Source organism: Brevibacterium sp. CS2 (genome assembly GCF_005280295.1).
In the GTDB taxonomy this organism is placed as follows: domain Bacteria; phylum Actinomycetota; class Actinomycetes; order Actinomycetales; family Brevibacteriaceae; genus Brevibacterium; species Brevibacterium pityocampae.
This window is the reverse complement of record NZ_CP040020.1, coordinates 1432546-1663231: the sequence shown is the minus strand read 5'-3', so window position 1 is coordinate 1663231 and position 230686 is coordinate 1432546. Positions and strand designations below refer to the sequence as shown.

Below are 230686 nucleotides of genomic sequence, written 5' to 3'. Positions count from 1 at the left end.
CATGCCGTCCTCGCTTGTCTCCCACGACTCGGCGAGACCCTCGGTGGGCGAGCCGTCCTTCGCGTCGTACTGGACGAGGTTCTCGTAGACGTAGCGGTTGATGCCCGTCGAGGTGAGGTAGATCGTGGTGAAGGGGTTGAAGCTGTCGATCTGGCCGGCGGTCGCGATCCGCAGGGTCTTCTCCTCGGCCGGGGCGTCGATCGCGCCCTCCGTGGACTCCTCGGTGGCGGCCGAGGCGATCGGGGCGACCCCGGGAGCCAGCGCGAGCACGGTGGCGGCGGCGACCGCAGTCACCATCCGCGGTAGACGGGGGAAGCGGATGCGTGACATCGTCATGGGGTCTCCTTATGAGCTACTTCACATCGAACACAGACGAACCTACAGTGCGCGGGCCTGTGCTTCAAGCAGCGACGCGAACAGGTCGACCTGCGTGAGTTCCCGATGAAACCCCACGTGAGAGCGCAATTTTAGAAGGTTCCTGAGAGCGATTCCGCAGTTCTCTGCACTGTCACGGGTCGCACCGCGATCCCGTGGTCCGGCGGCGCGATCGCTCTGATCGCCTTCGGCGACGTGCGGGAAGGAGGTACGGGGCCGCGGGAGGGGGTACGGGAGGGGTATGGCGCCGCAGAAGGGGGTACGGAGCCGCGGGAAACGGACGGCGGAACGCCGCGGAGCAGTGCGCGGCGGAGAAGTGCAGTGCGGAGCAGTGCGCAGCGTTGCGGAGAAGTGTGCTGTGCCTCCGACCCGGTGGCGCATGCGTCGAGTCGAGACGCACTCAGCAGATCACCGCCGGCGCCTCGGGCCCGGCAAATCGTGCGCGGAGAGCCGAATGCGAGTGATTCCCATCGATGCAATTGAATTCCAGCGCATCCGGGCCTCATGGACGCAGATTCGACCGCGTGGTGCAGGAACACTCGCATCCCCCGGTCGAGGAGAGATGGGTGCCGCTTCCCCGCTGGGGCGGCTCCGCACCCCTGCACCGGCAGCATCGATGCGCTGCACATGGTGCACGCTTGCGAGACCCGAGGCCCGAGACCCGAGGTCCGCGATCCGAGGTCCGCGAACCGAGACCCGAGATCCGGGCAGGAGAAAGCCCCCGAGGTCCGCGTGACGTCAGCGATCCCCGAGGGCAGTCCACAAGTGGAGATGGCGGGAATCGAACCCGCGTCCGTCGGCATATTACCGGGTCTTCTCCGGGCGCAGTTCGTGAAACAGCTTCTTAGGTCCTGGTCATCGCACGAACACGTAGACCAACGAACGGAGTTGAGTAAGAGTCCCATCGACACCCCCAACATGTGCCGACAGCAGTGGCTCCCTAGCTGACGCCAGGAACTAGAGCGGAAGCAACTCTAGGCTGACGGATTCGCAGCTCGCGTTATCAGGCGGCGAGGGCGAAATCGGTGCGGTTGTTAGACTTAGCACCTATTGTTTTGCAGAGGACATTAACGAGTTGACTCTGCATTCTCGGCCCGCTTCTCCCGACGCCATGTCCAACGTCGAAACCGATCATCCCCATATTCACTTGCCAACCGACTGCGCCTGCGCGGAAGCGAACCCGCTCAGCTGCCAGCCGGACCTCTGATGCTACTCCCGACAACAGCCGTGCGTCCACTTTCATTCCCGACCGTGCCGAGCAGCGGCCTGAACCTGCACCACGCCGTCCGAACCTGCACTTCATCTTGTGAACCCGCACCTCGCCGTCCGAACCCGCGCTGTGTCGCCCGAACCTGCGCTTCGTCGGCGTCCACGGCTGAGCACCGTGCACCGGAGCACAGACCATGCCGGAGCACAGACCATGCCGGAGCCCGCCATCGGGTCGTGTCGCCCACCGTTCGACCGTGTCACCCACCGTTCGACCGTGTCACCGTTCGGCTGCGCGGCACCTCCGACCCAGCGCGCTGGTCCACAGGCCATAGGCCGCAAACCCCCCGGCAGCAGGCGGCAGAAGGGCGGGCAGCGGCCTGGGAATCCACCGGTTGTCCACAGTTGATCGCACGTTCTGCACAGCGGGTGAACTCATCTGTGGATAACATGCATCGTTGCAGGTGAGAGGCGAGTGAAGATCATTCCGAAACGGTATGGACAAGCGTCCAACTCGATGGTAGGAATCTCGGTCCACAGCGATACCCACAGGGTGGCGCGAGGGTTACATATGGCGGCGGAGCGACATCGCGCGCTGGGCTTCGCGGGCGTCCTGCTTCTCGCGCAGCGCCTGGCGCTTGTCCCAGTCCTTTTTGCCGAGCGCCACGGCGATCTCGACCTTGACCCGCGAGCCGACGAAGTAGAGCTCGAGCGGCACGAGCGTGCGCCCGGACTCCTTGAGCTTGTGCGAGATCTTGAGGATCTCGTCCTTGTGGAGGAGCATCTTGCGCCGCCGGCGGGCAGCATGGTTCGTCCACGTGCCCTGCACGTACTCGGGGATGTAGACGCCCTCGAGCCAGGCCTCGCCCTGGAAGATCAGGCCGAAGCCGTCGGTGAGCGATGCGCGGCCCTCGCGGAGGGACTTCACCTCGGTCCCGGTGAGCACCAGGCCGGCTTCATAGGTGTCCTCGATGTGATAATCGTGGCGCGCCTTGCGGTTGCGGGCGATCGTCGTGATCGCGTTTTTGCCGCCGGTCTTCGCGCCGGTCTTGGCGTTCTTCCCGGTCTTCTTCTGGCTTCCCTTGGCCATGGTCCTCCTCCCGAACCGATCGTCGCCTGCCGTGCGCTGGGCGCGGATGCCGCCCCGCGAGCGCGGAACTCGCGCGTGCCCGAGGTGTGGGCACAGATCCACCAGTGTACAGGTCGCCCGAGCGCCGACCGGCGCCGCCGGACGGACGGCGCTGCCGGATGGGCCGCGCTACTGGATGAACGGCATCGGGTTGACGTAGGCGCCGCTCTGCATGATCTCGAAGTGGAGGTGGCAGCCGGTCGAGGAGCCGGTGGTGCCGGCGCGGGAGATGACGTCGCCCTGGGACACCCGGTCACCGGCGCGCACAGTGTTGCGCGTGTTGTGGCTGTAGGTGGATGCGATGGTCTTCCCGTCGACCTTGCCGTGCGAGATCACCACCCGGTTCCCGTAGCCGCCGGCCCAGCCCGAGGAGACCACGATGCCGTCGCCCGAGGCGCGCACCGGGTCGCCGCACGGGATGCCGAAGTCGGTGCCGGTGTGGAGGCGGCGCGAGCCGGTGATCGGGTGGATCCGGTATCCGAACGGCGAGGTCACCGGGTATCCGGGCGCGGGATTGCGCAACTCGCCGTTGCCGGGCAGGGTCTCGCCGCGCTCCTCGGCCTCGCGCTCCCACTTCTCGACCTCCTCGGCCAGGCGCTCCTGCTCCTCCTGCTGCTTCTTGAGCTCCTCCTCGGTCTTCGCCCGGTTGTCCTCGATGGTCTGCGAGGCCCGGTCCTTCGTGTCGATGAGGGAGTCGAGGTCGGTCTTGCGCTGGCGCGCGTCGTTCTCCGCAGCGGCCTTGGTGAGGACGGCGGCGGCCGCCTCCTCCTTGAGGTCCTCGATCTCGACGGCGATCGCGTCGAGCCGGTCCTGGTTGTTCCGGTTCGTCGTGCGCTGCTCCGACAGCCGGGTGATCGTGCGCTGCTGGGAGCGGACGGCGGAGTCGACCCGCCCGAGTCCCTGGGCCCCGGTGTCGCTCGAGGCCATCTGGAGGAGGAGCGCGAGGTCGGAGGTGACGCCGGAGTTCTGATAGGCCTGCCGGGCGATGCGGGTGACCGCGCCCTGGCTGGCGGCGAGCTCCTGCTCCCCGGCGTCGATCTCGGTGCGGAGGTCTTCCTGCGCGTTCTGCGCCGAGGTCATGCGCGCGGCGAGCTCCTCGTCCTCGCGCTGGGCTTCGGCGAGCTCGTCCTCGGCCTGCGACAGCGCGTCCTCCGCGGCAGGCATCGCCTCCTCGGCGGCCTCCTTCTCCGCGATGACACGGGCGAGCTCCTCGTCGAGCCCCTGGAACTCGCGGGTGAGCTCCTCGACCCGCTCGTCGACGGCGTCTTTCTTCTCCTGCGGGTTCGCCGCGAGCCCGGCCACCGGCATGAGCACGGCGAGCGCCGCCGCGGTGAGCGCAAGGACGATCCTGCGACCGGCGCTCCTCGGACCGGCGCCACCGCGGGCAGCCGGCGCACCGCGGTCGGCGTGGAGGCGGCCGAGGTGGAGCGCGCGGGTCCGCTGCCGGGTTCTGCTGGGGGTCGGGATGGGTCGCATGGGATCAGACCTTCATGTACCGGCGGAGGGTGAGGACGGAGGACACCCCGGCCATGAGGATGCCGATGACGACGAGCACGGGGGCCACGAGCAGGACGTCGCCGAGCGAGATCAGCTCGAAGCTCGCCGCCTGGTCCTGGAGCCACCCCTGCACGCCGAACTGCACGACAAGGCCGAGCGCGAGCGCGGCGAGCAGCGCGCCGATGACCGCGGCGATCACGCCCTCGAGGATGAAGGGCATCTGGATGAAGGCGTTCGAGGCGCCGACGAGCCGCATGATCCCGGTCTCCCGGCGCCGGGAGTAGGCGGACAGGCGGATGGTCGTGGCGATGAGGAGCACCGCGCACAGGAGCATGATCACCGCGATGGCGAGTGCGATCGCGGTGGCGACGTTCATGATCGAGAACAGCTGGTCGAGGAGCTGGTTCTGGTCGACGACCTCCTCGACGCCGGGGGTGGCGGAGAAGTACTCGTTGATGATCTCGTACTGCTCGGCGTCGGTGAGCTTGATGCGGAACGACTCCTGCATCTGGTCCTCGGGGATAGTCCCCTCGAGCGAGGTGCCCTCGAACTGCTCCTCGAACAGCTGGTGGGCCATCGCCCGGTCCTCGAAGTGGACCTCCTCGACGTAGGGCGCGAGGTCCTGCCCGTCGAGCGCGGCGCGGATCGCGTCCTTCTGCTCCGTCGTCGCCTCGCCGGCGGCGCAGGTGGGCGCCTCGGAGTCGGGCGGGCACAGGAACAGGGCGACCTGCACGCGGTCGTACCAGTAGTCCTTCATCCCGTTGATCTGCATCTGCAGGAGGATCGCGGAGCCGACGAACAGGAGGGACACGAAGGTCACGAGGACGACGGAGAGCACCATCGAGACGTTGCGCTTGAGGCCGACGAGGACCTCGGAGAAGATGAACGACAGTCTCATGCGCCCACCTGGTACGTGCCCTGCTCGTCGTCGCGCACGATCACTCCGCCGCGCAGCTCGATGACGCGCTTGCCCAGGCGGTTGACGATGTCGCCGTCGTGGGTGGCCATGAGGACCGTGGTGCCGTTGCGGTTGATGCGCTCGAGCACCTCCATGATGTCGGTGGACGTCACCGGGTCGAGGTTGCCGGTGGGCTCGTCGGCGAGGAGGATGCCGGGCTTGTTGACCACGGCTCTGGCGATCGCGACGCGCTGCTGCTCGCCGCCGGAGAGCTCGTGCGGCAGGCGCCGGTGCTTGCCCTCGAGCCCGACGGTCTCGAGGACGTCGGGGACGAGGGTGGAGATCGCCGCGGACGACTTGCCGATGACCTGGAGTGCGAAGGCGACGTTGTCGAAAACCGTCTTGTTCGGCAGCAGACGGAAGTCCTGGAACACGGTGCCGATGCTGCGCCGCAGGTAGGGCACTTTCCACGAGGGCATCCGGATGATCGACCTCCCCGCCACGCGGATCCGGCCCCGGGTGGGCACCTCCTCGCGGAGCACGAGGCGGATCACCGTGGACTTGCCCGAGCCCGAGGCGCCCACGAGGAACACGAACTCCCCCGCCTCGGCGGTGAAGGAGACGTCGTTCAGGGCAGGGTCGGCCTTGGAATCATAGGTCTTGGTGACCGATTCGAAGGTGATCACGCAGTTTCTTCTCAATCGCCTGGAGGACGGGGACCACCTCGATTATACGGAGCGCGGCGGCCGGAACCGCGGACCCTCCGGCCGAACCGTCCAGGCGTGTCGGCAGAGCCGGCGGCCGCCGGATGGCGCGCCGGATCGCAGGAGCCGTTCGCCGCTCTCGGCGGGGTCCGCGCGAGGCGACGAGCGGGGTCCGCGTGCCGGGGTCGGCGGGTCACAGGGCGGGGTCGGCGGGTCGTCTGGGAGGTTTCCGAGCGCCGCGGCCGACGCGGCGGGCCCGAGATTCCGCGGGAGCCGGATCATATTCCCGGAGCGAGGCCCAGAATCCTCAAGGATCCTTGTGCACCGTCTGACAGTGCGCCTTGATTATTCGGGTTTCGACTCGGATTGCTCGCCTTGTGGTCCCGACTCGACCAGAGTGAAGGAGGTAAGGGCCCTCCGGGGCCGCTCGAACACGCACCACCGAGAGGACGATGATTTTCATGAACGATCGCTTCGATCTCGACGATCTCACCAATGCCAATATCTACGACCAGGACAGCAAGAAGGTCGGTTCGATCGGTCAGGTCTACCTCGACGACCAGACCGACGAGGCGAAGTTCGCCACGGTGAAGACCGGACTGTTCGGCACGAACGAGACCTTCGTGCCCCTCAACGCCGCCACCCGCACCGAGGACGGCTTCACGGTCCCCTTCACCAAGGACTTCATCAAGGACGCGCCGAACATCGACGCCGACGGCCACCTCGACCCGGCCGAGGAGCGTCGCATCTTCGAGTACTACAGCCTCTCCTACGACGATGACGGCCGCGTGAGCGATGACCGCGTCGCCGGCGACGGCCGTGACCGCACCGATGCGGTCAACCGCGCCGCTGCCGGTACCGCCGCCGGGGCAGCGGGAGCCGCCGGCACCGCAGGCCGCGATGACGACCGCCGTGACGCCGACCGCCGTGACGCCGACCGCGTTGCCGGACAGGGCGCCGAGGGCAAGCAGGTCGTCGCCCACGAGGAGCGCCTCAAGGTCGGCACCGAGCAGCGCGAGGCCGGCAAGGCCCGTCTGCGCAAGCGCGTCGTGTCGGAGAACCAGCAGGTCGAGGTCCCGGTCCAGCGCGAGGAGCTCGTCGTCGAGCGCGAATCGATCGACCCGAACTCCGCCGAGGCCCGCACCGGCTCGATCGACGGCCGCGCCGACGGCGCCGAGGAGACCATCACCCTGCGCGAGGAGCGCCCGGTGGTCGACAAGGAGACCGTCGCCACGGAGAAGGTCAACGTCGGCAAGCGCACCGTCACCGATTCCGAGACGGTGTCCGGCGAGGTCCGCAAGGAGCAGATCGACGTCGACGCCGATACTCGCGGTGCTGCCGGCGACAAGCGGGTCGACGAGTTGGGCAACGCCCAGGGCCGTGATGTCGACGGCCGAGGCGACGCCCGCCACTGATCGCCACCGGGGCCCGGGGATCACCACGGTGACCACCACCGGGTCCCGCTGATCAGGGTCAGTTCGCCGGAGGGGCCGGTTCCGCAGCTGCGGAACCGGCCCCTCTGCGCTCCCCCGCCGCCGCATGGGACCACGGCGGACGGCCGATCGTCCGGCGAGGCCCGCCCGGCGCCGATCGTCCGGCCGCAGGTGAGACCACCACCCAACCCACCTCGCCGTTCCCAAGGCCGCACGGTCACCGTAAAGTGGAGACACCAGGTGACAGGGAACGATGCAGATCAGAGGAGCCCCACATGAGTGACAAGAGCCCGGAGCAGGACACCTCGAACGGCACCGAGGAGACGGAGTCGGCGGACACCTCGGCCGCACACGTCGTCCTCCGCGACCCGCTGGCCGATGCCACGGTGTTCGAGGTGGGGAGCCGGAAGGTCGGCACCGTCGCCGACATCCACCGCGATCCCGCCGGCGAACCGACCATGGTATCGGTCAACACCGGACTGTTCGGCTCGCACCCGCTGCTCCCGCTCGATCGGTCGACCGTCACCGAATCGGGGGTCTGGGTGCCGTATCCCAAGTCGGTCATCAAGTCCGCGCCGTCGATGCACGGGTCCACGCTCAGCGACGACGCCGGGCACGCTCTCTACGCCCACTACAACCTCGAGTACACCCCTCCGGCTCCCGTCGAGGAGGAGGTCGTCGTGGAAGAGGAGACGACTGTCGAGGAGACCCCGGCCGAGGGTGCAGTCGCCGAGGAGACGGTGGTCGAGGAAGAGGTCGTCACCGAGGAGACCCCGGCTGAGGAGGCAACCGCCGACGAGTCGCCTGCTGACGAAGAGACCGTGGTCGAGGAGACCACCGTCGTCGAGGAGACCCCGGACGACGAATCCACTCCGGACGACGAATCCACTCCCGCAGAGGAGACCACCCCGGTCGAGGAGACGACGCCGGTCGAGGACGAGGCCCCGGCATCGGACGAGACCCCGGCCGACGAGGAGCCTGCGACCGATGATCAGGCTTCGATCGAGGAGGATGCTCCCGGTAGCGAGTCGACCCCTGCCGGGAAGACTGCGAGCGCGGCCGGCGCGACGGACGCATCGCCGGAACCGGATACGGAAGACGCGAAGGACGAGACCCCGCTGAAGGACGAGGCCCCGGCGACGAACGAGACGCCGGCCGAACCTGTGGCAGACAGCTCGGCAACCGGCGAGCAGCCGGATAGCGCACCCGTCGAGGCCGAACCGGAGACCGGCGACCCCGAGGCGACCGAGCCGGGCGGGCCGGATGCTCCGCAGGACCACGAGCGGCTCGATGTGAGCTCCTCGGGAGTGGCGGGCGCCTCGGACACGGTGGGCGACGACGCCGACGCCGCGCACACGCCGGATCACTCCGATGACCAGGGCATCACCGACTCCACCACCCCGCACGCAGAGGAGAAGGCGGATCGCTCGGAGCTTTCCGACGGCACGATCGACGGCGACGACACCGCACCGGTCGAGCGCGACACGGAGTCCGCCGAGTCCGACACTGACACCAAGCCCTCCCCCGTTGAGAAGACGGAGCACCCGAGCGAGTGATCGGCTGAACCCGCCCTGACCAGCTCAGCAGGGGATCACCTCGCACGGTGCAGCGCCCCGGACCGACATCGTCGGTCCGGGGCGCTGTGCGTTTCAGAGCCAGGTTTCAGGCCCGGGTGCGGATCAGGGGTTGGCGGCCTCCGCCTCCGCGGCCTTCTGGCCCTCCTTGCGCCACCGGATGCCGGCCTCGAGGAACCCGTCGAGGTCGCCGTCGAACACGGCCTGCGGGTTGTTGACCTCATGGCCGGTCCGCAGATCCTTGACCATCTGGTAGGGGTGGGTGACGTAGGAGCGCATCTGGTCGCCCCAGCTCGCCTTGATGTCGCCGGCGAGGTCCTTGCGCTCGGCGGCCTCCTCCTGCTTCTTGAGCTGGAGGAGGCGCGACTGGAGGACGCGCATCGCGGCGGCCTTGTTCTGGATCTGCGACTTCTCGTTCTGCATGCTCACCACCGTTCCGGTCGGCACGTGCGTGATGCGCACGGCGGAGTCGGTGGTGTTGACCGACTGGCCGCCCGGCCCGGAGGACCGGTAGACGTCGATCCGCAGGTCGTTCTCGTCGATGTCGACGTGGTCGCTCGACTCGATGAGCGGGACCACCTCGACCGCGGCGAACGAGGTCTGCCGACGTCCCTGGTTGTCGAAGGGGCTGATCCGCACGAGCCGGTGGGTCCCGGCCTCGACGGACAGCGTGCCGTAGGCGTAGGGGGCGTTGATCTGGATCGTCGCGGACTTCACGCCCGCGCCCTCCGCATAGGAGGTGTCGAGCTCCTGCACGCCGTAGTCCTTCGCCTCCGCCCAGCGCACGTACATCCGGGCGAGCGTCTGCGCGAAGTCGGTGGCGTCGTCGCCGCCGGCGCCGGAGCGCACGGTGATGACGGCGGCCCGCTCGTCGTACTCGCCGGACAGGAGCGTGGAGATCTCGAGCGCGTCGAGCTCGCGGCGCAGTTTGCCGATCTCCGCCTCCGCCTCCGCGAGGGTCTCCGCGTCGTCCTCGTCCTCGGCCATGGACACAAGGAGCTCGACGTCCTCGATCCGGGAGTCGAACCTCTCGAGCTTCTCCAGGGTGGACTGCTTGTGGGAGAGCTTCGAGGTGACCTGCTGCGCGGCCTCCGGGTCGTCCCACAGATCGGGCGCGGCGGCGGCCTCGGTCAGCTCATTCACCTCGGATCGCAGCTGGTCGACGTCGGACACCTCGCGGATCGAGGCGAAGGTCTGCTGCAGGGCAGCGATCTCGGAAGGAAAGTCTGTGGCCATAGTGATTCCAGGGTAGTGCATGCACGGGCGGGTCCCGGCGCCGCCGGGCGCCGCCGGATCCTCCGCGGGCGCACGGTTGTCCATGGACGCGGTGCGCCGAGCGCCCGATGCGTTCGGTGCTGCGGCGACCGGGGACGAACTCGCAGGAAGCGATCGGGGCTGAAGAACTCTCCGCGCGAAACGTGTTCTCGGGACTCGCTCCAGGTGAACGCCCTGCACGCTGCCATGGCCACTGGGAAGCACCGCCCGGAACCTACTCAACAGTTATCCACAATTTCGATTCCGGGGCTGGTCCGGGGACCTGCGGTCGTCTACTTTGGGTCCTGTACCCTCTCGAAACACCCCTCCCGGGCGACCCATCCGGGACGCATCCCCCACCCGACCGCTTCAGCGCCCGATCCCCACAGGACACCCATGGACGCCGCCGACATCATCGCCGCCGAGGTCCGCGATCTCATCCGGACCCGTGGCATCGACCCGCGAACCGAGCCCTCCCAGACCCGTGAGCTCGTCCTCCAGGTCATCCACGACTACGACGAGCGCACCCTCGCCGGCTCACTCCCCCTGCTGGCGAATCCCGAGGAGACCGGGCGGCGGATCTTCGATGAGGTCTCCGGGTTCGGAGTGCTCCAGAAATACCTCGACGACCCCGAGGTCGAGGAGATCTGGATCAACGCACCTCAGGGCGTGTTCATCAGCCGCCGCGGCATCAGCGAACTCACCCCGACGCTGCTCACCGAGGCCGAGGTCACCGACCTCATCGAGCGCATGCTCCGCACCTCCGGGCGGCGCGTGGACCTGTCGAGCCCCTTCGTCGACGCCACCCTCCCCGACGGTTCCCGACTCCACGTCGTCCTCCCCGACATCACGCGCACGCACCCAGCGGTGAACATCCGCAAGTTCATCACCCGCACGCGCAGCCTGCACGACCTCGTGGCCAACGGCACACTGCCGGCCAATGCAGCCGCCTTCCTCGACGCGGCAGTGATCGCGGGGGCCAACATCGTGGTCTCGGGTGCGACCCAGGCGGGCAAGACCACCATGCTCAATGCGCTCACCGGCTCGATCCCGGCCCGCGAGCGCGTCATCACCTGCGAGGAGGTGTTCGAGCTCGCTGTCCCCGCCCGCGACTGGGTGGCGATGCAATGCCGCCAGCCCTCCCTCGAGGGCACAGGTGAGATCACTCTCCGCCAGCTCGTCAAGGAGGCGCTGCGGATGCGGCCCAGCCGCCTCATCGTCGGCGAGGTCCGCGAGGCCGAATGCTTCGACCTGCTCGTCGCGATGAACAGCGGCCTGCCCGGAATGGGGTCGATCCACGCGAACTCGGCCCGCTCCGCGGTCACCAAGCTCTGCACCCTGCCGCTCCTCGCCGGGCCGAACATCGGCTCGACGTTCGTCACCCCGACCGTCGCCGGCAGCATCGACCTCGTCGTCCACCTCCGCCTCGACCGTGACGGGCAACGACGCGTCGAGGAGATCGCCGCGATCCCCGGCGGACTCGAGGCCGGGGTCGTCGAGCTCGAGAACGTCTTCCACACCGATCACGACGGTGCGCTCGTCCGCGGGCCCGGCTTCACCCACCTCGGCGACCGCTTCGCCGCCGTCGGCAAGGACATCCACAGCATCCTGGAAGCCGCATGAGCACCTCGCTGGCGGCGGCGCTGTGCGGACTCGGCGTCGGCTGCGGACTGTTCCTCATCTGGTGGTCGATGTGGGTCACCCCACCCCGCACGACTCCTCGGCCCCGGTTCCTCGTCGAGCTCGACGAGGCGCTCACCGTCGCCGGCTTCCCGCGCGCCTCCCCCGGTCACCTCCTCGTCGTCTCCCTCGCCACCGGCGGCGCGGTGCTCCTCCTCGCCCACCTCTTCACGGGTGCGGTGAGCATCAGCGCCTGCTTCGGCCTGTTCGCCGGTCTCGCACCGCTCATGATCGTGCGCCAGCGGGCCCGCGCCCGCCAGGTCGAGCGGCGCACGCTGTGGCCGGAGGCCATCGACCACCTCCATTCCGGGATCCGCGCCGGCCTGTCGCTGCCGGAGGCCATCAGCGGCTTGAGCGTCCGCGGCCCCGAACAGCTGCGCCCGCTGTTCACCGTGTTCGCCCAGGAGTACCGGGCAACCGGGTCGTTCGCCCTCTCGCTCGATCGCTTCAAGATCGCGTGCGCGGACCCCGTGGCGGACCGCATCGTCGCCGCCCTCGCCGTCACCCGTGAGGTCGGCGGCACCGATCTCGGGGTCATGCTCAAGACGCTGAGCCAGTTCGTCCGGGACGACTCCCGCACCCGCGCGGAGCTCCAGGCGCGGCAGAGCTGGACCGTCACCGGGGCACGTCTGGCCGTCGCCGCGCCGTGGGTCGTGCTCGCGCTCCTCGCCAGCCGCCCGCAGACCACCGCCGCATACAACACCCCGGCAGGGGCGACGCTGCTCCTCGTCGGCCTCGTCGTCTCCCTGGCCGCCTACACCGTGATGAAGCGGATCGGTCGCCTCCCGGCCGAACCGCGGGTCCTGAGGTGACTGATGGAGCACCTCAACCCCTTCAATCCCGCAGCCGTCATCGGCACCGGCCTGGTGCTCGGCCTGTCGCTCGCGTTCTTCGTGCTCAATCTTCCCGTGTTCCGCAGGCCGACCCTCGATGACCGCGTGGGCCCATATCTGCGCGACCGCCCCCGCGTCGCCGAGCTCTACGGTCCCCCTGTCCCCACCGACGCCGGGATCCGGGGTGTCGCCCGCTCCGCCGTGCGGCGCCTCGGCCGCTGGCTGTCATCGCGACTGACCGTGGACGCGAGCGTCACTGCCCGCCTCGCTCGACTGGGCCGGAACGAGACGGTCGAGCGGTTCCGGGCGCTGCAGCTGCTCCTCGTCGCGGCCGGTCTGGTCGTCGGATCGGGGCTCGCGACCGTCGTCGCCGTCGGACGCGGATTCAATCCCGTGGCCTTCATCCTCATCGTCGCCATCTGCGGGTTGGGTGGGCACTTCGCCAACGACTGGCTTCTCACCCGCCGCGTCCAGCAGCGCGAGGCCCGGATCCTCGCCGAGTTCCCGACGATCGCCGAGCTCCTCGCCCTGTCGATCACCGCCGGCGAGGGCACCGTCGACGCGCTCGAGCGCTCGTGCCGGAGCACGACCGGGGAGCTCAGCGAGGAGCTCCGACTCACCCTCGCCGAGGCGCGGACCGGCACCCCGCTCGTCGAGGCTCTCGACAACCTCGGCAAGCGCACGAGCATCCCGAGCATCGTCCAGTTCGTCGATGGCATCGCCGTCGCGATCTCCCGCGGCACCCCACTCGCCGAGGTGCTCCGGGCGCAGGCAGCCGACGTCCGGGACGAGGGCCGCCGACACCTCATGGAGCTCAGTGGGAAGAAGGAGGTCGGGATGCTCGTGCCGGTCGTCCTCTTCGTCCTCCCGATCACCGTCCTGTTCGCCGTGTTCCCCTCCCTCGCCGTTCTCGAGCTCACGGGATGAGGTGACCTGTTCCTCTGCACACGCCCGCGACCCGATCGACTGAGCCCAGAGCAACTGAAATTGCGCCACCCGAGAACCGACCATCTGAGACCCGGTCGCCGCAGACCGGTCGCCCCCCCTTGAGAAAGGTACCCACCATGACCACGAGGATCTTCACCCGTCTGTTCCTGTTCCTCACTGCCCTCGTCGCGCTCGATGATCGCGCGCCCGGCTCCCGCCGAGCGGCACGCAGCGATCGCGGCGACGTGCCCGGTTGGGTTCTCATCACGATGATGACCGCCGCTCTCGTGGTCGCCCTCTGGGCGCTCGCCGGCGAAGCGTTCACCTCGATGTTCCAGGACTCCATGGACAAGGTCCGCAGCGCCGGCTGAACCATGAAGAACCTCAGTTCCTGCCCACTGACCTGGTGGCAGCGGTGGCCGGGCAGCGGCAATTCCCGAACAGCCGGCATTCCGCGAACAGTCGACAGTTCCCGAGCAGCCAGCAAAGCCCGGGCCGCCGGCTCGGCCCGAACCCCCGGCATACCCCGACCTGCCGGCACCTGCCGCGAACGCCACCGGGCCGGTTCGGGGATCCGACTCGCTGTGCGTCCCGAGTTCGGTCCGGAGTCCCGTCCCGAGCCCCGTCGCGGTTCCCGCTCGGCCGCGCGCCCCGATGCCGGTTCCGCCGTTGCGGAGTTCGTCATGGTGAGCGGATTGCTGAGCCTGGTCTTCGTCTCGGTGCTCCAGCTGTGCATCGCCGTGCACGTGCGCAACACGGTGACGGACTCCGCCGTCGCGGGGGCACGCCAGGCTGCTCTCGCCGACCAGGAGCCGGCCGACGGCGCACGCCTCGCCCGGGCCCTCATCACCGCGGGGATCGGGGATGGCTATGCACAGGACATCGAGGTCACCGAGTCCGCAGTCTCCGGGACGAACATCGTCACCGTCACGGTGACGACCCCGATCCCGGTGCTCGGACTCCTTGGACCGCAGGGCGTGTGGGAGCTCAGCGGCCGCGCGATCGCCGAGGACATCGAGGGCTGAGACGTGCCGACACAGCGACTCCCCCGGACCCGTGCGGCAGTGGTATCCGACCGCGGGTCGGCGCCCATCGAGTTCATCTTCGCCTCGGTCGTCCTCCTCATTCCCCTCGTCTACCTCGTGCTCTCGCTCGGCCAGGTGCAGGCCGGGTCCTACGCCACCCAGACGACGGCGATCAATGCCGCCCGGGCCGCCGCGCGCTACCCCGATTCCGCTGGCGCCCGGGCCGAGGCGATGGCGCGCCTCCATTTCGAGGACTTCGGTGTCGAGGATGCGCGCTGGGCGATCCGCCTCGAATGCAGCGGACCCTGCGACGAGGCCGGCTCGACGGTCACCGCGCACGTCGAGACCCGGGTCCCGGTCCTCGGTCTGCCCGCACTGTTCGGCCGCGATTCGGCCCCGCACGTCACCGTGCGCGCCGCGCACTCCGACATCGTGTCCCCGTATACGGCATCTCCGAACGCTGCGTCTCCGAACGCTGCGTCTCCGAACACTGAGTCACCGAATGCTGGGTCCCCCAGTGCTGGGTTCGCGAAAGCTGGGTTCGCGAACGCTGGGTCGCCGAGCTCCGTGGATGCGGACCGGTGATCGCAATGCGCCGGTGGAGGAACTTTTCCGGGTTGCGTTCCCGTGGGCTGCGCACATCCGGGCAGGCTGTTCGCAGGCACGCCGGTGCAGTGCGGAAGCAGCGGCTCGGGACCGCGCTGTGCTCCGATGAGGGTTCGATCATGCCGCTGGCCGTGGGATTCACGACGATCGCGCTCGTCCTCGTCATCCTCGGCGCCGTGATCACCGACATCTACCTCGCGCATCGCAAACTCTACGCGCTCGCGGACTCGGCGGCGCTCGCGGCCGCCGACTCGTTCGAGCCGGACTACGGTTCGGACCCGGCGATCATCTTCACCGATGCAGCCGTGCAGCGAGAAGCCGAGAGCTACCTCGACCGCGCGCAGGTGTCGTCCCGCTTCCGCGGTCTCGACGTCCAGGGCGAATCGCCGGACGACCGCAGTGTGGAGATCGTGCTCTCCGCGCGCTATCGCCCCGCGCTCGTCTCCCCGTTCGTGCCCCGCGGTATCGAGCTGACCGCCACCGCTCGCGCCCGAGGCGCCCTCCGGGAGGGATGACGACCGACCTCGGCAGATCGAGCCCACCTCGGCGTACGAAAGTGTGGACGGCCCGAGCCGCATCGGGGTCATTCCGCTGTGGACAGCGTGCCGCTGTCCACAGGCTCATCTTCGGCCTGGCCGTTGCAGGACCCCGACCATAGCCTCGGCGCATGCCCTCTTTGCTCGTCCACCTGCTCACCGGTTTCGATGCCCGGATCCTTCGAGTGGCTGCCCCCGGAGAGCATTCGGCACGGGCCGTGCTCTCGGCCCTGCTCGCCGCGGTCGACGAAGCGACGGAGCCGGGCGCACACGCACCCGGCACATCGGGAGCCAGCACCCACCCGCCCGCAGAGGAACACTTCGTGCCCGCGCATCCGAACCCCGAGGCAACGCCCTTCGCCCGCCCATCCACCACCATCGACGTCTCCGACTGCCGCCCGCGCGGGTGCCCGGGCGACCCGCCGACCCTCGACGACACCTGGCAGACTTGGTGTGCACGCGCCACCGCAGCCCTCATCGATCCCGAACCCGGAAGCCGAGGCGACCGGCTGGCGGGCACCGGCGGGAACAGCGGCACTCTCGTGGAATACTCGGCAGGTCCCGATTCAGGGTTCGCCCACGCGCTCCCGCCCGGCACCTGGAGCCTCGGGCGGACGTGCGACGCCGACCGCCCTCTTGCCGACCCCTTCCTCAGCCGCACCCCGCTGCTCATGGGAAACGGCCCCGGCGGGATCACGCTGGGCACGTGCGGCGGGGTCGAACGAACCTTCGCCGTCGACCCCGCAGGCCCGCAGTCGTTCCGACTCGGCAGCACCCGGGTGTCGATCCATCCCCCCGGCCCACCGTCTCCGCCGGGACCAGTGACCCTGCACGGACCCGAGCCGCCGGAGGTCCGACTTCCTGAGACGCCCTCGTGGACCTTCTACATCCTGCCGCTCGTCCTGGGAATCGTCCTCGTCCTCGTCACCGGAATGTGGTGGTTCCTGCTGTTCACCCTGTCCGGCCCGCTCACCGCCGGCGTGCGCTGGCGCATGGAGACCCGCCGGTGGAAGCGGGAATCGGCAGAATCCGTCGTGGAGTTCCGCCGAGCGCTCACCGAGCATGCGGCCGAGGTGACTGCGAGGATCGACATTGCGACCAGCACCGCCGCAGCGACGCCCCTGGAATCCGGGCTCGTCGTCCTCGGCTACGGCCGGGCTCTGAGCCCTGACACCCTGGCCGGCCTCCCCGGCGTCGACAGGGCCGGCCGCAGAACTGATCGCCGGTCCACGCCGCCGGGGATCGCGCGTCTCCTCGACCGGTTCTCGGTGCCGGTCGCCGTGATCGACGGGTCCACGGGAGCCGTCACCGAGGCTGTCGGTTCACAGGTCGATCGACGGTCCCGCGACCGCCACGCGGACACGACATTCGACCGTGATACGGCCGGCAAGGGCGCGGAGAACACAGTGCCGGGCCGAAACCGTGCGGGTCGCCGCCGCGCGGACCATGGAGCGACAGGCAGAGATGCGGCGGGCGATGATTCGGCGGCCGTTGGCTCAGTCGGCAATCCCCCGGTGGGCCGGGGATCGGTGCACCCCGTCCTCGAGGACTGTGCCCTGCTGTTCGACCCGAGCGCAGCCGACCTCGACGTCAGCGGAGTGCCAGAGGTCGTCGGCGACGTCGTACGCGCCGTCGTCGCGAGTGCCCGCGCCCTCGGACTGCCAGTGGCGTTCGCCGACAGCTCGGTCGCCGAGGTGTTCCCCGAGCTCACCGGGTACGGCGTCGACGTGGCCGCAGCCGATGGCTCGGCAGATCGGGTCGCCAGTTCCGGCATCACCATCGAGTTGGCGCCACGGATTCCTGCAGCGGTGCCGTCGGGATCCTCGACGGACCCCCTTGCGCCTGATGACCGAGCGAGGCGACCTCACGTAACGGGCACCCGAGCCGGCTCCCCCACAGCGATGCTCGACGAAGCCCGCACGACATCGCTAGACAGCACAGAATCGCCTGTGCTCCCTGCGGTTCCCGCTCCGGTTCCGGCCCCGGCTCAGGTTCCGCACCGCCGGGAAGACGACGGCGAGCAGATCGCCGTGTCCATCCGCTGTCCCGCTTCCACGGCGAGCCTCGGTGAGTCCGGGCGGTCCACCTCTCGTGCGACACCGCCTGGTGGGGTGGTGCCGCGATGGCGGATCGACTGCACGACTCCCCTGTCGACCGCCGAACTCTCCCTGGTCGATGCGCCGCGTCCGCGCCGCCACCCGGTCCCGCTCGGCGGAGCCATCGAGCTGCGACGCCTCCGCCCCGAGCGATTCCTCCAGCTCGTTCCCCCGCCCGCGGCTCCGGTCGGAGCTGTTCCCGCGTCCCGCACCCTCGACGAACTCCTTGCCGAGCTCTCTGCAGACCATGGCCACGAGCAATCGGATCCGGAGGCCGGCGCCTCAGGAGCCGGCGGGAGGCCGGCCATCGCCGACACATTCCTCATTCGCGGTCCGCGTGGGTCGACGGATTCCCGCGCCGGCCTCAGATCGTCACCCAGCGACTGGAGAAGCGCTTGGGGCTCGGTCCACGACTCCACGGCACGCAGAGATACGGCACGCAGCGGTACCGTGCCCAGGGGTTCCGTACCCGGAGGTTCCGTGCCCAGTGGGCCATCATCCACCGGATCGGCACCCACCGGGGCGACGCGGGTGCCGCTGGGATCCACGTCGACCGGAGCCCTGCTCGTCGACCTCGTCGAGGACGGCCCGCATGCACTCGTGGCCGGGACGACCGGCAGCGGCAAGTCGGTGCTGCTCCAGACCTGGGTCGCCGCGCTGTCCGCCGTGCTCTCCCCGGACGAACTGCGTTTCGTCCTCATCGACTTCAAGGGCGGAGCGGCGTTCGCACCGTTCGCCGAGCTCGCCCACGTCGATGCCGTCGTCGACAATCTCGAACCGACCCAGGCGATGCGTGCGCTCCGAAGTCTGCGGGCGGAGATCCTGCGACGAGAGGCCCTGCTCGCCGAGCAGCGGTGCCCCGACATCGATGCCCTCAACGCTGCGATCCAGCACTCCGACGACCGCACCGCGCTGCCCCGCATCGTCGTCGTCATCGATGAGTTCCAGGCTCTCATCCAGGACAATCCCGCCGGAGTGGAGATGATCGAATCGCTCACCGCGCTCGGCCGTTCCCTGGGCATCCACCTCATCCTCGCCACTCAACGGCCCTCCGGCATCGTCACCTCACGCATGAAGGCCAACATCTCCCTGCGCCTCGCCCTGCGCGTGCGCGACTCCGCCGACTCGATCGAGGTGATCGGAACCGACGCCGCCGCGCACCTGCGGCCCGACGACCCCGGTGCTGCACTCCTCAGCCGCACGGGGCCGCCCGAGCTGTTCAGGGCCGCGCAGGTCACCGTGTCCCCGGCTCAGCACCCGCCGGCCCCGCCGAGGGTGGATTGGACTGCTCTGCTCGGCCGGCGGGCGACGACCCGCAGCCCGGCGCCGCGCGACACGATGTCCGGTTCCGCCGCGCTGCCCGCCCCCGGACCGACGACGGGAGCCGCGCTCACCGTCCCTGCGCTCGTCTCGGTCTCGCAGCACTTCATCGCCGGATCCACCGGCCGCACTCGGCGGCGGATCGTCCTGCCGCCGATGCCCGTATCGCATGCCGCGCTGTCATCCACCGACCTCGGACTCCTCGACTTCCCGGACGAGAACCGGACGGCGCGCTGGATATGGGATCCCGTTCGGGACGGATCCGTGATCATCACCGGCGGGCGCGGTCGCGGCACGAGCACGGCGGTGCGGTCGTTCGCTGCGGCAGCGGTGAGCACCGGCAGCCGCGTCGTGCTCCTCACCCGGGGCCGTCGCGACCGGACCGTCGAGGAGATCCTCGACACCAGGAACCACGAAGACGGCGCGGAGCCCGGTGAGCTCATCGTGGCCGATCACGCCGAGGTGTGGGCCGTCGAGTACCTCCTGGGGCTCCTCGAGACCGATGACGACCCGCGGCCCAGGATGATCTGCATCGACGATTTCGATGCGCTGCTCCGGACGCTCGAGGGCACCCGCAGGCTCTCGCGCCTGGAAGCGCTGCTGACGTCGGGTGCCGGGCGGTCCCCGACGGCGTTCGTCATCGCGGCCGGCCGGCGGATCCTCCATTCACCCATCGCCGCGCGGGCCCGAACGCGTGTGATCTTCCCGCCGGCCGATCCGCAGGAGACGGCGCACCTCGGACTCCAGACTCGGAGGTTCTCCGGAGCCTGGCCTCCCGGGCGCGCAGTCGTCCTCGGTCCCGTTTCGTCCTCAACCGGCCCGCAGGGGGCCGATGTCCAGCTCTCGCACACATGCTCTGACCGCGATCCGCCTGTCCCGGGCACCTCGATCGGGGCGGAGGGACACCACCGCGACGACACGGAGTGCCGCGGGGCCGGGTGCGATGCCGATCGAGCAGTGCCGATCCGCAGTGGCTCGCGCGGCGTTCGGGGGTCGGTGATCGAGGCAGGCGACTTCGGCCGCAACCGCGACGTGGACCACTGGGTGCACCGCTCGGCACGACGCCGATCGAGCGGCGCCGATCCGCATCGGCCTGAAGGTTCGACGACCGGAGCGGCTGCAATCATCGACGCGGAGCCGGGCCGCTGCACGAGCAGCGGTGTCGGGATCGGCGTCGGACCGTGCGGAGAGACCGTGACGTGGATCCCGGACATCGACGGTCCGGTCCTCAGTGTGCGCACCACCGCGGCCCTGACGCCGTCGCTCGTCACCGTTGTGGAGCAGACGTGGCACGCAGACGTGGCAAGGCAGGCGCTCCTCACCGTGCCCGAGGCGCACCTCGCGGATCCATCGGACCTCGCCACGGCCCTGACGGCTCCGGCATGTGTCATCGGCTGGCCGCTCCAGCACACGCCGGGCTACTCGTCACCGCTCTCACGGGTTCCGGGGCTCGGCCCGATGCTCGTGATCGGCGCCCGCACCGCCGGGGAGCTCGCCGAGGTCGGATTGCGCGACCTCCCAGCGGGCCCCGGCGGTCAGACGCGCGGCTGGTACGTCACGGCAGAGCGCGCGATCCCCGTCGATGTCAGCCGTCTGTTCGACCGCACCTGAACCGGGGTGTTCCGTACCCGGACCGGCCGGTCCTCGAGCTCACTCCGACCCGAGGGTCACGTACGTCTGCAGCACCCCCGCCTGGCCCGCCTCGAGCAGGCCGTCGACGAGGGCGCTGAGGACGGGCATCTCGCTCGTCACCTCGAGTGCGACCGGGGTGTCGACGCTGAGCCGGGCGAGCAGCACCGCCGCATCCCCGAGTGCCGACTGGAAAGCAGGGGCATCGGAGGCATCCGCGGCGCCATCGCCCACTGCGTCGGCCTGCGCGTCGTACATCGACCCGAGCGTGAGCTCGGTGGGCGGCAGCTCGGCAGTCGGCGACTCGGAGACCGGAGTCCTCGCTTCCACGGCAGTGTCGTTCTCCGGCTGGGCGTAGGACACCGCGAAGGTCGTCACCTCGCGATCCCTCCCCGAATCTGCCTTCCCCGATTCTGCCTTCCCGGAACCCGCAGCGCGCAGCAGCGCGGCACCGTGGGCGCCGGCGGCCTCGGAGAGGAACCGGGTGTTGACCTGGCCGATCGTCATCTCGGCCGCCGGATCCGCACGGTTGACGCCCGCATACCATTCGGCGAACGCCCGGGTCAGCGCCACCGAACCGGTCGCCGTGACCTCGAAGTCCTCGAGCCGGTCCGCCCCCAGGCTGCCGAGCGCACCCGGCGCCACCTCGACCACGCGCGTGGTGAACAGCGGCGCGAACCCGATTGCCCGCGCCGCCGCCTCACCTGCGGAGCCGGGTTCCACCCGGGCGCGCAGCGGCAGGTCCGCGAGCGCGGTGCCGGCGGCCCGCTCCCGCACGGCGGCGAGCAGATCCCGGCCGACACCTCGGCGGCGCTCGGATTCCGCGACCTCGACATGCACCCAGGCGCGCTCCGGGTGGGCTGGTGATTCGGTGATCGCGGCGGCCCCGACGAGGATGTCGCTCGCACCGTCGGACGGGCCGGAGCCGGAACCCGCCCGAGAACCGGAACCCTCTCCCGCCTCGGTGTCGGCCAGCGTCGCGACGACGCAGCGCGAGACCGGGGATTCGGAGTCGGCGCGGAAGAGATTGCGCACCACGTGACCGGCCGGGGTCGGGGCGTCGTGGAACACCTCGTTGAGGGCGAGGTCGTCGCCGGGCGCGAACGGACGGATCGTCATCGAGTCACCTTCATCGTGGCGGGTGTGGAGCGGATCAGCAGTGGGCCGCCGACCTTTCGGTAGTGTCGTCCCATGACCGAATCTCAGCTTAGCAATTCCGCGCCCACCGAGCGCACAGACATCGGGTCCACCGGCATCGGGCCCGACGATGCCGGATCCGATGCCACCGGGTCCGATGCCACCGAGCCCAGCGCCCTCGCGGCCCGCGCCGCCGCCGTCATCAATGAGGCAGCTGGGGTCGACGCCCACGACATCGCACTCGTGCTCGGCTCCGGGTGGGGCCAGGCCGCCGACCTCATCGGCGAGACGATCTCCGAGCTCCCCGCCGCCGAGGTCCCCGGCTTCCACTCCCCCGTCGTCGCCGGCCACGGCGGCACACTGCGCAGCGTGCGAGTGGGCGACACCGGGAAGACCGCGCTCGTGCTCGGCGCCCGCACCCACTTCTACGAGGACCGCGGCGTCCGCGCCGTCGCCCACGGTGTGCGCACCGCCGCCGCGGCCGGCTGCTCCACTCTCGTCCTCACCAACGGCTGCGGCGGGCTCAACCCCGACTGGGCACCCGGCACCCCGGTCCTCATCTCCGACCACCTCAACCTCACCGCGGCGAGCCCGCTCGAGGGCGCGACCTTCGTCGACCTCACCGACCTCTACTCCTCCCGCTTGCGCGGAGTCGCCCGTGAGATCGACCCGAGCCTCGACGAGGGTGTGTACGCCCAGTTCCGCGGCCCCCACTACGAGACCCCGGCCGAGGTGCGCATGGCGCGCATCATGGGCGCCGACCTGGTGGGCATGTCGACCGCGCTCGAGGCGATCGCCGCCCGCGAGGCCGGACTCGAGATCCTCGGCATCTCGCTCGTGACGAACCTCGCCGCCGGTGTGTCCGATGAACCGCTGTCCCACGCCGAGGTCATCGAGGCCGGGCACGCCGCCGGTCCGCGCATCTCCGATCTGCTCGCTCGGATCGTCGAGCGGATCGCCCGTGAGCAGGCCGCACACATGACCGACGGTGATGCCTGAGATGGCGCGGGTGGCCGACCGCTTCAGCAGCGGCTTCGACGCACAGGTGGTGCGCGACTGGATCGCCGACGACCCGGACCCCGTCACGCGCGCCGAGCTGCAGGACCTCCTCGAGGCGGCCGTCGGGACCGCGGGGACGACGACGGCCGACGCCGGAGACGGGCCTGCTCCTTCGGAACCCGTCTCCTCGGATTCTGCTGACCCGGCCGCCGAGGCTCCGGGCCCAGGTGCTCCGGGCCCAGGTGCTCCCGACGCCGCCACCCAGGCCCGCGCCGAGCTCGAGGACCGGTTCCTCGCTCCGCTGAGCTTCGGCACCGCCGGCCTGCGCGGCGCGATCGCCGCCGGACCCAACCGAATGAACCGCGCCGTGGTGATCCGGGCTGCCGCCGGCGTGTCCCACTTCCTCCGCGACACACTGGGCGAGGGCTTCACCGTCGTCATCGGCTGCGACGCCCGCCACGGCTCCGCAGACTTCGCGCGCGACACCGCCGCCGTGGTGACTGCGGCCGGCGGGCGCGCGATCCTGCTCCCCGCCCAGCTGCCCACTCCCGTGCTCGCATTCGCCGTCAACCACCTCGGCGCCGATGCCGGCGTCATGGTCACCGCGAGCCACAACCCGCCGGCCGACAACGGCTACAAGGTGTACCTCGGCGAAGCGCCGCTGGCCGCGGTGCTCAGCGGCACCGAGGACCCGGAGGTCATCCGGGCGGGCGCCGGAGCGCAGATCGTGCCGCCCTTCGACGCCCTCATCGCCGAGGCGATCGCAGCGGTCCCGTCGGTCGCCGGCACGCCGCGCGCGGAGTCCGGGTGGGAGATGGCCGGAGAGGAGATCGTCGAGGAGTACCTGGCGCACATCGACGCGCTCGGTGAGCGCCGGCAGACGCCGGTGCGGATCGTCATGACATCGCTCCACGGTGTCGGCGGGCAGACCGCGCTGAGGGCCCTCGAACGCTGCGGCTTCAGCGATGTCCACGTCGTCGGATCCCAGGCGGATCCCGATCCCGAGTTCCCGACAGTCGCGTTCCCCAACCCCGAGGAGCACGGTGCGCTCGACGCGGCGCTCGACCTCGCAGCGCAGGTCGACGCCGACCTCATCATCGCCCACGACCCGGATGCCGACCGGTTCAGCGCCGCGATCCCGGTCGCAGCGCACGCACAGCACACAGGCTCGTCGCCGGGCCCAGCGCACGGAGACCCGACGGCTCCGGTGCCGCTGCCGGCAGATTCCTCACCTGCGGCCCCGAACGCTCCGGGGACCGCTGTGCGGACGTACCGGCAGCTCACCGGGGACGAGGTGGGACTCCTGCTCGGCGAACGGATCGCCTCGCGGGTCGACGTGGGTGGAGCCGCGGCGGTGCTGGCGAACTCGATCGTGAGCTCACAGGCGCTCAGCGCCGTCGCCGCTGCCCACGGACTCACGCATGCCAACACCCTGACCGGTTTCAAGTGGATCTCGCGGGTGCCCGGACTGGTGTTCGGCTACGAGGAGGCACTCGGGTACTGCGTCGCCCCACAGGCCGTGCGCGACAAGGACGGCATCTCGGCCTCGATCGTGTTCGCCGGACTGGTCTCCGAACTCGCCGGCGCGGGTTCCACGGTGGAGGCGGAGCTCGCTCGGATCCGACAGCGCGATGGCGTCTTCCTCACCGCCCCGGTCACCTTCCGCATGCAGGACACGGCGCTCATCGCCGAGGCAATGGAGCGGGTCCGCACGTTCCCGCCCGAGGTGCTCGCAGGCTCACCCGTGACGCGCGTGGTCGACATGGCCGAAGGACTCGACGCGCTGCCGCCGACCGACGGGGTCGCGATCTTCACCGCCTCCGGAGGCCGCGTGATCATCCGCCCCTCCGGGACCGAGCCCAAGCTCAAGTGCTATCTCGAGGTCACCGGCAACGGTGGGACCCGGGACAGCGCCGAAGGCGATGCAGGCCCCGTGGCGCACGCCCGTTCCGGGCTCGATGAGCTCGTCACCGCCGTGCAGGAGTACCTCGGGCTCTGACGCGCCGGGGACTCCTGCATACCTGCGGCCCGGTCATCTCTGCGCCGCTGTTGCACGTGGGGCTCTGTCGCACCTGGGACTCTCCCACATCCGGGGTGCCGTCGAGCCGCTCCGGCAGGGAGACGAGTCCGCAGGAAGCCGCGTGCCCGGATTCGTTCGGAGATCCCCCGCCGTGCCTGTGCGCGTCCGGCCACTCGCTCGCCCCTGTGCTCATCACCGCATTCACCGCACCCTGGAAGTATTCGAACATCATTGCGTATACCTCTTCCATTCCTCTCTGTGATCTAATATGATTAGAACACAGCGAAAGGAACGGAGCAATGGCGATCGGATCAGCCCACGGGTTCGACTACCGTCTCTTCGCCGCGTGCGCGGCGGCCGGCACCATGGATCCACCCTCCGAGTATTCGGTTTCCACCGACCCTGCTCGCTTCGCCGCCCCCGGGGACCTCCGCGAGCTCGAAGCCCTGCTCGCCGGAGACGCGATGTTCGAGGGTCCTGCCCCGGCCGGGAATCCTGTCCAGTTCGCGAATCCAGCACCGTTCACGAGTGCCCGCGATGTTGATGGGACTCGAACCGACTCCGGCTCTCCGTACGCTCCCCAGCACGACGACGGCTCCTGCCCATGGAACCCAGCAGACCGTCGAGGCGGTGCACCCTTGTTCGCGGAATCGGCCGTCCGCTTCGACCGGCTCCACGAGCGCGTGGCGCAGGTATCGCGCATTCGGGATGTCGCCGCCCTCGAAGAACTCGTCGCCGTCGCTCAGGCCTCGCTCGGATACCTCGCGATTACGCACAACCCGGACGAGATCCGTGCCCTGTTCGGACTGCCCGACGATCGGCGCAGCCGCCACGCCACTGCAGCGACCGGATCTGGTCCGGGATCGCCGCAGCAACCTGGATCGGAAGTGCACCCGGAATCAGCGTGGACTCCCGGCTCGGCGCAGCATTCGGAATCAGCATGGTCTCCGGAGCCGTCGCAGGGTGCGGAATCACCGCAACAGGCGTCATCACCGTTCCGGGCAGAAGTGCGTGCGGCGCTCAAGGACGGGTTCGATATCGCGCTCGCACAGCGCCTGAGCATGACGACCGCGCAAGCGACCAGCGCCGCCGCGGACAGCCTCCTCGCCTATTTCGGACTGCCGCTCATGCGGCATGCCGTTCTCCTCGGCGAATCGACGTGGGCCAAGCTGCGCACGACGATGAAGAAGGCCCGCGATCTGCCGCTGGCGCTCGTCCGTCGTCTCGATGAGTACGCAGTCGGCCGGCCCCACGACCTCACACCGCATCGGCTGGGGATCCTCCTCGACCGGCAGGCCGCGCTGCTCGCCGGGCGCGACCACCTCGAGAAGGAACGTGCGCGCCACCGCACGGTGCGGATCGACCGGTGGCGCGACGGGACCGCCAGACTCACGCTCACCGGGCCCGTCACCGCTCTCGATGCCCTGTACCAGCGCACACGCGCAATGGCGAAGGCGATCTCGCTCAACCATGCCGATGCGTTCGGCCTCGACCGCAGTCGCCAGGCGATCGTCGACGCTCGCGCGCTCCACGAACTCATGTTCGACATCATCACGCGGGCCACCCCGACCGTCGATGTCACCGTCGTCGAACTCGATGGCCCAGCGCCGAACATCACCCCGCCCGCAACCACTTCTTCCTCTGCAGACACGACGTCTCAGGAGTCGTCGTGTGCACGTGAGTCGTTCGGAGCTAGGTCGGGTTCAGGTCCCTCAGGTTCGGGTCCCTCGGGTTCAGGCGCCACGGATTCCAGCACCACGTCGGCAGAGACGACGTTCGCCGGCACCGCAGGTTCCGGCTCCTCTGGTTCCGGCTCCTCTGGTTCCAGCTCCCCGGGTTCCAGCTCCTCTGGTTCCGGCTCCTCTGGTTCCGGCACCGCGTCTGCGGACCGCTCCCGAACCGGTCCGGCGCTTTCCGAAGATGCACCCGCTGATTGCGCGCCCGACATCCCTCAGCCCAGCCATGCGCCATCGCATGGTTCCCCGTCGTCGAGCGATCCGAACGACTCCGATCACTCGCCGCCGACGGCAGAGGGATCGCCCACGCACCGCCATACGGCCTCGAGAACTCGACGGATGAAGCGATTGCGCGGGCTCAGTGAGATCCCCGACCTCGGTGAGACCGAGAACGCCTACATCCACTCCGTCACCCTCACGTGCCCCACACATGAGGAATGGCTGCGCCGGCAGGCTGCGGTCACCGTCACCGTGCCCGTGATGTCCCTGCTCGACGAATGGAGCTCGGTCGACGAGTCGAACCTGCCCGCGGAGCTCGACGGTACGTGCCCGATCCCGGCGGAGACCGCCCGGGACATCGTTGCTCGCGCTCCCCACCTCGAGCGGCTGCTCACCGACCCCATCGACGGCACCGTGCTGCCGATCGCCGCTACGAAGTACCGCATCCCGGATGCTCTCCGCCGCACCACCAGGTCACGCTGGCGGACGTGCGCGGCACCCGGTTGCGATGTGTCCGCCCAGCACTGCGAGATCGACCATGTGGTTCCGTTCGATCACGACGCTCCCGGATCCGGCGGACTCACGGTGGTCGAGAACCTCCAGCCGCTGTGCAAGCACCATCACGACATGAAGACCCGCGGCCGGCTCCTCGCCGATGCCCATGTGGACCGAACGGTGTGGCGAGCGTCCGGCGCGGACACGACGGTCACCCGTCCTCTGCCCGACCCGGTCGGATCCGAGCACGCAGCCCACTTCGAGGCGCACGATCCATGGACCTGGATCGACGACTATGAGTGGCCCGGATGAACCCCTCCCGCCTGCGACCTCATCAGTTCGGGAGGATGCGGGTGAGCGAGAAAGGGGCCCGACACAGCGCCTCGACTGCGCACCCCGACAGAGTGCTCGGCCGGCCCCTGATACCGTGTGGTCCGCCTGCCGGGTACGCGAACTACCGGGTACCCGAACTGCCGCGTCGAGAATCTACTCCGACTGCTGCGGGATCACTCCAGCCCGTCGAGCACCGCCCTCGAACCGGACAGACCCAGCCGGGAGGCTCCCGCCGCGATCATCGCCTCGGCGGCTTCCGCATCGCGGATGCCTCCGGAGGCCTTGACCCCCAGGCGGTCCCCAACGGTCTTCCGCATGAGTTCGACGGCGTGCGCGCTCGCACCCCCGGCCGGGTGGAACCCGGTCGAGGTCTTGACGAAGTCGGCTCCCGCAGCCTCGGACCGACGGCACGCCTCGACGATCTCCTCGTCAGTGAGCGCCGCCGACTCGATGATGACCTTGACGAGCGCTCCACCGGAGGCCTCGACGACGGCCCGGATGTCCGCCTCGACCCCGTCGAAGTCCCCGGCCTTCGCCAGGCCCAGGTTGATCACCATGTCGACCTCGTCGGCGCCGTCGGCCACGGCCCGCTTCGCTTCTGCCGCTTTGACCTCGGACGCGTGCGCACCGGATGGGAAACCGCACACCGTCGCGACCACGAGGTCACCGGTGTCTGCGAGCGGCAGCCGGCTCGGCGACACGCACACTGCCAGAACGCCGAGGTCACGGGCTTCGGCGACGAGCGCGGCGACGTCCGCAGCCGTGCTCTCCGGCTTGAGAAGCGTGTGGTCGATGAGGGCGGCGGCATCAGCGCGAGAGGTCATGGTGTTCTCCATTCGGTTCGGTTCTCAGTGGTGAAGTTCATGGGGTGAAGCTCGGGCCGTCCAGCTCGAGCAGGTGTTCGGAAGGAGCCGTTCAGCGGGCGGGACTCGGCAGGAGCCGTCCAGCTCGAGCAGGTGTTCGGAAGGAGCCGTTCGGCAGGCGGGACTCGGCAGGAGAGTTTCGACAGGCTGTACTCGGTAGCCGGCATTCGGCAGGAGCCGTTCGGCAATACGCGTTCGACAGCCGGCGTTCACCGGAGCGACGCTCGACGAGCGGCGTCCGCCAGGTGCATCCGCCTGTCGCCCACAACGGAGCTTGCAGCTCATCAGCCCTGCCCGTCCGTCCTGTTCATGCGTCCTGCTCATGCGCCCTGCTGCCCGTCCGCTCAGCTCATGCGCTCAACTCATCCGCCCTGCCCGTTCGCTCAGCCGATGCGCTCGAGGACGATCGATGCGGCTGCGGCGTCGGCACCCTCCGCAGCCGGTTCGACGACGATCGCCCCGGCGAGCGATTCCTCGGCGCGGGCGAAGCGGGCCGGTTCGTCGGTATGGAGGGTGAGGATCGGCTGCCCCTTGCGCACGGCCTCGCCCGGCTTCACGTGGATCTCGATGCCGGCTCCGGCCTGCACCGGGTCCTCCTTCTTCGCGCGTCCGGCTCCCAGGCGCCACGACGCCATCCCGACGGCCAGCGCATCGAGCTCCATGAGGACCCCGTCGGACTCGGCAACCACCTCCGAGGTCTCCTGCGCCCGCGGCAGATCGGCATCCGGATCGCCGCCCTGGCGCTCGATCATCGTCTTCCACACATCCATCGCGCGGCCGTCCGTGAGCGCGGCGCGCACATCGACATCGTTCGTCCCCGCCAGGCGGAGCATCTCCTCGGCGAGCGCCACGGTGAGGTCGACGACATCGGCGGGCCCGCCGCCGGCGAGCACCTCGACGGCTTCTCGCACCTCGAGTGCGTTGCCCACCGTCATACCGAGCGGCGTGGACATGTCGGTGAGCAACGCGCTCGTCCGCACCCCGGCGTTGCGGCCGAGCGTCACCATGGTCTCGGCCAGGCGCTTCGCCGAGGCGTGATCCTTCATGAATGCCCCGGAACCGACTTTGACGTCGAGGACGAGGGAACCGGTGCCCTCGGCGATCTTCTTCGACATGATCGACGAGGCGATGAGCGGGATCGCCTCCACCGTCGAGGTGATGTCGCGCAGGGCGTAGAGCTTCTTGTCGGCCGGAGCCAGACCCGCGCCGGCCGCGCAGATCACTGCTCCCGGATCGCGCAGCATCGCGAGCATCTCGTCATTGCTCAGGTCGGCACGCCAGCCGGGGATCGCCTCGAGCTTGTCGAGCGTGCCGCCGGTGTGGCCGAGACCGCGGCCGGAGAGCTGCGGCACCGCCACCCCGAACACGGCGACGAGGGGTGCGAGCGGCAGGGTGATCTTGTCGCCGACCCCGCCGGTGGAATGCTTGTCGGCGGTGGGGCGGTCGAGCCCGGAGAAGTCCATGGTCTCCCCCGAGGCGATCATCGCGTGGGTCCAGGCGCTGATCTCCTCGTCGGTCATGCCGTTGAGGTAGACCGCCATCGCGAGCGCGGACATCTGCTCATCGGCGACGACGCCGCGGGTGTAGGCGTCGATCACCCAGTCGATCTGAGCGGGGCTCAGCACCTGGTCGTCGCGCTTGGCCCGAATAACATCGACGGCGTCGAAGGCCTCGAGCGGGGTGGAGTTCGGCATGCTTCCTTCCGTGGTGCGTGGTCATGGCGGGTGTCGGTCCGGCGGATCCGCAGCCGCGGCGGCCGGTGAGCGGCGTGTCCGGTAGATCGTGATGGTCGGCGGGCTGTGATGGTCCGGTCTCCGGGTCGGCTCCGGGTCGGCCCCGGGTCGGAGACCGGCTGGCCTCGGGTGGGTCCGCGTCACAGACCCTCGTGCCCCGAACGGGGCCGCGGCACCGAGGCCGAGGTGGCACTGGCACCAGTCTGCCCCATCGCCTGGCCGCGAGTCGTGCAGGATGTCTGCGAGTGCGGTCATCACCGGTTCGGATCGCACCTCACCCGCCGGTTTCTATGCGTCGCGCTATACCTCCGCGAGCACAGCACCGCACATCCTGCACGTCACTCTGCACGTCACTTCCGGCGCTGCTCGTAGTCCGTGAGGTGGTCGGGACCGAAAGCCTCGGGCAGCACTGCGGACATCGGCAGGTGCCCGCTCGGCATCGCGAGCACGAGGTCCGGGCCGCCGAACTCGTAGAGGAGCTGGCGGCAGCGACCGCACGGCACGAGCTTCTCCCCCGCGCCGTCGACGCACGCGAACGCGACGAGCCGTCCGCCCCCCGAGCGCGCGAGGTCGGACACGAGCCCGCACTCGGCGCACAGCCCTACGCCGTAGGACGCGTTCTCGACATTGCAGCCGGTCACCACGCGCCCATCGTCGACGAGTGCCGCCGCACCCACCGGGTAGCCGGAGTACGGCACGTACGCCCGGGTGACGGCGTCGCGCGCCGCGTCCTGCAGACGGGCCCACACCTCGGCGGGGAACTCACGCATCAGATGCCTCCTTCGATGTCATTGGCTGAAGCCACCAGCTGAAGTCATTGGCTGTAGTCACCAGCTGAAGTCACTGGCTGTAGTCACCAGCTCAAGTCACTGGCTGATGTACGGCTTGCCCTCGGCGGCGGGTGCGCGGACGCGGCCGACGAAGCCGGCGACGGCGAGCACCGTGACGACGTAGGGCAGCATGAGCAGCAGCTGCGAGGGCACCGGGGTGCCGATCGCTGACAGCACGTTCGCGAGGTTCTTCGAGAAGCCGAACAGGAGCGCTGCGAACAGCGCGCCCATCGGGTTCCACTTGCCCAGGATCATCGCGGCGAGCGCGATGTACCCCTGCCCGGCTGACATCTCCTTGCCGAACGCCAGCCCGGAGCCGATGGTGAAGAACGCACCGCCCAGACCGGCGATCGCGCCGGCGAGCAGAGTGTTGAGCACGCGGTTGCGGTTGACGTTGATGCCCACGGTGTCCGCGGCCTTGGGGTGCTCGCCGATCGCCCGCATCCGCAGCCCCCACTTCGAGCGGAAGATGAAGATCTGCAGCGCGACGACGACGACGTACATGAGGTAGACGAGGATGTTCTGGTTGAACAGCACCGGCCCGATCACCGGGATGTCCGACAGCAGCGGGATCGGCAGGTTGGGCAGCTGCTGGCGCGCGTTCCACGTCGCCGGATCCTGCGTGAGCACGGTGGAGAACAGGAAGCTCGTCACACCGACGACGAGCACGTTGAGCACGACGCCGATGATGATCTGGTCCACCCAGTAGCGCACCGCGAAGAACGTCAGCACCACGGCCACCAGAGCGCCCGCGATCGGTGCGGCGAACAGCCCCGCGTACGGGTTCTGCAGCGCCGAGGCGACGACCGCTGCGAGGAACGCGCCGGCGAGCAGCTGGCCCTCGATCGCGATGTTGATGATGCCCGAGCGTTCGCCCACGAGACCGCACATCGCGCCGAAGATCAGCGGCACCGACAGCGCGAGCGCCCCGGCGAGGAGCGCCGTCACCGGCATCCGCCCCGCCCCGGCGGCGGACCAGGTGAGGAACGCGAACACGAACACGATGCCGAACAGGAGCGGGAACCACACGCCGAGGCGCCGGCGGGTGAACGTCGCCCAGATCGACACCGCCGCCAAGACGACGAGCACGAGGCCGAGCGCCACGCAGGTCGCCTTCGACGGCACCGGGAGCGGCGGGATGGTGAAGAAGTCGTTGCGCGAGGCGAAGGTGAACGTCGTCTGCTTGCCGCCGCCGGCGAGCAGGCCGAACACCAGGAGCGAGGCGAGGGCGAGCACCGAGTAGACGACGGGGTACTTCCACGCCCGCTGCTTCACGGGTGCTGCTGCCGGTGCCGCCGCGCCGCCCGGGCCGGAGCTCGGGTCGCGGGGCTGCGGGGTCCTGTCGGGTGCGACGGTGCTCATGCTGCCACCTTCTTCGCCGGGGTCGGGAGTCGGAAGATCGTACGGACGAGGGGCGGGGCCGCGATGAGCAGCACGATGATCGACTGCACGACGAGCACGATGTCGATCGGGGTGCCGGTCTGCGACTGCATGAGGTAGCCGCCGGCCTTGAACGCGCCGAACAGCAGGCCGGCGAGGAACGTGCCGAGCGGCCGGGACCGGCCGAGCAGCGCCACCGTGATCGCGTCGAAGCCGATGGTGCCGGCCACACCCCCGGTGAGCTTGCCCTCGGTGCCGAGCACCTGGGCGGCCCCGCCGAGGCCGGCGAGCGCGCCGGCGATGATCATCACGAGGATCGTCACCCGGCTCACGGAGATGCCCGCGGTCCGGGCGGCGTCCGGGTTCTCGCCGACGGCCCGGAACTCGAACCCGAGCGTCGAGCGCTCGAGCAGCCACCACACGAACAGCGTAGCGAGGATCGCGACGACGAATCCCAGGTGGAGGCGGAACGGATCGGGCAGCAGCGGCGGCAGCGCTGCGGTGTCGAATATCGTACGCGAGGCCGGGTTCGCCGAGCTCGTCGCCTTGAACCAGCTCTGCGTGAGCAGGTACGACAGCAGGTAGCCCGCGATCGAGTTGAGCATGATCGTGACGATGACCTCGTTCGCGCCGGTGCGCGCCTTGAGGACACCGGCGATGCCGGCCCAGATCGCCCCGCCGACCGCGGCCATGACGAGCGCGAACAGGAAGTGGATGACCGGTGGCAGGCCGAGCGCGTAGCCGAAGTAGCCGGCGAACATCGCGCCGAGCACCACCTGGCCCTGGCCACCGATGTTGAACAGGCCCGAGCGGAAGCCGAGTGCGATGCCGAGGCCGGCGAGGATGAGCGGGGTCGCGGCGACGAGCGACTCGGTGAACGGGCGCACCGCCCGCACCAGGCTGCGCGCCTCCCAGTCGAAGATCGAGCCGCGCAGCAGCGCCATGTACGCCTCGGACACCGTCTGCCAGGCCACGATGAAGAAGTCTCCGGGCCGGGCGAAGAAGTAGCCGAGCGTGGCCTGCACGTCGGGATCCGCTGCGGCGATGAGCACGCCGCCGAGCGCAAGCGCCACGACCACCGACAGCACGGAGACGAGCCAGGACCCGGACATGATGTCGCGCAGCACCGAGTTCGCCGCCGGGGTTCCCCCCGCAGCCGGGGTCCCGCCCGCGGTGGGGGTGCCGCCCGCAGCCGAGGTGTCGGCCGGCTGCTCCTGCCCCGTCACCGAGGTCTCCGTTCCGGGAGCATCGCTCGGGTTCGTGCCGTTCGTCATGGAAGATCTCCCTCGGCTGCCTGGGATACGGTCGTCACGGCCGAGCCGTCGGCCACGCGGGCGAGCGCCTCGTCCTCGGGCACACCGGCCATCATGAGGCCGAGCGCGTCGCGCGGGGTGTCGGCCGGCACGATGCCGACGATCCTCCCGCGGTACATCACGGCGATCCGGTCGGCGAGGTTGAGCACCTCGTCGAGCTCGGTCGACACGATGATGCACGGGGTGCCGGCGTCGCGCTCGGCGATGATGCGCTTGTGGACGAACTCGATCGATCCGACGTCGAGTCCGCGGGTGGGCTGGCTGGCGACGAGCAGGCTGAGCTCGCGGCCGAGCTCCCGGCTGAGCACGACCTTCTGCTGGTTGCCGCCGGACAGGGTGGAGATCGGGTCGTCGATGCTCGTGAGCCGGATGTCGAACTCCTCGACCTTCTCGAGCGCCTTCTCACGGATCACCGCGGGCTTGAGCGCCAGGCCGCTGGCATAGGGAGGGCGGTCGTACTGGTCGAGGATCATGTTCTCCCGGATCGAGAACCCGGCGATCACTCCGTCGCTCGACCGGTCCTCGGGCACGAATCCGATCCCGGAGGCCAGGCGCGCTTTCACGGAATCGCCGCCGAGCCTGCGGCCGTCGAGCGAGATCGTGCCGGAGTGCGGTTCACGCAGGCCGATGATCGCCTCGGCGAGCTCCGTCTGGCCGTTGCCCTGGACGCCGGCGACGGCGAGGATCTCCCCCTGCCGGACCCCGAAGCTCAGATCGTCGACGACGACGAACCCGGCTTTGTCGAGCACGGTGAGGCCCTCGACGCTGAAGGTCTCGTCCTGGGGCCGGGCGGGCTCCTTGTCGGTGGTGAGGTGGACGTCGCGGCCGACCATGAGCCCGGCGAGCTCGGACTCGCTCGACTCCGGGGACGCCTCGCCCACCACGGCTCCGCGGCGGATCACGGTGATCTTGTCGGCCACCGCGCGGACCTCGCGGAGCTTGTGGGTGATGAAGACGATCGAGGTGCCCTGTTCGCGCAGCTGCTTCATGATCTCGATGAGCTCGTCGGTCTCCTGCGGGGTGAGCACGGCGGTGGGCTCGTCGAGGATGAGGATCTCCGCGTCGCGGGAGAGCGCCTTGATGATCTCCACCCGCTGCTGGGCGCCGACGGGCAGGTCCTCGATGATCGCGTCGGGGTCGATGTCGAACCCGAAGCGCTCGGAGATCGTGCGCACCGTCTCCCGGGCCGAGGCGAGATCGAGCAGACCCATGCCCTTCGTGGGCTCGTAGCCGAGCGCCAGGGATTCGGCGACGGTGAACACCGGGACGAGCATGAAGTGCTGGTGGACCATGCCGATGCCGGCGGCCACGGCATCGCCGGGGCCGGAGAAGGTCACGGGCCGGTCGTCGATGAGGATCTGTCCGCCGTCGGGCCGGTAGAGGCCGTAGATGACGTTCATCAGCGTCGACTTGCCCGCGCCGTTCTCGCCCAGGAGGGCGTGGATCTCACCGGGTTCGACGACGAGGTCGATGTCGCGGTTGGCCACCAGCGGCCCGAACCGCTTGGTGATCCCGGAAAGCTCGAGCTTCACGTCAGCGTCTCCTCATGCAGGCCCCCGAGGACCGTCTCTCTCGTCCGGCAGCGCTCGTGCGCTGCGTATCTCTCATGTGCGGCAGTTCTCGGAACCAGCAGTCCGCACGTCCCGCCTGTCCATCCACCTGTCCATCCGCCAGTCCATGCTCGCCGCATCGGACTCACGGGCACGAACTCACGGCCACGAACTCATGGCAGCGAACTCACTGCGGTGCCCTCAACTTCAAAGGCGTGTACCCGGAACTGCAGCACCCGATTTCTGCCACGAACACGGCGGGCACCGTGGCATTCATCACCACGGTACCCGCCCTGGTCGTCAGGTCGAACCCGCCGCTGCGAGCTCCGCCGGCTCAGGCCTGCGGGGCGTTCGGCGACTCGACGGTGATCTCGCCGTCGATGATCTGCTGCTTGAGCTCCTCGACCTTCTGCTTGACCTCCTCGGGCACCTCGCCCTCGAAGTCGTGGTACGGAGCCAGGCCGACTCCCTCGTTCGACAGGTCTCCGACGTACGGCGCGGCCTCGAACTCGTCGTTCATGGCCTGTTCGACGGTGTCGTGGACGGCCTGCGAGATCTGCTTCATCACCGAGGTGAGGATGATGTCGCCGTACTCCGTGGACTCGTATCCGTCGGAGTCGACCCAGATGATCTTCGTGCCCTCGGACTCCTTGGCCGCGGCGGCGGCGCCGAGTCCCACGGGACCGGCCACCGGCATGATGATGTCGGCGTCCTGGGAGATGAACTGCTCGGTCAGGGTCTGGCCCTGGCCCTGGTTCTCGAAGTCGCCGGAGAACGAGCCCTCCTGGCCCTCCTTGTCCCAGCCGAGCAGGGTGACCTGCTCGTCCTCGCCGGCCTCCTCGTTGTACTTGTCGACGCCGTCGGCGAAACCGTCCATGAACACGGTGACGGACGGGATCTGGATGCCGCCGAAGGTCGCGACGGTCTTGGACTCGGAGGTCGCCGCTGCGAGGTAGCCGGCCAGGTAGGCCGCCTCGGCGGTGTTGAAGACGAGCGGCTTGGCGTTCTCGAGCTCGACCGGGTTGCCGTCGGCGTCGGCGAAGGTCGAGTCGATGAGGCCGAAGTGCAGGTCCGGGTTGGCCTCCGCGGCCTCCTGGATCGCATCCTCGAGGAGGAAGCCGACGCCGAAGGTCAGGCTGCAGTTCTGCTGGACCATGTTGTCGACGTTCGGTCCGAAGTCGGAGTCGGACTGCGATTCGGCGAGCGCCTCCTCGATCCCGAACTCCTCCACGGCGCTGTCGAGGCCCTCGCGGCCCGACTGGTTGAAGGACTTGTCGTCCCAGCCGCCGGCGTCGGAGACGAGGCATGCTTTGAAATCGGTATCGCCGCCCTCCCCTCCGGCGGACTCCTCGGGTGCCTGTCCGCAGGCGGACAGCACGAGTGCGGTTGCGGCGGCCATCGCGGCGGCCGGTGCCAGGTAGGTGCGCTTCACGAGAATCTCCCAACGATGAGGCGGAGCCGGAGGGAGCTGGATCCTCCCATGATGCTGCACAGTGCCGCGCGGTGCGCCACGGTGCCGGTTGCTCCGTTACGGTGCTCGAACAGTGCCGCAGGTGCCCCGGACGCCCTCGCAGCAATCCCGATGGGGCGTGCCGGCGGAGCCAGCGGTGATGCCGCCGCTCAGACTACCCGCGTTCATCTGCCGCACCCGAGGGATTCACAGCGGATTCGAATTCCGATATGAAACCGCAATCTGCGGTCCGTGGCTACCATGATCCACATGCTCCCCGATCCCCTTCTCGAACTCTTCGAAGCCGATACCGCAGAGCTTCCCCCGGCACAGCGCGCCCGCCACGCCCGGATCGCCTCGCTCGTCCACGCCGACCAGGTGCAGGCGATGACGGTGCGCACGGCGTCCGCCCGGTTCGCCCACGCCCATCAGCTCAACCTCATCGACTTCCAGGTGCTCCAGACGGTGGTCGCCTCGCGCGGTGCCGACCGCACCGCGACACCCGGCTCGATCTCAGAGCAGCTGTCGCTGTCGGCCTCGACGCTCACCTCGATCCTCGAGCGGCTCGTGGCCCGCGGTCTGCTTGTGCGCGAGCGCGACTCGGCGGATCGCCGTCGCATCTCCGTGTACTACACCGAGGACTCCGCGCGACTCGTCATGGACTACTACCGGCACCTCACCGCGGCCTACGACCAGGCCTACGGCGATCTCGACGATGCGGAGACCCGCTCCAGGGTCGAGTTCCTCTCCGTCCTCACCGAATGCCACGAGCGGGTCGCCGAACAGATCGACACCGAGACACCGGCCCGCAGCGCATGAGCCGCCGAGTGGCCGTGGTGCTCGGTGATTGAGCCGCAGTCGCGCGCCCGGCGCAGGATCGGCCGTTTCGGCCGCTCACTCGCCCGCGGCACCCGCACCGACGCCGCCTCACCTCCCGGGGCCGAGGTGGTCGCCGGCGCCTGCGTGATCATCACCGGTGCCGCCCGCGGGATGGGTGAGATCTACGCCCGGAAGGCCGTCGCCCAGGGTGCGCGCGCTGTGGCGCTGTGGGACATCGACGGGCCCCGGGCCGAGGCGCTCGCCCGGGAGCTCTCGACCGCGCCCGGCACCGAGGTCCGTGCGTTCGTCGTCGACATCTCCGACCTCGATGCGATCCGCGCCGGCGTCGCCGCCGTCGAGAGCACCCTCGGCGCGCCGGACATCCTCGTCAACAATGCCGGGATCGTGCGCGGCGCGCCGTTCTGGGAGCACGATCCCGAGCGCGACATCGAGGGCACCATGCGCGTCAACGCGCTCGCCCCGATGTGGCTGACCCGGGAGGTGCTGCCGGTGATGATGGCCGATCGGGGACGCGCGAAGCGGATCCTGACCATCGCCTCGGCCGCGGGCACCCTGCCGAATCCGAACATGAGTGTGTACGCCGCCTCGAAGTGGGCGGCGATCGGGTGGAGCGAGTCGATGCGCCTCGAGCTCGCGCGGGCCGGCCACCGGCACATCGCGGTGACGACCTTCTGCCCGAGCTACGTGTCCACCGGAATGTTCGCGGGCGCCCGCGGGCCGCTCCTGACCCCGATCATGACCCCGGAAGAGGCGGCGGCCGCCGCCTGGAACGGGATGCTCGCAGGCACCCCGGTGGTGAACCGGCCGTGGACGGTCAAGCTCGCGATGGCCTACCGCGGGGTGCTGCCGACCCGCGCCTGGGACTTCGTCGCCGACCGCGTCTTCCATGTCTACTCATCGATGGACCGCTTCACCGGCCGCCAGGAGGCGGGTCCGGCGAAGAGTGGCCCGGCACACGGTCCGGAATCACCGAGGATCAGCCGATAGCTCGCGGCTCCTGCTGCGCGCCCGCCCGGGGAGCGCTCGGCACGCCGCTGCTGCCGCCGGTCGAGCAGAGATCCGATGCCGCGGAACCCGAGGTCCCACAGCCATTCGACCGGCCCACGCGCGAAGTGCTTCAGCCACAGCATGCTCAGCCCGATGAGGAAGGCCGAGAGCAGCACGTAGACCACCATCGTCCACAGCGTCATGGAGCCCTCGTCGAGCCGCGCGGCCAGTCCGAAGCTCCAGTCGTAGAAGATGATCGAGGCGAGCAGGTTCTGCAGGATGTAGCAGGTGAGCGCCATCCGCCCCACCGCGGCGAGCGGCGTGCCGATCCACCCGGCCCGCGTGCGGTTGGCGTAGAAGGCGGCGACCGCGGCGAGCAGCCCGAAGGCGACCGCGGTCGAGGTGATGTAGCGGGTGATGCCCGAGGCGTGGTCGGCGGCGAAGATCCGCAGCGCCCAGTCGATCGGCAGACCAATGCCGAAGGCGAGCAGCATCGTCCGCTTCCGCAGCCGGTGCCCTCGCTCCTCGAAGATCCCCGCACGGAAGAGGTGGGCACCGACGAGGAACAGTCCGATCCCCATGAGGAACATCACGGGAATCTCGCCACGGCCGCCGATGAAGCCCACCACCCGCTCGTGGACCATCGCCCAGTAGCTGTCCGTGCTCCCGAGCGCCGATGCGTCGGCACCGCCGCCGGCCTGCTCGAGACCGGCGCGTCCCGCCGGCCCGGCGGCCTCCCGGAGGGACTCGGGGTCGTCGGGATCGACCCCCATGAGGAACGGCAGGCCGGACATGAGCAGCTGGACGGCGAGGATCGCCATCACGTGCGCGGCGAGTCCGGCGTACATCCAGATCTTCTGCGCCCGAGGGCCGGTGATCATGATCGCCGACACCGCGAGCGCGGTGAGCCCGTAGCCCATGAGGACGTCGAACTCGAAGATGAAGATGTAGTTGAGCAGGCCGTCGAGCACGAGGATGGCGGCGCGCCACGGGTATCGACCGGGCCAGCCGGTGCCGCGGCGGATCGCCGACTGCCGCTGGATCTCGAGTCCGATGCCGAACATGATCGTCAGCAGCCCGATGAACTTCCCGTCGGTGACGAGGGTGATCGTGGTGTCGAAGAACCCGGGCGGGCCGACGGGATCCGCTCAGGCCGGGCCGGCCGCAGAGGGGACCGGATCGTCGAGGCGCGCCCCCGAGCCGGAGAAGATCCAGATGTCGGTGAGCAGCGTGCCGAGGATCGCGATGCCGCGGAGCACGTCGAGCGCCGGGAGCCGCCGCCGCGCTGTGGCGGGGTGGGGAGCTGTGGATTCGGAAGCTGTGGGTTCGGGAGAGGTGTCCGTGGGCGCGGCAGTCGCGGCGGCACGCGCGGAATCACCAGGGCGTCGTGTCATGCCCATATGTTACTCAGCAGTATCTTCGGGAATCCTGTGCACGGGAACCCCGCTGCCGAGCTCCGATGACCGCAGCGCAGGCATCCGCGGACACTCCACCTGAGGAACCCGTGCCCCGGGAACCCGTGCCGGCGGCATCGGGGTCCGAGGCACTCAGGCCTCGAGCTCCTCGGACAGCTCGAGCCATTCGAGCTCGAGCTCGTCCTTCTCCTCGGCCGCAGCACCGCGCTTCGCCGTGAGTTCGGCGAGCCCGGTGAAGTCGCTCTGGTCGTGCGCGGCGAGCTCGGCGTCGAGCGCCTCGATGCTCGCATCGAGCTTGTCGATGCGCCGGCCGAGCGCCTGCACCTCCTTGCCGAGCCGCCGCCGCTCGGTCGCGCTGAGCCCGGACCCACCGCCTCCGGACCCGTTGCCTCCGGACCCGTTGCCCGAGGTCGCTCCCGCGGAACCGCCCGAGGCGCCCGCCACCGCGCTCATCACCGAACCCGCGCCCCCGTTCGGGGAACCGCCGTTCGTGGCACCGCTGCCCGTATCGACGCCGTCCGCGCGACCGGACAGCGCCGGATCGGCGTCGAGCCGGAGGTACTCGTCGATGCCGCCGGGCAGGTGGCGCACCGTGCGGTTGCGCACCGCGAATTGGTGGTCGGTGACGCGCTCCATGAAGTACCGGTCGTGGGAGATCACCAGGAGGGTGCCCGGCCAGGTGTCGAGGAGGTCCTCGACCGCGGCGAGCATGTCGGTGTCCATGTCGTTGGTCGGCTCGTCGAGGATGAGGACGTTGGGCTCGTCGAGGAGGATGAGGAGGAGCTGGAGGCGGCGCTGCTGGCCGCCGGACAGATCCTTGACCCGTGACTGCAGCACGGTGCCGAGGCCGAGCTTCTCGAGCAGCTGGCTGGGCGTGAGCTCGCCCCCGGCGGCCTGGTAGGTCGAGCGCTTCCGCGCGAGGATCTCCCGCACCCGGTCGTCGGCGAGCGCATCGAGGTCGCGGAGCTGCTGGTCGAGGACCGCGACCTTGACGGTCTTGCCGCGCTTGACCCGGCCCGCCGTCGGTTCGATCTCCCCGGTGAGCACCTTGACGAGGGTCGACTTGCCCGCGCCGTTGGCCCCGAGCAGGCCGTAGCGGTCACCGGGTCCGATGATCCAGTCGAGGCCGGAGAGCACGGGTTCCCCGGCGGACGGACGTTCCCCGGCGGGCCCGGGTTCGCCGGTGGACGCACGTTCCCCGGCGGGCGCATCGTTCCCGGCGGATGCTTCGTCCCCGGTAGATGGCTCGCCCCCACCGGAGACCGGCCCGCCGCTCGCTTCCGGATACGCGACATCGAGGTCGTGCATCTCGAACACGTCCTTGCCGAGCCGCGAGGTCGCCATCGACACGAGCTCGACGGTGTCGCGCACCGGGGGCTCGGCGGCGATGAGCGCATTGGCCGCATCGATCCGGAACTTCGGCTTCGAGGTGCGCGCCGGCGCCCCGCGTCGCAGCCAGGCGAGCTCCTTGCGCATGAGGTTCTGCCGCTTGGCCTCGACCGCGGCGGCCTGCCGGTCCCGCTCGACGCGCTGGAGGACGTAGGCGGCGTACCCGCCCTCGAAGGCGTCGACCGTCGCGTCGTGGACCTCCCAGGTCATCGTCGAGACCTCGTCGAGGAACCACCGGTCGTGGGTGACGACGAGGAGCGCGCCCTGGCCGGCCGGCCAACGGCGGCGGATGTGCTCGGCGAGCCAGCGGACACCGGTGATGTCGAGGTGGTTCGTCGGTTCGTCGAGCATGATGATGTCCCACTCCCCGGCGAGCAGGCGGGCGAGCGCCACGCGGCGACGCTGTCCGCCGGACAGCTCACCCACCGTGGCACCGAGGTCGATGTCGCGCAGCAGCCCGGTCATGACGTCGCGGACCGCCGGCTGCGAGGCCCATTTGTGCTCCTCCGCGTCGCCGACGACGGAGGTCCGCACATCGAGCGTCGGGTCGAGGACGTCGGCCTGCTCGAGGTAGCCCACCCGGGTGCCGCCGCGCGCCGTCACGCGTCCGGAGTCCGGGTCGAGCACGCCGGCGAGGATCCGCATGAGCGTCGACTTGCCGTCGCCGTTGCGGCCGACGATCCCGATCCGGTCGCCGGCGCTGATCCCCAGCGTCACCTCATCGAGGATCGTGCGATTGGGGTACGACAGGCTCACGGACTCGCAGCCGAGCAGGTGCATGGGACTCCTTCTGTGGGGGCGCCTCAAGCTTAGAGGAGGCCCGCGGGCCGGCACTCATTCCCCCGGCCCGGTCCCCCGGGCGGGCGCTCACTCCCGCATGGGCCCTCACTCCAGTGCCGGCCCTCACTCCAGCGCGGCGAGAGCAACGGACCAGGCGTCCTCGAGATGGGCGGTCCCCTGCTCCGCGACGCCGAACCTCTCCCGGGCCTCCCGGTCGACCCGGTAGCGCGCAGGCCCGGTGAACTCGACTCGGCCGTCCTCACCCAGCAGCCCCAGCCCCGAAATCCCGACTCAGAAGTCCCGGCTGAGCCAGTCGATGAGGTCCGGCCAGATCGCCTCGCCGGTGCCGCGTCGCAGCAGCCCGTGGTGGCCCAGGCGCGGCACGCCGAGCTCGGCGGGGGCATAGGTGCGCCGTTCGACGCTCGCTCGGTGCAGCGGTGCGAGGAGCGCGTCCATCTGCTCGGGACTGGCCCACAGGTCGTCGTCGGCACCGATCGCGAGCACCTCGGCCTCGACCGCCCCGGCACGTTCCCGGGCATGCATCGTGGGGTCGTCGTAGAAGTATCCGGGCAGCCGGGTCCAGCGGCCCCACTCGAGCATCGCCCCGGCGGGGATGTCCTCCCCGAGGCCGAGGCGCCTGCCGGGCATGTAGCCGAGCGTCCGGCACAGCACCGGGCCGACGACGGTGGGCAGCGCACCCACGCGGAGCCGCTCGCGCCGCTTCGCGATCCGCTGTGTCGCCGCCACGTGCGCGGACACGACGGCGAAGCGGGACACCGATTCGAGCCCGTGGCCGAGCACCATCGCGTGGCCGCCGATGCTGTGGCCGACGGCTGCGTGCGGCAGGTCCGGGAAGCGCTCCCGGCACCAGGCAGCGGCGGCGGGGACGTCCTCGCTCATCCAGTCGCGCATCCGCATTCCGGGGTGGTCGCGCGGATCCCCGGACTCCCCCGTACCCCGGTAGTCGTAGGCCATGGCGATGATGCCGGAGGCGGCGATGCAGGAGGCGAACGCGCGGTAGTACCGGCGCGGGGTCGCGGTCGCGGGATGGATCATGATGACCCCGCGCGGCGCGCCCACCGGGTGCCAGACGGTGCCGGAGATCCGATCGGGCCCGACGGGGAAGCCGATGTCCTCCGTCGTCTCGGGCCCGCGGATCTCGATATCGCCGCCCTCGGCGGTGCGGTCGCCGGCGGTGCGGTCGTCAGGCGTGCGGTCCATGGCCTCGAACCTATCCCAACCTACCGATGAGTACACATCGTCGCGCGTATCCTCGTGCGCCCGGATATCGCGCGCCCCAGGCTGTCACGCCGCGGCGGGCGGCGGGACGAGGTGGGCGCCGCCGGCCGGGCCGGTGGTGCGCACGACCTGGCGGACGCCGCGGCTCGCCTCGAGGAGAACGGCGATCTCGAGCGCGTGCGTGTGATCACGGGCGAGGAATCCGACCGTCGGGCCGGAGCCTGACACGAGGGCGCGCAGCGCTCCTGCCCGCACTCCGGTCTCCATGATGTCGGCGATGCCGGGCAGGAGGTCGATCGCGGCTTCGGTCATGTCGTTGTGGAGGACTCCGGCGAGCGCCTCGGGATCCGCGGTGCCGAGTGCGCGGAGCACCTCGGCGGGGTCGACGGCGCTGTGGGCGCCCACGCCGGTGACGTCGCCGGTCCTGTCGCCGTCGCCTGCCCCCGCGTGCTCGCCGCACGTCACCGGCCCCGCATCGCCGCGGGCGGCGCGGATCTCATCGAGGCGACGGTACACCTCGGGCGTGGACAGCCGACCGGTGGAGGTGGCGAGCACCCAGTGGAACTCGCCGCGCCCGAGCACCGGGGTCAGCTCGTCGCCGCGGCCGGTGCCGAGCGCGGTGCCGCCGCGCAGCGCGAAGGGCACGTCCGCGCCGAGCTCGCGGGCGACGCTGTGGATGAGCTCCTTGTCGGTGCATCCGACGAGGTGGGCGTAGGCGACGAGGGCGGCCGCTGCATCGGCAGAGCCGCCGCCCATCCCTCCGGCCACCGGCACGTTCTTCTCGATCGCGACCTCGACGGGCACCTCGATCCCGGTCGCCTCGGCGAGGGCGAGGACGGCCGCCAGCCCGAGGTTCGAGGCGTCGAGCGGCACGGTGGTGTCGGCGTACCGCCCGGTCAGGGTCACCGAGTGCTCCGCGGCGGGGATGAGGGTGACGGTCTCCGCGAGGTCGAGGGACTGGAACACCGTGACGAGGGAGTGGTAGCCGTCGTCCTCGAGCGGACCGACGGAGAGGAAGGCGTTGATCTTGCCGTAGGCGCGCGCCGTCACGGGTGCCGGACCGTCGACCGAGCCATCGAACGGGCCGCCGGCCGACCCGAACGGCGGGCCGGGTCCCGTATCCGGATTCGGGTTCGGGCTCACATCGGGGCTCACACAGTCTCCTTCGCCGCGGCGAGTGCCACGTAGTCGTCGATGTCGAGGACTTCGCCGCGCGCCCGCGGGTCGATCCCGGCCGCGCGCAGGATCTCCTCGGCCCGGGCGGGGCTGCCGGCCCACCCGGAGAGCGCGGCGCGCAGGGTCTTGCGGCGCTGCGCGAAGGCGGCGTCGATCGCGGCGAACACCGACTCGCGGGACGGTGCCCCGCGGTGGGCTCCGTCGGACCCGCGCTGATCCCCGGCTCCGTCTCCACCGGCAGGATCTCCACCGGCAGGATCTGCACCGGCAGGATCTGCACCTGCAGGATTCCCGCTAACAGGATCTGCACCTGCTGGATCTCCACCGGTGCGGCGGCCATCGGCGTGGCGCTCGATCCGGACGAGGCCGGAGTCGACGTTGGGGGCCGGCCAGAACACGTTCGTGCCGATCGAGCCGGCGCGGCTCACCGTCCCGTACCAGCGCGCCTTGACGCTCGGCACGCCGTAGGTGCGGGAGCCGGGCTCGGCCGCGAGCCGGTCGGCGACCTCGGCCTGGACCATGACGAGCACGGTCCGGATCGTCGGGAAGGTCTCGAGGAAGTGGAGCAGCACGGGGACGGCGACGTTGTAGGGCAGGTTCGCGACGAGCGCGGCGGGCGGACCGAGCTCCGGGGACTCCGGCAGCTCGGTGACGCGCAGCGCATCGGCGACGACGAGGTCGAAGGGGGCGTCGTCCCCGCAGCGCTCGGCGACGGTCCGCGGCAGCCGCGAGGCGAGGAGCTCGTCGATCTCGACGGCGATGACATGGTGGCCGGCATCGAGCAGGCCGAGCGTGAGCGAACCCAGGCCGGGGCCCACCTCGGCGACGGTGCACGGTTCGCTCAGGCCGGCGGCGGACACGATCATGCGCACGGTGTTGGGGTCGATGACGAAGTTCTGGCCGCGCTGCTTCGTGGGTCGCAGCTGCAGCTCCGCGGCCATGGCCCGGATGTCGCGTGCGCTGAGCAAGGTGGTCACGTCTCCCACCCTAGACGAACGGCCCCGAGGCGCAGCCGAGCGCAGGAGACCGGCGACCGAGCGCACTCGGGCAGAGGCCCTCGGCCGGCAGGCGCGGTCCTCTAGGCTGAGGGGATGGATGCACGCACGCTGGCCCGCCTGCTCGAGCCCGAGGTGTTCGCCCGCCTCGCCGAGATCGACTACCGGCCCTCCGACGAGCTCGCGCTCGCCGCGCGCCTGCGCAAGGAGGGCCTGGAACCCGAGGCCGCCACCGCGCTCCTCGCACAGGCGGCCCTGCGGGTCGAGGCGGAGGAGAAGTTCGGGCCGTTCGCCTCGGACATGCTCTTCACCCGAGATGGTCTCGCCCAGGCGACCCGGCTGCCGGTCGCCGCCCACCATGCCCGCCGGATGCTCGCCGTCGAGCCGACCCGGCTGGCCGACCTCGGCTGCGGACTCGGCGCGGACACCATGGCGTTCGCCGGGATGGACAGCACCCTCGAAGCCGTCGAGGCGGTCGAGGCCGACGAGGTCACCGCCGCGATCGCGACCTTCAACCTCCGCCACCTCGACACCGTCACGGTGACGCACGGCCTGGCGGAGGACCACGACCTCGAGCACGTCGACGCGCTGTGGCTCGACCCGGCGCGCCGCGCCCTGCCCGGTGGGAAGCCCGGCGGGAAGCCCGGTGGGACGTCCAGTGGGAAGCCAGGTGGGAAGCCCGGTGGGACGTCCAGCGGGAAGTCGGTCAGCGGCACAGCAGGTGCCGGGAAGGGCACCACGGACGCGCACGGCTCCGCCCGCCGAATCACCGACCCCGAGGCGTTCTCCCCCTCGCTCACCTGGGCGTTCGACGCCGCGTCCCGCGTCCGGGCGGCCGGCATCAAGCTCGGGCCGGCGCTCGACCACGCGCTCGTCCCCGACGGCTGGGAGGCCCAGTGGGTGTCCCACGACGGCGACGTCGTCGAGGTCGCGCTCTACGCCGGGGACGCCGCGCTCCGCCCCGGGCGCAACGCCCTCGTGCTGCACCCGCAGGGCCCGGTCCAGGTGCACGAGTCCGAGGTGCCGGTCGATGACGAGGACGGGATCGGGGACCTCGGCTCCTACCTCTTCGAGCCCCACGGGGCGCTCGTGCGCGCCGGGCTCGTCACCGCCCTGTGCGAGCCGCTGGACGCGCGCCGGATCTCGAGGCCGATCGCCTACCTCACCGGGGACCGGGTGCCGATCGGGGCCGCTGCCAAACTCGTGCGGACCTACCGGATCCGCGAGGTGCTGCCGGCCGGGCTCAAGCCGCTGCGCGCCGCGCTCGTGGCCCGCGGCATCGGCCGCGTAGTCATCAAGAAGCGCGGCGCCGACATCGTCCCCGAGCAGGTGCGCCGCCGCCTCAAGCTGCCCACCGGCGAACCCGCCACGCTCGTGTTCACGCGGATCGGCGAGGACCACCTCGTGCTGCTCACCGATCCGGTCGCGCCGAAGCTCTGAAGCACCCGCAGCGGGCATCGGATCCGGAGGCCGCTGCGCACGGCCGGCACAGGCGGCGATCGCGATCTGCCGGCCGATTGACGTGTCGATCCCTCCGCGCAGGGTCCACCGGCCCCATTGCGCTCGGTGCGCGCGTGCGGAATCCTGGCAGTCGTGCGGTCCGAACGACGCTTCTGCCTGTACGACGCCGTTGTCAGTGCTCCATCGTTGTCAGAACGACGCCGTCATCAAAACTGCACCGCACTTCCCATGAGACCGACCGAGGAGACCTGCCGTGGCACGCGAAGACCATCTCATCACCGTCGAGCGACTCGCCGAGGAGCTCATGAGCGCAGCTCCCCCGGTCCTGCTCGACGTCCGGTGGACGCTGCAGCAGCCCGATGGCAGCGCCGACTACGCGGCCGGACATGTGCCCGGAGCGCACTACGTGTCCCTCGACGAGGAGCTCGCCGACCATCGCACCGCCCACCCGGCCGAGGGGAACGCAGCCGCCCCCACGGCCGGTCGCCACCCGCTGCCCTCTGCGGCGACCTTCGAGCAGACGGTGCGACGCTGGGGCATCGACGCCGGCACACCGGTGGTGGTCTATGACGACAATGCCGGGCTCGGCGCGGCCCGCGCCTGGTGGCTCCTGCGCTGGGCCGGTGTCGGCAACGTCCGGCTCCTCGACGGCGGGTTCGGCGCCTGGCGCGCCGCCGGCCGCCCGGTGAGCACGGACATCCCCGAGCTGCCGGACCCGAGCGCTTTCGACATCGCGCCCGGTTCCCTCCCGGTGCTCGACGCCGATGAGGTGGCCGACCGTGCGCGGGCGGGTATCGTCCTCGATGCGCGGGCGCCGGAGCGCTATCGCGGCGAAACCGAACCGCTCGACCCGCAGGCCGGGCACATCCCCGGGGCCCGGAACGCACCGGCTGCGGACAACACGGAGGGCGGGTTCTTCCGCCACGAGGACGAGCTGCGCGCGATCTACCGCGAACTCGGCGTGCTCCCGGGCACGGACCGGGAGGACAGGAGCGGCACCGGCGCGGACAGGACAGATCCGGCCGGCGCGGATGCAGGCGGGTCCGATCCGAGCAGCCCTGTCGGCGTGTACTGCGGCTCCGGCGTCACCGCCTGCCACGATGCCTTCGTCCTCTCGATGCTCGGCGTCGAGGCGGCGCTGTTCCCGCCGAGCTGGTCCGGCTGGTCGAACGACCCGGACCGCCCCGTCGCCACGGGCGCCGAGCGCTGAGCTCGTCCGCTATCGACAGTCCGGCGCCTCGACCCCGTCGACCTCCACCGGCAGGGCGCCGCCCGCGTCCGTCTCCCCGGTGAGGTACCGGGCGAGCGCGCCGAACCCCGCGTCGTAGTCGTCGTAGCCGGCGAGCACGGTGTCCGCCCGGCTGCCCGCCAGCCGCCACGGCCCGCGGGTGCCGTAGACGACGTCGGCGGAGGCCCCCTCGTTGAGGGCGACCGTCGTGTCCGCGTTCGCGTCGGTGCTCAGCCCGTTCTCCTCGGCCTGCGCGGTGAAGGCCGAGATCGCGGCCTGCTCGCCGCTCACCACGGCGACCTCCTCGACCGGCTCGGCGAACGTGCATTCGCCGGCGACCACGGTGAGCGCCGCCTCGGCGAGAGCATCGATGCGCGCGGTGTGGTCGTCGACCGTGACGGCGAGCTCCGCGGCGTGCTCCTGCCACAGCTGCATCGCGACGACCCGCTCGGCCGCCTCGACGAGCCGCTCCCGGTCGAGGTCGCCGGAGTCGAGGGCCTCGCGCAGCGCACCGACCGAGGCCTGCGCGTCCGGCGGGAGGAGGACGAGGTCGGCGCCGGCGCGGATCGCCTCGACCGATTCGGCCCCGCGCGGACCGGCGGGCACCGCACCCATATTCATCGCGTCGGTGACGACCACACCGTCGTAGTCGAGCACCTCGCGGAGCTCCGCATAGGCGTCGGGGTCGACCGAGGCCGGGGTGTCCTCGGAGCCGGGCAGGCCGATGTGGCCCATCATCACCATCGGGACGCCGGCGGCGACCGCGGCGCGGAACGGCGCGATATCGCGCTCGTCCATGTCCGCGATGCTCTTCTCCGACACCGGCAGGGTGTCGTGCGAGTCGTCGGTGAGCGCTCCGTGGCCGGGGAAGTGCTTCGCCGAGGACAGGATGCCGGCATCGGAGTAGCCCCGGATCGCCGCCTCGACGGTGCCGGACACGAGCGCGGGGTCGTCGCCTGCCGAGCGGACGTTGATCGCGGCGTCCCGGGCGCCGATCGTGACGTCGGCGGTGGGGGCGAAGTCGGCGGTGAGCCCGAGGCCGCGGAGGTCCTCGCCCTGCGCCTGGATCGCCGCGGTGGTCAGGGCCGGGTCGTCGGCTGCGCCGAAGGCCATGAGCGGGGGCAGGTCGAGGGCCGCGGTGCCGAGCCGGGACACCGGCCCGCCCTCCTGGTCGACGCCGAGGAACACCGGCGCCTCGCGGTCGGCGCTCGCCTCGGTGATCGCGCCGGTGACCGCTCGGACATCGTCCGGAGTCGGGTTCTCCGGCAGGTTGTAGGCCATGACGATCGCGCCGGCGAGCGCGTTGTCCGCCACGAGCGCGGCCCCGGCGGACGGATCCGTGCCGTCGAAGGAGCCGATGACCACGGCCCCGGCGAGCGCCTCGTCGTCCATCCCGGCGACCACCTCGGCGGCCGGCTCCCGGAAATCCGCGACCTCGACGATCTCCTCGGGCGCATCGGCTCCCGGGGTCGGTTCGACGGTGCTCGGGTCGGAGTGGCCTCCGGGTGCGCCGGCGGGAGCGCTGCCCATGGTGCATCCGGTGAGGGTGAGCAGCGCACAGGCGACGAGGGCGATGATGCGCATCCGGCCATGGTAGCGACTGCGCCTGGGCATCGCGGGCACGGCGGGTGGGAGGACGCCCGGGAGCACCTCGGGCACCGTGCGCGGTGGTCGTCGACGGCTGTCCGGCTCCTGTGCGACCGTCGATGACGACGGCGCGCGGACACGGCGAAGTGCTGGCATAGGATGACGCCCATGGTTGAATTCGCTCGCTCCGACCGCTCCACGCTGGGGGTGGAATGGGAGCTCGCCCTCGTCGATCCCGCGACCCTCGACCTCGTACCCCGGGCCAGCGAGGTGCTCGACGCCGTGGCCGAGGTGCCGGGTCTGGACACGCGGGTGGTCGGCGAGATGCTCACCAACACCGTCGAGATCGTCTCCGGCGTCCACCGCGGAGTCGACGGGATCCGCGAGGACCTCGGCAGCGCGGTGGGCCGGCTGCGGACCATCACCGACGCCCTCGGCATCGGGCTCATGAGCGCCGGCACGCACCCGTTCTCCCGTTGGGCCGATCAGCAGGTCACCGACAAGGAGCGCTACGCAGAGCTCATCAACCGCACCCAGTGGTGGGGGCGGCACATGCTGATCTTCGGCGTCCACACCCACGTGGGGATCGACGACCGCGACAAGGTGCTGCCGATCCTCAGCGCGCTGCTCGCCTACGTGCCGCACCTCCAGGCGGTGAGCGCCTCCTCCCCGTTCTGGGACGGGCAGAACACCGAGTACGCCTCGAACCGGGCGATGCTGTTCCAGCAGCTGCCCACCGCCGGCCTGCCGTATCAGTTCGATACCTGGGCGGGTTACGAGCGCTATGTGGACGACATGCTCACCACCGGTGTCATCGACCATGTCAACGAGATCCGCTGGGACATCCGCCCCTCCCCCGGCTGGGGCACGATCGAGGTCCGCGTGTGCGACGGCATGCCGACCCTGGCCGAGGTGTGCGCAGTGACGGCGTTCGTCCAGTGCCTCGTCGACGACATGTCGGAGCGGCTCGACCGCGGGGAGACCCTGCCGACGATGCCGGACTGGTTCCACTTCGAGAACAAGTGGCGGGCCGCCCGCTACGGCATGGACGCGATCATCATCGAGAACGCCGAGGCGCGCGAGCGGGTCGTCACCACCGTCCTCGCCGAGGAGGTCGAGCGGCTGGCGCCGGTCGCCGAGCGGCTGGGCTGCACGAGCGACCTCCAGGCGATGCTCCGCTTCGCCGAGGCGGGTGCGAGCTACCAGCGGCAGATCGCCGAGTACGAGCGGACGGGCGACCTGCGCTCGGTGGCGCGGCAGCTGTGCGAGGAGTTCACCGGCGAGCGGTCCGTCCTGCAGCGGTGAGCCGAGGTCCGTCTGGAACTGCCGGCTGAGGTCCGGCGGTGCTCAGATGGTCGGAGATCCTCGAGTTCCGGCTCGGGATCCTGGTTGTTCGGCCACCTGGTCAGGTTGTGCTCTCATGCCCGATCGACGAGCAGCGCCCACTCCTGATAGGTGCTCTCCGGCAGGCCCACGGGCTCGAATCCGTGCCGGAGCAGCAGGTTCTCGCAGGAGACGTTCCGCACGTGCACCTTGCCGTGCACGATCCCGCTCGGCGCTCCGCTCGGATCGATCACTGCACGACAGCGCCGGATCACCCGGTCGACGAGCTCGTCTGCCAGGTGTCCGCCGCAGCCGCGGTGCGCGACGTGCACCCCGCTCGAGGTGATGTAGACGGCCGGCATCCCGACCTCGTGGACTTCGAGTTCGTGGAACTCGAGCCAGGCCCCTGCTGCGATGACGTCCTCGCCCGGGACGCGACCGACGACGAGCTCGTCCCCCACGCGCATCCGATGGCTCGCGTTCCTCAAGAGCGCCTGCGCCTCCCACTCCCAGGGCACGGGATGCGGCAGCCGCCGACCGGCCGGGGTGCGCGGTCGCTCGACCGTGCAGGTGAATGACTGGAGCACAGCGGCGGAGCGCCGATCGGTGATCGTCGACCACTCGAGGCGCTCGGATGTCATGCCTGCTGCCGCGAGTCGAGCCAGGCACCGAGTGCCGGCGTGCTGCGCCTGTGCGCCGGGTCGTCGAGCAGTCGGTCCACCGCCTCGGCCTCGGTCTCCGGTTCCTCTACCTCGAAGGTCGTGAGCACGTCCTCGATGTCGACGCCCAGCACGAAGGCGAGCTCCCCGGGGTCGGCCTCCCCGGATTCGACCCGCGCGGTGAGTGCTTCGACGAGCGCGAGAGGGAAGCGCTGGGAAGATGCCTGCTGCTGTCGGTCGGCCACTGCACGGCGGTTCGGGCGCGCACCGTCGAGCGGGTCCGGGGCCCCGCGGAGGAGCGCCGGGGTGCTGCTCTCCAGGGCCGCGCCGGCCTCGGCCGATACCGCGACCTCGAGGAAGCGCAGCCGGGTCAGAAGCGCCCTGGTCGACACCCCGAGCGTCCACAGCACCTGCGTGAGCTCGCTCTCCGACATCGCGGACCAGTCGTGCGCGCGGATCTGTTCAGCGGGAAGCAGCAGCTCGGCGGCGAAGGCGTCCGCGTCGTTCTCCCGGGCCTTCACCGGATGGCGGGAGCCGTCGTGGTGGCCGAGTGCCAGATGAGCCAGTTCGTGGGCCAACGACCAATTGCTGCGGAACCAGCTGGGGTTCGAATTGAGCACGATGATCCCGCGCTCACCGATCCGCAGCGAGTAGTCCGTCGACAGTCCTGCCATGCGGATCACGTCGATCTCGAACGTCGCTTCGATGCTCTCTGCGAACGTGCGGACGAAATCAGGGCCGAGACTCGCGCGCACCCCCTGCGGATCCGCCGGAATCGCTCCGGAGGCCGGCACGGAGCCTGGAAATGCACGCCGGTAGAGATCGGCGATCCGGTCGAGGATCTGCGCATCGTCGCGCGCGCCCGGGTTCGACCGCTCCTTGCGCTGCGGATCCCATGCGTGCCGCGCCGCGAACTCCAGATGGTGAGGGTTCGGAGCACCGGTGAGCAGCCAGGTGAGGTCCGCGTCGAGCGCGCGCGCGATGCGGGTGATCTCGGACAGGGTGAATCCCCGCTGCGCGCTCAGCGCGCGCGACAGCGCATCGGGCTTCATGCCGACAGCCTCAGCGAGACCGCGCTGCGTCATCTCGGCAGGGAGATGGGACCGGATCCGTTGTCCGACCTCGATGAGCTGGGTGTCCATCGCTCCATCCTACCGTGCCGTTGGGAAATTCCCAACGGCACGTCCGTTGGGCCCTGCAGAGGTGAACGGTGCCGCCGGCCGGCAGTGAACTGAGGTCCGGCGGTGCTCAGGTGGCCAGAGATCCTCGATCTCCGGCTCGGGATCGTGGATCTTCGACCACTCGACGCATGTGCGGCGCGCAGGGCCATCGGACGGAGGTGCGGGTCGCCTGACGGAGCGCGGACTCACTCCCCTGCGGGCGGGTTCTCCTCGAGCACGCTGCGCAGGTGGGGCCAGGCGTTCTTGAATCCGGGGTGGAGGAGGTAGCCCTCGACCTCGTCGAGCGGGACCCACGCGAGCTCGACGCTCTCGATGTCGTTGACGAACTCCTCGAGCCGGGTCGTCGCCTGCGCGATCACCGTGGTGTAGCTCCAGCCCTGCTTCTCGAGCACATGGGTGTCGAGCACCTCGACCCCGGTGCCGTCGAGCGCGGGGACCCCGGCCTCCTCGTGGCATTCGCGGATCGCGCCGGCGAGCGCGGTCTCCCCCGCATCGATCGCACCCCCGGGGATGCCCCACGTCCCGCCCTCGGCCGACCACGCGACCCGGTGCTGCAGGAGCACGCCGCGCTCGGGGTCGTGGATGAGCAGACCGGCGGCGCCGAACTTCCCCCAGAACCTCCCCTCGGGCGTCTCCACCCAGCCGTCGCCCGATCGGCGGTGGCGGCGCGGCGGCACGGGGCCGCCTGCGGGGACACCGTGGTGCGGGGTGCCGGAATCCGGGGCGCCGGGCTGCGGCGCATCAGGCGATGAGGACATCGTGGGCCTCCAGGGATGAGGTGACGCCGAAGTCGAACGGCGAAGGGGCGAGGCTGCGGGACGCGATCTCAGCGCCGAGCGCTGCGACCATGGCGCCGTTGTCGGTGCACAGCCGCAGCGGCGGAACGCGCAGGGTGACGCCGGCAGCGGCGCAGCGCTCGGTCAGCCGCTCCCGGAGCCGGGTGTTCGCCGCGACTCCCCCGCCGAGCAGCACGTGGTCGATCCCGGTGTCCTCGCAGGCGAACAGGGTCTTGGTGACGAGCACGTCGACGACGGCCTCCTCGAAGCTCGCGGCGACATCGGCGAGCCGGATCCCGCGGTCACCCGCCCCGGCCTCGTGCGCGGTGACGAAGCGCAGCACGGCGGTCTTGAGCCCGGAGAAGGAGAAGGAGTGCCGGCGCGCGGGATTGCGGAGGTCCGGCGCAGTGGACAGCCCGCGCGGGAACCGCACTGCCTGCGGGTCGCCGGGGACGCCGGTGCCGTCGAGCGCTCCGGCCGCGGCGCGGGAGATGTTCGGTCCGCCCGGGTAGTCGAGTCCGAGCAGCCGGGCGGTCTTGTCGAACGCCTCGCCCGCGGCGTCGTCGATCGTCGCGCCGAGCAGCTCGATGTCGTCGACGATGTCTCCGATCCGCAGGATCTCGGTGTGCCCGCCGGACACGAGGAGCGCGATCGTCGGCGTGTGGAGGCCGGGCGAGTCCTCGGCGACGAGGTCGACGGCGACGTGCGCGGCGAGGTGGTTGATGCCGTAGAGGGGAAGGCCGGTGGCGGCGGCGAGCCCCTTCGCGGCGGACACCCCGACGAGCAGGGCACCGGACAGCCCGGGGCCGGCCGTGACGGCGATCGCGTCGAGGTCCTCGATGCGCACCTGCGCCTCGGCGAGCGCCTGTGCCACGGCAGGGCCGATCGCCTGCACGTGGGCGCGGCTCGCGACCTCCGGGACGACCCCGCCGTAGCGGACGTGCTCGTCCATCGACGAGGCGATGGTGTTCGTCAGCAGCGTGCGGCCGCGCACGATCCCCACCCCGGTCTCGTCGCACGAGGATTCGATGCCGAGGACGAGCGGCCCGGCGGCGGCGCGGGCGGCGCTGTCGTCGCCGGTCGCGGCACCGCCTGCGGCCCGGCCGCCGTGCGCACGGTCGTTGCGCGCACTGTCGTTGCGCGCACGGCCGCCGTGCGCACGGTCGTTGCGCGCACTGTCGCCGCGGGCACGGTCGCCGGTCAGGCCGTCAGCGATCATGGGGTCCGTCGCCGCCGGGTCGGCGCTCCGGGGCTCCGGGGACGCCCGGGTCATGGGAGCCGAAGTCGTGGCTCCCGTAGTCGATGCCGGTCGATTCCTCGCCCGGCCGGTCGGTGTCCTCCGGATCATTGCTGTCGGAATCGTCCTGTGCCTGGGCGGCGAGCTGCTCGTAGCGGGCGGTGAGCTCGCTCTCGGGGACGTCCGAGGCACCGGCGCCCACAGCCTCGCGGAGCAGTCTCAGGTGGGTCTCCCACACCGGTCCCACCTCGGGCAGGATCTCGGCGGCCTCCTCCGCTGTGGCGAAGGTGCAGGTCAGGGAGATGCGGGTGCCGTCGTTCGTGGGCCGCAGCGAGATCCCGAGCCGGCCGAGCGCGGCGAACTCGAGGAGGACGTGGGAGTCCTCCTCGCAGCTGAGCACCTCGGCCTCGAGGGAGCCGCCGGCCTCCGGGTCCGCGGGCCCAGCCTCATCCGCTCCGTACGTTCCGGCGCTGTCCGATCCAGGGGTGCCCGATCCAGTGCTGCCCACCCCGGAGCGGTCCGTTCCGGGGGTGCCCGATCCGGGGCTGGATCCAGGGCTGTCCGGCCCGGCCACGTCCTCGCCGTCGTCGAGGCGGAAGCGCACCCGGTCGTCATCGACCCGGGTGAAGGGCGCGAACCACTCGGCGCACTCGTCCGCGTCCGCGATCCGGCGCCAGACCTCGGCCGGCGAGGCGTCGACCTCGGTGTCGATGACGAGGTCGGTGCCGGATTCCCAGACGATGAGCGAGGCGTCGATCATCGTGCGCCGTCCTTCTGCTCACGAGGTGCGGCCGCGCGTCCGGCGTCCGGCCAGGCGGCGTCGAGCCGTGCGATCTCCTCGGGACTCAAGGTGAGGTCGGCGCCGGCGAGCAGGTCGCCGAGCTGCTCGGGGACCCGGGCCGAGGCGATCACCGAGGGGATCGTGTCATGGGCGAGCAGCCAGGCGAGGGCGACCGCGGTCGTCTTGGTCACGTGGTCGCAGGCGACGCTCTGGAGCACGCCGAGCGCGTCGACGGCCTGCCGGTCGTCGGCGTACTTCGCCACGGCACCACCGCGCACGGAGTCGACCTTCGCGCCGGGGATGTGTTTGCCGGTGAGGAATCCGCCGGCGAGCGAGGCGAAGGGCAGCAGCGCCATGCCGTCGGCGCGGAGGTGCTCCTCGTACTCGCGGGGGTAGTCGTCGCGGGACACGAGGTTGAAGCGGTTCTGGATCACGCGGTACTCGGCCAGGCCGTTCGCCCGCGCGATCTCCTGAGCGCTCCGGAGACGGTCGAGGGAGAAGTTCGAGGCGCCGAGGTGGCGCACCTTGCCCTCGCGCACGAGCGCGTCGAAGGTCTCCGCGACCGCCGTCTGGTCGGCATCCGGATCGTCCTGGTGGGCGTAGTAGAGGTCGATCCGGTCGGTGCGCAGGCGCCGGAGGGAGTCCTCGACGCAGGCGCGGATGTTCGCGGGATCGAGGGTGGCGCGGCCCTCGAGCATGCCGACCTTCGTGGCGATGACCATGTCGTCGCGGTTGCCGCGCTCGGCCATCCACTCACCGATGATCGACTCGCTCTCTCCGCCGGAGTTGCCCTCGACCCAGCACGAATACATGTCTGCGGTGTCGATGAAGTTCCCGCCGGCGGCGGCGTAGGCGTCGAGGACGGCGAAGCTCTGCTCCCGGTCCGCGCCCCAGCCGAACGGGTTGCCGCCGAGGTTGAGCGGGTGGACGCGGAGGTCGGTGTCTGCGAGGGGGATGAGGTCCATGTCGCCAGGCTATCAAGCGACCCTGCGAGATCTCGCGGTCCGACGGGCACTCGTCCGACGGACACTCCCTGAATCCCGGCACCCCGCGGGACGCTCATGACCGCTCACGGAACTCCGAGGTCGTTCCGGACCATGAGGACGCCAGAGCTCTCGAGACCGCTCCGAGCACCCCGGGTCAGAGGAAGGCGCGCATGACGACGGCGTCGGCACCGGTGTAATAGCCCGGGCGGCGGTCGAGCTCGGTGAAGCCGTGCGCGGTATAGAGGCCGTGGGCTGCGGTGTTGTCGCTGCGGACGTCGAGGTAGATGACCTCGCATCCGGCATCCCGGGCGGCGGCCAGGAGGTGGGTGAGCAGGGCGCGTCCGATCCCCCGGCCACGGGCTGCCGGGTGGGCGGCGAGGGTGAGGACATCGGCCTGCGGCCCGGAGACGCCGAGCCCGGCGAAGCCGAGGATCGCACCCGGGTCCCAGGACGCCGGCACGGGGCCTGCCTGACGCTGCGCGGCGTCGGAGCCCGGCGCATCTCCGCCGGGTGCCTCGATGACCACGAACGACTGGCCGGGCGTCGCCACCGCCGCCCAGTAGTACTCGGTCGACCAGGCATCGGGGCCGAAGATCTCCGCGTCGAGGGCGGCGACGGCGGGGATGTCGAACCAGCGCAGCCGCCGGATCCGGTGAGCGCCGCTTCCCTCCGCGGTGCCGGGCTCCGGCATCACCGGAGGCTCGTCGTGCGCCGCGCGGAGGGCTGGGCGTCGGGCTCGCGGAGGTACAGCGGGACCGGCGGGAGCAGCGGACGCCCGGCGGCGATCATCCGGGCGGCGACGATCCCGAGGTCCCCGGCGGTCGGTTCGAGGTCGGCCGGTGCGGTGCCGGTGGGATCGCCGAGCTCCCCCGGGAAGAGGAGGAACCCACGGCCGTACCGGAGCGCAGCGCCCTGATCCGGAACGACGTGCAGGTCCGCGGGGAGGCTGACGGCGGGACCGGCGAGCACCTCGGGCACGCCTGCGGCGTCGAGTCCTGCGTACTCGGTCCAGTAGACCTCCTTGCGGCGCGCGTCGGTGGCGACGCGCAGCCGCGGCGCCGGTCCGGCCGGGGAGACCGGCGCATGGGTGCGGAGGGCGCGCAGAGCGAGAGCGTCGTGGCTCGGCAGGCCGTCGACGGGGATGCCCGCGCCGAGTGCGAACCCGATCCCGGTGGCGATCCCGGCGCGCAGACCGGTGAAGGGACCGGGCCCCACCCCGACGACCACCCGGCCCGGGGCCGGCCGACGCTCGAGGAGGGTGCGGATCGCAGGCCCGAGGAGCTCGGCGTGCTTCCGGGCGGAGAACTCGGTCCATTCGGCGAGCACCTCCTCGGTCTCCGCGTCGACGAGCGCGGCGCTCGCCGCGGCCGAGGTGTCGAGCGCGAGGATGATCATCGGGTCTCCGTTCCGGGGCCGGGTTCCCCGGGCTGCTCGGCGACGAGGGCCAGGCGGGCGTCCCAGCCGGGACCGGTGGATTCGAGGACGAGCAGCCGGCTCTCGTCCTCCTCGGCGAGGTCGAGTTCGAGCGGCTCGGGTGCGATAGGCGCAGCGGGAGCGGGATCAACGAGACCGGTATCAGTCGAGCCGGGCCCGGCAGTGCCGGCCCCGTCCTCCTCGAAGGCGCGCACGAGGGTGATCTCGAGGCGTTCGGCGGAGAGCTCCTCGGCGATCCCGTGGCCCCATTCGATGACGGTGACCGATTCCGCGAGGTCGGCGCCGAGGTCGAGGTCGGCGAACTCGGCGGAGTCGTCGAGGCGGTAGGCGTCGACGTGGACGAGGCCCGGCCCCGCGCCGGCCGGGGCGTGCTCGCGGGCGATGACGAAGGTCGGCGAGGACACCCGGCCACGGACGCCGAGGTGCCCGGCGAGGAACTGGGTGAAGGTCGTCTTCCCGGCGCCGAGGTCACCGGTGAGGATGATGACGTCGCCCGGACGCAGGACGGCGGCGAGGCGCGCGGCGAACGCGTCGATCTCCTCCAGGCCGGCGATGCGCAGCTCAGCCCTCATCCGCGGTGCCCTCGTCCCCGGAACCGGTCGTCGACGCCCGCGACCGCAGATGACGGGATCCCGCCCTGCCGCACCGCCGACGTGGCGTCCTGTCCGGCGCCGATGACGACCCGCTCGACGCGCGGGCCGATCCGGGTGACGATCTCGTAGTTCACGGTGTCGGCCCAGGCGGCCCACTCCTCGGCGCCGGGACCCGTGGTGCCGTCGCCGATGATGACGACCTCGTCGTCGATCTCGACGGGCCCCGGTCCGATGTCGAGGATCATCTGGTCCATCGCGACCCGCCCGACCACGGGGTACCGGCGGCCGCGGATCGACACCTGCGCGCGGTTCGAGGCCGCGCGCGGGATCCCGTCGGCGTAGCCGCCGGCGACGAGGGCGAACCGGGTGGGTTCAGTGCACGTGTAGGTGAGGCCGTAGCTCGCACCGTGCCCGGCAGGCACGTCCTTGACGGCGAGCACGCGGGAGACGAGGGACATCGCCGGCCGGAGGCCGAGCTCGGCGGCGGTCCGTCCCTCGAAGGGGCTGAGGCCGTAGGTGCTCAGGCCGACACGGGCGAGCCCGCCCGGCACGGGGTCGAGCGAGAGCGCCGCCGGGGAGTTCGCGGCATGGACGAGCAGGGCGGCAGGGTCGCCGAGCGCCCCACCGGCGGACTCGAGCACGGAGACGAGCTGCTCACGTGCCCCGTCGAGGACCGCGAGCTGGTTCCCGGTCTCCGGGTCACCGATGACGTCGGCGTTCGCGAGGTGGGTCATGATGCCGACGACCACGACCGGGCCCGCGGTACGCGCGGCGGCCTCCGCGAGCTCGGGCAGGAACGCGGTGAATGCCTCGGGGGTGAAGCCGTTGCGGCCCAGCCCGGTGTCGATCTTGAGGTGCACCCGCACGGTGCGTCCGGAGGCCTCGGCGGCGCGGATCACCTGGCGCAGCGCGCCGGCGGTCGACACCCCGAGCTCGATGCCCGCCCGCGCGCAGGCGGTGAGGTCCGTGCGGTCGTCGTAGAGCCAGCACAGGATCCGCTCGCGCCGCACCGCGGGATCCTCACCGAGCAGGGCGGCGAGCTGGAGCGCCTCGGGCACCGTCGCCACGCCGAAGTCGGCGACGCCGGCGGCGCGGCAGGCGTCGACGACTGCGGCGAGGCCGTGGCCGTAGGCGTCGGCCTTGACGACGCTGAGCAGGGTCGCCGGGGCGACCCGGGCCGCGATCGTCGCCGCGTTGTGGGTGATGGCTCCGGTGTCGATCCGCGCCTGCACCACTGTCCCCGGGAAGGAGACCACCGGCGGTCCGACCGGCGACGGTGCAGCAGCATGCGGAGTCGGTCCAGGAGGAGTCGATGTTCTCGCAGCGGGATCCGTCCCGGGCCGTGCAGCATCGGGTGCGGTCATTCGCCCCTCCGGCCGTCGTTCTGCCCGGTTCCCGCGCCGGCACTTCCGGTCATGAGACCGAGCACGATGTCCTCCACGGCCGCCGGGAGCCCTGATGCGTGCGTGGTCCGGTGGCCGGCGAGCCCGTGCACGGTGACCGCGAGCCCGGCGAGGATCGCGATGTCGGTGGCCGGGCCGCTCCAGTCCGCCTGGTCGTACGGACCGCTGCGCTCGGCCACGCGGTGTTCCGCGGTAGTGGCGAGCAGCGCACCGAGGATCCCGGTGAGCACGTCGCCGGATCCGGCCGTGGCGAGCGCCGCCGGTCCCGGTGGCGGGGCGACGACGCTGCCGTCGGGCCGGGCGACGATCGTGCGCCGCCCCTTGAGGGCGATGACGCCTTCGAACGCCTGCGCGGCCCTCACGGCGTGGGTCACCGGATCCGCTTCGACCTCCGCGCGGGTGGGCACGCCGGTGGTGAGGCGGCCGAGGAGGTCGACGAGCTCGCCGGCGTGCGGCGTCACGATGCACGTGGTCTCGAGCGGGCGGGTGAGGAGTCCGAGGCCGCCGGCGTCGATGACGAGGGGCAGGGACCGGTTCTCCGCCTCGATGATGGCGCGGCGCATGAGGAGGGTGTCGGGGGCGCCCGGGCCGACGGCCCACGCCTGGACCCGCCCCGGTTCGGTGACGACCTCGGGGCAGCGGTCGAGCACGGCCGCGGTGACCTCGTCGGGGGCGAGCAGGCGGAGCATGCCGAGCCCGGTGGACACGGCCGCAGCGGTGGTGAGCAGCCCTGCGCCGGGGTAGCGGTGGGATCCGGCGACGAGGCCGAGGACGCCGCGGGTGTACTTGTGCATGTCCGGCTGCGGGAACGGCCAGCCGACGGCGAGGTCGGCGGGCTCGGGCGCCTCGACGGTGGGACGGAACGGGGCGAGGTCGAGTCCGATGTCGACGAGGGCGAGCTCTCCCGCGGCGTCGGCGCCGCCGGGCAGCAGCAGTCCGGCCTTGTGCCCGCCGAAGGTCACCGTGCGATCGGCGCGCACGTGGACGGCGCCGACCGCTCCGGTGGTGGCGTCGACCCCGGTGGGGACGTCGACCGCGATGACACGCTGCCGCCGGGCGCTCCCGGTGCCGGAGGCCGCAGCCTGGCAGTCGGCGATGAACGTGTCGAGCGGTGCGCGCAGCGATCCCGAGGCACCGGTGCCGAGGATCCCGTCGATGACGAGCTCGGCCCGCGCGGTCAGGGGCGCGGATTCGGCGCCGAGCGGTTCGATGTCGCCTCCTGCCGCACGCAGTGCGGCCGCTCCCTCGGGGTGGAGGCGTCCGAGGACGTCGACGACGGTGACGCGGGCGCCGCGGCGGCTGAGGTCCGCGCCGGCGAACAGCGCGTCTCCCCCGTTGTTGCCGGCTCCGGCGAGGACGACGACGCGGGCGCCGGTGACGCACCCGCGCGCCTCGATCAGATCGCGGCGGCAGACCGCGGCGAGGCCGGCGGCGGCGGTGCGCATGAGCACCGGTCCGCGGCCGGCGTCGAGCAGCGGGGCCTCGGCGGCGCGGATCGCCGCTGCGGGATAGCCGAGTCTCATCCCCGCACCTCGGCAGCTCCGTCCCGGGCAGCACCCTCCAGTAAAGCTCCGTCCCGCGCGGTGTCGTCTCCGGCGGCTTTCTCCAGCCGGGCGGCGGCGAGGCGGGCGAGGAACAGTGCGTGGTCGGCGAGCGCGTCCTCGCTGTGGCGGGCGCGCGGGGAGTGGTTGGAGTCCTGCTCCTCGGGCACGGTGCCGGGCATCGCCGCACCCAGGTGTCCGTACGATCCGGGGACGGCCATGAGGACGCGGGAGAAGTCCTCGGAGCCGGCCTTGGGGTGCTCGACGAGGGTGACGCGGTCGGCGCCGAAGAGCTCGGCGAAGGTCTCGCGGTAGAACGCGTTCTCCGCCTCGTCGTTGATCGTCGGCGGCAGCACGGTGTCGTACTCGACCTCGGCGCTCAGCCCGTGGGAGGCGGCGAGCTCACGGACGAGGGCGGGCAGCTCGGCGGCGGCGCGGGTGGTGGTCGTCTCCGAGAAGGTCCGCACGCCGACGGCGAGCGAGGCGGTGTCGGGGACGACGTTCGCCGCGGTCCCGCCGGTGAACTTGCCGACGGTGACGACGATCGGGTCGAACACGTCGAAGCGGCGGGAGACGTACTCCTGGAGCTGTCCGATGATCGCGGCCCCGGTCTGGATCGGGTCGTAGGTGGTGTGCGGGCGCGAGGCGTGCCCGCCCTTGCCGCGGAGGACGACGTCCATCAGGCTGAACGCGGCCATGTAGGAACCCGGCTTCGAGTACAGCCGGCCGATCTCCTGATCCGCGGACACGTGGACACCGTAGGCGGCGACGACCGGGACCCCGGCGGCGTCGAGCACACCCTCGTCGAGCATCATCCCGGCGCCGTCCCAGCCCTCCTCGCCGGGCTGGAACATGAACACGACGTCACCGGCGAGGGAGTCGCGGATGTCGTGGAGGAGCCGGACCGCGCCGACGAGACCGGTGGTGTGGAGGTCGTGGCCGCATGCGTGCATGGCGCCGTTCGTCGCGGCGAAGTCGAAGCCGGTCGCCTCCTCGACGGGCAGGGCGTCCATGTCGCCGCGCAGGAGCACGGCCACGGGCGAGGCGCCGCCCGCGTCACGGCGACCGCCGCGCAGCACCACGGTGAGCGAGCTCAGGCCCTCGCCGCGGGTGATCTCGACGTCGAGGCTCGCGAGCGCCTCCTCGACCCGGCGCTGCGTCTGCGGCAGCTCGAGCCCGATCTCCGGGGACCGGTGCAGATCCCGGCGCAGATCCCGCAGCTCGGGGAGCAGCGCTTGCGCGGACTCGTGCGTGGGCAGGGAGGTTCCGACGATCGATCCGGAGGAGGTCGTCTCGGAGGTGGGAGCGGCGGTATCGGTCATGGCTCCAGAGTAGTCGGTGGGGCGGACGCGCCCTGCAACCGGTGCTCCGGGCCGCAACTACGCGTGCTTCCGGCGGGCGGCCTCGCGCTGGGCACGGCGGGCATCCCGGCTCGCCCGCGCCCTCTCCCGCGCCGCGGCGAGCTCGGCGAGCGCCTCGGGCGACCCCGGCAGCAGCGGCGGCGGCTGGTCCGGGGGCGGGGCGAGCGCGGGGCCGGAGCCCTCGACGACGACGAAGGTCATGGTCCGCTCCCCGTCATGGGTGATGGAGAGGTGGACGCGCTCCCCGCCGAGGGACCGGAAGTGCTCGAGCACCCAGCCGGAGAGCCGGAAGCTCGGCGCACCGGAGAAGGCGGAGACCACCTCGGCCTCGTGCCAGGGGATGATCTGCGGCAGCTGGAGGGCCTTGACGAGCGCCTCCTTCGCGGAGAAGCGTGCGGCGAGCGACTCCGGGGTGCGCCGCTTGCCGTTCTTCTTCAGCTGTTCCGCAGGCGTGAGGAGCCGGTCGAGGAGCTCGGGCACCCGCTCGATGTGCTCGGCGAAGCGCGGCACGTCGGCCAGATCGAGGCCGATCCCGATGATCCCCATGCTCACTCCCCTGCTGCTCACTCCCCCAGGCGGGCCGCTGCGGGCCCGGTTCGGGTCACTCGACGGTGACGGACTTCGCGAGGTTGCGCGGCTGGTCGACGTCGAGACCCTTGGCGGTGGCGAGCTCCATCGCGAAGATCTGCAGCGGCACCGTGGTGAGCAGCGGCGCGAGCAGCGTGGTGGTCTGCGGCACGTAGATCACCTCGGAGGCGTAGTCGGCGGCGACCTCGTCGCCCTCCTCCGCGATGACCACGGTGTTCGCCCCGCGCGCCCGGACCTCCTGGATGTTGGAGACGACCTTGGCGTGGAGCGAGTCGCGGCCCTTCTGGCTCGGGAGCACGACGAACACGAGCTGACCGGAGTCGATGAGCGCGATCGGGCCGTGCTTGAGCTCGCCGGCGGCGAACCCCTCGGCGTGGATGTAGGCGAGCTCCTTGAGCTTGAGCGCGCCCTCCATCGCCACCGGGTAGCCGACGTGACGGCCGAGGAACAGCACCGACTGCGTGTCCTGCTGGCTCCGGGCGAGGTCGAGGACCTGCTGCTTCCGCTCGAGGAGAGCGCTGATCTTCGCCGGGATCTGCTGGAGCTCCTCGAGGATGACCTCGACCTCGTCGGCGAACTTGTTGCCGCGCAGCTGCGCGAGGTAGAGACCGAGCAGGTAGCAGGCGACGACCTGTGACAGGAACGCCTTGGTCGAGGCCACCGCGATCTCAGGGCCGGCGTGGGTGTAGAGAGCGGCGTCGGACTCGCGCGGGATCGTCGAGCCGAAGGTGTTGCAGATCGCGATGACCTTCGCACCCTGCTCGCGGGCGTGGCGCACGGCCATGATCGTGTCCATGGTCTCCCCGGACTGGGAGACGGCGACGACGAGGGTCTTCTCGGTGACGACGGGGTCCCGGTACCGGAACTCGTGGGCGAGCTCGACCTCGGTGGGGATCCGGCACCAGTGCTCGATCGCGTACTTCGCGACCTGGCCGGCGTAGGCGGCGGTGCCGCAGGCGATGACGACGATCTTGTCGATCGACTTGAGGACGGTCTCGTCGACGTGCATCTCGTCGAGCACGAGCTTGCCGGAGGCGTCCATCCGGCCGAGCAGGGTGTCGTGGACGGCCTGCGGCTGGTCGTGGATCTCCTTATCCATGAAGGAGTCGAAGCCGCCCTTCTCCGCGGCCGCGGTGTCCCAGTCGACCTCGAAGGGCTCGCCGGCGACCTCGCTGCCCTCGAGGTCGGTGATGAGGACGGAGTCCGGGGTGATGGTGACGACCTCGTCCTGGCCGATCTCGAGCGCCTTGCGGGTGTAGTCGATGAACGCGGCGACGTCGGAGCCGAGGAAGTTCTCCCCCTCGCCCAGGCCGATGACGAGCGGGGAGTTGCGGCGCGCGGCGACGACGGTGCCGGGCAGGTCGGCGTGCACGGCGAGCAGCGTGAAGGCGCCCTCGAGCTGCTTCGCGGTCTCGCGCATCGCCTGGGCGAGGTCGCCGCTGGCGCGGTAGTTCTTGGCGAGCTGGTGGGCTGCGACCTCGGTGTCGGTCTCCGACTCGAACTCCACGCCTTCGTCCTTGAGTGCGGCCTTGAGGCTCGCGAAGTTCTCGATGATGCCGTTGTGGATGAGCGCAAGCTTCCCGCCGTCGGCGAGGTGCGGGTGGGCGTTGGCGTCGGTGGGCCCGCCGTGGGTGGCCCAGCGGGTGTGACCGATGCCGGTCATCACCTCGGGCAGCGGGTGCGCCTCGAGCTCCTCGCGCAGGGCACTGAGCTTGCCGGCCTTCTTGGCGCTCGCGAGCGCGTGGTCGGCAGTCACCAGGGCGACGCCTGCGGAGTCGTATCCGCGGTATTCGAGCCGGGTGAGTCCGGCCATGACGACGTCGAGGGCGCCGTGCCCTGCGGTCTCAGGGGTGGACGACGAGACAAAACCTACGATTCCGCACATGGGGAGTACTCTACCGAGTCATCGCCGAATCGAGCATGAGCGCGCTCACTGCGCGTCGTCAGCGGCGCGCGAGCTCGATGATGTCCGCGGTCCGGTCCCCGCCGCGGAGCACGGCCTGGGACAGGGCGGCGGCGCGGTCGTCGCCGAGCCGCATGCCCCAGCCAGTGGCCTCGCCGAGCACGACCTCCGCGGTCGGGCGTCGAGGTCGCCGGCGATGAGCCGCTGGGAGGCGATGGGTTCGCGGACCTGCCCGACGAGGACACCGGTGGAGGGGGTGATCTGGAAGGCGGGGGGCCGGGGCGGCGTGCCCCTGGGCCGGGTTCTGGGCCGAGGCGGCGGCGAGGTCCTGCTCGGCCGGCACGATCTCGGCCAGGATCGCGCCGGCGAGTACGCGCAGTCGCTCAGGGTCGGCGAGCGCGAGCAGGCCGGCTTCCCTGCACCGCGGAGTTCGACAGGTGGGCCTGTCGGCGAGGACCGGAGTGGCCCGTGACACAATGGCACAATGTCCCAGGAGACCGAATCCGCGCCTGACAGCCGCTCCGCCGGGTCCGCGCGCGCCGCCGACACAGGCGAGCGCGCCGCCGACACCGGTCGGCCGGACAGCGGCGACCGACTCGACGGCGCCGGTCACCCGGACCGCACCTCGCAGTCGGGCATTGCAGTGCAGCCCGGCAGTGCCGCGCAGCCGGACCGCACCGCGCAGTCGGGCGACCGTTCCGCAGGCTCCCGCAGCGGCGACAGCCCCGATCTCGATCCGGCGCGTCGGCTGGCGGGCCTCCACACCGCCCGCCCGCGCGCGGACCTCGAATCCTTCGCCTCGCCGTTCCGCGAGTTCGACCGGGAGTCGTGGTCGAAGCTCGCGGAGACCATGCCGCTGCCGCTCACCGCGCAGGACATCGAGCGGCTCCGCGGCCTCGGCGAGACGATCGACCTCGACGAGGTCGCCACGATCTACCTCCCGGTCTCCCGCCTCCTCAACCTCTACGTCTCCGCACGAGGCCAGAAGCACGAGGCGACCCGTGAGTTCTTCGCCCCGCTCCGCGCCGACGGCCGGGACCCGGCACCGCGGCGCACGCCTTTCGTCATCGGCGTCGCCGGCTCCGTGGCGGTGGGCAAGTCGACGACGGCGCGCGTGCTGCGCGAGATGCTCGCCCGCTGGCCCGACACCCCGCGCGTCGAGCTCCTCACCACCGACGGCTTCCTGTTCCCCAACGCAGAGCTCGAGCGCCGCGGGCTCAGCGGCCGCAAGGGCTTCCCGGAGTCCTACGACCGTCGCGCGCTGCTCCGCTTCCTGTCCGCGGTGAAGTCCGGGGCGCCCGAGGTGCGCGCACCTGTCTACTCCCACCACACCTACGACATCGTGCCCGGCGCGCAGATCACCGTGCGCTCCCCCGACGTCCTCATCGTCGAGGGCCTCAACGTCCTGCAGCCGGCGCGCCCCCGCCCCGACGGCCGGGTAGGCATGTCGGTGAGCGACTACTTCGACTTCTCGATCTACGTCGACGCACGGACCTCGGACATCCGCGACTGGTACATCGCGCGCTTCATGAAGCTCAAGCACGGCGCGTTCCAGGACCCCGACTCGTACTTCCACCGCTACAGCCGGCTGAGCGAGGAGGAGGGGCGGACCCTCGCCGGGGAGATCTGGGGCTCGATCAACGCCCCGAACCTCCGGGAGAACGTGCTGCCCAGCCGCGGCCGCGCCGACCTCATCATGCACAAGGCCGCCGACCACGAGATCCGCCGGATCCGCCTCCGCAAGCTCTGAGCACCCCCGCACGCGAGCCGCGGCACCCCGTCCGACGACTGCCGCCCGGTTCCGGGGCCGCTCCAGTGCGGTCTGCCCGGTCCGGGCGCGATCCAGTGCGGTTCTCTGACTGCGGGGTCACCTCAGTGCGGATACCCGCCGGTATCCGCACTGAAGCGGCTCCGGAACGACGGCGCGTGGACTGCCGGACACCTCTCTGGTGCCCGGTTCCGGAGCGCCTGCCGCCGCGGTGCACAGCACCGACACGCACAGCACCGACACGCACAATGCCGAGGTATGCAGTGCCGAGGTATGCAGTGCCGAGGTGTGCAGTGCTGACGAGTGCAACTCCATCGAGCGCAACCCATCGAGCACAGTGCAGTCGAGCACAGCCCGGGCAGTCGAGCACAGTGCGGTCGAGAACAGCACCGACGAGCACAGCCCGGGGAACAAATCCGCGGAGCCGCCGGTTGATACCGGTGTCGTGCTCGGCCCGCCGCGAGTCCAGCCTCGCACGCCGGCCGTCCCGCCACGGGTCGCGGCGCCCGGCGGGCCGCGCGCCACACCCCCGGCACCAGCACCTCCGGAGTCGGCAGCCGCGGGACCAGCACTTCCGGCACCGGCATTCCCGGCCTCGGTACTCCCAGCGCCGGAACCGCGACACCCGGCGCCACCGACTCCCCTCTGCACCCCAGGAGGCTCCTATGAGCATGCCCTCGACGCATATGATCATGCGCCGCACCATCGGGTCCCATTCGACCTCGGCCAAGGGGTCGGGGAAGATCTCGCGCGCCACCGTGCGCCGGATCTTCCGCTTCGCCTCCCGCCACCGCGCCAAGCTCATCGGCTTCCTCGCAGTGTCCGTCCTCGTCTCCGTCATCGGCGTCATCACCCCGATCCTCGCCGGCGACGTCGTCAACGCGATCACCGGCGGCGGCCCGATCTCGGTGATCATGTGGATCGCGATCGCGATGGCCGGCCTGGCGATCCTCGACGCCGGCCTCAGCCTCGTCAACCGCTACCTGTCCTCCCGTGTGGGCGAGGGCCTGATCTTCGACCTCCGCACTGCGGTGTTCGACCACGTGCAGACCCTGCCGATCGCGTTCTTCAACCGGACCCGCACCGGCGCACTCGTGTCCCGTCTCAACACCGACGTCATCGGCGCCCAGCGCGCCTTCTCCAACACGCTCTCCGGAGTCGTGTCGAACGTCGTGTCCCTCGTCCTCACCGTCGGCGTCATGGTGACGATCTCCTGGCAGGTCACCCTGCTCTCCGTCCTCCTCCTGCCGATCTTCCTCGTCCCCGCCCGGATGCTCGGCGGGAAGCTCGCCCTCCTCCAGCACGAGGCGGCGAACCACAACGCCGCGATGTCGACGCGCATGACGGAGCGGTTCTCCGCCGGCGGCGCCACCCTCGTCAAGCTGTTCGGGAAGCCGGACACCGAGTCCCGCGAGTTCGCCGACCGCGCCGGCCGGGTGCGCGACATCGGGGTGCGCACCGCGATGCTCCAGACGACCTTCGTCACCGCGCTCACCCTCGTGTCCGCGCTCGCGCTCGCGCTCGTCTACGGCCTCGGCGGCATCCAGGCGGTGCTCGGCAACCTCAACGCCGGTCAGGTCGTCACCCTCGCGATGCTGCTGACCCGCCTCTACACCCCGCTCACCATGCTCGCCAACGCGCGGATGGACATCATGAGCGCGATCGTGAGCTTCGAGCGGGTGTTCGAGGTGCTCGACCTCAGGCCGCTGCTCACCGAGGCGGCGGAGCCGCAGTCGCTCGACCCGGGCCCGGTCGCCGTGACCTACCGCGACGTCCGCTTCGCCTACCCGTCCGCCGCCGAGGTGTCGCTGGCCAGCCTCGAGGACGTGTCCGTGCTCGACCACCGGGCCGGCACCGAGGTGCTCCACGGGATCGACTTCACCGTGTCACCGGGGTCCACGGTGGCGCTGGTCGGCAGCTCCGGGGCCGGCAAGTCGACGATCGCCTCGTTGCTGCCCCGCCTCTACGACGTCACCGGCGGTGCGGTGCTCATCGGCGGGACCGATGTGCGGGACCTGAGCTTCGACACCCTCAAGCGGACCGTGGGCATGGTGACCCAGGACGGGCACCTCTTCCACGAGTCGATCCGCGACAACCTGCTCCTCGCCCGGGCCGACGCCACCGAGTCCGAGCTCGCCGACGCGATCCGGCGTGCCCGACTCGAGGAGGTCATCGCCGAGCTCCCCGACGGCATCGACACGGTGATCGGCGAGCGCGGCTACCGGCTGTCCGGCGGCGAGCGCCAGCGCCTCACCATCGCCCGGCTGCTCCTCGCCGCTCCCCCGGTGGTCGTCCTCGACGAGGCGACCTCAGCGCTCGACTCGACGAACGAGGCGGCGATCCAGCAGGCGCTCGCCGAGGCGATGGAGGGCCGCACCGCGCTCGTCATCGCCCACCGGCTGTCGACCGTCCGCAGCGCGGACGAGATCCTCGTCATCGAGGGCGGGCGGATCGCCGAGCGCGGCACCCACGAGCAGCTGCTCGCCGCCGGCGGACGCTACGCCGAGCTCTACGAGACCCAGTTCGCCTCCCAGGAGTGAGCCCCGGGTGGGTGCCGGCGCGGCCCCGGCATCCCGTGTCCGGGCGGTGAGGGCGCGGGGATAGAGTGGACGCCGGGTCCCGCCCGCGCACAGCGCGCTCGCGGGCACCTGCCCGCCGCGGCCCACCGCTCACCCCTTTCCGTGCCCGAGGAGCCTCATGCCCGCCACCCCGACCCGCCCCGCGTCCACGCCGGAGGAGCGGCAGAGCGTGCGCGCGACCCTGCGCCGGCCGGCCTGGCTCCGGACCGAGGTGCTCGGAGGGCTCGTCGTCGCCCTCGCACTCATCCCGGAGGCGATCGCCTTCTCGATCATCGCCGGGGTCGACCCGCGGGTGGGCCTGTTCGCCTCCTTCACCATGGCGGTGACGACCGCGATCCTCGGCGGCCGGCCGGCGATGATCTCCGCGGCCACCGGCGCCGTCGCACTCGTCATCGCGCCCCTCGTCGCCTCGCACGGGATGGACTACTTCATCGCCTGCGTGCTGCTCGCCGGGGTGTTCCAGATCCTCCTCGCCGTCCTCGGCGCCGCCCGCCTCATGCGCTTCATCCCGCGCTCGGTCATGGTCGGCTTCGTCAACGCGCTCGCGATCCTCATCTTCATCGCCCAGGTGCCCGAGCTGCTCGGCGTCCCCTGGCTCGTCTACCCGCTGTTCGCCCTCGCACTGCTCATCGTGTTCCTCCTGCCGCGCTTCACCGCGATCGTGCCCGCGCCCCTCGTCGCGATCGTCGTGCTCACCGGGCTCGTCCTCACCTTCGGCTGGGACGTCCCCGACGTCGGCGACAAGGGCGAGCTGCCGGACTCGCTGCCGACGCTGTTCGTCCCCGAGGTGCCGCTGAATCTCGAGACCCAGCAGATCATCGCGCCCTACGCGCTCGCGATGGCGCTCGTCGGGCTCATGGAGTCGCTCATGACGGCGAAGCTCGTCGACGACATCACCGACACCCGCTCGGACAAGACCCGTGAGTCCTGGGGGCAGGGCGTGGCGAACATCGTCACCGGTGCGTTCGGCGGGATGGGCGGCTGCGCGATGATCGGGCAGACGATGATCAACGTCCGCGCCTCCGGGGCGCGCACCCGGATCTCGACGTTCTGCGCGGGCGTCTTCCTGCTCGTCCTCGTCGTCGCGCTCGGTGACGTCGTCGCGCTCATCCCGATGGCCGCGCTCGTCGCGATCATGGTCTTCGTGTCCTGGGCGACCTTCGACTGGCACTCGATCGATCCGCGCACCCTGCGCCGGATGCCCAAGTCGGAGACCGCGGTCATGCTCGTCACCGTCGTCGCCACCGTGTGGACGCACAACCTCGCGATCGGGGTGGTGCTCGGCGTGGTCGTCGCGATGATCGCCTTCGCCAACCGGGTCGCCCACCTCGTGCGCGTCGACCGGGAGCTCGCCGAGGTCAACGGGGTCCCGACTGCGACGTACACCGTCGAGGGCGAGCTGTTCTTCGCCTCCTCGAACGATCTCTACACGATGTTCGACTACGCCGAGGATCCCGCCCGCGTCGTCATCGACCTCACCCGGTCCCACCTGTGGGACGCCTCGACGATCGCCGCCCTCGATTCGGTGACGACGAAGTACGAGGAGCGCGGGACCGAGGTCACCGTCGTCGGGCTCAACGCGGCGAGCCGGCGCATGCGGGAGACGATGTCGGGGATGCTCAACACCTGAGCCGGCCACATGACTGAGCCCGCGGCTGAGCATGCGGCCGGTCACGCTGCGAGGAGCGGCGGCGCGCGGTGACCCGATGCGTGGTCCCGCCCCGGCCGCCTGCGCGGGCGGGCGCGCGCCGGTGGTCCGCGCCTCAGCGCAGCAGGCGAGCCACGGCGGCCAGCAGTGCCGCGGCGGGCAGGCACACGAGGAGCAGCCCGATGAGAAGGACGAGCGAGACCGGCTGGGTGATGATCACCGCGACGACGTAGACGACGATCGGCATGGTGAGCGCGACGAAGGCGACGAGCGGCCAGGTGCGCACCGGCCTGCGGTCACGCTGCGCGGCGGCGGTCTCCGAGCGCCAGGCGAGCGCGCCGACGAGGAGGTTCCCGAGCGTCGCGATCCCGCCCATGACGAGGACGAGGAGCGTGGCGTCGGCGAACCAGCCGAGCACGAACGGCAGGCCGTCGGCGAGTCCGACGAGCAGCGTGAGCCCGGCGACGAGCAGGGTCGCCACGGCGGTGAGGGCGCCTGCGATCCGGCCGACGCGCGCCGGCCGGGCGAGCGGACGCCCGGTCCGTCCGGCCCCGTCACCCGGCATGCCGGGATCGGACGCGCCTGCCGGGGTCCTCGTCATCATGCGCCCCTCAGAGTGCCAGTTCGTCGCGGACCACGGAGGCGAGCCGTTCGGCCTGGGCCTGGGCGGTCTCCTCGGTCTCGGCCTCGACCATGACGCGGATGAGCGGTTCGGTGCCCGAGGCCCGCAGCAGCACCCGGCCGGTGCGCCCGAGCTCGGATTCGACGGCGGACACCTCGGCGGCGACGACCGGGTGGTCGGTGTTCGTCTTGTCGACGCCCTTGACGTTGATGAGCACCTGCGGCAGGCGCGGGATCTCCGCGGCGAGGTCCGCGAGCGAGCGGCGGGTGCGGGCCATCCGGTCCATGAGGTGCAGGGCGGTCTGCACGCCGTCGCCGGTGGTGCCGTGGTCGAGCATGAGCAGGTGCCCGGACTGCTCGCCGCCGAGGTTGAGGCCCTCGGCGAGCATCTTCTCGAGCACGTAGCGGTCCCCGACCTTCGTCTGCACGGTGGCGATCCCGGCCTTCTCCATCGCCAGGCGCAGCCCGAGGTTCGACATCACCGTGGTGACGAGGGTGTCGCGGGCCAGCGTGCCGTCCTCGTGGAGGCCGAGGGCGAGGATGCCCATGATCTGGTCGCCGTCGACCACGCGGCCGAGCGCATCGACGGCGAGGCAGCGGTCGGCGTCGCCGTCGAACGCCACACCGAGGTCGGCGTTGTGCTCGGTCACGGCCTCGGCGAGGCCGGCGATGTGGGTCGAGCCCACCCCGTCGTTGATGTTGTAGCCGTCGGGCTCGGCGGCGGTGACGATGACCTCGGCCCCGCCCTGGCGCAGCGCGGCCGGGCCGACGACGCTCGCCGCGCCGTGGGCGCAGTCGACGACGACGGTGAGCCCGGACAGGGGCGCCTCGCGGTCGCCGTTGAGTCGGTCGACGAGGTATTCGACGTATTCGTCGACGGCGGCGGGGAAGCGGGAGATCCGGCCCACCGCGGCACCGGTCGGGCGGTCCCAGTCCTGGCCGAGGAGCTCGGTGATCCGGTCCTCGAGCGCGTCGTCGAGCTTGGTGCCCCCGCGGGCGAAGAATTTGATGCCGTTGTCCGGCATCGGGTTGTGCGAGGCGGAGAGGACGACACCGAAGTCCGCGCCGGAGTTCTTCACCACGTGCGCCACACCCGGGGTGGGCAGCTCGCCGACGAGCAGCACGTCGACCCCGGCGGCGGCGATGCCGGCGGCCACGGCCGAGGCAAGGAGCTCACCTGAGGCGCGGGTGTCGCGCCCGACGATCGCGAAGGGCCGCGGATCGCCCTCACGGGCGGGTCCGGCGAGCACCCGCGCACCGGCCTCGGCGAGGTCGAGCGCGAGCGCGGCGGTGATGTCGGTGTTCGCGAGGCCGCGGACACCATCGGTTCCGAAGAGACGGGACATGGGTTCCTCGTGGTCGGTCGGGATACGGGTGGCTCGGGAGCGCCGGTCCGGGCGGTGCCGGGCGGTGGAGCACCTGCCCGGTCGTGCGCCGGAGGGAATCGCTGCCGGTACCGGGTCCGGATACGACTCAAGCCCTCGGACGCGGGGTCCGAGGGCTTGAGCGCGGTCAGGCCGGGGTGGGCGCAGACACCGGAAGTGCGATCAGCGCTTCGAGAACTGCGGCGCCTTGCGGGCCTTCTTGAGTCCGGCCTTCTTGCGCTCCGGGACGCGGGCGTCACGGGTGAGGAAGCCGGCCTTCTTGAGCTCGGCGCGGTTGTTGTCGCGGTCGATCTCGTTGAGCGAGCGAGCGATGCCCAGGCGCACGGCACCGGCCTGACCCGAAGGTCCGCCGCCCTTGATGCGCACGTGGACGTCGAAGCGGCCCTCGAGGTCGAGCAGGCGGAAGGGCTCGTTGACGAGCTGCTGGTGCAGCTTGTTCGGGAAGTAGGTCTCCAGGTCGCGGCCGTTGATCAGCCACTCGCCGGTGCCGGGCACCAGGCGGACGCGGGCGATGGCCTGCTTGCGACGACCCACGGCGGCACCGGGGGCGGTCAGGGACTGGCCCCGGCCACCGGCCACGGCTTCGCCCAGACCGGCCGAAGCCGGGGTCTCGGTGGAATATTCGGTCAGTTCGACATCATTGGTGGTATCAGCCACGGTTCTCCTCGGTAAGTTCGTTGCTGCCGGGGCGCTTACTGCGCGACCTGGCTGATCTCGTACGGCTGCGGATTCTGCGAGGCGTGCGGGTGCTCGGCACCCGCGTAGACCTTGAGCTTCCGCATCTGGGCACGACCGAGGCGGGTCTTGGGGACCATGCCGGCCACGGCCTTCTCGACCGCGCGCTCGGGATCCTTGGCCAGGAGCTCGGAGTAGCTGATGCTCTTGATGCCGCCCGGGTAGCCCGAGTGGCGCCAGGCGCGCTTCTTCTCGAGCTTCGCGCCGGTCAGCGCAACCTTGTCGGCGTTGATGATGATCACGAAATCACCCGAGTCGACATTCGGTGCAAAAGTCACCTTGTGCTTGCCGCGCAGCAGCTTCGCAGTCTGCGAGGCAAGCCGACCGAGGACGACGTCAGTGGCGTCGATGACGTGCCACTGGCGCTGAACATCGCCGGGCTTGGGGGTGTACGTACGCAAAGTAGCCTTCTTTTCGTCTATGGATAGCAGCGGCAGGTTCGCATCTCCACAAGGCCGTGATCACGGGAGATGCGCACCGCTCTTCGGTGCTCGGTACGACCGACCACGGCTGACCCGACCCCACCTGCCTGCAACGCGAATAGAGGCTTCTGAGGGGAGCGTGAGAGGACGTACGCAACGACAGACAAATCTACCTCGGCCAGCCGCGTCCGCGCAAATGCTCAGGTGGGTCTCGGTAGAATCGACAGGTGATGCGGACACTGCCGAGGAGCTCCCCCGGTGCCCGCCGGAGCGTCGGCACCCGACCCCGGCGGGCACTTCTCGCGACGCTGCTCGCGCTGCTCATCGCCGCCGCCGCGCTCCTCGGCTCTCCCGGGGCGGCCCAGGCCTCGGGCGCCGCCCCGGGGTCAGGCGCGAGCGAGGGCGCCTCCCCCGCCTCCGATACGCCGGGGTCCGGCCCCGCGGCCGCTCCTGCTGCTGAGTCCCTCGTCATCATCGGCGCCTCCGGCCTGACCTTCGACGACATCGATCCCGAGGCGACCCCGCAGCTCGCGGCCTTCGCCGAGGACGCCGCGCTCGCCAACCTCAGCGTCCGCAGCCTCGCCGCCGCGACCTGCCCCGCCTCGGGCTGGCTCACCCTGGGCTCCGGCGCCCGCGCAGGTGCCGTCGACCTGCCCGATGTGGCCGCCGAGGAGGCCGAGCCGCTCCCTCCGCCGCCCGGACCGGCCGGCTACCCCGTCGTCGAGCCCGATGAGCCCGAGCCCACGCTGGCGCCCGAGGCGAAGGCCCAGCCGACGAACTACGTCCGGGTCCCGCCCCGGCCGGCGGCCGCCTGCCCGGAGATCCGCACCCCGGTGGCCGCCGACGCCCTCGCCGCGGCGGAGGACTCCAGCTCCCCGGACCCGCTCGCCCTCACCGAGCCCGAGGCGCCCGTCGAGGACGCGGTGATCCCGGAGTTCGACCGCATCGCCACCGTCAACGCCGCCTCCGGCTACACCGCCGACCTCGGCGCGCTCGCGGCCCAGGTGCGCGACTCCGGCGGGTGCACGCAGGCGATCGGCCGCGGCGCCGGGTACGCCGTCGCCGGGCCGGAGGGCACGGTCGAGCGCTGGGGGCCCGGCGGCACCCCGCTCGAGGGCTGCGTGCTCACGCTCATCGACGTCGGCGCGGTCGGTGACCCCGGCTGGATCCCGCAGGAGACCGCGCTCGACGGGGCGAGCCAGCTCGCGCGCATCGACCAGCGGATCGGCATGTACCTCGAGGACATCGACCTCGAGACCACCGACGTCGTCATCGCCGGGGTGGGCGACACCTCGAGCCCCTCCCGGCTGCGCGCGCTGCTCGCCGCCGGCCCGAGCTACGAGGCCGGCATCCTCACGAGCTCCTCGACCCGCCAGTCCGGCACCGCCCAGCTCAGCGACGTCGCCTCGGCCGCCCTCACCCGGGTGGCCGGTCAGGCGGCCCCGCCGGAGGCCGCCGACGCCGCCTGGAGCGTCGCACCCGGCGAGGGATCAGCGGCCGAGCGCCTCGACACCCTGCGCGCCTCGGCGGCGGAGGCGGCCACGGTCCACGAGCACGCGCAGACCTTCTCCGTGCTCCTCGACGTCCTCCACTACCTCCTGTTCTTCGCTCTCGGAGGGCTGCTCCTCGTCACCCTCCACGAACGCCTGGGCCGAGCGGGCAGCGCGCGCGTGCACCGGATCCTCGGCTGGGTGGGACTCGGCCTCGCGGTGATCCCCATGGGCTCGTTCCTCGCCGGGCTGCTCCCCTGGGCGCGCTTCGGATCACCGGCCGCCGGGCTCGGCCTGGCGGTGCTCGCCGGGTCCGCCGCGCTCCTCGCGATCGCCGTCGCCGGCCCGTGGCGGCGCACCTTCGCCGGGCGGGTCGCCGCGGTGTCCGTCACCACCGCGGTCGTGCTCGCCGTCGACATCGCGCTCGGCTCCGCGCTCCAGTTCAACGCGCTCATGGGCTACAACCCGATCGTCGCCGGGCGCTTCTACGGGCTCGGCAACCAGGGCGCGGCGCTCTTCATCGTCGCGGTGTTCCTCGGCCTGGCGATCGTCTCCCGCCGGCTGCTCGCACGCGGCCGGCGCGGCTGGGCGATCGCGCTCGTCGCGCTCGTCGGACTCGCCTCGGTCGCCACGCTCGGCAATCCGGCGTGGGGGGCGAAGTTCGGCGGGACGATCGCCACGCTCGCCGGCTTCCTCGTCCTCCTCGCGCTGCTCCTCGGGATCCGCCTCAACCTGTGGCGCCTCGCCCTCATCGGCGCGGTGTCGCTCGCCGCGATCCTCGGCATCGCCGTCCTCGACTACCTGCGGCCCCCAGCGGCGCGCTCCCACTTCGGCGCCTTCTTCGGTCAGATTCTCGACGGCCAGCTGTTCACGGTGATCGGCCGGAAGCTCGCGGCGAACCTCAACATCATGGTCATCAACCCCGCGCTGGCGGTCATCGTGCCGCTCGCGGTCGTCGCGATCCTGTTCTTCCTCGCCTACCTCGCCCGGTTCGCCCCCACCCGCCGCCTCACCCGGCCCTGGGCGGGGCGGCTTCCCGAGGTGCTCGCGGACCCCACGCTGCACGCCGGCTTCCTGGCCGTCGCCGTCGGACTCGCGGTGGGCGGGGCGATCACCGATTCGGGCATCGCGGTCCCGGCCACCGGCGCGATGATGTTCCTCCCGCTGCTCCTCGCGCTGTGCGCCGACACCGTGCCGGGCCGGGGCCGGGGCCGGGAGGACGGTCAGGCCGGTGAGGCCCGTCGCGCGGCGGGCGCCGGGCCTGCGGGTGCCGGGCCCGCGGGTGCCGAAGATGCGGGCGGCGGGCCGGCGGGTGCCGCCGGCACTGCCGGCCTGCGGGGCACCTCGGGCTCCGGCTCGCAGGGTGCCTCGGGGGGACGCGCATGATCCGTCGCCTGCTCCTCGTCCTCCTCGCCACCTGCGCGCTCGTCACCGGGATGCCGTGGGCCGCCGTCCCGAGCTCCGGGCCCTCGGTGCCCATCGGTGCCGCTGCCTCAGCAGCCGGGGCCCAGGGATCCGCTGCCTCGACAGCCGGAGTCCCGGGGTCGGCATCGGCCGGGTCCGCGCTCGGTGGGACGCCCGCGCACGCGATCCCCCCGGTCGTCGCCGGACCGACGGTGTTCGTCGGGGTGAGCGGCCTGACCTTCGAACAGATCGACCCGTACCTCACCCCGCACCTGTGGTCGCTCGTCGAGGACGGCGCGATCGGCACGATGACGCCGCGCAGCGTCCGCTCGACGAGCTGCCCGGTCGACGGCTGGCTGGCGATCGGCTCGGGGCGGCGCGCAGCCGACGAGGCCCACCGCATCTGCCGCGACCCCGGCGAGCCCGTCGAGTCGTGGGTGCCCGACTGGGCCGTCTACCGCCTCCAGGCCGAGCAGGACAACTACGACGCCCCGCTCGGCACCCTGCACGAGGCGATCGCGGACGTCCACGCGATCGGCCCGGGCGCGGCGATCGCCGCCGCCGGCGCCGACGGCCGGGTCGATTCCTACGCCCCGGTATCCGAGGACCTCGCCGCACAGGTCGGGGAATCCGCCGCGGAGCACCCGCTCACCGTGCTCGACCTCGGCAACACCCAGGAGCCCGGGTACTCGCTCATCGCGCTCGATGCGCAGATCGGCGAGGTGCGCGAGGCGCTCGCCCACACCCCCGAGCCCGGTGCCCGCCCCGCCGACGGCGCCCCCACGCTCATCGTCGCCTCGATCTCCGACGGCTGGTCCGAGTCGAGCGCGATGCAGTTCTCCGCCGTCGTCGGCCCCTTCCACGACTCCGGTGTGCTCACCTCGACCTCGACCCAGCAGCCCGGCCTCGTGCAGACCACCGACATCCTCCCCACCCTGGTCCGCCACGCCCCGGCCGTGCCGGAGCGCAACTTCGCCGGTGCCCCGCTCGAGGAGACCGGATCCGACGCCGAGGCGCCCGCCCGGTACCAGCAGATGCTCGACCGGCAGGTCGCAGTGGCCACGCAGGCCGCACTGTCGGTGTGGTTCTTCCCGGTCATGGCGTCGATCCTCGCTGTGCTCCTCGTCATCGCGGTGCTCGTGGGCCGGCGCGACATGGATCGGGTGCGGGGCCCGCTGCGCGGCCTGGGCCTGTTCTTCGCGGCGCTGCCGGTGTCGACCTACCTCGTCAACCTCGTCCCCTGGGAGCGCTCGACGAGCCCGGACGTCGCGATGCTCGCCGCGCTCGCCGGCTGGGCGCTCGCGCTCACGCTCCTCGGGCTGCTGGGGCCGTGGCGGCACCGGGTGCTCGGTCCGATCACCGTCATCGCCGCCGCCACCGTGCTCGTCCTCGCCGCCGACGTCATCGCCGGATCGCCCCTGCAGATGTCGACGCTGCTCGGGGAGCCGCTGCTCATCGCCTCGCGCTTCTACGGCATCGGCAACTCCGCGCTCGCGCTGTTCTGCACCGCGCTCGTGTTCCTCCTCGGCGTCGTGTGCCAGGCGATCGGCAATCGCTGGGTGCGGCTGACGACGGTGCTCGTCACGACGCTCGCCGCCTGCATCCTGCTCGCCACCCCCGGTCTGGGGACGAAGTTCGGCTCCGTGCCCACGCTCATCATCGGCCTCGCGGTGCTCGCCCTCGCCGCCGCCGGGGTCCGCCTGTCGATCAAGCGGCTGCTCCTCATCACCGGGGCGGCCGGGCTCGCCATGCTGCTCGTGCTCGTGCTCGACTGGCTGCGGCCGGCCGAGCAGCGCACACACTTCGGCCGGTTCTTCGACTCGATCCTCAGCGGGGAGGCCGGCGCGGTGCTCATGCGCAAGATCGGGATGAACATCGACATCCTCACGCAGAGCTGGATGACGCTGCTGCTGCCGGTGATCATCGCCGGGGTGTTCTGGGTGATCCTCAGCCCGCGCCGCGTCTCCGTCCCGCATCTGCCCGAGCTGTACCGGCGGTATCCGATGATGCGCGCCGCGATGGCCTCGCTCGCGGTGCTCCTGGCGGTGGGTACGGTGATCAACGACTCCGGCATCGTCGTGCCGGCCGTCGGCATCCTCTTCATCATCCCCGCGTTCGCCCACCTCGTCGGCCAGGCCGAGGCGGAAGCGATCCGCACCGAACGATCCGGCGGGCGCGAGGAGCACTGACCTCGGCCTTTCCCCCGCCGATGCAACTCTTTCTGCAAACTGCACCTGTCTCTCCGGTCGGTCGGCCCCGATGCGACTGAATTCAGCCGCCCGGAGCAGAAACACCCGCATCGGCGGGTGAGCGCCCCGAGCAGGAACGGCTGCATCGCCAGGTGAGCAGCGCCGAGGCTCGGGGGCCGGGCCGGATCGCGCGGGCGGTCCGGGCGAGCTCCATCGCCGAACGACTCCGGCCCCCTCCCGACCGTGTGGGTCGGGAGGGGCCGGAACTGCAGTACCCGGTTCGGTGGCCGGCGTACAGCTGACGCATGCGGCCGTCGGCCTGCGCTGTGCAGCCGGGCCGTTCAGCTGGATCAGCCTGTGCCGTTCAGCCGGACCGGATCAACCGAGCCGGATCAGCCGGTGCGGATCACTGTGCGGTCTTTCTCCGCACTGCCACGACGGCTGCCGATCCTGCGATGAGGAGCACGAGCGCTGCGGCGAGCGCGCCGGCGATCTCGGATCCGGTGCGGGGCAGCGATCCGTCGGCGCGGTCGTCGCGACCGTCGTCCTGACCGCCGCGCCCGTCGTCACCGCCGTTGCCGCCGTCACCGCGGCCGTCGTCGCCGCCGGGGCCGGGAGCCGGGTCGCTCGGCCGCGGGCTCTCGCTCCCGTCGTCGTTCCCGTCGTCCTCGTTCCCGTCGTCGCTGCCGTTGTCGTCGTCACCGGGGGCGTCGTCCTCGGTCACCCGGTAGGCGGCCTCGGCCGAGTGGACGAGCGGCATCGGGTTGTCGTCCCACCACTCCGACGCCGGGTCGGCGGTGATCCGTGCGGTGAAGGTGTGCTCGCCCGGCTCTCCCCCGCTCAGCGAGAACGGGATCTCCGCGCCCGCCGGGAGCTCGGTGACGAGCGCGGTGTTCGGCTGCTCGCCGGCGCGCTCGCCGAAGTCGGCGGTCACGCCCTCGGGCAGGGACAGGGTGATGAGGAACGGCCCTTCGACAGCCTCGGTGTTCGTCGACTCGATGACGTACTCACCGGAGTCGTCATCGGAGTAGCTGATGCCGACCTCCGCGGTGCCGTTGTGCACGATGTCGAGCGCGGCGTCGGCCTGACGCTCGTCGGTGTCCGGGCCGATCGGTGAGTTCTCGTTGAAGTAGCGCTCCCACAGCTCGAAGTCGGTGAGTCCCGACTGCTCGAAGGTGCCGCCAGTGAACGAGGTGAAGTTGTCGCCGCCGGCGGCGAGGAAGCTCAGCGTCGCGACACGGTACTCCGCGTTCGGATCGATCTCCTCGCCGTCGACCAGCACCGAGAGCACCCGCTCGCCGCGGGGCGCCTCGGAGTCGTAGACCACGTCGAGCTCATCGGAGATGCCGAGGTGGAGGAACGGACGCGAGGCGCCCTCGGGCTGCCACTGCTCCTCGAACAGGCCGATGACGTCCGAGCCCGCGAGCGTCACGACGCCGTGGTCGTTGGCGAAGGGCAGCACTTGGTTGAGCTCGCCGACGGTGACCTCGCAGCGCTCCTCGCTGCCGAACTGGTCGTCGCATTTGAGGTCGGTCCGCAGGCCGCCGGGGTTGGTGATGCCGAAGTCGGCCGGGGCGAGCTGCGAGTACCCGGTGCCCTGGGCGAGTGCGTCGGCGACGAGGTTGCCGAGCGTCGACTCCGCACCGCGGTCCTCACGGCCCTCCTCGGTGAAGGCGCGGGTGATGTCCTCGGTGATGGAGCCGGCGACTTCGGAGCCGATCTCCTTCGACTTCGCGACGGCCTCGTCGATGATCCGCTGGGCCTCATCGACGACCGGGGAGTCGTGGGTGACGTCCTCGGTGGGCAGGATCTCCTGCGTGTCGACGGTCCAGGTGCCGTCCCCGGTCGAGGTGAGGACGAGCTGTCCGACCGCCTCGCCGTAGTAGCCGGACTGGAGCAGCGGGCGGGTGCGCTCGGTGCCGGGCACGGGCGCCTCGAACGCGAAATCGGTGTGGGAGTGGCCGAAGAACATCGCGTCGACCGACTCGTGGCCCTCGGTGGCGAGCGTGCCGAACTCGGAGTTCGAGGCGACGGCCGCATCGAGGGACGAGGTGTCGCTCGGGCCGAGGTGCGCCTGCACGACGGTGAGGTCGGGGCGCTCGGCCTCCGGCAGCTCCTCGAGCTCGCCGGCCACGCGGTCGACGGCGGCGGTGGGGTCGCCGAAGTCGAGTCCGGCGATCCCGTCGGGGCTGACGAGGGACTCGGTGTCCTCGGTGACGACGCCGATGACCGCCACGCGCACGCCCTCGACGTCGAGCATCGTGTGGGACTCGAGGCCCGGGGCCACGTCCTGCGTGCCCTCGGTGTAGACGTTCGCAGCGAGGTGCGGGAAGTCCGCGGTGTCGCTCACGCGGCCGGTGAGGTCGTCGATCCCGCGGTCGTACTCGTGGTTGCCGGTCGCGGTCGCGTCGAGGCCGATCGCGTTGAGGAACTCGAGCGTCGGGGTGTCCTGCTGGGAGGACGACTCGTAGGTCGAGGCGCCGATGTTGTCGCCGGTCGACAGCAGCGCGGTCCCGATGTCCGCGTGGGCGGCCCGCTCGCGCTCGACGACCGAGGCGACGTTCGCGCCGGTGCTGTCGAGGCGGCCGTGGAAATCGGTGATGCCGAGGAGCTGGATCTGCGTGCCGGCGGGTGCCTCTGCGAGCACGGGGACTGCTCCGAGCGGCAGGACGAGGCCGGCGGCCGCGGCGGTGCCGACCGCGAGCCGAGCGGTGATGCGTCTGGTCATGTGGTGTCTGCTTCCGGTATCCGGCCCGCGCGGTGGCACACGGGCGAACGAACGTCAGGTCTGCATCCACTCTGCCCCACATCCGGCCGGGCGATCGGAAAAACTGTATGAATTGCACATGAAACACGGAGGATCGGATGTCGGCACGCATAGCGCTGGACCGGCAGACGTGGGCCGGGCAGAACCGGCGGTCAGGTGCGGCGCGCGCGGGTGCGCTCGGCCCGGGCGGCCCATTCCCCGGCCGGCGGGTAGCCGACCTCCTCGAGGACGAGGCCGTGCGGGGGCATGACGAACATCGGGCCGAGGTCGGTCTGCCCGGCATCGGCTCGCGCGAGGAGCTCCGCCGGCCGGGTCTCCGGCCAGGACCCGGAGCCGACCTTGACGAGTCCTCCGACGAGCGCGCGCACCATGTGGTGGCAGAACGCGTCGGCGCGCAGGCCGATGACGATCACCCCGTCCGAGTCGCGCGCCAGGTCGAGGGCGAAGAGCGTGCGCACCGTCGTCGCGTCCGGGCGCGGCCGGCAGAACGGGAGGAAGTCGTGGAGGCCGAGCAGCTCCGCGGCCGCCCGGGCCATCGCGGCCTCGTCGAGAGTGCCGCGATGGGCGACGGTGGTGTCGAGTGCGAGCGGGTCGTGGAAGGAGCGGTCGTCGGCCAGCCGGTAGGTGTAGGCGCGCCAGGTCGCGGCGAACCGGGCATCGAAGTCAGCGGGCACCTCGGCCGCGGTGTGGACGACGATGTCGGGGCAGTCGAGGTGCCGCAGCGCGCCGCGCAGCCGGCTGGCGAGCGCGACCCCGGCGGGCCGGTCGGAGCGGCCGCGGAGGCGCACGAGCGCGGAGTCCGTGAGGTCGAGGTGGACGGTCTGGCGGCGGGCGTGGACCCCGGCGTCGGTGCGCCCGGCGACGACGGTGCGCACGGGCTCCCCGCAGACGGTGGCGAGCGCGGCCTCGAGGCTGCCCTGCACCGTGCGCAGGCCCGGCTGGGTCGCCCAGCCGTGGAATCCGGTGCCGCGGTACCCGAGCTCGACCCGGAACCGGGTCACAGCTCCTCGCTGAGCCGGCCGGGCCGGTAGTCCCCGTCGATCACCCGCAGCGCGTCCTCGGAGGAGTCGAGCGGGTCGAGGGTGAGGTCGGAGTAGCGGATGGGCTCGCAGGGGCGGAAGAAGCCGCGGAGCGGGGCGGACAGCGGGAGGGCGCGGCGTTCGTGAAAGCGGTCCACGTTGCGATTGTAGTAGCGGGCGGCGGCGGCGATCCTGCCCTCGATCGCGATGATCTGGCTGTAGAGGTAGCGCAGGGTCTCCGTCACGGACTCCTCCTGCGAACCCGGGGGCGGGACCGCGGCGCCGCGGAGCTCGCCGTGCACGGCTGCGGCCAGCCCGGCGGTGGCCTCGGTGAGGGCCTCCTCGGCGGCACCGATCCGGTCGCACTCGCCGGCGTCGAGGCTGCGGCGGGCGGTCGCGAACGCGGTGGTGAGCTCGTCGAGTGCGGAAACGTCCCCGAGGCGCGAGCGGGTCGCCTCGACGAAGGGCGGGATGAGGATGTGCCGGTCGGCGATGTCGGCGGTGAGCTGACGGCGCCCCTCGGCGCACAGGTCGGCCGCGAGGCTGAGCTGGTTGTACCGCAGCAGCAGCCGCACCAGCACCGAGCCCGCCGCCGCGAGACCCGCGACGGCGACCGTGATCATCACCCAATCCACTGCAGTGCTTCCTCATGGTCGTGCTCGACGGGTGCCGCACGGTTCTCACCCTGCGGACCCGGGCGGACCGGTCGTTCTGCTCCGCCGAGCGCCAGTTTACCCCCGGTTCACTCCCCGTCCTCCCGGACGTCGTTCGGGCAGCACGGGGAGGACATCCGGCCATCTGCGCAGCATGCGCCGGCCACCTGGAGGTCGGTTCGGCTCCAGGATGTCGTCTCGGATTGGTCGACGCGTCACCCGCGGGGGCGCTGCCGGTCACCGACGCCTGCGAGAGTCGGGGAGCGTGAGAGTCGCTATCGCCGCTGAATCGTTCCTGCCCCAGATGAACGGGGTCACGCACAGCCTGCTGCGCGTCCTCGACCACCTCGCCGAGCGCGGGGACGAGGTGCTCGTCATCTCCCCCGGGTCCCGCCATGACCGCCCCCGCTCCGTCGCCGGGGCCCGTGTGGTGCGGGTGCCGTCCTTCGCGATGCCGAAGTACCGCAAGGTCCGGGTGGCGCCGGGCGGAGTGCCCCGGATCCGCCGCCTGCTCGAGGACTTCGAGCCCGATGTCGTGCACCTCGCCTCGCCGTTCGTCCTCGGTTGGCGGGCCGCGCTCGCCTGCCAGGACCTCGGGCTGCCCTCCGTCGCGGTCTACCAGACCGAGGTGCCCGCCTACGCCGCGCGCTACGGCATGCGCGGGATCGAGGCGATGCTGTGGAACCACGTGCGCAACATCCACCAGCACTCCTCGCTCACCCTCGCCCCGTCGACCTACACCGTCGCCCAGCTCGAGGACCACGGCGTCGACAACATCCGCCTGTGGGCGCGCGGGGTGGACTCCACCCGGTTCGACCCCACGCACCGGTGCGCGCAGTGGCGCGCCCGCATGGCGCCGGATGGGGAGAAGATCGTCGGGTTCGTCGGCCGGCTCGCCGCGGAGAAGCAGGTGGAGGACCTCCGCGCGCTCGCCGACCTGCCCGGGATCCGGCTCGTCGTCGTCGGCGAGGGACCGCAGCGCCGCCGCCTCGAACAGCTCCTGCCCGCGGCACACTTCACCGGGTTCCTCGGCGGGGACGCACTCGCCCAGGCCGTCGCCGGCTTCGACGTCATGGTGTCCCCCGGCGAGCTCGAGACCTTCTGCCAGACGATCCAGGAGGCGATGGCCTCGGCCGTGCCGGTCGTCGCGCCGGCCCGCGGCGGCCCGCTCGACCTCGTCGACTCCTCGCGCACCGGCTGGCTGTACGAGCCCGGCGACCTCGCCGCGATGCGCGATCACGTGCGCGACCTCACCGGCGACGAGTCGAAGCGGCTGGCGTTCGGGGCCACCGCGCGGGCGACGGTGCTCGGCCGGACGTGGAAGAGCGTGTGCTCCCAACTCGTGGGCCACTACGCGCATGCGATCGAGAACCCGGCGCCGCAGGTGATCGGCCGCTCGTACTCCGGTGCGCCCCGCTGGGCCCAGGAGCGCGTGGGCTGAGCCGGAGCATGGGCTGAGCCGGAGCATGGACTGAGCAGGCGCGTTGGTTGAGCAGGCGCGTGGGTTGAGCAGGCGCGTGGGTTGAGCTCGAGCCGGCTCGGGCCGCCGAGCCGGAGCCGCACCGAGCTGTCGCTTCTGCTCGATCTCCCCGTCGAGCTGTCACGCGCGCTCGATTCCTCGAGGTGTTCTCGAGCAGCAGTGACAGGTCGACGGCCGTACGCCGGGTCTGCACGGCGGCCGGCGCCTCCGGTGCACGTTCGTGCAGCGTGCGTCCGTGCGGCGTGCGACAGTGGGGGCATGGAGGAGTTCAGCCGGCTGCCGGTCCGCCGCATCGAGGAGCACCGCCGCGCCCCGCTCGCGCGCACGGTGTGGCCGGCGACCCTCGCCCCGGTGCGATATCTCCTCGACGAGGGCCTCGACCTCGGGCCCGTGACCGTGCTCGTCGGCGACAACGGGGCCGGCAAGTCGACGCTCGTCGAGGCGATCGCCGGCGCCTTCGGGCTCAACCCCGAGGGCGGCACGCACTCCGCCCGCCACGCCAGCCGCCCCACGGAGTCGCCCCTGGCCGAGCACCTCCAGCTCGTGCGCGGCGCCGGCGCCTCGAAGCGCGGAGTGTTCCTCCGCGCGGAGACCATGCACAGCCACTTCACGTACCTCGAGTCGCTCGGCGGCGGGGACGCGGGACTCCACGAGCAGAGCCACGGCGAGTCGTTCCTCGACTACATCACCAGCCGTGCGTCGATCGCCGGGCTGTGGCTCCTCGACGAGCCGGAGTCGGCGCTGTCGCTGCCCGGCTGCCTCGCCCTCATCGGCGTGCTGCGCGAAGCGGTCGCCGCGGGCTCCCAGGTGATCCTGTCGACGCACTCGCCGATCCTCGCCGCGCTCCCCGGGGCACGGCTCTACGAGGTCGGCGAGTGGGGGCTGCACGCGAGCAGCTACGACGACCTGCGGCTCGTGCAGGACTGGCGGCTGTTCCTCGACGGCCCCGAGCGCTTCCTCCGCCACATCGACTGAGCGCCGCACCGACCGGACCCATCGAGCTGTCACGTGTGCTCGGCCCATCCATCGAGCTGTCACTCGTGCTCGATCTGCGGCCCGAATCTCGAGCAGAAACGGCAGGTCGATGAGTCTGCTGCGGACGAGGCTGCTGCGGATGAATGGGCTACGGCTGCGTCAGGGGCGTCTGGTGGGTCAGGGGCGTTCGGGGCCGTGGTCGGGGTCGCCGAGGCCGCGGGCGTCGAGGGCGCGGCCGGTGTCGGTGGCGTACTTCACCGCGCCGAGGATGACCGGCACCGTCCGGGCGCGGAGGTTCCGCTCGAGCCCGCGGGCGCGCGCGGAGTCCCCGGTCACCGCGGTGAGGTCGGCGAGGTAGGCCAGGCTGCGGACCATGAGCGCGGCGGTGAGCGCGACCCGGTCGGGGTCGACGCCGAACGCCCGGAGCGGCCGGGCGAGCGCGGCGAACACCGCGAGCAGCCCGGTCACCGGGGTGGTGAGCATGAGGAGGCCCGCGGCGAGGACGCAGGCGAGGATCGTCGACACCACCCGCAGCGCCGTGACGGGGTCGGAGAACACGAGGTGGAACACGACGATGAACGCGATGATGAGCCACACCCGCCGCACCGGCGACACGAGTGCGCGCAGCGGGATCCGCGCGCTCGCCCCGAGCAGCAGCACGAGGCCGAGCGCGGTGAGGCTCACCCCCGGGCTGCGCACGAGGAGCACGACGAGGCTGAGCACGGCGAGACCGGCGAACTTCGCTCCGGCCGGGGTGCGGTGCAGCCACCCGTCACCGGGCAGATAGCGGCCGAGGAACTGCTGCCGGCGCCTCACGGCCGCACCTCGCGGTCGTCGGCGGCCCGCCGGCGGTACTCGGCGATGACCTCGGCCGGCGGACCGTCGGCGGCGATCCGGCCGTCGGCGATGAGCACGGTGCGCGCGGCGTCGGCGGCGACCTCGAGGTCGTGCGTGGACACGACGAGCCGCATGCCGCGCCGGGCGACGAGTCCGCGCAGGGTGCCGCGGAGGAGCTCGCGGTTGCGCAGGTCGAGGAGGGTGGTCGGCTCGTCGAGCACGAGGATCTGCGGGTCGACCGCGAGCACGGAGGCGAGCGCGACGAGCTGGCGCTGACCGCCGGAGAGCTCATAGACGCTGCGGTCCGCGAGGTCGGCGACCCCGAGCTCGTCGAGCACGGACAGCGCCCGCTCCCGCCGCGGACCCGGCCGGCGCACAGAGCGGCGCAGGGAGAGCTCGACGTCCTCGATGACCGTGGGCATGACGAGCTGCGCGGCGGGATCGGTGAACACGAATCCCACTCGGCGCCGCACCTCGCCCCCGTGGGTGACCGGGTCGAGACCGTCGACCCGCACCTGCCCGGAATCCGGCAGGACGAGTCCGTTGAGGAGCTGGAGCAGGGTCGACTTGCCGGAGCCGTTCGCGCCGATGATGCTCACCACCGGCTCCGCGAGGCGCAGTGTGACGTCGTGGAGGATCTGCCGGTGCACCGGCGTGCGGGAGTCGGCGCCCGTGTCGCGGACGCCGACCCCCACCGCCTCGAGTGCGATCACCGCTGTCCGGAGCTCCGCGGCGCACGGCGCCCGGTCTCGAGGAGCTGCGGGAAGGCGCGGTGCACGGTGGCCGCGAGCGCACCCGCGACGAGGTTCTTCACCACGTCCCCGGGCCAGAACGGCATGTCGAAGACGACCGCCTCGGCGAGCCCCACCTCGAGGTTGACGGCCATCCCGAGGATCCCGAGGGGATGGACGACGAGGAAGCTCACGACGAGAGCCCCGAGGCTGAGCACGAGCCACAGCTTGGGACCGCGGAGGCGGGCGAGCGCGAACCGCGCCACGAGGCCGCAGCCGAGGGCGAAGAACGGGAAAGCGATGATGTAGCCGGCCGACGGGCCTGCGAGCACGCCGAGGCCGCCGGAGAAGCCGGAGAAGATCGGCAGGCCGACGAGGCCGAGGACGACGTAGAGCGCGGCCGCCGCGAAGCCGCGCAGCGGGCCGAGGCACAGCCCGCACAGGGCGAGCGCGAGGGTCTGCAGGGTGATCGGCACGCCCGCGCCGCCGACCGGGATCGGGGGCAGCGCGGCGAACACCGCGACGAGGGCGGCGAACACCGCGACGAGGGCGAGGTCGACCGCGCGCCAGCCGCGGCGGGCGGTGCCGCGGGTGGCGGCCGGGTCGGGGGTGGTGACGGTGTCGGGCATGCGGGATCTCCTGTTCGGACGCTGGTCTCGGATCAGCGTACCTGAACAGTGTTCAGGAGAGTACTCCGGGTGTCCCCGCGATCACGGGGACGCCCCGCATCCGACGCCGCTGGCCCGGCAGAATGCCGGCCGGGTCACCGGGCCCCGATCACTCCCACTCGATGGTTCCCGGGGGCTTCGAGGTGACGTCGAGGACGACGCGGTTGATCTCGTCGACCTCGTTGGTGATCCGGTTCGAGATCCGGGCGAGGGTCTCGTAGGGCACCCGAGTCCAGTCGGCGGTCATCGCGTCCTCGCTCGACACCGGGCGGAGCACCACGGGATGGCCGTAGGTGCGGCCGTCGCCCTGGACCCCGACGGAGCGGACGTCCGCCAGCAGCACGACCGGGCACTGCCAGATCTCGTCGTCGAGGCCCGCCGCGGTGAGCTCCTCGCGGGCGATCGCGTCGGCCCGACGGAGGATGTCGAGGCGCTCCTCGGTGACCGCGCCGATGATCCGGATCGCCAGGCCGGGGCCGGGGAACGGCTGGCGGCCGACGATGACCTCGGGCAGGCCGAGCTCGCGGCCGATCGCGCGCACCTCGTCCTTGAACAGGGCGCGGAGCGGTTCGACGAGGGCGAAGGTCAGGTCCTCGGGCAGGCCGCCGACGTTGTGGTGGCTCTTGATGTTCGCCGTGCCCGAGCCCCCGCCGGATTCGACGACATCGGGGTACAGGGTGCCCTGGACGAGGAACTCGATCGGCTCGCCGGAGCCTTCGGCGGCCTCCGCGACGAGGTCCGCGGCCGCACCCTCGAACGACCGGATGAACTCCCGGCCGATGATCTTGCGCTTCTCCTCCGGATCGCGCACCCCGGCGAGCGCGCCGAGGAAGGTGTCCACGGCGTCGACAGTGACGAGCCGCACTCCGGTGGACTGCACGTAATCCTGCTCGACCTGCTTGCGCTCGTCCTGGCGGAGGAGCCCATGATCGACGAACACGCAGGTGAGCTGGTCGCCCACGGCTTCGTGGACGAGGGCCGCGGCGACCGCGGAGTCGACACCGCCGGAGAGTCCGCAGATGACCTGCTTGTCCCCGACCTGCTCGCGGATGCGGGCGACCTGTTCGGCGATGACGCTCTCCGAGCTCCAATCGGGACTGAGCCCGGCGATGTCGTGGAGGAAGGTCTCGAGGACCCGCTGGCCGTGCTCGCTGTGGAGGACCTCGGGATGCCACTGCACCCCGGCGCAGCGCCGGGCGCGGTCCTCGAAGGCGGCGACCTCGGTGCCGGGGGTGGTGGCGAGCACGGTGAAGCCTTCGGGCGCGCGCGACACCGAATCGCCGTGCGACATCCACACGGTCTGCTGCTCGGGCTGGCCGGCGAGCAGCGCGCCGGGCTCGACGACGGTGAGCGGGGTCGAACCGTACTCGCGGCGATCGGTGCGCGCCACCGCGCCGCCGAGCGAGGTCGCCATGATCTGGAACCCGTAGCAGATCCCGAAGATCGGCACCCCGAGGTCGAACACCCCGAGGTCGAGGGCGGGAGCGCCGGGCTCGTTGACCGAGGACGGCCCGCCGGAGAGGACGATCGCGAGCGGCGAGCGCTCGGCGAACTCGGCGGCGCTCGCGCTGTGCGGGATGATCTCGGAGTACAGGCCGGCCTCACGGACGCGGCGGGCGATGAGCTGGGCGTACTGGGCGCCGAAGTCCACGACGAGGACAGGGGGCACCGCGGTGCTCACGGGGGTGGGATTCATGGGATCCATCCTATCCGGGGTTCAGAACTCGCCGCGCGGGGCGACGACCACGGCATCCTCGAGCTCCTGCTCGGCCTGCCGGTGGACGCGGCGCTCGACGATGAAGGACATCACCGGCACGACGCCGGCGAGGGCGAGCACGAGCAGGCGGCCCAGCCCCCACCGCATCTGCTGGTTGAGCCAGAAGCACGAGATGAGGTAGACGACGTAGCACCAGCCGTGGCTGATCGCGATCGCCGCCGCGAGGTTGAACCCGCCGAACATCAGCGCGGTCTCCGGGTCAGCGGCGATGAGGTACTTGTAGATCATCTCGACGGTGAGGACGAGGAGCAGCGCGCCGGTGATGAAGGCCATCACGCGGTAGAACCGCAGGGCGTTGCGGGCCGAGGTGTACCGTCTGACGGTCCACACGGCGTCCTCGTCGAAGTCGGGGCGGGCGTCTTGCGGGTCATTCACCACGGTGCGGGTCCTCGTGCGTCGGGGGCGGTGCGGTCGGGTCGTGCGGTCGGTCGGCGGTCCGGGCGGGGACGGGGTCGGCGGGGCCGCGGAGCCGGGATTCGCTCAGCGCCCTTGACGACGACGTACTCCACCGGCCCGGCGTGCTCGGCGGCCGCCCGCTGCGCGATGTGCGCATCGCGGAGCAGGCGCCACCAGATGTAGAGGGCGAAGGCGGCGAAGATCAGCCATTCGATCGCATAGGCCGCGGACTGGAGGTCGAGACCGCCGTCCTCCTGCTTCTCGAGCGCGACGTGCTCGAGACCGCCGGTCGCCTCCGAGGCGCCGGGGCCGGTGTCCTGTTCGGGGAACACGATGCCGGAGTACGAGTACACCCCGAAGTCGTTGACGAGCTGCGAGGTCGAGATCGTGCGGGTCTGCCCGTCCGGCAGGTCACGGGTGTTCTCCGGGGCGTCGACCGGACCGATCCGGCCGACGATCGAGGCCTCGCCGTCGTTCGCCCGGGAGTGCATCGCGAGGTCCTCGTCGGCGGTCCAGCCGCGGACCACCGGGACGGCGATGGGCTTGCTCGGCTCGCCCTCGAGCACCGCGTCCTCCCCGAGCTGCGCGCCGTCGGGTGCGAACATCGTCACGACCCAGAAGCCCTCCGCGCCGTCCTGGTACCGCCCGGGGACGACGACCTGGGCATCCGGCAGGTAGCTGCCGGTGAGCTCGACGCGCTGATCGAGCCGGTAGGACGGCAGCGGCACCTGGGCCTGCATGACCGCGTTGAAGTCCTGGACCTCGTCGACGTCCTGCGCGGCGATGACGTCGTTCTTGTGCTGCGCCCGGTTGACCTGCCAGGCCGAGAGCCCGACGAACGCCGTGACGAGCACGAGCACGAGGGCGAGGAACCCCAGCCAGCGCGGGGTCAGGGCGAGGCGCAGCACCGGTCACATCTCCGTCTGTGACTGGTACGGGGAGACGACGACGTCGACCCGCTGGAACTCCTTGAGATCGAGGTAACCGGTGGTCGCCATCGCCCGGCGCAGCGCGCCGGCGAGGTTGACGGTGCCGTCGGCGGACCGGCTCGGACCGAACAGGAGCTCCTCGAGCGGCGCCGCGGTGCCGATCTCCACCCGGTGTCCGCGCGGCAGCTGGGAATGGTGCGATTCCGGTCCCCAGTGGAACCCGCCGCCGGGGGCCTCCGCGGCCCGGGCGAGCGCGGTGCCGAGCATGACGGCGTCGGCACCCATCGCGAAGGCCTTGACGATGTCCCCGGAGGTGCCGAGGCCGCCGTCGGCGATGACGTGGACGTAGCGGCCCCCGGATTCGTCCATGTAGTCCCGGCGGGCGGAGTGGATGTCCGCGATCGCCGAGGCCATGGGTGCGTGGATGCCCAGGGTGCGCCGGGTGGTGGCCGCCGCTCCCCCGCCGAAGCCCACGAGCACACCGGCCGCACCGGTGCGCATGAGGTGGAGGGAGGCGGTGTAGGTCGCCGCGCCGCCGACGATGACGGGCACGTCGAGCTCGTAGATGAACTGCTTGAGGTTGAGCGGCTCGGTGCTGCTCGACACGTGCTCGGCGGACACGGTAGTGCCGCGGATGACGAAGAGGTCGACACCGGCGTCGACCACGGTGCGCCAGAACTCCTGGGTGCGCTGCGGGGTGAGCGCGCCGGCGACGGTGACGCCGGATTCGCGGATCTCCCCCACGCGCGCCGTGATGAGCTCGGCCTTGATGGGTTCGGCGTAGATCTCCTGCATGCGCGCGGTGGCCCGTTCGGCCGGGAGCGCGGCGATCTCGTCGAGGAGCGGCTGCGGATCCTCGTACCGCGTCCACAGGCCCTCGAGGTCGAGGACGCCGAGGCCGCCGAGCCGCCCGAGCGCGATCGCGGTGGCGGGCGAGACGACGGAGTCCATGGGGGCGCTGATGAAGGGGAGGTCGAATCGGTAGGCGTCGATCTGCCACTCGAGGGAGACGTCCTGCGGATCGCGCGTACGCCGGTCCGGGACGATCGCGATGTCGTCGAGTGAGAAGGCCCTGCGGCCTCGTTTGCCTCTGCCGATCTCGATTTCGCTGCTCACCCTTCCAGGGTATCCCAGGGCTCGGACACGACTTCCAGCGCCCGCTCAGGTCGCGGGGCCGGCCCGCAGTCCGAGCTCCGCAGTGCGCGGTCCGCGGCGCTATCCCCCCCGTCGCGCGCCGGGCCGGTTCAGTCCCCGGTCGCGCCGTCGATGCTCTCCCGCAGGAGATCGGCGTGCCCGAGGTGCCGGTTGTACTCCTCGACCATGTGGACGAGGACCCAGCGGAGGTCCCAGGTGGTGCCGTCGGATGCGGGCCGCGCGGCGGTCGTCGACAGGTCCCCGATCGACTCGACGATCATCCGCGAGCGCTCCGTCGCCCGGATGAACAGCGACCGAGCCTCGTCCGGGCCGATCGAGGCGGCGAGCGCCCAGTCCCAGTCCGGGTCGTCGTCCCACGGCGCGGTGTCCCACGGGGCCGGCGGGTCCTCGGCGGGGATCCCCTCCGTCTTGCGGAGCAGCACGCTGCGCGCGTGTTCGAGGAAGCCGAGGAGCACCTCGCGCTCGGTGCCGGTGTTCGGCGGATCGTGGACCTCGGTGACGGGGGGCGTGGGCGGGGATGTCGGGGGTGGGTGCGTTCATGCGGCCACCCTACCGCCGGGACCGGGACCCGGGATGGCGGAAGAGCCAGGTGATCGCCCCGATCGCGAGCACGATCGCGGCGAGTCCGACGATCCCCAGCCCCCAGCTCGGCTCGGGGACCTCCATGCCGCCGATCGGCAGCCCGCGCTCCTCGTCGAAGCCGTCCCACATGATCACCATCGAACCGGCCGCCCACACCGTCGAGATCGCCCCGCCGAGGAGCAGGAGGCTCGCGGTGCCGGCCAGCCACCCCCAGACCCGCGAGCGCCAGGCGAACCACGCGAGGACGGCGCAGGCGACGGTGAGGAGGAACCCGGGGATGAGCAGCAGCCCGCCCGGTGAGGCGACGGCCGCCTCGGCGAGACCGATGTCCTCGGCGGCGAAGTCCCGGTTCCGGTAGCGGAGCACGGGCACGGGCACGGCCGCGATGAGGAGGAGCAGGGCGGCTGTCGCGGTGAGGCGGGCGGTGAGGATCATGGCTCCAGCCTCGCCGTCCTCACGGTTCCAGTCGTCACGGCGATGTCACCGTCCGGGAACACGAACCCCGCGGCGCACCGCGGAACCGGCCGGCCGCGCCTCCCGGCACGGCCCCGTCCTCGCAGCGCGCCCCGCACCGCACCGCCGAATCAGGTCTGTGACGCGTCCCAGCCCTCGATGACGTGGGCGGAGTCCCAGAAGCGGCACTCGTACACGGTGGCCTGCCGGAACGCCTCGACCATCGCCGACCGCACCGCGGGGCCCGCCTCCTCGGCGAGACCCTCGTAGATCGCCACCGCGCCGTCGACGGCGGCGTCGAACTCCGGGGAGTCGTAGGTCTCGATCCACTCCCTGTACGGGTGGTCCGCCATGCGGTCGCCCACCGCCGCGGTGAGCACCTTGCCCATGTGGGCGTAGACCCAGAAGCACGGGAGCACGGCGGCGACCCCGACCTCGTAGGGCGCGGTGGCGGCCTGTGCGACGAGGTAGGAGGTGTAGCCCAGCGTGGTCGGCGAGGCGGTGGGCACCCCCGTGCCTCCGGTGAGGTCGTCGACGTGGGGTCCCAGGCGGTCGGCGCCGAGGAGCTGTGCGTGCATCTGCTGCTCCTCGTACACCGCGAGCCCTGCGGCCTCGGCCCAGAACCGGGTCTGCTCCGTCGCGGGGGCCCGCGAGGCGAGGATCGTCATCGCCTTCGCGTAGCCGACGAGGTAGATCTCGTCCTGGAGGATGTAGTTGGTGAAGACGCGGGCATCGAGCGTGCCGGCGGCGAGCTCGGCGAGGAACGGCAGCTCCTCGATCGCGCGCAGGGTGTCTGCGACCGCGCTCCACACCTCACGGGAATGCGGGCCGGAGTGGTACGTGTGCGTCATGCGGATGCCTCCTGGTCCGCGGCCGGTTCCGCGGCGCGCGGTGCTGCTGTCGATGGAGTGGATGCGGCGCCTTCCGGCGGGCGATTGCCGGTGCCTGTGCTCGCGGTCCCGCGGCCGCCGGCGATCCCGATGTCGACGAGGTGGTCGACAGGACCGTGCGAGCCCTCGGGGTCGAGGGCGAGCTCCCAGTCCGCCCCCGAGGCGATCGCCCGGCCGAGGTAGTCGAGAGCGGTCTCGACCACGCCGGGCAGATGCTCACCGAGGGGCTCGGCGGGGTCCGCACGACGGGCTGCGGCCAGGCCGGCGGTGACCGCGGCGGCGAGCGTGCAGCCCGTGCCGTGGGTGTGCGGGGTGTCCTTCCGGGGATGGGTGAACTCGAGGAACTCCGGGCCGGAGTCCGTGCCCTGGGCGAGGATGTCGACGAGCTCCCCGGAGTCCAGATGACCGCCCTTGAGCAGCACCGCACGTGCGCCCCGGGCGAGGAGCTCGCGCGCCTGGGCGCGCATCTGCTCCGGCGTCCGGGCGGCGGGCACGTCGTCGCCGAGCAGCAGCGCGGCCTCGGGCAAGTTGGGGGTGATGACGTCGGCGAGCGGCATGAGCTCGGTGCGCACCGCATCGACGGCGTCGGCGTCGAGGAGCCGGTGGCCGGAGGCCGCGACCATGACCGGATCGACGACGAGTCGTCCGGGGCGGCGAGTGCGGAGCTCGGCGGAGATGAGCTCGACGAGGCCGCGGGTGCCGAGCATGCCGGTCTTCGCGGCGTCGACCGGCAGGTCGTCGAACACCGCGGCGAGCTGGTCCGCGACGAAGTCCTCGTCGATCCCGTACACGCGGCTCACCCCGTGGGTGTTCTGCGCGACGAGCGCGGTGATCACCGTGGTGCCGTAGACGCCGAGCGCGGTGAAGGTCTTGAGGTCGGCGTGGATGCCGGCGCCGCCGGACGGGTCGGTGCCGGCGATGGACAGGGCGACGGGTGGGCGCATCAGGACTCCTGCTCCTCGGGTGCGGGCCGGAACGCGGCGCGGATCCTCCGCGCCGCGGTGCGCGGATCCTCCGCCGCGCAGATCGCGGACACCACGCAGATCCCGATGACCCCGGTGTCCGCGAGCTCGGGGGCGCGCTCGGCGGTGATGCCGCCGATCGCCACGCAGGGCAGGCCGGCCTCGGCGACGAGCGCGCGCACCCGGTCGGGTCCGAGTCCGGACGGGGCATCGGCCTTCGTGCTCGTGTCGTAGGCCGGTCCCACGCCGAGCAGATCGACCGCTCCGCCGCTGCGGGCGGCGGCGAACTCCGCCGGTGTCGACGCCGACAGCCCGATGAGCGCATCCGCTCCGAGCCGCTCCCGGACGGCCTCCGGCGACTCGTCGCTCTGGCCCACATGGACGTGGACGTCGTGGCCGGCGGAGCGGAGGATGCCGGCCACCGCCACCCGGTCGTTGACGAAGAGCGGGACCGGACGGTCGATGCCCTCGTCCCGGCGCACCGCGTCGATCGCGTCGATGACTTCGAGGGTGAGCTCGTGGAACTCCTCGTCGCTCGCGTGCTTGTCCCGCACCTGGACGATGCCGACGCCCCCGGCGACCGCCTCGGCCGCGGTGTGCGCGACCGTGCGGCCGGCCGCTGCGCACTGGGCGGTGTCGGTGACGAGATAGAGGGCGGCGTCGGTGCCGGCGGGCAGCCGGAGGGCGGGCGCGCTCATGCCGGCACGCTCACGGAATCGGTGGTGATCCGCACCGCCGCGAGCTCCTCGTCGGTGACGGCGTGGAGCGCGTCGAGGAAGGCGACGGCGAAGCTCCCGGGACCGCTCGAGACCCGGCCCGCGGCGATCCCGGCGGCGGCGAAGTGGGCGTGGGCGGCGACGACCGCCTCGAGACCGGCGGCCCCGGTGATCGGCAGACCCGCGGAACGGGCCGCGGCGAGGTAGGCGGTGGTGACGGCGCCGAGCGAGCATCCGGTGCCGATGACGAGCGGCATGAGCGCGTGCCCGCCGTGGACGCGGACGACGGCGGCCGAGGTGCCCGACGGACCCCGATCGCCTGCGGCGGCCACCGGGTCGCGGTGGTCGTCCGCGGGGTCGGCGAGCACGATCGCGTCGACCTCGCCGGAGACCGCGACGACGCCTGCGGTGGTGGCCGAGAGCGCGGCGGCGGCGGTGAGGACGTCGTCGACGGAGTCCGTCGAGTCGACCCCTCGTCCGCCGAGGCCCATCCCGGCGAGGGCGGCGATCTCCGAGGCGTTGCCGCGCACTGCGGTGGGGTGCTGGGCGGCGCCGGCGCGGATGCGGCTCGTGCGGTACTCGACGGCTCCCACGCTCACGGGATCGAGCACCCAGGGGGTGCCGGCGGCGCGCGCGACCTCGATCGCGGCGTCCGCGGCGAGGAACTGGTGGGACGAGGCGGTGCCGAAGTTGATGTTCACGCCCGAGGCGATCGACGCGAACTGCCCGGCGTCGGCCTCGTGGTCGAGCATCGCGGGCGAGGCACCGATCGCCAGCAGGACGTTGGCGGTGAACTGCTGCACGACGGTGTTGGTGATGCATTGGACGAGCGGCGCGGCGGTGCGGACCCGGGCCCGCGCGGCGACGATGTCGAGGGCATCCGAATGAGGCGTCTGCATGACGGTCCCTTCGCTAGAGTTATCCAGATCAGGTTCGATGGGTGTGATCTCAGCCGCGCATCCGCGGTCCGGTCGGGCCGGCCCGCAGGTGCTCAGCACCCCATGTCACTGGCGTTCACCCTAGCAACTTCCCGCCCGGAATGCCGAGGACCGGGTGCGGCCCCGTTCGCCCACCGGGTCGCTGCGACGGAGGGGACCACTCCGCCTCCTGTCCGCATCGCGGAAAGGATAGGATCGCATCCAGGCATGGCACATGCCCGCGTGCGGAGAGAGTGAGGACCCCGATGAGCGACGTTCTGTTCAGCAATGCCGAGCCACTCGAGGGCTCCTTCACCGAGATGATGGAGCTCGAGGAGATCGACACGAACATCTACCGTGCCGGGTACGTGTTCGAGGAACCCTTCGCGCTCTACGGCGGCCAGGTCGCCGCGCAGTCCCTGCTCGCCGCCGCCCTCACCGTCGAGGACGGCCGTCCGCCGCACTCGCTCCACGGCTACTTCCTCCGCCCGGGCAATGCCGCCCGGCCCACGGTGCTCCAGGTGTTCCGCGACCGCGACGGCCGCTCGTACTCCGCCCGCCGCGTCGTCGCGCTCCAGGGCGGCAAGGTGATCTTCAACATGTCGGCCTCGTTCACGAGCGGCAACGACAGCCCGGACCACCAGGGTGCGACGGCCGCCCGGGACGGCGAGGTCCGGATGGGAGATCCCACCCCGATCCCCCGGATGTTCTCCTTCGAGGGGCGCAGCACCGACCAGGTGTTCGATGCCACCGACTATCCGCTGCGATTCTGGGGTCGCTGCACCGAGGACCTCGGCGACTCCCTGCTCATGCACTACTGCGCGCTGACCTACCTCTCCGACATCGGGAGCGGTCTGGGCGCCTTCAACACCGACGAGTACAAGTCGGGCTCCAGCCTCGACCACGCCCTGTGGTTCCACCGGCCGGTGAACATGAACGACTGGGTCCTCAGCGACTTCGCCCCGCGCTCGGTGGCCCGCGGCCGCGGCCTCTACACCGGCGACATGACGACCGCCGACGGCACCCTCGTCGCGTCGGTCGCGCAGGAGGCCCTGTTCCGGAAGGTGCGCTGAGTAGCACGGCCCCTGAGCAGCACGGCCCGCCCAGCCGCGCGACCCGCTGAGCCGCGCGGCCCCGCCGGATGACTGCGGCCCCTGCACCGGAACGGTGCAGGGGCCGCGTCGTCGGCGGAGCGGTCAGCGCACGGTGTAGTTCGGCGCTTCGACCGTCATCTGGATGTCGTGCGGGTGGCTCTCCTTGAGCCCCGCGGACGTCAGGCGGACGAACCGCCCGTTGGCGCGCAGCTCGTTGATCGTCCGGGCGCCGACGTAGAACATCGTCTGCCGCAGGCCGCCGGTGAGCTGGTAGGCGACGTTCTTGAGTTCGCCGCGGTAGGCCACCCGGCCCTCGACGCCCTCGGGGATGAGGTCGGTGTCGGTGGCGACGTCGGCCTGGAAGTACCGGTCCTTCGAGTACGAGCGGCCCTTGCGCGGCGCCATCGCTCCGAGCGATCCCATGCCGCGGTAGGTCTTGTACTGCTTGCCGTTGACGAGGACGAGGTCGCCGGGGCTCTCGTTGCAGCCGGCGAGCAGGGAGCCGAGCATGACGGACTCGGCGCCGGCGACGAGCGCCTTGCCGATGTCGCCGGAGTACTGGAGCCCGCCGTCGCCTATCACCGGGACGTTCGCCTCGGCGGCGGCCTGATAGGCGAGGTGGATCGCCGTGACCTGCGGCACGCCCACTCCCGCGACCACCCGGGTGGTGCAGATCGAGCCGGGGCCCACCCCGACCTTGATCGCGTCCGCACCGGCGTCGATGAGCGCCTGGGCGCCCTCGCGGGTGGCGACGTTGCCGCCGATGACCTGGACGGCGGCGAAGGCCGGGTCCTTCTTGAGGCGGGAGATCATGTCGGTGACACCGCGGGCGTGGCCGTTCGCGGTGTCGACGACGAGCACGTCGACGCCGGCCTCGGCGAGCAGGCCCGCCCGGTCGTAGGCGTCGCCGTAGAAGCCGACGGCCGCGCCCACGCGCAGGCGACCCTCGTCGTCCTTCGTCGCGAGCGGGTACTCCTCGCTCTTGACGAAGTCCTTGACGGTGATGAGGCCGCGGATGACGTTGTCCTCGTCGACGAGCGGGAGCTTCTCGACCTTGTGCTCGGCGAGGATCTCGAGCGCGCGCTCGGGCTGCACGCCCACGGGTGCGGTGATGAGCGGCATCTTCGTCATGGTCTCGCCGACGGTCGTCGTGGCGTAGTCGCGGCGGGGCACGAACCGGAGGTCGCGGTTGGTGACGATGCCGAGGAGCACGTCGTTCTCGTCGACGACGGGCAGGCCGGAGATCCGGTACTGGCCGCAGATCTCGTCGAGCTCGGCGAGCGTGCGGTCGGCGGTGATGGTGAGCGGGTCGGTGATCATCCCCGACTCGCTGCGCTTGACGTAGTCGACCTGGTCCGCCTGGTCCTCTTTGCTGAGGTTGCGGTGGATGATGCCGATGCCGCCGATGCGCGCCATCGCGATCGCCATGCGGGATTCGGTCACGGTGTCCATCGCCGCGGACACGAGCGGGATGTTGATGTCGATCTCGCGGGTGAGACGGGTGCGGGTCGAGGCCTCGGAGGGGATGACGTCGGTGTCTCCGGGCAGCAGCAGGACGTCGTCGTAGGTGAGTCCGGTCAGAGAGAACGGGTCTCCGACCGCCTTGAAGTGCTCTTCCACATCACCCATGAATGACCTCTTCCACGCGCTCGACTTCGGTATCGCTCATCCTATGCCGTCCCCGGGTTTCCGGGAACCGCGCGCAGTGCCCGCCCGCTGTGATGCTGGGCACCCGCACGCGTCACGGCGGGAACGCGCCCCGGCCGCGCGGACCGCTCCCGAGGCGCACGCCGGGACCCAGCGGCAGCCCTCTTCGCGCCGTCGCAGCGTCCGGGAATCAACCTTCCGGTTGATGTGCCGGACCCCGCCTGCGGACGAGCATGGAGGCATGCTCACACCCGCCATCGTCTTCATCACCGCAGCCCTCCTCTTCTACACCGCCGGCGTCTGGGCCGAGCACCTCAAGAAGGAGCTCCGCTGGTCCCACGTCGTCCTGTTCGGCCTCGGCCTCGTCTGCGACGTCACCGGCACCGAGCTCATGCGGCGCATCGCGGCCTCCGGCGGCGCCGACTTCTCCGGCTCGACCGCAGGCATCCTCACCTCGGTCATGGCGATCACCGGGGCCCTCGCGCTCGTCCTCATGGCGGTCCACCTCATCTGGGCGATCGTCGTCATGGTCCGCGGCACCGAGCAGGCCCGGGCGACCTTCCATCGGTTCTCGCTCATCGTGTGGGCGATCTGGCTCGTCCCCTACTTCACCGGGATGGCCGGCGCGATGATCGGCTGAGGAGCCCTCCGCCTCGGCACCGGCCCCAGCGGACCGGCCCTGCCCCTGGCGGACCGGCTCGGGCCGGGGTCGCGCACCCTCCCCTCGGCGGCGGTCCGCACGTACACTGCCGGTATGACCTCGCCCGATGCCCGCGCCTTCGCCTCCGCCCCGGATCTCACCGGCGAGCGCGTCACCCTCACGCAGCTCACCCCCGCCCACGCCGAGGCGCTGAGCCGGGCGGCCGGCGACCTCCCCTCGACCTGGGTCACCTCCGTCCCCACGGCCGAGGCGATGCCGGCGGAGATCGACCGGCGCCTGGGCCTGCAGGAGCAGGGCACGATGGCGCCGTTCACCGTGCTCGACGGCGGCACCCCGGTGGGCATGTCGACGTACATGAACATCGATGCGGCGAACCGGCGCCTCGAGATCGGCTCGACCTGGCTGTCGCCGACGGTGCAGGGCTCGCGGGTGAATCCGGAGGCCAAGCTGCTCATGCTCTCCCGCGCGTTCGAGGACCTCGACTGCATCGCGGTGGAGTTCCGCACGCACTTCCACAACTTCCAGTCGCGCGCGGCGATCGCGAAGCTCGGCGCCAAGCAGGACGGAGTGCTGCGCTCGCACCAGCTGTTCAACGGGGTGCTGCGCGACACCGTGGTGTTCTCGATCACCGCCGCCGAATGGCCGACGGTGAAGCTCGGGCTCGAGCACCGGCTCGCCCGCCTGAGCTGACACCCGGCGGGCTCAGGCCCGGTACGGCATCGCGGCAGCGCTCCGCCTCAGCAGGCCCTGGGCGAGGCCGAGGCCGATCACGCAGACGACCGCGGCCACCGGCACGCACGCCGCGAGCACGAGCAGGCGGCCGCCGGTGGGCGGACCCAGCCCGATCACGAACGCGATGACGGCGCACATCCCGCTCACGCCCAACCAGCCGAGCAGGCCCAGCCAGGCCCCGGGGTGCGGGAACGGGACGATGCTGAGGAGCACGAAGAACGGGTAGGCGAGGAGCGCTGCCGTGAGGTGCACCGCGAAGGTGAAGAGCAGTCCGGCGCCGGTGGCTCCGGCGGTCTGGATGAAACTGTCCGAGCCCGCGTCGAAGGTGCCGATCCACGGCCACACGAGGCTCGAGGCGGCGAGCACTGCAGCGGAGATCGGAGCGGAGATCAGGACGAGCGGGATGAGCCCGGTCAACCGGAACCCGCGGTCGGCGCGACCCTTCTCCCCCGTGAGGTACGGCAGTGCGGCGCCGCACACCAGGGTGAGGATCACGGCGAACACGCCGAAGTCATCGATGGCCTCGCCGCGCCGGCTCCGCAGGACACCGGCCTCCGCACCCCACAGCACCAGCGCGACGAGCACGGCGACGCCGATCGCCCACCCGATCATCCGCAGGAGGTCCGCGATCCAGCTCGGAGCGGGTTCGCCGTGCTGGGCGCCGCCGTGGAAGTGCCCCGGGTGCGGTCGGTGCGGCCGGACGGGGTGCCGGGGCGGCATCGGGCGGTGGCGCGGATGCGGGTTCCGGCGCGGCGGCGGCGACATCGCGGGTCTGCCCGGCGGAGGCATGGGCTGCGGCATGGGCGGTCGGCCCGGAGGCGGGGGTCCCCACGGTGGGGTCGGCGGCGGAGGCCGATGCCCGTGGGAGGAGAACTGCCGGCCGCTCATGATCTCCGTCCTGTCATGCCCTCGAGTATTCCGCGGCCCGGTCGCACAGATGTGCCGACGGTGATGCGGATCTGCACCATCCCCGGACGCCCCGCAGCCGTCGCCCCGTCGACCTGGCGGTCAAGACCATCGACCTGCCGATTGTGCTCGATCTCGGGGTCGGAATGCGTGCAGAAATGGCAGGTCGATGGGAGTGGAATCCAGCTCACCGGCGGACGTCGGGCCGGCGGCGCGGGACGGATCGACCGTGCGCCCCACCTCGGCCGTGGGGGCCAGGCCGGTTCCGCTGCACGGCGCCGAGGACGACGATGCAGACCACCACGGCGGCGAAGCAGCTGAGGAGGAACACCATCCCTCCCCAGGAGGCCGGGCGCATCACCACGATGATCGCCGGCCAGATGTAGGCGACCGCACTGCCGATCCAACCCAGGGTGCCCCAGATCCGCGCCGGGTGCGGCGGGTCGTGCACGGTGAGGACGGCGAAGAACGTCATCCCGAGGATCCCGCTCGTGCTCATGAGCAGGAACGTCGTGAGCACCCCGGCCGGATCGCCGCCGGCACGGTCGGCGAGCTCCCCGGTCGCGGCCGGGAAGTCGCCGACGAACGGCCACAGCAGGCTCATGATGCACATGACGAGCGCGGCGAGCGCGGCGATCACGGCGATCACGATGACGAGCGGCACCAGACCGGTGCGGCGGAGGCCGCGGTCGGCGCGCTTCGGGTTCCCGCGGAAGATCGGCAGGATCGTGCCGAGCACGGCGGTCCACCCCGCGGCGTAGAGCCCGATGTCGTCGATGGGGTTGCCCGCCCTGTTGGTCAGCACACCGGAGTCAGCGAGCCAGACGCCGGGCACGCTGATGACGGCGAGGGCGAGGACGAAGAGCAGCGGTCGGACGAGGTCGAGCCCCCACGGCGGGGCGGGCCGCGTGCCGCGCGAAGTCGAGTACCTGCCGCGAGGCCGGGTGGGGTGACCGTGCCCAGGGCCGGGAGGCGCGTGATCGGGGTGCAGCGGACCCGGCATCGGCCGAGCCGGCCGCGGAGGTCGAGGAGGTCGCGGCGGTCGGGGTGGCGGACCGTTCACCGGCTGACCACGATCTCCGGGAGGCGCACACGCTGGGTGAGCCCGATGCCGGCGGCGCAGAGGAGCACGCTCACCGGCACGCACACCGCGAGGAACAGGAGGCCCCCGGCGCTCGGATCGCGCAGGCCGAGCCAGATCGCCACGCCGATGTACCCGCCGCTGAGCCCGAGGTAGCCGAGCAGCGTGAGGACCGTCCCCAGCCAGGGCGCGGATTGGGGGACCATGACGGCGAACGGCGCCGTCGACATGAGCACGAAGAACGCGCAGGAGATCATCGCGGCGGTGAAATACATCGCCGCGGTGTAGAACAGGCCCACCGGGTGGTGCCCGACGAGCTCGGTGAGCTGTCCGGTCTCCGGGTGGAGCGTCCCGATCCACGGCCACAGGACGCTCGAAAGGGTGAGGATTGCGGTGCCGAGCAGGGCTGAGACGAGCATGAGCGGGAACAGTCCCTCGCGCCGGAACCCGGAGTCGTTGCGTTTGAACTCGGCCATGAGGAACGGGAACATCCACCCGAACACTGCGGTCATGATCGCCGCGAACAGGCCGACCTCCGTGATCTCCTCCCACTGCCGGTCCTTCATGAGACCGGTCGAAGTGGCGAAGACGATGAAGGCGGAGAGCACGGTCACCATGACGGAGAGGATGACGTTCCGGCCGAGGTCGCGGCCCCAGGTCGGGGTCCGGGTCTCGTCGTGGGCGCTGGTCCGTGCGGCTCCGCCCGTGGCGGCCCTGTTCGGCGCGCGGGAGGGCGCGGGCAGTGGAACGCGGTCCTGCCTACCCGAGGGAGTCACGCCTGCAGCGGTGGGAGGGCCGGGGTGGACTCGGGGGTCGGGCAGGTCGGTCCGCAGGGTTCGGCGAGGAGTGGGGTGCGCCTGCTCAGCATCGGGGACGCATTCGGCGTGCCGGTCGGCATCGGGGACGCGTTCGGTGTGCCGGTCGGCATCGGCGGAGTGCCCGGGGGCGGCCCAGGCGGGCGCGGCGGCATCGCATGGGCAGGCCGGGGCGCGGGTGCACCGGACGGTCGGTTGCGCGGGTCCCCGGGACGCGGCGGCGGTGGGGCGTCGGGGCGCGGTTGCGGTGCGCCCGGCTTTACCACCTCGCGCGGGGTCGGGTCGCCCCTGCTGCGGGTGCCCGGAGGGGTCCGGGTGCGCGTGCGGTCCGTACCGATTGCTCATGCCCTCAGTATTCCGTGCCGAGCCCGCCGCGGTGTGACGAGGGTGTTCCCGATCTGCACCGAGACCCGCACTGGGCATCCCGACTCCTCCTCACCTGCGATGCTCCCCTGCGCTATGGCTCACCACTGTATTTCTCATCGACCTGCCAGTTGTGCACGAGAAATGTCGCTGAAGTCGAGCACAAGCGGCAGGTCGACGTGTGGATCGAGCAGAAGTGGCAGATCGACGGGGCTCGGACCGTCTCGACGCCGACGGTCGGGCGGAGGACCCGCGCAGCGTCAGCCCGACGAACCGCTCAGTGTCAGCCCACGGCACCGCACGGTGTCAGCCAGACGAACCGCTCAGCACCGCCTTCCGGTTCAGTCAGAGGAACCGCGCAGCGTCAGCCCGCAGCACCGCCTTCCGGTGCAGCCCAAGGCACCGCTCAGCGTCAGTCGGCTCGTGAACTCGCGGGGCTCGCCGGTGAGCGGGTCGGTGAATGCGAGCTTCTCGGCGACCAGCTGCAGGGGCGAGGAGAAGTCGTAGGGGTCCGGCGCGAGGTCCACCGGGTACACGGGGTCGCCGAGGATCGGCAGGCCCAGGCCATTCATGTGGACCCGCAGCTGGTGCGTCCTCCCCGTGTGCGGGGTGAGCCGGAAATCGCCGAGGCGCCCTGCCGCACCGAGGTACTCGATGGTGCTGTGCGCGTTCGGCTCGCCGGGCACCTCGAGCATCTGCCGCGTCCCCGGCTCCTTCTCCAACCGGCTCCAGCGCTCGATCCGGCGCACGCACTCCTCGCCGGGCCGCGGGGCCTCCCAGCCGTCGAACCCCGCGGGCACCTCGGCGAGCGCCCGGTAGGTCTTGCGCACCCGCCGGTCCTGGAACAGCCGCTGGTAGGCGCCGCGCGTCTCCGGCCGGCGGGACAGCACGAGCAGCCCGGCGGTCACGCGGTCGAGGCGGTGGATCGCCACGAGGTCGGGCTCCTCGCGCTCGACCCGCAGCCGGGTGACGACGCATTCGCGGACGAACCGGCCGTTCGGGGTGCTCGCGAGGAAGTGGGGCTTGTCGACGACGAGGAGGTCCGCATCCGCGTGGACGATGCCGACCTCGAACGGGATCCGCTCCTCCGGCGGCACCGGGCGGTGGAACCAGTAGAACCCGCCGGGGACCACCGGATCCGCGGCCGTCACCGGGCGCCCGGCCGCGTCGCACATCTGTCCGGCACGCACCTCCGTTTCGTCGGCCTGCGCGTCACTCCGGCTGTCGCGCGGCCTGTCCGAAAGCCCGTTCGACCGAGTGTTCGGTGGACCGACCACCGGTTCGTCCGACTGCCGCAGCAGGCCGGCGATGTCGGCATCCGAGGCGTTCGGGAACTCCGTGCGCAGCCACTCCCCGACCGTCGCCGGCACCGGGTCGCCCGACCGCGCGTGGGTCTGCCGACCGCCGGGGGCGCGCAGCCGGTTCGCGGAGATCCCCGCACGCGGCGGCAGCGGGCTCACCGGCACGGGTGGCACCTCACAGGCGGACGTCCTCCCCCGCCTCGGCGAGGAGCTCGGCGACGGTCTGCTGACGGCGGATGCAGGTGAACTTCGCCGTCGACCCGTCCGAGGTGTAGGCGTAGACCGGGATGCGCGGCAGCGCGTTGTAGGCGAAGGGGGTCGAGAAGTAGTAGGCGCCGGTGTCGTGGATGAGGGCGATGTCGCCGGGTTCGAGCTCGGGGATGGCGTACCCCCGGCCGATCATGTCCCCGCTGAAGCAGCAGGGTCCGGCGAGGTCCTGGATCCGGTTGTCGTTGCGGCTCGGGGTGCCGTCGGCGTGGAAGGCGCTCACCCGCAGCGGCCAGGCCTGCGGCATGAACACGGTGCGGGTGGCCGTCTGCGCACCGGCGTGGCCGATCGCGAACTCCCGCTGGCCCACCTGCTTGGTGTACTCGATGCGGGTGGCGATCGACCCGGCCTTGGCGAGCAGCGAGCGGCCGAACTCGGTGAGGACCGTGTACCTGCCGCTGAAGAGCTCGGGCACCGCCTGCTCGAGGACCTCGGCGTACTCGTGAAAGGTCGGGGTGATCGCATCGGAGCCGAAGTTCACGGTGAGACCCCCGCCGATGTCGATCCGCGTGATCTGCTGGAACCCGGCCGCCGCAGTGACGGATTCGGCGAGCGAGACGATGCGGCTGATGCCCTCGGCGGCGAGGTCGAGCGCGACGCCCTGTGAGCCGGAGTGGACGTGGAGCTGGGTGATCCACGGCCGGGCGGCGATCGTGTCGACGAGCTCCTGCCGGGAGGCCTCGTCGATGAGCGGGATGCCGAACTTCGTCGTCGTGGTCGCGGTGCTCATCTCCCCGATCGACCCGGAGCCCACGACGGGATTGACCCGCACCCCGATGACCGAGCGCGTGTCGATCTCCGCCCGCAGTGACTCGATCCGGGCGAGCTCCTGATAGGAGTCGATGTTCACCGCCGCGCCGACGGTGAGGCAGTGGCGGATCTCCGGCACCGTCTTCGCCGGCGAATCGAGGACGATCCGCTCCGGCGGGAAGCCGGCGGCCTGCGCCATCGCGAACTCGCCGGGACTCGCGACCTCGACCCCCATCCCGCGGTCCGCGAGGAACCGCAGGAGCGGGACGAGCGTCACCGCTTTGCACGCGACCATGTGCTGGGTCTCCGGGATCGAGCTGAATGCCCACCGCAGGGCATCGATCTGCGCGGCGACCGCCTCGGTGTCGATGATGCCCACCACCGGCTGGTCCTCGGAGATGAGCGATTCGGCGGCGAGGGTGCGGACGGCGGCGTAGCGGCGGTCGACGAAATCAGACATGCGGGCAGTCTATCGACGCAGTCCGCGGCGCCCCGGCCCCCTGCCACAGCTGCGCCGCTGCGGGCGGCCGGTGCGATGCACGCCGTCATCCCCCGTCATCGTGCGACGGCGGATGACGCCCGTGTGACGGACCGCGTCGCCGCGCGTCCGCGACCGCATCACCGGCCGGCGGCGCCTCCGTACGGTGGCGTCACCGCTCGGATCGGGCCGCCGCACAGCACGGCGCGCAGCCCGCCCGACACCGTCGACCAGGAGGAGAGGCCGCCATGCGCACACCGAGACCGTCCGCACGCATCGGAGCCGGACTGGCGATGATGGCGGTGCTCGCGGGCTGCTCGGCCCCGGGCACCGAGCTCGTCGCCTCCTCCGGCGCCGGCCCGGATCCGGCACCGGTCGCCGAGGGCACCCTCGTCTACGGCCACCAGCAGGAGCCGCCCTGCGTGTACGGCGGCTGGATCGAGCAGGGCTATCTCTCGCACCAGGTCCTCGACGGGCTCGTCTCCCTCGACGAGGACGGCCACGTGGTCCCCTGGCTCGCCACCGACTGGCACGAGTCCGCCGACCACCTGACCTGGACCTTCACCCTCCAGGAGGGGCCCACCTTCTCCGACGGCACACCGGTCGACGCGCAGGCGATCGTCGACAACATCGACTACTGGCTCGCCGGCGGCAACGGCACCGCGCAGGTGTGGATCGGCCCCTACGTCGACTCCGCCCGCGCGCTCGACGCCACCACCGTGGAGGTCGCGCTCTCCCAGCCCTACCCCCGGTTCGCGGAGAACCTCACCCAGCCCTACTTCGGTCTCCAGTCGCCGGCCGCGCTGGCGGAGCGGACCGCGGAGGAGAACTGCCGGCAGCCGATCGGCTCCGGCCCCTTCACCGTCACCGAATGGAACCGCGGCCAGAACATCGTCCTCGACCGCCGCGACGACTACGACTGGGCGCCGGCGAACGCCGCCGTGCAGGGGCCGGCCCGGGTGGCGCGCGTCGACTGGCGCTTCATCACCGACCCCACCGCCCGCACCGCGGCGCTGCGCTCCGGCGAGGTCCACGCGATCTACGACATCCAGGCCTTCGAGTGGTCCGCGCTCGAGTCCGAGGGCTACGAGCTCCACCGCTACATCACCCCGGGCCGCCCCCAGCAGCTGAGCTTCAACACCGGCCGCGGGCCGTTCGCCGACGAGCGCGTGCGACAGGCCTTCGCCTACAGCCTCGACCGCGAATCCGTCGTCGAGGCGGTGGGCCGCGGGGTCATCCCCTACGAGGGCAACGGCCCGGTGAGCCGCTCCACCCCGGCCTACAGCGAGGAGGCCGCCGCCCGCTACTCCTACGACCCCGAGCGCGCCCGGGAGCTCCTCGACGCCGCCGGCTGGTCGGAGGTCGGCGAGGACGGGGTGCGCGTCAAGGACGGCGAGCGCCTCCACATCGACTTCCCCTACGCGATCAACAGCACGATCAACCAGGACGGCGCGGCGATCATCCAGGGGCTCCAGCAGTACGCCGAGGAGGTCGGCTTCGAGGTCGAGCTCATCCCCTACCCGCCGAGCGCGGCCGCCGCCGGCGCCTACTCCGGGCCCGAGGACTACGACGTGAGCATCGGCTACTGGACCTCCGTCAACGCCGGCATCCTGCTCGTCAACTGGCGGCAGAACCTCCCGGAGTCCCCCAACCCGTCCAACGCCGCCTTCTACAACGACCCCGCGCTCGAGGCCACGATCCGCGAGGCGAACTCCGCCGTCGACCCGGACGAGCAGGATGCCCTCTACCGGCAGGCGCAGGAGCACATCGCCGATCACGCGCTGTCGATCGGCGTGTACGACCGGCTGAGCACGCTCGCCGTCGGTCCGCACGTCGACGGCCTCCGCCAGGAGAACTCACAGGGAGGACCGGTCTTCCATGACGCCCACCTCGTCGACTGACACGCACCCGGCAGGCACCTCGGCCCCCGACCGCCGCCGAGGCGCCCTGCCCGGAGCCCGCACCCTGCCCCTCCCGGCCCCGCACCGGGCTCGCCCGCTTCGTGACCTGGACGCGGCACCTCGCCTCGTGGGCGCGGCACCTCGGCCGCTGGCCGGGACGACTCGCCGCGGCGCTCCTCGTCATGTGGGGCGCGGTCACCGTGGCGTTCCTCGCCCAGCTCGCGCAGCCCGGCGACCGGGCGGCGGTGATCCTCAACCTCCGCACCGGCCAGACGCAGGAGCGCACCCCGGCCGAGCTCGCCCCGGTCAACGCCGAATACGGCTTCGACGCCCCACCGTTCGAGCAGTACCTGTCCTACCTCGGCGGGCTGCTCCGCGGCGACCTCGGCGTCTCCTACCAGCAGCACCGGCCGGTGTGGGACATGATCGCCGAGCAGCTCGGCGCCACCGTGGCGCTCTCGCTCACCGCGCTCGTCCTCGCCTGGGTGCTCATGGTGGCCTGGGTGACGCTCACCGCCGGCCGCTCCCCGCGCGTCCGCAGCCTCGCCTCCACGGTCGAGGTGTTCGCCGCGAGCGTGCCCCAGTACTGGCTCGGCGTGCTCCTGCTCCTCGTGTTCGCCCTCGAGCTCGGCTGGGTGCCGGTCGTCGGCGGGAACGGGCCGGCCGCCCTCCTGCTGCCGGCGCTCACGCTGGCGATCCCGCTCGCCGGGTTCCTCGGGCAGGCCACGCGGGCGGAGTTCGAGCTCGCTCTCGCCCGGCCGTTCGTGCTGTCGGCCCGGGTGCGCGGCATGGGCGACCTCGGGGTGCGGCTGCGGCACGTGCTGCGCCATGCCGCCGTCCCGCCGCTCACCCTGTCCGGCTGGGCGCTCGGCGCCACCGTGTCCGGCGCCGTCATCGTCGAATCGGTGTTCAACCGCCCCGGCATCGGCCGGGTGCTCGTGTCCGCCATCGAGGCCCAGGACCTCCCGGTCGTCACCGGCATCATCGTCCTCATCGCCGCCCTCTACGTCCTCGTCAACCTGGCGGTCGATGCGCTCGCCGCCCTCATCGATCCGAGGTTGAAAGCATGACCACCCCGCCGCTGATCCCCACCCGCACCGCACCCCCGACCGGCGCCCCGGGTTCGCTCGTCCCGCCGTCCTCCACCCCGGTGCCCGGCGCCGAGGCGACCCTCGCACCCCAGGCTGGCGCCCCGCGGCGTCCGCGCCGCCGCCCGCCCCTCGGCCCGCTCGCGGCCACCGCGACGCTCGCGGTGTTCGCGCTCGCCGCGGTGGCGCCGGGCCTGCTCGCCCCGGGCAGCCCGGAGGCGCTCGACCTCGGCGCCACCCTGCAGGCGCCCTCGGCCGCGCACTGGTTCGGCACCGACGAGCTCGGCCGCGACCTCTACACCCGCGTGGTCCACGGCACCGGGCTGTCGCTCCTCATCGGGCTCGGGGCGGCGGCGGTGAGCCTCACGCTCGCGGTGCTGCTCGCCGCGGCCTCTGCGCTCACCGGCCGGATCCTGTCCGGCGTGGCCGACCGCACGATCGAGATCCTCTTCGCCTTCCCCACCCTGCTCCTCGCGCTGCTCCTCATCGCGACCCTCGGGCCGTCCCCGCTGAGCCTCGTGCTCGCGGTCGGCGTCGGCACCGCACCGGGGTACGCACGGATCGTGCGCGGTCAGCTCCTCACCGTCCGCACCTCCGGGTACGTCGAGGCGGCCACGGCGCTCGGACACGGGCGCCGGCGGATCATCGGCCGCCACATCCTGCCGAACGCGCTGCGCCCCCTCGTCGGGATCTTCACGATGTCGATCGGCCAGTCGATCGTGTGGGCCTCGAGTCTCGCCTTCCTCGGCCTCGGCGTCGCCCCGCCGTCACCGGAATGGGGTGCGCTGCTCGATGCCGGGCGGACCTACCTCACCGCAGCCGGATGGCTCGTCATCATCCCCGGGCTCGTCATCGCGCTGCTCGCCCTCGCCGCCACCACCCTCGGCACCTCCATCCGGAACCGCCTCGAGACAGGAGACTGACATGACCTCCGAGATCCTCGCACCCGCCCGCCCGGGCCACGCCGCCCTCCCGACGCCTCCCGTTGCGGACGCGCTCCCGGCGGGCCCGCCTCCCCGGCCGCCACCGAGCCGCGGCTGCGGGTGAGGAACCTCCACGTCGGATTCCGCCGCGACGGCGGGCTCCGGGAGATCGTCCACGGGCTGTCCTTCGACCTCCACCCCGGCCGCTGCGTCGCGATCGTCGGCGAATCGGGGTCGGGGAAGAGCGTCACCGCCCGGACGCTCGTCGGCCTGCCCGGCCGCGGCGCCGAGGTCCGCGCCGACGCCCTGCGGCTCGGCTCCGACGACCTGCTCACCCGGGGCGAACGGGACTGGCGCCGGATCCGCGGCGCGCAGATCGGCTTCGTCCTCCAGGACGCTCTCGTCTCGCTCGATCCGCTGCGACCCGTGGGGTCCGAGATCGCCGAGGCGCTCCGGCTCCACGGCACCGGCCCGCGGTCCGCGCGCCGTCGTCGCGTCGTCGAGCTCCTCGCCGCCGCCGGTGTGCCCGAGCCGGAGGTCCGCGCCCGGCAGCGTCCCGGGGAGCTGTCCGGCGGACTCCGGCAGCGCGCGCTCATCGCCTCCGCGATCGCGCTCGGCCCGCAGGTGCTCATCGCCGACGAACCCACCACCGCCCTCGACGTCACCGTCCAGGCGCAGGTCCTCGGCGTGTTCGAGCAGATGAAGGCCGCCGGTCGGTCGCTCGTCCTCATCAGCCACGACCTGTCGGTCGTCGCCCACCTCGCCGACGAGGTGCTCGTCATGCGCGGCGGACATGTCGTCGAGCAGGGACCGGTTGCCCGGGTGCTCGCCGACCCGGCGCACCCGTACACCCGGGCCCTCATCCGCGCGGTGCCGAGCGCCGCCACCCGCGGCCGGCGGCTGAGCGGCCCGGAGGCCGCCCCGCCTGCCGTCGCAGTACGCGGCACCGGGAGTGCGGGCGGCGCATCCGGTGCACCTGACGCCCGCCCGGCCGCCCCGGTGCCGGCCGTTCCGGAGCTCTCCGCGGCACTCCCTGCGATCGCCGCGGAACGGGCGACGGAGGTCGTGCTCGAGGTGCGCGACCTCGTCCGGGTGTTCCCCCGCCGCGGGGGGACGTCCCAGCGGGCCGTCGACGGCGTGTCGTTCCGCCTCCGACGCGGCGAGGTCCTCGGCATCGTCGGCGAATCGGGCTCCGGCAAGTCGACGACCGCCCGCATCGCCCTCGGGCTCGAGACCGCGGACTCCGGCGAGGTCATCCTCCTCGGGCACCCGTGGTCGGCGCTGTCCGAACGGCACCGCCGGGCCCTGCGCACCCGGATCTCCGTGGTGCACCAGGATCCGCTGAGCTCCTTCGACCCCCGCTTCACGGTCGAGCGCGTCATCCGCGACGCGCTGCCGGGCGGCCGAGGCGACGTGCACCGCCTCCTCGCGCTCGTCGGACTCGGTCCCGAGGTCGCCGGCCGGAACCCGGCGACGATGTCCGGCGGGCAGCGGCAGCGCGTCGCGATCGCCCGGGCGCTCGCCCCGGAACCGGACGTCCTCGTGCTCGACGAGGCGGTGTCCGCCCTCGACGTGTCCGTCCAGGCGCAGATCCTCGACCTGCTCGCCGACCTGCGGCGGGATCTGGGGACGAGCGTCCTCTTCATCTCCCACGACCTCGGCGTCATCAGCCATCTGAGCGACCGGGTGCTCGTGATGAAGGACGGGCGGGTCGTGGAGTCCGGCAGCCCGAGCGCGATCTTCGATGCCCCCGCCCACCCCTACACCCGCACGCTCGTCGACTCGCTCACCACGCTCGACCGGGCGGCGGCCACCGCCACCGCCCGCTCCCTCGCCGGAGATACCCGACGATCCGCCGGTGCCCGCCTCCGACCACGCCCGACCCTGACCACGAGAACGAACCCGACACCTGAACCGAGGAGATCACCATGACCCGCCCGCTGCTCTTCAACGCTTTCCTCATGAACACCCCGTCCCACATCCAGCACGGCCAGTGGCGCCACCCGGACGCCGGCCAGGTCGAGTACCAGGGCCTCGACCTGTGGCTCGACCTCGCACGCACGCTCGAGCGCGGACTGTTCGACGCGATGTTCTTCGCCGACGTGTCCGGACTCTACGGGCCGGCCGACGGCTCCTACGTCGACAACGTCCACGAGGGGCTGCAGATCCCGAGCAACGACCCGACCGTGCTGCTCGGCGCGCTCGCCGCGGTGACGGAGCACATCGGGCTGGCGACGACCTCGAACGTCATGCAGAACCCGCCGTTCAACTTCGCCCGCCAGATCTCCACCCTCGACCACCTGTCGAAGGGCCGCATCGCGTGGAACATCGTGACCTCGACGCAGGAGAACGCCGCCCGGAACTTCGGGCTGCCCGGCCTCGTCGAGCACGACGCCCGCTACGACTGGGCCGACGAGTACGTCGACGTCGTCTACAAGCTGTGGGAGGGGTCCTGGGACGAGGGCGCGCTGCTCAAGGATCGGGCCGGCAGCCGGTTCGCCGACCCCGCCCGGATCCACAAGATCCACCACGTCGGCGAGCGCTACCGGGTCGAGGGCCCGCACCTACCGGCGCCGAGCCCGCAGCGCACGCCGCTGCTGTTCCAGGCCGGCGGCTCCCCGCGCGGCATCACGTTCGCCGCCCGGCACGCGGAGGCGGTGTTCATCGCCACCCCGAACCCGGACGTCGCCCGGCAGCACATCGACGGGGCGCGCGAGCAGGCGGTGGCGAACGGCCGGCACGGCGACGACATCCGGTTCTTCCAGGGCATGAGCTTCGTCATCGGCAGCACCGAGGCCGAGGCGCAGGCGAAGAACCGCGACCTCCTCGACTACGCCTCCGACACCGGGTACGCGACTCACGCCTCGATCGGCATCCTGCCCGACGGCACGCGACTGCCGGCCGACACCCCGCTCAAGGACATCCCGAACAACGGCGGCCGCGGGCACGTCGAGTGGCTGCGGGCGGCGACCCCGGGCCGCGAGCCGGTGCTCGGGGACCTCGCCCGGAACCGGATGATCGGCCAGTCGCTCGTCGGCACCCCGGAGCAGATCGCCGACCGGCTCGCCGAGTGGCAGCGGGCGGGGGTCGATGGCATCAACGTCGTCAACTGGCGCCTGCCGGAGTCGTACACCGACTTCATCGACCACCTGCTGCCGACCCTGCAGGAGCGCGGCCTGGCGAAGACCTCCTACGGCGAGGCGACGACGCTGCGCGGCCGGATCTTCGGCCACGACCGGCTCCCCGACCGCCACCCGGCCGCCCGCTACCGCGGCGCCTTCGGCGACCGGTCGGCCGCGGCAGCCGAGGCGAACACGGGGGCCGCAGAAGCGGATCCGGCGCGCACCCCGGCCCTGTCGGGCTCGCGCTCCTGAGCTCCCGCGAGGTCCCGGCCGGCTGCGCCTCGGGTTCGGCGCCTCGGGTCCCGGCCGGCCGCTCCCCGGGTGCAGCTCCCCGGGCGCGGCTCCGCGCCTCGGGTGCCGTCCCTCGGGTGCGGCGCCCCGGTTCCCGGCCGGCCGTCCCGGGACCCGCATCGCTCCCTACGCCCGCTCGACGAGGAGGTCGATGTCGACCCCGGCGGGCAGTGCGCCGTACTCGCGCCCGCGATCGGCCCCGAGGCGGGCGGCGACGAAGCTCGTCGCCACCGCCTCGGGCGCGGATCCGAGGAGGATCGCAGCCTGGAGGAGCAGCGCCATCTGCTCGACGAGCACCCTGCCGCCGCCCTGCACCCCAGCGAGGGCCGCGGCGTCGCCGCCGGACACCGCGGTGAGCGCCGACTGCAGCGCGCCGGCGAGCGCCTCGTAGGCGCGGTCGTACTCCAGCAGGCGGCCGAGGCCGGTCTCGAGGAAGCCGAGGAATGCCTTCGCCGAGTGCGGCTCCCGGGCGAGCGCGCGGAGCACGTCGAGGACGATGACGTTGCCGGACCCCTCCCAGACCGCCATCACCGGCTGCTCCCGGTAGCGTCGGGCGAGCGGGAACGCCTCGGTGTAGCCGTTGCCGCCCAGGCACTCGAGCGCCTCGTAGGCGTGCTCCGGGCCGCGCTTGCACACCCAGTACTTCGCGACCGCGGTGGCGAGCCGTCGGAAGTCGGCGCGCTCGGATCCCGCCGACCGCCCCGGATCCGCCCCCGCCGCGGCGTCGTCCGCATCGTGCGCCCCGGCGATGTGGAGCGCCGTCCAGGTCGCCGCCTCGGCCTCGAGCTGGAGGTCGGCGAGGACCGCGCGCATGAGCGGCTGATCGATGAGGGTCGCGCCGAACGCCGCGCGGTGCCGGGCGTGCCAGACCGCCTCCGCGACGCCCTGCCGCATGCCGGCCGCGGAGCCGAGGATGCAGTCGAGCCGGGTGCGCGACACCATCTCGATGATCGTGCGCACCCCGCGCCCGGGCTCGCCGAGCAAGCGGCCCCGGGTGCCGTCGAACTCGACCTCGGAGGACGCGTTGGACCGGTTGCCGAGCTTGTCCTTGAGGCGCTGGATGCGGAAGGGGTTGAGCTCGCCGCCGGGCAGCACGCGGGGCACGACGAAGCAGCTGAGCCCCTCGGGCAGCTGGGCGAGGACGAGGAACGCGTCGGACTGGGGCGCGGAGCAGAACCACTTGTGCCCGGTGATGAGGTGGTCGTCCCCGTCCGGGACCGCGGTGGTGGTGTTCGCGCGGACATCGGACCCGCCCTGCTTCTCCGTCATCGCCATCCCGAAGGTCACCGCGGACTTCTCCGCCGGGTCGATGTGGCGCGGGTCGTAGGCGGCGGCCGTCGCCCGGGGCACCCAGAACTCCGCGAGCGCGGGGTCGGCGCGCAGCGAGGGGACGACGGCGTGTGTCATCGACACCGGGCACGCGTGCCCCGGCTCCACCTGGGAGAACAGCATGAAGCGGGCGGCGCGCTCCGCCTCGGCCCCGGCTCCGCCCTGCGTCCAGGCGAGCGCGTGGGTGCCCGCCTGCAGGGACTCGTCGATGATCCGGTGGTAGGCGGGGTGGAACTCGATGTCATCGACCCGGTGGCCCCAGCGGTCGTGGGTGTGGAGCCGGGGCGTGTGCTCGTTCGCCAGGCGTGCGTCGTCCTGGAACCCGGCGCTGCCGACGACGCGTCCGATCCGGCCGAGTTCCTCCGTGTCCGCCTGCGGCGCGTACCGGGCCACCGCCTCCTGCAGCGCGGTGTCGAGGGCGAACTCGTCGACGTCCGTGCGGGGCGCGGACTGGTTGAGGACGGTGTGTGTGACGGTCATGGCGCTCCTAGGGCTCGGCGGGAGTGGCGGGTGATCGCGCGGACGAGGTGGTCGACGGCCGGCGGCTCGGGGCTCGGCAGCGCGTCGTCGAGGACGTCGATGAGGTTCTCGGAGATCGTGCCGACGAGCGCCCGCGCGGCGATCACCGCGTCCGGCCCGGCGATCGGCGTTCGGCCCGCGCCGGCACTCGTCCGGGACAGCCCGGCGGCGATGAGCTCGGCATAGGACCGGCGCAGCCGCAGGCGCTCGCGCTGCACCGCCTCCGGAACGGGCTCGATGAGCAGGGCATGGGCGAGGCGGCGGCCGGCCACGGCGCGCTCGATGAACACGCGGACCACCGCGCCGGCGCACTCCTCCGGGGTGCGGGCGTCCGCGATCCCCCGGGCGACGGCCTCGAGCTCGTGCTCGGCGGCCTCGGCGAACACCGCGGCGAGGAGCGAATCGCGGTTGCGGAAGTAGGAGTAGACGAGCCCGGTGCTGCACCCGGCCCGGCGGGCGACCTCGGCGACGCTCGCCGCACCGAATCCGCCCTCGGCCACGAGATGGCGTGCGGCTCGCCGGATCCGGGCACGACGTGCGGCGGCGTTGGCCCGCGTCCGCGTCGTCTCCCGGTACACCCGGCCCCCTTCCGGCAAGAACTGAATCGTGGTTCAATATTTGCAGTGTGGCACCGATCACAAGGAGAAGCAATGAAGCTCAGCACACTGCTCGACGCCTCCGTCCGCCGCGATCCGGACAAGGAGGCCCTCGTCTACGGCACGGAGCGGGTGGCCTATCGGGACCTGCGCGACCGCGCCCTGCGGGCGGCGAGCGTGCTCCGCGCCAACGGGATCGAGGCCGGGGACACCATCGGGATCATGACCTTCAACGTGCCGGGGTTCGTCTACGCCGCCTTCGGCGCCTGGTACCTCGGCGCCACCGTGGTGCCGGTGAATCACAAGATGCAGCCGCCCGAGGTCGCGTACACGATCGGGCACTCGAAGGCGAAGCTCGGCATCGTCAGCGCGGAGCTCGCCGAGATCGCCCGCACCGGGGCGCCGGACATCCCCTGGCTCGCGACTGAGTCCGAGGAGCCGGAGAGCTTCGACGCGCAGCTCGCCGCCGCGACCCCTGCGGACCCGGCGGAGCTCGCGGACTTCGACGACGAGGCGGTCGCCCAGGTCCTCTACACCTCGGGCACGACGAGCGCCCCCAAGGGCTGCATCCATCCGCACCGGAACATCGCCCAGGTCGCCATGCTCATCGCGCTCAACATGGGTTACCGGGCCGATGACCGCTTCCTCATCTGCATGCCGATCTGGCACTCGGCACCGCTCAACATCAGCCTCATGCCGATGATGCTCGTCGGCGGCACGGTCGTCCTCCAGCGCGAGTACCACCCGGTGGAGTCGATGAAGATCCTCGCCGCGGAGCGGATCACCACCTTCTTCGGACCGACGATCGCCTATGTCGCCCCGATCCTCACCGCGAAGAAGCTCGGCATCGACTTCTCCTCCTACGACTTCTCCACCGTCCGCCGCTGGACCTACGGCGGCGCACCGATCGATCGGGAGACGGCGAAGATGCTCATCGACACCTACGGCACCGATCAGTTCTACAACCTCTTCGGGATGAGCGAGATGGGTCCCACCGGGTGCCTGCTCCCGCCCGAGGACCAGGTGCGCAAGGCCGGGTCGGTGGGCCGGGCGGCGATGGTCGGCAACGAGATGCGGGTGGTCAAGGCCGACGGCACCGAGGCGGGCCCGGGAGAGACCGGGGAGATCTGGTTCTCCGGGGACTGCCGGATGCGCGGCTACCTCGACAACCCCGCGGCGACGGAGGCGGCGTTCGAGGGCGACTGGTACCGCTCGGGCGATGTCGCCCGGATCGACGAGGACGGCTACCTCTACATCGTCGACCGGATGAAGGACGTCATCATCGTCGGCGGCGAGAACGTCTATTCGCTCGAGGTCGAGGAGGCGATCATCGCGCACCCGGACGTCGTCGACGTCGCGGTCGTCGGCCGACCGGATCCGGAGTGGGGCGAGCAGGTGGTGGCGGTCGTGACGACCGCGGACGGCGCGGAGCTCGACGTCGAGACGCTGCGCGACCACCTGTCCGACAAGCTCGCCCGGTACAAGCTCCCGCGCGAGGTCATCGTCACCGAGGCGCTGCCGCGCAATCCGTCCGGCAAGCTCCTCAAGCACCGCCTCCGTGACGAGGTCGCCCACCCCTCCGACGCCTGAGCAGTCAGACGCCTGAGCCGTCAGGCGCCTGAGCCGGACTCCGCCGCGCTCGACGCGCATGCAGCAGGCGGCCGTCGGCCCGTGGAATCGACTGCGATTCCACGGGCCGACGGCCGCCTGGGCGATCCTCGGGGCGTCCGGTGCGTTCCTCACCTGCCCCGGACGTGCGCCTCAGTACTCGATGACGACGCGGCCCTCGATCTTGCCGTGCTCCATCTCGTCGAAGACGGCGTTGATGTCCTCGAGCGGGCGCTTGCTGTACGTCGGCTTGATCTTGCCGGCGGCGTAGAAGGCGAGCGCCTCGTCCATGTCCTGGCGGGTGCCGACGATCGAGCCGCGGATCGTCAGTCCCTTGAGGACGATGTCGAAGATCGGCGCCGGGAACTCGCCCGGGGGCAGCCCGTTGAACACGATCGTGCCGCCGCGCCGCGTCATGTCGATCGCCTGGCGGAACGCCGCCGGGTGGACGGCGGTGACGAGCACGCCGTGCGCTCCCCCGGTCTTCTCCTGGATCTCCTCCGCGGGGTCGACCGCGAAGGCGTTGACGGTGAGCTCCGCGCCGTGCTTCTCCGCGAGGGCGAGCTTGTCGTCGGCGACGTCGACCGCGACGACCCGCATGCCCATCGCGACCGCGTACTGCACCGCGATGTGGCCCAGGCCGCCGATGCCGGAGATCACGACCCACTGGCCGGGGCGCACCTCGGTCCGCTTGAGCCCCTTGTAGACGGTGACTCCCGCGCACAGCACCGGGGCCACCTCGTACGGGTCGGCGCCCTCGGGGATCTTCGCGGCGAAGTCGGCGTCGACGAGCATGTACTCCCCGAACGAGCCGTCGACGGAGTAGCCGCCGTTGGTCTGCTGCTCGCACAGGGTCTCCCAGCCGGTGCGGCAGTACTCGCACTGCCCGCAGCCCGAGGCGAGCCAGGCGTTGCCGACCATGTCGCCGACCGCCACGGACGTCACGCCCTCGCCGACCTCCTCGACGACTCCCACGCCCTCGTGGCCGGGGATGAAGGGCGGTTCGGGCTTGACCGGCCAGTCGCCGTGGAGGGCGTGGAGGTCGGTGTGGCAGACGCCGCTGGCGATGAGCTTGACGAGGGCCTGGCCGCGGCCGGGCGTGGGCTTCTCGACGTTCTCATCGACGGTGATGGAATCGCCGAACTGTTCGACCACTGCTGCTTTCATGATGATCATCCTTCTCGTGTCGGTTCTGTCGGGGATGGGTCGGGACGCTGCCGGGGATTCATCGGAGACGGGTCCCCGGGTGATGCGTCGGTGGGTCGGGTGGTGCGTCCCGGGCGTCGGTGACCGGGACGGGGGAACGGTGGGCCGGGTTCCGCGATCGCGCGGGTCCCGGACCGGGCGAGGGATGCGTCGGGGTGCCGAGGGGTGCGGGTCCGCTGCCGGGCCCGATCACGCCTCGGCCGAGGGATGCCCTCGGGTCGACGAGGGACAGAGGCCCGGTCGCACCTCGGCCGAGGGGGCCGGGGGCGCCCGGTGGGGCGTCGGATCCGCTGCCGGGCGAGCGGACCCGGCCGGGACGTTCGACGTCCCGGCCGGGCGCGGCTCAGAAGAACCCGAGCGCGTTCTCGGAGTAGCTCACCAGCAGGTTCTTCGTCTGCTGGTAGTGATCGAGCATCATCAGGTGGTTCTCACGTCCGATGCCCGAGCTCTTGTACCCGCCGAATGCCGCGTGCGCGGGGTAGTTGTGGTAGTTGTTCACCCACACGCGACCGGCCTGGATCTCGCGGCCCGCCCGGTAGGCGGTGTTCGCCTCACGGCTCCACACGCCGGCGCCGAGGCCGTAGAGGGTGTCGTTGGCGACGGCCATCGCCTCGGCGTAGTCCTCGAACGAGGTGAGCGCGAGGACCGGGCCGAAGATCTCCTCCTGGAAGATCCGCATCGAGTTGTCGCCCTGGAACACCGTCGGGGAGACGTAGAACCCGTCGGCGAGGTCGCCGTCGAGGTGGGCCTGCTCGCCGCCGATGAGGACCTTCGCACCCTCCTGCTTGCCGATGTCGAGGTAGGACTTGATCTTCTCGAGCTGGTCGTTCGAGGCCTGCGCTCCCACCTGGGTGTCGGTGTCGAGCGGGTTGCCCTGCTTGACCGACTTCACGCGCTCGATGCCGGCGGCGACGAAGTCGTCGAAGATCGACTTCTGGACGAGGGCGCGCGACGGGCACGTGCAGACCTCGCCCTGGTTGAGGCCGAACATCGCGAAGCCCTCGAGGGCCTTGTCGTAGAACGCGTCCTTCTCCCGCGCCACGTCGGCGAAGAAGATGTTCGGGCTCTTGCCGCCGAGCTCGAGGGTCACCGGGATGAGGTTCTGCGAGGCGTACTGCATGATGAGGCGGCCGGTCGTCGTCTCGCCGGTGAAGGCGATCTTGCGGATCCGCTTGTTCGAGGCGAGCGGCTTGCCGCACTCGACGCCGAAGCCGTTGACGATGTTGAGCACGCCCGGGGGCAGCAGATCGCCGATGAGCTCGACGAGCACGAGGATCGATGCCGGGGTCTGCTCGGCGGGCTTGAGCACCACCGCATTGCCGGCTGCGAGCGCCGGGGCGAGCTTCCACACCGCCATGAGGATCGGGAAGTTCCACGGGATGATCTGGCCGACGACGCCGAGCGGCTCGTGGAAGTGGTAGGCCACGGTGTCGTCGTCGATCTGGGACAGCGTGCCCTCCTGGGCGCGGATCGCCCCGGCGAAGTACCGGAAGTGATCGACGGCGAGCGGCAGGTCCGCATTGAGCGGCTCCCGGATCGCCTTGCCGTTGTCCCAGGTCTCGGCGACCGCGAGCATCTGGAGGTTCTCCTCGATCCGGTCGGCGATCCGGTTGAGGATGACGCCGCGCTCGGCCGGGGACGTCTCCCCCCAGGCGGGCGCCGCCTTGTGCGCGGCATCGAGGGCGACCTCGATGTCCTCCGCGGTGGACTGCGCCACTTCGCAGAACGGCTTGCCGTTGACGGGGCTGATGTTCTCGAAATAGTTCCCCTTGACCGGGGCGACCCATTCCCCGCCGATCCAGTTGTCGTAGCGGGACTTGAACGTGACCTTCGAGCCCTCGGTTCCGGGCTGTGCGTAAACGACCATGCCAACTCCTTCGTCGTCATCGTGTCCGTCCCCGGCACCGTTGCCGGGAGATGCGTCCACGCTAATGCGCCGGAGGTTGCCTCAAGGTTGCAACGAGGCGAGGACGGGTCACGGTCCGGCCGGCGAGGCTGCTCGGGACCCGGCGGAGCGCGGTCCGCTCATCCTCCGCCGAGGAGCTCCTCGAGATGCGCGACGACGAGGCTGCGCTTGGGCGACCGGGCGGGCAGGATCCGCAGCCCCAGGCGCCACGCCTCCTCGTCGTGCCGGGCCTCGGGGCGCTGGAGGTAGTCGAAGAGCTCGTCGGCGGTGGCGCTCTCGAGCACCGCGGTCCGCACCACGGCCGCGAGCCGGACGCGCTCCTCGCCGACGGCCGCGGACTCCGAGGCCGGCAGCAGCTCACCCCGGTAGTCGGCGAGGGCGGCGCCGATGTCCCCGCGCGCGAGCGCGGCGGTGACGCGTGTGAAGTCGGCTGTGACCCCGGGCGGCAGGCGATAGGGACGGGAAGGCAGCTCGGTGTCGGGGCACCACCGGTCGAACACCTTGCGCAGGCGGGTGATCTCCGCGCGGAGCGTGACCCCGGTGAGCGGGTCGCCGTCGGCCGAGAGCAGGTGCGCGAGGTCCGCGCTCGTCACGCCCTCCGGGTGCAGTGCGAGCAGGGCGAGGATCTCGGCGTGCCGCAGGCGCAGGCGCACCGAGCCGCCGGGGACCTCGAGCAGGGGCACCGTGCCGCCGACGAGCCGGACGACCGCCCGCGGCAGCGGTTCGGAGCGGTGTGCATCCGGGGAGTCGTGTGCGGCTGCGGGGCCGTGTGCGGCTGCGGGGCCGGCGGTGATCGGGGCGCTGTGCGTGTCCGCAGGGTCGGCAGTGGTCGGGAAGCCGAGGGTGGTCATGGCGCCGGAGGTGAGCGCGGTCCCGCCGGTGAGCCCGATTCCGGCGGTGGTCGTGGCGTCAGCGGCAATCGCCGATCCGGCGACGATCGTGGATCCGGCCGCTGCACGGACGCCACCGCCGCCGATGCCGCGGGGCACGGACAGCGAGCCGGGCGCGGTGGCAGGGATCGCCTCGGGCCCGGCACCGGGTGCGGGGCGGGCGCCGGGTCCGGGGTGGCCGCCGGTCGCGGCACCGAGCTCGGGGACGAATCCGCTCTCCTGAGTCGTGTCCGCCTCCCGGTGGAGCAGCATCCGCATCTCCGCCTGTGCCGCGGCGACCGCCGCCTCGACGAGCGGCTGGCTGTGGCGGGCGACCGCCTTCTCGTCCCCGGTGAGATCGACGACGCCGAGGATCCGCCGGGTGCGGGGATCGCGGATCGGCACCGCGGTGCAGCTCCACGGGTGGACGGAGCGCGCGAAGTGCTCGGGCCCGGTGATCTGGACCGATGACCCGGTGGCGAGCGCGGTCCCCGGGGCCGAGGTCCCGATCGACTCCTCCGACCAGTCCATCCCCGGCTCGAACCCCATGCCCGCGGCCCGGCGCAGTGCGTCGTCGTCCCCGAGGATCCAGAGCATCCGGCCGTGGGCATCGGCGATCGCGACGAGCAGACCGGTGCCCGCGGCGGGGGCGGCGAGGAGCTGCTCGAACACCGGCAGCACGAGGCGCAGCGGGTGGGCGCTGCGCGCCTCGGCGAGCGCCCGGGCGTCGAGGGCATGGGCAGGGCTGCTGCGGTCGGGGTCGCGCCGGTGCTCGAGCGAGCGCTGCCAGGAGGATCGCACGATCTCGCGCAGTCCGCTGACCGCGGTCAGCTCTCCGGTGTCGAGCTGCTCGTGGGCTCTGAGCACGTTCGACGGGTTCGCCATTGTCGGCACCTCGCAGGGGTCAGGATCCGCGCCTCGGTCGAGGCGTGCACCCGGCGGACGGCGGTGTCCCGGTGGGTGCAGGTGGATCCAGTGTAATCACGATCACAGCACCGAACCAGGCCGGTGCCCACCGGTCGGACGGCGCCGGGCGGCCGCGCGAGGAGGCCCGGAGGACTTCCTCGTGGTCACCGGGCGGACCGGCCACCTCGCCGTCGACAACCCTCCCTGTATTCTGTGTGTACTCGGACCGTCTGCTGAAAGGCTCCTGAGATGTCTCCTTCGATCGTCGGCCTCGCCCTCCTTCTCCTCGGCATCCTCGCGATCGTCGGCACGCTGATCCGTGTCAGGAGCCGCTGGACCCAGAAGCTCTTCCTCCCGGTGTCGATCATCGCCGGGTTCATCGCGCTCATCCTCGGGCCCGAGGTGCTCGGCCGGCTCGCCGGTCTCGTCGGCCTCGACGCGCTCACCGAGGGCGGTCTGTTCGGCGCCGACGTGATGAGCGTGTGGTCCGAGCTCCCCGGCCTCCTCATCTCGGCCGTCTTCGCCACGATGTTCCTCGGCGAGGCCATCCCCTCCCCCAAGCGCGCGGTCACCCTGCTCGGCCCGCAGCTGTCCCTCGGCGTGACCTTCGGCGCCGGTCAGTACGTCGTCGGCATCCTCGTCGCAGTGCTCCTCCTCGTCCCTCTCTTCGACATCAGCCCGATGTTCGGCGCGCTCATCGAGATCGGCTTCGAGGGCGGGCACGGCACCGCGGCCGGCATGGCCCCGGTGATGGCGGAGCTCGGCTTCGAGGAGGGCGGCGACCTCGCGCTCGCGATGGCCACCGTCGGCATCGTCAGCGGCATCCTCGTCGGCGTCATCGCGGTCAACTGGGCGGCCCGCACCGGGCACTCGCAGTTCCTCGACTCGAAGGCCGAGCTGCCCGAGGACGAGCAGCGCGGCGTCTACGCCGGCGACGACCAGCCCTCGGGCGGCAAGCTCACCGTGCGGGCCTCCTCGCTCGAATCCCTCACCCTCCACATCGGCATCGTCGGGCTCGCCATCGTCATCGGCCAGCTCCTCCTCATGGGCATGCAGGCGATCGAGGGCGCACTGTGGGCCGACTTCGTCGAGATCTTCGCCTACGTCCCGCTGTTCCCCCTCGCCATGCTCGGTGGAGTGATCATCCAGCTCGTCATCGACCGGACCGGACGCGGCGACCTGCTCGACCGCGGGACCATGGAGCGGATCCAGGGCGCCTCGCTCGACCTCCTCATCATCGCGGCGCTCGCCACGCTGTCCCTCGATGCGATCGCGAACAACTTCGGTCCCTTCGCGATCCTCGCCGTCGTCGGCATCGCGTGGAACGTGTTCGTCCTCTTCGTGCTCGCCCCGCGCTACATCTCCCGCTTCTGGTTCGAGCGCGGCATCGGCGACTTCGGCCAGTCGATGGGCGTCACCGCGACAGGCCTTCTCCTCATGCGGATGGCCGACCCGAACCGGAAGAGCCCGGCCTACGAATCGTTCGGCTACAAGCAGCTCGTGTTCGAGCCGTTCTTCGGCGGCGGCATCATCACCGCGGCCGCGATCCCGCTCATCGTGCAGTTCGGACCGTTCCCATTCCTCATCGGCATGAGCATCCTGCTCATCGCCGCGATCCTCTCCGGACTGCTGTACTTCGGCAGGAACCCCCGCTTCGGCGACTTCGAGACCAAAGCCGACTGACCGGAGCCCGGTTCGATCCTGTGCCCGGCACGGCCCTGCACCCCCGACTCGGCCTACCCGTCCACCCGGCACGGCCCTGCACCTCCGAGACCCTGCACGGCCCTGCACCCCCGACACCCGGCACGATTTACCCGTCCACCCGAGACGCACCTCCGGCACCCGGCACCCCCTGATGCCTCCGCACCCATCGACTGGTCACTTGTGGTCGGATACTCGCGAGTACTCGGCCGAATGTGACCACTCGAGTTGCCCCACCGGGAACGTGCGTCCAGGGCCTCAAGGGGTATGTCCCGAGGCTTCTGTATGTGTCTCAGAGCCTTCCGGGTGCATGCCTCCAGCGCCTCCGGCACCTCTGATGCCCCCGTACCCGTCGAGTGGTCACTTGTGTTCGGATACTCGCGAGTACTCAACCGAACTTGAACACTCGACGCGTGGTGTCGCTCACCTGACAGGAAGAGGCAACCTTCGGATGGGTAAGTTCAGTCGTCCTCGGTGGTGCGAAGTCCGCGGCCGACGGACAGGAGCTCGATCTCGGGGCGCTCGGCCACCAGCCGCTCGACCGAGTCGAGGACCCGCACCACGTGCTCCCTGTCCGCTCCCACGGCCGAGGCGCCGATCGCCGCGCGGCGATGCAGGTCGAGGTGGTCGACCTCGCCGACGCTGACCTGGAACCTGCGTCGCACCTCGGCGATGATGGGCCGCACGACCGAGCGCTTGGCCTTGAGCGAGTGCACGTCCCCGAGGCGCAGGTCGACCTCGATCCATCCCATCCACATGGTTCCAGGGTGGCAGACGCGGCCTCCTGAATGCGCTGCGGGCCCGGAACCGCAGTTCCGGGCCCGCAGCGGTCTCACCTCATGGGGTGATCACCGAAGGGTGCGGGGCGACGATCAGTCGTCGTCCTCGTCCTCCTTCTTCTCGACCACGAGGGTCTCGGTGGTGAGCACGAGGGCCGCGATCGAGGCCGCATTGCGCAGCGCCGAACGGGTGACCTTGACCGGGTCGATGATGCCGGCGCCGATGAGGTCGCCGTACTCGCCGGTCGCGGCGTTGTAGCCCTGGCCGGACTCGAGCTCCGCGACCTTCGAGGCCACGACGTAGCCGTCCTGGCCCGCGTTCTCGGCGATCCAGCGGAGCGGCTCGACGACGGCCTTGCGGAGGATGGCGACACCGGTGGCGGCGTCATCGCTCAGGCCGAGGTCGTTGCCCTCGAGCGCCTTGACGGCGTGGACGAGAGCGGAGCCGCCGCCTGCGACGACGCCTTCCTCGATGGCCGCACGGGTGGCGGACACGGCGTCCTCCACACGGTGCTTGCGCTCCTTGAGCTCCACCTCGGTGGCGGCGCCGACCTTGATGACCGCAACACCGCCGGCGAGCTTCGCCAGGCGCTCCTGCAGCTTCTCCCGATCCCAGTCGGAATCGGTGTTGGCGACCTCGCCGCGGATCTGCGCGACCCGGCCGGCGACGTCCTCATCGGATCCGGCACCGTCGATGACAGTGGTGGCGTCCTTGGTGATCGTCACGGTGCGGGCACTGCCGAGCTGCTCCAGGGTCACCTGGTCGAGCTTCATGCCCATGTCCGCGGTGATGACCTGGCCGCCGGTGAGGACGGCGAGGTCCTCGAGGATCGCCTTGCGGCGGTCGCCGAAGCCCGGGGCCTTGACCGCGGCGACGTTGAGGATGCCGCGGATCTTGTTGACGACCAGGGTCGACAGCGCCTCACCCTCGATGTCCTCGGCGATGATGAACAGCGGCTTGCCGGCCTGCTGCACCTTCTCGAGCACCGGGAGCAGATCCTGGATGTTCGAGATCTTACCCTGGTTGATGAGGATGTAGGGATCGCTGAGGACGGCTTCCTGGCGGTCGGCGTCGGTCACGAAGTACGGAGACAGGTAGCCCTTGTCGAACTGCATGCCTTCGGTGAACTCGAGCTCGACCGAGGAGGCCTGGCTCTCGTCGATGGTGATGACGCCGTCCTTGCCGACCTTGTCGAAGGCCTCGGCGATGAGCTCGCCGATCTCGTTCGACTGGGCGGACAGGGCTGCGACGTGGGCGATCTCCTGGGAGTCGGCCACCTCGCGGGCGATCTTCTTCAGCTGCTCCTCGACGACCTCGACGGCCTTCTCGATGCCGGTCTTGAGCTGACCGGGAGCAGCGCCTGCGGCCACGTTGCGCAGACCCTCGTGGACGAGGGCCTGGGCGAGCACGGTCGCGGTGGTGGTTCCGTCGCCGGCGACGTCGTTCGTCTTGGTGGCGACCTCCTTGGCGAGCTGGGCGCCGAGGTTCTCGTAGGGGTCGTCGAGCTCGACCTCGCGGGCGATGGTCACACCATCGTTGGTGATGGTGGGCGCACCCCACTGCTTGTCGAGCACGACGTTGCGGCCGCGCGGGCCGAGCGTCACCTTGACGGTGTTGGCGAGGACGTCCACGCCGCGCTCGAGCGCCTTGCGCGCCTCATCGTCGAACTGCAGAGTCTTGGGCATACGTCACTTCCTTGAGATTGCGTGTGGAATCCGGTGAACGGAGTGGAATCCGGTCGGAAGCGGTTCAGCCGATGACGGCGAGCACGTCGCGCGCCGACAGGACGAGGTACTCCTCGCCCTGGTACTTGACCTCGGTTCCGCCGTACTTGGAGTAGATGACCTTGTCGCCGACGTTGACGTCGAGCGGCACGCGGTTGCCGTTGTCGGCGACGCGACCGGGGCCCACGGCGACGACCTCGCCCTCCTGGGGCTTCTCCTTGGCGGTGTCGGGGATGACCAGACCGGAAGCGGTGGTCTGCTCAGCCTCGACCTGACGGATGACGAGCCGATCGTCGAGCGGCTTGATGGAGACCGACATGTTCGGCACTCTCCTTCGTAAGTAGTCGTTCCGAAATCCCGGGGTCGGGGCCGTTCCGGACGGCCGCGCAGGTGCGCGGACGCCCCGTTCGGATCCTGCCGGTCGCTCGTCGTCGCGGGTGCCGAGCAGCCGGATTCCGGCCCGGGGTCCTGTTAGCACTCACTGGTGTGCTGTGCTAATTCGACTCTAGATCCGGGCTTGGCACTCGGTCAACTCGAGTGCCAGAAACCGCCTCGGCCCATAGCGAACACGGCCGAGGTCCGGTGCGGCTGGGCAGACGGGCAGGCGGGGAAGCAGGCTGGCAGCGGCGAGGCGCGCTGCCGGCGGGACGCGGACCCCTGCCGGCTGGGGTGACCGGCGGGTAAGCATGCCGCTGGCGGGATGCGGACCCCTGGCGGCTCGGGTGGTAAGCGGGTTCGCGAGGCCTGGGGCGGGGGCCCGAGGTCGGGGCCCGGGGCGAGCGTAGCGGGCCGGGAGCTCCACGGTCGGGCGACAGGTGCGGACGCACCCTGGCCCGAGGCCACGCGGGCCCCGAGTTCCGTCATCAGGTGACAGCCGCGGATGCGCGCCTGGCCCGAGGTTGCGTGCGGCGGCAGCTCCACGACCCGGCCACAGCGGCGGACCTACTCCTGACCCGAGGTTGCGCGGGCCGGCAGCTCCACAACCCGGCCACAGCGGCGGACGTGCTCCAGACCCGAGGTTGCGCGGGCCGGCAGCTCCACAACCCGGCCACAGCGGCGGACGTGCTCCTGACCCGAGGGTGCTCGAGCCGGGTGGAGGTCGCAGCGTGGGAGCACATCGAAGTGCAACGCATACTGCGATTGCACGCACGGACTGCGCATTCTGCGCCCGCCACTGCAGTTTTCGTCGCATGTCCACGGCACCCCTGAAGGCTGCGTCGGCAATCGCAGTTTCCGTCGCATGCTAACGGCACCCCTGAAGGCTGCACCCGCCACCGCAGTTTCCGTCGCATGTCCACGGCACCGCCGAAGGTTCCGCCCGCCATCGCAGTTTCCGCTGCAGGGCAAGCGACGTGCTGACTGCTGGCGCATAGCCGGGAGCGATCCAGCTCCGGGGTGCACGTGATCTGGAACAGTCCGTCCCCGAAGTGCGGGCATACCGGAAGCCCGCGCCGACGAGCAGATTCCTGACAAACCGTTTGTCGCCCCGAGGTGCGGGCACCTGACAAGCCGCCGAACCAAGGCCAACCGAAGCGGCCCGAACCAAAGCCCTCCGACCCGAGGCCAGTCGACCCGATCCGAACCGAAGCTCACCGACCCCAACCCGGTCAGTGCACACGCCCGGGTTGCGGACGCCCGCCCTGCATTCTTGACGCCCGTCCTAAAATCGCCCTAGCGATCATTCACCGTGTCGTGAATCGCACGGTGAATCGCTCCGTGAACCGCACCAGTATCCCGGTCCGCGCGTCACCCGCCGGACCCACCGCTGAACACCGTCGTTTGGAGGCCCCATGTTCACCACGTCCGCCGAGATCTACGAGCACTCGTTCCGGATCCACGCCACCCGCACCGCCGTCCGCGAGGACGACCGCGAGTTCACCTATCGCGACATCTGGGCCTGGTCGGACGCGACGATCGATCTGCTCCGTGAGCTCGGCGTGCAGGAGGGCGACGTGGTCGCGATGTACGCCGGCAACCGCGCCGAGTGGATCGTCTACGATTCGGCCACCGCACGCCTCGGCGCGGTGAAGACCCCTGCGAACTACATGTCCGCGCTCGACACCGTGATCTACCAGCTCGAGTTCGCCGGCGCCTCGGTCGTCATCACCGACTATGAGCTCGGCAGCGCGCTCGCTGCACGCCTCGCAGAAGCACCCGGATCCGCCTCCCCGGACGCCGATGGCACCGCACCCGGTTCCGCCACCTCGGCCCCCGGGACCGAGGCCCCCGGGACCGAGGACCCCTCCCCGCCCGGCCCACGATCATCCAGCTCTCCGACCCGGAGGGTCGCATGATCCCCGGCGCCGTGCCGTTCCCCGAGGTCCCCGGCCCGGACCACGCGCTGCGCACGGGCGAGAACCCCGGCGACCCTGAGGCGCGCTCGCATCTCAACTTCACCGGCGGCACCACCGGTCGGCCCAAGGCGGTCGCCCACACGCGGCGCTCGGCGGCGTCCGCGTCGTACATCCAGATGATCGAGGCCGAGATCTCCGTCGGCGAGCAGATGCTCGTCATGTCGCCCCTCGCACACGCGGCCGGGGCCCTCGCGCTCGCTGGTATCGGCCGCGGGGCGACGGTGCGCATCCTCACCGCCTTCGATGCCGAGCGCGTCGTCGAGCTCCTCATCGACGAGGGCATCACCTGGACCTTCATGGTGCCGACGATGATCTATCGCGTCCTCGACATCATCGACGCGCTCGACGAGCTGCCCGAGCTGCGGCTCCGCACGATCGTCTACGGCGCCGCGCCGATGTCACCCACCCGGCTCGAGCACGGCATGCGGATCTTCGGCCAGGTCTTCATCCAGCTCTTCGGCCAGACCGAGGCGCCCCAGTTCTGCACCCGGCTGTCCAAGCTCGACCACGACCTCGAGCGCCCGCACCTCCTCGCCTCATGCGGCAATCCGTCGCTGTTCACCGACGTCAAGGTCACCGACGACCGGGGCGAGGAGCTGCCGATCGGCGAGCTCGGCGAGATCACGGTGAAGACGCCCTTCGCCCTCACCGAGTACGTCGGCAACCCCGGGGCCACCGCGGAGAAGTTCTGGGGCGAGTGGGTCCGCACCGGCGACATGGGCGTGATGGACGCCGAGGGCTACGTCTACCTCAAGGACCGCCGCAACGACATGATCATCTCCGGCGGGTTCAACGTCTACTCCCGCGAGGTCGAGGACGTGCTCGCCGGACATCCGCAGGTGTCGCAGGCCGCGGTGATCGGGGTCCCGCACCCCGACTGGGGCGAGGCGGTGCACGCCGTCGTCGTGCGCCGCGCGCCCGAGGCCCCGGGCGCCGACGCCGCGGACGGCACCGCTGCCGAGGTCGCCCCGGGAACCGCTCCCGCCGCCGATTCCGCCGCCGGCTCTCCCGCCGCCGATTCCGCCCCGGGAACCGCTCCCGCCGCCGATTCCGCCGCCGGCTCTCCCGCCGCCGAGGTGGCCCCTGCTGCCGCGGCAGGCGCAGGTGCCGGGGAATCCGCGACACCGGGCACCGGTGAGCTCACCGCGGAGGCCCTCATCGACCACTGCCGCGGGAAGGTCGCGAACTACGCCCGGCCGAAGACCGTGGAGTTCGTCGACGAGCTTCCGCAGACCCCGTTCGGCAAGATCGACAAGAAGGTGCTCCGCGCTCCGCACTGGGAGGGCCGCGACCGCGCGATCGGCTGAGTCCGGCAGGGCGCCGCTCAGCTCGCCTCCTCCTCGAGGTCCTCGAGGGAGAGGTCGCCGCGGCGCACCGCGGACAGGATCCTGCGGGTGCGGAGGAGACGCGGCAGGGTGATGATCGCGAGACCGCCGAGCATGTTGAGCGGGATGACGACGACGAACCAGCCGAGGAAGTCGAGCACCGTGATGTCCGCCCCGGCGAGCATCGCTCCGAAGATGATCATCGCGTTGAGCGCCCCGTGGAGCATGCCGAAGCCGATGACGAGGAATCCGGAGATCATGCAGAGCAGCGCGACGACGACATCGTTCGAGGTGCCCTGCTGCATGCGGGTCGACAGCGTGATCGTGGCGCCCGCGAGCAGCGCGAGCCCGATCGTCGTGCCGACGGAGCCGGTGTCGAGGTAGCCGTTCGCGGTGTCGATGATCGTCCCGTGGTAGTCCGGCAGCGCGAGCACGGTGAGCCAGGCGAACACGAGCCCGCCGGCGAGGTTGCACACGAGCGTCACCGACCACAGCCGGAGCAGCTGCACCCACGTCCCCTGCCCGGCGACGATCGCGTTGATGGGGAGGAGGAACTCCTCGGTGAAGAGCTCGGAGTGTGCCATCTTGAGGGCGAGGAGACCCACACCGAACGCCATGCCGGCGAGGATGTCGGAGTCGGTGGCCTGCTTGACGAGGATCATCGCGAGGATCCCGAGGCCGATGTCGATGCCGCCGAACAGTCCGGTGACGATGAGCTCGACCGAGGTGCGATTGAGCCGCTCGGTCCCCTCGGTCACCGTGAAGGCCGCTTCGCCGAGCAGCTCCTCCTCGATGTCGAGGCCGGTGTCGCCCATCCGCTCGCGCTGCTTCTTCTCATCCACCATGGGAGAAGACTACGGGTCCGCCACGTCGGTGGACGCGGCGGACCCGTGAGGTCCGGGAGCGGCGGTCAGGCCGCCGGCGGGATCAGGCGCAGGCCCACTGGCTCCAGCCGGCCTTCTCCTGGAGGATCTTGGCGCGCTTGAACTGCTCCTGCGGGCTCGCATCGATCGGGTTGCCCTTGCCGCCCACCGACTGCCAGGTGGCGAGCTTGAACTGGAACAGGCCGAAGTGGGCGCGGTTCTGCTGATTGACCGCCCGCGGGTTGAACTCCGATTCGCACTTGACGATCTTGTACCAACGGGTGCCGGGACCGCCGAGCATGTCGATGATCTCCTGCTTGCTCATCGTGCCGCCGGAGTCGCCGGAGTCGGAGCCGCCGGATCCCGAATCGGAGCCCGAGTCGCCCGCCGAACCGGAATCGGAGCCGCCGCCGGTGGAGGAGTCGTCTTCGGGTGCGGCCGGGCGCGGTGCGCGGGTGCCCTTGACGACGACCTCGTCGACCGGCTCCGAGACGACCTTCTCCGACACCTTCTCCTTCTTGACCTCGGCGCCGTCGACCGTGCGGATGTCGTACACGACCTCCCGCACGCCGTCCTTGCCCTCGGTTTCGACCTTCGTCTCACCGCGATCCATCGACGCGGACTCCTTGACGGTGGTCTTCTTCTCGATCTTCTCCTCGACGGTCGTGGTCTCGTTCTTCACCCGCAGCACGTCGACAACCTGGCCATCGGACACCGGAGCGGTGAGCGGAGCGGACACGATGTCCTCGTCCGCCACCTCGATACCGGCCTCGGACAGCACCTCGGACACCGTCGCGGCGGCGGCGTTGACGACCTTCTGCTCACCATCGGCCTTCACGGTCACCCCCTTCGGGGTCACCACCTCGATCGCCGCACCGTCCTCGGTGAGCGTCTCGTCGAGCGGCACCGACACCTCGGCGCCCTCGGCCTCGACGCCGAGATCCGCAAGGGCCTGGCCGACAGTGTTCGCCGTCGTCCACTCCTCGACCGGCACGCCGTCGACGGTGAGATCGAGATCCTTCGCGGTGTTCACCACGATCGTCATGTCCCGCTCGACGCGCGTCTCCGCGCCGGGCTGCACGGCATCGCGCTCATCGACCTCGAGACCCTGCGCCTCGAGCACATCGCCCACCGAGGAGCCGAACGTCCGAACCTGCTCGGACTGCCCGTCGACGGAGAGGTTCACCGACTTGTTGAGCGCCACGAACGCACCCGTACCGCCGACGAGTGCCGTGATGATCACCGCCTGGCCGGCGATCTGAACCTTGCGATTGCGCAGGATGTCCATGTATCTCCTCGAAGTGCTGCCGGCGAGGGTCGCTCACCGGGTCGCGCTTGTCATGTCTCTGCAGGTCCTCGGCCGAGGTTCCCGCGGGTCGTGCGTGCGATGGTCGGTCCGTCGTGCTCCTCGGTGCGGGGCTCAGCGGATGCCGAGCTTGCGGGTGCAGGTCGGCCACGCGCCCCAGCCCTGGGAGGCCTGCACCTTCTTCGCGATGTCGATCTGCTGCTCGCGGGTCGCCTGGTGGGCGTTGGGGGCGTACTTGTGGCCGCCGAAGGCCTTCCACGTCGACGCCGAGAACTGCAGGCCGCCGTAGTAGCCGTTGCCGGTGTTGATCGACCAGTTGCCGCCGGACTCGCACTTCGCGAGCCGATCCCACACGCTGCCGTCGTCGACGCTCGGAGCCTTCTCGCCGGAGTTGCCGCCGCCGGATTCCTTCTTCTCCGAGGATTCCTTCTTCTCCGAGGACTCCTTCTTCTCCGAGGACTCCTTCTTCTCCGAGGACTCCTTCTTCGAGTCGTCCTTCTTCTCGGAGCCGCCGGTCGTATCCCGGTCCGGAGCGGGAGCGGCGGGACGCGGTGCGCGGGTGCCCTTGACGACGACTGCGTCGACGGGCTCCGAGACGACCTTCTCCGACACCTTCTCCTTCTTGACCTCGGCGCCGTCGACCGTGCGGATGTCGTACACGACCTCCCGCACGCCGTCCTTGCCCTCGGTCTCGACCTTCGTCTCTCCGCGATCCATCGACGCGGACTCCTTGACGGTCGTCTTCTTCTCGATCTTCTCCTCGACCGTCGTCGTCTCCGACTTCACGCGGAGCACATCGAGCACCTGTCCGTCGGTGACCGGAGCGGTGAGCGGAGCGGACACGATGTCCTCGCCCGCCACCTCGACGCCGGCCTCGGACAGCACCTCGGACACGGTGGCAGCGGTCGCCTCGACGATCATCTGCTCGCCGTCGGCCACCACAGTCACGCCCTTGGGGGTGACGACGTCGACGATCGCGCCGTCCTCGGTGAGGGCCTCGTCGAGCGGCAGGGAGACCTCGGCACCCTCGGCGTCCACGCCGAGGTCGGCGAGCGCCTGGCCGACGGTGTTCGCGGTGGTCCATTCGTCGAGGGCGATCCCGTCGACGGTGAGATCGAGATCCTTGGCGGTGTTGACGACGATGTTCATGTCCCGCTCGATACGGGTGTCCGCGCCGGGCTGCACGGCATCGCGCTCGTCGACCTCGAGGCCCTGCGCGGTGAGCACGTCGCCCACGGTCGACCCGAAGGTGCGCACCTGCTCGGACTGCCCGTCGACGGTGAGGTTCACCGACTTGTTGAGCGCGACGAACGATCCGGCGCCGCCGACGAGCGCGGTGATGACCACGGCCTGGCCGGCGATCTGGACCTTGCGATTGCGCAGGATGGAGTGCACGCGGGTTCCTCCGAGGGAGTATGGGGGCAGGAAGAAGACTGCACCAAGCGTAACCGGTTCGTTATCAAAATGGCAATCCTGTTACATGCGCGAGACAACGCCCGAGGTCAGGGCCGCAGCACCGGTCGCTCACCGGGTCACGGCGCAGGTCACGAAAGGGTGTCGTCGCCTGCTCCCGGCGTCACAGCTCCCAGGTGCCGAAGGCCTGCTCGGCGTTCGCGGTGATCTGTTCGCAGAGCTCGGCGAGCGGGGCTTCGCGCACCTCGGCGAGCTTTCGCAGGGTCACCGCAGTGAGGTATGGCCCACCAGGGCGGCCGCGGTGCGGGTGCGGGGTGAGGAACGGTGCATCGGTCTCGCTCAGCAGCAGGCGGGGCGGGACGACGGCGGCCGCGTGGCGCAGGTCGGCGGCATTCTTGAACGTGATGTTCCCCGCGAAGGACATGAAGAAGCCGCGCTCGGCACAGGCCCGGGCGAACTCCGCGTCCCCGGAGAAGCAGTGGAACACCGTGACATCCGGCGCCCCCTCCTCGTCGAGGATCCGGAGCACGTCGGCGTGGGCGTTCCGGTCGTGGATCTGGAGCGCGAGCCCCTGCCGCTTGGCGATCTCGATGTGGGCGCGGAACGACTCCTGCTGCGCGGCGATGCCGTCGTCCTCGGTGCGGAAGTAGTCGAGTCCGGTCTCCCCCACGACGCGGATCCTCTCCCCCGCGGCGAGCTGCTCGATCTCGGTGAGCGACTCCTCGAGGAGGCCCACCGCGGCCAGCCGCGGCGCCTCGTTCGGGTGGATCGCCACCCCGCCGAGCATCCAGTCCCGGCCGGCGGCGGCCTCGGCGGCGACGACCTCGGCGGTCCAGCGCGCCGAGCGCATGTCGCACCCGATCTGCACGATCCGAGTGACCCCCGCCTGCTGGGCGGTGTCGTGGAAGAACGCGAGCGGCGGGAACTCCTCGTCAGCTCCCGGCTCGACCTCCGGCGCGGGCTCGCCCGACTTGATCGGACCGCGGGCACCGGTGCAGATGTCGAGGTGGGTATGGGTGTCGACGCCCGGAACCGGGAGCGGTTCGGGCACCTCGGGGTAGTCTCCTGCGGCGCGCGAGGCCATCAGTCCTCCTGGAACTTGGGGAACACCGGGACGGGCGCGGGTAGCGGAGTGCCGGCGACGAGCGGGGTGTCGAGGGCGGCGAAGTCGCGCGCGTCCGCGGGCACCGCGAGCAGGTCGAGGAGGCGGGCGGTGGACTCCGGCATCACCGGCTGGACGAGCAGGGTGATGATGCGCACGACCTCGATCGTCACCCACAGCACCGTGGCCATCCGCGTCTCGTCGGTCTTCCGGAGCTTCCACGGCTCCTGCGCGCTGAAGTACCTGTTCGCCGCCGCGAGCACCTTCCAGCACGCCTCGAGGTAGAGGTGGAGGCTCTGTGTGCCGACGTGCTCGGCGGCCTGCGCGTAGGCGCCGCGGGCGGCGGCGAGGAGCGCCTCGTCGTCGGCGGTGAGCTCGCCCGGGGTCGGGACGGCGCCGCCGCAGTTCTTCGCCACCATCGACAGCGAGCGCTGGGCGAGGTTGCCGTACTCATTGGCGAGGTCGGTGTTCTTGCGGGTGACGATGCCCTCGTGGGAGTACGAACCGTCCTGGCCGTAGGAGAACTCGCGGAGCACGAAGAAGCGGACGGTGTCGAGCCCGTAGCCCTCGACGAGCGCATAGGGATCGACGACGTTGCCCACCGACTTCGACATCTTCTCGCCCTTGTTGAAGAGGAAGCCGTGGGCGTGGACGCGGCGGGGCAGCTCGATCCCGGCGCTCATGAGGAAGGCCGGCCAGTAGATCGCGTGGAAGCGGGCGATGTCCTTGCCGATGATGTGGACGTCGGCGGGCCACCAGCGCTCGAAGGCGGCCGGGTCGTGCGGGAACCCGGCCCCGGTGAGGTAGTTGGTGAGCGCGTCGACCCACACGTACATCACGTGCTTCTCGTCCCCGGGGACCGGGATCCCCCAGTCGAAGGTCGTCCGCGAGATCGAGAGGTCCTTGAGACCGGAGGCGACGAACGAGGCGACCTCGTTGCGGCGCACGTCCGGGCCGACGAACTCGGGGTGCTCGCGGTAGAGCTCGAGCAGCGGCTCCTGGTACTTCGAGAGGCGGAAGAAGTAGGACTCCTCCTCCGTCCACGTCACCTCGGCGCCGGAGGACTGGGCGACGCGGATGCCGTCGACGACCTCGGTCTCGTCCTCGGCGAAGTACGCCTCGTCCCGCACCGAGTACCACCCGGAGTAGGAGTCGAGGTAGATGTCGCCGTTGGCCTCCATCCGCCGCCACAGCTCCTGGCAGGTGGCCCGGTGGTCGGCGTCGGTGGTGCGGATGAAGCGGTCGTAGGACACGCCGAGCATGTCGTCGAGCGCCCGGAAGGCCGCGGAGTTCGTGTCGGCGAGCTCCTGGGTGCTCACCCCGAGCTTCTGCGCCGTCTGCTGCATCTTGAGGCCGTGCTCGTCGGTGCCCGTCATGAAGAAGACGTCCTCGCCGGCGAGTCGGTGGAATCGCGCGATGGTGTCTGCGGCGATGTACTCGTAGGCGTGCCCGATGTGCGGGGCGCCGTTCGGGTACGCGATGGCGGTGGTGATGTAGAAGCTCATGGACACCCAGTCTACTGATCGCACCGGGGCGCTCGGGCCCGCGTCCGCGGTGCTCGGCCCGGTCCCCGCGGGCCGCCGATCCGCAGTGCGCGCACCGCTGATCCGCGCCCCGCTCAGTCCTCGGCGTGGATGTATTCCTCGTACATCGCGCGGGTGGAGATCCCGTGGCGCTCGGCGACCTCGGCGGCGGCCTTCTTCGCCCGCATCCCGCCGTCGACGAGGCGCCGCATCTCGGCGAGGTGGTCGGCGGGTTCGGCGGCATCCCCCGGGTGTCCGGCGACGACGAGGGTGAGCTCGCCGCGCAGCCCCTCCGCAGCGCGGTCGTGGAGCTCGGATGCGGTCCCGCGGAGCACCTCCTCGTAGGTCTTCGTGAGCTCGCGCGAGATCGTCATCGGCCGGTCGGGGCCGAAGGCGGCGACGATGTCATCGAGCGCCGCGGCGATCCGGTGGGGGCTCTCGAAGAAGACGAGCGTGCGCTCCTCGCGGGCGAGCGCGGCGAGAGCGCGGGATCGCTCCCCGGCCTTCCGGGGCAGGAATCCCTCGAAGGCGAAGCGGTCCGAGGGGAGGCCGGACAGCGCGAGCGCGGTGAGCACGGCGGACGGGCCGGGCGCCGAGGTGACGGGCAGGTCGCGGTCGGCGACCGCGCGCACCACCCGGTAGCCGGGGTCGGACACCGCGGGCATCCCCGCGTCGGCGAGGAGCACGACCCGCTTGCCCGCAGCGACGGCGTCGGCGATGTCGGCGGCCTTCGCGTCCTCGTTGTGGTCGAAGAGGCTGATGATCGCCGAGGTGTGGGCGAGCCCCAGCCGATCGGCCAGCCCGAGGAAGCGCCGGGTGTCCTCGGCGGCGATGAGGTCGGCGGCCCCGATCTCGTGCCGCAGCCGCTCCGAGGCGTCGCCGAGGTTCCCGATCGGGGTCCCGACGAGCACGAGGCACCCGTCCCCGGTGCGGGGGGCGGGCGCCTCGGGCGCGGGATCGGCAGGGATCACGGTGCGAACCGGATGCAGCAGGGCGGGTGCGGGGTCAGTAGCCGGCGGTCGAGCCCCAGATGGCGAGCCCGAACATCCCGACGAAGAACAGGATGTAGAGGACCCAGAACAGCACCCACAGGCCGAGCACGACGTAGCCGACGATGAGCCCCCACAGAGCCATCTGCTCGCCGGCCTCGCCGGTCCGCTTGATCTGGCTCTTGCCGAGGTGACCGAAGATGATGCCGAGGATCGAGGTCATGCCGCCGGTGGCGATGCCGACGAGCGACATGATGAGCGACAGGAGCGCCATGGTGTTCGTCGGCCGCGTCTGCACGTAGCCGCCGGGGGCGCCGTAGCTCTGCGGTGCGGCGTAGCCGGACTGCGCGGCGTAGGGGTCGCCGCCGTAGGACGCGCTCTGGCCGTAGCCGGCGTCGCCGTACTGGGCGCCCGCCGGAGCGGACCCGTACGCCGGGGCGGCGTAGGCGTCATAGGCCGCAGCGCCGCCGGGATAGCCGGCGGAACCGCCGCTCGTGCCGTAGGGATCGGGCTGGTAGCCGTTGCTGGACATGTGGGGACTCTCTTCTCTCTCGACCGTCTGGGATCAACGGTAGGCCGTCGCGGACGGCCCCGGCAATCGGAGGATGTCACGGTTCGGCAATATCCGCGTCGAACCTGTCGCACAGCAGACCGGGCGGAGGGCGAACGGGGCGGACGGAAGGCGAGCAACCGGCGGACGGGCCGGCAGGACGCTCAGAGCCGCCCGGTCATCCCGAGGAACACCCCGAGGCCGATCGCGAGGAGGAACAGCAGGATGCACAGGGCGGCGACGGCGTAGCCGATGATGATGCCGGTGAGGGCCATGCCGCCGCCCTCCCGACCGGTCCGCTTGATCTGCGACCGGGCGATGTGCCCGGTGACGGCCGCGCCGACGGCTGCGAGGAAGGCGAGCGGGATGAGGATGCCGAGGAACAGTCCGAGGAATCCGAATGCCCCGGCCCCGATCCCGAAGAGCATCGAGGTCAGGGCGAGCGGGTGCGCCGGGGACGGGGCGGGTGCCCCGCCCATCGGCGCCATGGTCGGCGATGCCGCGTAGGGGTACGGGTGCGGGTTCTCCGACGCCGCCGCGTAGGGGTACGGGTTCCGCGGCGCCGCGTACGGGGGCGGGTCCTGCGGTGCGGGATGGCCGGACGGCGGAGCACCGGGGTGTGCGGCCTGGTGGGCGCCGAGATACCCGTCCTGCGGGACACCGGGGTGCCCGCCCTGATAGGCACCGGGATACCCGGGCTCCGGTACCGGGCCGGGCGCCTGCTGCCCTCCGGGATACCCGCCCTGCGGGGCGCTGGGATACCCCGGCTGCGGGACACCGTGTCCGTCCGGCGATCCTCCGGCGGAGGGGATGTTCGGGTCGTGCGCCATGGCTGCGTCAGCTGCTTCCGGCCGGGGTCGAGGGTTCCCAGCCTATGCGCCGGTCGCGGCATCGACCACCCCCGGGTGAGCGGACCCGGCCCCCGCGCCCGGCTGTCTACACTGATCCGTGTGAGCTTCTCGACCCTCGGATCCCGACTGCTGCCCGTGCGCTCCCCGCACGCGCTGCTCGGCTGGCTCATCCCGGCGCTGCTCGCGGTCCTCGGCGGGGCGCTCCGGTTCCACCGGCTCGAGTTCCCCTCGCGCCTCGTGTTCGACGAGACCTACTACGTCAAGGACGCCTATTCGCTCACCCGGTTCGGCTACGAGCGGGACTGGCCCGACGAGCCCAATGCGGCCTTCGAGGCCGGGGACGCAGACATCATCCTCGACTCCCCCGCGTACGTCGTCCACCCGCCGCTGGGCAAGTGGATCCTCGGCTCCGGCATCGAGCTGTTCGGCGCGGACTCCTCGTTCGGCTGGCGGTTCGGCGCCGCCCTCATCGGGGCGCTGTCGATCTTCCTCCTCGCCCGCATCGCGATCCGCCTGTTCTCCTCGCTGTGGATCGGCTCGATCGCCGGCCTGCTCCTCGCGGTGGACGGCGAGCACTTCGTCCACTCCCGCACCGGTCTGCTCGACATCTTCCTCATGTTCTTCATCCTGCTCGCCTTCGGATTCCTCGTCCTCGATCGCGAGTGGGCCGACCGGAGGCTCGTCGAGCGGATGACCCGGGCACCGGACTCTCCCGGGTCCGGCGGTCCCCGGCCGCGCGCCGAGGTGCCGGCGGCCCCCGCTGCGGGGTCCGGTGCTGCCTACGCGCAGCCGGCCTCGGTCGCCGCCCACCCGCAGTCGGCCTCGGTCGCCGAGCGGCTCCGGCCGCGGCCGCTGCGCTTCGTCTCCGAAGTCCTCGACTCCGCGACGCGCGGCGGCGCGGCGACCCGCCGCCTGCTCGTCTCCCCCGAGTTCGGGCCCTCCCTGGGCCTGCGGCCGTGGCGGCTGGCCGCCGGGATCAGCCTCGGCCTGGCGATGGGCGTCAAGTGGTCCGGGCTCTACGCCCTCGCGGTGTTCGGGATCCTCGCGGTCCTGTGGGACGTCGGCGCCCGGCGCCGCGCCGGCGTGCGTCGCCCGTGGACGGCCGCCCTCGTCAAGGACTCCGTCCCCGCCTTCCTCTCCCTCGTGCCCGTCGCCCTCGTCGTCTACGTCGTGTGCTGGCTCGGCTGGATCCTCAATCCCGGCGGCTGGGACCGGTCCTGGGCGGCGGACAACCGCGGCTGGTGGTCGTTCCTGCCCGACTGGCTCGCGAGCCTCGGGCACTACCACTACACCGCCTACACCTTCCACGTCGGGCTCGACTCCGAGCACCCGTACATGTCGAACCCGTGGGGCTGGATCGTCCAATGGCGCCCGACCTCCTTCTTCTACGAATCCTTCGAGCAGGGGGAGGCCGGCTGCGCCGCCGAGCGTTGCTCGCAGGCGATCACCTCGCTCGGCAACCCGGTGATCTGGGGACTCGCACCCGTCGCGATCGTCCTCGTGCTCGGCGCCTGGCTGCTCCGCCGCGACCGGCGGGCCGGCGCGATCCTCGCGGGACTCCTCGCCACCTGGGTTCCGTGGTTCTTCTACCAGGACCGGACGATCTTCACCTTCTACACCATCGTCATGGTGCCCTTCGTCGTCCTCGCCCTCGCCTACTGCCTGGGTCTGCTGTGGGGCGAACCGGACGCAGGACGCGACCGCACCGATCGCGTGCTCCTCGGCAGGCGTCTCGCGGTGGGCCTCGTCGTCGCGTGCGCGATCCTCGCATTCGCCTGGTTCTACCCCGTCTACACCGGGCAGATGCTGCCGTACGAGGACTGGCGTGCACGAATGTGGAACCCGACGTGGGTGTAGTACGCTGAAAGCCTTGTGACTCAACAGCTGAACTCGATGCGGACGGTTGCGATCATCCCCGCCCGCGGCGGATCCAAGGGCATCCCGCTCAAGAACCTCCAGAAGGTCGCCGGCACCACCCTGCTCGCGCGGGCGGTCGGAGCCGCCTCGCAGGCGACCCGGGTCGACCTCGTCGTCGTCTCCACCGATCACGACGGCATCGCCGCGGAGGCCGAGCGCGCCGGAGCGACCGTCGTCCGCCGTCCCGACGAGATCTCCGGGGACCTGGCGAGCAGCGAGGAGGCCCTCCTCTACACCCTCGACCAGCTCCCCGAGGACTACGCCATCACCGCGTTCCTCCAGTGCACCTCGCCGTTCATCGACCCGCAGTCGATCGACAGCGCGATCGAGCGGGTCGCCTCCGACGAGGCCGACGTCGTGTTCTCCGCGGTCGAGGACCACAGCTTCCTGTGGACGCTCGACGACGCCGCCCGGGCGCAGGCCGTCGGCCACGACGCCGCCTTCCGCCCGCGCCGCCAGGACCGCAAGATCCACTACAACGAGACCGGCGCCTTCTACATCATGCGCACGGCCGGACTGCAGGAGCACCGCCACCGGTTCTTCGGCCGGATCGAGATCGAGGAGGTGCCCCTCGAGCAGGCCCGCGAGATCGACACCATGGCCGACCTCACCCTCGTCCGCGCGATCGCCGCGGCCGGCGGCAGCCCCACGGTCCTCGACGTCGACGCCCTCGTCACCGATTTCGACGGCGTCCACACCGACGATGCGGGATACGTCAACGAGCACGGGGACGAGATGGTCCGCGTGCACCGCGGCGACGGGATGGGCGTGAGCCGACTCGTCAAGCACGGCGTGCCGTTCCTCATCCTGTCGAAGGAGCGCAACCCCGTCGTCACCCGTAGGGCGGAGAAACTTCACGTCGAGGTCGCCCAGGGGATCGACAATAAGGCCGATGTGCTCCTCTCGTGGATGCGGGAGAAGGACCTCGATCCGGAGCGCGTCGCCTACGTCGGCAACGACATCAACGACCTCGAGGCGTTCTCCGTCGTCGGCTGGCCCGTCGCGGTGGCCGACGCACATCCCGAGGTGCTCCTCGCCGCGCGGCTGGTATTGTCGCACCGCGGAGGGCACGGGGCGGTCCGCGAAGTGTGCGACCTCATCCCGGCGGAATGAACGACTGCATGATCCAGCACGAGCACCACCGAGCCCGTACACCTACCAGAAAGAAGGTCTCATGTCTGTGAACGAGATCAAGCCGGTAGCCATCGGCGACATCCTCGTCGGCCCCGGCCAGCCGGTCTACATGATCGGCGAGATCGGCATCAACCACAACGGTGACGTCGAGATCGCCAAGCAGCTCATGGACGTCGCTGCGAAGGCGGGCGCCCAGGCGGTCAAGTTCCAAAAGCGGAACCCCGATGTCGCGGTCCCGGAGGACCAGAAGTCCAAGCCGCGCGACACCCCGTGGGGCGAGATGACCTACCTCGAGTACAAGTTCCGGGTGGAGTTCGAGGACGAGGAGTACACGGAGATCGACCGCTACGCCCGTGAGCTCGGGATCCAGTGGTTCGCCTCGCCGTGGGACATCGACTCGGTGAAGTTCCTCGATCGCTTCGATGCCGTGACCTACAAGATCGCGTCCGCCTCGGTCACCGACATCCCGCTCCTCGAAGCCGTCAAGGCCACCGGGAAGCCGGTGATCCTGTCGACCGGGATGTCGACCCTCGAGCAGATCGACAAGGCCGTGGAGACCCTCGGCACCGAGAACCTCGTGATGATGCACGCCACCTCGACCTACCCGCTCCCCCCGGAGGAGGTCAACCTCCTGGCGATCCCGGCTCTGCGCGAGCGCTACAACGTGCCGGTCGGCTACTCGGGGCACGAGATCGGCACCGCGATCTCCGTCGCCGCCGTCGCCCTGGGCGCGGTCACCGTGGAGCGCCACATCACGCTCGACACCTCGATGTGGGGCTCGGACCAGAAGGCCTCGATGGAGCCCGACGAGTTCATCCAGCTCGTCGCCGACATCCGCACCGTCGAGACCGCCCTGGGCGATGGCAAGAAGCGCGTCATGCCCGGCGAGGAGTCGAAGATCGAATCTCTCCGCGTCGTGAAATGAACACTCCGGTCCAGGGCAGTGCCGATGCGACATTCGGCACTGCCCTGGCGCAGAAGGGCTGACATGACCGACCCGCTCGTCAGTGTCATCGTCCCGCAGAGGAACGCCGGAAATCTGCTGGGAATGGCACTCCACAGTCTTGAAATTCAAACCATCGGCACCGACGCGTTCGAGGTCGTCGTCATCAATGACGGGTCCACGGACTGGACACCGGAGATCGTCGCGGAGTTCTCGGAGCGCCTGAACCTCACCGTGATCGACAATGCCGAGCCCCGCGGTGTCTCGACCGCACGCAATCAGGGTCTCGACATCGCCGGTGGCGAGCACATCGCGTTCCTCGATTCCGACGACTGGTTCGGCCCTGATCGGCTGCGAACACTGGTCGACGAGATCACGCGCCTCGACGTGGAATTCATCCGGACTGATTACGTCCGTGTTCGCGGGTTCCAGCGGTTGCTCTCCGCCGCTCCGCTGCGGCGGCGCTACGAGGCACTGGACCCTCGGGACTTCATCAACCCGCTCACAGTTCGGACCATGGTCGACTATCCGCAGGTGTGGAACGGTCTGTACTCGCGAGCGATGAAGGAGAAGGGCCTGTTGCACATGCGCCCGGACCTCCGGACCTGCGAGGACCGCGCCTGGACATGGCACCACCACATTGCTGCGGAATCGTTCGCTGTAGTCGATTGCCCAGATGTCTTCCACCGACGAGACCTGGAGTCGAGCCTGGTGAGCGTCATCGATGATCGGCAGCTCGACTTCATCCCGGCTTTCACCCATATTTTCCAGCTCCTGATCGAGCACCCTGAGCTGGAGGAGTTCTATCCGAAGGCCCTGCGGTCCTACCTCGCATTGGTGAACAACCATATTGAGAAGAGGGTCGCGAAGCTGCCTGACGTCCTCCGCACGAAGATGTTCGAAGACGCGCCCGTCCCGATCGGGATGTTCGGCGAGGAAGTCCTCGACCGGGCCCTCCTCCGTTTCGGTCGCGATCGGCTCGACACCATCTCTCCGATCCTCGAAAGCGCGAAGACAGACCGATGACCACTCTGTATCTGGCTTCCGGAATCTACGACCTCGTCTGTCTGACAGAGCTCCTGCGCAACGGCTCTGCGCTTCCGCCCGACGATGAGAAAGTCCTGGTGGCATACGACAGCACCTACGCCCCGGAGCTCAATGTCCCGCTCCAGGATTCTCCTTTCGCGCAATCGATGCTCACGCACTTCGATGCGGTCGTCGACTGGAACGCCGTCTGCTGGCCATCCCATCCAGCTCACTTCAACGTCGACGACGAGAACCGAGCTGCCCAACTGCGAGGCTTGATCGAGCGCGCGTGGCAACTGGACGGTTCTCCCACTGCGCTCGTGCTCAACAGCTTCTCCGACCGACCAGCGCAGACGATCGCGCGCATCTGGTCCTCCTCTCAGCTGACCGTCTACATGAACGGTCCCGAGGTCTACGGCCCGCTCACGGCTGAGAACCGGTCGTTGTCGCGACTTGTGCAGGCATGCATTACGTGGGATCTCGTTCCCCGGCTCGAGCCGCGCACGCCGCGCGGGGGATCGCCTGCATGGCAGGTGAGGAGCATCGATTCGATAGGAACGGTGATCGACGAGGCGGTACGCAAGAACCCCGATGCCGACGTCGTCCCGGCACTCCGCCCGGGACGCCGACGAGCCCTGATCGAGCGAGCCGACCTCATCGGCATGAAACTGGCTACCGAATCCGAAGAACGCGCCCTGCTCGACAGGATGCTCGCATACGCCGCAGACGCGGGCGCAGATGAGGTGATCCTCTGCGACCCGCCCTCATCGACGGGCCCGGCCACGACCATGCACAGCAGAGCGGAAGAACGGGGTCTGGACCTGTTCGTGGCATCCCCGTCGGTTCCACTGTCATTCCTCAACAGGATCGCAGAACCTGAGATCACCATCTGCATGACAGGGCGGGGGTTGGCGGAGGCGCGATCCGCCGGCGCTCGGCGGATCGATGCGCCCGAGGCCGGGAAACTCCTGTCCGGCCTGACACAGATGAATGACGCGCACCGTGTGCCATTGACGGTCCTCGACATCCTGTACGGCCCGAGCACGGATCCAGGACGTCCGGGCATCGAGCACTCCGGCGCTTCGGAAATTCTCGATGCGGTCGTCTACGCAATGTCTCCGCAGGATCGAAGAGCACTGAGAACGGCTGCCACGGCAGCTGCGGATGCAGCCGACGATGACATTCTCACCCGATATTTCACCCCAGAAGCTCGTGACCTGCTGAGCAGCGCTTCATCTCCGCGACCGCCCACCGACGCCGGCCTCGACCGGCCCAGTGAGAACTCCGTCGCGCAGCGCGCCGAGCGGTCCCCCCTCGCGTCCATCGGACGGCGACTGTTCGGCCGGCGGCAGTGATGGGGCCGCCGAATCCGGCTAGACCGGACGCCGACACCCCCACCTCGCTCATCGGCCGGGACCCTACCAGATCTTCCCGGAACCCCGAGATCAGTCGTGAATCCGACAGAACCCTGAAGGAGAACATGTCCTCGATCCGTCTTCTCGCCATTGCGGACAGTGAGTCCTACCTCAAGTGGGCGGCGCACCTGCTCCAGGCGCTCACCGACAACCACGCCGACGCTTCCGTGGACGTGGCGATCATCGATTCGCCGATCCGTCCGACTGCCGCCCAGGTTCAGCATGCGGTCGCGGGAACACAGTGGGCGCACGGCCGCGTGCGCGTACTCGACGGCGAGCAGCTCACACAGGAACTCGACGAATCGCAGCCGAACGTCATCCTCGCCGCGGCGACCGGCCCGGTCGTCGAACGGATCTTCTCCGTTGCAGCCTCGAGGCCGCAACGACCTGCCCTCGTCTCGGGGCTGCCCGGGATGGGGCTGCCGGCCACGGTCAAAGGCCAGAAGTACCGCCGACTCGGCGATCTCTTCATCGCGCATTCTGAGGTCGAACGGGAAGCGTACGCCATTGCCGCCGAACGGGCAGGGATCGGCACCAGACAGGCTGTGGCGCGCCTACCGATGCTCAAGTCCGCGGGTCTCCCCCACATCGTGTCGCAGCATGATCACCCAGTGACGACGGTGGTCTTCGCCACCCAGGCGAAAGTACCCGTCCAAAGGGGACAGCGCCGACAGATCCTCCTGGCGCTCGCAGAGTTCGCCCGCCGAGACCCTGACCATCGCGCGATTCTCAAAGTGCGCAGCCTCCCAGGAGAGCATGAGACCCACCGGGAGAAGCACAGCTTCATCGAGATCCTCGACGAACTCGTCTGCGACGGGGTGGTCCCCGAATCCGCGATCGACGTCATGGCCGGTCCGATGACCGACTTCCTGCAACCGGGCACCGCCCTCGTCACGGTGAGTTCTACAGCCGCACTCGAATCCTTGGACCGCGGGCTGCCGACTCTGATCATCGGTGATTTCGGCGTGACCCTCCGCAACCTGAACAAGGTTTTCATCGGGTCCGGGATCATCGGATCACTGTTCGACGTGGCCGCCGGGAGGTTTCAGTTCGCCCGTGAGGAGTGGCTGCTCGACAACTACTTCCAACCGCGCACCGAGGAAGTCCACGCAGAGCTGTCCGGGCTCGCGAAACTCGCCTCGGCAGGCCGTCTGAGATCAGTGCCCTGGGCGATTGAGATATACAAACTGCGACGGTTTCGTCAGCAGATCCGCGCATCTGCACCGCGACCTGTTCTGCGGAGCTACCGGAAGGCACGGAAGGCACTCCGCTTCTGAACCAGCAGCAGCCCGACCATGTGACCGAACACCGATGGAAAGCGTGCAGCCCGGCGACCGGGCCAAGAGCATTCGCTCCACGGCGAGGAAGGAGACAGGAGCGATGCAGTCGTTCGCGTGGATCGAGTCACCGCTGCAGTTCCTCTCGGCACTCGAAGCACGCGCTGAGGGTGAGTTCATGGAACTGCAGGTGAGAGGCGACGCGAGTGGAATGCAATCCTTCCTCAAGTCGTTCGAGACCAGGTGGCTCCCCGCGGAGGTGACCTTGCGCACAGCAATGGGCCGGCCGGAGGTCCCTGCCCGACCGCCCCAGGCCACCGTCACCCGGGCGCGGCATCCTGTGCGTCTTCTCGTCGGGGATCCCTGCTCGGGACGGTTCCAGTCTGCGCTGGCGAACGGATCCCTCGGGCGGCCGGAGCACATCACTCTCATCGATGACGGTTTGGCCACTGAGCATGCAGTTCGTCTGCTCACCACGACCTATCCCACACCGCTTCGCCGAGCGCGGCAGCAGCTGTCTCCCACTCGAGCGGCTCTGGCGTACAGCACTGCGCTCAATCTGCGTTCAGCGCTGCGCTCGGGCCGCATGAGCTGGACCACCGCCCTACCGCTCCCCGGATACCTCATCGCCGCTTTCACCGCGCTCGGCGGAACCGTTGCCCGGCACGATTTCGAACGTCTCCGATCGTTGGATCTGCCTGCACCGGATCTGCACGGCGAGATCGTGCTCGGCTCGTCGCTGGCCGTCGACGGCCTGATCCATGACGACGCGTACATGTCCTGGGTGGAGACGGCGACGGCCGGCCGCACCTGCGCCTACCTCCCCCACCGCAGAGAGAAGCCCGAGGATCTCGCACGGATCGCAGCACTGCCCGGGGTCACTGTCCTTGCACCCGGGCTGCCGGTCGAGCTGCGGCTCGCATCTGCCCCGCGCGGTGCACGACTCCTCAGCCTTCCGACCACGGCGGCGAGCACCTTGCGGCTCACCATGGACTCCCCACAGATCGAGGTGACACCTATCCCGTCGTCGTGGTGGACAGATGCGGCTCCCGACGGCCTCCGCCGAGCTCTGAACAGGTCATTCAACATACGGCAGTACAATGAGCGCGTGGATCGATTCACTATCGTCGCAGTGTGCGACAGCGAGTCCTATCTCAAGTGGGCTGCACGCACGATGGACGCGCTCGGACCTGATGCCGACAGCCATCTCAGGTTGATCGACACTCCCATCCTGCCCACCGCGGAGCAGACTCGGAATGCTCTTCTCGGATCGTCGTGGGCAGGACGCACGATTCCTGTGGTCAAGCGCGGCGATCTCGCGGACGGTTTCCTGAATCTCACCCCCGATGTCGTCCTGGCGGCGGCCACCGGCCCCGTGGTGCAGCAGATCTACGCGAGCGCCGCACGGCTGCCCCGGCGGCCCGGGCTCGTGTCCGGTCTCCCCGGAGTGGGTCTCCCAGCCACGTCGAAGGGGATGCGCTATCGGCGGATCGGCGATACGTTCATCACCCACTCTTCACGAGAGCGCGAGGAGTACCTGCGCATCACCCGGGAGCTTCGGATTCCCGCCGAGGTGATCGTCAACCGGTTGCCCCTGCTGGCGTCCGCTGAACCGCCGACTCCTGCATCCGATCTCGGTCGTCCCCCGGAACGGATCGTCTTCGCCACCCAAGCGAAGGTGCCGCACGGAAAAGAGGACCGAGTGCGGATCCTGCTGGCGCTCGCGGAGTACCGCAGACGCCACCCTGGGAGCGAAGTCATCGTCAAGGTGCGTTCGCGCCCGGGTGAGCAGGAGACGCATCGCGAGGAACACACGTACATGTCCCTCATCGACGAGCTCGTCGCCGACGGGCGAATGCAGCCCGGCGAGCTCACCGTCGGCGTCGGAGCGATGTCGACGTTCCTCTCCCCCGGCACGGCGCTCGTCACGGTCTCGTCGACCGCGGCGCTCGAAGCGATCGACCACGGCCTGCCGACGCTCGTGCTCGGAGATTTCGGGGTGGGCGAGGAGATGCTCAACCTCGCGTTCGCCGGTTCCGGGGCGATCGGCACCCTGCAGGACCTGGTGGCCGGGAATATCGGATTCCCGAATCGCGAGTGGCTGCTCGCGAACTACTTCCACCCGCCCAGCACCGAGCTCGCGGATTCGATCGCGCTGCTGGCGGTGCGCTCCCGCGAGCGCCAGCTGCCCGACATCCGTACCGCCGCACGGGTGCAGGACTTCCGCCGGATCCGAGCCGAACTCCGAACCTTGGCCCCGGACCCGGTGGTGCGCGGCTACCGCGCTGTTGCCAACCGTGCCCGGCAGATCGGCAGGAGGATCACCGACTCTTGAGGCAGATCGGGGTAGTGCCGACGAGAGTTCGCGCATGCGTCGACACCGCCCCGATCAGTCGGCTCAGGAGTAGAAGATCCGCGCCCCGGCCTTCGAGGACCAGAGGATGTAGCCGCCCTCGTAGTTCTGGCGCTTGTTCGCACCGGAACTGTATTCGTCGCTCGTCGGGTAACCCAGACGACCGCGCTCATAACCCTGGGTGCGCCACGCACGTTGGATTCTCCCCTGAGTGAAGTGGGCACCCGTGCTCTGGGTCCAGTGCATCGACCCGCCTTCGAACTTCTGGTAGCACCCGCCACGAATCAGGCCACAATCCTGATTCGAGGTCGGCAGCCTAGCCGCACTGCGCTCCCATCCATCGGCCTTCCAAGCCCTTCCGATCGGACCGTAGATCGACCACGCGCCGGTCCCCGCCGAGTAAGAGATGATGCCGCTCATGAAAGATTGAACATTCGCACCGGAGCGGAACTTGAATGGCTCCTCTTCACTCTTGGGATACCCCAATTTCCCGCGCTCGTACGACTGGACGCGCCACTGCCGCTGGATCGGACCGCCGGCCTTCGTGAAGTGAGCACCTGATACAGAGCTCCAGTGGACGGAGCCATTCTGGAACTTCCGTTAGCACCCCTTGTTCTTCAGGCCGCACCGCTCGTGCGTGGTCGGGGAGCCGGTCTTCGCAGTGTTGGCGTAGTAGAACTTCGTGATGGCCGAGGCGTTCGTCGGCGGGGTGAACCCGGCAAGGGACTTGGTGCGCACCTGGCGGAGCTGGCCGTAGAGGCCGTTACCCGGGCAGGACGTATGGGAGGTATCGCGATGACCGAAGATCCGCGGCAGCGTGACCTTCCGACCTGCCGGATAGCGTGAGGTGTCGCTGCCTCCCGAGGTCAGGGTCACCCGGCTGGTCGGGTCCCATCCCCACTTGTTCGCCTGCCATGCGCCGACCCTGCCGAGGGCGTTCACTACCGCCCCAGGAGCGGGCGACGAGTAGGTGCCCATGACCGACACCCCGAATGTCCCGGAGTTGAAGCCGGAGGCGTGCGCTCCCACGACGGCCCGGTCGAGCCCGCCGGATCGGCCCTCGTAGATCGTGCCGTAGCGGTCGACGAGCATGTTGTACCCCATGTCGCACCAGCCGCGGCTCTGCGTGTGGTAAGTCAGGATTCCGCGCAGGATGCCGGGCACCTGAGCACGGGTATAGCTCGTCGCACCCGCGGTGTGGTGCACGACCATCGCCCGGTTCGTGGACGTCGTGTCCGGTCGGCACTTCTTGAGGCTCTCGTTCGCACCCCATTCAGCACGGGAGACATATGTCAGGCCGGCGTTGACCGCGACCGTGGCGGCGCCGAAGCGGTGCGCATCGCTGTCGACCACCGCGGCAGCAGCTTCACTGCGTGGCACAAGACCCATCCCGGTGTCCCAAGCTCCGCCGGTGAAGGACGAATTCTGCGCGATCTGTTCGTCTGCGCCCGTGGTGGGAGTGGTCACGGTCTCGACGCTCACCTCCGCGTCGGCCGGACCATCGACCTTCACCTCCACGGCTACGCCCTCGGCGACCACGACCGGTTCCGTGCCGGCGGTGGCGCCGCCGGACTCCGAAGTGCCGGCATCGGGGCCGGCACCATCGCTTACCTCGAACTGCTCCCATGAACTCCACGCACCTTCGGGGTCCTGCGTACGGTAGCTGATGGAATCCGGGGTGTGCGCACCGTCCCACACCGCTCCCATCACGGTGACGGAGTCTTCGCCCGCCCCTCCCCCGGCGTCGCCGTCGAGTTCGATGACCGAGGAGTCATCGCCGTCGACGGCCCGAGAATCCGTGCGGGCCTCCGCCTCCTGCGGGCCTGCACCCGGCGAGGGTTCCGAGGACGACCCGCTCTCCGGAGGGGCCGATTCGGCCGGGGCCTCAGGGGTACCGCGTTCGCCGGGATCGGTGCTGCCGAGTTCCGGCAGGCCCGTCGCCGCGGATGCGGTGGCTGGCGCGAACACCAGGCCTGTGATGAGCAGGGGGATGACGAGCTACCGCTGCATGAGATCTCCTCGCGGCGGGTTACGAGCCCGCAGTTCGGTGGGGCGGGCATGTGCCTGATCGCCATGCACCGATATTCGGCTAATCGTAACCGAAGTCACAGGGAGCTCGCGGACCTCTTAGTCGAAGAAGCCGCGTTCCGGACACCGCAGGCCGGACATGCTCCGTACTGCACGGGCCGCCACCGACTCCGCAGAGCCCTGGTCAGTGAGAGTGCGCCTCGACGCCCGCGCTGGTGTCGAGATCGAGCTTCTCCACCCGTGGGCGATCGCGGAAGACGAAGGTGCGGTAGGCCCAGAACCGGAACACCATTGCCAGCCCGATGCCCACGATGTTCGTCGAGATGTTGTAGCTGATGGGGTCGCGCAGCCCGAGGACGTACCAGGTGAGGCCCAGCGGTGCGATGACGATGACCATGCCGAGCGCGTTGACGACGAGGAACGACCACAGGCCGGTCGTCGACGAACCCGTGCTCCGCTTGCCATAGGTCCAGAATTTGTTGCCGATCCAGGCGACGCCGACGGACACAACCGTGGAGACGATCTTCGCCTTGAGCGGCCCGTCGTGGAGCACGGCGGGGAATCCGAGGAAGCCGTAGACCAGGAGGTTCGAGAGCCCCACGTCGACGAGATAGGCAGCACCGCCGACTGCGAGGAACTGGAGGATCTCGGTGAGCAGGCGACGCCATCGGCCGAAGCGTGCGGCATTGCGTCCAGCCGTGTCCGCCAAGTCCTCAGCGGCGCTCCGGGCCTCTTCATCCTGCATAGGTCTCCACGGTACCGCGTCCGGACGCGCCGGGACCGACCGGCCGACCCGTGTCAACCCATCTCGGTCGCTGGCATCGGTGTGATCTAGCCGACGTTCGCCCCCGAATGCGTCGTTCCGTGTCATTCCGGTCCTCGCCTCCCCCACGTGCGGCGCATCATGGACGACGGTCCCCGCCTCGCGGCGCCTGCCCCCACCGGGCCGACACGGACGCGGCACACGGACCACCCCGACACCTGACCCAGGAGAACCCCGTGATCGAACTGCGCAGCCTGCGCAAGGAGTTCGCCGGCGTCGTGGCACTCGAGGACATCGACCTGTCCGTGCCCGCCGGCGAGATCCACGGCATCGTCGGCCGCTCCGGCGCCGGCAAGTCGACCCTCATCCGGTGCCTCACCGGCCTGGAGCGGCCCACCGCCGGCACGGTCACCATCGACGGCGTCGAGATCAGCGGCCGCCGCGGCGAAGAGCTCCGCCGCGCCCGCCGGAACATCGGCATGGTGTTCCAGCACGCGAACCTCCTCGATTCGCGCACCGCGCTCGGCAATGTCGAGCATCCGCTCGAGATCGCCGGGACGGGCAAGCGCGAGCGCCGCGCCCGCGCCCAGGAGCTCCTCGAGCTCGTCGGCCTGGCCGACCGGGCGGGCAACCACCCCGCCCAGCTCTCCGGCGGTCAGCAGCAGCGCGTCGGGATCGCCCGAGCGCTCGCCGCCGATCCCCGCATCCTGCTGTGCGACGAGCCGACCTCGGCGCTCGACTCCGGCACCACCCGGCAGATCCTCGAGCTCATCCGCTCGCTCCGCGAGCGCCTGGGGATCACCGTTCTCATCATCACCCACGAGATGTCGGTGGTGCGCGAGGTCTGCGATTCGGTAACCCTGCTGGAGAACGGCCGGATCGCCCGCACCGGCACCCTTCTCGACGTCATCCGGGACACCGACTCCCCCCTCGGGCGCGAGCTCCTCCCGCTGCCTCCGGGCGGCGCGGGCGAGGGCACCGCGATCGAGGTGCTCCTCACCGACGTGCCGTTGCGCCGGCTGCTCGACATCGTCGACCGGCATTCGGCCGACGCGCACATCGACTCCGGGGCCATCGAGACGATCACCGGCTCCCCGGTGAGCCGGCTCCGCTTCACCGTGGGCGACCCCGGCGCCGCCCGCGCTCTCGTCGCCGACCTCGACGCCGCCGGCATCCACGCGGAGGTGACCCGATGAACACGCCCACCTGGTTCGACAACCCCGCCATCACCGTCGAGCTCCTGCCCTCGCTCGGCGAGACGATCGCGATGACCGCATGGTCGACCGCGATCGCGATCCTCATCGGCCTGCCCCTGGGCATCTGGCTGTTCGTCACCACGAAGCACTCGCTCGCCCCGAACGCCGTCCTCCACCAGGTGCTGTCGACGATCGTCAACATCGGGCGCTCGATCCCCTTCATCGTCCTCATCATCGCGCTCATCCCGTTCACCCGGTTCGTCGTCGGCACCGCGCTCGGCTGGCAGGCCGCGGTCGTCGCGCTCACCATCAGCGCGATCCCGTTCTACGCCCGGCTCGTCGAGATCTCCCTCCACGAGGTCGCCGGCGGCAAGGTCGAGGCCGCGCAGATGATGGGCGCCTCGCGCGGGCAGATCATCCGCCAGGTGCTCGTCCCCGAGGCGCTCCCGGGACTCATCAGCGGCGCCACGGTGACCGCCGTCGCTCTCGTCAACTACACCGCGATGGCCGGTGCAGTGGGCGGCGGCGGCCTGGGCGACCTCGCGATCTCCTACGGCTACAACCGCTACCAAGCCGACGTCATGCTCGCCTGCGTCGTCCTGCTCGTCGCCTTCGTCGGGCTGATCCAGCTCATCGGCGACCGCCTGGCGCGCCTCGTCGACCACCGCTGAGGCGCACCGTCCTCCCGCTCCACCGTCCTCATCCACCCCGTCCTCATCCAAGGAGACCCATGAAGCTCACCTACGCAGCACTCGCCGCGACCACCGTCCTCGCCCTCACAGGCTGCGGCCTCACCGGCGGCGGCTCCGACGAGGTCGGCACCGAGTCGAACGGCGTCACAACGCTGACCATCGGCACCTCGGTCACCCCGCACGGCGACATCTGGCGCTACATCGACGAGAACCTCGCCGCCGACGCCGGCCTCGACCTCGAGATCAAGGAGTTCACCGACTACTCGCTTCCCAACCGGGCGCTCGTCGACGGCGAGCTCGACGCGAACTACTTCCAGCACCTGCCGTTCCTCGACTCCGAGCGCGAGGGGCAGGGCTACGACCTGTACAACTTCGAGCAGGGCCTCCACATCGAGCCGTTCGCGCTCTATTCGGAGAAGCACACCGACGTCGCGGAGCTGCCCGACGGCGCGACGATCGGCATCAACAACGACCCGGCGAACCAGGGCCGCGCGCTCAAGCTGCTCGCCGACAACGGGCTCATCGGGCTGGCCGACGGCGTCGACCCGATCACCGCGACGATCCACGACGTCGCGGAGAACCCGCAGAACCTCGAGTTCGTCGAGGCCGAGGCCGCGCAGCTCGCCCGCACTCTCGCCGACACCGACGCCTCGGTGATCAACGGCAACAACGCGCTCAACGCCGGGCTGTCCTCGAAGGACGACGGCCTGCTCGTCGAGACCCCGGAGGGCAACCCGTACCAGAACGTGCTCGTGGTGCGCGCCGGGGACGAGGAGAACGAGGCGATCCAGAAGCTCAACGAGATCGCCCACGACGACTCGGTGCGGACCTTCATCGAGGAGACCTGGCCCAAGGGCGAGGTCATCCCCGCGTTCTGATCGACCACCCTCCGATCAACCCCGTCGTGCGGACCCGCAGGTCCGCACCACGACCGAGACAGGATCCCGGGACCGGCACCTCGCCGGCCCGGGATCCTGTCGTCCCTGCTCGATCCCGCCCTGCGCGCACTCCCCTGCGGCGTCGTCTCAGGCCCTCCCGGACCGCGCGGATCACTCCTCGCCGGCGGCGGGCTCCTCGGCCCCGGCGACCGACGCGTCGGACAGCGCGGCATCGGACGGCGCGGCGTCGCCCGCCGGTTCGGCCGGCGCCTCCTCCGGGACCGTGTCCTCGGGGACGGCCTCGACGGCGGGCGGCACCGCGCCGAACGCCGCGTCGACCACCCGGGCGGCGGCCCGGCCGTCGTCGTGGGGTGCGAAGCGCCGCGCGAACTCCGCCGCGCGCGCCGCCGATTCCCCGCCCCCGGCCGCGAGCTCCGCGCCGATCCGGCGCAGCGCGGCGTAGAGCTCGTCCTCAGTCCGCACCACCGGACCGGGCACCTCGGCCTCGTAGTCGAGGTAGAAGCCGCGCAGGTCGTCGCGGTAGCGCTCGAGGTCGTAGGCGTAGAACACCATCGGCCGGCGCAGGATCGCGTAGTCGAAGAACACCGAGGAGTAGTCGGTGACGAGGACGTCCGCGGCGAGGAACAGCTCCTGGATGTCGGGGTAGGAGGACACGTCGAGCACCGCCTCGGCGGCGTCCTCGGGGATCTCCGCGGCGTGCCGCACGACGACGTGCATCCGCAGGAGCAGCGTGAACTCCGCGCCGAGATCCGCGGCGAACCGGGCCGGGTCGAGCTCGAGGGCGAGGGCGAAGTCGAAGCGGTTGCCACCGACGTTCGCGTCGTCCCGGAAAGTCGGCGCGTAGAGCACGACGGTCCGGTCCTCCGGGATGCCCAGGCGCTCGCGCACCGAGGCCCGGATCGCGTCCCGGTCGGGCGCGCGGAGCACGTCGTTGCGCGGATAGCCGAGCTCGAGCACCTCGGCGCGGTGCCGGAACGCGGAGGCGAACGCGGCGCTCGCGTACGGGCTCGGGGACACGAGGTGCGTCCACTGTGCGGTCGCCCGGCTCACCCGTGACAGGTAGCCCTCGTCGCGGCCGACGACCGCGTCGAGGTCGTGCTGCATGCGCTTGAGCGGGGTGCCGTGCCAGGTCTGCAGGTAGACGCCGTTCCTGCGACGGGTGATGTAGAAGGGGAAGTTCTGGTTGTTGACCCAGTAGCGGGCGCGGGCGAGGTGCCAGAAGTACGCCGGGGACAGGCGTTCGACGACGGTCGTGTGCGCATCGGTGACGGGGATCGGGCCGCGGTGGATCCACACCTTGCGGCGGGTGTCGCCGCGCCGCACGAGCTCCTCGTGGATCGCGCGCGGGCTGTCCGCGTACTGCCGGCCGACCTCGCTCTCGAACACGATGAGCGCGTCGTCGGCGGGCAGCCGCCGGGCCAGCCGGAACATCCGCCGCATGAGCGGGAAGTAGGCGCGGCTGCGCCGGATCCGACGCCAGCCGGCCTGCACGGCCTCGTGGTGGACGAGGTCGAGCGGGGTCCGCGTCCGGGTGGCGGCGCGCACCGCGTCGACGATCCGCTCCGAGCTGCCGCGGTCCCGGTGGGCGACGAGCGCGTCGGCGCGGGCGATGTACTCCGGGTCGGTGACCCCGCCGGATTCGTAGTGGCGCTCGATTTCGTCGAGCACCGCGGACTCGTCGAAGCGGACCGGGCCCGGGAGCTCGGTCTCGAGGTCGAAGTGCGAGCGGGTGCCGCGGAAGAACCGCTCGCGGTCGAACTGGTAGTAGACGAGCGTGCGGTGGAGGAAGCTGAAGTCGAGGCCGGCGCTCGAGTAGTCGGTGATCATCATCCCGCTCTGCCGGAGCAGGTCCTGGACCCGCACCTCGCCCTGGACGAACACCCGCACCGGCAGGTCCGCGAACTCGCCGATGAACTGCCGCATGTTCGGGTGCAGGCCGAACACGATGTCGAGCCCGTAGCGCTCCCTGAGCTCGGCGAGCCGGGGTGAGGACAGCAGGGAGCGCCATGCGGCGGTGAACTCCGAGGCGCTCACGGCCTCGGGAGAGGTGAGCCAGTCGCGCCAGGTGGGGAGGATGAGCACCTGCTGCGGACGGACCGGCAGCGAGTCGTCGAACAGGGTGTCGAAGCGCGACAGCCCGGTCACCGCGATGTCGTCCGGAGCGTACCCGAAGTCCTCGACGAGCATCCGCTTCTCCCGCTCGGAGCTCGCGATGAAGAGGTCGGTGTCGAAGCCCGGGGCGGAGCGCCCGTAGGTCGGTGTCATCCACTTCATCCCCATCACCCCGTGCTGGAGGAACACGCGCACCGCGCTGATCCGGCGGACGAAGTCGGGGCGCCTGCTCGGGTAGAGGTAGTCGGGGTGGTGGGAGCCGATGATTCGCTCCGCGGCGAGCGTGAGCCGGACGTGCTCGGCGGAACGGTGGTCGACGATCCGGTCCTCGTAGCCGGCGAGGTTGGCCCGCTCGGGCGAGCGCGGGTCGATGACGTAGCGGACGTCGATCTCCGGGTGGGTGTCGGCGACGTGCCGGAAGAAGGCGAGCCCGGTGTCCTGCGCGCGGAACGGCATCTCCCCGACGAGCCAGACCGGGCGCGCCTCGCCCGCATCCGGGCGCCGGGCGGGCTGGCGGAGTGCTGCGAACGCCTGGCGGTCGAACACCTCGACGGTGAAGGACAGGTTGCGGGCCTTGACGGTGAAGTACGGCACGATCGACACGCGGCGCTGCCCGATCCACGCCTCGCCCGGTCGCGCGCGCAGCCGTACGAGGTACCGGTTGCGGCCCACCCGGGAGCGGTGGACCTCCGCGGCCCCGGCGACCTTGGACTCGAGCCAGGCGTCGAAGGTGTCGTCGACGAGCTCCGGGTCGTCGAACAGCGTGTCGAGCGGTGCCTGCGCGGTGACGGTCCAGCGGCGCAGGCCGAACGCCCCGCGCGCCCCGGCGAGGTCGGGGGTGAGGACCGCGGGAACGCGCAGCCGGGTGCCGGTCACGCGCCCGGTGAGCACGAGCACCGCGCGCTCGAGCTCCGAGTGGCGGCTGTAGATCCGGCCGTCGAGCCGGAAGCGCTCCCCGCCCAGGGAGATCCGGTCGATGTGGACGCGCGCGTAGGGGGCGACCGACCTGTCGAACCTCACCCAGGTGTGCACGTTCCACCACCATTGGCACGAACGCTACGGCTGGGAGTCGGTCATGGCCCGCGGCCTGCCGGCGTGGATCCCGCCGCCGGACATCGATCCGCTGCAGCACCCGATCCACCACTCGAAGTTCCGCGCTCAGCTGGACGATGTCCAACTGCCCCTGTTCGACGACGGCTCGTGACCGGGGTTCGGCGACGAGCCGTGAACAGTTGCGCACGAGTCAAAGGTTCGAGCACACGGTGACGCAACGGCGCCATTTTCACTTATAACCGTACGGCATGTACAGTTATGGAAGAACTAAGGAGGTGCCATGGCAGGAAGCATCGATTCGCGCACCCGCAATGAGATCGTCGTCGACCAGAGCGTCGAGGACCAGGTCGTGCGCGCCGTCCGAGCACGTACGGAATCGCACGTAGCCTGGTCGCTGAGCGACACGGCCCTGCCCGATGAAGTCGTCGAACTCATCGACAAAGTGCTTGCCGCGGTCGCAGACGGTGCCGAAGTTCGAGTGGGGCGATTACCCGAGGTCATCACGACGACAACCGCCGCTCAGATTCTCGGAATCTCTCGACCGACGCTGATGCGCAAGCTCAAAGAGGGCGAGCTGGCCTCGCACAAGGTCGGAACGCACACACGATTGCACACGGCAGATGTGCAGGATTTCAAGCAGCGAATGCACCAGCGGCGCATTCAGGCGGCCAAGGAGCTCATGGAACTCGAGGAAGAGCTCAACGAGCCCCTCTGAATGTCTGGACTATCTTAAAGCTGTTAACGTTTCCAGATGCAACGTGTGCTGTTCGACACCAACATCCTCATGTCTCGTCTGCTCCGAGACACCATGGTGCATTTGAGCATGTGCAATGCTTTTCAGCCGATGTGGACCGAGGACATCATGGCGGAGTTGGTGTATCGGCTGCGGCGTGATCATCCTGACTGGAACGAACAGCAGATCGGCGGACTCAGGCGCAAACTCATCGGTGCGTTCGGAACTGCAGCGATCACTGGCTACTCGATTGCCGGTCACGCAGAGATCCGGGATCCGAACGATGCTCATCTCGACGCGGCCGCGGAGCATGGCGAGGTCGACTACCTCGTCAGCGACGATAAGCGAGCACTGCGCCCGGATCCTCATCGTTCGTGCTACGAGCTGTACAGCGCTGATGATTTCTTGGTTCTATGCGATGACTCGATGCCGGAAAGGGTCTCGAAGGCGCTCCTCAATAATCTTGGATTCCATGTCAAACAGGCGAAGGAGACAGGGAAAGAGCTGCCCCACTTCCCTGAACGGTATGAAGCTGCAGGCGCTCCGAAATTCGCGGAGCGCGTGCGGAAACACCTGCAGTCCTTCAATATGACAGAAGTCTGGAAGAACCCGCCGTCGATCTGAGGCGCAGCACATCCATTCGTCGTCGGCCATCGTTCATTGTTCGAACACACGCGGTTCTTTCGCCGACAGACGAAGTGCCGTTCTGCGAAGTTTCATGAGAACACGCGCCGCCGCGAGCAGGTTATCCGTTGTCGTCCTCGCCATCGGAGTCGCCGCCCCCGGTGTCCTGCTCACCATCCCCGGTGTCCTGGCCGCTGTCCTCGGCGTCCTCACCACCGGAACCGTCGCCATCGGAATCATCGTCCGCGGAATCATCGTCGGATTCGCCGTCCTCGCCTGCGTCGCCTCCCGGGTCGAACGTGACCGGGTTGTCGAACCGCGGATCCTCGGAGTCGTCGAACATCGGCGACGACCCCAGCATGATCCAGATGACGACCCCGACGAGGAGCACGATGATCCCGCCTACGACCACGGCCCCGCAGGCCAACAGGCATCCCAGCGGATTCCGTCTCTGCGCGTTCATGTCGACATCGTAATCGGTGAGGACAACTGGGGTCGTCGGTGAGGACAGCAGAGCGTCATCGGTGAGGACAGCAGAGCGCCGTCAGAACAGTCCGGTGATCCGCCCGCCCTCGTCAACATCGATCTTCAGCGCTGCCGGGTTGCGCGGCAGCCCCGGCATCGTCATGATCTCGCCACAGATGACGACGACGAAACCTGCACCCGCGGACAGCCGCACATCGCGCACCGTGAGCGTGTGACCGGTCGGCGCGCCCAGTTGCGCGGCATCCGTCGAGAACGAATACTGCGTCTTCGCGATGCACACGGGCAGCCCGCCGAAGCCCTCCTCGGTGAACATGTCGAGCTTCTTCCGCACTGCGGCCGGGATGTCGATGCCGGCGGCACCGTAGGTGCGAACCGCGATCGACTCGATCTTCTCCGCGAGCGAACCGTCGAGGTCGTAGGCGTACCGGGGCTCGGCCGGAGCGCCTTCCGAGTCGGCCGCATCGACGGCGCCCATGACGGCTCGCGCCAGGTCGATCGCGCCCGCGCCGCCGTCGGCCCAGTGCGTCGCCGGCACTGCCGCGACCCCCTCGGCGGCGAGCAGCTCAATGAGCCGGTCGATCTCGGCATCGGTGTCGCTGGGGAAGCGGTTGATGCTCACCACGGTGGGTACGCCGAACACCTCGCGCAGGTTCTTCACGTGCTGACGGAGGTTCGGCATGCCCGCCTCCAGCGCGGTCAGATCCTCGCGCTCGAGGTCGGCGCGCGCCACCCCTCCGTGGTACTTGAGAGCGCGCACGGTCGCCACGAGCACAGCCGCGTCCGGCCACGAGTCCATCGCCCGCATGGTGATGTCGAGGAACTTCTCCGCGCCGAGGTCCGCGCCGAACCCGGCCTCGGTGACCGCCCAGTGGCCGAACCGGCGAGCGGCGGCCGTGGCGAGCACGCTGTTGCAGCCATGGGCGATGTTCGCGAAGGGTCCGCCGTGGATGAAGGCGGGCGTGTGCTCGATCGTCTGCACGAGGTTGGGCCGCAGCGCGTTGCGCAGCAGAGCGGTCATCGCCCCGGCCGCGCCGAGGTCGTCGACGGTGACGGCCTTCTTCGCACGGGTCCGGGCGACGACGATGCGGCCCAGGCGCTCCTTGAGGTCGTCGAGCGAGGTCGCCAGGCAGAAGATCGCCATGACCTCGCTCGCGACGACGATGTCGAAGGCATCCTCACGCGGGATCCCGCCGTTGTAGCCGCCGAGCCCGATCACGACCTGGCGCAGTGAGCGGTCGTTGAGATCGACCACCCGGCGGATGAGGATCCGGCGCGGGTCGATGTCGAGCTCATTGCCGAAGTGCATGTGGTTGTCGAGCATGGTGCACGCAAGATTGTTCGCGAGCGCGATCGCGGCGAAATCACCGGTGAAGTGGAGGTTGATGTCCTCCATCGGCAGCACCTGCGCCCAGCCGCCGCCGGCCGCCCCGCCCTTCATCCCGAACACCGGGCCGAGGCTCGGCTCACGCAGCGCGAGCACCGCCGGCGCCCGGCCGTCGGAGAGATCCCAGCCGTCCTCCCGCGCGACGTGACCGAACGCGTCGGCGAGCCCGATGCTCGTCGTCGTCTTGCCCTCGCCCGCCGGCGTCGGGCTCATGGCCGTGACGAGGACGAGCCTGCCGGGTCCGGGTGCGGCACCGGCCGTCCGGGTGTGGTCAGCAGGCGCCTCGGCCCCGGAGATCCCCGAGGCGGATTCCGCATCTGAAGGCGACGGTGACGCCGCGGGCGCTGCCGGACCGGCCGCGAGCACGCTGAGCGGCACCTTCGCCGCATGGTGGCCGTGGGGAACGATGTCGTCGTAGGCCAGCCCGATCGACGCTGCGATCTCCGCGATCGGCTTGAGCTCTGCACGGGACGCGATCTCGATATCAGTCGACATGAATCCAGTATGCCCGCCAGCGGACTCGAGCGGCATGACAATCGCTCTGGCAATGGACCGCCCCCGACCCCGTCGCAGTCGGACCGCTCCGCACCTGGCATCCGGCCGCCAGAACCCGCTGGCTCCACCTCTCGTGTCGCGGCCGAACTACCCAGCCCCCGGATACCGCACCCGGGCTGCCCAGCCCTCGTCTGCCACACCCGGGCCACCCAGCTCCGCCCGTATGACATCTGTCATCCCGGATCGATGGAGCTGCGCACTGCCGCGGCCACCGCCCGGCCGGAAGAGTGGAGGACATGAACAAGCCACTCTCCTCCCAGCCCATCACCGCACCCACCTCACACCGGCAGACCGCCCGGACATCATCACGCGACTCCGCAGCACCGGTGATCCGCGTCGAGAACCTCACCCGCACCTACGGCACCTTCACCGCGGTCGACGCGATCTCCTTCGAGGTGCCCGCCGGTTCGGTGTTCGGCCTCCTCGGCACCAACGGCGCCGGCAAGACCTCCGCGCTCGAGGTCATCGAGGGGCTCGCTCCGGCCGCCTCGGGCACGGTCGAGGTCCTCGGCATGAACCCGCTCACCGATCGCGCCCGCCTCCGCCCGATGATCGGCATCATGATGCAGGAGGGCGGCTTCCCTCACGAGCTCACCGTCCGCGAGACCGCCAGGATGTGGCACGGCACCCTTACCCGGCCGCTCACCGTCGACGATGCGCTCGACCTCGTCGACCTCGGCGAGCGGGCCGACCGCCCGGTCAAAGCGCTCTCCGGCGGCGAGCGACGCCGGCTCGACCTCGCCTGTGGCTTCGTTCGCTTGGTGGCGGGGTTTTTGCAGCGCTCTGTGGCGGTCTTGTTGCCGCGATCACGCAGGACTGGCTGCAGGTAGGTGTCGCGGTCTGGACCGAGAGGGGTGCGCCCGGTCGGGGCCGTTTGGATCGCTGCCGCTACGTCAGAGTCCGAAGGCTCCGCCGCTGACAAGGATCACGATGCCGAGGCCGATGAGAACGATGGGGAAGAGGATGTGCTCCCAGCGTTCGAGAACTTCGGCGATCGGGGGGCGGGTGGCGACGAACTTTGCCAGGGCCACCAGGACCGCGACGAGCGCGAGGAAGACGATGCAGTAGGCGACTACTGCGAGAGGTTCCACGCTGAGGAAGACAGGGGTGTAGACGCCGATGTTGTCGCCGCCGTTGGCAAGGGTGACGCCTGCGACTGTCCACACGCCGACCTTCTTGCCGGCAACCTTGGCCTCGTCGTCATCGTCGTCATCGTCTCCGCGCCAGGCCTGCCATGCGGCCCAGAGGCCGAGGCCCAGAGGGATGAGACCGAAGTACGGGATGGCTGCCGAGGGCAGGAATGCTCCGGCGCCGATGGTCACCAGGACCGCGGCACCGAGGATGCCGGCGAATCCGAGGTACTGGCCGGCCAGAATGCGGGCGGTAGTGCCGCGCTGGCTTGCCCCTCGCGCGAAGAAGAGGGAGAGCACGATGATGTCGTCGATGTTGGTCGCTGCGAACAGGCCCATCGCCTGCAAGACCGAGGTGAGGATCATGCGCCCTCCCCAGCTGCGTCGCATCCGGGAAGCGAGCAGGCGGGATCGATGCACGGGGCGTCTTCGTCCACTGCCAGGGTGGCATCGACCAGTGCCGTCAGCGCCTGCGCCAGGTGCGAATCGGCGATCTCATATCGTGTCCGACGACCCTCGGGCTCGGAGACGACGATCCCGCAATCGCGCAGGCATGCCAGGTGGTTGGACACGTTCGGGCGTGTCAGGTCCAGATCTCGGGCCAGTTCCGCCGGGTAAGCGGGATGGTCGAGCAGGGTCAAGATGATCCGGGATCGAGTGGGGTCGGCCAGTGCACGACCCAGGCGGTTCATCACGTCGAGACGCGAAGCAATAGTCAGCATGCAGTGAACTATACAGCGCGAACTGAACACTCGGTCACAGGCGTCAAGGGCAAACTCAAAGGCAAGAAGCCCAAGCTCTCGCCCTCTCAGCGCAAGCACCTGCTGACGTTGCACACGGCCGGCGAACACACCCAAGCCGAGCTCGCCGAGCTGTTCAGCGTCTCCCGCACCACCATCTACCGCGAGCTGCGCCGCACCACGGCCGGCACCTGACCGCGCCTGCACCGCCACTGAGCAATCACAGAAACCCGCCACCAAGCCATCACATCCACAACCTCGCCCTCGCAGTCATGGGACGGCCCGCGGTCCTCTTCCTCGACGAGCCGACGACCGGCCTCGACCCCGAGAGCCGCCACGCCGCGTGGAAGCTCATCGCCGCGCTCCGCGACGCCGGCGCCACCCTCATCCTCACCACGCACTACATGGACGAGGCCGAACGCCTCTGCGACACCCTCGCGATCATGCACGAGGGCGCTGTCGTCGAGCACGGCACCGTGTCCCAGATCCTCGCCTCGAACCCCGCCACGATCGCCTTCGAACCGATCGCCGCAGACAGCACTGTCTCCTCCGCAGACGGGACTGCTCCCACCGCGTCCGAAGTGCGCACGCTGCCGCTGTCCGGCACCGTCGCCGAGGCGCCCGCCGGCCGGGCAGGGTCCGGTCACCCCACGCTGACCGTGAGCACGACCGACCTCCAGGCCGACCTCCACACGCTCCTCACCTGGGCCGACCGCGAGCGGATCGAGCTGCGCGGCCTGCGCGCCCAGGAGGCCGACCTCGAGCAGGTCTTCCTCGGCATCGCCGAATCACGCTCCGCCGCCTGTCCGCCCACCACTCCAGGAGTCATCATGTCCACGACGTTCGCCCCATCACCCCGCACGAGGCGTCCACGCCGACCCCGCTGCTGCGCCGCTTCGGCTCCCTCGTCCGCGCCGAGTTCGTCCTCCTCCTGCGCAACCGCATCCAGCTCTTCACCGCACTCGCGCTCCCGCTCGGCGTTCCCTTGCTCATGCTCCCGCTCAAGAACGAGGGCCTCCTCGAGGGCGCGGGAGCGGCCGCGGCGACCGGCACCATGATGGTCTTCCTCCTCCTGTTCGTCGTCTACTACAACCTCACCTGCTCCTACGTGGCGCGCCGCGAGGAGCTCGTGCTCGAGCGCCTGCGCGCCGGCACCGTCCCGCAGCCCCTCGTGCTCGCCTCGACCGCGGCACCCGCAGTGGTCCTCGCGCTCGTCCAGACGGCGCTCATGTGCGCGATTGGCGCTCTCGTCCTCGACCTCCCGGCGCCGGTCAACGCGCCGCTGCTCGTCGTCGCCGTGGTCCTGGCCGTCGGCGCATTCATCGGCCTCGCCCTCATCACGACGACCTTCACCAAGAACGTCGAGGCCGCTCAGATCACCACCCTGCCGATCGTCTCCGTGTGCATCCTCGCCTCCGGCGCGGCCATCCCGCTCGACTTCCTCCCACAGTTCGTCCAGGGCCTGCTCTCCGTCGTCCCGTCCGCCGCGCTGGTCGAGCTCACCTCACTCGCCTGGCTCGGCATCACCGACGACGGCGCCCGCGTCGATGCCTTCGGGGCGATCACCGAGGCTTGGCTGCCCGCGCTCGTCCTCGCGGCGTGGTGCTGGATCGGCGTGAATGCGGTCGAGAAGCGCTTCCGCTGGTCGCCCCGGGGCTGAGGACGCGAGATACCTCGGCACGGCGGCGACCTCGCCTCGGCGGCCTTCCCGGTCCTCGGCGGCCCGCCCCGCCGCATGTCACGGCTCCCTCGCACCGCGCGACTGCCCCGCACCCTGGTGGCCAGTCCCGCACCCCGCAGGCGGTCGGCAACCAGAAGGCGCCCGTCGCCGGCGAACGCTCCGCCGCAGACAAGCACCCCGTCGCAGGCAGACGTCCCCGTTACCAGCGAACGCCCGCTCGCCCGCACGCACCCCAGCACTCCGGGCGGCCGTTCCGCACCCGGCGGACTGCCGCTGCCCGACCCACGCCGCTCGCCGGCACCCCGCAGCTCTCCTCATCCGGAAGAATGGACCCGATGATGCAGTCGACCCCCGCACCCGGCCGAGGTGCCTCCCGCCGCACCGGAGGCACCTCGGCCGGTGAGCCTTCGCATGCGCGACGCGTCGGCCCCGCCGAGGTGCGCCGCGCGCTCTCCCTCATCGACGGGTCGATGGTCCTCATGCCGTTCATCCCGCTCGTCATCGCGGTGACGACCCTCGCCGACATGGGCTGGAGCCCGACGGCGACCCTCGCCACGGTGGCCTTCACCGTCGCCATCGTCCTCGGCCTCCCGGCCTTCGTCTCCGGAATCCGCGCCGCCGGCCACGGGAACGGTGCGGGAAACGAAGGCGATGCAGGTCCCGGCGGCGATGCAGGTGCCCGAGGAGGTACAGCTCCCGGCGAGCACTCCCACACCAGGCACGACGGCGGCACCCGAGGCGGCGTCCGCATCGCCGGACAGGTCGAGCCCCACGGCCTCGGCGAACGATTCACCTCACATCGGTGGCCTCTCGCGATCGCTGTGTGCGGCATCGTCGTCTCGGTCGCCACCGCGACGATCATCGTGCTCTCCCTGCAACCCGAGCTCGCGGAGATCCAGCGGCTCGCGTTCGTCCCGGCCGTGTCGGTGATCATCACTCTCGTCCCGAGGCTCACCCCGCGCAGCGCTCTGTTCGTATCCGCCGGGCTGCCGGCTGCTCTGTCCCTCGTCCTGTCCTGGTTCCACGGTGAGGGCGTGTTCGGCGGACCGGACGCGCACACGGATGCAGCCGCTGGGCAGTGGGAGACCGCCCTCGCGCTCGCCGCCCTGCTCGCCGGGGTCGGCGTGATCCTGTGGCTGTCGCTGTGGCCGGTGATCTGGCTGCGCCGCGTGCTCACCGACCTCGACCGCGCACGGGGCACCGAATCCCGGCTCGCCGTGGCCGAGGAGCGCCTCCGCTTCTCCCGCGACCTCCACGACGTGCTCGGCCGGCGCATGTCCCAGATCGCCGTGCAGTCCGAGCTCATCGCCGTCCTCGCCGAGCGCGAGGCGGGGGCCGACTCCCGTGCCGCAGAATCCGCGCGCACCGTCCGACACGTCGCCGTCGAATCGCTCGCGGAGATCCGGGCGCTCGTGCGCGGCTACCGGTCGATCGATGTCCGTGCCGAGCTCGCCGGCGCCCGCCGCCTGCTCGAGTCGGCAGCGATCGACGTCGAGGTCGTCGGCGACCCGGATGTCATGCCCGTGCACCTCCACGAGGCCGCCGCCTGGGTGATCCGGGAGGCGGTGACGAACATCCTGCGCCACTCGCAGGCGCGCACGGCGACCATCGCATTCGCACCCGACCGCCTCGAGATCCGCGACGCAGCCGCAGACGCGGAGCGCGCGCCCGAGGATGAGCACGCCACTCGGGATCCGGCCTCGCAGACACCCGTTGCCGACGGCACCGGACTCACTGGGCTGCGCGAGCGCGTCGCCGCCGTCGGCGGGCGCCTCCGCACGGCGCACTCCGGGAACGGCTTCCGCCTCGTCGTCGAGTTCACCGGCTCCGCGCCGAGAACAGGAGCACCCGCTCCGCACGGGGCCGCCGACAGGGTGCCGGATGTACCGGATGTGCCCGGCACCCACGACGCCGACTCCGGCGCACCGCATCCGACCGCGACCGACCCGACCGCATCCCACCACCAGGACCCGACATGACCGACAGCACCCCCAGGACCTCCGCGATCACCGTGCTCATCGCCGACGACGAGCACCTCATCCGCTCCGCGCTCGCGACGATGCTCGATCTCGAGGACGACATCACCGTCCTCGCGCAGGCGGCCACGGGCGACGAGGCGGTCGCGCTGGCGCGCAGCGCCCCGGTCGACGTCGCGCTCCTCGACCTCCAGATGCCCGGCCTCGACGGGATCGAGACCGCGCAGGCGATCCGCCGCGACCACCCGGACACGGCGATCCTCATCGTCACGAGCCACGGACGGCCGGGCTACCTCAAACGGGCGCTCGAGGTCGGGGCGCGCGGCTTCATGCCGAAGACCGCCCAGGCCGGCGACCTCGCGGCCGCGATCCGCACACTCGCCTCGGGCGGGCGGGCGATCGACCCCGAGCTCGCCACCGACGCGCTCACGGTCGGAGACTCACCGCTGACCGCCCGCGAAGCCGATGTCCTCGAGTTCTCGGTCGACGGTGCGGACGTCTCGGAGATCGCCCGTCGAGCACACCTGAGCGAGGGGACGACCCGGAACTACCTGTCGGCGGCGGTGACGAAGCTCGGTGCGCGGAACCGCCACGAGGCGAGCGCGATCGCCCGCGAGCACGGCTGGATCTGATCCGAGCCCGCAGATGGCACGGGCACGGGGCTGGGCGCGAACCGATCTGAGCAGTCGGCACGCGGGTGGTCGGATGTCAGTGCCAGCGGGCTGACGTCGCGCGGTCGCCCCCTGGCGAGTGTCGTGGCCACGGGCCTGCGGCGCCTCGGACGCGACGGGCCGACCGGCAACGCATCGGACGGGGGTCGACCGGCAACGCACCGGACGCACGACAGCGCACCTCGGACGCGGCGGGCCGGCATCGCACCTCGGACGCGGCGGGCCGGCATCGCACCTCGGGCTCGGCGGGCCGGCCAGGAGCGCATCGGACGTTGCGGCCAGGCGGCCACGCACCTCGGACGTTGCGGGCCGGCATCGCACCTCTGACACTGAGCTCCCAGGCGGCAGCCGGTTCAGTCCAGCCTGCGGGCGCCTCGGACTCGGGTCGACCGGCAACGCGCCTCGGCGGCAGGATCAGGCCCAGCCGAACCGGTCCTGGTAGACGTGGTCGCAGACGCTCGCCTCGGGTTCCCAGGCCTCGGGTGCGGTGACCGGCGCACCGTCCTCGGTGTCGACGAGCCAGCACTCGCCGGCCCGGATCCGCACCCGGTGCGCGTCCTGGTCGTAGTCGAAGTGGGAGATCTTCTCGCCGAGCGTGAACACGTGGGCGTGGACGTGGGCCGCGACCGACATCGCCGAGGAGCCGAGCCCGTGGATGAAGATGGCGTGGCCGTCGCGCCGCAGCTCTCCCTGCTTGAGGTAGAACTTCTCCCACGCGAGCGGATCGATGTCCCGCAGGTCGTCGATGTCGGGGACGTGGTAGCTCGGGGTGAGCAGCCGGTGGCGCAGCACCTGCTGGTCGGCGAAGTGCACGTAGGGGTAGATGTTGTCCCCGAGGATCGGCTCGCTCGGATCGGTGAGGCCGGCCTCGCGCGCCTTGCGAATCATCTTCCCCATGGCGCACGGTCGGCGCTCGGGGAACACCTGCTTCTCCTCGAGGACGTCGTGCTGGTACTGGGCCTGCACCTCGGGCCGGCGGACGCTCGTCGCCTCGAGCGTGGTCTGCGGAGTCAGGGCATGCGGGGTGTTCACAGTGAGGAAGTATACGAGCGCGCGGTGCACGAACGGGGACCCAGTGTGAACGGCGGGCGCACGGGTGCGCTCCTCCCGCCGGGGCAGCGACCTCCGGATCATGGTGCCAGTACAGGACGGCGCCGGTGCGCTCCTCCACCTGGGGAGGCCGGGCATACCTGCCGGGAGTGCGCTCTTTCCGCCGGGGCGGCGACCTCGATAGACTCGAATCCGGTGGCTGTGCGGTGCGAACCCGACGCGCAGCGGGCGGCGATCCGTCCGACCACCCGCCCACACGCTCGACCCAGCAGGAGGAGCACCATGGAATTCCGGTACCTCGGACACAGCGGCCTCAAGATCTCGGAGATCACCTACGGCAACTGGCTCACCCACGGCTCCCAGGTGGAGAACGACATCGCCACGCAGTGCGTGCACGCCGCGCTCGACGCCGGCATCACCACCTTCGACACCGCCGACGTCTATGCGAACACCCGCGCCGAGAAGGTGCTCGGCGACGCGCTCGCCGGGCAGCGGCGCGAGTCCCTGGAGATCTTCACCAAGGTCTACTGGCCCACCGGGCCCCGCGGCCACAACGACTCCGGCCTGTCGCGCAAGCACATCCTCGAGTCGATCAACGGTTCGCTCAGGCGGCTGGGCACCGACTACGTCGACCTCTACCAGGCGCACCGCTTCGACTACGAGACCCCGCTCGAGGAGACCATGCAGGCCTTCGCCGACGTGGTCCGGCAGGGCAAGGCGCTCTACATCGGCGTGAGCGAGTGGACCGCGGACCAGATCCGCGCCGGCCATGCGCTCGCCAAGGACCTGGGGGTGCAGCTGATCTCCTCGCAGCCGCAGTACAACATGCTGTGGCGAGTCATCGAGTCCGAGGTCATCCCGGCGAGCCGGGAGCTCGGGATCTCCCAGATCGTCTGGTCGCCCATCGCCCAGGGCGTCCTCACCGGCAAGTACGCCGTCGGCGCCGAGCTGCCAGCGGGATCGCGGGCGACCGATGAGAAGGGCGGAGGCGCCCAGAGCATCAAGCGCTATCTCACCGACGAGGTGCTCCAGGGCGTCGAGGAGCTCAAGCCGATCGCTGCCGACCTCGGCCTGTCCATGGCCCAGCTCGCCGTCGCCTGGGTGCTGGCGAACGACAACGTCGCCAGCGCTCTCGTGGGCGCATCGAAGCCCGAGCAGGTTATCGACAACGTCGGTGCCGCCGGGGTGAAGCTCGAGCCCGAGGTGCTCTCCCGCATCGACGAGGTCGTCGGACACCTCGCGGTCACCGATCCGAAGAAGACGGTCTCCCCCGACACCCGCCCGAGCTGAGAGGCGGCGCCTTCTCGCTCTCTTCCCGGGATGCGGGTTCTGGGCGATCGGGCTGTCCTCGGGCTCGAGTGGTCAGCGGGTTCGGGTGGTCAGCGGGTTCGGGTGGTCGGGCGGGTTCGAGTCGTCAGCCGGGTCGAGCGGTCCGCCACGCTCGAGCAGTCAGCCGAGCTCGAGTCGTCAGCTGAAGCCGTGCAGCCGGGCAGGTTCGAGCGGTCACCCACGGTCGAGTCGTCAGTCGGGCTCGAAAAGCGAGCCACGCTCGAGTCGTCAGCCGGGCCAGGGTTGTCTGCTGGGCTCGAAAGGCAAGCCAGGTTCAAGTGATCAGCCGGGCTCGGGCTGTCAGTCAGGCCCGAATCGTCAGCCAAGCTTCGAGTAGTCAGCCAGGTTCGAGAGGCCAGCCAGGATCGAGGGGTCGGCCGAAGCCGTGCAGCTCGAGAGGCCAAACGGGTCGGATGGTCAGCCACGGCCGTACAGCCGGGCGGGGTCGAGACGCCAAACGGATCGAGTGGTCAGTTGACGTCGCGAGTGGTCAGTTTCGGTCGATTTCTGCTCGGATTTCGACCGAAGCTGACCACTCGACGTCCTTCTCGACCAGAAGTGACCACTCGACCGGACCCCCGACCGGGCATGCGAACCAGAACTGACCGCTCGACGCCAGGGCGATGTGTCGGAACCGGTACAACTCCGCCACGCGGGATGCACGGTTGAGGACTTGACTGGTGTGCAGCATACGAACGCACCCTGAAGGAGTTCCCGTGCAGCGCTTCCAGCACTCCGCATCCCCCGGCGACATCCCCCGCGATCTCTACGGGATCCCCGTCATCCCCCGGTCCTCGGCCGTGCCCACCCCGGCGAGCGTCGCACCCCAGCGCACTCGCCAGGATGCACCCGGACGACGCGGGGTCAGGACCTTCCTCATCGTGAGCCTCCTCGGCGGCCTCGTCCTCACGGCTTCCGCCGTGGCATCAGCATTCGGGATCATCTGACTCGCACCGCCACGAGCCCCTTCACCCGAGGTGACGCGCGAGTAGACTTGATTTATGGCTGAAGAATCCGCGTCATCGAAGACGTCGACCACGAATGCTCCCACGAAGTCGTCGAAGGCGAAGAGCTCGTCGTCAGCGAAAGCCGGATCCGGAGGCGTACCAGCGAAGGGTTCGGCCGCTGCGACCACAGCGAAGAAGAACGCTGGGAAGAAGTCCGCGAAGACGTCACCTGCGAAGAAGAGCACCCCGGCAAAGAAGGCTGAGGCGAAGAAGTCCACAGCGAAGTCGTCGGCGAAGACGAAGACGGCGTCTTCGAAGTCCTCCACCACGAAGACATCCGCGAAGAAGTCCGGCACCAAGGAGTCCACCGCGAAGGCGCCCACGTCGACAAAGGCCGACTCATCGGCGAAGGCGGGCTCGTCGTCGAAGACGAAGACGGCGTCCTCTAAGACGTCGGCGAAGAAGCCCACGCAGAAGGCTGGCTCGAAGAAGTCGAGCCCGAAGACCGCTGACGCGAAGAAGACGAGCGCAAAGGCCACGGCTGCGAAGAAGGACGCTGCGAAGGCACAGGTCGCGAAGAAGACCGACGCAAAGAAGTCGGCTGCGACGGCCACGGGTCAATCGTCCGCGAAGAAGTCCACGTCCTCTGCAAAGACGACATCAGCGAAGACGACCGCTGCACAGGCGTCGGGCGGAGCGAAGACTGCTGCTGCACAGGAGTCGGGCGGAGCGAAGACAGCGGCCGCGCAGAAGTCGGGGACGACGACACCAGCGAAGGCGAGCGACGCGAAGTCAGCGCCGTCGAAGGCGGCCGACGCCACGACGACTCCGTCTCAGACATCCGCGCCGGCGGCAGAGAAGAGCGCTGAGAAGACGGCGGAGAAGGCACCCGCCGCGGAGAAGACCGACACCCCGCAGTCGTCCCCCGCGAAGACCTCCGCACCGGAGTCGACAGCTGCGCCGTCGACCACCTCAGCGCAGTCGGTGAAGACGGAAGGAACGTCGCCGTCCTCATCGGCGGCCTCGCCGCAGTCATCGACCGCGGCGGCCCCGGCATCCCCGACTTCCCCGGTCATCGACCGGACCTTCGTCGAGACCTATGCACCGCGCTACGAGGTCACCGACCTCGAGAAGCGCGTCCTGACCAAGGACGGCCCCAAGGCCCGCAAGAAGGGGAAGATGAAGCGCAAGAGCTTCCTCCGGGTCGGCGAGTGGAAGGGCCTCGCGGTCCTCAACCGCCTCGAGCTCCACCCCAAGGACGAGGTCGCGTTCATCACCGAGATCGCGATCGATTCGGACACCCCGGACCGGTTCCGCGTGGATATCCTCCGCACCCTCGACGGAGTGGGGGTGCCGCTCGCGAGCTCGCTGCTCTCCGCGGTGTACCCCGATCGCTTCGCGATCCTCGACGCCCGCGCGGTGAGCGCACTGCACGCCACCGGCCACCTGAGCTCGGAGAACCCCGCCAGGATCGAGTACCGCGACTACCTCGCCGTCATCACCGAACTGGCCGACAGCACCGGGTGCTCTCCGCAGGAGATCTACCGCGCGCTCTACGCCTGGTCCGACGCGAAGTAGGCTGCCCGTTCCACGAGCTCCTGCTCCCTCGGCAGGGTTCTGGCGCGCCCGGTCGATCACCGGCAGGCGGACCAGTCACCGGTACCGCCCCGCTGCTCGCCCAGCCTCGTACGCAGATGCGGGATGACGCGATCCCGGGTGAGCGGGGCGAACTGCCGCTCATCCGTGTCCGCCGGCAGGTCGTCCCACGGGAACCAGCCGGCCGCGTCGATCTCCTCGGCCACCTGCGGCGATCCGACGTCGAGCCCGCGCGGAACCCCCGCATGGAGGAACACCGTTCCGGTCACGGTGAAGCCCGATTCGTTCGCCGCCCGCGCGGTCCAGGTGCCGAGCTCCTCGAGGTCCGCGTGCTCGATGACGAGTCCGAGCTCCTCGGCGATCTCGCGGATGATCGTGTCGGTCCCGGACTCTCCCGGTTCCGGCTTGCCGCCGGGCAGCATGAACGACGTCGTTCCCGCCTTCCGCACCATCAGGAGGTGCTTTCCGTCCGGATGCACGACGACGAGCGCGAACACGACGATATTCACGTCATTCACTTCGCCATTCACCTCGCGCACCGCCCCGGATGATCCCCGGCGGCCCCGGCTCGCACCCCGAGCCGGACGACGCCGGGGCCGCCCTCGGTCGCCCTCCGGTTAAACCCGTCACCTCGGCCACCGGCCCGAAGCTCCGCGCATGTGCGAGCCGAGCACGTGGGTGTCGACGATCCCCACCGCTTCGAAGAGCGCGTACATCGTCGTCGGGCCGACGAATCCGAAACCGCGCTTCTTGAGCGCCTTCGACAGCGCGACCGATTCGGGGCTCGAGGTCGGCACCTCGGCGAGAGTCCGGGGCTCGGGGGTGGTCTCCGGGGCGAAGCCCTCGATGAACGCGACGAGCCCGCCGTCCTCCCGCAGGTCGACCGCGGCGCGGGCGTTGCGGATGCACGCCTCGATCTTCCCGCGGTGACGGATGATGCCGGGGTCGGCGAGCAGCCGGTCGACGTCGGACCCGTCGAAGGCCGCGACCGCATCGACATCGAAGTCCGCGAAGACCTCCCGGAACCGCGGCCGCTTCCGGAGGATGGTGAGCCACGACAGACCCGCTTGGAAGCCCTCAAGGCTGAGGCGCTCGAACATCCCCGATTCCGTGGTGACCGGCAGTCCCCATTCGGTGTCGTAGTAGTCGAGGAGGAGCGGGTGCCCGTAGGCCCACGGGGTGCGCGCCCGGCCGTCCTCGCCGACGACCGGTCCGCCGCCGCTCTCCGGCACTCCGGCCATCCCACCTGCCGGCGCTCCGGCTGCCGGAGCGACTGCCGTCGAACGCGCCGAAGCACCCTCTTCCCCACCTGCCGTCGCCCCGGCGGCCAGCCCGTCAGTACCCGTCGGGTCGTCCGCCGCACCGGCCCCGAGGTCCTGCTCCCCGGCCCCGAGGTCCTGCTCCGCACTCATGCGGACGAGTCTACGGGCGCGCACGCGAAGGCGCCCGCCAGCGGATGCCGACGGGCGCCTCGGGTGCGGGGAGACCCCGCGTGCGTCACTTCTGCTTGTAGAACAGCTGCTTGTTGCAGAACTCGTCCATCGCGAGCGGGCCGAGCTCACGTCCCACGCCGGAGCGCTTGACGCCGCCGAACGGCAGGAACTCGCGCGACTGCTCGGGGCTGTTGATGAACACCATGCCCGCGTCGATCTGCGAGCCCACCTTCGCCGCCTTGTCCGCGTCGGAGGAGAACACGGCCGAGCCGAGACCGAACGGGGTGTCGTTCGCGAGCTCGACGGCCTCCTCCTCGGTGGAGACCTTGAACACCATGAACGCCGGACCGAACAGCTCCTCGTGGTAGCCGCGCTTGCCCGGCTTGACGTCGGTGAGCACGACGGGCTTCACGAAGGCGCCCGGGGTGTCGTAGTCGCCCTCGCCGGCGTGGATCGTCGCGCCGTCGGCAACGGTCGCGTTGACCTGCTCCATGAACCGCTCCTTGGCCGCCAGGCTGGACAGCGGGGAGAGCTTCGAGCCTTCGGCCGCCGGATCCTCCGGCGTGGCCTCCTTCGCCGCAGCGGTGAGCTTGGCGAGGAACTCGTCGTACATGTCCTCCATGACGATCATGCGCTTGGGCGAGTTGCAGGCCTGCCCGGTGTTGCCCATCCGGGTGCCGAAGAACGTCTTGACCGTCGCGTCGAGGTCCGGCGAGTCGAGCAGGATGTACGGATCGGATCCGCCGAGCTCGAGCACGACCTTCTTGAGGTTCTTGCCCGCGGCCGCGGCGACGGCCGAGCCGGCGCGCTCGGAGCCGGTCAGCGACACGCCCTGGTTGCGCGGGTCCGGCAGGATGACGTCGGAGACCTGCTCATTGGTCGCGTAGACGTTGATGTAGGCGTCCGCCGGGAGGCCGGCGTCCTGGAAGATCTGCTCCATCACGGCCGCCGACTTGGGGCACTGCGGGGCGTGCTTGAGGATGATCGTGTTGCCCAGCGCCAGGTTCGGCGCCGCGAAGCGGGCGACCTGGTAGTACGGGAAGTTCCACGGCATGATGCCGAGCAGCGAACCCACCGGACGACGGAGGATGTAGGCCTCGGCGTTCTTCGGGCCCTTGAGCTTCTCCTCCTCGATGAAGGCCTTCGCGTTGTCGGCGAAGTAGTTGTAGATGAGGCCGACGAGCGCGATCTCGCCCTGGCCCTCCGGAACCGCCTTGCCCATCTCGAGCTGGATGATCTTCGCGAGCTCCTCGGAGCGCTCGTTGTAGATCTCGGCGACCCGGGACAGCACCTTCGTGCGCTCCTCGATCGGGGTCTCGCGCCAAGAGGCGTAGGCCTGGTGCGAGCGCTCGAGCGCGTCGGTGATCTGCTCATCGGTGGCGGTGGGGAACTCCTCCACCACTTCGCCGGTGGCAGGGTTGACGACCTGGTACTGCGACATGTGATCGCTCCTCTTCGTTGAAGGTACTGGTCCCACCGTATGCCCGCGATTCCGGGCCTGGCAACCAGAACGGCCCTCGGGACCGCCAGGTGAGACAGGTCACACCCGAGCCTGGCGAAAGACTGTGATCCGGCGGCGAGGGGACCGTGAGTAGACTGCGAGGGACCGGCATCCGCCGCCGTCGACGCACCCCCGGAGGAAGGAGTTCCCATGGCCGCCGCCGAGGCGCTCGCCCGCACCTACTACACAACCGTCGACGCCGGGGATCCGGCCGCCACCGCGGCGCTGTTCGCCCCCGAGGGCACATACGACCGGCCGGGCTACGACACGCTCGTCGGCGAGCAGATCAGCGAGTTCTACCACGGCGCCCGGGTCATCGAGTCCGGCGCTCACACCCTCGACGAGATCATCACCGACGGGAACCGGGCTGCCGTGCGCGGGCGGTTCGACGGGGTGCTCAAGTCCGGCGCCGAGGCGCACGAGGGCTTCGCCGACTTCTTCGTCTTCGACGACGCCGGGCTCATCACCCAGCGCACGAGCTACTTCTTCCGCGCCGCCGTCTGAGCGTGCGCGGTCTGAGCGTGCGCGTGGGCTGAGGCGGTGCGCGGAGCGTCCCACGGCGACCGCCGACGACTCAGCCGAGTTCGCCCCGCAGACGGAGGACCCCGTCCTGGACCGCGTCCCGGCGGCGGATCGCCTCGGGCGCGGCCTGCTCGCCGTAGGCCTCCTCGACCTGCGCGATGACCGGTTCCATCCCCTCGTCCGACATGTCCGGATCGGCGGGATCGATCGCCGCGAACGAGGGGCCGATGTGCTCCATGAATCCGCGGAACCCTCGCGCGCCGCCTCCCATGTGCATGCCCTCGAACGGCCCCACTGCGGCCCAGCGCAGTCCGAGCGAGTTCCGCACCACCGCGTCGACATCCGCCGGTGACACGACGCCGCGCTGGACGAGGGCGACCGCCTCCCGCAGGACCGCGTTCTGCAGCCGGTTGCCGACGAAGCCCGCGGCCTCGGCCCGGAGCACCACCGGCTCCTGTCCGCAGCGGCGGTAGATCCCGACCGCGCGCTCGACCGACTCCGGCGCCGTCCGCTCCCCCGGCACGACCTCGACGAGCGGCATGACGTGCGGCGGGTTGAAGGGGTGGCCGATGAGCACGCGAGCGGCGTCCTCGTCGGTCATCCGGGCGGCGATGGTGCTCGCGGTGATCGCCGAGGAAGACGAGACCAGGAGCGCGTCGACCGGCGCGTACTGGGCGAGGTCGGCGAACATCTGGACCTTGACGCTCGGGTCCTCCGGGCCGCTCTCCTGGACGAGGCGCACCCCGTCGACCGCCTCGTCGAGCGAACGGGCCACGGTGAGCAGCGCCTCGGCCTCGGGCACCTCGGCCACGAGCGCGGCGCAGACCTCGACGAGATCGGGCCGCGGATCGAAGATCCGCACCGGTGCCCCGTGCGCTGCGAACCGCCGCGCCCACGACAGCCCGATGGTGCCGGCACCCACCACGGCCACCGGGGCGAGACGCTGCGGTTCGGCAGTGCCGGAAGCGGTGTCCTGGGTGTCGGCTTCGGGGCCGGCGGCCGCGCGGGAGTCCGCTGCGGGGCCGGCGGCCGCGCGGGAGTCCGCTGCGGGGTCGGCGGCCTGGGAGGAGCGTGCGGGGTCGGCGGCCTGGGCGGATCGTGCGGGGTCGGCGGCCTGGGCGGATCGTGAGGTTCGATCCGTCCCGGTCGATGCCCCGGCCTGCTCGTCCGCTTCCGGTGCCGCGTCCGTGCGCGGCACGCTCACCGTGCTGAGATCGAGTTCCGAATCGCTCATGCGAGAAGGCTACTCCCCCGCGGACGGCACCGCCGAGGTCGATGGCGGCTGTCGACCAACGCCTGTTGCGCGCTGACGGTGGCTGCGCCGAGGCGGCGCGACCCACGGTGCGGGACTGCGCGACCACGGTGTGAGACCGCTGGGCACCTGTGCAGAGACAGCGGGCGCGAACGGTATCTGCGCACGGGCTCAAGTGGCAGAATGAGCGCATGAGCTCAGTTGATTCGAAGATCCTCGCGATCGCCGAGGACGAACTTGCCGCAGCCCAGGAATCCGCGCGGATCACCATGCGCGCGCTCCACTCCGCGCAGGAAGCGGCCGAGGCCTCGCTCCTGCTCGACGAGGTGTGGAACGTCGGCCGCGCCGGCACCACGCAGCTCGAGCCCGGGCTGATCGTCGCACTCGCCCACGCGGGCAACTACGTGGCCGGCGCATTCGACTCCGAGGACGACTCGCTCATCGGCGTCACGATCGGGTTCTTCGGCGAGCCGCTCGGCAAGATGATGCACTCGCACATCGCCGGGGTCCGCCATGAGCAGGTGGGCCGCGGCACCGGCGCGGCGATGAAGCTCCACCAGCGACTGTGGTGCCTCAACCGCGGCATCCGCCAGATGACCTGGACCTTCGACCCGCTCATCGCTCGGAACGCCTACTTCAACTTCAACCGCCTGGGCGTCAACGCCCTCGAGTACTTCGAGGACTTCTACGGGCAGATGCGCGACGGCGTCAACGAAGGGCAGGCCTCCGACCGGCTTCTCGTGTCCTGGCGCCTCGACCTCCCGGCCAAGCGGACGCTGCTCGGCGAGGACGCCCTCGACCGCGCGGTCCATGCCCTCGACCTCGGCGAGCACGGTGAGCCGGTGCTGAGCGAGGTGCCCCGGAGCACCGAGGTCGCCGCCGTGCGGATCCCGGCGGACATGGAGACTCTGCGCGGTGACGACGCCGAGCTCGCCACCCGGTGGCGGATGGCCCAGCGCGATGCGATGGCCGGGCTGCTCGCCGACGGGTGGGAGGTCAACGGCTTCCTCAAGCAGGGCGTCTATCTCTTCACCCACCCCGACGACGGCGACTTCGCCGAGGACGAGATCAGCACCGCCGAGGAGGCCGGCCCCCGCGACTGAGCCGGGCCCGAGGCGGTTGGGAGCTGACGTGGGGCTCCCCGGCTGGCTGAGGGCGGGGCAGTGGACGTCCCTCCCTACCGGCCGGCACCGCCCCCGGGAGCGGACGCGCGGACGCCCCGGCCGATGCCGCCGGTCGTCCCGGAGTTGACTCACACGCAGGATCTGCAACTGCGCGCGGATCCTGTACAGGATCTGCGTGCAGCTGCAGTTCTCGTTGACATCTCACCTGTAAGGCGCATCGAGAGGTCGGTTCGGGTCGCTCGGCGCCGACAGGCAGGCCTCGGCCCGAACTGGCGCGAAGATCCGTACACCGCGCGGCCGCGCGCCGAGCGGGGAACCGCTCTGTGCAACGGAAACTGCGGTGGCGGCCGGAGCCTTCACAGTTTCCGCCCGCCACCGCAGTTTCCGTCGCACTCTCCGTCACGACCGGGTTGAGGCTCTCGCCGGGCCGCCAGACCGTCGACCTCGGGCGAGCAGAACCACCGAACCGTCGAATTCAGGCGGGCAGCCGCCGACCTCAGACGAGCACACCCACCGGGCCGCCCACTCCACGCAGAACCGTCTACTCCACGAGGGTGACGAGGTCCGTGCGGAGGGTGGCCGGATCGACGTCCGGGCCGGGCTCGGTGACGTAGACCTCCCAGAAGGGCAGCCGCACCTCCGCTCCGCGGCTCTGGAGCTCCCCGAGGAACGCCTCCCACGCCTGCCCCAATCCGTCGTACCCGCCGAAGTGCGAGAGCACTGCGGTGCGCCCGCCAGGAATCCGCGACTGCTCGACCACGAGCCCGCCGTCGAGCTCTGCGGGCTCGCCGAGATCGGCATCGATCGGCACCCCGACCTCGATGTCGACGGTGTCATCCGGCTGCCGGTGATGGAGCGCGAAGGCCGGCCCGGCCGGAGAGATCCCCCGCAGTCCGAGCACCGCGAACAGCCCGGAGAACGCCGCATCGAAGAGCGTGCGGAGCTCGGCCATCGGGTACCGCTCGGCGCGGATCACCGCAGTGGTGACCTCCGCGGCGTCGATGATCGCGAGCTCGCGGCGGGGCTCATCCACGGAGCCTCCGGTCATGTCGATCACTCCGGCCCGGCGCCGCGTGCTGCAATGCCGCACGCCGAGGTTCCGGTCGCCGAGGTGCTCCGATGCACCGCCGCAGCGTCACGCACCTTCGCCCCTCCGCACTCCGGCCCGGCGCCGCGCACCATCGTGTTCATTCGCTCCACTGCGAGCGCAGGAGCTTCTTGTCGAGCTTGCCCACCGAGGTGCGCGGCAGCTCGTCGACGATGATGACCTGGTCGGGCAGCTGCCACTTGGCGAAGCGCTCGCCGAGCACCTCGGCGATGTCCTCGCGGGTGACGTCCCGGCCGTCGCGCGGGACGACGTAGGCGACCGGGCGCTCCTGGTACTTCTCGTCCGGCACGCCGATGACCGCGGCCTCGAGCACGTTCGGGTGGTCGAGGATCCCGTTCTCCATGTCGATCGAGGAGATCCACTCGCCGCCGGACTTGATGACGTCCTTGAGCCGGTCGGTGAGCTTGAGGTAGCCGGCCGGGGTGATGACGCCGACGTCGCCGGAGCGCCACCAGCCGTCGTGGAAGCGCTCGTCGTTGTCGGCGAGCTGGTGGTAGCTCGTGGTGATCCACGGTCCGCGGAGGAACACCTCGCCCACGCTCTTGCCGTCGCGCGGCAGCTCGACGCCGGTGGGGTCGGCGATCTTCATCTCGACGCCGGCGACCGGCAGTCCCTGCGAGCGCTTGAGGTCCCAGCGCTCCGCCTCGGACAGCTCGCCGAGGTCGGGCTTGATCTGCCAGTTCACGGACACCACGGGGCTCGTCTCGCTCGCCCCGTAGGCGTGGATGATCTGCGCGCCGGTGAGGTCGGAGAAGCCCTTCATGAGCGACAGCGGCGGCTCGGTGGCCCCGGACACCAGGCGGGCGCGGGACAGATCGGGGGTCTCCGGCAGCGCCTTGATGTACTCGAGGATCGGTGCGAACAGGGACGGCGCGCCATTGGCGACGGTCACGCCCTCGCTGATGAGCGCCTCGGCGACGTCGCCGATGTTGTCGGCGGTGAAGCGGCCGGGCAGCACGACGCGGGCCCCGGCGGCGACCGCAGCCTGCGGGATGCCCCAGGACACCACGTGGAACATCGGGGTGACCGGCATGACGGTGTCGGTGTAGCCCATCTTCAGGGCGTTCATGATGCCGAAGGTGTGGAGGTACATCGAGCGGTGGGAGTAGTAGATGCCCTTGGGGCGACCGGTGGTGCCGGTGGTGTATCCGGCGTAGCTGGCGGTCGTCTCCTCGATGAACTGCCAGTCGTACTCCTCCGGCCGGCCGGCGAGCAGGTCCTCGTAGAAGTGGACGTTGTCCAGGGTGGTCGAGATCTCCGACGACGGTTTGCCCGTCATCACCACCCAGCCCTTGACGGTGGAGCGGACCTCCTCCTTCTGCGCGAGCTGCTCGGCGATCGGCAGGAGCGATTCGTCGACGAACACCCATTCCGCCTGCGAGTGCTCGACGACGTAGACGAGGTCGGCCGGGGCCAGGCGGAGGTTCATCTGGAGCATCGTCGCGCCCACCGAGGGGACGGCGAAGTAGAGCTCGAAGTGGCGCAGCTGGTTCCAGTCGAGCACGCCGGCCATGGTGCCGGCGCCGATCCCGAGCTCGTCGAAGGCGTGGGCGAGCTGCGCGACGCGGCGGCGCATGTGCCCGTAGTCGGTGCGGTGCCAGGCGCCGTCGATGCTCCGGTGGACGATCTCCGTGTCCGGGAACACGGTCGCCGCGTGCGTGAGCAGGGAGCTGATGTTCAATGGGTAGTTGTCGCCCATGGTCGACGGGATTCCTCTGAGCATCGGAGCTCCTTCTCACTTCGCTGTGGCCGGATGGTGCGGTGCTGGTGGTGCGGTGCTGGTGGTGCGAGTGAAATCGTATCGCGCGATCGGCGTCACGCTCACATTCCGGACTAAAGGCTAACATTTCTTCGTCGACCGCCGCCGAGGCGCCCGCCGGCAGGGCTGGTCACGTTCCGGGCCACGTACCCGGACCGCCGCCGAGATGCCCGCCGGCAGGGCCGGTCACGTTCCCGATCACATCACGCACCCGGGCATGTGCCGTGGGGACGAGAACGGGCCGGGGACCGCTGCTGCGATCCCCGGCCCGACTCGAACCGTGACGACACCTCGATCCCGGCTCACTTCTCGGCACTGGCCCGCACCTCGGCGACCAGCACCTCGGCGAGCGTCACTCCACCGGCTGCGGTCCCGGGAAGTCGGGCAGCCACTCGGGGTAGTCCGCGGGGATGCGGGCGGGGAACTCCGGCGGACGCTTCTCGAGGAACGAGGTCACGCCCTCCTTCGCGTCCGACATCCGGCCGAGCTCGTAGATCCCGCGCGAGTCGAGGCGGTGCGCCTCCCACGGCGAATCCGCACCGAGCATCCCCCACAGCATCTTGCGACCGGCGGCCATGGTGAGCGCCGAGGAGCCCTCGACGAGCTCCCGGGCGACCGCGTAGGTCGTGTCCATGAGCTCGCCGGCAGGCACCACGCGGGACACGAGCCCCGCCTCGAGCGCCTCCTGCGGGCCGAACACGCGCCCGGTGTACACCCATTCGAGTGCCCGGTTGATGCCGACGACGCGCGGCAGGAACCACGTCGAGGCCGCCTCGGGCATGATCCCGCGCTTGGCGAACACGAAGCCGAACTTCGCGTCCTCGCTCGCGATCCGGATGTCGCACGGCAGCGTCATCGTCGAGCCGACGCCCACGCCGGCACCGTTGAACGCGACGATCACCGGCTTGCGCATCGCCGCGATCGCGAGCGACACCCGGCCGCCGCCGTCACGGCGCACGCCCTCGATGGTCTCCCCGCCGTCCCCGGCGACGTCGACGGCCGCGGATTCGCGCGCGTCGTAGTCGAAGGTGTTCGCACCTCCGGACAGGTCCGCGCCGGGGCAGAAGAACCGCCCCTTGCCGGTGAACACGACGACCTTGACGCCGTCATCGGCATCCGCGGTGCGGAACGCCGCGATGAGCTCCTGGCCCATGAGCGCGGTGAACGCGTTCTTGGTCTGCGGGGAGTCGATGGTGACGGTGGCGATCTGCTCGCTCACCTCGTAGGTGATGTGGGTGTACTCGGACATCCTCGTCCTCTCGCTCGGGTGGGGTGGTGCTCAGGCGCTGGGGCGCGGGTGCTCGCTCAGAAGACCGAGTACCCGCCGTCGATGACGAATTGCTGGCCGTTGGTGTACGCGCTGCCGGGCCCGGCGAGGTACACCGCGGCAGCCGCGAAGTCCTCCGGGGTGCCCCAGCGGCGGATCGGCACGCGCTTGATGACCTTCTCGGTGAAGGTGTCGTTCCCCACCGCAGCGCTCGTCATGTCGGTCGCGATCCAGCCGGGCAGGATCGCATTCGTGCGGATGCCGTAGCGCGCGTACTCGGTCGCCAGCCCGCGCATGATCGCGAGCACCGCGCCCTTCGTCGCGCCGTAGTGGACGTTCGTCGCCGCGCCCTCGATGCCGGCGAGCGAGCTCACTGCGACGAGCGAGCCGCCGGACCCCTGGGCCATCATCTGCTTGATCGCGGCCTGGAAGCTCAGCACGACGCCGTCGACGTTGACCGCCGCGATGTCGTGGAACTCCTCGATCGTCATCTCGTGGAACGGCCCCTTCTTTCCGCCGATCCCCGCGTTCGCGATGAGCGAGTCGACGCGCCCGAACGCCTCGATCGTGCCCGCCATCGCGGCGTCGACCTGCGCGGGGTCGGACACGTCGCAGGCGAAGGCCTTGACCGGGGCGAGTGCGGAGAGCTCGGATTCCGCAGCGGCGTTGCGCTCGGTGTTGCGGCCCCAGATCGCGACCGAGGCGCCGGCCTGCGCGAGCCCGCGGGCCATGCCGAGGCCGATGCCGTTGTTGCCGCCGGTGACGACGGCGACGTGACCGGTGAGGTCGAGGAAATCAGCAGTCATCGCGATCACTTCCCCTCGAACTTCGCGGCGCGCTTCTCGCGGAAGGCGGCCACGCCCTCGGCGAAGTCGGCGCTGCCCTGCAGGCGGGACTGGCCCTCGGCCTCGCGGTCGAGCGCGGCGTCGAGCTCGGACAGCGCCGCCTGGTTGACGGCGTACTCGGTCTCACCGAGCGACAGCGTGGGACCGGTGGCGAACCGGGCGGCGATCTCCTGCGCCCGCTCGAGGTAGGTCCCGGCGGGGGCGACCTCGGTGGCCAGCCCCCAGTCGAGGGCGGTGGCGGCCTTGACCTTCTCCGCGGTGAGCGCCATCCGCAGGGCGCGGTGGCGGCCGGCCGAGGCGGCGACGAGGGCGGTCGCACCGCCGTCGGGCATGAGGCCGATCTTGGTGAAGGCGAGCATGAGGTAGGAGTCGTCGCTCATCACGACGTAGTCGCAGATGAGAGCGAAGGAGCAGCCCACGCCGGCGGCCGGGCCGGACACCGCGGCGATCGTCGGCACCTTGAGGTCGCGGATCTTGCGGATGATCGAGTTGATGACGTCGAGGCCGACGCCCTTGCGCTCACCCCCGGCTGCGGAGTCGCCGCCGAGGTCAGCGCCGGAGCAGAAGGAGCGCTCGTCACCGGTGATGACGACGGCGCGCGCCTCGCTCGCGGCGCGGTCGACCGCGGCCTCGAGCGCCGCGGCCACCTCGCGGGTGACCGCATTGAGCGCCTGCGGGCGGATGAACTGGATGGTCATGACACCGTCGTCGACGGTGACCTTGAGGTGCTGATCGTGCTGATCGTGCTGATCGGTCATGATCGGACCTTTCGTCTGTGGAAGTCGTGGGTGCGGGCGCGGCAGGGCTGCGCGCGACAGCCGTGTCCCGGCCCGGGAGGGCCGGTGCCCCGGTGCCGACTCAGGAGAGCCGGCACCGGTTGTCCGGCTCAGGACTCGGGCTTGACCTCGAGGAGGACCTTGCCGAGCACGGCCCGGTTGTCGAGCTCGGAGATCGCCGCACCGGCCTGCTCGAGCGGGTAGGTCGCGTGGATGTGCGGGTTGAGGCGGCCGGCGGCGACGTGCTCGGAGATCACCTCCCACTGCTCGGCGATGAGGTTCGGGTTGCCGCGGGTCGCCTCGCCCCAGGCCACGCCGACGACGGAGATGTTCTTCAGCAGCAGGCGGTTGACCTTGACGGTGGGGATCTCGCCGGCGGTGAAGCCGAGCACCTGGAGGTGCCCGAAGCGCTTGAGGCAGCGCAGCGAGTCGGTGAAGCGGTCGCCGCCCACCGGGTCGTAGACGACGTCGACGCCGTCGGGGAAGATCTCGAGGACGGCGTCCTTGAAGCCCTCGGCCTTGACGACGTGGTGCGCGCCGAGCTCCTTGACCATCGCGGCCTTGTCGTCGGTCGACACGACGGCGACGACCTCGAGGCCCATCGCGAGCGCGAGCTGCACGCCGGCCGAGCCGAGTCCGCCGGCGGCGCCGTGGACGAGCACCGTCTGGCCGGGCTGCACGTTGCCGCGCACGCGCAGCGAGAAGTCGGCGGTGAGGAGGTTCATCGGCATGCCGGCGGCGTGGGCGAGGCTCACCGAGTCCGGCACCTTGACGGTCTGCTGGTCGGCGGCGACGAGGTACTCCGCGAAGGTGCCCTTGCCGGTGATCGCGGCGACGCGGTCGCCGACGGAGAAGCGGGAGCCCTCGCCGACCTCGACGACGGTGCCCGCGGCCTCGGAGCCGAGCACGAACGGCAGCTCGTGGCGCACCTGGTACATGCCGCGGGTCTGCAGCAGCTCGGGGAAGGTGACGCCGGCAACGGCGACCTCGATGAGGACCTCGCCGGGGCCGGGGGTGGGACGCTCGGCGTCGACGAATTCGACGGCCTCGGGTCCGTCGAGGCGGGTGACGTGGATGGCCTTCATGTGTCTGTCTTCTCTTTCGGGGGTTCGGTGCGGGGTGTCGGGTGGGGGTGGGTGCCTCGGGCCGGGCTGCTCAGCGCCGAGGTGCCCGCGGGTCCGGCTAGGCGGGCGCCTGCTCGGTGAGCTTGCGTTTGACGAGCTTGCCGGTGGGGGTGCGCGGCATCTCGTCGATGAAGTAGAACTTCCGCGGGATCTTGAAGCGGGCGACGTGGTCGGCGAGCCAGGCCCGGATCTGCTCGGCGAGCTCCTCGCCGGGACGCACGTGGTCCTCGGCCTCGATGTAGGCCACGGCGATCTCGCCGAGCTCCTCGTCGGGTTCGGCGATCACCGCCAAGTCCTTGACGTCGGGGTGGAGCGCGAGCTCGCTCTCGACCTCCTGCGGGTAGATGTTCACCCCGCCGGTGATGACGAGGAAGCTCTTGCGCTCGGCCATGAAGAGGAAGCGGTCCTCGTCGAGGTGACCGAGGTCGCCGATCGTGGTCCACCGCTCGTGGACCGGGTGGCGGGTGGCGGCGGTCTTCGCCTCGTCCTTGTAGTAGACGAAGAGCTCCTTGTCCGGGTCGGCCTCGAAGTAGATCGTGCCGACCTCGCCGGGCAGCAGCTCCTCGCCGTCGGGTCCGCAGATGTGGGCGATGCCCATGAGTCCGTCGCGGCCCACGGAGCCCGGCTTGCGCAGGGACTCCTCGCTGTTGATCACGGTGATGCCGTTGGACTCGGTGGCGGCGTAGTACTCGTTGATCACCGGGCCCCACCACTCGATCATCGCGCGTTTGACCTCGATCGGGCAGGGCGCGGCGGCGTGGATGGCGGCCCTCATGCTGGACACGTCGTACTTCTCGCGCACCTCGGCGGGCAGCTTGAGCATCCGGATGAACATCGTCGGCACCCACTGCGAGTGGGTGACACCGTGCTCCTCGATGAGGCCGAGCGCGGTCTCCGCGTCGAACTTCGGCATCACGATCACGGTGCCGCCGCGGGCGTGGGTCGTCATCACGAAGCGGATCGGGGCGGCATGGTAGAGCGGGGCCGGGGACAGGTAGACGGTGTCCTCGCCGAACTCGTAGAGGGCGGTGAAGAGCTGGATGAGCGGGACGTTCTCGTCCTCGACGGACTGGTCCTTGAGCGTCGGCAGGATGCCCTTGGGCCGGCCGGTGGTGCCCGAGGAGTAGAGCATGTCGTCGCCGCGCGGCTCGTGGTCCGGGCGCTCGGGGCTCGCGGCGGCGAGCACCGCCTCGTACTCCTCCGCACCCGGCAGCGGGCCGCCCACGGCGATCCGGTGCGGGATGTCGGCGCACTCCTCGTTGAGCTCGTGCGCGGACTTCAGCCCGGTGGAGACGAGGACGACGGAGGCGTCGCAGTCGTGGATGATGTAGGAGCTCTCCGCGGGCGTGAGGTGCTGGTTGACGACGGTGATGAACGTGCCGCTGCGCAGGGCCGCCCAGTACGCCTCGATGATCTCCATCCGGTTCTCCGCGATCATCGCGACGTGGTCCCCGGGCTGCAGGCCGAGCGCACGGAAGTGGTTGGCGAGCCGCAGGGAGCGGTCCTCGAGCTCGGCGTAGGTGAGGGTCTCACCGGTGTCGGCCATGATCACGGCCGGCTTGTCGGGGGTCGTCGCCGCCCACTTGCCTGGGTACATGCACATCACTTCCTCGTGATCGGAGAACTGCCGCGTCGGCCGGGCGTCCGGACGGACCGACCGGCCGCGTCGCCGGCACACCCTTGTGAACCGGCGGTTGAGGACTACAATCAATCTTACCGAACGCTTGTTCAGAAACGTTAGTGGGAAACCCGGCCGGACACAAGACCCGCCCTCGGCCCGGTCGGTCCGGCCGGACCTGCCGGGACGGGTCGGACCGGACAGACCGACACTGGCCGACCCGACCAGGCCCCGACCAGCCCAGACCCCGCCCTCGACCCGGATGAGGATCATGACCGCATCGCACTTCGCCGAACACACCGCCCGACTCACCCGCGAGCTCATCCACACGCTCGTCTCGGAGACCGACGACGCCCGCCTCGCCGAGCACACCGCGTTCATCGCGGAGAAGCTCGCGGCCGCGGCGGCCGACCCGGCGGCGGTCACCCTCGACGACCCGCACCCGCAGCGCAGCCACATCGAGCACGACATCACCCCGGCGTCCTCGGCGCGGAATCCGATCGCCCCGCCGATGGACATCCGCTGGGACGGCGAGGAGTCCCGCTGCTCGCTCACGCTGCCGCTGCAGTACCAGGGCCCTCCCGGTCGGGTGCACGGCGGGGTCGTCGCGCTCATGCTCGACCACGTGCTCGGCAATGCGGCGAACTCCGGGGATGCGCCGCGCGCCTACACCCGCTACCTCAACGTGCAGTACGACGCGGCGACCCCGGTGGGTGAGCCGCTCGTGGTCACCGGCCGAGTCGTCCGGCAGGAGGGCCGCAAGCGCTTCCTCGAGGGCGAGGTCACCTGCCACGGCGAGGTGCGGGTGCGCGCGGAGGGGCTGTGGATCGAGGCGAAGCAGTGACTGCCGCGCAGCCGCTGCCGGCGACGATGCGGGCGGCGCGCCTCACACTCGATGAGAACCTCGCGGCCGAGCAGCCCGTGCCCGCCCGTTCCGGGACGGGGCTGGAGGGCCGGGGCCTGAGCTACGGGGTCGCCGACTTCCCGGTGCCCGTGCCGGGACCCGGACAGGTGCTCGTCGAGATGGCGTACGCCTCGGTGTGCGGATCCGACGTGCACCTCGCGCTCGACGGCTTCCACCGCCCGGAGATGCTCGACGCACCGGGCTACCCGGGACACGAGGGCGCGGGCACGATCGTCGCGGTGGGCGCAGACGTCCACCTCGCAGGCGCGGACGGCGAGACCACCCCGGGCGCGCTCTCCCCAGGCATGCGCGTCATCACGGTGCCGAGCGGGCGCCTCGGCGGATGCTTCGCTCAGTACCAGGCGATCGACGCCGGCTCCGTCATCCCGCTGCGAGAGGACGACGTGCTCGAGCGGGCCCTCATGGCCCAGCAGCTCGGCTGCACGATCGCCGCGCTCGCCAAGTACTGGCGTGAGGGCACGCGGACCGCCGCGGTGCTCGGCCTCGGCTCCGCCGGCCAGTTCTTCACCCAGCTGCTCCGGGCCCGCGGGGTCGAGGTGTACGCCTCCGACGTCGATGCCGCGCGGATCGGGTTCGGGCGCGAGCTCGGGGCGCGGGCCGTCCACGCCGATGAGCTCGACGCTCTCGTCGCCGGGGCGCATCCGGAGGGTGTCGACCTCGTCGTCGAGGCCGCCGGGCTCGACGCCACACGCGCGCAGGCCGTCGAGCTCGCGCGTCACCGCGGTGTCGTGGGGGCCTTCGGCTACCCCGAGACCTGGGAGGGGACCTTCCCGACGATGGCGGCGTTCCGCAAGTCGGTCACCGTCGAATGGTTCTCCAACGCGCAGGGTGAACCCGGTCAGTGGTGCTTCCACGAGGCGCTCGAGGCGATCCGCACCGGCGCAGTCAGGGTCGACCACATGACGCAGGTGCGGATGGGGCTCGAGGACGTGCCTCGTGCGCTCGAGGCGACCCGCGCCCACGGCGAGGGAGCCGCCAAGATCACCATCACCATCCGCCCCTGAGAGCTCAATTTTCGAAGGTTCCTGAGAGCGGAAACGCCGTTTTTCGCACAGTCAGTGCCCTGCAGCGGGTCCTGCAAGAGATGCACTGAGCGCGGATGCGCCGCCTCCAGATGCACTTCGCCGCGGAGCAGTGCGCGAACTGCGCGGTATCCGGAACCGAGCGCGCAATTGAGCGCTCCGAACGGGATACTCCGCAGTTCGCGTGCGCTCCGCCCCGCTCACAACCGCTCGATGACCGCGTCGACCGTGTGCAGATTGCGGGCCGTCCCGCCGAGGCGCCGACTGATCGCCGCCGCCGGCTTCGACGCCGCCAACCCGCCCGGGGTAAGGAGGTAGGCCGTCGTCCCCTCCACCGCCACCTCGGTGTCCGTGCCCGAGGTGAGAGCCCGGATCTCGTCCATCACACCGGCCGACGGCGCGGACTCGAGGAGGATCAGGTGGCAGAACCGCGGGTCGTCCGGCGCATAGGGGCAGGCCTGCCGGGCGGCGGCGAGCACCTCGGCGGAGCGCACCGCGACCGGGACCGGGAAGCCCACGCGCTGTTCGAGGGCGGTGGCGATGCGCACGGCCCACGCCTCGGCCGCGGTGGCATCGGTGCCGCTGTCACCGTCGTGCTCGCCGCCGCCGGCTGTCAGACCTGCTCCCGCAGGATCGTCGCCCGCAGGGTCATCACCCGCAGGATCGCCACCCGCAGGGCCTTCACCTGCACCGGCCTCCGCGGTGAAGACGATGTTCCCCGACTGGATGTACGTGGCCACGTCGGAGGCGCCGAGCTCGCCGAGCACGGCACGAACCTCGGCCATGGGAAGGCGGTGTGCACCGCCGACGTTGACCCCGCGGAGGAAGGCGGCGAACCGCCGCTTGGTCAGCTGCCCGGACATCGGAACTCCTTTCGCAGGAAGAACGCACCCCCACCACTCCCCTGCCGCGGCACCAGTTGCCGCAGCCGGGGTGAGAGTGCAATTTCTGAAGGATCTGTTCACAGAAACCTTCGAGAATTGCACTCTCGGAGGGGAGGTCAGTCGCCGGTGAGCTGGTCGCGCAGGGCCCGCTTGTTGACCTTGCCGACCGCGGTCTGCGGCAGGGAGTCGACGATGAGCACCTGCTTGGGCGCCTGCACCGCACCCTTGAGATCCTTGACCACGGTGATGAGCTCCTCCTCGCTCGCGCTCGCGCCGGACCTGAGGATGACCGCCGCCGTGACCTGCTCGCCCCACTTCTCGTCGGGGATCCCGAACACCGCCGACTGCGACACCGCCGGGTGGGTGGCGAGCGCGTCCTCGACCTCCCGCGGGTAGACGTTGAACCCACCGGAGATGATCATGTCCTTCTTCCGATCAACGATGAACAGGTATCCCTGCTCGTCCATCCGCGCGATGTCCCCGGTGCGCAGCCAGCCGTCGACGATCGTCTCCGCGGTGAGGTCGTCGCGGCGCCAGTAGCCGCTCATCGCACCGCGGCCGCGCACGCACAGCTCGCCGGACTCCCCGAGCGGCACCTCCTCGCCCAGCGGGTCGAGGATGCGGACGTCGACGGACTCCACCGGCTTGCCGCACGACAGGAGGAGCGCCGGATCCTGGTGGTCCTCCTTCGACAGCACCGACACCGGGTAGCACTCGGTCTGCCCGTAGAGCTGCCCGAACACCGGCCCGATCCGCTCGATGCCCTCGCGCAGCCGGCTCTCCGACATCGGCGAGGCGCCGTAGAGGATGTACTCGAGGCTCGAGGTGTCGCGGGTGTCGAGGTCGGGATGGTCGAGCAGCGCGTAGACCATCGTCGGGACGAACAGGGTGAAGTTGATCCTCTCCCGCTCGATCGTCTCGAGCACGGCAGCCGGGTCGAACCCGGACATGAGGTGGACGGTGCCGCCCTTGATGAGCGTCGGCAGCACGTTCGTCCCGGCGACGTGGCTCATGGGCGGGATGAGGAGGTAGCGCGGGGTCTCCGGCAGCTCGAAGTCGGCGAGGATGTCCGCGGTCGACGGCCCCAGGTTGAACTGCCGCCGGTAGGCGCCCTTGGGCCGGCCGGTGGTGCCGCCGGTGTAGTTGATGATGCTGAGATCGGTGTGCTCGGCGTCGAGGCGCATGGGCTGCGGGCCGACCGCGGCGGCTGCTGACTCGAGGTCGGTGACGAAATCCGCGGGGCTCATCGTCCACATCTGCAGCCCGGCGTCCTCGGCCACCTGCTGGAGCTCGCGACCGCGCTCCCCGTACGTGGATTCGTCGACGACGAGCGCCTTGACCTGCGAGTCCCCGATCTGGAAGGTCTGGTCCGCGAGCGAGCCCATGGGGTGCAACCAGGTGATGTAGAGGCCGAGCGACTGCACGGCCGCGCTGAGCACCCAGACCTCGTAGCGGTTGGCGCCGAGGGCGGCCACGCCGTCCCCGCGCTCGAGGCCCGCCGCGCTCAGCACCGCCTGGTACCGGCCGATGAGGTCGAGCACCTCGGCATAGGTCTGCTGCCCCCGGGCGTCGGAGAATGCGATGCGGTCGGGGTGGCGCTCGAGGGTGCGCTTGATCGTGGACGCGTAGGTGGGTCCGGTCAGGTGGGTGGCGATCTCCATTGATGCTCCTCTGAGGGTGGGTGGATGGGGGATTCAGGTGGGCGGGTCAGGCATACCGGCCGGGGCCGAGGCGCCGACCGCTGGGAAGCCGTCGAGCGCGGACCCGATTGCACCCCGACCACGCACGGCGGCAGTGCCCGCGCCGGAGCCGCTGCCGTCCCCGGCGTCAGCGGCGGGGCGATCCGCGGGCGGCACCACGATCTCAGTCCTCGGTCCCGAGGAGCGCGAGCGCGGTGCGCACCCAGGTGTCGATCATCGGCTCGGTGTCGGGATTCCGGCCGGAGAAGGTGTAGGTCAGGGCCATCCCGCGCATGCTCGTGAACACGACGTCGAGCATCGCGGGGAACGCGGGGTCGGCGCAGATCGTGGCGCCGAAGATCCGATGCGTGTTCTCCCGCACCCGCAGGAGCACCTGCTTCTCGTGGTCGACGAGCTCACGTGCGAGGTCGGGGTCGGTGCGCGCGGCGATCCAGGTCTCGAGCGCGGCCCAGAAGTTCGGGTGGAAGAAGGTGAGCCAGATCGTGCCGATCGCCCAGCGCACGCGCGCGGGCACCTCGGTCTCCGGCGGGGCGGTCGAGTAGTCCGCGGCGCTCGTGTCGAGCCGGTCGGCGGCGAGCCGACGGATCGAGGCGGTGATGAGCGCCCGCTTCGACGGGAAGTGGTGGAGCAGCTTGCCGCGCGACACCCCGGCGCGCATCTGCACGCGCATGGTCGTCGTCGCCGCGTACCCGTCCTCGAGCAGGCAGGCGATCGCCGCGGACAGGATCTCCTCCCGCGCCAGCCGCCCGCGCTCCTGGCCGCCGGCGGGGTCGCCGCGGAGCGCCCCGGGATCCGCTCCCGAGGCGCCCTGCGGCATCCGCTCGCCCGTCACCGGTCCGTCAGCCTGTTGGATTCTCAGCGCGGCGCCATCCGGATCGAGCCGTCGAGCCGGATCGTCTCGCCGTTGAGCATGGGGTTCTCGATGATGTGCTGCGCGAGCGCACCGTACTCGTCGGGCTCGCCGAGCCGCGAGGGGTGCGGCACCTGCTGGCCGAGCGACTTGAGCGTCTCCTCCGAGGCGCCGAGCATCATCGGGGTCTTGAAGATGCCCGGGGCGATGGTGACGACGCGGATGAGCGAGGACGCGAGGTCGCGCGCGATCGGCAGGGTCATGCCGGCCACACCCGCCTTGGACGCGGAGTACGCCGCCTGGCCGATCTGCCCGTCGAAGGCCGCGGCCGAGGCGGTGTTGACGATGACGCCGCGCTCCTCGCCGAGCGGCTCGATCTTCTGCATGTGGGCGGCCGCGAGGCGGATGACGTTGAACGTGCCCACGAGGTTGACCTGGATGACCTTGTTGAAGGCATCGAGCGGGAACGGACCCTTCTTGCCGGACACGCGGATCGCGTTGCCGATCCCGGCGCAGTTGACCACCATGCGGAGGTCGCCGAGCTCGGAGGTGCGCTCGATGGCCGCGGCCACCTGCTCCTCGTTCGTGACGTCGCCGGCGACGAAGATCGCGCTGTCGCCGAACTCCGCCACGGCTTCCTCGCCCTTGAGGTCGAACACGACGGCCTTGCCGCCCTGGGCGATGATCCGCTTGACGGTGGCGAGCCCGAGGCCCGAGGCTCCGCCGGTGACGAATGCCACCTGGTCCTTGATCTGCATGTCGTTGACTCCTCATCGAATGAACGCGTGTGTGCGCAGTCGGATTGCTTACCAGTCCATATTGACTGTTTTTGGCTCGTATGTGAAGCTGAACGCGCGATAAGTCAACGCCGACCGCCTGCGCGGATCGGACCGGCCCCGGCTCCGCGCCCTCCGCCGCTCCGCCTCGGGCACCCCGGCCGCCGTCCGAACCGCCCCCGAACACCCGAGCAGAACCGCATCCCACACGAACAGAGGAGTTCCCATGACCGATGCAGTGATCGTCGCAGCCCGCCGCACCCCGACCGGAAAGCGCGAGGGTGTGCTCTCCGGCATCCACCCCGCCGACCTCTCCGCCCTCGTCCTCGAGGATCTCGCGCGGACCTCGGGCGTCGACCCCGAGCTCATCGACGACGTCGTCTGGGGCTGCGTCACCCAGGCCGGCGAGCAGACCGGTGACATCGCGCGCACCGCCGCCCTGTCCGCCGGCTTCCCCGAGACCGTCACCGGCGTCACCGTCGACCGCCAGTGCGGCTCCTCCCAGCAGGCCGTCCACTTCGCCGCCGCCGGCGTCATCGCCGGCCAGTACGACATCGTCGTCGCCGGCGGCGTCGAGTCGATGTCCCGCAACCCCATGGGCTCCTCCTCGCAGGGCAAGAACCCCTACGGCGAGAAGTTCATGGCCCGCTACGACAACACCAAGCCCAACCAGGGCGTGGGCGCGGAGATGATCGCCGAGCGCTGGGGCTTCGACCGCGAGGCGATGGACAGCTTCGCGCTGCTCTCCCACGAGCGCGCCGCCGCCGCCACCGACTCCGGCGCCTTCGAGTCCCAGATCGTCCCGGTCGAGACCGAGCACGGCCTCATCACCGCCGACGAGGGCATCCGCCGCGGCGGCACCCTCGAGAAGCTCGGCAAGCTGAGCACGGTGTTCAAGGAGGACGGCGTCGTCACCGCCGGCAACGCCTCGCAGATCTCCGACGGCACCGCCGCCCTGCTCATCATGAGCTCGGAGCGCGCCAAGGAGCTCGGCCTCAAGCCGCTCGTGCGCGTCCACACCGCGGTGCTCGCCGGCTCCGACCCGGTGATCATGCTCACCGCCCCGATCCCGGCCACCCAGAAGGCGCTCGCGAAGTCCGGCCTGTCGATCTCCGACATCGGCACCTTCGAGGTCAACGAGGCCTTCGCCTCGGTCCCGCTCGCCTGGCTCAAGGACCTCGGCGCGGACCCGGAGAAGCTCAACCCGCACGGCGGCGCGATCGCCATGGGCCACCCGCTCGGCGGCTCCGGTGCCCGTCTCATGACGACCATGGTCCACACCATGGTCAACAACGACATCAAATACGGCCTGCAGACGATGTGCGAGGGCGGCGGCCAGGCCAACGCCACCATCCTCGAGCTGCTCTGAACAGCCCCGCCGGCAGCCGACCGAGAACCAGGAGAGTGCGATGAAGCGCAATCTGTACACCGCCGACCACGAGGACTTCCGCCGCACCGTGGCGGCCTTCCTCGACAAAGAGGTCGCTCCCCACTTCGACGAGTGGGAGAAGAACAAGATCGTCGACCGCTCGATGTGGAAGGCCGCCGCCGAGGCCGGCGTCATCGGCTTCTCCCTGCCCGAGGAGTACGGCGGCTCGGGCATCAAGGACTACCGCTTCGAGATGGTCCGCGGCGAGGAGGTCGCCAAGCGCGGCTTCGGCTCAGCGACCTCCGGCTGGGGCGTGTCCGACGGGATCGTGCCCGGCTACTTCGAGTCCTTCGCCAACGAGGAGCAGCGGCAGCGCTACCTGCCGGGGCTCGCCGCCGGTGAGAAGATCGCCGCGATCGCGATGACGGAGCCCGGTGCCGGCTCCGACCTGCAGAACATCAAGACCCGCGCGGTGCGCGACGGCGACGAGTGGGTCATCAACGGCGCGAAGACCTTCATCACCAACGGCCAGAACTGCGACTGGGTCGTCGTCGTGGCCCGCTCGAACCCGGATGTGCCGGCGTCGAAGGGCGTCTCGCTCTTCATCGTCGACTGCGACACCCCCGGCTTCGAGCGCGGCCGCAACCTCGACAAGGTCGGGCTCGCCGCGCAGGACACCTCGGAGATGTCGTTCAGCGATGTCCGCGTCCCGCAGGCGAACCTGCTCGGTGAGGAGGGTCGCGGCTTCATCCACCTCATGACGAACCTGCCCTACGAGCGCATGGGGATCGCCACCGGCGGCCTCGCCGACGCCCGCGCGGCCCTCGAGTGGACCTCGAAGTACGTGTTCGAGCGCGAGATGTTCGGCGGCACCCTGGGCGACATGCAGAACACGCAGTTCGTCCTCGCCGAGCTCGAGGCGCGCGTCGACGCGTTCGAGGCCTACGTAGACCGCTGCGCGCTCGCCCTCAACGACGATGAGCTCACCGCGGTCGAGGCGTCGAAGGCCAAGCTCGTGGGCGCGGAGCTCCAGCTCGAGGTCATCAACCGCTGCCTCCAGCTCCACGGCGGCTACGGCTACATGCTCGAGTACCCGATCGGCCGCGCCTTCCGCGACAGCCGGATCCAGACGATCTACGGCGGCACGTCCGAGGTCATGAAGTACATCATCGGCAAGGACATCCAGAAGCGCTACGCCGCGAAGAAGTAGGCGCTTCCCGCCATCCGACGAGGGGCCGCACGGCGTCCGCTCCCCCGCGAGGGGGCGGACGCGGTGCGGCCCTTCGGCATCCCCGGAACCCGCCCAGCGGCAGGGCCGGGACCCGCCCAGCGGCAGGGTCGGATCCCGCCCAGCAGCAGGCTCGAGACCGCGGCCCGGGAGAAACTTGATAACGGTTTCAGTTTCTCGACCCGGCCGTCTTGTAATTCTAATGAGCAATCGTTAAGTTGATCCAAGCGAGTCGGCACCGTGCCGTAACTCACATTGGCCGCACAGGCCGACCGTCGAAGACAAAGGTGACTCCGATGTTGAAATTCAACCAGGGCGTGGACAAGATCCTCTCCGTCCTCACCGCGATCGCGCTCATCGTGATGATGCTGCACGTCGTGGCGCACGCTCTCCTCCGCTACTTCTTCAACTCCCCGATCTACGGCACGAACGAAATCGTGGCCTACTGGTACCTGCCGATGATCGCGCTGCTCGGCATCCCGGCCGCCCAGCTGCAGAAGGAGCACATCACCGTCTCCCTCGTCATCGAGCGGATGAGCCACGGCACCGCTGCGTTCTTCAAGGTCTTCGCCTTCGCGCTCTCCGCGCTCGTGAGCATCGGGTTCGCGTGGTTCGGCTTCGAGGAGGCGCTGGAGAACATGGAGATGGGCTCCACCGCTGGCGTCACCGACATCATCACCTGGCCGGTGTACTTCCTCGTCCCGCTCGTGTTCGTCGTCCTCGCGATCCTGTTCATCGTCGACATCATCGTCACGCTGCGCACCGGCGACCCGGAGATCGACCTCCTGACCGGTGAGCATGCGGAGCACGACATCGAAGAAACCGTCATCTGACGCGGCCCCCAGACAGGATTACTGCATATGTCTCACACCACTGACACCAATCTGGGGACGATCCCCAGCGTCCTGCCCTCGGACTCCCGCCGCAAGAAGCCCGGGCCGGTCTCGCTCATCGTCGGCTTCGCCCTCGTCGCGGTCTGCCTCGTGGGCGTGTTCACCAGCCCGTCCGGCGCTGTCGCCGGCATGTGGTGCATCGCGATGATGATCGTCCTGATGTTCCTCAGCGTCCCCGTCGCGATCGCCCTGGCGGTGCCGAGCCTGATCGGCGTCTACGCGCTGTCGGGCATCCCGGCCACGATCAACATCCTCTCCACCGCACCCTTCCACGGGGTCTCGAAGTGGTCGTACTCGGTGCTCCCGATGTTCATCTTCATGGGCATGCTGCTCACGCAGTCGGGCATGACGACCCGGATCTACCGCGCCACCGACCGCTGGTTCTCCTGGCTGCCCGGCGGCATCGGCATCGGCACCACCGCCGCCGGTGCGGGCCTGTCCTCGGTCTCCGGTTCGACGATCGGCATGACCTACGCCCTGGGCCGGGCCGGCATCCCGGAGATGCTGCGCGCCGGCTACGACAAGCGCGTGGCCGTCGGCACCGTGATCGTCGCCGGCCTGCCCGGCAACCTCATCCCGCCGTCGATCCTCCTCGTCATCTACGCCGGCATCGCCAGCGTGCCCGTCGGCCCGCAGCTCGTCGCCGGCGCCGTCCCCGGCATCCTCATCGCGCTGACCTTCGCGCTCTTCATCCTCATCCTCGGCCTCGTCGCCCCCAAGCTCGTGGGCCGCGGACCGGATGCCACCGGCACGCGGGAGAAGGTCACCTGGGGCGATCGCTTCCGTTCGCTCGGCGAGGTCTGGGGCTTCCCGGTCATCATGGCCGTGCTGTTCGGCGGCATGTTCTCCGGCATCTTCACCCCGACCGAGGCCGGTGCGGCCGCCGCCTTCACCGCGCTGCTGCTCACCCTGTGGTACACCCGCAAGGACAAGCCCTTCCAGAAGGTCACCCACGCCGCGTTCTCCACGGTGAGCGCGACCGCAGCGATCTTCTTCATCATCATCGGCGCGGAGATGCTCACCAAGCTCCTCGCGATCACCGGCCTGGCCCCGATGATGACGGACTTCATCCTCGGCTTCGGGCTCAACCGGATCGGCTTCCTGCTCGTCCTCGTGGTCCTCTACATCGTCATGGGCATGTTCTTCGACACCCTGTCGATGATGCTGCTGACCATCCCGATCCTCCTGCCCACGCTCGAGGCGATGGAAGTCAGCCCGCTCTGGTTCGGCGTGTTCGTCGTCCTCCTCGGCGAGCTCGGCATGATCACCCCGCCGGTCGGCCTGCTGTCCTACATCGTCCACAACATCTGCAAGAGCCCGGAGGTCAACCTCGGACAGAACGTCACGCTCAAGGACGTGTTCGTGTCCCTGTCCTGGTTCCTGCCCGTCGCGATCCTGTTCCTCGCCATCATGATCGCGGTGCCGCAGATGACCGAATGGCTGCCCGCCCTCCTCGAGAGGACCAGCGGCGGCACAGCCACCCAGTAGCCGCAGAACCGCACCGCCGGAATCACGGCACCGCCGCCGGCCCGGTCCGCACCGCACCGCAGTCCGGTGCGGCGGAGCGGATCGCACCACAATCGTTCAACGAGGAACGACAGAAAAAGGGAGACACAGTGAAAACACTCACCACGACCCGCTTCCAGGGCCGCGCGCTGAGCATCTGCGCCATGGCCGCCGGCCTCACCTTCGCGTTGAGCTCGTGCGCCGGCAGCGCCGGCTCGGGCGGCGGAGGCGGTGACGGCGGGGACGCCGGCAGCGGCTTCGAGTACGGCGCCTCGCAGGAGGACGTCAACTCCGCGATCGAGGGTCTCGATCCGATCACCATCAAGTTCCAGCCCTCGGCCGCCTCGCAGAACTCGGTGATGGCCCCGGCCGGCACGGTTTTCAAGGAGATCGTCGAGGAGCGCTCGAACGGCCAGATCGAGGTCGAGATCACCTGGGGCCAGGCGATCGCCGGCTACGCCGAGGTGCACGACGCGCTCGCCGACGGCCGCCTCGACGTCGCGTACACCCTCCCGGTCTACCAGCCCACCGAGTTCCCCGCGGTCAACGACCTCGGCACCGCGATGGCCGGCCTCTCCGCTTCCCCGTACCTCGGCGAGCTCGTCGCGAACGCGGTCGGCAACGAGATCGGGTGGGGCAACGAGAACGTCCTGTCGCAGTACGAGGAGAAGGGCCTCGTGCCCCTCACCCCGCTCGCGGCGTCCGGTGGCTACTACACCGTGTGCAGCGAGCCGGTGGAGTCCGCCGACGACTGGCAAGGCCTGCAGACCCGCATCGCCTCGACCGCGCAGTCGGCCCAGGTCCAGCACCTCGGCGGATCCCCGGTGTCGATGGAGTACGTCGAGACCTTCGAGGCGCTCCAGCGCGGCACCGTCGACTGCACCCTCGGCCAGCTCGTGCCGTCCGCCGAAGCCGGCATCTTCGAGGTCGCCCCGAACCTCGGCTACACCACGACCGCGAGCTTCTCGCGTTCACCGGGTGCGTACCTCGCCGGGTCGAGCTTCGCGGACATGCCGCTGGCCTACCAGCAGATCATCTTCGACAGCAACGCGCTGGCCTCCTCCGGCGGCATGGAGGCGGTCATCGGCGGCAACGCCGCGGCCGTCCAGCAGGCCAAGGATGCCGGTGGCGAGGTGACGCCGTTCGCCGACGACATCCAGGAGGAGATCAGCGACTACTCCACCCAGCTCACCGATGAGGCGATCGAGAACGGGCAGATCGACGAGAACATCGAGACGATCATCCAGGACGCCGGCGAGCAGTGGACGAAGGAGTTCGAGGAGCTCGGCTACACCGACGAGGGCGAGACCAAGGACTTCAACGACTGGTACGACGACAGCAAGGACTTCATGGACTACGCAACCGCTTCCTACGAGAACGGCAACGCCATGGACCACCGTCCGAGCTGACCGGCAGCAGGGCACGATGGTGGCGGGGACCGGTGACGGCCCCCGCCACCGGCGGGTCGGGAGACCGGCCCGCAGCGAGCACCGGCACCACCCAGCCGCCGGCCCGGACCCCACAGATCCGCAGGCCCCCACCGGGGCAGGCATACGAGAGACACAAGGAGTCATCATGAGAACACTGCGCTCGCACTTCACGCGCACCCGCACCATCGGGGTCCTGTCCGCGGCATCCGCCCTCACCCTCGGGCTCAGCGCCTGTGCTGGCAGCGCCGGGGGGCGGCGGGGGGCGGGGAGGCGCCGGGAGCGGCGACGGCTACGAAGTCGGCGCCTCGCAGGAGGACATCGACGCGGCCATCGCCGAGCTCGATCCGGTCACCATCACCTACCAGCCCTCGGCCGCGTCCGAGGCGTCCATCCAGTCGCCCTCGGGCACCGAGCTAGCAAAGGCCATCGAGGAGAAGTCCGGTGGCAAGATCACCGTCGACGTCGTCTGGGGCCAGGCCATCGCCGGCTACGGCGAGGTGCACGACGCACTCGCCGACGGCCGCATCGATCTCGCCTACACGCTGCCGGTCTACCAGCCCACCGAGTTCCCCGCCGTCAACGCGCTCGGCGACATGCTCGCCGGCATCTCCCCCTCGCCGTTCACCGGCGAGATGGTCGCCAACGCGGTGGCCGCCGACGTCTCCTGGGACTCCCCGGAGATCGTCGAGGAGTACACCTCGAAGGGCCTCCACCCGCTGGCCCCGGTCGTCGCCTCCGGCGGCTACTACTCGGTGTGCTCCGACCCGGGCATGGAGAAGGACGACTGGCAGGGCCGGCAGGTCCGCATCGCCTCGAAGACCCAGAACGATCTCATGGCATCGCTCGGCGCCTCCCCGGTGTCGATCGAGTACGTCGAGACCTTCGAGGCCCTCCAGCGCGGCACCGTCGACTGCACGCTCGCGCAGCTCGTGCCGTCGGCCGAGGGCGGCATCTTCGAGGTCGCCCCGCACGTCGGGTACATGACGACGACGAGCTACACCCGCGCCCCCGGCGCGATCCTCGCCGGCTCGAAGTTCGAGCAGCTCCCGCTCGCCTACCAGCAGATCCTGTTCGACGTCTACGCCGACTACTACCATGGCCAGATGATGACGACGATCGGCGGCAACGCCGAGGGCATCAAGCAGGCCAAGGCGGCCGGCGGCGAGATCGTCGAGTTCCCCGCGGACCTGCAGACGGAGATCGCCGAGTTCGACGACGCGAAGAAGGAGGAGATCCAGTCCTCCGGCATCCTCGGCGACGACATCACCTCGCGCGTCGAGGAGTCCGAGCAGCAGTGGACCGAAAAGATCGAGGAGCTCGGCTTCACCGACGGCGGCTCCACCGCGGACTTCGACGAGTGGTACGACACCGAGACCGACTTCCGCGAGGTCGGTCAGGCCGTGTACGACGACGCCTTCGCCGCGCACCGTCCGGGCTCCGAGGGCTGATCGGGCTCATGCACCGATCGGGCTCATGTGCTGACCCGACTCGTGCGCTGACCTGACGCGCTCATCGGGTTCACGCACGTCCACCCACCACGGCGCCGCCGGCAGGGGAACTCCCCTCCGGCGGCGCTGTCGTGCGTCCTGGAGGGTCCGCGGGCGCGCGTCCAGGGACCCCATCATCCGGGAACGGCCCACCGTCGTGCGCGCTGGACCACGGCACCGCCCTGGCGAGCAGGAGACGGGACTGTGGCGATCGTCATACCGCAGGCCCTATCGGATCGCCCACCTGCGGAATAGGGTGGATGCATGCCCGCCGAATGCCCCAGGAGAACCACGCGCCGCACCCCGGTCACCGCCGCCCCGCCCCTCGCCCGCCGCGGAGCCGGACCGGGGATCGCGCTCCTCGCCGCCACCGGTCTGCTCGCCGGGTGCGCCGGCGGTGCGGGAGGCACCGCGGACCAGGAGTCCGCCGAGCCGGGCGCCGGGTTCGCGTTCGGCGCCGCGCAGTCCGAGGTGGATGCGGCACTCGCCGAGCTCGACCCGGTGACGATCACCTACCAGCCCTCCGCGACCTCGGCGGAGTCGATCCTCGGCCCCAACGGCACCGACATCGCCGAGGCGATCGAGACGCGCTCCGGCGGGAAGATCACCGTCGACGTCGTGTGGGGGCAGGCGATCGCCTCGTACGCGGAGATCGACGACGCACTCGCCGACGGGCGGGTCGACCTCGCCTACACCCTGCCGTCCTACGCCCCGACCGAGTACCCGGCCTTCGACGCGATCGGCACCGCGATGTCGACGCTGTCGTCCTCCCCGGTCGCCGGGGACCTCACAACGAACGCCGCCGGGGTGCAGGCCGGGTGGGACACGCCCGAGGTGCTCGCGGAGTTTGCAGACAAGGACCTCGTCCCTCTCATCCCGCTGCTCGCCTCCGGCGGGTACTCGACGATGTGCTCCGAGCCGCTCACCGGGCGCGGCGACTGGCAGGGCACGCAGATGCGGATCGGCTCCGCGGCGGCCGGCGAGCAGGTCACGGAGCTCGGCGCCTCACCGGTCTCGCTGTCGTTCCCCGAGACCTACGAGGCGCTCCAGCGCGGCACCGTCGACTGCGACCTCGGACAGCTCGCCCCCAATGTCGAGGCCGGCACCTTCGAGGTCGCCCCGCACATCGGCTACACGACGGAGGCCGGGTTCTCACGCGCCGCCGGCGCCTATGTCGCCGGGCAGACCTACTCCGAGCTGCCGCTGGCCTACCAGCAGGTGATCTTCGATTCGATGGCGACGGCGTTCAGCACGATGACCGAGCTCGTCATCGGGGCGAAGGCCATGGCGGTCGAGCAGGCCCTGGCCGCCGGCGGTTCGGTCCGGCCCTTCGATGCGGACGTGCAGTCGGCGATCGCCGAGCACGCAGACGAGCTCAGCACCCGCACCGCGGAGGACGCCGGAGTGCCCGAGGTCCCGGCGCGGCTCGACGAGGCCGCACAGGCGTGGGCCGAGCAGGTCGAGGAGCTCGGCCACACCGACGGCGGGGAGTTCGTCCGGATGCCCGAGTGGTACCCGGAGGACGCGAGCTACGACGACCTCGGTGCGGTGCTGTTCGAGCAGACGATGCTCCCCCACCGCCCCCACTAAGACCTCAATTTTCGAAGGTTCCTGAGCGCGAAACCTTCCGAAATTGCACTCTCACCCGGGCGGATGCCCCGCTTCACACCTCGTCGCGGAGCACCGTCTTCTGGATCTTGCCGGTGCCCGAGCGGGGGAACGCATCCTTGACGACGACGTCCTTGGGCAGCTTGTAGCGGGCGAGCTTGCCGTCGCAGAAGTCCCGGATCTCCTCGAGCGTCGGGGCCGCGTCATCGGACTTCGGCACGATCATCGCCACCGGCACCTCGCCCCACTTCTCGTCGGCCCGCCCGACGACGGCGACCTCGGCGACCTTGGGGTGCCAGGCGATGACGTTCTCGAGCTCGGCGCAGTAGATGTTCTCGCCGCCGGAGATGATCATGTCCTTGACCCGGTCGACGACGTAGAGGAACCCCTCCTCGTCCTGCCGCACGAGGTCCCCGGAGTGGAACCAGCCGCCGGCGAACGCCTCGGCCGTGGCCGCCTCGTTGTTCCAGAAGCGGCTCATCACGCCCGGCCCGCGGTAGACGATCTCGCCCACCTCGCCCGGCGCCACGTCATTCATCTGGGCGTCGACGACGCGGATCGCGTAGTTGCGGTCCGGCAGCCCGACGGAGCCGAGCTTGCGCAGGGAGTCCTCGTGCGACAGCGACACCCCGCTCGCGGTGGTCTCCGTCTGCCCGAATGCCGCCTGCGAGCTCGCCTGCGGGAAGGTCTCGCCCATCGCGGTCAGCAGCGACTCGGTCGCCGGCGCCGCACCCCAGCTGTAGAACCGCAGGTCGACGGCGCGCGGACTGCGGCGCTGCTCGTCGACGATGAGCTGCCACTGCGCCGGGACCATGAAGGTGCGCGTCACATCGTGCTCCGCCATGACGTCGAGGAGGTGCCCGGCGTCGAACCCGGTCGAGGGCGTGATGACCGAGGTGGCACCGTTGGCGATGTTCGTCGTCATGACGTTGAAGGCCGCGATGTGGAACATCGGGGAGGCGACGAGCACCGCGTCCTCGCCCGGCACGTACTGCCAGGACGCGGAGGAGCGCATGGTCGTGGCGAGGAAGTTCGAGTAGCTCAGCACCGCGCCCTTGGGCCGCCCGGTGGTGCCCGAGGTGTACATGATCGCCTGGTCGTCCTCGAGCGCGCAGATCACCGGATCCGGCGCCGGGAGGGTGCCGTCCGGGTCCGGCGCGGCGACCTCGAGCAGGTCGAGGAGGACCGGCGCGGAATCCCTCGTCGCCGAGGCGCCGTCCTCAGTGCTCCCGCTGCCCGCACCCGAGGCGCCGGCCGGCTCGGCACCGGACGCATCCGCGAGTGCGGTGCGCGTGACCTCGGCCCGCTCGGCATCGGTGACGACGACCGCCGGCTCGCAGTTGCTCAGGATGTAGGCGATCTCCCCGGCGGCGAGCCGGAAGTTCACCGGCACGATGATCGCACCGAGGAGGTTCGCGGCGTAGGGCACGACGGCGAACTCCGCGGCGTTGCCGGCGACGAGCGCGACCCGGTCCCCACGTCCCACCCCGGCGGCGGAGAGGCGCGCGGCGGCGGCCCGGACGCGGTGGAGCAGCTCGCCGTAGGAGATCACCGTGCCACCGGCGACGAGCGCCGGGCGGTCGGGCATCTCGTGCGCGTGCCGGTAGATCCCGGCGACGGGCAGGTGGGTGCGGGAAAGTTGGAACTCCAGGTCCACGGCGACTCCTCGGGTGATGCCGGCCCGCCGCCGACTGCTCTGTCCGGCACTCTGCGGGTGCGACTGATCAAACGTTCAGTAACTCGAGTCTAACCAGTCAGCCGTGACGGGTAAAGGGAGTCACCCATCCGAGCAGGCTCCCCGAGCCGAGGTGCGCCCGAGCAGGCTCGCCCGAGCAGGGGCGCTCCCTCACCCGAGCGGCGCTCCCTCACCTGAGTGCGGTGTCGAGCGCCTGCTCCAGGTCGGCCCAGAGATCGTCGACGTGCTCGATCCCGACGCTGAGGCGCAGCAGACCCTCCGGGATGGACTCCGGCTCCGCGGCATGGCGGCGTCGGCGCTCGATGAGGCTCTCGACTCCCCCGAGCGAGGTCGCGGGTGTCCACAGCCGCACCGATTCCGTGACGGTGCGGGCGGCCTCGGCGGTGGGCAGGACGATGCAGAGGATCGACCCGAAGCCGGTCATCTGCGCCGCCGCCCGGGCATGGCCGGGGTCGGTGGCGAGGCCGGGGAAGCGCACCTCGAGCCCGGGGTATTCGCTCAGCCGCTCGGCGAGCGCGAGCGCGTTCGCCTGCGAGCGCTCGACGCGCAGCGCCAGGGTGCGCAGGCCGCGCAGCGCGAGCCACACCTCGAAGGGTCCGGCGATGCCGCCGCGCACGGAGCGGTGGTGGTGGAGCAGCTCGCGCAGCTCCGGATCCGCGGTGACGGTCGCGCCGAGCACCACGTCGGAGTGCCCGGACAGGGACTTCGTCACCGAGTGGAGGGCGACGTCGGCACCGTGCTCGAGCGGCTTCTGCACGAGCGGGGTGGCGAAGGTGTTGTCGACGACGCTGAGCGCCCCGGCGGCGCGGGCGTGGGCGAGCAGCGCGGGGAGATCGGCGACCTCGAGCATCGGGTTGGTCGGGCTCTCGAGCCACAGCAGGACGGAGCGGGCGCCTCCGGAGGTCCCGTCCCCCGCCCCGGCGACGGCGGCATCGATCGCGGCGGTCACCTCGGCGGTGTCCTCGATGTCGACGGTGACGATCCGGAACCGGCCGGCGGCAGCGGACTCCTGCGCCCCGGACAGCGCGCCGAGGTAGCAGTGCCGGGGCATGATCACCGTGCCGCCGGGCGCCACGAGGTCGAGCGCGGCGGTGACGGCGGCGAGCCCGGAGGCGAACACGAGCCCCGGCAGGGCCGAGCCCTCGAGCTCGGCGAGCGCGGCCTCGAAGGGCTCCCACGTCGGATTGCCGTAGCGGCCGTACTGCCGACCGCCGTCCTCGATCCCGGCGGTGCCGATGAACGTCGAGGTCAGGGTGATCGGCGGATTGAGCGCGGCGTCGTGCTCGCGCGGTGGACGACCGGTCTCGACGACGACGGTCTCGGGGGCCCAGTTCTGCGTCATGGGGCCACTGTAATCCGCGTGGGCTCCGGCCGGCACAGGTGTCCGTATAGGGGCCGGCCGGCGCGGGTGGCCGCGTAAGGGGCCGGTCGGCGCGGGTGTCAGCGGGCGGCTCCCGCCGAGCTCAGCGCGCCGGGCACATGTGCGGCAGCGCCCGCAGCGCGAACACCACGGCGATGACGAGCACGAAGGTCGCCATGAGGTTGATCCACAGGAAGCCGCCGAGCCCGAGCACGGCCCCGGCCATCGCGGCCATGAGCGCGCCCCCGAGGTTCATCGCGGAATCGGACACGCCCTGGAGGGTGACCTTGGCCTCCGGCGGCACCGAGCGGGTGAGGAGCGCGGAGCCCCCGATGAGGTACATCGACCAGCCGACCCCGAGGAGCACGAGAGCGGTGCTGAGCAGGACCATCGAGGAGCGCGCGGCGAGCGCGTCGACGACGCCGAGCACGATCGTCACCGCGAACACGAGCGTGCCCACCCCGATCACCGAGCCCGGCCCCCAGCGGTCGGACATCCAGCCGAACAGCGGGGACAGTCCGTACATCCCGGCGATGTGGATGCTCACGACGATGCCGACCGAGCCGAGCGAGAACCCCTGGTGGTCCATGTGCACCGGCGTCATGACCATGACGTTGGTCATCATCATCTGCCCGGTGATGATCGTGACGATCGCGAACAGCGGCACCGGCCGGGCGAGCGCATAGCGCAGCGCCTCCCCGAGGCCGAGGCCGAGGCGGCGGCCGGGCCGGGCTGCCCCGGCCGAGGGCGACCCGTCGCCGTCCGCAGCCGAGGCGTCGCGCGCCGAGTCCGCGGCCTCGGTGCCGGGCTGCTCCGGCATGCCCCCGGTGAGTCCGCGGGCGAGCGTCGAGGCCGCGATCGCGGCGATCGCGAACGCCGCCATGGAGATGACATAGGGACCGGCGAGCGGGTTCATGCCGAGCGCCTCGCCCAGCCGGGCGCCCGGAGCGGTGAAGTTCGGACCGAGCACCGATCCGACGGTGGTCGCCCAGACGACGAGCGACATCGCTCGCCCGGTGGCGGCGGGGTCGGCGAAGTCGACGGCGGCGTAGCGCGCCTGCAGACCGGCGGCGGTCGCCGACCCGCACATCATCATGCCGAGCATGAAGAGCGGCAGGAAGCTCAGTGCGACCCCGAGGAGCACGACGAGCGCGCCGAAGGTGCCGATCCCGAAGCCCAGGGTGAGCGCGGTCCGGCGGCCGGTCCGGGCGGCGAGAGCGGCGAGCGGGTAGGCGACGAGGCCGGCACCGAGGATGACGCTCATCTGCGCGAACCCGGCCATCGCCGTGCGCCCGGTGATCTGCTCGGCGAGCAGCCCGCCGACGGCGTAGCCCGAGGCGATCCCCGCCCCGGAGAACAGCTGGGCGGTGATGAGCTTGGCCTGCTGGGCGGCGCGCGGCGAGGGCACTCACGACTCCTTCGGTGGACGGGTGACGGACCCGGCGGAGAGCTCAGCGGTGAACGTCCGAACCGGTGTCCGCGCATCATCCCACATCGGCCCGCCGCGTCTCCGAGCCGCCCGCCCCTCGGCCGCGTCCACCCCTCGGCCGCGTCCCCCTGAGAACCGGGCGGTGATCCTGTACCGTCCATGAGGTCAGCTCACCGTCGAGCCCCGGTCAGGAGGCCTGTCGTGTTCGCACAGATCGCGGCCATCATCATCTTCATCGCACTGTTCGCCATCGGCGCCGTGCGCGGCGTCCACATCGGCGTCCTCATGGTTGCCGGCGCGGCGGGCACCGCGCTCCTGTTCACGGAGATGGCCACGGACGAGGTCGTTGCGGGCTTCCCGCTGTCGATCATGGTGCTGCTCGTCGGCATCACGTACTTCTTCGCGATCGCGCAGACGAACGGCACCATCGACCGGATCATCGACGGCGCGCTCACCCGGGTCGGGTCGAAGGCCGCGCTCATCCCGGTGGTGTTCTTCGTCCTCACCTCCGGCATCGCTGCGATGGGCGCCCCGCTCGCCGGCCTCGTGATGATGCCGGTGGGCATGCAGGTGGCCCGCCGCTACAACGTCGACTACGCGCTCATGGGCCTGGCGATCTGCTTCGGCGTGGGCGCCGGCGGCTTCGCTCCGACGAGCCTCTACGGCATCGTCACCTACGGCACCGCCCATGACGCCGGGATCGGGCTCAATCCGATGCTCCTGTTCGGGATCACCGTGCTCGTCTACCTCCTGCTCCTCCTCGCCGCCTACGCGATGTTCGGCCGCGGCTTCTTCTCCCGCCGGGGCCGCGCCTCCACCGCGCACATCGACATGCCGGACCTCGCGACGATCTCCGGGCCTCCCGCCAACCACCCGTTCGAGCGCGAGACCGCGCTGCGCCGCGGCTCCGCGTCGACGACCGGCATCCAGTTCGGTGAGGACGAGGAGGACCAGGCACTCTTCGACTCCTCCCACTCCGAGGACGAGGACGCTCCCCTGCCGCCGTTCACCCCGATCCAGGTCCTCACCGTCATCTGCATGATCGGCCTCATCGCCGCCGTCGTCGCGATCGCCGCCTTCGGCCACGAGCCCAACATCGGTCTGCTGTGCTTCGGCTTCGCCGCGCTCCTCACCATCGTCGACCCGGGCACCGGCAAGAACGCGGTGGGCAAGATCGACTGGTCCACGGTGCTGCTCGTCGGCGGCATCATCATGTTCGTCGGCGTGCTCGAGACGATGGGTGCCGTCGATCTGCTCGGCGAGGGCGCGAAGGCCATCGGCTCCTCGATCGTCGCCGCGCTCGTGCTCTGCGCGGTCGGCGGTCTCGTGTCCGCGTTCGCCTCGACGACGGGAATCCTCGCAGCGCTCGTGCCGCTCGCCCTGCCGCTCGTCGCAGACGGCAGCCTGCCGGGTTGGGCGCTCATCACCGCGCTCGGCATCTGCTCGGCCGTCGTCGACGTCTCCCCGTTCTCCACGCTCGGCGCGACCGTCGTCGCGACCGCGCCGTCCGAACACAAGGAGAGGCTGACGAAACTGCTCCTGCGCTTCGGCCTGTCGATGGTCGTCGTCGGACCGATCCTGCTCGTCGGCGGCCTCGTCGTCCCGGCGATGCTGTTCTGAGCGGTGCCGATCGGAGGAGCACTGCGCTGAGGTGCGCGACCCGTCCCCGCGCGCACCCGGTCCGGGTCGACGTCAGGCCGGAGTCGGGCCGAGCTCCTTGACGAGGACGACGAACTCGAGGTCCTCGGTGCGCGGCAGGCCGAAGCGGTCCTCGCCGTAGGGGAACGGCTCGCGCTCCCCCGTCTGCAGGTAGCCGCGGTGCTCGTAGAACGCGATGAGCTCGGTGCGCTTGTCGATGACGGTCATCCGCATCCGCTCGGCCCCGAACCGGTCACGGGCGAAGGCCTCCGCGTGGGTCATGAGCTCCTTGCCCACGCCCCGTCCCTGGGCGCGCGGGGACACCGCGAAGGTGCCGAAGTACGCGGTCCGGTCGCCGAGGTCGCGCAGGTGCACGGTCCCGAGGGCGGCTCCGGACTCGTCACGGACCAGGAGCACGGTGCTGCCGGGTTCGGCGAGCATCTCCGCGGCCATGTCCGCGTCGATCCGCTGCCCGTCGAGGAGGTCGGCCTCGGTCGTCCAGCCGGCCCGGGAATCGTCCCCGCGGTAGGCGGATTCGATGAGCGCGACGAGCTCGGGGATGTCCGCCGGCCCGGCGGTCTGCGGGTTCAGGCCGGTCACGACACCTCCTCGTACACGGCCTTGGCGACGACGAGGTCCTCCCAGGACATGCCGGAGGTCTTGAACACGATGGGGCGGTCGTCGGCGAGCACCGCGCCGCCGCTCGTCACGACCTCCTTGAGGGTCACGGTGTCCTCGATCGTCAGTGCGCCGTCGGCGATCGCGAGCACGACGTCGCCGCACTCGTCGAGCGCGGTGTGGCGGCTCTCGACGATGACGGTCGCCCGGCCCAACAGGGCGGAGGGCAGTTCGCGGGCCTCGGGGCTGTGGGAGCCCATGGCGACGACGACGGCGTCGTCGCGGATCGCAGCGGCGTCGAACAGCGGCTCCGCGGCCGAGGTGGCGGCGATGACGAGGTCGGACTGCTCGAGCGCCCGGGTGAGGTCCGGCGAGTCGCCGCCGGATCCGTCGCCGCCGAGGACCTCCGTGCCGGGGATGCCGAGCACGGAGAGGCCGGCGAGGAACTCCTCGCCGCGACCGGGCCTGCGCACGACGACGGTGACCTCGCGGACTTCGACGACGGCGCGGGCGGCCTCGACGTGGAGCAGTCCCTGCACCCCGGCGCCGAACACGGTCATCCGCACGCCGTCGGGGAATCGGCCGGTGAGGGCGTCGGAGACCCCGGCGAGCGACACTGCGGGGGTGCGCAGGTTGGTGATCGCCGGCCCGTCGAGGATCGCGAGCGTGCGGTGGGTCTGCGAGTCGAGGAGCAGGCAGCTGCCCTGGATGCGGGGGTGGCCGGCCGCCGGGTTGTCCGGGGTGACGGTGAGCACCTTGACCGCGGCATAGGCACCGATCTCGGAGGGCATGAAGAGGAACTCGCCGCGGGTCAGCGGGGCCGACATCCGCGTGGCGTCGTCGGCGGGATCGAAGTCCGAGGTCAATGCCGTGCGCAGAGCGGTGATCGCGCCTGCGTAGTCCAGGGCGGCGGTGACCGTCGCCTCGTCCAGAATCCTCATGAAGTCCTCCTCCGCCGGGTGGGCGCACTTCGCCGCACGCGCTGCATTCCATGCGCTGCGGGCGGTGCGCCCGCGACGCGTTGCATCTGCGCACCACTGTACTGGCACCCTCGGACACGGGCGGGAGGGAATGAACGGCCCACCACGCACAGCCCGGCACACCACGACGCAGTCGACCGCACACAGCACAGGCCGACTCCGCGGAATAGCACCACGGGCTCCGGCGTTGACCCGATCAGTCGCTGCGTGCGACCACCGGTCCGCACCGAGGACGTCGGTTCCGCATCGAGGAGGACACATGAGCCAGGATGCCCGCACCATCGAGATCGACGGCGAGACCTTCGAGCTCCGCCATGACGCCGAGGCCTCGAACTTCGCCGCCTGGCACGGCGACACCCGGGTGAGCCTCGCCGCATACCGCGACCGGGGCGAGCAGCGCCTGTTCCCCCACACGGAGACCCTGCCGGCCTGGGGCGGGCGCGGACTCGCAGGCGCGGTCGTGCGCTACGCGCTCGACTCCACCGTCGCCGAGGGGCTGACGATCGTCCCGGCGTGCTCGTTCGTCGCAGGCTTCGTCCGCGAGCACGACGACTGGGACGAGCACGTCTCCCGCCGCTGAGGCACGCGCAGGGACCGCAGCTCTCGCAGCCTCTCAGCGCTCCTGCGCGAGCTCCCGCAGCCTCTCAGCGAGCACCTGAGCGTGGTTGTGCTCGTCGTCCTTCGCCCCGTAGAGCAGCACGAGGATGCGCTGCGGCGCGGCTTCGAAGCGGTCGAGCAGCTCCCCCGGCGCCGCCGAATCCGTGAGCTCCTGCCGGTAGTGCTCGGCGAAGGTCTCGAAGTCCATCCCGCCGGAGTGGAAGGCTCGGCGCAGGTCTCCGCTCGGCGCGACGTCCCGGCACCACTCGGCGTGCTCGAACGCGGTCTTCTTCACCCCACGCGGCCACAGCCGATCGACGAGCACACGGTACCCCGGACCAGAGGCCGAATCGTAGAGGCGCTCGCACCGGATCTCGGGGACGGCGGTCATGCGCCGTCCGGCAGCCCGGTGACCGTGGTGAGGACGAGCACGCTGTCGGCGAGCGCGTGCACACCGTGCCGCTCGTGTCCGATCACGGTGAGCTCTCCCGCACCGAGCTCCACCGCGGGCGTCGACGACCCTGCGGCGTAGCTCAGCCGCACCCGGCCCTGCAATCCCTGGAGGGTGGCGGCGGCCGGGGCGTTGTGCTCGGCGAGCTCGGCGCCCGCGGCGAGCGCGAGGACGAGCTGGCGCAGCACCCCGTCGTGGACCACGAGCTCCGCGGCGCGGCCGTGCTCGTCTGCCCGGGCGCGGGTGAGCAGTTCATCTGCGAGTGCGGTGATGTCGACCATGGCTCTATCCAAGCAGGCGCGAGCACCCGCGTCCACGGCTCGCCGTCATCGCTGCGGGAACCCGGCACCGCGTGCGCCCGCCCGCTGCGTCCACGGGTCGAACAGGCGGGTGGAATGCACCGCGTGTCACATTAGACTGACACCAGCCCCTGGCAACCAGGATCACCCAACGGAAGGGAACGAGCGCTATGGACGTCCAGCCCATCATCGACCGCATGAATACCGGCCTGTTCATCAACGGACAGTGGCGTGACGCCGAAGGCGGGAAGACCATCGACGTCATCAATCCCGCCACCGGGAAGGTCCTCACCAGCGTGGCCGACGGCTCCGCCGCGGACGCCGAGGAGGCCATCGAGGTCGCCGGGGAGACCCAGGACTCGTGGGGCCGCACCGCACCGCGCGAGCGAGCGGAGATCCTGCGCCGCGCCTACGAGATCCTCATCGAGCGCGCCGACGACATCGCCGCGGTGATGACCGCGGAGATGGGCAAGCCGCTCGCGGAGTCCAAGGGCGAGGTGACCTACGGCGCCGAGTTCTTCCGCTGGTTCTCCGAGGAGGCCGTGCGGATCGACGGCGACTTCACCAAGTCCCCCGACGGCAGCACCCGCATCATGGTCTCCCGTGAGCCGGTGGGCCCGTGCGTGCTCGTCACCCCGTGGAACTTCCCGCTCGCCATGGGCACCCGCAAGATCGGCCCCGCGATCGCCGCCGGCTGCACGATGGTGTTCAAACCCGCCAAGCTCACCCCGCTGACCTCGCTGCTGCTCGTCGAGGCGCTCGTCGACGCCGGGCTGCCCGCCGGGGTCCTCAACGTCGTCACCTCGAACTCCGCCGGCCGCGTCGTGACGCCGTGGATGGAGTCCGGGATCGCCCGCAAGGTCACCTTCACCGGTTCGACCGAGGTGGGCATCGGCCTGCTCGAGCAGGCGGCGAAGACCGTGATGAACACTTCGATGGAACTCGGCGGCAACGCCCCGTTCGTCGTCTGCGAGGATGCGGACCTCGACAAGGCCGTCGAGGGCGCGATGGTCGCCAAGATGCGCAACATCGGCGAGGCCTGCACCGCCGCCAACCGCTTCTTCGTCCACCGCTCCGTGTCCGACGAGTTCGCCCGCCGGCTCGCCGAGCGGATGGGTGCGATGAAGGTCGGCAACGGCCTGGACGAGGGCACCGAGGTGGGCCCGCTCGTCGAGGAGAAGGCGCTGAACAAGGTCGCCGAGCTCGTCGATGACGCCGTGGGCAAGGGCGCGAAGGTCCTCACCGGCGGGAAGAAGATCGACGGCGAGGGCTACTTCTACGCTCCGACCGTGCTCACCGATGTGCCGGAGGACTCCGACATCCGCATCGAGGAGATCTTCGGACCGGTCGCCCCGATCACTCCGTTCGACACCGACGAGGAGGCGATCGCGCTGGCCAACGAGACCGAGTACGGCCTCGCCGGCTACCTGTACAGCGAGAACATCGGCCGCGCGATGCGTCTGGCCGAGGAGCTCGAGTGCGGCATGATCGGGCTCAACACCGGCCTGATCTCCAACCCGGGCGCACCGTTCGGCGGGTACAAGCAGTCGGGTCTGGGCCGCGAGGGCGGCCGCGTGGGCATCGACGAGTTCCTCGAGGTCAAGTACGTGGCTCTGCCGCGCGGCTGACCAGCTGCGTAGCACGCGCCCTGCACACGCAGATGGCCCCCGGTCCTTCGACCGGGGGCCATCTGCGTGCTGGTGCGATGCGGGTGTTCGGGAGGTGCGCGTCCCGGCTCGCTGCGCGGGGTGAGCTCAGGCGCGGCGGCGGGCGAGCACCTCGTCGAGGCGGCCGACGCCGCGGGTGCGGGCGCCGCCGATCGCGGTCCGGCCGTGGGCGAGCGGCCCGGCGTCCGCAGCGGTCTGCGCGTCGTCCTCACGGGCGGCGTCCTCGAACTCCGGGCGGTAGCCGAGCTCGGCGGCGAAGCGCTCGGCGAGGCTCTCCTTGGACTGCGGTTCGAGCCGGAAGGACGAGGCATCGGCCACGACCGGCTCCGGCTGCGCCCGATCGACGACCGGGGCGTCGACGTAGGTGGGGGTGGGCACCGGCGAGGGGTTCCAGCCGGTGGCCGCGAAGCGGGTGGCGAGCAGGTCGTCGCTCCCGGCGGGCGCGGGGGTGCCGCTCGCCGGGGGCTCCGTCGCCGAGGTGCCGGTCACCGAGGCACCGGCCGGCTCGTCCGTGTCCTCGTCCCCAGCGAGGTCGGTGCCGAGGCTGAGCACGACGCGCTCGCGCACCTGGGTGACCTGGAGCTCGCGACGCGCCCGGTGACGCGCTGCGGGGGCCTCGGCGGTGGAGGATGCGGCCGCGGTGGAAGATGCAGGCGCGGAGTCCGAATCCGGGGCCGAGGACTTGGTGGGCTCGGCGGAATCAGCGGACTCGCGGGATTCCTCGGTGGCCGTGGGCGCCTGCGCGCGCGGAACCTCGGTCCCGGCTCCCGGGTCGCGCTCCGCCCCGGCCCGGTTCTCCGCCCCGGCGCGGTGCTCGGCCCCGCGCCCGGCACCGAAGACGGCGCGGATGGCGGAGAGGTCCACGGTCGCATCGCGATCGTCGTCCTCGACGAGGGCGACGGCATCGGGAGTGCGCCGGGACTCGGGGGTCGCAGCTGTTCCGGGGGTCGCAGCGGTGGCGGAGGCCTTCGCGGCGGGCGCCTCGACCCCGGCGCGGCGGAGTCGACGGATGGAGAGGTTGATCGAGCGGACCATGAGCAGGCAGCCGCCGGCGAGGACGAGGGTGAGCACCGGCACCGCCCAGGGCAGCACGCCGAAGGGCACGAGCACCGCGGTCACGAGGGTGGCGAGCGCGGTGGCGAGGAAGCCGAGGCCGACGAACGGCAGCGCCGCGCGCAGGCGGGCGATCTTCTCGCTCGATTCCCGGTCGGCCGGCTGCGGGCGGAGATCCCGATCGGCGGCCGGGGTGGAGCGCGTGGGCGCCGCGGAGCCGCCGGACCCCTCACCTCGCGCACCGGCAGGCGCGCCCGAGGCGGGCCCCCGGCCCTGACCGGCCGCCGGGGTGCCGACGCGCGCGCCGACCGTGCCGGCGGTGTGCCGGGAGTCGGCGATGCGAGCGCGGAGGTGGGCGGGCAGGTTCCGGTTCGTGCGGTGCTGCATCGACGGGCCCGTGGCGGGTGACTGGGAAGAGGTCATGTGAGAGTCCATCGGTTCGTGGTGGGTGGAGAGCGGGAGGAACGCGGTCTGGCCGACCGCCAGCGGCAGCGCGGCCGCCTCGGCCTCGGGATCGAGCGGGGCGGCGAGGTCGAGGTGCGCGGTCCCCCTCTCCGCAGGCGAGCTGTCGGCCGGCCGTGCGCTGTTCGGGACATCGCCGTCGATGACCGCGAGGCGCGGGGCGGGCTTGGACAGGTGGAGCACCGGCGCCGAATCGGCCACCCGGTGGACGATCTGGGGCGGTTCGAACTCCGCGGCGTCACGATCCGCGGCGTAGAGCCGGGGTGCGTCGGCCGGCCGCAGGCACGAGGTGGCGCGCACCTCGGGGCATTCCCGCGCGGTGGCGGGGACGTCGTGGACGTGGCCGTGGGTGAGCGTGCGGTCGATGCGGCGCAGGGACGCGGGCAGCATGAATACGAACAGCACTGCGATGACGAGGGCGATGGTGATGCTGGTATCCACAGTCCAACTGTAGAAGGGTGGAGCAGGTCACGATCGGATCACAGGGGGCGTGTCGGGATCCGTCCGGTGTTCTGGGCCGGGTTCATCCCCTCGGGGGTCCGATTCCGCGTCTCAGGACCAGGATTCCGTGCCACCGGGCCAGTGGCGGTCGTCGGCGACCGGGCCGGGGCCGACGGTGCCGGCGGAGGAGTTCCGGACGCGCTGCCAGTAGTCGAGGAGGCCGAAGGGCACGTCCTCGGCGACGAGGGCGAAGGTGCGGTGATCGCACCACTTCCCGTCGATGTGCATGTAGCGCTCGCGCACGCCCTCGTCCCGGAAGCCGAGCTTCTCCACCACCCGCAGGCTCGCCGTGTTCTCCGGCCGGATGTTGATCTCGATCCGGTGCAGGCCGAGCGTGGAGAAGCAGTGGTCGGCGGCGAGCGCGACCGCGGTGGGCGTGTGTCCCCAGCCGGCGACCCGCTCGTCGATCCAGTAGCCGATCGTCGCGCTGAGCAGGGACCCCCACTGGAAGGAGCTCACCGTGAGCTGGCCCCGGAACCGGCCGTCGACCTCGATCGCGAAGGGCAGGATGAGCCCTTGGCGGGCCTGGCTCGCGAGCATCCGGCGCAGCGGGTGGAAGCTCGGCAGGGTGTACCCGGGGTCGGGGTTCGTCGCCTCCCAGGGGCGGAGCCAGTCGGCGTTGTGGCGGCGCACCTCGGTGTACTCGCGCGCATCCTGCCGGTGGAGCGGCCGGAGGACGAGCCCGCCCTCGGACAGCACGACCGGCCAGAAGCTGCTCATCGCTCAGTCCGCGGACCCGGACTGCGGGCCGTCGGTGGGCATCGTGTCAGTGGGCATCGCCTCGGTGGGGCGGCCGCCGGCGGGTGCGGTACCGTCCGCATGCTCCTCGTCGCCCTCGGCCGGGCCCTCGCCCGCCCCGGACTGCGGCCGACGCTCGGCGTTCCACATCTGGAGGATCGTCGCATCGGGATGCGGGTCGTCGACGACGACCGGCCATGGCAGGGTCTCACCGGATCCGGTCTCCAGATCGAACTCGAGCCCGTCCGCCGGCGGCTCGTCGAGCTCGGCGAGCATCTCCGAGGCGAGTCCGGCGAGGAGCTCGGCACTGGCGGCGACCGCCTCGGCGCGGTCCGGCAGGGTGACGACGAGAGTGCCGTCGATCCGGCCGCACACGAGGTTCTCGAACACCGCTGCACGGTGGCCGGCGGCGTACTGCTCACGGCGGAGCAGCTCGGACAGCCCTGGCACCTCGACCTCGATCTCGGTGCGCAGGATGTCGGCGATGTCGGGGTCGCCGTTGGCCCGCAGACCGCCGATCGTGACGAGCACGTCGAACGAGGACGCCGCATCGTCGATGAGCGCCTGGAGCCGGTCGCCGGAGCCGAGGATCGATTCGACCACGGAGAACTCGTGGCCCTCGAAGGCGGTCACGAGCGTCCGCACGAGGCTGGTGTCCACCGCGGCGGACACCGGTACGACGAGCGCGGAGTACGGCTTCATCGCCCGGTCGTCGACCCACGGTCGGGGGATCTCGGTCATCGGTCGGAGGCGCCGCCGGACTGCGGGGCGTCGAGCGCGGCGACGTAGTCGCGGAGCCACGCGTGGAGCTCGTCGGCGAGGTCGTCGCGCCGGCCGGCGAGCTGGACGACGGCCTTGAGGTAGCTGATCTTGTCACCGGTGTCGTAGCGGTCCCCGGAGAACACGACGCCGTAGACCCCGGCCGAATCCGGATCCGCGGCGAGGGTCTCGAGCGCATCGGTGAGCTGGATCTCGTTGCCGCGCCCGGGAGGGGTGACGCGCAGGACGTCGAAGATCTCCGGGGCGAGGACATAGCGGCCGATGATCGCGAGGTTCGACGGCGCGGATTCCGGTTCCGGCTTCTCCACCAGCCCGGTGACGCGCACGACGCCGTCCTCCCCGGTCTCCTCGACCGCGGCGCAGCCGTAGAGGTTGATGGTGTCGGCCGGGACCTCCATGAGCGCGACGACGCAGCCGCCGGTCCGCTCCTGGACCTCGATCATCTTCGGCAGGATCGGGTTCGCCTCATCGATGAGGTCGTCGCCGAGCAGCACGGCGAAGGGCTCCTGGCCGACGTGCTGATGGCTCTTGAGGACGGCATGGCCGAGTCCCAGCGGGTCGCCCTGGCGGACGTAGTGGATGTCGGCGAGCTCCGAGGCGTTCTGCACGAGGGCGAGCTTCTTCTCGTCGCCCTTGTCCTTTAGCGCGCTCTCGAGGCCGTCCACCCGGTCGAAGTGGTCCTCGAGCGGGCGCTTGTTCCGGCCGGTCACCATGAGCACGTCGGAGAGCCCGGCCCCCACCGCCTCCTCGACGACGTACTGGATGGCCGGCTTGTCGACGACGGGGAGCATCTCCTTGGGGGTCGCCTTGGTCGCCGGGAGGAACCGGGTGCCGAGCCCCGCGACGGGGATGACGGCCTTGCGCACGGGAACGTTCTGCTTGTCTGCCATGCCGGTCAGTCTACGCTGTAGCCGTGGACACGACGCCGGAAGCCGCGAGCTCGGAGGCCGCCGACAAGGCGCGGCTGCGCAGGAGGGTGCGCACCCGTCGCCGGGAGCGCGCGCGGGCCGCGGCCGAGGCGCTCGCCGGGGGAGCAGGGGTCCGGGAGCCGGGTGCCGGGCCGACCGCCCCCGGGGAGCCGGAGCGGTTCGCGGCCGTGCTCGCCGAGGTGCTCGCCGGCTCCCGCGCTGTCCTCGGCTATGCCTCGTTGGCCGGTGAGCCCTGCCTCGATCTCGCACTCGATCAGGCGAGGGCCGCGGGCGCCGCGGTGCTCCTCCCCCTCACCACCGCCGGCCGGCCCCTCGACTTCGGCGTGCTCACCGGGCCGATGAGCACGCTCCCCCGCACGGGGAAGTGGCAGATCCGCGAGCCGAGGTCCGGGGCACCCGCCGCCGAGGCGCTCGCCGGTGAGATGGCGGGGCCTGCCGGCCGCCCCCTCCCACCGGTCGACACGATCCTCGTGCCCGGCCTCGCGTTCTCGCGCGCCGGGGTGCGGCTGGGCAACGGCGGCGGCTTCTACGACCGCACCTTCGGTCCGCGGGGGGCCGCCCCGCCGACCGGGTGCGGGGCGCAGGTGCTCGGGGTGTGCTTCGCAGAGGAGCTCGTCGATACGCTTCCCCACCAGCCCTGGGATCTGCGGGTCGACGCCGTCGTCACCGAGCGCGGCATCGTGCCGGTGGGGTGAGGCGCTCGCCGGTGGGCTGAGACGCGACCCGGCAGGGCATGCGTGCTGGTCTATACTTCTTCGGGACTCTGACGAGAAAGGCCGACAATGCCCACGTACTCCTATGCCTGCAAGAACTGCGGTCACGCCTTCGACATCCACCAGGCGTTCACCGACGATTCGCTGACCATGTGCCCGGAGTGCCAGGGCACCCTGCGCAAGGTCTTCGGCAATGTGGGAGTGACGTTCAAGGGTTCGGGCTTCTACACGACCGACTCCCGCTCCTCCGGCGGCTCCCGCGCGGCGGCGAAGTCGGGCGGATCCGAGTCGGGTTCGAAGGACGCTGCTGCTGCCGGCGGCAGCACGGGCGCCCCCTCCGGCTCCTCGGGGTCCGGCTCCTCGGGGTCCGGCTCCTCGGACTCCGGCACGTCGAGCACCTCGGCGACCGGCGATTCGAGCTCCTCGTCCTCGAAATCCACGGCCTCGACCTCCGCCTGACGGTCTCCTGCTCCCGGCACGGGGCACGATCGAGAACCGTCCTCTGGTCACAGTGCACCGTCCTCAGGTCACATTGGGGACGGCCGCGCGCCCTCCATCCACAGGCGCACGTCGGTCGTAGCGCGGTCCGGGCTCCGCGGGGCACAGTCGGGTCATGGTCTCCTTCCGACTCCCTCTCCCCCTGCAGCGGTTCGCCGCGCTGTCCGTCAAAGATCGCCGCCGCACCCGTCGCCTCCTCGCCTCACTCGCGCTCGCCCTCGCGACCACGCTCGTCGTCTGGGCGCTGACACCGCGTCCCGCGGGCACCCCGGTGGTCGTCGCCGCCGGTGACATCGCCCCGGGCTCGACGATCGGTGCCGGCGACCTCGGGACCCGCACCTATCCCGCCGCGCTCGTCCCCGCCGACGCCATCGAATCCGTCGCCGAGGCGATCGGCAGCACCTCCGCGGCGCACCTGAGCCCCGGCCTGCCGGTCACGCGGTCCGGGCTGCTCGCCCCGCGCGCCGAACCGCTGGCAGAGGGGCAGCTCCTCATGCCGGTGACGGTGACCGACGAGGCCGCGGCGGCCACCCTGCGGCCGGGGCACCGGGTCCGGGTGTTCGCTCCGGGAGCGGGCGCCTCGGCCGCAGGCGGCGCCGATGGAGAGGTCGAGGGGGTGCCGGGTGCCGCAGGGGCGGACGGGACCGGCGCGGTGATCGACGAGGCGGTGGTCGCTTCGATCTCCCAACGGGCGGGGACCGCGGTGTCCGGGTCGACGACGGTGATCACACTCATCGTGTCCGGACCCCAGGCCAGCGCGCTCGCCGCGGTGTCCGGCACGGCGCTGAGCTTCGCCCTGCTCAATTGAGAGGGAGCGAGAGGACATCGGCAGGCGTCCGATGCTGCTGCGGTCGCGGTCGATCCCGGCCGCTCACCGGCACATCGGCCACCTCACCAGCGGCTCCGTGTGCTCAAGCTGTCAGTCTCTCGAGAACCGGCCCGGTAATGTGACGAGTATCAAATTCTGAGATGCTTGAAATGTCTACTGGATCGTCTTTTCGCCGCTATCATGTTCTGGGCGCTCATGCGCACACGGGAGCAGTGTGCTCCTGACCCATCTGTGAAAGGACACACTATGCTCAAGGGCTTCCGGGATTTCATCCTCCGCGGCAATGTCATCGAGCTGGCGACCGCCGTCATCATCGGTACCGCGTTCACCGCGATCGTGAACGCCATCTCCGACAACATCATCAACCCGCTCATCGCGGCCGTCGGCTCGCCGGACGTGGGCGGTCTCGGCTTCCGCATCCGTCCCGACGTCGAGGCGACCTTCCTCGACTTCGGTGCCGTGATCACCGCGGCGATCAACTTCCTCATCGTCGCCGCTGTCGTCTACTTCGTCATCATCATGCCGATGAACAAGCTCAACGAGCTCCGCAAGCGCGGTGCTGCTGAAGAGGACGTGCCCCCCACCCAGGAGGAGCTGCTCGCCGAGATCCGCGACCTGCTCGCCAAAGGTGCCCAGGACGTCGTCCCCGACCAGCGCCTCGAGGGCGGCCCGGCCACCGGCATCGACCCGAACTACCCCCCGCGCCACTGAGTCGAAGAGGCAGACCTCCACGCAGAGGCGCCTCGGACCCGACGCGATCACAGCGCCCCCGGACAGGAGTCCGGGGGCGCTGTCGTGTCGATGGCACCTCAATGCCGTGCGCCGCGCCCGGGCCGGTGAACGGGGTGCGGTGGTGCACCAGGACGGTCAACCCGCTCAGCGCGGCTTGGTCTGCCAGTGGGGCGGGCGCTCGGCGAGCAGCCGGGCCTCCTCCGCGCTGAGCGCTCCGGGCCCGCCGGGCTCGCGATCGAGGCCGTCGCCGGCCGATGACTCGTTGCGCAGCGTACGCCGGTAGGCCTCGACTGCCGCGCGGGTCCGTGCGTCGCGGGCGCGCCGCTGCGCGGAAGCACGGTCGTCGGCAGCGCTCGGCTCGATGCCGTTCTGCTCCTCGGGCGGCATGGGACGCCTCAGCTCCGCGCGTCCCCGCGATCGGAGGCGGATTCCCCGGCGTCGTGGGCATCACCGTCCTGCGCGACGCGCTTCCCGGGATGCTTGCCGGCACCGCCGCCATCCGCAGCACTCTCTGCTCCTTGGCCAGTGCTCTCCCGTGTGGTACCTGCCTCGGGCGCATGCTCCTCCTCCGAGCGTCGGCCCTGCTCGGACTCGCGGAGCCCGGCGTCGAGGAGGTCCTGCTCGCGGAGCTTGCCGGTGTTGTACAGCGGCATGACCTCGCTCTGGCCCACGGAGCCGCCCGCGGCGGGGAGGAACACCTCGTCCTCGGTGCGACCGGCCTGCTCGGCCGGCGGCGCGGCGGACCGCTTGGCCTGCGCATAGCGGTCGCGGTAGCGGGCGACGGCGGCGTCGAGCCCGGACTCCACGCGCCGGGAGCGGCCCTTGAGCGCGAGTGCGGCGCGCAGCTGCGCCTTGAGCTCGTCGTCGCCGCGGGACACACGGTCGGACTGGATCCAGTCGACCATCGCGTCGAGGTCCTCGGCGGAGTACGTGTGGAGCGGGAGCCCCGGGGTGAGCTTGGGGCGGTTGCCCTGCCGGCCCACGACCACCGCTGCGGCGCGGGCGGCATCGAGCACGGCCTGCGGGGAACGATCCTCGACGGTCTCCTTCCACATCTCGAAGATCCGATCCGCCTCCGCCTGCGGGTCGACGAACGCATCCGTCGACCACACCCGCAGATGGCGCCAACCGCGTCGGGCGAGAGCCTCCGCGCGGAGCCGCTCGCGCTCACGGATGCTCTCCGTCGCGGCGTAGTCCGCACCGTCGGTCTCCACCGCGAGCGCCATCCCCTGGGTGGGGTCGGCGGATACGGAGACGGCGAGGTCGATGTCCTCGTACCCCTCGTCGGAGTACACCCCGCTGCGCAGCAGGCGCTCGGCGATGTCGGAGATCAGCGGGTCGCGCTCCGCGTCACCGGCGGCGGGCATGGTGCGGCCGCCGGCGGCGGCGTCCGCGAGCAGCCCGGGCAGCACACGGGCGCCGTGGCGGAGGCGGGCGAGCTCGAAGTCGTCGGCCTCGAAGCACGACACGACGGTGAGCTTGCGCCGGGCGCGGGTCACCGCTGCGGCGAGCAGCCTCTCCCCGCCGGGCTTCGACAGCGCCCCGAAGTTGTAGACGACGCGACCCTGCCGGGTGCGGCCGTAGCCGAGTGAGAAGATCACGGCATCCCGGGCCATCCCCTGGATCCGTTCGCAGTCGGTGACGACGAACGGCTCCTTCGTCGGGTCGGTGAAGAACGACGCGACGTAGGGGTAGGTGCGGATCGCCTGCTGGATCGCCGCGGCGACGCGCTGCGCGTGCCACGGGGTGAGGGTGACAACGGCGAGCGACTGCCGCGAGCGGGTGCGCGCGTGCTTGAGCACGAGGTCGACGACGCGGTCGACCTCGACATCGAGGCTCTCGACCTGACCGGTGGCGGTGTCGGGACTGCCGAGCGCGTCGGGCACGAATGAGAACTCGACGCCGGAGCCCTCGTTCGTCAGGGCGGTCGGCAGGCTCGAGATCGTCGAGTCGTAGAACCGGCGGTTGACGAGGTCGACGAGGCCGGCCGGCGAGTGCCGGTAGCTCGTGTGGAGGCGGTGGGACGGGAGGAACTCCGCGAGCGCGCCGAACACGCTCGGGCCGCTCGCGTTGTCGCGCTGGCCGCGGCGGTCGACGGCGACGCTGAACTCGCGCGGGCCGAGCAGCCGGTCGTCGCCGAGTGCGATGACCTGCTTGGAGCGGGCGATCGCCGGGAGCACCTCGGTCACGGACATCCGCCCGGCGTCGGCGATGATCACGGTGTCGAACAGCGGCACGTCGGCGAAGTACTCCGGCACCTGGAAAGGGCTCATCATCCACACCGGGGCGAGCGCGGTGAGCACGCGCGGTGCCTGCTCGCTCAGCGCCTCGACGTGGAGGTGGCGGGAGCGCAGGGCGTCGCGCACGGCCTGCGCCTCGTCCTGGTGCTCCTCGATCGCGCGCTTCCAGCCCTGGCCGTGGCTGTAGCGCAGCCGGGCGGCGCCCGCGGCGACGTACTGCTTGTCGCAGATCCGGTAGTCGGCGACGACGCGATGGAGCTCGGTCCCGTCGTGGCCGCCCACCTGGGGATCGGCGGCGGCGAGCTGCTTGAGCACGGTCGCCCAGTAGGCGAGGTCGAACTCCTGGCCCACGAGCTCGTGCGGCACGCGGCGTTCGCGCAGGTCGCTGAGGAGATCGCCGAGGCCGCGGCCGCGGAGCTCGGTGTCGATCCGGGTGCGGGCAGGCAGGTCCGCGAGGCTGTCGCGGTCCTCGCCGAGCGCCTGCAGCCGGGCCTGCGCCTCCTCGACGAGCATGGACCCGAGGTCCCCGCCGTCGGGGGTGTCGCTGAGCACCGGTTCGAGCTTGCGGAAGTCGGCGACGATCTCCTGGTGGAGCTCGTCGGCCTCGAGCAGGCCGCGCGGGATCTGCGGGCGGATGTCACGCCCGGCGATGTCGCGCAACTCGGCGCGCTGCTGGGCGGCGGCGAGCAGTGCTGCGTGCATGTCGTCGACCGTCGCGCCGGGGCGCAGGAACTCGCGTGCGGCCTTCTTGTACCGGTTGCGCTCGAACATGCCCATCTCGATCTGGTGCTCGCGGCGATACTCGGCGCTGCCGGTCGCGGCGATGAGATCGGACAGGTTGTGGTCGTAGACGTCGGGCGAGAACCGGTCGAGCGTCCTGCGCACGCCGAGCAGGACGGCGAGGCAGCGGCCCCAGGCGTCGACGGTGCGGGCGGGGTTGAGGCCGGCTTGGCGGAGCAGCGGCTCGACGAGCTCCACGAGGGCCGGGATCTTCTTCCCGGCGCGCTCGGCGACGCGGCGGGCCGCCTCGGCGTCCTCATCGCTGGCGAACCGGGCGCCGAACCACACGGTGTCCTCGACGTCGAGGGTGAAGGCGCCGAGCTCGGAGAACTCGATGAGGCGGGCGCGGAGGTCCTCCCGCTCGGCCTCGCTCGCCTCGACGACGGACGAGTCGAAGCGCACCGCGGTCGACGGACCGGGTTGCTCGGCGGTGAGCTGCGCGAGGCGCCGCATGGTCGACAGCACGGACACGCCCCAGGGTTCGCGCACCCGGTGGAGCGACTCGGAGTGCTCGCTGAGGATCGCCCGCTGGTCGTTGAGCTTGGCGAGCAGACCGCCGAGGTCGGGGCGGGGTGCGCGTTCGGCGTCGGCGATGAGCGAGATCAGGCGGGTGTGGACCTCGGTCGGGGTCATCCGACCGTCGACGGCGAAGCCGCCGAGCCCGGCGCGCTCGAGGCGGGAGGCGAAATCGCCGAGCGCATCGGAGTTCTGCGCGAGGTAGAGGACGCTGCGGCCGGTGTGGGCGAGCGTGGTGGCGATCGCGACGGCGACCTGGGTGGCGCCGGTGCCGGGCGGGGTGTCGACGACCACGGATTCGCCCATCACGGCGGCATCAACGACGGCCTGCTGGTCGCCGTCGACGTCGATCGCGAGGAATTCCTCCTGCGGCTTCCGGTCCGGCAGCGGCCGGGGCAGCTCGCGCGGCTTCGGCGTCGGTGCGGACACGGCGCCCGGGTCCGCGGCGCTCGCCTCGTCCAATCCGGTGTCGTCCCGGTCGGAGCCCGAGGAGTCGTCGCGGGACGCCGAGCGCGGGGTGCGGCGCTCGGCTGCGTGCTTCCGTGCGGCCCGCTTCTGCTCCCGGCGCCCGACCGGCACGGCGGTGCTGCCGGTGGGGGCGTCGTCAGCAGTGGAATCCTCGTCGGACTCGGCGTCGGCGGTCGAGGCGTCGGCCGCATCGGAGTCGCCGGTGGCGGATCCCGCGTGGGTCGGCCCGTCGGAGTCGTCGGCCTCAGGGCCGTCGGAGCCGATGGGATCGGCCTTCGCGTCACCGGCCGGCGGAGCAGCGGAGCCGCCGGTGACGGCGGCACCCTCACGCGAGGCACCTTCCTCCGAGGCCTGCGCCGCAGGCTCCGTGTCACCGGCAGGGGCGTCATCGGAAGCGGGCGCGGATGCAGATGCCGGAGCAGCAGGAGAAGCGGAGGCCTTCCCGGGGATGTCGGCGTCGAGGATCGGCTCGGTCGGCTGCCCCTCGTCGAGAGACACCTCGGCCGAGGATTCGCGCGCCGCCTTCCCGCCGGCCGGCGGCTTCCCGGCGGAGGGCGCCTCGGGAGCGGAATGCGACTGGACGCTGCGTTCGGGTGCCCGGGCGGCGGGGCCGCCGAAGCTGCGGCAGGCGGCATCGTCACCGGCGAGCGCACGGAGCACCGGGTGGCCGCCGGGCAGCTCCTCCCCGCTGAAGGGGGTCGTGATGTTGGCGAAGGTCGACACGACGAGACGCTGGTTGACGAGCAGGCCGGGGATCCCCTTGGCGAGCGCGCGGAGGCGCTCGAACACCGGGGCGGGGTCGAAGCCGTGGCTGTTGCCGGTCGCCTCGACCCATTCGTCGACATCGATCGTCACCCGGTGGTGGCGCTCGAGGTAGGACACGAGGGCAGGATTGATCGTGATCTCGTCGTCGAGCACGATCTCGAAGTCCTCGACCCGGCTGCCGCGGGGCACGAGCCGCACGTGGCGGAGCATGACGGGGGCGATGTAGTCGGTGCGACCGCCGGACTCGTCGCGGCTCCAGGTGGCGAAGCCGATCGCGAGGTGCGCGGTGTTGATCCCGCGCTCACTGGCGAGCTGCTCGGCCTTCTGCCGGATCGAGCGGGCGCGACGACGGGCGTCGGACAGCAGCTCCTGGTCGCGGATCAGGCTCGACAGGCGCGTGGGCCGGCCGGCGAGCAGCTGGGCGAGCCCGGAGGGATGCGCACCGGTGAGCTCGATCGAACCGTCGCGGGAGTCGCGGTACTGGAGCATGGTGTCCCGGCCGCCGATCCGGGCAGCCTGTTCCTTCCACGCCGCGAACGTTCCGCCGACGGAGGCCTGAGTAGTGGAATCGGAATATGACACAGCTCGAGACTATCGGGATCGGGCCGCGATCACCGCCCGGCGCACCGTCAGCGGCGAAATTTCGGCGCCGATCGGACTGCTAGACTGTCCGTGCGCCGCGACCGGCGCGCCCCCACGATTCCGACAGGGCGCGCTGACCTGCCCGCGGCGCGTGCCCCCGTAGCTCAGGGGATAGAGCACCGCTCTCCTAAAGCGGGTGTCGTTGGTTCGAATCCAATCGGGGGCGCACTTCTCACCAGGGGAAACACTCCGGTGACCCGGCCAGGCGCTGCCGCCGCCGCGCACCCCGACCTCCCCGTGGACGCGCGCGCTCACACCTGCGGGAACATCACGAGCGCGGTCCGTGCGATCTTCTTCAGCTGACCGCGGTCGCTCGCCGCTCCGATGACGCCGCCGAGGCCGGGGATCGCCTTGCCGAACAGCCGCACCGAGCGCAGTCCGAACCGGCGCAGGATCCGGCCGCCGATCGCGTTGGCGACCGCGGAGATCTGCGGCTGGGGCAGGCGCTTGGCGACCTGGCGGCTGGCGAAGCCGGCCACCGGCCCGAGCCCGATGTTGCGCAGCACGTCGCCGGACTCCTCGCCGACGAGCGCGGCGAGCACCCGGGTGCGCACCTCGTCGTCGCGGAGGTCGTAACCGCGCACGGAGGCGATCGCGGCGACCATGCGGGTGGCCTGGACGTAGAACTCGAAGACGTTCGTCGGCAGCAGCACCGACAGCGTGATCGCACCGCCCAGGCCGGTGAGGAACCCGCTGGCGGTGATGCCGCGGCGGTGACTGCGGATGATGCGCCGGATCGCGAGCTCCGGGTCGCGCTTGCCGCGGCCGCGCTGGGCCTTCCGGGCGACCTTCTCCGCCGAGTCGAAGGTGAGCTTCCCGTCGATGCCGATGTCGCGGAACGACTCGACCATGTGCTGGAGCGCGCCGCCCTCCTCGGCGGCCGGGTCCGCCCCGGCCTCACCGGAGCGCGGCGGCTTCTGCGCCTCCTCCACGGCCTGGCGGGTGGTCTTTTCGTCCGCGCGGTCGCGGCGCAGAAGGCTGAGGATCCCCATGGCGACTCCGGTCTCGTGATGGTGGGTGAGCCTCTCCATCATGCCGTGATCCGCCTCTTCGCGCATCCCCCGGCCGGCAAGGCGCCTGGACGGAATGCGCCGACGGCCCGAGGAGCCCCTCCCGGTGAGCTCCCCGGCTCGCCCCGGCCCGTCCGGCTGCTCTCATTCCGCGGCGCGCGCGGCGAGCCGGAAGTGCAGCAGGACGAGGAGCGTCGCGAGGGTGCCGCCGAGCAGCGCGAGCGCGGGCCCTGCTCCGACGGCGGCGAGCTGTCCCATGATCACCGCACCGATCGCCCCGGTGAGGAGCACCGCGTCGAAGTGCCAGAGCGCGACGAGGACCATGACGGGGTCGCCCACCGGGGTGGGCACCGAGGAGGTGAGCATCGACACGGGCATCGCGCTCTTGGCGCTGTCGTAGGCACGCGCCGCGATGGCGAGGACGCCGAGGAGCACCGCGGCGAGCACCCCGGTCCGTCCCGCGTCCACCGGCGCCCCGGTCAGGAGCACGGTGAGAGCGGCGCCGGCCCCGGCGAGGACCGGCGCCGCGCCGGCAGGCAGGAGCGCGTGGAGTCCGTAGAGCCGGGCCATCGAATACCCGTAGAGCGCCGGCGCTCCGACCGTCTCCGCCGCGTGCCGGAATCCGGCGCAGAGCACCCCGGAGGCCGTGAACAGCAGGGCGGCAGCCGGTGCGGCGAGCACCCACGCGGGCATCAGCGCAGTCGTCACCGCAGCCACGATCAGTGCGCCCGCGGCGGCGATCCCGGCCGCCCCCACGAGGAGGGTCGTCGGCGTGCGGGCCGCCCCCACGAGGTCACGCAGCAGGAAGCGGAGGGCGGTGGAGCGCGCCCGCACCGCCGGCCAGCCCCGCCCGGTGACGGGCACGGCGTGGTAGGCGGCGAGCGCGGAGGTGAGGTCGCCGGTCCCTGCCGCGGCCCCGGCCGCCTGCCTGCGCGCGGCCTGCGCGGCGAGCGCCTCGGCCCCGACCTGATCGAGAAGACGCGGGACGCACAGCGCGAGCACCCCGGCGAGCACGCAGAGGAGCACCACCGGCAGCCCGGCGAGCACTCCCCCGGTGTGCCCAGGGAGCGCGCCGGCGGCCGGCCAGCTGAGCCCGAACCAGCCCCAGGGCGCCACCCACTGCAGCGGCGGCACCGCGAACGAGGCGAGCACGTGCACCGCGACCCCCAGCGCACCGCACGCCGCACCCGCCCCCGGGCCGAATCCCGGGATCCGCGCCTGCCCGGCGAGCCAGACCACCGAGCAGATGAGCCCGAGTCCGGCGGCGGCGATGACGAGCCGGACGACAGCGAGCACGGGCACCCCGGCTGCGACGCCCAGCACCCCGCCGACGCCCCCGGCGACGATCAGGAGCACCCCGATCACAGCGAGCGCGGAGATCCAGAAGCCGCGTCGGAGCGCCGTGCGCCGGGGCACATCGGTGCGGGCGAGCAGGAGGACGGCGAACGGGGCGAGCGCCACCGGCCCGCGCACCCGCCCGAACAGCGCGAACGCGATGAGCAGTGCGCCGGCCGCAGCACCGGCCCAGCCGGGTGCGGCCGCGGCCACGAGGGCGGTGGACACCTCGGCGGAGGCGAGGAGGAGCACCGCGCCGCGGGCGAGCGGCACCCCGAGGACGAGCACGAGGAGGACGACGGCGTAGGCGATGACGGTGAGGTCGTCCCGGGAGGGTGCTGCGCCGCGCTGCCGGTGGAGCCGGCGCAGGAGCGCGAGGCGGGAGGCGGGGGTGCTCACGGAGGCCGCAGTGCTCACGCGGCCGGCGCGGCGAGGGCGACGACGGCATCGGCGACGGCCTCGACGAGCACCGGCGAGTGGCTCACGAGCACGATCGTCGTTCCCGCGTCCCGGCGACGGCGGAGCGCGGCGGCGACGAGACCGCGGCGGTGCTCGTCGAGGCGCTGCTCGGGCTCGTCGACGAGCAGCACCGCGCACGGCCGCACGAGGGTG

General features: G+C 70.8%; 197 protein-coding genes, 1 tRNA gene, 1 other RNA gene, 2 pseudogenes and 1 riboswitch (2 of these 202 running past the window's edge). Of the genes and pseudogenes, 77 read left to right on the top strand and 124 right to left on the bottom strand.

Features of this window, described 5'->3' with window-relative positions:
* The 6 genes from FDF13_RS07340 to ftsE form a co-directional block, all read right to left on the bottom strand.
* A protein-coding gene (locus FDF13_RS07340) for an ABC transporter substrate-binding protein (protein WP_254668733.1) crosses the window boundary here: on the bottom strand, positions 1-336 show its beginning. Its footprint begins 1518 nt before the window's first position; only the first 336 of its 1854 coding nucleotides appear in the window; it begins with the start codon at positions 334-336; its stop codon lies beyond the left edge, outside the window.
* Positions 337-1138: 802 nt separating this feature from the next.
* Positions 1139-1514: a transfer-messenger RNA gene (ssrA, locus tag FDF13_RS07335) on the bottom strand.
* 632 nt (positions 1515-2146) lie between these two features.
* Positions 2147-2671 (bottom strand): SsrA-binding protein SmpB, encoded by a 525-nt coding sequence (gene smpB / locus FDF13_RS07330; RefSeq protein WP_137319077.1) that lies wholly within the window; start codon positions 2669-2671, stop codon positions 2147-2149.
* A gap of 168 nt (positions 2672-2839) precedes the next feature.
* Positions 2840-4186, bottom strand: coding sequence for a M23 family metallopeptidase (locus FDF13_RS07325; RefSeq protein WP_137319076.1), 1347 nt, complete (start codon positions 4184-4186; stop codon positions 2840-2842).
* Positions 4187-4190: 4 nt separating this feature from the next.
* The gene (gene ftsX, locus FDF13_RS07320; RefSeq protein ID WP_137319075.1) at positions 4191-5105 is read right to left on the bottom strand and encodes a permease-like cell division protein FtsX; all 915 of its coding nucleotides are present in this window, start codon (positions 5103-5105) and stop codon (positions 4191-4193) included.
* Entirely contained in the window at positions 5102-5791 is a 690-nt protein-coding gene (gene ftsE, locus FDF13_RS07315; protein ID WP_137319074.1) for a cell division ATP-binding protein FtsE, read from the bottom strand. Before ftsE ends, ftsX begins: the two co-directional genes overlap by 4 nt.
* A 479-nt stretch (positions 5792-6270) precedes the next feature.
* Between ftsE and FDF13_RS07310 the strand changes: the two genes are divergently transcribed.
* Together FDF13_RS07310 and FDF13_RS07305 are read left to right on the top strand one after the other, a co-directional pair.
* Positions 6271-7224: a PRC and DUF2382 domain-containing protein gene (locus tag FDF13_RS07310; protein ID WP_137319073.1), complete on the top strand. Its 954-nt coding sequence runs from the start codon at positions 6271-6273 to the stop codon at positions 7222-7224.
* Positions 7225-7517: 293 nt separating this feature from the next.
* Positions 7518-8798, top strand: a complete 1281-nt coding sequence (locus tag FDF13_RS07305; RefSeq protein WP_137319072.1) for a hypothetical protein — start codon at positions 7518-7520, stop codon at positions 8796-8798.
* A 123-nt stretch (positions 8799-8921) separates the two neighbouring features.
* Here FDF13_RS07305 and prfB read toward each other — a convergent pair whose 3' ends face one another.
* Positions 8922-10052, bottom strand: a complete 1131-nt coding sequence (gene prfB, locus FDF13_RS07300) for a peptide chain release factor 2 (RefSeq protein WP_137319071.1) — start codon at positions 10050-10052, stop codon at positions 8922-8924.
* A 414-nt stretch (positions 10053-10466) separates the two neighbouring features.
* Between prfB and FDF13_RS07295 the strand changes: the two genes are divergently transcribed.
* The 8 genes from FDF13_RS07295 to FDF13_RS07260 all read left to right on the top strand — a co-directional run bounded on the left by FDF13_RS07295 (position 10467) and on the right by FDF13_RS07260 (position 20704).
* The gene (locus tag FDF13_RS07295; RefSeq protein WP_137319070.1) at positions 10467-11693 is read left to right on the top strand and encodes a CpaF family protein; all 1227 of its coding nucleotides are present in this window, start codon (positions 10467-10469) and stop codon (positions 11691-11693) included.
* Positions 11690-12562, top strand: a complete 873-nt coding sequence (locus tag FDF13_RS07290; RefSeq protein WP_137319069.1) for a type II secretion system F family protein — start codon at positions 11690-11692, stop codon at positions 12560-12562. The genes FDF13_RS07295 and FDF13_RS07290 overlap by 4 nt, the downstream gene beginning before the upstream one ends.
* Positions 12563-12565: 3 nt before the next feature.
* On the top strand, positions 12566-13510 hold the full coding sequence (locus FDF13_RS07285) for a type II secretion system F family protein (RefSeq protein ID WP_137319068.1): 945 nt from the start codon (positions 12566-12568) through the stop codon (positions 13508-13510).
* Positions 13511-13647: 137 nt separating this feature from the next.
* Positions 13648-13881, top strand: a complete 234-nt coding sequence (locus FDF13_RS07280) for a hypothetical protein (RefSeq protein ID WP_247422998.1) — start codon at positions 13648-13650, stop codon at positions 13879-13881.
* A gap of 213 nt (positions 13882-14094) precedes the next feature.
* Positions 14095-14535 carry a TadE family protein gene (locus tag FDF13_RS07275; protein ID WP_247423001.1) on the top strand — a complete coding sequence of 147 codons (441 nt, stop codon included), beginning with the start codon at positions 14095-14097 and terminating at the stop codon, positions 14533-14535.
* Positions 14536-14538: 3 nt separating this feature from the next.
* Positions 14539-15120 carry a hypothetical protein gene (locus tag FDF13_RS07270; protein ID WP_217494829.1) on the top strand — a complete coding sequence of 194 codons (582 nt, stop codon included), beginning with the start codon at positions 14539-14541 and terminating at the stop codon, positions 15118-15120.
* Between the two features lie 89 nt (positions 15121-15209).
* Positions 15210-15656 carry a pilus assembly protein TadG-related protein gene (locus FDF13_RS07265; RefSeq protein ID WP_175406899.1) on the top strand — a complete coding sequence of 149 codons (447 nt, stop codon included), beginning with the start codon at positions 15210-15212 and terminating at the stop codon, positions 15654-15656.
* A gap of 152 nt (positions 15657-15808) precedes the next feature.
* A complete protein-coding gene (locus FDF13_RS07260) occupies positions 15809-20704 on the top strand; it encodes an FtsK/SpoIIIE domain-containing protein (RefSeq protein ID WP_137319066.1) in 4896 nt (1631 codons plus the stop codon).
* Positions 20705-20743: 39 nt separating this feature from the next.
* Here the strand turns inward: FDF13_RS07260 and FDF13_RS07255 are convergent, their stop codons facing one another.
* Positions 20744-21841, bottom strand: coding sequence for a GNAT family N-acetyltransferase (locus FDF13_RS07255; protein ID WP_137319065.1), 1098 nt, complete (start codon positions 21839-21841; stop codon positions 20744-20746).
* A gap of 72 nt (positions 21842-21913) precedes the next feature.
* On the opposite strand from FDF13_RS07255, the gene FDF13_RS07250 reads away from it, so the two are divergent.
* Together FDF13_RS07250 and FDF13_RS07245 are read left to right on the top strand one after the other, a co-directional pair.
* Positions 21914-22858: a purine-nucleoside phosphorylase gene (locus tag FDF13_RS07250; RefSeq protein ID WP_137319064.1), complete on the top strand. Its 945-nt coding sequence runs from the start codon at positions 21914-21916 to the stop codon at positions 22856-22858.
* A gap of 1 nt (position 22859) precedes the next feature.
* The gene (locus FDF13_RS07245; RefSeq protein WP_137320419.1) at positions 22860-24857 is read left to right on the top strand and encodes a phospho-sugar mutase; all 1998 of its coding nucleotides are present in this window, start codon (positions 22860-22862) and stop codon (positions 24855-24857) included.
* 1010 nt (positions 24858-25867) lie between these two features.
* Here FDF13_RS07245 and FDF13_RS07235 read toward each other — a convergent pair.
* Positions 25868-26410, bottom strand: a complete 543-nt coding sequence (locus FDF13_RS07235; protein WP_137319062.1) for a hypothetical protein — start codon at positions 26408-26410, stop codon at positions 25868-25870.
* Positions 26411-26953: 543 nt separating this feature from the next.
* On the opposite strand from FDF13_RS07235, the gene FDF13_RS07225 reads away from it, so the two are divergent.
* Positions 26954-27640, top strand: a complete 687-nt coding sequence (locus FDF13_RS07225; RefSeq protein ID WP_137319061.1) for an HNH endonuclease signature motif containing protein — start codon at positions 26954-26956, stop codon at positions 27638-27640.
* 194 nt (positions 27641-27834) lie between these two features.
* Here the strand turns inward: FDF13_RS07225 and deoC are convergent, their stop codons facing one another.
* The 7 genes from deoC to FDF13_RS07190 form a co-directional block, all read right to left on the bottom strand.
* Positions 27835-28485, bottom strand: coding sequence for a deoxyribose-phosphate aldolase (gene deoC / locus FDF13_RS07220; protein WP_137319060.1), 651 nt, complete (start codon positions 28483-28485; stop codon positions 27835-27837).
* A gap of 422 nt (positions 28486-28907) precedes the next feature.
* Positions 28908-30218, bottom strand: a complete 1311-nt coding sequence (locus FDF13_RS07215; protein WP_137319059.1) for a thymidine phosphorylase — start codon at positions 30216-30218, stop codon at positions 28908-28910.
* A 389-nt stretch (positions 30219-30607) separates the two neighbouring features.
* Positions 30608-31027 (bottom strand): cytidine deaminase, encoded by a 420-nt coding sequence (locus FDF13_RS07210; protein WP_137319058.1) that lies wholly within the window; start codon positions 31025-31027, stop codon positions 30608-30610.
* Between the two features lie 96 nt (positions 31028-31123).
* On the bottom strand, positions 31124-32449 hold the full coding sequence (locus FDF13_RS07205) for an ABC transporter permease (protein ID WP_137319057.1): 1326 nt from the start codon (positions 32447-32449) through the stop codon (positions 31124-31126).
* Positions 32446-33741, bottom strand: a complete 1296-nt coding sequence (locus FDF13_RS07200) for an ABC transporter permease (protein WP_137319056.1) — start codon at positions 33739-33741, stop codon at positions 32446-32448. Before FDF13_RS07200 ends, FDF13_RS07205 begins: the two co-directional genes overlap by 4 nt.
* Positions 33738-35312 carry an ABC transporter ATP-binding protein gene (locus FDF13_RS07195; RefSeq protein ID WP_137319055.1) on the bottom strand — a complete coding sequence of 525 codons (1575 nt, stop codon included), beginning with the start codon at positions 35310-35312 and terminating at the stop codon, positions 33738-33740. The genes FDF13_RS07200 and FDF13_RS07195 overlap by 4 nt, the downstream gene beginning before the upstream one ends.
* A 352-nt stretch (positions 35313-35664) precedes the next feature.
* On the bottom strand, positions 35665-36762 hold the full coding sequence (locus tag FDF13_RS07190) for a BMP family protein (RefSeq protein ID WP_247423029.1): 1098 nt from the start codon (positions 36760-36762) through the stop codon (positions 35665-35667).
* A 288-nt stretch (positions 36763-37050) separates the two neighbouring features.
* On the opposite strand from FDF13_RS07190, the gene FDF13_RS07185 reads away from it, so the two are divergent.
* Positions 37051-37599, top strand: coding sequence for a MarR family winged helix-turn-helix transcriptional regulator (locus FDF13_RS07185; protein WP_175406898.1), 549 nt, complete (start codon positions 37051-37053; stop codon positions 37597-37599).
* A gap of 24 nt (positions 37600-37623) precedes the next feature.
* Positions 37624-38607, top strand: coding sequence for an SDR family NAD(P)-dependent oxidoreductase (locus FDF13_RS07180; RefSeq protein WP_368074031.1), 984 nt, complete (start codon positions 37624-37626; stop codon positions 38605-38607).
* Here FDF13_RS07180 and FDF13_RS07175 read toward each other — a convergent pair.
* The 6 genes from FDF13_RS07175 to rsmA form a co-directional block, all read right to left on the bottom strand.
* Positions 38511-39671 carry a DUF418 domain-containing protein gene (locus FDF13_RS07175; RefSeq protein ID WP_137319053.1) on the bottom strand — a complete coding sequence of 387 codons (1161 nt, stop codon included), beginning with the start codon at positions 39669-39671 and terminating at the stop codon, positions 38511-38513. The two genes, FDF13_RS07180 and FDF13_RS07175, sit on opposite strands and share 97 nt — an antisense overlap.
* An 84-nt stretch (positions 39672-39755) precedes the next feature.
* A complete protein-coding gene (locus tag FDF13_RS07170) occupies positions 39756-40001 on the bottom strand; it encodes a hypothetical protein (RefSeq protein WP_137319052.1) in 246 nt (81 codons plus the stop codon).
* Positions 40002-40154: 153 nt separating this feature from the next.
* Positions 40155-42191, bottom strand: a complete 2037-nt coding sequence (locus FDF13_RS07165; RefSeq protein ID WP_137319051.1) for an ABC-F family ATP-binding cassette domain-containing protein — start codon at positions 42189-42191, stop codon at positions 40155-40157.
* Between the two features lie 291 nt (positions 42192-42482).
* Positions 42483-43412, bottom strand: a complete 930-nt coding sequence (locus tag FDF13_RS07160) for an alpha/beta hydrolase (RefSeq protein ID WP_137319050.1) — start codon at positions 43410-43412, stop codon at positions 42483-42485.
* 84 nt (positions 43413-43496) lie between these two features.
* Positions 43497-44585, bottom strand: coding sequence for a 4-(cytidine 5'-diphospho)-2-C-methyl-D-erythritol kinase (locus FDF13_RS07155; protein WP_368074055.1), 1089 nt, complete (start codon positions 44583-44585; stop codon positions 43497-43499).
* On the bottom strand, positions 44582-45547 hold the full coding sequence (gene rsmA / locus FDF13_RS07150; protein WP_254668965.1) for a 16S rRNA (adenine(1518)-N(6)/adenine(1519)-N(6))-dimethyltransferase RsmA: 966 nt from the start codon (positions 45545-45547) through the stop codon (positions 44582-44584). Before rsmA ends, FDF13_RS07155 begins: the two co-directional genes overlap by 4 nt.
* 150 nt (positions 45548-45697) lie before the next feature.
* Here rsmA and FDF13_RS07145 point away from each other — a divergent pair, with 150 nt between their 5' ends.
* Both FDF13_RS07145 and FDF13_RS07140 read left to right on the top strand, forming a co-directional pair.
* The gene (locus tag FDF13_RS07145; protein WP_137319048.1) at positions 45698-47041 is read left to right on the top strand and encodes a class I SAM-dependent methyltransferase; all 1344 of its coding nucleotides are present in this window, start codon (positions 45698-45700) and stop codon (positions 47039-47041) included.
* 274 nt (positions 47042-47315) lie between these two features.
* Positions 47316-48272 carry a sulfurtransferase gene (locus tag FDF13_RS07140; protein ID WP_254668947.1) on the top strand — a complete coding sequence of 319 codons (957 nt, stop codon included), beginning with the start codon at positions 47316-47318 and terminating at the stop codon, positions 48270-48272.
* A 9-nt stretch (positions 48273-48281) separates the two neighbouring features.
* Here FDF13_RS07140 and FDF13_RS07135 read toward each other — a convergent pair whose 3' ends face one another.
* Positions 48282-49874: a glycoside hydrolase family 3 N-terminal domain-containing protein gene (locus tag FDF13_RS07135; RefSeq protein WP_137319047.1), complete on the bottom strand. Its 1593-nt coding sequence runs from the start codon at positions 49872-49874 to the stop codon at positions 48282-48284.
* 171 nt (positions 49875-50045) lie between these two features.
* Between FDF13_RS07135 and FDF13_RS07130 the strand changes: the two genes are divergently transcribed.
* A complete protein-coding gene (locus FDF13_RS07130) occupies positions 50046-51182 on the top strand; it encodes a glutamate--cysteine ligase (protein ID WP_137319046.1) in 1137 nt (378 codons plus the stop codon).
* A 113-nt stretch (positions 51183-51295) separates the two neighbouring features.
* Here FDF13_RS07130 and FDF13_RS07125 read toward each other — a convergent pair whose 3' ends face one another.
* From FDF13_RS07125 to FDF13_RS15470, 15 genes are all read right to left on the bottom strand, one after another.
* Complete coding sequence (locus tag FDF13_RS07125) at positions 51296-51841, bottom strand: hypothetical protein (protein WP_137319045.1); 546 nt, start codon at positions 51839-51841, stop codon at positions 51296-51298.
* Positions 51838-53001: an ImmA/IrrE family metallo-endopeptidase gene (locus FDF13_RS07120; protein ID WP_137319044.1), complete on the bottom strand. Its 1164-nt coding sequence runs from the start codon at positions 52999-53001 to the stop codon at positions 51838-51840. Before FDF13_RS07120 ends, FDF13_RS07125 begins: the two co-directional genes overlap by 4 nt.
* A 224-nt stretch (positions 53002-53225) precedes the next feature.
* A complete protein-coding gene (locus tag FDF13_RS07115; protein ID WP_137319043.1) occupies positions 53226-53798 on the bottom strand; it encodes an NUDIX domain-containing protein in 573 nt (190 codons plus the stop codon).
* Entirely contained in the window at positions 53782-55035 is a 1254-nt protein-coding gene (gene tsaD, locus FDF13_RS07110) for a tRNA (adenosine(37)-N6)-threonylcarbamoyltransferase complex transferase subunit TsaD (RefSeq protein ID WP_137319042.1), read from the bottom strand. Before tsaD ends, FDF13_RS07115 begins: the two co-directional genes overlap by 17 nt.
* Positions 55025-55813, bottom strand: a complete 789-nt coding sequence (locus FDF13_RS07105) for an SRPBCC domain-containing protein (RefSeq protein WP_137319041.1) — start codon at positions 55811-55813, stop codon at positions 55025-55027. The genes tsaD and FDF13_RS07105 overlap by 11 nt, the downstream gene beginning before the upstream one ends.
* Entirely contained in the window at positions 55810-56799 is a 990-nt protein-coding gene (locus tag FDF13_RS07100) for an aldo/keto reductase (RefSeq protein WP_137319040.1), read from the bottom strand. Before FDF13_RS07100 ends, FDF13_RS07105 begins: the two co-directional genes overlap by 4 nt.
* Positions 56800-56974: 175 nt before the next feature.
* Positions 56975-57511 (bottom strand): GNAT family N-acetyltransferase, encoded by a 537-nt coding sequence (locus FDF13_RS07095; protein ID WP_137319039.1) that lies wholly within the window; start codon positions 57509-57511, stop codon positions 56975-56977.
* A complete protein-coding gene (tsaB, locus tag FDF13_RS07090) occupies positions 57511-58215 on the bottom strand; it encodes a tRNA (adenosine(37)-N6)-threonylcarbamoyltransferase complex dimerization subunit type 1 TsaB (RefSeq protein ID WP_137319038.1) in 705 nt (234 codons plus the stop codon). Before tsaB ends, FDF13_RS07095 begins: the two co-directional genes overlap by 1 nt.
* Positions 58212-58826, bottom strand: coding sequence for a tRNA (adenosine(37)-N6)-threonylcarbamoyltransferase complex ATPase subunit type 1 TsaE (gene tsaE, locus FDF13_RS07085; RefSeq protein ID WP_137319037.1), 615 nt, complete (start codon positions 58824-58826; stop codon positions 58212-58214). The genes tsaB and tsaE overlap by 4 nt, the downstream gene beginning before the upstream one ends.
* Positions 58823-60103, bottom strand: coding sequence for an alanine racemase (alr, locus tag FDF13_RS07080; RefSeq protein ID WP_254668946.1), 1281 nt, complete (start codon positions 60101-60103; stop codon positions 58823-58825). Before alr ends, tsaE begins: the two co-directional genes overlap by 4 nt.
* A 104-nt stretch (positions 60104-60207) precedes the next feature.
* On the bottom strand, positions 60208-61773 hold the full coding sequence (locus FDF13_RS07075) for an NAD(P)H-hydrate dehydratase (protein WP_137319035.1): 1566 nt from the start codon (positions 61771-61773) through the stop codon (positions 60208-60210).
* On the bottom strand, positions 61770-63113 hold the full coding sequence (locus tag FDF13_RS07070; protein ID WP_137319034.1) for a M20 family metallopeptidase: 1344 nt from the start codon (positions 63111-63113) through the stop codon (positions 61770-61772). The genes FDF13_RS07075 and FDF13_RS07070 overlap by 4 nt, the downstream gene beginning before the upstream one ends.
* A gap of 57 nt (positions 63114-63170) precedes the next feature.
* The gene (locus FDF13_RS07065) at positions 63171-63698 is read right to left on the bottom strand and encodes a holo-ACP synthase (protein WP_137319033.1); all 528 of its coding nucleotides are present in this window, start codon (positions 63696-63698) and stop codon (positions 63171-63173) included.
* Positions 63699-63753: 55 nt separating this feature from the next.
* Positions 63754-65625: a glutamine--fructose-6-phosphate transaminase (isomerizing) gene (gene glmS, locus FDF13_RS07060; protein ID WP_137319032.1), complete on the bottom strand. Its 1872-nt coding sequence runs from the start codon at positions 65623-65625 to the stop codon at positions 63754-63756.
* A gap of 58 nt (positions 65626-65683) precedes the next feature.
* Positions 65684-65806, bottom strand: a complete 123-nt coding sequence (locus FDF13_RS15470; RefSeq protein ID WP_282599068.1) for a hypothetical protein — start codon at positions 65804-65806, stop codon at positions 65684-65686.
* A gap of 585 nt (positions 65807-66391) precedes the next feature.
* Here FDF13_RS15470 and coaA point away from each other — a divergent pair.
* The 3 genes from coaA to FDF13_RS07045 all read left to right on the top strand — a co-directional run bounded on the left by coaA (position 66392) and on the right by FDF13_RS07045 (position 71620).
* A complete protein-coding gene (gene coaA / locus FDF13_RS07055; RefSeq protein ID WP_254668964.1) occupies positions 66392-67393 on the top strand; it encodes a type I pantothenate kinase in 1002 nt (333 codons plus the stop codon).
* Between the two features lie 683 nt (positions 67394-68076).
* Entirely contained in the window at positions 68077-69951 is a 1875-nt protein-coding gene (locus tag FDF13_RS07050; protein ID WP_137319030.1) for an ABC transporter ATP-binding protein, read from the top strand.
* A 157-nt stretch (positions 69952-70108) separates the two neighbouring features.
* Positions 70109-71620, top strand: a complete 1512-nt coding sequence (locus tag FDF13_RS07045) for a SulP family inorganic anion transporter (RefSeq protein ID WP_137319029.1) — start codon at positions 70109-70111, stop codon at positions 71618-71620.
* Positions 71621-71753: 133 nt separating this feature from the next.
* Here the strand turns inward: FDF13_RS07045 and FDF13_RS07040 are convergent, their stop codons facing one another.
* From FDF13_RS07040 to rplM, 4 genes are all read right to left on the bottom strand, one after another.
* On the bottom strand, positions 71754-72242 hold the full coding sequence (locus FDF13_RS07040; RefSeq protein ID WP_137319028.1) for a hypothetical protein: 489 nt from the start codon (positions 72240-72242) through the stop codon (positions 71754-71756).
* A 7-nt stretch (positions 72243-72249) separates the two neighbouring features.
* Positions 72250-73605: a phosphoglucosamine mutase gene (gene glmM / locus FDF13_RS07035; protein ID WP_137319027.1), complete on the bottom strand. Its 1356-nt coding sequence runs from the start codon at positions 73603-73605 to the stop codon at positions 72250-72252.
* A 201-nt stretch (positions 73606-73806) separates the two neighbouring features.
* On the bottom strand, positions 73807-74301 hold the full coding sequence (rpsI, locus tag FDF13_RS07030; RefSeq protein ID WP_137319026.1) for a 30S ribosomal protein S9: 495 nt from the start codon (positions 74299-74301) through the stop codon (positions 73807-73809).
* Between the two features lie 35 nt (positions 74302-74336).
* Entirely contained in the window at positions 74337-74780 is a 444-nt protein-coding gene (rplM, locus tag FDF13_RS07025; RefSeq protein WP_137319025.1) for a 50S ribosomal protein L13, read from the bottom strand.
* Positions 74781-75028: 248 nt separating this feature from the next.
* Here rplM and FDF13_RS14760 point away from each other — a divergent pair, with 248 nt between their 5' ends.
* Positions 75029-77677, top strand: coding sequence for a hypothetical protein (locus FDF13_RS14760; RefSeq protein ID WP_217494913.1), 2649 nt, complete (start codon positions 75029-75031; stop codon positions 77675-77677).
* A complete protein-coding gene (locus tag FDF13_RS07015; RefSeq protein ID WP_137319024.1) occupies positions 77674-79884 on the top strand; it encodes a hypothetical protein in 2211 nt (736 codons plus the stop codon). Before FDF13_RS14760 ends, FDF13_RS07015 begins: the two co-directional genes overlap by 4 nt.
* 406 nt (positions 79885-80290) lie before the next feature.
* Here the strand turns inward: FDF13_RS07015 and FDF13_RS07010 are convergent, their stop codons facing one another.
* The 3 genes from FDF13_RS07010 to FDF13_RS15240 form a co-directional block, all read right to left on the bottom strand.
* Complete coding sequence (locus FDF13_RS07010) at positions 80291-82612, bottom strand: bifunctional UDP-sugar hydrolase/5'-nucleotidase (protein ID WP_137319023.1); 2322 nt, start codon at positions 82610-82612, stop codon at positions 80291-80293.
* Between the two features lie 191 nt (positions 82613-82803).
* Positions 82804-83652, bottom strand: a complete 849-nt coding sequence (gene truA / locus FDF13_RS15245) for a tRNA pseudouridine(38-40) synthase TruA (protein WP_175406896.1) — start codon at positions 83650-83652, stop codon at positions 82804-82806.
* On the bottom strand, positions 83649-84293 hold the full coding sequence (locus FDF13_RS15240) for a hypothetical protein (RefSeq protein WP_175406895.1): 645 nt from the start codon (positions 84291-84293) through the stop codon (positions 83649-83651). The genes truA and FDF13_RS15240 overlap by 4 nt, the downstream gene beginning before the upstream one ends.
* Positions 84294-84588: 295 nt before the next feature.
* Here FDF13_RS15240 and FDF13_RS07000 point away from each other — a divergent pair, with 295 nt between their 5' ends.
* Complete coding sequence (locus FDF13_RS07000; RefSeq protein ID WP_175406894.1) at positions 84589-85764, top strand: glycosyltransferase family 1 protein; 1176 nt, start codon at positions 84589-84591, stop codon at positions 85762-85764.
* A gap of 297 nt (positions 85765-86061) precedes the next feature.
* Positions 86062-86778 carry an AAA family ATPase gene (locus FDF13_RS06995; RefSeq protein WP_137319022.1) on the top strand — a complete coding sequence of 239 codons (717 nt, stop codon included), beginning with the start codon at positions 86062-86064 and terminating at the stop codon, positions 86776-86778.
* A 177-nt stretch (positions 86779-86955) separates the two neighbouring features.
* On the opposite strand, the gene FDF13_RS06990 is transcribed toward FDF13_RS06995, so the two are convergent.
* The 13 genes from FDF13_RS06990 to FDF13_RS06930 all read right to left on the bottom strand — a co-directional run bounded on the left by FDF13_RS06990 (position 86956) and on the right by FDF13_RS06930 (position 97773).
* Entirely contained in the window at positions 86956-87594 is a 639-nt protein-coding gene (locus FDF13_RS06990; protein WP_137319021.1) for an energy-coupling factor transporter transmembrane protein EcfT, read from the bottom strand.
* Positions 87591-88265 (bottom strand): energy-coupling factor ABC transporter ATP-binding protein, encoded by a 675-nt coding sequence (locus FDF13_RS06985; protein ID WP_254668963.1) that lies wholly within the window; start codon positions 88263-88265, stop codon positions 87591-87593. Before FDF13_RS06985 ends, FDF13_RS06990 begins: the two co-directional genes overlap by 4 nt.
* 59 nt (positions 88266-88324) lie before the next feature.
* On the bottom strand, positions 88325-88975 hold the full coding sequence (locus FDF13_RS06980; protein WP_101653428.1) for a biotin transporter BioY: 651 nt from the start codon (positions 88973-88975) through the stop codon (positions 88325-88327).
* Between the two features lie 148 nt (positions 88976-89123).
* Positions 89124-90710: a glutamine-hydrolyzing GMP synthase gene (gene guaA / locus FDF13_RS06975; RefSeq protein ID WP_137319020.1), complete on the bottom strand. Its 1587-nt coding sequence runs from the start codon at positions 90708-90710 to the stop codon at positions 89124-89126.
* Between the two features lie 21 nt (positions 90711-90731).
* The gene (locus FDF13_RS06970) at positions 90732-91169 is read right to left on the bottom strand and encodes a DUF3817 domain-containing protein (protein ID WP_101653695.1); all 438 of its coding nucleotides are present in this window, start codon (positions 91167-91169) and stop codon (positions 90732-90734) included.
* On the bottom strand, positions 91163-92095 hold the full coding sequence (locus FDF13_RS06965; protein WP_175406893.1) for an SURF1 family protein: 933 nt from the start codon (positions 92093-92095) through the stop codon (positions 91163-91165). Before FDF13_RS06965 ends, FDF13_RS06970 begins: the two co-directional genes overlap by 7 nt.
* A 3-nt stretch (positions 92096-92098) precedes the next feature.
* On the bottom strand, positions 92099-93232 hold the full coding sequence (locus FDF13_RS06960) for a GuaB3 family IMP dehydrogenase-related protein (protein ID WP_101653426.1): 1134 nt from the start codon (positions 93230-93232) through the stop codon (positions 92099-92101).
* Positions 93233-93360: 128 nt separating this feature from the next.
* Positions 93361-93726, bottom strand: a complete 366-nt coding sequence (locus tag FDF13_RS06955; protein ID WP_137319019.1) for a DUF664 domain-containing protein — start codon at positions 93724-93726, stop codon at positions 93361-93363.
* Between the two features lie 94 nt (positions 93727-93820).
* Positions 93821-94288, bottom strand: coding sequence for a hypothetical protein (locus FDF13_RS06950; protein WP_137319018.1), 468 nt, complete (start codon positions 94286-94288; stop codon positions 93821-93823).
* A gap of 149 nt (positions 94289-94437) precedes the next feature.
* Positions 94438-95157, bottom strand: coding sequence for a TenA family protein (locus FDF13_RS06945; RefSeq protein ID WP_137319017.1), 720 nt, complete (start codon positions 95155-95157; stop codon positions 94438-94440).
* Positions 95154-96140: a bifunctional hydroxymethylpyrimidine kinase/phosphomethylpyrimidine kinase gene (gene thiD, locus FDF13_RS06940; protein WP_137319016.1), complete on the bottom strand. Its 987-nt coding sequence runs from the start codon at positions 96138-96140 to the stop codon at positions 95154-95156. The genes FDF13_RS06945 and thiD overlap by 4 nt, the downstream gene beginning before the upstream one ends.
* Complete coding sequence (gene thiE, locus FDF13_RS06935; protein WP_137319015.1) at positions 96140-96856, bottom strand: thiamine phosphate synthase; 717 nt, start codon at positions 96854-96856, stop codon at positions 96140-96142. The genes thiD and thiE overlap by 1 nt, the downstream gene beginning before the upstream one ends.
* Complete coding sequence (locus FDF13_RS06930; RefSeq protein WP_137319014.1) at positions 96853-97773, bottom strand: hydroxyethylthiazole kinase; 921 nt, start codon at positions 97771-97773, stop codon at positions 96853-96855. The genes thiE and FDF13_RS06930 overlap by 4 nt, the downstream gene beginning before the upstream one ends.
* Positions 97761-97886, bottom strand: a riboswitch (TPP riboswitch). Its footprint overlaps the gene before it by 13 nt.
* Positions 97887-98057: 171 nt before the next feature.
* Here FDF13_RS06930 and FDF13_RS06925 point away from each other — a divergent pair.
* The gene (locus FDF13_RS06925; RefSeq protein ID WP_137319013.1) at positions 98058-98864 is read left to right on the top strand and encodes an acyl-CoA thioesterase II; all 807 of its coding nucleotides are present in this window, start codon (positions 98058-98060) and stop codon (positions 98862-98864) included.
* A gap of 123 nt (positions 98865-98987) precedes the next feature.
* Here the strand turns inward: FDF13_RS06925 and guaB are convergent, their stop codons facing one another.
* Positions 98988-100514, bottom strand: a complete 1527-nt coding sequence (gene guaB / locus FDF13_RS06920; RefSeq protein ID WP_101653418.1) for an IMP dehydrogenase — start codon at positions 100512-100514, stop codon at positions 98988-98990.
* Positions 100515-100773: 259 nt separating this feature from the next.
* On the opposite strand from guaB, the gene FDF13_RS06915 reads away from it, so the two are divergent.
* Positions 100774-101172, top strand: a complete 399-nt coding sequence (locus FDF13_RS06915; protein ID WP_101653417.1) for an HsmA family protein — start codon at positions 100774-100776, stop codon at positions 101170-101172.
* A gap of 114 nt (positions 101173-101286) precedes the next feature.
* The gene (locus FDF13_RS06910; protein WP_101653416.1) at positions 101287-101883 is read left to right on the top strand and encodes a GNAT family N-acetyltransferase; all 597 of its coding nucleotides are present in this window, start codon (positions 101287-101289) and stop codon (positions 101881-101883) included.
* 12 nt (positions 101884-101895) lie between these two features.
* Here the strand turns inward: FDF13_RS06910 and FDF13_RS06905 are convergent, their stop codons facing one another.
* The 5 genes from FDF13_RS06905 to FDF13_RS06885 all read right to left on the bottom strand — a co-directional run bounded on the left by FDF13_RS06905 (position 101896) and on the right by FDF13_RS06885 (position 107868).
* The gene (locus FDF13_RS06905) at positions 101896-102645 is read right to left on the bottom strand and encodes a hypothetical protein (RefSeq protein WP_101653415.1); all 750 of its coding nucleotides are present in this window, start codon (positions 102643-102645) and stop codon (positions 101896-101898) included.
* A gap of 373 nt (positions 102646-103018) precedes the next feature.
* Positions 103019-103834: a hypothetical protein gene (locus tag FDF13_RS06900; RefSeq protein WP_101653414.1), complete on the bottom strand. Its 816-nt coding sequence runs from the start codon at positions 103832-103834 to the stop codon at positions 103019-103021.
* A 56-nt stretch (positions 103835-103890) separates the two neighbouring features.
* Complete coding sequence (locus FDF13_RS06895) at positions 103891-104688, bottom strand: hypothetical protein (protein ID WP_137319012.1); 798 nt, start codon at positions 104686-104688, stop codon at positions 103891-103893.
* A 743-nt stretch (positions 104689-105431) separates the two neighbouring features.
* Positions 105432-106556: a pseudouridine synthase gene (locus tag FDF13_RS06890; protein ID WP_245873759.1), complete on the bottom strand. Its 1125-nt coding sequence runs from the start codon at positions 106554-106556 to the stop codon at positions 105432-105434.
* A gap of 10 nt (positions 106557-106566) precedes the next feature.
* Positions 106567-107868, bottom strand: coding sequence for a diaminopimelate decarboxylase (locus FDF13_RS06885; RefSeq protein ID WP_137319011.1), 1302 nt, complete (start codon positions 107866-107868; stop codon positions 106567-106569).
* 266 nt (positions 107869-108134) lie between these two features.
* Between FDF13_RS06885 and FDF13_RS06880 the strand changes: the two genes are divergently transcribed.
* From FDF13_RS06880 to FDF13_RS06860, 5 genes are all read left to right on the top strand, one after another.
* Positions 108135-109787, top strand: coding sequence for an ABC transporter substrate-binding protein (locus tag FDF13_RS06880; protein WP_137319010.1), 1653 nt, complete (start codon positions 108135-108137; stop codon positions 109785-109787).
* A gap of 101 nt (positions 109788-109888) precedes the next feature.
* Positions 109889-110857, top strand: coding sequence for an ABC transporter permease (locus FDF13_RS06875; protein ID WP_245873757.1), 969 nt, complete (start codon positions 109889-109891; stop codon positions 110855-110857).
* Positions 110854-111798 carry an ABC transporter permease gene (locus tag FDF13_RS06870; RefSeq protein WP_137319009.1) on the top strand — a complete coding sequence of 315 codons (945 nt, stop codon included), beginning with the start codon at positions 110854-110856 and terminating at the stop codon, positions 111796-111798. The genes FDF13_RS06875 and FDF13_RS06870 overlap by 4 nt, the downstream gene beginning before the upstream one ends.
* Before the next feature lie 120 nt (positions 111799-111918).
* Positions 111919-113730, top strand: coding sequence for an ABC transporter ATP-binding protein (locus FDF13_RS06865; protein ID WP_254668945.1), 1812 nt, complete (start codon positions 111919-111921; stop codon positions 113728-113730).
* Positions 113727-115172 (top strand): LLM class flavin-dependent oxidoreductase, encoded by a 1446-nt coding sequence (locus tag FDF13_RS06860; protein WP_137319007.1) that lies wholly within the window; start codon positions 113727-113729, stop codon positions 115170-115172. Before FDF13_RS06865 ends, FDF13_RS06860 begins: the two co-directional genes overlap by 4 nt.
* A 165-nt stretch (positions 115173-115337) precedes the next feature.
* Here the strand turns inward: FDF13_RS06860 and FDF13_RS06855 are convergent, their stop codons facing one another.
* Together FDF13_RS06855 and FDF13_RS06850 are read right to left on the bottom strand one after the other, a co-directional pair.
* Positions 115338-117020 (bottom strand): acyl-CoA dehydrogenase family protein, encoded by a 1683-nt coding sequence (locus FDF13_RS06855; RefSeq protein ID WP_137319006.1) that lies wholly within the window; start codon positions 117018-117020, stop codon positions 115338-115340.
* Positions 117017-117637: a TetR/AcrR family transcriptional regulator gene (locus tag FDF13_RS06850; protein ID WP_137319005.1), complete on the bottom strand. Its 621-nt coding sequence runs from the start codon at positions 117635-117637 to the stop codon at positions 117017-117019. Before FDF13_RS06850 ends, FDF13_RS06855 begins: the two co-directional genes overlap by 4 nt.
* Positions 117638-117709: 72 nt before the next feature.
* Here FDF13_RS06850 and FDF13_RS06845 point away from each other — a divergent pair, with 72 nt between their 5' ends.
* Entirely contained in the window at positions 117710-119245 is a 1536-nt protein-coding gene (locus FDF13_RS06845) for a class I adenylate-forming enzyme family protein (protein WP_137319004.1), read from the top strand.
* A gap of 171 nt (positions 119246-119416) precedes the next feature.
* Here the strand turns inward: FDF13_RS06845 and adhP are convergent, their stop codons facing one another.
* From adhP to FDF13_RS14745, 3 genes are all read right to left on the bottom strand, one after another.
* Complete coding sequence (adhP, locus tag FDF13_RS06840) at positions 119417-120439, bottom strand: alcohol dehydrogenase AdhP (protein ID WP_101653404.1); 1023 nt, start codon at positions 120437-120439, stop codon at positions 119417-119419.
* A gap of 373 nt (positions 120440-120812) precedes the next feature.
* Positions 120813-122336, bottom strand: a complete 1524-nt coding sequence (locus tag FDF13_RS06835) for an aldehyde dehydrogenase family protein (protein ID WP_101653403.1) — start codon at positions 122334-122336, stop codon at positions 120813-120815.
* Between the two features lie 158 nt (positions 122337-122494).
* The gene (locus FDF13_RS14745) at positions 122495-124129 is read right to left on the bottom strand and encodes a helix-turn-helix domain-containing protein (RefSeq protein ID WP_175406892.1); all 1635 of its coding nucleotides are present in this window, start codon (positions 124127-124129) and stop codon (positions 122495-122497) included.
* A 270-nt stretch (positions 124130-124399) separates the two neighbouring features.
* Here FDF13_RS14745 and FDF13_RS06825 point away from each other — a divergent pair, with 270 nt between their 5' ends.
* The gene (locus tag FDF13_RS06825; protein WP_137319003.1) at positions 124400-125833 is read left to right on the top strand and encodes a sodium/glutamate symporter; all 1434 of its coding nucleotides are present in this window, start codon (positions 124400-124402) and stop codon (positions 125831-125833) included.
* A gap of 479 nt (positions 125834-126312) precedes the next feature.
* On the opposite strand, the gene FDF13_RS06820 is transcribed toward FDF13_RS06825, so the two are convergent.
* From FDF13_RS06820 to groES, 3 genes are all read right to left on the bottom strand, one after another.
* Positions 126313-126609: a DUF503 domain-containing protein gene (locus FDF13_RS06820; protein WP_101653400.1), complete on the bottom strand. Its 297-nt coding sequence runs from the start codon at positions 126607-126609 to the stop codon at positions 126313-126315.
* 114 nt (positions 126610-126723) lie between these two features.
* Positions 126724-128316, bottom strand: a complete 1593-nt coding sequence (gene groL, locus FDF13_RS06815; RefSeq protein ID WP_101653399.1) for a chaperonin GroEL — start codon at positions 128314-128316, stop codon at positions 126724-126726.
* A gap of 64 nt (positions 128317-128380) precedes the next feature.
* On the bottom strand, positions 128381-128674 hold the full coding sequence (gene groES / locus FDF13_RS06810) for a co-chaperone GroES (protein WP_101653398.1): 294 nt from the start codon (positions 128672-128674) through the stop codon (positions 128381-128383).
* A gap of 1471 nt (positions 128675-130145) precedes the next feature.
* Between groES and FDF13_RS06805 the strand changes: the two genes are divergently transcribed.
* Together FDF13_RS06805 and FDF13_RS06800 are read left to right on the top strand one after the other, a co-directional pair.
* Positions 130146-130649: an AMP-binding protein gene (locus FDF13_RS06805; RefSeq protein WP_137319002.1), complete on the top strand. Its 504-nt coding sequence runs from the start codon at positions 130146-130148 to the stop codon at positions 130647-130649.
* Positions 130646-132016 carry an AMP-binding protein gene (locus FDF13_RS06800; protein WP_137319001.1) on the top strand — a complete coding sequence of 457 codons (1371 nt, stop codon included), beginning with the start codon at positions 130646-130648 and terminating at the stop codon, positions 132014-132016. The genes FDF13_RS06805 and FDF13_RS06800 overlap by 4 nt, the downstream gene beginning before the upstream one ends.
* Before the next feature lie 17 nt (positions 132017-132033).
* Here FDF13_RS06800 and FDF13_RS06795 read toward each other — a convergent pair whose 3' ends face one another.
* The 8 genes from FDF13_RS06795 to FDF13_RS15225 form a co-directional block, all read right to left on the bottom strand.
* A complete protein-coding gene (locus tag FDF13_RS06795) occupies positions 132034-132879 on the bottom strand; it encodes a formate/nitrite transporter family protein (protein ID WP_368074054.1) in 846 nt (281 codons plus the stop codon).
* A gap of 82 nt (positions 132880-132961) precedes the next feature.
* The gene (locus FDF13_RS06790; protein WP_137319000.1) at positions 132962-134185 is read right to left on the bottom strand and encodes a resuscitation-promoting factor; all 1224 of its coding nucleotides are present in this window, start codon (positions 134183-134185) and stop codon (positions 132962-132964) included.
* 132 nt (positions 134186-134317) lie between these two features.
* Positions 134318-135598 (bottom strand): resuscitation-promoting factor, encoded by a 1281-nt coding sequence (locus FDF13_RS15465; RefSeq protein ID WP_137318999.1) that lies wholly within the window; start codon positions 135596-135598, stop codon positions 134318-134320.
* A 181-nt stretch (positions 135599-135779) separates the two neighbouring features.
* Positions 135780-136700, bottom strand: coding sequence for a TatD family hydrolase (locus tag FDF13_RS06780; RefSeq protein WP_137318998.1), 921 nt, complete (start codon positions 136698-136700; stop codon positions 135780-135782).
* Positions 136700-138223 (bottom strand): methionine--tRNA ligase, encoded by a 1524-nt coding sequence (metG, locus tag FDF13_RS06775; protein WP_137318997.1) that lies wholly within the window; start codon positions 138221-138223, stop codon positions 136700-136702. Before metG ends, FDF13_RS06780 begins: the two co-directional genes overlap by 1 nt.
* Before the next feature lie 113 nt (positions 138224-138336).
* A complete protein-coding gene (gene rsmI / locus FDF13_RS06770) occupies positions 138337-139212 on the bottom strand; it encodes a 16S rRNA (cytidine(1402)-2'-O)-methyltransferase (RefSeq protein ID WP_254668944.1) in 876 nt (291 codons plus the stop codon).
* Positions 139213-139246: 34 nt separating this feature from the next.
* Complete coding sequence (locus FDF13_RS06765) at positions 139247-139762, bottom strand: DUF4190 domain-containing protein (RefSeq protein ID WP_101653392.1); 516 nt, start codon at positions 139760-139762, stop codon at positions 139247-139249.
* Between the two features lie 182 nt (positions 139763-139944).
* Positions 139945-140610, bottom strand: a complete 666-nt coding sequence (locus FDF13_RS15225; RefSeq protein WP_137318996.1) for a DUF4190 domain-containing protein — start codon at positions 140608-140610, stop codon at positions 139945-139947.
* A gap of 120 nt (positions 140611-140730) precedes the next feature.
* Here FDF13_RS15225 and FDF13_RS06755 point away from each other — a divergent pair, with 120 nt between their 5' ends.
* From FDF13_RS06755 to FDF13_RS15220, 7 genes are all read left to right on the top strand, one after another.
* Positions 140731-142488 carry a dolichyl-phosphate-mannose--protein mannosyltransferase gene (locus tag FDF13_RS06755; RefSeq protein ID WP_254668943.1) on the top strand — a complete coding sequence of 586 codons (1758 nt, stop codon included), beginning with the start codon at positions 140731-140733 and terminating at the stop codon, positions 142486-142488.
* A gap of 36 nt (positions 142489-142524) precedes the next feature.
* Complete coding sequence (locus tag FDF13_RS06750; RefSeq protein WP_137320407.1) at positions 142525-143661, top strand: acylneuraminate cytidylyltransferase; 1137 nt, start codon at positions 142525-142527, stop codon at positions 143659-143661.
* A 61-nt stretch (positions 143662-143722) separates the two neighbouring features.
* The gene (locus FDF13_RS06745) at positions 143723-144607 is read left to right on the top strand and encodes an N-acetylneuraminate synthase family protein (RefSeq protein WP_137318995.1); all 885 of its coding nucleotides are present in this window, start codon (positions 143723-143725) and stop codon (positions 144605-144607) included.
* 63 nt (positions 144608-144670) lie between these two features.
* Positions 144671-145651: a glycosyltransferase gene (locus FDF13_RS06740; RefSeq protein WP_175406891.1), complete on the top strand. Its 981-nt coding sequence runs from the start codon at positions 144671-144673 to the stop codon at positions 145649-145651.
* On the top strand, positions 145648-147006 hold the full coding sequence (locus FDF13_RS06735; protein WP_137318993.1) for a hypothetical protein: 1359 nt from the start codon (positions 145648-145650) through the stop codon (positions 147004-147006). Before FDF13_RS06740 ends, FDF13_RS06735 begins: the two co-directional genes overlap by 4 nt.
* Before the next feature lie 125 nt (positions 147007-147131).
* Complete coding sequence (locus FDF13_RS06730; protein ID WP_137318992.1) at positions 147132-148343, top strand: DUF6716 putative glycosyltransferase; 1212 nt, start codon at positions 147132-147134, stop codon at positions 148341-148343.
* A gap of 43 nt (positions 148344-148386) precedes the next feature.
* Positions 148387-150678: a DUF6716 putative glycosyltransferase gene (locus tag FDF13_RS15220; protein WP_254668942.1), complete on the top strand. Its 2292-nt coding sequence runs from the start codon at positions 148387-148389 to the stop codon at positions 150676-150678.
* A gap of 63 nt (positions 150679-150741) precedes the next feature.
* Here the strand turns inward: FDF13_RS15220 and FDF13_RS15585 are convergent, their stop codons facing one another.
* From FDF13_RS15585 to FDF13_RS06705, 4 genes and pseudogenes are all read right to left on the bottom strand, one after another.
* Positions 150742-150942 (bottom strand): LGFP repeat-containing protein, encoded by a 201-nt coding sequence (locus FDF13_RS15585; RefSeq protein ID WP_368074058.1) that lies wholly within the window; start codon positions 150940-150942, stop codon positions 150742-150744.
* Positions 150919-151245, bottom strand: a pseudogene (locus FDF13_RS15580) (LGFP repeat-containing protein); the annotation flags it as partial. The pseudogene FDF13_RS15580 and the gene FDF13_RS15585, both read right to left, overlap by 24 nt.
* Positions 151246-151296: 51 nt before the next feature.
* Positions 151297-152664, bottom strand: coding sequence for an N-acetylmuramoyl-L-alanine amidase (locus FDF13_RS06710; protein ID WP_137318990.1), 1368 nt, complete (start codon positions 152662-152664; stop codon positions 151297-151299).
* Positions 152665-152908: 244 nt separating this feature from the next.
* Positions 152909-153469, bottom strand: a complete 561-nt coding sequence (locus tag FDF13_RS06705) for a GtrA family protein (RefSeq protein WP_137318989.1) — start codon at positions 153467-153469, stop codon at positions 152909-152911.
* Between the two features lie 254 nt (positions 153470-153723).
* Here FDF13_RS06705 and FDF13_RS06700 point away from each other — a divergent pair, with 254 nt between their 5' ends.
* Genes FDF13_RS06700 through FDF13_RS06690 form a run of 3 tightly spaced genes read left to right on the top strand, consistent with a single transcriptional unit; the run spans position 153724 to position 156253 of the window.
* On the top strand, positions 153724-154683 hold the full coding sequence (locus FDF13_RS06700) for a methionine ABC transporter ATP-binding protein (RefSeq protein ID WP_137318988.1): 960 nt from the start codon (positions 153724-153726) through the stop codon (positions 154681-154683).
* Positions 154680-155354: a methionine ABC transporter permease gene (locus FDF13_RS06695; RefSeq protein ID WP_137318987.1), complete on the top strand. Its 675-nt coding sequence runs from the start codon at positions 154680-154682 to the stop codon at positions 155352-155354. Before FDF13_RS06700 ends, FDF13_RS06695 begins: the two co-directional genes overlap by 4 nt.
* A 59-nt stretch (positions 155355-155413) precedes the next feature.
* Positions 155414-156253 carry a MetQ/NlpA family ABC transporter substrate-binding protein gene (locus FDF13_RS06690; protein WP_137318986.1) on the top strand — a complete coding sequence of 280 codons (840 nt, stop codon included), beginning with the start codon at positions 155414-155416 and terminating at the stop codon, positions 156251-156253.
* Between the two features lie 171 nt (positions 156254-156424).
* On the opposite strand, the gene FDF13_RS06685 is transcribed toward FDF13_RS06690, so the two are convergent.
* Entirely contained in the window at positions 156425-159418 is a 2994-nt protein-coding gene (locus tag FDF13_RS06685) for a CDP-glycerol glycerophosphotransferase family protein (protein WP_254668941.1), read from the bottom strand.
* Here FDF13_RS06685 and FDF13_RS06680 point away from each other — a divergent pair.
* The 3 genes from FDF13_RS06680 to FDF13_RS06670 all read left to right on the top strand — a co-directional run bounded on the left by FDF13_RS06680 (position 159411) and on the right by FDF13_RS06670 (position 160796).
* The gene (locus FDF13_RS06680; protein ID WP_137318985.1) at positions 159411-159590 is read left to right on the top strand and encodes a hypothetical protein; all 180 of its coding nucleotides are present in this window, start codon (positions 159411-159413) and stop codon (positions 159588-159590) included. The genes FDF13_RS06685 and FDF13_RS06680 overlap by 8 nt on opposite strands.
* A gap of 129 nt (positions 159591-159719) precedes the next feature.
* On the top strand, positions 159720-160154 hold the full coding sequence (locus tag FDF13_RS06675) for an excisionase family DNA-binding protein (protein ID WP_137318984.1): 435 nt from the start codon (positions 159720-159722) through the stop codon (positions 160152-160154).
* Positions 160155-160190: 36 nt separating this feature from the next.
* On the top strand, positions 160191-160796 hold the full coding sequence (locus tag FDF13_RS06670; protein ID WP_137318983.1) for a PIN domain-containing protein: 606 nt from the start codon (positions 160191-160193) through the stop codon (positions 160794-160796).
* A gap of 121 nt (positions 160797-160917) precedes the next feature.
* On the opposite strand, the gene FDF13_RS06665 is transcribed toward FDF13_RS06670, so the two are convergent.
* Positions 160918-161259, bottom strand: a complete 342-nt coding sequence (locus tag FDF13_RS06665; protein WP_137318982.1) for a hypothetical protein — start codon at positions 161257-161259, stop codon at positions 160918-160920.
* Positions 161260-161340: 81 nt separating this feature from the next.
* On the bottom strand, positions 161341-163161 hold the full coding sequence (locus FDF13_RS06660) for a formate--tetrahydrofolate ligase (RefSeq protein WP_137318981.1): 1821 nt from the start codon (positions 163159-163161) through the stop codon (positions 161341-161343).
* Positions 163162-163457: 296 nt separating this feature from the next.
* Here FDF13_RS06660 and FDF13_RS06655 point away from each other — a divergent pair, with 296 nt between their 5' ends.
* Positions 163458-164051 (top strand): ATP-binding cassette domain-containing protein, encoded by a 594-nt coding sequence (locus FDF13_RS06655; RefSeq protein WP_137318980.1) that lies wholly within the window; start codon positions 163458-163460, stop codon positions 164049-164051.
* 63 nt (positions 164052-164114) lie between these two features.
* On the opposite strand, the gene FDF13_RS06650 is transcribed toward FDF13_RS06655, so the two are convergent.
* Together FDF13_RS06650 and FDF13_RS06645 are read right to left on the bottom strand one after the other, a co-directional pair.
* Positions 164115-164717 carry a cadmium resistance transporter gene (locus FDF13_RS06650; RefSeq protein WP_137318979.1) on the bottom strand — a complete coding sequence of 201 codons (603 nt, stop codon included), beginning with the start codon at positions 164715-164717 and terminating at the stop codon, positions 164115-164117.
* The gene (locus FDF13_RS06645) at positions 164714-165073 is read right to left on the bottom strand and encodes a helix-turn-helix transcriptional regulator (RefSeq protein ID WP_006590980.1); all 360 of its coding nucleotides are present in this window, start codon (positions 165071-165073) and stop codon (positions 164714-164716) included. Before FDF13_RS06645 ends, FDF13_RS06650 begins: the two co-directional genes overlap by 4 nt.
* A gap of 45 nt (positions 165074-165118) precedes the next feature.
* Here FDF13_RS06645 and FDF13_RS06640 point away from each other — a divergent pair.
* From FDF13_RS06640 to FDF13_RS06625, 5 genes and pseudogenes are all read left to right on the top strand, one after another.
* Positions 165119-165286, top strand: a pseudogene (locus FDF13_RS06640) (helix-turn-helix domain-containing protein); the annotation flags it as partial.
* 77 nt (positions 165287-165363) lie between these two features.
* On the top strand, positions 165364-166149 hold the full coding sequence (locus FDF13_RS06635; protein ID WP_137318978.1) for an AAA family ATPase: 786 nt from the start codon (positions 165364-165366) through the stop codon (positions 166147-166149).
* Positions 166035-166751, top strand: a complete 717-nt coding sequence (locus FDF13_RS14735; RefSeq protein WP_254668962.1) for an ABC transporter permease — start codon at positions 166035-166037, stop codon at positions 166749-166751. Before FDF13_RS06635 ends, FDF13_RS14735 begins: the two co-directional genes overlap by 115 nt.
* A gap of 356 nt (positions 166752-167107) precedes the next feature.
* Positions 167108-168751: a sensor histidine kinase gene (locus FDF13_RS06630; protein WP_137318977.1), complete on the top strand. Its 1644-nt coding sequence runs from the start codon at positions 167108-167110 to the stop codon at positions 168749-168751.
* Positions 168748-169380 carry a DNA-binding response regulator gene (locus FDF13_RS06625; protein ID WP_137318976.1) on the top strand — a complete coding sequence of 211 codons (633 nt, stop codon included), beginning with the start codon at positions 168748-168750 and terminating at the stop codon, positions 169378-169380. Before FDF13_RS06630 ends, FDF13_RS06625 begins: the two co-directional genes overlap by 4 nt.
* Positions 169381-169833: 453 nt before the next feature.
* Here the strand turns inward: FDF13_RS06625 and FDF13_RS06620 are convergent, their stop codons facing one another.
* Positions 169834-170451: a hypothetical protein gene (locus tag FDF13_RS06620; protein ID WP_137318975.1), complete on the bottom strand. Its 618-nt coding sequence runs from the start codon at positions 170449-170451 to the stop codon at positions 169834-169836.
* 300 nt (positions 170452-170751) lie between these two features.
* Here FDF13_RS06620 and FDF13_RS06615 point away from each other — a divergent pair, with 300 nt between their 5' ends.
* Complete coding sequence (locus FDF13_RS06615; RefSeq protein WP_137318974.1) at positions 170752-171759, top strand: aldo/keto reductase family protein; 1008 nt, start codon at positions 170752-170754, stop codon at positions 171757-171759.
* Positions 171760-172564: 805 nt separating this feature from the next.
* Here FDF13_RS06615 and FDF13_RS06610 read toward each other — a convergent pair.
* Genes FDF13_RS06610 through FDF13_RS14730 form a run of 3 tightly spaced genes read right to left on the bottom strand, consistent with a single transcriptional unit; the run spans position 172565 to position 173716 of the window.
* Positions 172565-173359 carry a hypothetical protein gene (locus FDF13_RS06610; protein WP_137318973.1) on the bottom strand — a complete coding sequence of 265 codons (795 nt, stop codon included), beginning with the start codon at positions 173357-173359 and terminating at the stop codon, positions 172565-172567.
* Positions 173360-173362: 3 nt separating this feature from the next.
* On the bottom strand, positions 173363-173566 hold the full coding sequence (locus FDF13_RS06605; protein ID WP_137318972.1) for a hypothetical protein: 204 nt from the start codon (positions 173564-173566) through the stop codon (positions 173363-173365).
* A gap of 12 nt (positions 173567-173578) precedes the next feature.
* On the bottom strand, positions 173579-173716 hold the full coding sequence (locus tag FDF13_RS14730; protein ID WP_175406888.1) for a hypothetical protein: 138 nt from the start codon (positions 173714-173716) through the stop codon (positions 173579-173581).
* 13 nt (positions 173717-173729) lie between these two features.
* Between FDF13_RS14730 and FDF13_RS06600 the strand changes: the two genes are divergently transcribed.
* Positions 173730-174323: a hypothetical protein gene (locus FDF13_RS06600; protein ID WP_137318971.1), complete on the top strand. Its 594-nt coding sequence runs from the start codon at positions 173730-173732 to the stop codon at positions 174321-174323.
* A gap of 56 nt (positions 174324-174379) precedes the next feature.
* On the opposite strand, the gene FDF13_RS06595 is transcribed toward FDF13_RS06600, so the two are convergent.
* The 3 genes from FDF13_RS06595 to FDF13_RS06585 all read right to left on the bottom strand — a co-directional run bounded on the left by FDF13_RS06595 (position 174380) and on the right by FDF13_RS06585 (position 177215).
* Positions 174380-174859 (bottom strand): NUDIX domain-containing protein, encoded by a 480-nt coding sequence (locus FDF13_RS06595; RefSeq protein ID WP_137318970.1) that lies wholly within the window; start codon positions 174857-174859, stop codon positions 174380-174382.
* A 108-nt stretch (positions 174860-174967) separates the two neighbouring features.
* The gene (locus tag FDF13_RS06590) at positions 174968-175582 is read right to left on the bottom strand and encodes a DNA-3-methyladenine glycosylase I (RefSeq protein WP_137320404.1); all 615 of its coding nucleotides are present in this window, start codon (positions 175580-175582) and stop codon (positions 174968-174970) included.
* 256 nt (positions 175583-175838) lie between these two features.
* Positions 175839-177215 (bottom strand): NAD-dependent succinate-semialdehyde dehydrogenase, encoded by a 1377-nt coding sequence (locus tag FDF13_RS06585; RefSeq protein WP_137318969.1) that lies wholly within the window; start codon positions 177213-177215, stop codon positions 175839-175841.
* A 210-nt stretch (positions 177216-177425) separates the two neighbouring features.
* Here FDF13_RS06585 and FDF13_RS06580 point away from each other — a divergent pair, with 210 nt between their 5' ends.
* Positions 177426-177779 (top strand): nuclear transport factor 2 family protein, encoded by a 354-nt coding sequence (locus tag FDF13_RS06580; protein WP_101653363.1) that lies wholly within the window; start codon positions 177426-177428, stop codon positions 177777-177779.
* A gap of 70 nt (positions 177780-177849) precedes the next feature.
* On the opposite strand, the gene FDF13_RS06575 is transcribed toward FDF13_RS06580, so the two are convergent.
* Positions 177850-179031, bottom strand: a complete 1182-nt coding sequence (locus tag FDF13_RS06575) for a 3-hydroxyacyl-CoA dehydrogenase NAD-binding domain-containing protein (RefSeq protein WP_137318968.1) — start codon at positions 179029-179031, stop codon at positions 177850-177852.
* 209 nt (positions 179032-179240) lie between these two features.
* Between FDF13_RS06575 and FDF13_RS06570 the strand changes: the two genes are divergently transcribed.
* Positions 179241-180152 carry a hypothetical protein gene (locus tag FDF13_RS06570; RefSeq protein WP_254668940.1) on the top strand — a complete coding sequence of 304 codons (912 nt, stop codon included), beginning with the start codon at positions 179241-179243 and terminating at the stop codon, positions 180150-180152.
* 562 nt (positions 180153-180714) lie between these two features.
* Here FDF13_RS06570 and FDF13_RS06565 read toward each other — a convergent pair.
* The 7 genes from FDF13_RS06565 to FDF13_RS06535 form a co-directional block, all read right to left on the bottom strand.
* Positions 180715-181206, bottom strand: coding sequence for a GyrI-like domain-containing protein (locus FDF13_RS06565; protein ID WP_254668939.1), 492 nt, complete (start codon positions 181204-181206; stop codon positions 180715-180717).
* Positions 181207-181360: 154 nt separating this feature from the next.
* On the bottom strand, positions 181361-183004 hold the full coding sequence (locus FDF13_RS06560; protein ID WP_137318966.1) for a long-chain-fatty-acid--CoA ligase: 1644 nt from the start codon (positions 183002-183004) through the stop codon (positions 181361-181363).
* Positions 183005-183392: 388 nt separating this feature from the next.
* Complete coding sequence (locus tag FDF13_RS06555) at positions 183393-184289, bottom strand: crotonase/enoyl-CoA hydratase family protein (RefSeq protein WP_137318965.1); 897 nt, start codon at positions 184287-184289, stop codon at positions 183393-183395.
* A 56-nt stretch (positions 184290-184345) separates the two neighbouring features.
* On the bottom strand, positions 184346-185113 hold the full coding sequence (locus FDF13_RS06550; protein WP_137318964.1) for an SDR family NAD(P)-dependent oxidoreductase: 768 nt from the start codon (positions 185111-185113) through the stop codon (positions 184346-184348).
* Positions 185114-185118: 5 nt separating this feature from the next.
* Positions 185119-185910 (bottom strand): enoyl-CoA hydratase-related protein, encoded by a 792-nt coding sequence (locus tag FDF13_RS06545; protein ID WP_137318963.1) that lies wholly within the window; start codon positions 185908-185910, stop codon positions 185119-185121.
* A gap of 128 nt (positions 185911-186038) precedes the next feature.
* Complete coding sequence (locus tag FDF13_RS06540; protein ID WP_137318962.1) at positions 186039-187013, bottom strand: NADPH:quinone oxidoreductase family protein; 975 nt, start codon at positions 187011-187013, stop codon at positions 186039-186041.
* A gap of 97 nt (positions 187014-187110) precedes the next feature.
* Positions 187111-188655 carry an acyl-CoA synthetase gene (locus FDF13_RS06535; protein ID WP_254668938.1) on the bottom strand — a complete coding sequence of 515 codons (1545 nt, stop codon included), beginning with the start codon at positions 188653-188655 and terminating at the stop codon, positions 187111-187113.
* A 286-nt stretch (positions 188656-188941) separates the two neighbouring features.
* Here FDF13_RS06535 and FDF13_RS06530 point away from each other — a divergent pair, with 286 nt between their 5' ends.
* Together FDF13_RS06530 and FDF13_RS06525 are read left to right on the top strand one after the other, a co-directional pair.
* A complete protein-coding gene (locus tag FDF13_RS06530; protein ID WP_175406887.1) occupies positions 188942-189514 on the top strand; it encodes a PaaI family thioesterase in 573 nt (190 codons plus the stop codon).
* Positions 189511-190599, top strand: coding sequence for a zinc-binding dehydrogenase (locus FDF13_RS06525; protein ID WP_137318960.1), 1089 nt, complete (start codon positions 189511-189513; stop codon positions 190597-190599). The genes FDF13_RS06530 and FDF13_RS06525 overlap by 4 nt, the downstream gene beginning before the upstream one ends.
* Before the next feature lie 218 nt (positions 190600-190817).
* On the opposite strand, the gene FDF13_RS14725 is transcribed toward FDF13_RS06525, so the two are convergent.
* The 4 genes from FDF13_RS14725 to FDF13_RS06505 form a co-directional block, all read right to left on the bottom strand.
* Positions 190818-191480 carry a DUF1697 domain-containing protein gene (locus FDF13_RS14725; RefSeq protein ID WP_175406886.1) on the bottom strand — a complete coding sequence of 221 codons (663 nt, stop codon included), beginning with the start codon at positions 191478-191480 and terminating at the stop codon, positions 190818-190820.
* A gap of 137 nt (positions 191481-191617) precedes the next feature.
* On the bottom strand, positions 191618-193162 hold the full coding sequence (locus FDF13_RS06515) for an AMP-binding protein (protein ID WP_137318959.1): 1545 nt from the start codon (positions 193160-193162) through the stop codon (positions 191618-191620).
* A gap of 202 nt (positions 193163-193364) precedes the next feature.
* Entirely contained in the window at positions 193365-194033 is a 669-nt protein-coding gene (locus FDF13_RS06510) for a TetR/AcrR family transcriptional regulator (RefSeq protein WP_137318958.1), read from the bottom strand.
* A gap of 23 nt (positions 194034-194056) precedes the next feature.
* Complete coding sequence (locus FDF13_RS06505) at positions 194057-194809, bottom strand: 3-hydroxyacyl-CoA dehydrogenase (protein WP_137318957.1); 753 nt, start codon at positions 194807-194809, stop codon at positions 194057-194059.
* A gap of 244 nt (positions 194810-195053) precedes the next feature.
* On the opposite strand from FDF13_RS06505, the gene FDF13_RS06500 reads away from it, so the two are divergent.
* From FDF13_RS06500 to dctP (FDF13_RS06470), 7 genes are all read left to right on the top strand, one after another.
* Complete coding sequence (locus tag FDF13_RS06500) at positions 195054-196196, top strand: thiolase family protein (RefSeq protein WP_137318956.1); 1143 nt, start codon at positions 195054-195056, stop codon at positions 196194-196196.
* A 40-nt stretch (positions 196197-196236) separates the two neighbouring features.
* Positions 196237-197406, top strand: coding sequence for an acyl-CoA dehydrogenase family protein (locus FDF13_RS06495; protein WP_137318955.1), 1170 nt, complete (start codon positions 196237-196239; stop codon positions 197404-197406).
* A 314-nt stretch (positions 197407-197720) separates the two neighbouring features.
* Positions 197721-198257, top strand: a complete 537-nt coding sequence (locus FDF13_RS06490) for a TRAP transporter small permease (protein ID WP_137318954.1) — start codon at positions 197721-197723, stop codon at positions 198255-198257.
* Positions 198258-198284: 27 nt separating this feature from the next.
* On the top strand, positions 198285-199805 hold the full coding sequence (locus FDF13_RS06485; protein WP_137318953.1) for a TRAP transporter large permease: 1521 nt from the start codon (positions 198285-198287) through the stop codon (positions 199803-199805).
* Positions 199806-199933: 128 nt separating this feature from the next.
* Positions 199934-201232, top strand: coding sequence for a C4-dicarboxylate ABC transporter substrate-binding protein (locus FDF13_RS06480; protein WP_254668937.1), 1299 nt, complete (start codon positions 199934-199936; stop codon positions 201230-201232).
* A 254-nt stretch (positions 201233-201486) separates the two neighbouring features.
* The gene (gene dctP / locus FDF13_RS06475) at positions 201487-202701 is read left to right on the top strand and encodes a TRAP transporter substrate-binding protein DctP (RefSeq protein ID WP_254668936.1); all 1215 of its coding nucleotides are present in this window, start codon (positions 201487-201489) and stop codon (positions 202699-202701) included.
* Between the two features lie 303 nt (positions 202702-203004).
* Positions 203005-204330: a TRAP transporter substrate-binding protein DctP gene (gene dctP / locus FDF13_RS06470; protein WP_137318952.1), complete on the top strand. Its 1326-nt coding sequence runs from the start codon at positions 203005-203007 to the stop codon at positions 204328-204330.
* Positions 204331-204403: 73 nt separating this feature from the next.
* Here the strand turns inward: dctP (FDF13_RS06470) and FDF13_RS06465 are convergent, their stop codons facing one another.
* The 3 genes from FDF13_RS06465 to FDF13_RS06455 form a co-directional block, all read right to left on the bottom strand.
* Positions 204404-206005, bottom strand: a complete 1602-nt coding sequence (locus tag FDF13_RS06465) for an AMP-binding protein (RefSeq protein WP_217494911.1) — start codon at positions 206003-206005, stop codon at positions 204404-204406.
* 208 nt (positions 206006-206213) lie between these two features.
* On the bottom strand, positions 206214-207386 hold the full coding sequence (locus FDF13_RS06460; protein ID WP_137318951.1) for a PLP-dependent aspartate aminotransferase family protein: 1173 nt from the start codon (positions 207384-207386) through the stop codon (positions 206214-206216).
* Positions 207387-207507: 121 nt separating this feature from the next.
* The gene (locus FDF13_RS06455; protein WP_137318950.1) at positions 207508-208812 is read right to left on the bottom strand and encodes an MFS transporter; all 1305 of its coding nucleotides are present in this window, start codon (positions 208810-208812) and stop codon (positions 207508-207510) included.
* 222 nt (positions 208813-209034) lie between these two features.
* Here FDF13_RS06455 and FDF13_RS06450 point away from each other — a divergent pair, with 222 nt between their 5' ends.
* Positions 209035-210453, top strand: a complete 1419-nt coding sequence (locus FDF13_RS06450) for an SLC13 family permease (protein WP_137318949.1) — start codon at positions 209035-209037, stop codon at positions 210451-210453.
* Positions 210454-210525: 72 nt separating this feature from the next.
* Here the strand turns inward: FDF13_RS06450 and FDF13_RS06445 are convergent, their stop codons facing one another.
* Both FDF13_RS06445 and FDF13_RS06440 read right to left on the bottom strand, forming a co-directional pair.
* On the bottom strand, positions 210526-211071 hold the full coding sequence (locus FDF13_RS06445) for a GNAT family N-acetyltransferase (RefSeq protein ID WP_137318948.1): 546 nt from the start codon (positions 211069-211071) through the stop codon (positions 210526-210528).
* Positions 211068-212030, bottom strand: coding sequence for an ornithine cyclodeaminase family protein (locus tag FDF13_RS06440; protein WP_137318947.1), 963 nt, complete (start codon positions 212028-212030; stop codon positions 211068-211070). The genes FDF13_RS06445 and FDF13_RS06440 overlap by 4 nt, the downstream gene beginning before the upstream one ends.
* A 298-nt stretch (positions 212031-212328) precedes the next feature.
* Between FDF13_RS06440 and FDF13_RS14720 the strand changes: the two genes are divergently transcribed.
* Positions 212329-212649: a GNAT family N-acetyltransferase gene (locus tag FDF13_RS14720; RefSeq protein ID WP_175406885.1), complete on the top strand. Its 321-nt coding sequence runs from the start codon at positions 212329-212331 to the stop codon at positions 212647-212649.
* Between the two features lie 33 nt (positions 212650-212682).
* On the opposite strand, the gene FDF13_RS06430 is transcribed toward FDF13_RS14720, so the two are convergent.
* The gene (locus tag FDF13_RS06430; RefSeq protein ID WP_137318945.1) at positions 212683-213057 is read right to left on the bottom strand and encodes a DUF488 domain-containing protein; all 375 of its coding nucleotides are present in this window, start codon (positions 213055-213057) and stop codon (positions 212683-212685) included.
* Positions 213054-213398 carry a cupin gene (locus FDF13_RS06425; protein WP_137318944.1) on the bottom strand — a complete coding sequence of 115 codons (345 nt, stop codon included), beginning with the start codon at positions 213396-213398 and terminating at the stop codon, positions 213054-213056. Before FDF13_RS06425 ends, FDF13_RS06430 begins: the two co-directional genes overlap by 4 nt.
* A gap of 188 nt (positions 213399-213586) precedes the next feature.
* Here FDF13_RS06425 and FDF13_RS06420 point away from each other — a divergent pair, with 188 nt between their 5' ends.
* Positions 213587-215044: an NAD-dependent succinate-semialdehyde dehydrogenase gene (locus FDF13_RS06420; protein WP_137318943.1), complete on the top strand. Its 1458-nt coding sequence runs from the start codon at positions 213587-213589 to the stop codon at positions 215042-215044.
* 126 nt (positions 215045-215170) lie between these two features.
* Here FDF13_RS06420 and FDF13_RS06415 read toward each other — a convergent pair whose 3' ends face one another.
* The 4 genes from FDF13_RS06415 to galU all read right to left on the bottom strand — a co-directional run bounded on the left by FDF13_RS06415 (position 215171) and on the right by galU (position 219507).
* The gene (locus FDF13_RS06415; RefSeq protein ID WP_137318942.1) at positions 215171-217039 is read right to left on the bottom strand and encodes a hypothetical protein; all 1869 of its coding nucleotides are present in this window, start codon (positions 217037-217039) and stop codon (positions 215171-215173) included.
* Between the two features lie 111 nt (positions 217040-217150).
* The gene (locus FDF13_RS06410) at positions 217151-217819 is read right to left on the bottom strand and encodes a GNAT family N-acetyltransferase (RefSeq protein ID WP_137318941.1); all 669 of its coding nucleotides are present in this window, start codon (positions 217817-217819) and stop codon (positions 217151-217153) included.
* Between the two features lie 3 nt (positions 217820-217822).
* Positions 217823-218578, bottom strand: coding sequence for a hypothetical protein (locus tag FDF13_RS06405; RefSeq protein ID WP_137318940.1), 756 nt, complete (start codon positions 218576-218578; stop codon positions 217823-217825).
* Positions 218575-219507 (bottom strand): UTP--glucose-1-phosphate uridylyltransferase GalU, encoded by a 933-nt coding sequence (galU, locus tag FDF13_RS06400; RefSeq protein WP_137318939.1) that lies wholly within the window; start codon positions 219505-219507, stop codon positions 218575-218577. Before galU ends, FDF13_RS06405 begins: the two co-directional genes overlap by 4 nt.
* A gap of 23 nt (positions 219508-219530) precedes the next feature.
* Here galU and FDF13_RS06395 point away from each other — a divergent pair, with 23 nt between their 5' ends.
* From FDF13_RS06395 to mscL, 4 genes are all read left to right on the top strand, one after another.
* Positions 219531-220241: a 5-formyltetrahydrofolate cyclo-ligase gene (locus FDF13_RS06395; RefSeq protein WP_137318938.1), complete on the top strand. Its 711-nt coding sequence runs from the start codon at positions 219531-219533 to the stop codon at positions 220239-220241.
* An 87-nt stretch (positions 220242-220328) separates the two neighbouring features.
* Positions 220329-220718, top strand: a complete 390-nt coding sequence (locus FDF13_RS06390; RefSeq protein ID WP_137318937.1) for an FmdB family zinc ribbon protein — start codon at positions 220329-220331, stop codon at positions 220716-220718.
* A 154-nt stretch (positions 220719-220872) separates the two neighbouring features.
* On the top strand, positions 220873-221565 hold the full coding sequence (locus FDF13_RS06385; RefSeq protein ID WP_137318936.1) for an SAF domain-containing protein: 693 nt from the start codon (positions 220873-220875) through the stop codon (positions 221563-221565).
* A gap of 267 nt (positions 221566-221832) precedes the next feature.
* Positions 221833-222297, top strand: coding sequence for a large conductance mechanosensitive channel protein MscL (gene mscL, locus FDF13_RS06380; RefSeq protein ID WP_137318935.1), 465 nt, complete (start codon positions 221833-221835; stop codon positions 222295-222297).
* A gap of 165 nt (positions 222298-222462) precedes the next feature.
* On the opposite strand, the gene FDF13_RS06375 is transcribed toward mscL, so the two are convergent.
* Entirely contained in the window at positions 222463-222705 is a 243-nt protein-coding gene (locus FDF13_RS06375) for a hypothetical protein (RefSeq protein WP_137318934.1), read from the bottom strand.
* Positions 222706-222713: 8 nt separating this feature from the next.
* Positions 222714-227669 carry a DUF4011 domain-containing protein gene (locus FDF13_RS06370; RefSeq protein WP_137318933.1) on the bottom strand — a complete coding sequence of 1652 codons (4956 nt, stop codon included), beginning with the start codon at positions 227667-227669 and terminating at the stop codon, positions 222714-222716.
* 153 nt (positions 227670-227822) lie between these two features.
* On the opposite strand from FDF13_RS06370, the gene FDF13_RS06365 reads away from it, so the two are divergent.
* Positions 227823-227895, top strand: a tRNA-Arg gene (locus FDF13_RS06365).
* 85 nt (positions 227896-227980) lie between these two features.
* Here the strand turns inward: FDF13_RS06365 and FDF13_RS06360 are convergent.
* The 3 genes from FDF13_RS06360 to FDF13_RS06350 all read right to left on the bottom strand — a co-directional run.
* Positions 227981-228763 carry an EcsC family protein gene (locus tag FDF13_RS06360; RefSeq protein ID WP_254668935.1) on the bottom strand — a complete coding sequence of 261 codons (783 nt, stop codon included), beginning with the start codon at positions 228761-228763 and terminating at the stop codon, positions 227981-227983.
* Positions 228764-228883: 120 nt separating this feature from the next.
* Complete coding sequence (locus FDF13_RS06355; RefSeq protein WP_137318932.1) at positions 228884-230473, bottom strand: hypothetical protein; 1590 nt, start codon at positions 230471-230473, stop codon at positions 228884-228886.
* A 14-nt stretch (positions 230474-230487) separates the two neighbouring features.
* A protein-coding gene (locus FDF13_RS06350; RefSeq protein WP_254668934.1) for an ATP-binding cassette domain-containing protein crosses the window boundary here: on the bottom strand, positions 230488-230686 show its final stretch. Its footprint extends 392 nt past the window's final position; 199 of the gene's 591 nt are visible here — the last part of the coding sequence; its start codon lies beyond the right edge, outside the window — the gene reads right to left on this strand; its stop codon occupies positions 230488-230490.

What these genes read in the sequence shown, in the direction of transcription:
- FDF13_RS07015 (WP_137319024.1), top strand. Translation starts at nt 77,674, where the DNA reads ATGATCCGTCGCCTGCTCCTCGTCCTCCTCGCCACCTGCGCGCTCGTC.
- FDF13_RS06945 (WP_137319017.1), bottom strand. Translation starts at nt 95,157, where the DNA reads ATGACGCACACGTACCACTCCGGCCCGCATTCCCGTGAGGTGTGGAGC.
- FDF13_RS06615 (WP_137318974.1), top strand. Translation starts at nt 170,752, where the DNA reads ATGGAATTCCGGTACCTCGGACACAGCGGCCTCAAGATCTCGGAGATC.
- FDF13_RS07285 (WP_137319068.1), top strand. Translation starts at nt 12,566, where the DNA reads ATGGAGCACCTCAACCCCTTCAATCCCGCAGCCGTCATCGGCACCGGC.
- FDF13_RS06765 (WP_101653392.1), bottom strand. Translation starts at nt 139,762, where the DNA reads ATGTCCAGCAACGGCTACCAGCCCGATCCCTACGGCACGAGCGGCGGT.
- FDF13_RS06735 (WP_137318993.1), top strand. Translation starts at nt 145,648, where the DNA reads ATGACCACTCTGTATCTGGCTTCCGGAATCTACGACCTCGTCTGTCTG.
- FDF13_RS07045 (WP_137319029.1), top strand. Translation starts at nt 70,109, where the DNA reads ATGCCCGCCACCCCGACCCGCCCCGCGTCCACGCCGGAGGAGCGGCAG.
- tsaD (WP_137319042.1), bottom strand. Translation starts at nt 55,035, where the DNA reads ATGATCGCTGACGGCCTGACCGGCGACCGTGCCCGCGGCGACAGTGCG.
- FDF13_RS06550 (WP_137318964.1), bottom strand. Translation starts at nt 185,113, where the DNA reads ATGACTGCTGATTTCCTCGACCTCACCGGTCACGTCGCCGTCGTCACC.
- FDF13_RS06750 (WP_137320407.1), top strand. Translation starts at nt 142,525, where the DNA reads ATGCGGACGGTTGCGATCATCCCCGCCCGCGGCGGATCCAAGGGCATC.
- FDF13_RS06835 (WP_101653403.1), bottom strand. Translation starts at nt 122,336, where the DNA reads ATGGTCGTTTACGCACAGCCCGGAACCGAGGGCTCGAAGGTCACGTTC.
- guaB (WP_101653418.1), bottom strand. Translation starts at nt 100,514, where the DNA reads ATGGGTGATGTGGAAGAGCACTTCAAGGCGGTCGGAGACCCGTTCTCT.
- FDF13_RS06410 (WP_137318941.1), bottom strand. Translation starts at nt 217,819, where the DNA reads ATGAGCAGCTTCTGGCCGGTCGTGCTGTCCGAGGGCGGGCTCGTCCTC.
- FDF13_RS06405 (WP_137318940.1), bottom strand. Translation starts at nt 218,578, where the DNA reads ATGACCGAGATCCCCCGACCGTGGGTCGACGACCGGGCGATGAAGCCG.
- FDF13_RS06925 (WP_137319013.1), top strand. Translation starts at nt 98,058, where the DNA reads ATGAGCGACGTTCTGTTCAGCAATGCCGAGCCACTCGAGGGCTCCTTC.
- FDF13_RS06740 (WP_175406891.1), top strand. Translation starts at nt 144,671, where the DNA reads ATGACCGACCCGCTCGTCAGTGTCATCGTCCCGCAGAGGAACGCCGGA.
- FDF13_RS06430 (WP_137318945.1), bottom strand. Translation starts at nt 213,057, where the DNA reads ATGACCGCCGTCCCCGAGATCCGGTGCGAGCGCCTCTACGATTCGGCC.
- glmM (WP_137319027.1), bottom strand. Translation starts at nt 73,605, where the DNA reads ATGTCCCGTCTCTTCGGAACCGATGGTGTCCGCGGCCTCGCGAACACC.
- FDF13_RS06825 (WP_137319003.1), top strand. Translation starts at nt 124,400, where the DNA reads ATGTCTCCTTCGATCGTCGGCCTCGCCCTCCTTCTCCTCGGCATCCTC.
- rsmA (WP_254668965.1), bottom strand. Translation starts at nt 45,547, where the DNA reads ATGGCCGCGGAGCTGCAGCTGCGACCCACGAAGCAGCGCGGCCAGAAC.
- FDF13_RS07210 (WP_137319058.1), bottom strand. Translation starts at nt 31,027, where the DNA reads ATGCGTGAGTTCCCCGCCGAGGTGTGGGCCCGTCTGCAGGACGCGGCG.
- FDF13_RS06585 (WP_137318969.1), bottom strand. Translation starts at nt 177,215, where the DNA reads ATGTCGCAGTACCAGGTCGTCAACCCTGCCACCGGCGAAGTGGTGGAG.
- FDF13_RS07160 (WP_137319050.1), bottom strand. Translation starts at nt 43,412, where the DNA reads ATGGACCGCACGCCTGACGACCGCACCGCCGGCGACCGCACCGCCGAG.
- FDF13_RS06675 (WP_137318984.1), top strand. Translation starts at nt 159,720, where the DNA reads ATGGCAGGAAGCATCGATTCGCGCACCCGCAATGAGATCGTCGTCGAC.
- FDF13_RS06630 (WP_137318977.1), top strand. Translation starts at nt 167,108, where the DNA reads ATGATGCAGTCGACCCCCGCACCCGGCCGAGGTGCCTCCCGCCGCACC.
- FDF13_RS14745 (WP_175406892.1), bottom strand. Translation starts at nt 124,129, where the DNA reads ATGGCGAACCCGTCGAACGTGCTCAGAGCCCACGAGCAGCTCGACACC.
- FDF13_RS07200 (WP_137319056.1), bottom strand. Translation starts at nt 33,741, where the DNA reads ATGACGAACGGCACGAACCCGAGCGATGCTCCCGGAACGGAGACCTCG.
- tsaE (WP_137319037.1), bottom strand. Translation starts at nt 58,826, where the DNA reads ATGAGGGCTGAGCTGCGCATCGCCGGCCTGGAGGAGATCGACGCGTTC.
- FDF13_RS06590 (WP_137320404.1), bottom strand. Translation starts at nt 175,582, where the DNA reads ATGGCCGGAGTGCCGGAGAGCGGCGGCGGACCGGTCGTCGGCGAGGAC.
- FDF13_RS07325 (WP_137319076.1), bottom strand. Translation starts at nt 4,186, where the DNA reads ATGCGACCCATCCCGACCCCCAGCAGAACCCGGCAGCGGACCCGCGCG.
- FDF13_RS07065 (WP_137319033.1), bottom strand. Translation starts at nt 63,698, where the DNA reads ATGGGGATCATCGGGATCGGCCTCGATCTGGCCGACGTGCCGCGCTTC.
- FDF13_RS06800 (WP_137319001.1), top strand. Translation starts at nt 130,646, where the DNA reads ATGATCCCCGGCGCCGTGCCGTTCCCCGAGGTCCCCGGCCCGGACCAC.
- groL (WP_101653399.1), bottom strand. Translation starts at nt 128,316, where the DNA reads ATGCCCAAGACTCTGCAGTTCGACGATGAGGCGCGCAAGGCGCTCGAG.
- FDF13_RS15240 (WP_175406895.1), bottom strand. Translation starts at nt 84,293, where the DNA reads ATGATCACGGTCGCCGTCGCGGGTCTCGCGGCGGCGGGCTCGGTGCTG.
- FDF13_RS06515 (WP_137318959.1), bottom strand. Translation starts at nt 193,162, where the DNA reads ATGGAGATCGCCACCCACCTGACCGGACCCACCTACGCGTCCACGATC.
- FDF13_RS06530 (WP_175406887.1), top strand. Translation starts at nt 188,942, where the DNA reads ATGACCGCATCGCACTTCGCCGAACACACCGCCCGACTCACCCGCGAG.
- FDF13_RS06795 (WP_368074054.1), bottom strand. Translation starts at nt 132,879, where the DNA reads ATGGTGGATGAGAAGAAGCAGCGCGAGCGGATGGGCGACACCGGCCTC.
- glmS (WP_137319032.1), bottom strand. Translation starts at nt 65,625, where the DNA reads ATGTGCGGAATCGTAGGTTTTGTCTCGTCGTCCACCCCTGAGACCGCA.
- FDF13_RS07010 (WP_137319023.1), bottom strand. Translation starts at nt 82,612, where the DNA reads ATGACCAGACGCATCACCGCTCGGCTCGCGGTCGGCACCGCCGCGGCC.
- FDF13_RS06655 (WP_137318980.1), top strand. Translation starts at nt 163,458, where the DNA reads ATGAACAAGCCACTCTCCTCCCAGCCCATCACCGCACCCACCTCACAC.
- FDF13_RS07135 (WP_137319047.1), bottom strand. Translation starts at nt 49,874, where the DNA reads ATGCGCATCATCGCCCTCGTCGCCTGTGCGCTGCTCACCCTCACCGGA.
- FDF13_RS07070 (WP_137319034.1), bottom strand. Translation starts at nt 63,113, where the DNA reads ATGACCGATACCGCCGCTCCCACCTCCGAGACGACCTCCTCCGGATCG.
- FDF13_RS07280 (WP_247422998.1), top strand. Translation starts at nt 13,648, where the DNA reads ATGACCACGAGGATCTTCACCCGTCTGTTCCTGTTCCTCACTGCCCTC.
- FDF13_RS06860 (WP_137319007.1), top strand. Translation starts at nt 113,727, where the DNA reads ATGACCCGCCCGCTGCTCTTCAACGCTTTCCTCATGAACACCCCGTCC.
- groES (WP_101653398.1), bottom strand. Translation starts at nt 128,674, where the DNA reads ATGTCGGTCTCCATCAAGCCGCTCGACGATCGGCTCGTCATCCGTCAG.
- FDF13_RS07040 (WP_137319028.1), bottom strand. Translation starts at nt 72,242, where the DNA reads ATGATGACGAGGACCCCGGCAGGCGCGTCCGATCCCGGCATGCCGGGT.
- FDF13_RS06885 (WP_137319011.1), bottom strand. Translation starts at nt 107,868, where the DNA reads ATGTCTGATTTCGTCGACCGCCGCTACGCCGCCGTCCGCACCCTCGCC.
- FDF13_RS06420 (WP_137318943.1), top strand. Translation starts at nt 213,587, where the DNA reads ATGGACGTCCAGCCCATCATCGACCGCATGAATACCGGCCTGTTCATC.
- FDF13_RS06995 (WP_137319022.1), top strand. Translation starts at nt 86,062, where the DNA reads ATGGAGGAGTTCAGCCGGCTGCCGGTCCGCCGCATCGAGGAGCACCGC.
- FDF13_RS07100 (WP_137319040.1), bottom strand. Translation starts at nt 56,799, where the DNA reads ATGGACCTCATCCCCCTCGCAGACACCGACCTCCGCGTCCACCCGCTC.
- guaA (WP_137319020.1), bottom strand. Translation starts at nt 90,710, where the DNA reads ATGAATCCCACCCCCGTGAGCACCGCGGTGCCCCCTGTCCTCGTCGTG.
- FDF13_RS06690 (WP_137318986.1), top strand. Translation starts at nt 155,414, where the DNA reads ATGAAGCTCACCTACGCAGCACTCGCCGCGACCACCGTCCTCGCCCTC.
- FDF13_RS06500 (WP_137318956.1), top strand. Translation starts at nt 195,054, where the DNA reads ATGACCGATGCAGTGATCGTCGCAGCCCGCCGCACCCCGACCGGAAAG.
- metG (WP_137318997.1), bottom strand. Translation starts at nt 138,223, where the DNA reads ATGAGCTTCTACATCACCACCGCCATCGCGTACCCGAACGGCGCCCCG.
- FDF13_RS06980 (WP_101653428.1), bottom strand. Translation starts at nt 88,975, where the DNA reads ATGCCCGACACCGTCACCACCCCCGACCCGGCCGCCACCCGCGGCACC.
- FDF13_RS06460 (WP_137318951.1), bottom strand. Translation starts at nt 207,386, where the DNA reads ATGACGCAGAACTGGGCCCCCGAGACCGTCGTCGTCGAGACCGGTCGT.
- FDF13_RS06695 (WP_137318987.1), top strand. Translation starts at nt 154,680, where the DNA reads ATGAACACGCCCACCTGGTTCGACAACCCCGCCATCACCGTCGAGCTC.
- tsaB (WP_137319038.1), bottom strand. Translation starts at nt 58,215, where the DNA reads ATGATCATCCTCGCGCTCGACACCTCGGCCGCGGCGAGCGCCGCGCTC.
- FDF13_RS14725 (WP_175406886.1), bottom strand. Translation starts at nt 191,480, where the DNA reads ATGTCCGGGCAGCTGACCAAGCGGCGGTTCGCCGCCTTCCTCCGCGGG.
- FDF13_RS07260 (WP_137319066.1), top strand. Translation starts at nt 15,809, where the DNA reads ATGCCCTCTTTGCTCGTCCACCTGCTCACCGGTTTCGATGCCCGGATC.
- FDF13_RS07305 (WP_137319072.1), top strand. Translation starts at nt 7,518, where the DNA reads ATGAGTGACAAGAGCCCGGAGCAGGACACCTCGAACGGCACCGAGGAG.
- FDF13_RS06780 (WP_137318998.1), bottom strand. Translation starts at nt 136,700, where the DNA reads ATGGCCTCGCGCGCCGCAGGAGACTACCCCGAGGTGCCCGAACCGCTC.
- FDF13_RS07125 (WP_137319045.1), bottom strand. Translation starts at nt 51,841, where the DNA reads ATGACATCCGAGCGCCTCGAGTGGTCGACGATCACCGATCGGCGCTCC.
- FDF13_RS06570 (WP_254668940.1), top strand. Translation starts at nt 179,241, where the DNA reads ATGAGCTCAGTTGATTCGAAGATCCTCGCGATCGCCGAGGACGAACTT.
- FDF13_RS06820 (WP_101653400.1), bottom strand. Translation starts at nt 126,609, where the DNA reads ATGTGGATGGGATGGATCGAGGTCGACCTGCGCCTCGGGGACGTGCAC.
- FDF13_RS06360 (WP_254668935.1), bottom strand. Translation starts at nt 228,763, where the DNA reads ATGATGGAGAGGCTCACCCACCATCACGAGACCGGAGTCGCCATGGGG.
- FDF13_RS07120 (WP_137319044.1), bottom strand. Translation starts at nt 53,001, where the DNA reads ATGGACACCCAGCTCATCGAGGTCGGACAACGGATCCGGTCCCATCTC.
- FDF13_RS06385 (WP_137318936.1), top strand. Translation starts at nt 220,873, where the DNA reads ATGGTCTCCTTCCGACTCCCTCTCCCCCTGCAGCGGTTCGCCGCGCTG.
- thiE (WP_137319015.1), bottom strand. Translation starts at nt 96,856, where the DNA reads ATGAGCGCGCCCGCCCTCCGGCTGCCCGCCGGCACCGACGCCGCCCTC.
- FDF13_RS07115 (WP_137319043.1), bottom strand. Translation starts at nt 53,798, where the DNA reads ATGTCCTCATCGCCTGATGCGCCGCAGCCCGGCGCCCCGGATTCCGGC.
- FDF13_RS06670 (WP_137318983.1), top strand. Translation starts at nt 160,191, where the DNA reads ATGCAACGTGTGCTGTTCGACACCAACATCCTCATGTCTCGTCTGCTC.
- FDF13_RS06555 (WP_137318965.1), bottom strand. Translation starts at nt 184,289, where the DNA reads ATGTCCGAGTACACCCACATCACCTACGAGGTGAGCGAGCAGATCGCC.
- FDF13_RS15585 (WP_368074058.1), bottom strand. Translation starts at nt 150,942, where the DNA reads ATGCACTGGACCCAGAGCACGGGTGCCCACTTCACTCAGGGGAGAATC.
- FDF13_RS06950 (WP_137319018.1), bottom strand. Translation starts at nt 94,288, where the DNA reads ATGATCCTCACCGCCCGCCTCACCGCGACAGCCGCCCTGCTCCTCCTC.
- FDF13_RS07105 (WP_137319041.1), bottom strand. Translation starts at nt 55,813, where the DNA reads ATGATCGACGCCTCGCTCATCGTCTGGGAATCCGGCACCGACCTCGTC.
- FDF13_RS07310 (WP_137319073.1), top strand. Translation starts at nt 6,271, where the DNA reads ATGAACGATCGCTTCGATCTCGACGATCTCACCAATGCCAATATCTAC.
- FDF13_RS06730 (WP_137318992.1), top strand. Translation starts at nt 147,132, where the DNA reads ATGTCCTCGATCCGTCTTCTCGCCATTGCGGACAGTGAGTCCTACCTC.
- prfB (WP_137319071.1), bottom strand. Translation starts at nt 10,052, where the DNA reads ATGGCCACAGACTTTCCTTCCGAGATCGCTGCCCTGCAGCAGACCTTC.
- FDF13_RS07175 (WP_137319053.1), bottom strand. Translation starts at nt 39,671, where the DNA reads ATGTTCGGCATCGGACTCGAGATCCAGCGGCAGTCGGCGATCCGCCGC.
- FDF13_RS06905 (WP_101653415.1), bottom strand. Translation starts at nt 102,645, where the DNA reads ATGCCGCCCCGGCACCCCGTCCGGCCGCACCGACCGCACCCGGGGCAC.
- FDF13_RS06495 (WP_137318955.1), top strand. Translation starts at nt 196,237, where the DNA reads ATGAAGCGCAATCTGTACACCGCCGACCACGAGGACTTCCGCCGCACC.
- FDF13_RS14720 (WP_175406885.1), top strand. Translation starts at nt 212,329, where the DNA reads ATGAGCCAGGATGCCCGCACCATCGAGATCGACGGCGAGACCTTCGAG.
- FDF13_RS07130 (WP_137319046.1), top strand. Translation starts at nt 50,046, where the DNA reads ATGGTTGAATTCGCTCGCTCCGACCGCTCCACGCTGGGGGTGGAATGG.
- smpB (WP_137319077.1), bottom strand. Translation starts at nt 2,671, where the DNA reads ATGGCCAAGGGAAGCCAGAAGAAGACCGGGAAGAACGCCAAGACCGGC.
- adhP (WP_101653404.1), bottom strand. Translation starts at nt 120,439, where the DNA reads ATGATCATCATGAAAGCAGCAGTGGTCGAACAGTTCGGCGATTCCATC.
- ftsX (WP_137319075.1), bottom strand. Translation starts at nt 5,105, where the DNA reads ATGAGACTGTCGTTCATCTTCTCCGAGGTCCTCGTCGGCCTCAAGCGC.
- FDF13_RS06375 (WP_137318934.1), bottom strand. Translation starts at nt 222,705, where the DNA reads ATGCCGCCCGAGGAGCAGAACGGCATCGAGCCGAGCGCTGCCGACGAC.
- deoC (WP_137319060.1), bottom strand. Translation starts at nt 28,485, where the DNA reads ATGACCTCTCGCGCTGATGCCGCCGCCCTCATCGACCACACGCTTCTC.
- FDF13_RS07250 (WP_137319064.1), top strand. Translation starts at nt 21,914, where the DNA reads ATGACCGAATCTCAGCTTAGCAATTCCGCGCCCACCGAGCGCACAGAC.
- FDF13_RS07095 (WP_137319039.1), bottom strand. Translation starts at nt 57,511, where the DNA reads ATGCCGGAGCCCGGCACCGCGGAGGGAAGCGGCGCTCACCGGATCCGG.
- FDF13_RS07290 (WP_137319069.1), top strand. Translation starts at nt 11,690, where the DNA reads ATGAGCACCTCGCTGGCGGCGGCGCTGTGCGGACTCGGCGTCGGCTGC.
- FDF13_RS07165 (WP_137319051.1), bottom strand. Translation starts at nt 42,191, where the DNA reads ATGCACCTGCTCGGCTGCGAGTCCGTGAGCCTGTCGTACCCCAATCGC.
- FDF13_RS06390 (WP_137318937.1), top strand. Translation starts at nt 220,329, where the DNA reads ATGCCCACGTACTCCTATGCCTGCAAGAACTGCGGTCACGCCTTCGAC.
- FDF13_RS07255 (WP_137319065.1), bottom strand. Translation starts at nt 21,841, where the DNA reads ATGACGATCCGTCCGTTCGCGCCCGGCGACGACCTCGCCCTCAACGAG.
- FDF13_RS06915 (WP_101653417.1), top strand. Translation starts at nt 100,774, where the DNA reads ATGCTCACACCCGCCATCGTCTTCATCACCGCAGCCCTCCTCTTCTAC.
- FDF13_RS06625 (WP_137318976.1), top strand. Translation starts at nt 168,748, where the DNA reads ATGACCGACAGCACCCCCAGGACCTCCGCGATCACCGTGCTCATCGCC.
- FDF13_RS06635 (WP_137318978.1), top strand. Translation starts at nt 165,364, where the DNA reads ATGGGACGGCCCGCGGTCCTCTTCCTCGACGAGCCGACGACCGGCCTC.
- FDF13_RS06705 (WP_137318989.1), bottom strand. Translation starts at nt 153,469, where the DNA reads ATGCAGGATGAAGAGGCCCGGAGCGCCGCTGAGGACTTGGCGGACACG.
- FDF13_RS06790 (WP_137319000.1), bottom strand. Translation starts at nt 134,185, where the DNA reads ATGGACATCCTGCGCAATCGCAAGGTTCAGATCGCCGGCCAGGCGGTG.
- FDF13_RS06900 (WP_101653414.1), bottom strand. Translation starts at nt 103,834, where the DNA reads ATGCCGGGTCCGCTGCACCCCGATCACGCGCCTCCCGGCCCTGGGCAC.
- FDF13_RS07225 (WP_137319061.1), top strand. Translation starts at nt 26,954, where the DNA reads ATGAAGCGATTGCGCGGGCTCAGTGAGATCCCCGACCTCGGTGAGACC.
- FDF13_RS07295 (WP_137319070.1), top strand. Translation starts at nt 10,467, where the DNA reads ATGGACGCCGCCGACATCATCGCCGCCGAGGTCCGCGATCTCATCCGG.
- FDF13_RS07050 (WP_137319030.1), top strand. Translation starts at nt 68,077, where the DNA reads ATGAGCATGCCCTCGACGCATATGATCATGCGCCGCACCATCGGGTCC.
- FDF13_RS07170 (WP_137319052.1), bottom strand. Translation starts at nt 40,001, where the DNA reads ATGACACGACGCCCTGGTGATTCCGCGCGTGCCGCCGCGACTGCCGCG.
- FDF13_RS07245 (WP_137320419.1), top strand. Translation starts at nt 22,860, where the DNA reads ATGGCGCGGGTGGCCGACCGCTTCAGCAGCGGCTTCGACGCACAGGTG.
- FDF13_RS06575 (WP_137318968.1), bottom strand. Translation starts at nt 179,031, where the DNA reads ATGAGCGATTCGGAACTCGATCTCAGCACGGTGAGCGTGCCGCGCACG.
- FDF13_RS06535 (WP_254668938.1), bottom strand. Translation starts at nt 188,655, where the DNA reads ATGTGCATGTACCCAGGCAAGTGGGCGGCGACGACCCCCGACAAGCCG.
- FDF13_RS06660 (WP_137318981.1), bottom strand. Translation starts at nt 163,161, where the DNA reads ATGTCGACTGATATCGAGATCGCGTCCCGTGCAGAGCTCAAGCCGATC.
- FDF13_RS15225 (WP_137318996.1), bottom strand. Translation starts at nt 140,610, where the DNA reads ATGGCGCACGACCCGAACATCCCCTCCGCCGGAGGATCGCCGGACGGA.
- FDF13_RS07075 (WP_137319035.1), bottom strand. Translation starts at nt 61,773, where the DNA reads ATGAGACTCGGCTATCCCGCAGCGGCGATCCGCGCCGCCGAGGCCCCG.
- FDF13_RS07185 (WP_175406898.1), top strand. Translation starts at nt 37,051, where the DNA reads ATGCTCCCCGATCCCCTTCTCGAACTCTTCGAAGCCGATACCGCAGAG.
- FDF13_RS06490 (WP_137318954.1), top strand. Translation starts at nt 197,721, where the DNA reads ATGTTGAAATTCAACCAGGGCGTGGACAAGATCCTCTCCGTCCTCACC.
- FDF13_RS06540 (WP_137318962.1), bottom strand. Translation starts at nt 187,013, where the DNA reads ATGAAGGCCATCCACGTCACCCGCCTCGACGGACCCGAGGCCGTCGAA.
- FDF13_RS06855 (WP_137319006.1), bottom strand. Translation starts at nt 117,020, where the DNA reads ATGACCGTCACACACACCGTCCTCAACCAGTCCGCGCCCCGCACGGAC.
- FDF13_RS06910 (WP_101653416.1), top strand. Translation starts at nt 101,287, where the DNA reads ATGACCTCGCCCGATGCCCGCGCCTTCGCCTCCGCCCCGGATCTCACC.
- FDF13_RS06665 (WP_137318982.1), bottom strand. Translation starts at nt 161,259, where the DNA reads ATGAACGCGCAGAGACGGAATCCGCTGGGATGCCTGTTGGCCTGCGGG.
- FDF13_RS06930 (WP_137319014.1), bottom strand. Translation starts at nt 97,773, where the DNA reads ATGCAGACGCCTCATTCGGATGCCCTCGACATCGTCGCCGCGCGGGCC.
- FDF13_RS06580 (WP_101653363.1), top strand. Translation starts at nt 177,426, where the DNA reads ATGGCCGCCGCCGAGGCGCTCGCCCGCACCTACTACACAACCGTCGAC.
- FDF13_RS06650 (WP_137318979.1), bottom strand. Translation starts at nt 164,717, where the DNA reads ATGATCCTCACCTCGGTCTTGCAGGCGATGGGCCTGTTCGCAGCGACC.
- FDF13_RS06805 (WP_137319002.1), top strand. Translation starts at nt 130,146, where the DNA reads ATGTTCACCACGTCCGCCGAGATCTACGAGCACTCGTTCCGGATCCAC.
- FDF13_RS07215 (WP_137319059.1), bottom strand. Translation starts at nt 30,218, where the DNA reads ATGCCGAACTCCACCCCGCTCGAGGCCTTCGACGCCGTCGATGTTATT.
- FDF13_RS06425 (WP_137318944.1), bottom strand. Translation starts at nt 213,398, where the DNA reads ATGGTCGACATCACCGCACTCGCAGATGAACTGCTCACCCGCGCCCGG.
- thiD (WP_137319016.1), bottom strand. Translation starts at nt 96,140, where the DNA reads ATGCGCCCACCCGTCGCCCTGTCCATCGCCGGCACCGACCCGTCCGGC.
- FDF13_RS07145 (WP_137319048.1), top strand. Translation starts at nt 45,698, where the DNA reads ATGGATGCACGCACGCTGGCCCGCCTGCTCGAGCCCGAGGTGTTCGCC.
- FDF13_RS06645 (WP_006590980.1), bottom strand. Translation starts at nt 165,073, where the DNA reads ATGCTGACTATTGCTTCGCGTCTCGACGTGATGAACCGCCTGGGTCGT.
- FDF13_RS06880 (WP_137319010.1), top strand. Translation starts at nt 108,135, where the DNA reads ATGCGCACACCGAGACCGTCCGCACGCATCGGAGCCGGACTGGCGATG.
- FDF13_RS06870 (WP_137319009.1), top strand. Translation starts at nt 110,854, where the DNA reads ATGACCACCCCGCCGCTGATCCCCACCCGCACCGCACCCCCGACCGGC.
- dctP (WP_137318952.1), top strand. Translation starts at nt 203,005, where the DNA reads ATGCCCGCCGAATGCCCCAGGAGAACCACGCGCCGCACCCCGGTCACC.
- FDF13_RS06505 (WP_137318957.1), bottom strand. Translation starts at nt 194,809, where the DNA reads ATGCAGATCAAGGACCAGGTGGCATTCGTCACCGGCGGAGCCTCGGGC.
- FDF13_RS06745 (WP_137318995.1), top strand. Translation starts at nt 143,723, where the DNA reads ATGTCTGTGAACGAGATCAAGCCGGTAGCCATCGGCGACATCCTCGTC.
- galU (WP_137318939.1), bottom strand. Translation starts at nt 219,507, where the DNA reads ATGGCAGACAAGCAGAACGTTCCCGTGCGCAAGGCCGTCATCCCCGTC.
- FDF13_RS06545 (WP_137318963.1), bottom strand. Translation starts at nt 185,910, where the DNA reads ATGACCGATCAGCACGATCAGCACGATCAGCACCTCAAGGTCACCGTC.
- FDF13_RS07205 (WP_137319057.1), bottom strand. Translation starts at nt 32,449, where the DNA reads ATGAGCACCGTCGCACCCGACAGGACCCCGCAGCCCCGCGACCCGAGC.
- FDF13_RS06440 (WP_137318947.1), bottom strand. Translation starts at nt 212,030, where the DNA reads ATGAGGATTCTGGACGAGGCGACGGTCACCGCCGCCCTGGACTACGCA.
- FDF13_RS06845 (WP_137319004.1), top strand. Translation starts at nt 117,710, where the DNA reads ATGAAGCTCAGCACACTGCTCGACGCCTCCGTCCGCCGCGATCCGGAC.
- FDF13_RS06560 (WP_137318966.1), bottom strand. Translation starts at nt 183,004, where the DNA reads ATGCTCAGAGGAATCCCGTCGACCATGGGCGACAACTACCCATTGAAC.
- mscL (WP_137318935.1), top strand. Translation starts at nt 221,833, where the DNA reads ATGCTCAAGGGCTTCCGGGATTTCATCCTCCGCGGCAATGTCATCGAG.
- FDF13_RS06485 (WP_137318953.1), top strand. Translation starts at nt 198,285, where the DNA reads ATGTCTCACACCACTGACACCAATCTGGGGACGATCCCCAGCGTCCTG.